This window comes from Streptomyces sp. NBC_00989 (genome assembly GCF_045162655.1).
Classification (GTDB): Bacteria; Actinomycetota; Actinomycetes; order Streptomycetales; family Streptomycetaceae; genus Streptomyces.
On record NZ_CP108728.1, the window covers coordinates 919,965 to 1,146,097 of the forward strand.

The 226,133-nt window shown below is 70.2% G+C and carries 213 protein-coding genes and 5 pseudogenes (2 of these 218 cut by a window edge); 101 read left to right on the top strand and 117 right to left on the bottom strand.

Annotated elements, in window-relative coordinates; translation table 11 throughout:
- Positions 1–822, top strand: partial view of a PQQ-binding-like beta-propeller repeat protein gene (locus OG714_RS04115; protein ID WP_406118578.1) — the 3' portion only. Its footprint begins 414 nt before the window's first position; the window shows 822 of its 1,236 coding nt (coding positions 415–1,236); its start codon lies beyond the left edge, outside the window; the stop codon is at positions 820–822.
- 54 nt (positions 823–876) lie between these two features.
- Positions 877–1,842 (top strand): phosphotransferase family protein, encoded by a 966-nt coding sequence (locus OG714_RS04120; protein ID WP_406118580.1) that lies wholly within the window; start codon positions 877–879, stop codon positions 1,840–1,842.
- Positions 1,843–1,953: 111 nt separating this feature from the next.
- Here OG714_RS04120 and OG714_RS04125 read toward each other — a convergent pair.
- From OG714_RS04125 to OG714_RS04135, 3 genes and pseudogenes are all read right to left on the bottom strand, one after another.
- A pseudogene (locus tag OG714_RS04125) lies at positions 1,954–3,141 on the bottom strand (DNA gyrase subunit B).
- 276 nt (positions 3,142–3,417) lie between these two features.
- On the bottom strand, positions 3,418–3,921 hold the full coding sequence (locus tag OG714_RS04130) for a hypothetical protein (RefSeq protein WP_406118582.1): 504 nt from the start codon (positions 3,919–3,921) through the stop codon (positions 3,418–3,420).
- A 149-nt stretch (positions 3,922–4,070) separates the two neighbouring features.
- Positions 4,071–4,718, bottom strand: coding sequence for a TetR/AcrR family transcriptional regulator (locus OG714_RS04135; RefSeq protein WP_406118584.1), 648 nt, complete (start codon positions 4,716–4,718; stop codon positions 4,071–4,073).
- Between the two features lie 151 nt (positions 4,719–4,869).
- On the opposite strand from OG714_RS04135, the gene OG714_RS04140 reads away from it, so the two are divergent.
- Complete coding sequence (locus tag OG714_RS04140; RefSeq protein WP_406118586.1) at positions 4,870–5,934, top strand: medium chain dehydrogenase/reductase family protein; 1,065 nt, start codon at positions 4,870–4,872, stop codon at positions 5,932–5,934.
- A 47-nt stretch (positions 5,935–5,981) separates the two neighbouring features.
- Positions 5,982–6,569, top strand: coding sequence for an ester cyclase (locus tag OG714_RS04145; RefSeq protein ID WP_406118587.1), 588 nt, complete (start codon positions 5,982–5,984; stop codon positions 6,567–6,569).
- A 14-nt stretch (positions 6,570–6,583) separates the two neighbouring features.
- On the opposite strand, the gene OG714_RS04150 is transcribed toward OG714_RS04145, so the two are convergent.
- The 12 genes from OG714_RS04150 to OG714_RS04205 all read right to left on the bottom strand — a co-directional run bounded on the left by OG714_RS04150 (position 6,584) and on the right by OG714_RS04205 (position 18,832).
- Positions 6,584–7,018: an NUDIX domain-containing protein gene (locus OG714_RS04150; protein ID WP_406118589.1), complete on the bottom strand. Its 435-nt coding sequence runs from the start codon at positions 7,016–7,018 to the stop codon at positions 6,584–6,586.
- 63 nt (positions 7,019–7,081) lie between these two features.
- Complete coding sequence (locus tag OG714_RS04155) at positions 7,082–8,836, bottom strand: RICIN domain-containing protein (RefSeq protein ID WP_406131714.1); 1,755 nt, start codon at positions 8,834–8,836, stop codon at positions 7,082–7,084.
- A 56-nt stretch (positions 8,837–8,892) separates the two neighbouring features.
- Positions 8,893–11,049 (bottom strand): beta-galactosidase, encoded by a 2,157-nt coding sequence (locus OG714_RS04160; protein ID WP_406118590.1) that lies wholly within the window; start codon positions 11,047–11,049, stop codon positions 8,893–8,895.
- A gap of 47 nt (positions 11,050–11,096) precedes the next feature.
- Complete coding sequence (locus OG714_RS04165) at positions 11,097–12,032, bottom strand: carbohydrate ABC transporter permease (RefSeq protein WP_406118591.1); 936 nt, start codon at positions 12,030–12,032, stop codon at positions 11,097–11,099.
- The gene (locus tag OG714_RS04170) at positions 12,029–12,943 is read right to left on the bottom strand and encodes a carbohydrate ABC transporter permease (protein WP_406118593.1); all 915 of its coding nucleotides are present in this window, start codon (positions 12,941–12,943) and stop codon (positions 12,029–12,031) included. The genes OG714_RS04165 and OG714_RS04170 overlap by 4 nt, the downstream gene beginning before the upstream one ends.
- 2 nt (positions 12,944–12,945) lie before the next feature.
- The gene (locus OG714_RS04175; RefSeq protein WP_406118594.1) at positions 12,946–14,334 is read right to left on the bottom strand and encodes an ABC transporter substrate-binding protein; all 1,389 of its coding nucleotides are present in this window, start codon (positions 14,332–14,334) and stop codon (positions 12,946–12,948) included.
- A gap of 179 nt (positions 14,335–14,513) precedes the next feature.
- On the bottom strand, positions 14,514–15,551 hold the full coding sequence (locus OG714_RS04180; protein ID WP_406118596.1) for a LacI family DNA-binding transcriptional regulator: 1,038 nt from the start codon (positions 15,549–15,551) through the stop codon (positions 14,514–14,516).
- 227 nt (positions 15,552–15,778) lie between these two features.
- Complete coding sequence (locus OG714_RS04185) at positions 15,779–16,054, bottom strand: hypothetical protein (RefSeq protein WP_406118598.1); 276 nt, start codon at positions 16,052–16,054, stop codon at positions 15,779–15,781.
- Positions 16,055–16,085: 31 nt separating this feature from the next.
- Positions 16,086–16,481 carry an MmcQ/YjbR family DNA-binding protein gene (locus OG714_RS04190; RefSeq protein WP_406118600.1) on the bottom strand — a complete coding sequence of 132 codons (396 nt, stop codon included), beginning with the start codon at positions 16,479–16,481 and terminating at the stop codon, positions 16,086–16,088.
- An 80-nt stretch (positions 16,482–16,561) separates the two neighbouring features.
- Entirely contained in the window at positions 16,562–17,482 is a 921-nt protein-coding gene (locus OG714_RS04195; protein WP_406118601.1) for an SDR family oxidoreductase, read from the bottom strand.
- Between the two features lie 268 nt (positions 17,483–17,750).
- A complete protein-coding gene (locus tag OG714_RS04200) occupies positions 17,751–18,230 on the bottom strand; it encodes a MarR family winged helix-turn-helix transcriptional regulator (protein WP_406118602.1) in 480 nt (159 codons plus the stop codon).
- 182 nt (positions 18,231–18,412) lie between these two features.
- Positions 18,413–18,832, bottom strand: a complete 420-nt coding sequence (locus OG714_RS04205; RefSeq protein WP_329252382.1) for a hypothetical protein — start codon at positions 18,830–18,832, stop codon at positions 18,413–18,415.
- Positions 18,833–19,017: 185 nt separating this feature from the next.
- Between OG714_RS04205 and OG714_RS04210 the strand changes: the two genes are divergently transcribed.
- The 3 genes from OG714_RS04210 to OG714_RS04220 all read left to right on the top strand — a co-directional run bounded on the left by OG714_RS04210 (position 19,018) and on the right by OG714_RS04220 (position 21,434).
- The gene (locus tag OG714_RS04210) at positions 19,018–19,221 is read left to right on the top strand and encodes a hypothetical protein (protein ID WP_406118603.1); all 204 of its coding nucleotides are present in this window, start codon (positions 19,018–19,020) and stop codon (positions 19,219–19,221) included.
- 197 nt (positions 19,222–19,418) lie between these two features.
- Entirely contained in the window at positions 19,419–20,273 is an 855-nt protein-coding gene (locus OG714_RS04215; protein ID WP_406118604.1) for a chitosanase, read from the top strand.
- 255 nt (positions 20,274–20,528) lie between these two features.
- Positions 20,529–21,434 (top strand): SDR family oxidoreductase, encoded by a 906-nt coding sequence (locus tag OG714_RS04220; protein WP_406118606.1) that lies wholly within the window; start codon positions 20,529–20,531, stop codon positions 21,432–21,434.
- 19 nt (positions 21,435–21,453) lie between these two features.
- On the opposite strand, the gene OG714_RS04225 is transcribed toward OG714_RS04220, so the two are convergent.
- The 3 genes from OG714_RS04225 to OG714_RS04235 form a co-directional block, all read right to left on the bottom strand.
- A complete protein-coding gene (locus OG714_RS04225; protein WP_406118607.1) occupies positions 21,454–22,149 on the bottom strand; it encodes an RNA polymerase sigma factor in 696 nt (231 codons plus the stop codon).
- A gap of 131 nt (positions 22,150–22,280) precedes the next feature.
- Positions 22,281–23,648: a carotenoid oxygenase family protein gene (locus OG714_RS04230; protein ID WP_406118608.1), complete on the bottom strand. Its 1,368-nt coding sequence runs from the start codon at positions 23,646–23,648 to the stop codon at positions 22,281–22,283.
- A 23-nt stretch (positions 23,649–23,671) separates the two neighbouring features.
- Positions 23,672–24,229 (bottom strand): hypothetical protein, encoded by a 558-nt coding sequence (locus OG714_RS04235; protein WP_406118609.1) that lies wholly within the window; start codon positions 24,227–24,229, stop codon positions 23,672–23,674.
- A 273-nt stretch (positions 24,230–24,502) separates the two neighbouring features.
- Between OG714_RS04235 and OG714_RS04240 the strand changes: the two genes are divergently transcribed.
- The 4 genes from OG714_RS04240 (at position 24,503) to OG714_RS04255 (ending at position 28,839) form a co-directional block, all read left to right on the top strand.
- Positions 24,503–25,111, top strand: coding sequence for a PadR family transcriptional regulator (locus tag OG714_RS04240; RefSeq protein WP_406118611.1), 609 nt, complete (start codon positions 24,503–24,505; stop codon positions 25,109–25,111).
- A 193-nt stretch (positions 25,112–25,304) separates the two neighbouring features.
- Positions 25,305–25,883 (top strand): TetR/AcrR family transcriptional regulator C-terminal domain-containing protein, encoded by a 579-nt coding sequence (locus tag OG714_RS04245; RefSeq protein ID WP_406118612.1) that lies wholly within the window; start codon positions 25,305–25,307, stop codon positions 25,881–25,883.
- A 378-nt stretch (positions 25,884–26,261) separates the two neighbouring features.
- The gene (locus tag OG714_RS04250) at positions 26,262–26,993 is read left to right on the top strand and encodes an acetate uptake transporter (protein ID WP_406118614.1); all 732 of its coding nucleotides are present in this window, start codon (positions 26,262–26,264) and stop codon (positions 26,991–26,993) included.
- A gap of 46 nt (positions 26,994–27,039) precedes the next feature.
- Positions 27,040–28,839: a CocE/NonD family hydrolase gene (locus OG714_RS04255; protein ID WP_406118615.1), complete on the top strand. Its 1,800-nt coding sequence runs from the start codon at positions 27,040–27,042 to the stop codon at positions 28,837–28,839.
- A 36-nt stretch (positions 28,840–28,875) separates the two neighbouring features.
- Here the strand turns inward: OG714_RS04255 and OG714_RS04260 are convergent, their stop codons facing one another.
- Positions 28,876–29,562 carry a TetR/AcrR family transcriptional regulator gene (locus tag OG714_RS04260; RefSeq protein WP_406118616.1) on the bottom strand — a complete coding sequence of 229 codons (687 nt, stop codon included), beginning with the start codon at positions 29,560–29,562 and terminating at the stop codon, positions 28,876–28,878.
- A 158-nt stretch (positions 29,563–29,720) separates the two neighbouring features.
- On the opposite strand from OG714_RS04260, the gene OG714_RS04265 reads away from it, so the two are divergent.
- A complete protein-coding gene (locus OG714_RS04265) occupies positions 29,721–30,746 on the top strand; it encodes a LacI family DNA-binding transcriptional regulator (RefSeq protein ID WP_406118618.1) in 1,026 nt (341 codons plus the stop codon).
- Here OG714_RS04265 and OG714_RS04270 read toward each other — a convergent pair.
- Positions 30,729–34,664: a glycosyl hydrolase gene (locus tag OG714_RS04270; RefSeq protein ID WP_406118619.1), complete on the bottom strand. Its 3,936-nt coding sequence runs from the start codon at positions 34,662–34,664 to the stop codon at positions 30,729–30,731. The genes OG714_RS04265 and OG714_RS04270 overlap by 18 nt on opposite strands.
- A 219-nt stretch (positions 34,665–34,883) precedes the next feature.
- On the opposite strand from OG714_RS04270, the gene OG714_RS04275 reads away from it, so the two are divergent.
- On the top strand, positions 34,884–36,185 hold the full coding sequence (locus tag OG714_RS04275) for an MFS transporter (RefSeq protein WP_406118620.1): 1,302 nt from the start codon (positions 34,884–34,886) through the stop codon (positions 36,183–36,185).
- 68 nt (positions 36,186–36,253) lie between these two features.
- Positions 36,254–37,723, top strand: a complete 1,470-nt coding sequence (locus tag OG714_RS04280; RefSeq protein ID WP_406118621.1) for an arabinose isomerase — start codon at positions 36,254–36,256, stop codon at positions 37,721–37,723.
- A 35-nt stretch (positions 37,724–37,758) separates the two neighbouring features.
- Here OG714_RS04280 and OG714_RS04285 read toward each other — a convergent pair whose 3' ends face one another.
- Complete coding sequence (locus tag OG714_RS04285) at positions 37,759–38,025, bottom strand: DUF6959 family protein (protein ID WP_406118622.1); 267 nt, start codon at positions 38,023–38,025, stop codon at positions 37,759–37,761.
- 164 nt (positions 38,026–38,189) lie between these two features.
- Between OG714_RS04285 and OG714_RS04290 the strand changes: the two genes are divergently transcribed.
- Entirely contained in the window at positions 38,190–38,774 is a 585-nt protein-coding gene (locus OG714_RS04290) for a hypothetical protein (RefSeq protein WP_406118624.1), read from the top strand.
- Here the strand turns inward: OG714_RS04290 and OG714_RS04295 are convergent.
- Positions 38,743–39,405, bottom strand: coding sequence for a DUF6629 family protein (locus OG714_RS04295; protein ID WP_406118625.1), 663 nt, complete (start codon positions 39,403–39,405; stop codon positions 38,743–38,745). The genes OG714_RS04290 and OG714_RS04295 overlap by 32 nt on opposite strands.
- A 275-nt stretch (positions 39,406–39,680) precedes the next feature.
- Between OG714_RS04295 and OG714_RS04300 the strand changes: the two genes are divergently transcribed.
- Positions 39,681–39,896 carry a DUF4177 domain-containing protein gene (locus tag OG714_RS04300; RefSeq protein WP_019056094.1) on the top strand — a complete coding sequence of 72 codons (216 nt, stop codon included), beginning with the start codon at positions 39,681–39,683 and terminating at the stop codon, positions 39,894–39,896.
- Positions 39,897–39,936: 40 nt separating this feature from the next.
- On the opposite strand, the gene OG714_RS04305 is transcribed toward OG714_RS04300, so the two are convergent.
- Entirely contained in the window at positions 39,937–40,938 is a 1,002-nt protein-coding gene (locus OG714_RS04305; RefSeq protein ID WP_406118628.1) for a LacI family DNA-binding transcriptional regulator, read from the bottom strand.
- Between the two features lie 165 nt (positions 40,939–41,103).
- Here OG714_RS04305 and OG714_RS04310 point away from each other — a divergent pair, with 165 nt between their 5' ends.
- From OG714_RS04310 to OG714_RS04335, 6 genes are all read left to right on the top strand, one after another.
- Positions 41,104–41,919 carry an ATP-binding cassette domain-containing protein gene (locus OG714_RS04310; protein WP_406118629.1) on the top strand — a complete coding sequence of 272 codons (816 nt, stop codon included), beginning with the start codon at positions 41,104–41,106 and terminating at the stop codon, positions 41,917–41,919.
- Positions 41,916–42,977 carry an ABC transporter permease gene (locus OG714_RS04315; RefSeq protein ID WP_406118630.1) on the top strand — a complete coding sequence of 354 codons (1,062 nt, stop codon included), beginning with the start codon at positions 41,916–41,918 and terminating at the stop codon, positions 42,975–42,977. Before OG714_RS04310 ends, OG714_RS04315 begins: the two co-directional genes overlap by 4 nt.
- Before the next feature lie 64 nt (positions 42,978–43,041).
- Positions 43,042–44,043 (top strand): ABC transporter substrate-binding protein, encoded by a 1,002-nt coding sequence (locus tag OG714_RS04320; protein WP_406118631.1) that lies wholly within the window; start codon positions 43,042–43,044, stop codon positions 44,041–44,043.
- A gap of 113 nt (positions 44,044–44,156) precedes the next feature.
- A complete protein-coding gene (argG, locus tag OG714_RS04325) occupies positions 44,157–45,602 on the top strand; it encodes an argininosuccinate synthase (RefSeq protein WP_019056089.1) in 1,446 nt (481 codons plus the stop codon).
- Between the two features lie 122 nt (positions 45,603–45,724).
- Positions 45,725–46,819, top strand: a complete 1,095-nt coding sequence (locus OG714_RS04330) for a M20 family metallopeptidase (protein ID WP_406131715.1) — start codon at positions 45,725–45,727, stop codon at positions 46,817–46,819.
- A 108-nt stretch (positions 46,820–46,927) separates the two neighbouring features.
- Complete coding sequence (locus tag OG714_RS04335; protein ID WP_406118633.1) at positions 46,928–47,461, top strand: TerD family protein; 534 nt, start codon at positions 46,928–46,930, stop codon at positions 47,459–47,461.
- Here the strand turns inward: OG714_RS04335 and OG714_RS04340 are convergent.
- Complete coding sequence (locus OG714_RS04340; protein WP_406118634.1) at positions 47,427–48,176, bottom strand: hypothetical protein; 750 nt, start codon at positions 48,174–48,176, stop codon at positions 47,427–47,429. The genes OG714_RS04335 and OG714_RS04340 overlap by 35 nt on opposite strands.
- A 165-nt stretch (positions 48,177–48,341) precedes the next feature.
- Between OG714_RS04340 and OG714_RS04345 the strand changes: the two genes are divergently transcribed.
- On the top strand, positions 48,342–49,478 hold the full coding sequence (locus OG714_RS04345) for a PP2C family protein-serine/threonine phosphatase (protein WP_406118635.1): 1,137 nt from the start codon (positions 48,342–48,344) through the stop codon (positions 49,476–49,478).
- Between the two features lie 34 nt (positions 49,479–49,512).
- Here OG714_RS04345 and OG714_RS04350 read toward each other — a convergent pair whose 3' ends face one another.
- The 8 genes from OG714_RS04350 to OG714_RS04385 form a co-directional block, all read right to left on the bottom strand.
- Positions 49,513–50,487: an MASE1 domain-containing protein gene (locus OG714_RS04350; protein WP_406118636.1), complete on the bottom strand. Its 975-nt coding sequence runs from the start codon at positions 50,485–50,487 to the stop codon at positions 49,513–49,515.
- Positions 50,488–50,673: 186 nt separating this feature from the next.
- A complete protein-coding gene (locus OG714_RS04355; protein WP_406118637.1) occupies positions 50,674–51,504 on the bottom strand; it encodes a PP2C family protein-serine/threonine phosphatase in 831 nt (276 codons plus the stop codon).
- Positions 51,505–51,644: 140 nt separating this feature from the next.
- Positions 51,645–51,767 carry a type B 50S ribosomal protein L36 gene (ykgO, locus tag OG714_RS04360; protein WP_043662604.1) on the bottom strand — a complete coding sequence of 41 codons (123 nt, stop codon included), beginning with the start codon at positions 51,765–51,767 and terminating at the stop codon, positions 51,645–51,647.
- Entirely contained in the window at positions 51,764–52,012 is a 249-nt protein-coding gene (locus OG714_RS04365) for a type B 50S ribosomal protein L31 (RefSeq protein WP_406118638.1), read from the bottom strand. The genes ykgO and OG714_RS04365 overlap by 4 nt, the downstream gene beginning before the upstream one ends.
- A 74-nt stretch (positions 52,013–52,086) precedes the next feature.
- Positions 52,087–52,251, bottom strand: a complete 165-nt coding sequence (gene rpmG / locus OG714_RS04370; protein ID WP_200690819.1) for a 50S ribosomal protein L33 — start codon at positions 52,249–52,251, stop codon at positions 52,087–52,089.
- Between the two features lie 94 nt (positions 52,252–52,345).
- Entirely contained in the window at positions 52,346–54,229 is a 1,884-nt protein-coding gene (gene nhaA, locus OG714_RS04375) for a Na+/H+ antiporter NhaA (RefSeq protein WP_406118639.1), read from the bottom strand.
- 99 nt (positions 54,230–54,328) lie between these two features.
- Positions 54,329–55,969, bottom strand: coding sequence for a phosphoglucomutase (alpha-D-glucose-1,6-bisphosphate-dependent) (gene pgm, locus OG714_RS04380; protein WP_406118640.1), 1,641 nt, complete (start codon positions 55,967–55,969; stop codon positions 54,329–54,331).
- Positions 55,970–56,086: 117 nt separating this feature from the next.
- Positions 56,087–57,007, bottom strand: a complete 921-nt coding sequence (locus OG714_RS04385) for an SGNH/GDSL hydrolase family protein (RefSeq protein ID WP_406118642.1) — start codon at positions 57,005–57,007, stop codon at positions 56,087–56,089.
- Positions 57,008–57,272: 265 nt separating this feature from the next.
- On the opposite strand from OG714_RS04385, the gene OG714_RS04390 reads away from it, so the two are divergent.
- Positions 57,273–57,947, top strand: a complete 675-nt coding sequence (locus OG714_RS04390) for a hypothetical protein (protein ID WP_406118644.1) — start codon at positions 57,273–57,275, stop codon at positions 57,945–57,947.
- A gap of 78 nt (positions 57,948–58,025) precedes the next feature.
- On the opposite strand, the gene OG714_RS04395 is transcribed toward OG714_RS04390, so the two are convergent.
- From OG714_RS04395 to OG714_RS04420, 6 genes are all read right to left on the bottom strand, one after another.
- Entirely contained in the window at positions 58,026–58,256 is a 231-nt protein-coding gene (locus OG714_RS04395; RefSeq protein ID WP_406118646.1) for a chaplin, read from the bottom strand.
- Positions 58,257–58,359: 103 nt separating this feature from the next.
- Positions 58,360–58,812 (bottom strand): flavodoxin family protein, encoded by a 453-nt coding sequence (locus OG714_RS04400; protein ID WP_406118647.1) that lies wholly within the window; start codon positions 58,810–58,812, stop codon positions 58,360–58,362.
- 9 nt (positions 58,813–58,821) lie between these two features.
- Complete coding sequence (locus OG714_RS04405; protein WP_406118648.1) at positions 58,822–60,426, bottom strand: serine/threonine-protein kinase; 1,605 nt, start codon at positions 60,424–60,426, stop codon at positions 58,822–58,824.
- A gap of 125 nt (positions 60,427–60,551) precedes the next feature.
- Positions 60,552–62,762 (bottom strand): catalase/peroxidase HPI, encoded by a 2,211-nt coding sequence (gene katG / locus OG714_RS04410; RefSeq protein WP_406118649.1) that lies wholly within the window; start codon positions 62,760–62,762, stop codon positions 60,552–60,554.
- Between the two features lie 34 nt (positions 62,763–62,796).
- Entirely contained in the window at positions 62,797–63,234 is a 438-nt protein-coding gene (locus OG714_RS04415; protein ID WP_406118651.1) for a Fur family transcriptional regulator, read from the bottom strand.
- A 50-nt stretch (positions 63,235–63,284) separates the two neighbouring features.
- Positions 63,285–64,217 (bottom strand): AMP-binding enzyme, encoded by a 933-nt coding sequence (locus OG714_RS04420; protein WP_406118652.1) that lies wholly within the window; start codon positions 64,215–64,217, stop codon positions 63,285–63,287.
- Here OG714_RS04420 and OG714_RS04425 point away from each other — a divergent pair.
- From OG714_RS04425 to OG714_RS04435, 3 genes are all read left to right on the top strand, one after another.
- The gene (locus tag OG714_RS04425; RefSeq protein ID WP_406118653.1) at positions 64,204–64,710 is read left to right on the top strand and encodes an MFS transporter; all 507 of its coding nucleotides are present in this window, start codon (positions 64,204–64,206) and stop codon (positions 64,708–64,710) included. The two genes, OG714_RS04420 and OG714_RS04425, sit on opposite strands and share 14 nt — an antisense overlap.
- 179 nt (positions 64,711–64,889) lie before the next feature.
- On the top strand, positions 64,890–66,098 hold the full coding sequence (locus tag OG714_RS04430; RefSeq protein WP_406118654.1) for an MFS transporter: 1,209 nt from the start codon (positions 64,890–64,892) through the stop codon (positions 66,096–66,098).
- Between the two features lie 164 nt (positions 66,099–66,262).
- Positions 66,263–68,920 carry a glycosyl hydrolase gene (locus OG714_RS04435; RefSeq protein WP_406118655.1) on the top strand — a complete coding sequence of 886 codons (2,658 nt, stop codon included), beginning with the start codon at positions 66,263–66,265 and terminating at the stop codon, positions 68,918–68,920.
- Between the two features lie 39 nt (positions 68,921–68,959).
- On the opposite strand, the gene OG714_RS04440 is transcribed toward OG714_RS04435, so the two are convergent.
- The 3 genes from OG714_RS04440 to OG714_RS04450 form a co-directional block, all read right to left on the bottom strand.
- Positions 68,960–69,280: an acetyl-CoA synthetase gene (locus tag OG714_RS04440; RefSeq protein ID WP_406118656.1), complete on the bottom strand. Its 321-nt coding sequence runs from the start codon at positions 69,278–69,280 to the stop codon at positions 68,960–68,962.
- Positions 69,281–69,717: 437 nt separating this feature from the next.
- Positions 69,718–70,497, bottom strand: a complete 780-nt coding sequence (locus OG714_RS04445) for an aquaporin (protein ID WP_406118657.1) — start codon at positions 70,495–70,497, stop codon at positions 69,718–69,720.
- Positions 70,494–70,802: an ArsR/SmtB family transcription factor gene (locus OG714_RS04450; RefSeq protein ID WP_406118658.1), complete on the bottom strand. Its 309-nt coding sequence runs from the start codon at positions 70,800–70,802 to the stop codon at positions 70,494–70,496. The genes OG714_RS04445 and OG714_RS04450 overlap by 4 nt, the downstream gene beginning before the upstream one ends.
- An 88-nt stretch (positions 70,803–70,890) precedes the next feature.
- Between OG714_RS04450 and OG714_RS04455 the strand changes: the two genes are divergently transcribed.
- Positions 70,891–71,304, top strand: a complete 414-nt coding sequence (locus OG714_RS04455) for an arsenate reductase ArsC (protein ID WP_406118659.1) — start codon at positions 70,891–70,893, stop codon at positions 71,302–71,304.
- Between the two features lie 73 nt (positions 71,305–71,377).
- On the opposite strand, the gene OG714_RS04460 is transcribed toward OG714_RS04455, so the two are convergent.
- Positions 71,378–71,896: a hypothetical protein gene (locus OG714_RS04460; RefSeq protein ID WP_406118660.1), complete on the bottom strand. Its 519-nt coding sequence runs from the start codon at positions 71,894–71,896 to the stop codon at positions 71,378–71,380.
- 145 nt (positions 71,897–72,041) lie between these two features.
- On the opposite strand from OG714_RS04460, the gene mgrA reads away from it, so the two are divergent.
- The 10 genes from mgrA (at position 72,042) to OG714_RS04510 (ending at position 82,557) form a co-directional block, all read left to right on the top strand.
- Complete coding sequence (mgrA, locus tag OG714_RS04465; RefSeq protein ID WP_406118662.1) at positions 72,042–73,085, top strand: L-glyceraldehyde 3-phosphate reductase; 1,044 nt, start codon at positions 72,042–72,044, stop codon at positions 73,083–73,085.
- A 61-nt stretch (positions 73,086–73,146) separates the two neighbouring features.
- On the top strand, positions 73,147–74,142 hold the full coding sequence (locus tag OG714_RS04470) for a Dyp-type peroxidase (protein ID WP_406131717.1): 996 nt from the start codon (positions 73,147–73,149) through the stop codon (positions 74,140–74,142).
- A 110-nt stretch (positions 74,143–74,252) separates the two neighbouring features.
- A complete protein-coding gene (locus tag OG714_RS04475; RefSeq protein ID WP_406118663.1) occupies positions 74,253–75,134 on the top strand; it encodes an FAD binding domain-containing protein in 882 nt (293 codons plus the stop codon).
- 2 nt (positions 75,135–75,136) lie between these two features.
- Entirely contained in the window at positions 75,137–75,694 is a 558-nt protein-coding gene (locus OG714_RS04480; protein WP_406118664.1) for a (2Fe-2S)-binding protein, read from the top strand.
- Positions 75,691–78,087, top strand: a complete 2,397-nt coding sequence (locus tag OG714_RS04485; protein WP_406118665.1) for an aerobic carbon-monoxide dehydrogenase large subunit — start codon at positions 75,691–75,693, stop codon at positions 78,085–78,087. Before OG714_RS04480 ends, OG714_RS04485 begins: the two co-directional genes overlap by 4 nt.
- An 11-nt stretch (positions 78,088–78,098) precedes the next feature.
- Positions 78,099–78,980 (top strand): XdhC family protein, encoded by an 882-nt coding sequence (locus OG714_RS04490; RefSeq protein ID WP_406118666.1) that lies wholly within the window; start codon positions 78,099–78,101, stop codon positions 78,978–78,980.
- On the top strand, positions 78,977–79,870 hold the full coding sequence (locus tag OG714_RS04495) for an AAA family ATPase (protein WP_406118668.1): 894 nt from the start codon (positions 78,977–78,979) through the stop codon (positions 79,868–79,870). The genes OG714_RS04490 and OG714_RS04495 overlap by 4 nt, the downstream gene beginning before the upstream one ends.
- Positions 79,867–80,505 carry an SRPBCC family protein gene (locus OG714_RS04500; RefSeq protein ID WP_406118669.1) on the top strand — a complete coding sequence of 213 codons (639 nt, stop codon included), beginning with the start codon at positions 79,867–79,869 and terminating at the stop codon, positions 80,503–80,505. The genes OG714_RS04495 and OG714_RS04500 overlap by 4 nt, the downstream gene beginning before the upstream one ends.
- Entirely contained in the window at positions 80,502–81,707 is a 1,206-nt protein-coding gene (locus OG714_RS04505; protein ID WP_406118670.1) for a vWA domain-containing protein, read from the top strand. The genes OG714_RS04500 and OG714_RS04505 overlap by 4 nt, the downstream gene beginning before the upstream one ends.
- Before the next feature lie 157 nt (positions 81,708–81,864).
- A complete protein-coding gene (locus OG714_RS04510; RefSeq protein ID WP_406118671.1) occupies positions 81,865–82,557 on the top strand; it encodes a hypothetical protein in 693 nt (230 codons plus the stop codon).
- Positions 82,558–82,577: 20 nt separating this feature from the next.
- Here the strand turns inward: OG714_RS04510 and OG714_RS04515 are convergent, their stop codons facing one another.
- A complete protein-coding gene (locus tag OG714_RS04515) occupies positions 82,578–83,537 on the bottom strand; it encodes a LysR family transcriptional regulator (RefSeq protein ID WP_406118673.1) in 960 nt (319 codons plus the stop codon).
- A gap of 358 nt (positions 83,538–83,895) precedes the next feature.
- Between OG714_RS04515 and OG714_RS04520 the strand changes: the two genes are divergently transcribed.
- Positions 83,896–84,603, top strand: coding sequence for an NPP1 family protein (locus OG714_RS04520; RefSeq protein ID WP_406131718.1), 708 nt, complete (start codon positions 83,896–83,898; stop codon positions 84,601–84,603).
- A 25-nt stretch (positions 84,604–84,628) separates the two neighbouring features.
- On the opposite strand, the gene OG714_RS04525 is transcribed toward OG714_RS04520, so the two are convergent.
- The gene (locus tag OG714_RS04525) at positions 84,629–86,044 is read right to left on the bottom strand and encodes an FAD-binding oxidoreductase (protein WP_406118674.1); all 1,416 of its coding nucleotides are present in this window, start codon (positions 86,042–86,044) and stop codon (positions 84,629–84,631) included.
- Between the two features lie 103 nt (positions 86,045–86,147).
- Complete coding sequence (locus tag OG714_RS04530; RefSeq protein ID WP_406118675.1) at positions 86,148–88,748, bottom strand: helix-turn-helix transcriptional regulator; 2,601 nt, start codon at positions 88,746–88,748, stop codon at positions 86,148–86,150.
- A 97-nt stretch (positions 88,749–88,845) separates the two neighbouring features.
- On the opposite strand from OG714_RS04530, the gene OG714_RS04535 reads away from it, so the two are divergent.
- Positions 88,846–89,739 carry an alpha/beta fold hydrolase gene (locus OG714_RS04535; protein WP_406118676.1) on the top strand — a complete coding sequence of 298 codons (894 nt, stop codon included), beginning with the start codon at positions 88,846–88,848 and terminating at the stop codon, positions 89,737–89,739.
- On the opposite strand, the gene OG714_RS04540 is transcribed toward OG714_RS04535, so the two are convergent.
- Entirely contained in the window at positions 89,693–90,202 is a 510-nt protein-coding gene (locus tag OG714_RS04540; RefSeq protein WP_406118677.1) for a hypothetical protein, read from the bottom strand. The two genes, OG714_RS04535 and OG714_RS04540, sit on opposite strands and share 47 nt — an antisense overlap.
- Positions 90,203–90,508: 306 nt before the next feature.
- Between OG714_RS04540 and OG714_RS04545 the strand changes: the two genes are divergently transcribed.
- From OG714_RS04545 to OG714_RS04565, 5 genes are all read left to right on the top strand, one after another.
- Complete coding sequence (locus OG714_RS04545) at positions 90,509–91,879, top strand: ricin-type beta-trefoil lectin domain protein (RefSeq protein WP_406118679.1); 1,371 nt, start codon at positions 90,509–90,511, stop codon at positions 91,877–91,879.
- A gap of 54 nt (positions 91,880–91,933) precedes the next feature.
- Positions 91,934–94,156: an RICIN domain-containing protein gene (locus OG714_RS04550; RefSeq protein WP_406118681.1), complete on the top strand. Its 2,223-nt coding sequence runs from the start codon at positions 91,934–91,936 to the stop codon at positions 94,154–94,156.
- A gap of 26 nt (positions 94,157–94,182) precedes the next feature.
- On the top strand, positions 94,183–95,481 hold the full coding sequence (locus OG714_RS04555; protein WP_406118682.1) for a ThuA domain-containing protein: 1,299 nt from the start codon (positions 94,183–94,185) through the stop codon (positions 95,479–95,481).
- A gap of 168 nt (positions 95,482–95,649) precedes the next feature.
- A complete protein-coding gene (locus tag OG714_RS04560) occupies positions 95,650–96,375 on the top strand; it encodes a TetR/AcrR family transcriptional regulator (RefSeq protein ID WP_406118684.1) in 726 nt (241 codons plus the stop codon).
- Positions 96,368–97,111, top strand: a complete 744-nt coding sequence (locus OG714_RS04565) for an SDR family oxidoreductase (RefSeq protein WP_406118685.1) — start codon at positions 96,368–96,370, stop codon at positions 97,109–97,111. The genes OG714_RS04560 and OG714_RS04565 overlap by 8 nt, the downstream gene beginning before the upstream one ends.
- A gap of 316 nt (positions 97,112–97,427) precedes the next feature.
- On the opposite strand, the gene OG714_RS04570 is transcribed toward OG714_RS04565, so the two are convergent.
- From OG714_RS04570 to OG714_RS04585, 4 genes are all read right to left on the bottom strand, one after another.
- On the bottom strand, positions 97,428–98,186 hold the full coding sequence (locus OG714_RS04570) for an IclR family transcriptional regulator (protein WP_406131719.1): 759 nt from the start codon (positions 98,184–98,186) through the stop codon (positions 97,428–97,430).
- 245 nt (positions 98,187–98,431) lie between these two features.
- Entirely contained in the window at positions 98,432–99,442 is a 1,011-nt protein-coding gene (gene dmpG / locus OG714_RS04575) for a 4-hydroxy-2-oxovalerate aldolase (protein WP_406118687.1), read from the bottom strand.
- Positions 99,439–100,389: an acetaldehyde dehydrogenase (acetylating) gene (locus tag OG714_RS04580; RefSeq protein ID WP_406118688.1), complete on the bottom strand. Its 951-nt coding sequence runs from the start codon at positions 100,387–100,389 to the stop codon at positions 99,439–99,441. Before OG714_RS04580 ends, dmpG begins: the two co-directional genes overlap by 4 nt.
- A complete protein-coding gene (locus tag OG714_RS04585) occupies positions 100,386–101,216 on the bottom strand; it encodes a 2-keto-4-pentenoate hydratase (protein ID WP_406118690.1) in 831 nt (276 codons plus the stop codon). The genes OG714_RS04580 and OG714_RS04585 overlap by 4 nt, the downstream gene beginning before the upstream one ends.
- Before the next feature lie 232 nt (positions 101,217–101,448).
- Here OG714_RS04585 and OG714_RS04590 point away from each other — a divergent pair, with 232 nt between their 5' ends.
- Positions 101,449–103,056: an FAD-dependent oxidoreductase gene (locus tag OG714_RS04590; RefSeq protein WP_406118691.1), complete on the top strand. Its 1,608-nt coding sequence runs from the start codon at positions 101,449–101,451 to the stop codon at positions 103,054–103,056.
- 4 nt (positions 103,057–103,060) lie between these two features.
- On the opposite strand, the gene OG714_RS04595 is transcribed toward OG714_RS04590, so the two are convergent.
- Together OG714_RS04595 and OG714_RS04600 are read right to left on the bottom strand one after the other, a co-directional pair.
- Complete coding sequence (locus OG714_RS04595) at positions 103,061–103,570, bottom strand: hypothetical protein (RefSeq protein WP_406118692.1); 510 nt, start codon at positions 103,568–103,570, stop codon at positions 103,061–103,063.
- Positions 103,567–103,854, bottom strand: a complete 288-nt coding sequence (locus tag OG714_RS04600) for a DM13 domain-containing protein (RefSeq protein WP_406118693.1) — start codon at positions 103,852–103,854, stop codon at positions 103,567–103,569. Before OG714_RS04600 ends, OG714_RS04595 begins: the two co-directional genes overlap by 4 nt.
- Here OG714_RS04600 and OG714_RS04605 point away from each other — a divergent pair.
- The gene (locus OG714_RS04605) at positions 103,838–104,104 is read left to right on the top strand and encodes a hypothetical protein (protein WP_406118695.1); all 267 of its coding nucleotides are present in this window, start codon (positions 103,838–103,840) and stop codon (positions 104,102–104,104) included. The two genes, OG714_RS04600 and OG714_RS04605, sit on opposite strands and share 17 nt — an antisense overlap.
- Before the next feature lie 65 nt (positions 104,105–104,169).
- Here OG714_RS04605 and OG714_RS04610 read toward each other — a convergent pair whose 3' ends face one another.
- Both OG714_RS04610 and OG714_RS04615 read right to left on the bottom strand, forming a co-directional pair.
- Positions 104,170–104,796: a TetR/AcrR family transcriptional regulator gene (locus tag OG714_RS04610; RefSeq protein WP_406118696.1), complete on the bottom strand. Its 627-nt coding sequence runs from the start codon at positions 104,794–104,796 to the stop codon at positions 104,170–104,172.
- 36 nt (positions 104,797–104,832) lie between these two features.
- Positions 104,833–105,693: an alpha/beta fold hydrolase gene (locus tag OG714_RS04615; RefSeq protein WP_406118697.1), complete on the bottom strand. Its 861-nt coding sequence runs from the start codon at positions 105,691–105,693 to the stop codon at positions 104,833–104,835.
- A 168-nt stretch (positions 105,694–105,861) separates the two neighbouring features.
- Between OG714_RS04615 and OG714_RS04620 the strand changes: the two genes are divergently transcribed.
- A complete protein-coding gene (locus OG714_RS04620) occupies positions 105,862–106,734 on the top strand; it encodes a VOC family protein (RefSeq protein ID WP_406118698.1) in 873 nt (290 codons plus the stop codon).
- Between the two features lie 53 nt (positions 106,735–106,787).
- Here the strand turns inward: OG714_RS04620 and OG714_RS04625 are convergent, their stop codons facing one another.
- Entirely contained in the window at positions 106,788–106,979 is a 192-nt protein-coding gene (locus tag OG714_RS04625; protein WP_406118699.1) for a ferredoxin, read from the bottom strand.
- Between the two features lie 161 nt (positions 106,980–107,140).
- Between OG714_RS04625 and OG714_RS04630 the strand changes: the two are divergent.
- The 3 genes and pseudogenes from OG714_RS04630 to OG714_RS04640 form a co-directional block, all read left to right on the top strand.
- Positions 107,141–107,938: pseudogene (locus OG714_RS04630) on the top strand (RNA-guided endonuclease InsQ/TnpB family protein); the annotation flags it as partial.
- Between the two features lie 246 nt (positions 107,939–108,184).
- A complete protein-coding gene (locus OG714_RS04635) occupies positions 108,185–109,273 on the top strand; it encodes an IS110 family transposase (protein ID WP_329557339.1) in 1,089 nt (362 codons plus the stop codon).
- A gap of 24 nt (positions 109,274–109,297) precedes the next feature.
- Positions 109,298–109,708 (top strand): annotated as a pseudogene (locus OG714_RS04640) (RNA-guided endonuclease TnpB family protein); the annotation flags it as partial.
- Positions 109,709–109,742: 34 nt separating this feature from the next.
- Here the strand turns inward: OG714_RS04640 and OG714_RS04645 are convergent.
- The 3 genes from OG714_RS04645 to OG714_RS04655 are packed head-to-tail and all read right to left on the bottom strand — an operon-like array spanning position 109,743 to position 111,923.
- Positions 109,743–110,555 (bottom strand): mycofactocin-coupled SDR family oxidoreductase, encoded by an 813-nt coding sequence (locus OG714_RS04645; RefSeq protein WP_366496443.1) that lies wholly within the window; start codon positions 110,553–110,555, stop codon positions 109,743–109,745.
- 16 nt (positions 110,556–110,571) lie between these two features.
- Positions 110,572–110,781, bottom strand: coding sequence for a hypothetical protein (locus OG714_RS04650; RefSeq protein WP_365302523.1), 210 nt, complete (start codon positions 110,779–110,781; stop codon positions 110,572–110,574).
- A complete protein-coding gene (locus OG714_RS04655) occupies positions 110,778–111,923 on the bottom strand; it encodes an amidohydrolase family protein (protein ID WP_406118700.1) in 1,146 nt (381 codons plus the stop codon). Before OG714_RS04655 ends, OG714_RS04650 begins: the two co-directional genes overlap by 4 nt.
- A 181-nt stretch (positions 111,924–112,104) precedes the next feature.
- On the opposite strand from OG714_RS04655, the gene OG714_RS04660 reads away from it, so the two are divergent.
- Positions 112,105–112,968 (top strand): mycofactocin-coupled SDR family oxidoreductase, encoded by an 864-nt coding sequence (locus OG714_RS04660; protein ID WP_406118701.1) that lies wholly within the window; start codon positions 112,105–112,107, stop codon positions 112,966–112,968.
- 9 nt (positions 112,969–112,977) lie between these two features.
- Here OG714_RS04660 and OG714_RS04665 read toward each other — a convergent pair whose 3' ends face one another.
- From OG714_RS04665 to OG714_RS04685, 5 genes are all read right to left on the bottom strand, one after another.
- Positions 112,978–113,955 (bottom strand): NADPH:quinone oxidoreductase family protein, encoded by a 978-nt coding sequence (locus OG714_RS04665; RefSeq protein WP_406118703.1) that lies wholly within the window; start codon positions 113,953–113,955, stop codon positions 112,978–112,980.
- Positions 113,952–115,142 carry an acyl-CoA dehydrogenase family protein gene (locus OG714_RS04670; RefSeq protein WP_406118704.1) on the bottom strand — a complete coding sequence of 397 codons (1,191 nt, stop codon included), beginning with the start codon at positions 115,140–115,142 and terminating at the stop codon, positions 113,952–113,954. Before OG714_RS04670 ends, OG714_RS04665 begins: the two co-directional genes overlap by 4 nt.
- The gene (locus OG714_RS04675; protein WP_406118705.1) at positions 115,139–115,906 is read right to left on the bottom strand and encodes an SDR family NAD(P)-dependent oxidoreductase; all 768 of its coding nucleotides are present in this window, start codon (positions 115,904–115,906) and stop codon (positions 115,139–115,141) included. Before OG714_RS04675 ends, OG714_RS04670 begins: the two co-directional genes overlap by 4 nt.
- A gap of 26 nt (positions 115,907–115,932) precedes the next feature.
- Positions 115,933–117,081: an acyl-CoA dehydrogenase family protein gene (locus OG714_RS04680; RefSeq protein WP_406118707.1), complete on the bottom strand. Its 1,149-nt coding sequence runs from the start codon at positions 117,079–117,081 to the stop codon at positions 115,933–115,935.
- 126 nt (positions 117,082–117,207) lie between these two features.
- Positions 117,208–118,680 carry a FadR/GntR family transcriptional regulator gene (locus tag OG714_RS04685; protein ID WP_406118708.1) on the bottom strand — a complete coding sequence of 491 codons (1,473 nt, stop codon included), beginning with the start codon at positions 118,678–118,680 and terminating at the stop codon, positions 117,208–117,210.
- A gap of 191 nt (positions 118,681–118,871) precedes the next feature.
- Between OG714_RS04685 and OG714_RS04690 the strand changes: the two genes are divergently transcribed.
- Together OG714_RS04690 and OG714_RS04695 are read left to right on the top strand one after the other, a co-directional pair.
- Entirely contained in the window at positions 118,872–120,071 is a 1,200-nt protein-coding gene (locus OG714_RS04690) for an acyl-CoA dehydrogenase family protein (RefSeq protein ID WP_406118709.1), read from the top strand.
- Between the two features lie 137 nt (positions 120,072–120,208).
- Complete coding sequence (locus tag OG714_RS04695) at positions 120,209–121,450, top strand: cytochrome P450 (protein ID WP_406118710.1); 1,242 nt, start codon at positions 120,209–120,211, stop codon at positions 121,448–121,450.
- 4 nt (positions 121,451–121,454) lie between these two features.
- Here the strand turns inward: OG714_RS04695 and OG714_RS04700 are convergent, their stop codons facing one another.
- The 9 genes from OG714_RS04700 to OG714_RS04740 all read right to left on the bottom strand — a co-directional run bounded on the left by OG714_RS04700 (position 121,455) and on the right by OG714_RS04740 (position 131,530).
- Positions 121,455–122,600, bottom strand: a complete 1,146-nt coding sequence (locus OG714_RS04700; protein WP_406118711.1) for a thiolase family protein — start codon at positions 122,598–122,600, stop codon at positions 121,455–121,457.
- Between the two features lie 26 nt (positions 122,601–122,626).
- Positions 122,627–123,775 (bottom strand): CaiB/BaiF CoA transferase family protein, encoded by a 1,149-nt coding sequence (locus OG714_RS04705; protein ID WP_406118712.1) that lies wholly within the window; start codon positions 123,773–123,775, stop codon positions 122,627–122,629.
- A 52-nt stretch (positions 123,776–123,827) separates the two neighbouring features.
- The gene (locus tag OG714_RS04710; RefSeq protein ID WP_406118713.1) at positions 123,828–124,592 is read right to left on the bottom strand and encodes a crotonase/enoyl-CoA hydratase family protein; all 765 of its coding nucleotides are present in this window, start codon (positions 124,590–124,592) and stop codon (positions 123,828–123,830) included.
- Positions 124,593–124,624: 32 nt separating this feature from the next.
- Positions 124,625–125,875: a MaoC family dehydratase N-terminal domain-containing protein gene (locus tag OG714_RS04715; RefSeq protein ID WP_406118714.1), complete on the bottom strand. Its 1,251-nt coding sequence runs from the start codon at positions 125,873–125,875 to the stop codon at positions 124,625–124,627.
- A gap of 44 nt (positions 125,876–125,919) precedes the next feature.
- Positions 125,920–127,416, bottom strand: a complete 1,497-nt coding sequence (locus OG714_RS04720; protein ID WP_406118715.1) for a class I adenylate-forming enzyme family protein — start codon at positions 127,414–127,416, stop codon at positions 125,920–125,922.
- A gap of 29 nt (positions 127,417–127,445) precedes the next feature.
- Entirely contained in the window at positions 127,446–128,549 is a 1,104-nt protein-coding gene (locus tag OG714_RS04725; RefSeq protein WP_406118717.1) for an acyl-CoA dehydrogenase family protein, read from the bottom strand.
- Positions 128,540–129,013 (bottom strand): VOC family protein, encoded by a 474-nt coding sequence (locus tag OG714_RS04730; RefSeq protein ID WP_406118718.1) that lies wholly within the window; start codon positions 129,011–129,013, stop codon positions 128,540–128,542. The genes OG714_RS04725 and OG714_RS04730 overlap by 10 nt, the downstream gene beginning before the upstream one ends.
- Positions 129,014–129,021: 8 nt before the next feature.
- Positions 129,022–130,221 (bottom strand): cytochrome P450, encoded by a 1,200-nt coding sequence (locus tag OG714_RS04735; RefSeq protein ID WP_406118719.1) that lies wholly within the window; start codon positions 130,219–130,221, stop codon positions 129,022–129,024.
- Positions 130,222–130,297: 76 nt separating this feature from the next.
- Positions 130,298–131,530: a CaiB/BaiF CoA transferase family protein gene (locus OG714_RS04740; protein ID WP_406118721.1), complete on the bottom strand. Its 1,233-nt coding sequence runs from the start codon at positions 131,528–131,530 to the stop codon at positions 130,298–130,300.
- A gap of 113 nt (positions 131,531–131,643) precedes the next feature.
- Between OG714_RS04740 and OG714_RS04745 the strand changes: the two genes are divergently transcribed.
- Together OG714_RS04745 and OG714_RS04750 are read left to right on the top strand one after the other, a co-directional pair.
- Entirely contained in the window at positions 131,644–132,963 is a 1,320-nt protein-coding gene (locus OG714_RS04745; protein ID WP_406118722.1) for an acyl-CoA dehydrogenase family protein, read from the top strand.
- Positions 132,960–133,736: an SDR family NAD(P)-dependent oxidoreductase gene (locus OG714_RS04750; protein ID WP_406118723.1), complete on the top strand. Its 777-nt coding sequence runs from the start codon at positions 132,960–132,962 to the stop codon at positions 133,734–133,736. Before OG714_RS04745 ends, OG714_RS04750 begins: the two co-directional genes overlap by 4 nt.
- On the opposite strand, the gene OG714_RS04755 is transcribed toward OG714_RS04750, so the two are convergent.
- From OG714_RS04755 to OG714_RS04765, 3 genes are read right to left on the bottom strand one after another with little or no spacing between them, the layout of a single operon-like run.
- Positions 133,733–134,758, bottom strand: coding sequence for a phosphotransferase family protein (locus OG714_RS04755; protein WP_406118724.1), 1,026 nt, complete (start codon positions 134,756–134,758; stop codon positions 133,733–133,735). The two genes, OG714_RS04750 and OG714_RS04755, sit on opposite strands and share 4 nt — an antisense overlap.
- On the bottom strand, positions 134,755–136,266 hold the full coding sequence (locus OG714_RS04760) for a class I adenylate-forming enzyme family protein (RefSeq protein ID WP_406118726.1): 1,512 nt from the start codon (positions 136,264–136,266) through the stop codon (positions 134,755–134,757). Before OG714_RS04760 ends, OG714_RS04755 begins: the two co-directional genes overlap by 4 nt.
- A 25-nt stretch (positions 136,267–136,291) precedes the next feature.
- On the bottom strand, positions 136,292–136,600 hold the full coding sequence (locus OG714_RS04765) for a hypothetical protein (RefSeq protein ID WP_406118727.1): 309 nt from the start codon (positions 136,598–136,600) through the stop codon (positions 136,292–136,294).
- A gap of 142 nt (positions 136,601–136,742) precedes the next feature.
- On the opposite strand from OG714_RS04765, the gene OG714_RS04770 reads away from it, so the two are divergent.
- Together OG714_RS04770 and OG714_RS04775 are read left to right on the top strand one after the other, a co-directional pair.
- Positions 136,743–137,516: an enoyl-CoA hydratase/isomerase family protein gene (locus OG714_RS04770; RefSeq protein WP_406118728.1), complete on the top strand. Its 774-nt coding sequence runs from the start codon at positions 136,743–136,745 to the stop codon at positions 137,514–137,516.
- 64 nt (positions 137,517–137,580) lie between these two features.
- Positions 137,581–138,585, top strand: coding sequence for an LLM class flavin-dependent oxidoreductase (locus tag OG714_RS04775; RefSeq protein WP_406118730.1), 1,005 nt, complete (start codon positions 137,581–137,583; stop codon positions 138,583–138,585).
- 77 nt (positions 138,586–138,662) lie between these two features.
- On the opposite strand, the gene OG714_RS04780 is transcribed toward OG714_RS04775, so the two are convergent.
- Complete coding sequence (locus tag OG714_RS04780) at positions 138,663–139,922, bottom strand: amidohydrolase family protein (protein ID WP_406118732.1); 1,260 nt, start codon at positions 139,920–139,922, stop codon at positions 138,663–138,665.
- A 187-nt stretch (positions 139,923–140,109) separates the two neighbouring features.
- Here OG714_RS04780 and OG714_RS04785 point away from each other — a divergent pair, with 187 nt between their 5' ends.
- Positions 140,110–141,588: an aldehyde dehydrogenase family protein gene (locus OG714_RS04785; RefSeq protein ID WP_406118734.1), complete on the top strand. Its 1,479-nt coding sequence runs from the start codon at positions 140,110–140,112 to the stop codon at positions 141,586–141,588.
- A 27-nt stretch (positions 141,589–141,615) separates the two neighbouring features.
- Here OG714_RS04785 and OG714_RS04790 read toward each other — a convergent pair whose 3' ends face one another.
- Positions 141,616–142,788 carry a thiolase family protein gene (locus OG714_RS04790; protein ID WP_406118735.1) on the bottom strand — a complete coding sequence of 391 codons (1,173 nt, stop codon included), beginning with the start codon at positions 142,786–142,788 and terminating at the stop codon, positions 141,616–141,618.
- Positions 142,789–142,929: 141 nt separating this feature from the next.
- Here OG714_RS04790 and OG714_RS04795 point away from each other — a divergent pair, with 141 nt between their 5' ends.
- The 3 genes from OG714_RS04795 to OG714_RS04805 are packed head-to-tail and all read left to right on the top strand — an operon-like array spanning position 142,930 to position 145,650.
- A complete protein-coding gene (locus OG714_RS04795; RefSeq protein ID WP_406118737.1) occupies positions 142,930–144,054 on the top strand; it encodes an acyl-CoA dehydrogenase family protein in 1,125 nt (374 codons plus the stop codon).
- Between the two features lie 23 nt (positions 144,055–144,077).
- A complete protein-coding gene (locus OG714_RS04800) occupies positions 144,078–144,842 on the top strand; it encodes an SDR family NAD(P)-dependent oxidoreductase (protein ID WP_406118738.1) in 765 nt (254 codons plus the stop codon).
- A 49-nt stretch (positions 144,843–144,891) separates the two neighbouring features.
- Positions 144,892–145,650, top strand: coding sequence for an SDR family NAD(P)-dependent oxidoreductase (locus tag OG714_RS04805; protein ID WP_406118739.1), 759 nt, complete (start codon positions 144,892–144,894; stop codon positions 145,648–145,650).
- 235 nt (positions 145,651–145,885) lie between these two features.
- On the opposite strand, the gene OG714_RS04810 is transcribed toward OG714_RS04805, so the two are convergent.
- A complete protein-coding gene (locus OG714_RS04810) occupies positions 145,886–146,227 on the bottom strand; it encodes a hypothetical protein (RefSeq protein ID WP_406118740.1) in 342 nt (113 codons plus the stop codon).
- 131 nt (positions 146,228–146,358) lie between these two features.
- Here OG714_RS04810 and OG714_RS04815 point away from each other — a divergent pair, with 131 nt between their 5' ends.
- On the top strand, positions 146,359–147,018 hold the full coding sequence (locus tag OG714_RS04815; protein WP_406118742.1) for a hypothetical protein: 660 nt from the start codon (positions 146,359–146,361) through the stop codon (positions 147,016–147,018).
- 87 nt (positions 147,019–147,105) lie between these two features.
- On the opposite strand, the gene OG714_RS04820 is transcribed toward OG714_RS04815, so the two are convergent.
- On the bottom strand, positions 147,106–147,771 hold the full coding sequence (locus tag OG714_RS04820; RefSeq protein ID WP_406118743.1) for a TetR/AcrR family transcriptional regulator: 666 nt from the start codon (positions 147,769–147,771) through the stop codon (positions 147,106–147,108).
- Positions 147,772–147,892: 121 nt separating this feature from the next.
- On the opposite strand from OG714_RS04820, the gene OG714_RS04825 reads away from it, so the two are divergent.
- Positions 147,893–148,321, top strand: a complete 429-nt coding sequence (locus OG714_RS04825) for a nitroreductase family deazaflavin-dependent oxidoreductase (protein ID WP_406118744.1) — start codon at positions 147,893–147,895, stop codon at positions 148,319–148,321.
- Positions 148,322–148,331: 10 nt separating this feature from the next.
- Here OG714_RS04825 and OG714_RS04830 read toward each other — a convergent pair whose 3' ends face one another.
- From OG714_RS04830 to mftA, 9 genes are all read right to left on the bottom strand, one after another.
- Complete coding sequence (locus OG714_RS04830; protein ID WP_406118745.1) at positions 148,332–149,072, bottom strand: hypothetical protein; 741 nt, start codon at positions 149,070–149,072, stop codon at positions 148,332–148,334.
- 49 nt (positions 149,073–149,121) lie between these two features.
- Entirely contained in the window at positions 149,122–149,640 is a 519-nt protein-coding gene (locus OG714_RS04835) for a flavin reductase family protein (protein ID WP_406118746.1), read from the bottom strand.
- 40 nt (positions 149,641–149,680) lie between these two features.
- Positions 149,681–150,862, bottom strand: coding sequence for a hydroxylase (locus tag OG714_RS04840; RefSeq protein WP_406118747.1), 1,182 nt, complete (start codon positions 150,860–150,862; stop codon positions 149,681–149,683).
- 120 nt (positions 150,863–150,982) lie between these two features.
- Positions 150,983–152,368 (bottom strand): mycofactocin biosynthesis glycosyltransferase MftF, encoded by a 1,386-nt coding sequence (gene mftF / locus OG714_RS04845; protein WP_406118748.1) that lies wholly within the window; start codon positions 152,366–152,368, stop codon positions 150,983–150,985.
- Complete coding sequence (gene mftE / locus OG714_RS04850; protein WP_406118750.1) at positions 152,365–153,126, bottom strand: mycofactocin biosynthesis peptidyl-dipeptidase MftE; 762 nt, start codon at positions 153,124–153,126, stop codon at positions 152,365–152,367. Before mftE ends, mftF begins: the two co-directional genes overlap by 4 nt.
- Before the next feature lie 5 nt (positions 153,127–153,131).
- A complete protein-coding gene (gene mftD, locus OG714_RS04855) occupies positions 153,132–154,322 on the bottom strand; it encodes a pre-mycofactocin synthase MftD (RefSeq protein WP_406118752.1) in 1,191 nt (396 codons plus the stop codon).
- A 30-nt stretch (positions 154,323–154,352) separates the two neighbouring features.
- Entirely contained in the window at positions 154,353–155,567 is a 1,215-nt protein-coding gene (gene mftC / locus OG714_RS04860) for a mycofactocin radical SAM maturase (protein ID WP_406118753.1), read from the bottom strand.
- On the bottom strand, positions 155,564–155,839 hold the full coding sequence (gene mftB / locus OG714_RS04865; RefSeq protein WP_406118755.1) for a mycofactocin biosynthesis chaperone MftB: 276 nt from the start codon (positions 155,837–155,839) through the stop codon (positions 155,564–155,566). Before mftB ends, mftC begins: the two co-directional genes overlap by 4 nt.
- 9 nt (positions 155,840–155,848) lie before the next feature.
- Positions 155,849–155,986 (bottom strand): mycofactocin precursor MftA, encoded by a 138-nt coding sequence (gene mftA / locus OG714_RS04870; protein ID WP_406118757.1) that lies wholly within the window; start codon positions 155,984–155,986, stop codon positions 155,849–155,851.
- Positions 155,987–156,121: 135 nt separating this feature from the next.
- Here mftA and mftG point away from each other — a divergent pair, with 135 nt between their 5' ends.
- Positions 156,122–157,666 carry a mycofactocin system GMC family oxidoreductase MftG gene (mftG, locus tag OG714_RS04875; protein ID WP_406118758.1) on the top strand — a complete coding sequence of 515 codons (1,545 nt, stop codon included), beginning with the start codon at positions 156,122–156,124 and terminating at the stop codon, positions 157,664–157,666.
- 6 nt (positions 157,667–157,672) lie between these two features.
- Here the strand turns inward: mftG and mftR are convergent, their stop codons facing one another.
- The 5 genes from mftR to OG714_RS04900 all read right to left on the bottom strand — a co-directional run bounded on the left by mftR (position 157,673) and on the right by OG714_RS04900 (position 160,936).
- Positions 157,673–158,293, bottom strand: coding sequence for a mycofactocin system transcriptional regulator (gene mftR / locus OG714_RS04880; protein ID WP_406118760.1), 621 nt, complete (start codon positions 158,291–158,293; stop codon positions 157,673–157,675).
- An 8-nt stretch (positions 158,294–158,301) separates the two neighbouring features.
- Positions 158,302–159,681 carry a hypothetical protein gene (locus OG714_RS04885; RefSeq protein WP_406118761.1) on the bottom strand — a complete coding sequence of 460 codons (1,380 nt, stop codon included), beginning with the start codon at positions 159,679–159,681 and terminating at the stop codon, positions 158,302–158,304.
- 70 nt (positions 159,682–159,751) lie between these two features.
- Positions 159,752–160,225: a hypothetical protein gene (locus tag OG714_RS04890; RefSeq protein ID WP_406118762.1), complete on the bottom strand. Its 474-nt coding sequence runs from the start codon at positions 160,223–160,225 to the stop codon at positions 159,752–159,754.
- 1 nt (position 160,226) lies between these two features.
- On the bottom strand, positions 160,227–160,517 hold the full coding sequence (locus OG714_RS04895) for a hypothetical protein (RefSeq protein WP_406118764.1): 291 nt from the start codon (positions 160,515–160,517) through the stop codon (positions 160,227–160,229).
- On the bottom strand, positions 160,514–160,936 hold the full coding sequence (locus OG714_RS04900) for a hypothetical protein (RefSeq protein ID WP_406118765.1): 423 nt from the start codon (positions 160,934–160,936) through the stop codon (positions 160,514–160,516). The genes OG714_RS04895 and OG714_RS04900 overlap by 4 nt, the downstream gene beginning before the upstream one ends.
- 127 nt (positions 160,937–161,063) lie before the next feature.
- Here OG714_RS04900 and OG714_RS04905 point away from each other — a divergent pair, with 127 nt between their 5' ends.
- From OG714_RS04905 to OG714_RS04915, 3 genes are read left to right on the top strand one after another with little or no spacing between them, the layout of a single operon-like run.
- Positions 161,064–162,452, top strand: a complete 1,389-nt coding sequence (locus OG714_RS04905; protein WP_406118766.1) for a hypothetical protein — start codon at positions 161,064–161,066, stop codon at positions 162,450–162,452.
- The gene (locus OG714_RS04910; protein WP_406118767.1) at positions 162,452–163,699 is read left to right on the top strand and encodes a hypothetical protein; all 1,248 of its coding nucleotides are present in this window, start codon (positions 162,452–162,454) and stop codon (positions 163,697–163,699) included. Before OG714_RS04905 ends, OG714_RS04910 begins: the two co-directional genes overlap by 1 nt.
- A gap of 3 nt (positions 163,700–163,702) precedes the next feature.
- Positions 163,703–166,645 (top strand): hypothetical protein, encoded by a 2,943-nt coding sequence (locus OG714_RS04915; protein WP_406118768.1) that lies wholly within the window; start codon positions 163,703–163,705, stop codon positions 166,643–166,645.
- 4 nt (positions 166,646–166,649) lie between these two features.
- On the opposite strand, the gene OG714_RS04920 is transcribed toward OG714_RS04915, so the two are convergent.
- Positions 166,650–167,879 (bottom strand): PP2C family protein-serine/threonine phosphatase, encoded by a 1,230-nt coding sequence (locus tag OG714_RS04920; protein ID WP_406118769.1) that lies wholly within the window; start codon positions 167,877–167,879, stop codon positions 166,650–166,652.
- Between the two features lie 133 nt (positions 167,880–168,012).
- On the opposite strand from OG714_RS04920, the gene OG714_RS04925 reads away from it, so the two are divergent.
- The gene (locus OG714_RS04925) at positions 168,013–168,552 is read left to right on the top strand and encodes an AAA family ATPase (RefSeq protein WP_406118770.1); all 540 of its coding nucleotides are present in this window, start codon (positions 168,013–168,015) and stop codon (positions 168,550–168,552) included.
- On the top strand, positions 168,527–169,435 hold the full coding sequence (locus tag OG714_RS04930) for a fructosamine kinase family protein (protein ID WP_406118772.1): 909 nt from the start codon (positions 168,527–168,529) through the stop codon (positions 169,433–169,435). The genes OG714_RS04925 and OG714_RS04930 overlap by 26 nt, the downstream gene beginning before the upstream one ends.
- A gap of 154 nt (positions 169,436–169,589) precedes the next feature.
- On the opposite strand, the gene OG714_RS04935 is transcribed toward OG714_RS04930, so the two are convergent.
- Positions 169,590–171,017 (bottom strand): alkaline phosphatase family protein, encoded by a 1,428-nt coding sequence (locus tag OG714_RS04935; protein ID WP_406118774.1) that lies wholly within the window; start codon positions 171,015–171,017, stop codon positions 169,590–169,592.
- A 316-nt stretch (positions 171,018–171,333) separates the two neighbouring features.
- Complete coding sequence (locus tag OG714_RS04940; RefSeq protein ID WP_406118776.1) at positions 171,334–172,557, bottom strand: PP2C family protein-serine/threonine phosphatase; 1,224 nt, start codon at positions 172,555–172,557, stop codon at positions 171,334–171,336.
- Positions 172,558–172,761: 204 nt separating this feature from the next.
- Between OG714_RS04940 and OG714_RS04945 the strand changes: the two genes are divergently transcribed.
- The gene (locus tag OG714_RS04945) at positions 172,762–173,115 is read left to right on the top strand and encodes a hypothetical protein (protein WP_406118777.1); all 354 of its coding nucleotides are present in this window, start codon (positions 172,762–172,764) and stop codon (positions 173,113–173,115) included.
- Positions 173,116–173,285: 170 nt separating this feature from the next.
- A complete protein-coding gene (locus OG714_RS04950; protein WP_406118778.1) occupies positions 173,286–173,921 on the top strand; it encodes a fibronectin type III-like domain-contianing protein in 636 nt (211 codons plus the stop codon).
- Between the two features lie 65 nt (positions 173,922–173,986).
- Here the strand turns inward: OG714_RS04950 and OG714_RS04955 are convergent, their stop codons facing one another.
- The 3 genes from OG714_RS04955 to OG714_RS04965 all read right to left on the bottom strand — a co-directional run bounded on the left by OG714_RS04955 (position 173,987) and on the right by OG714_RS04965 (position 178,429).
- Positions 173,987–176,125, bottom strand: coding sequence for an RICIN domain-containing protein (locus OG714_RS04955; protein ID WP_406118779.1), 2,139 nt, complete (start codon positions 176,123–176,125; stop codon positions 173,987–173,989).
- A gap of 216 nt (positions 176,126–176,341) precedes the next feature.
- Positions 176,342–177,436 (bottom strand): substrate-binding domain-containing protein, encoded by a 1,095-nt coding sequence (locus OG714_RS04960; RefSeq protein WP_406118780.1) that lies wholly within the window; start codon positions 177,434–177,436, stop codon positions 176,342–176,344.
- Between the two features lie 108 nt (positions 177,437–177,544).
- Entirely contained in the window at positions 177,545–178,429 is an 885-nt protein-coding gene (locus OG714_RS04965) for a LysR substrate-binding domain-containing protein (protein ID WP_406118782.1), read from the bottom strand.
- Between the two features lie 115 nt (positions 178,430–178,544).
- On the opposite strand from OG714_RS04965, the gene OG714_RS04970 reads away from it, so the two are divergent.
- Positions 178,545–179,438: an MBL fold metallo-hydrolase gene (locus OG714_RS04970; protein ID WP_406118783.1), complete on the top strand. Its 894-nt coding sequence runs from the start codon at positions 178,545–178,547 to the stop codon at positions 179,436–179,438.
- Between the two features lie 9 nt (positions 179,439–179,447).
- Here the strand turns inward: OG714_RS04970 and OG714_RS04975 are convergent, their stop codons facing one another.
- Positions 179,448–180,950, bottom strand: a complete 1,503-nt coding sequence (locus OG714_RS04975) for a protein kinase domain-containing protein (RefSeq protein ID WP_406118784.1) — start codon at positions 180,948–180,950, stop codon at positions 179,448–179,450.
- A 274-nt stretch (positions 180,951–181,224) separates the two neighbouring features.
- Here OG714_RS04975 and OG714_RS04980 point away from each other — a divergent pair, with 274 nt between their 5' ends.
- From OG714_RS04980 to OG714_RS04990, 3 genes are all read left to right on the top strand, one after another.
- Positions 181,225–183,462 (top strand): MMPL family transporter, encoded by a 2,238-nt coding sequence (locus tag OG714_RS04980; RefSeq protein ID WP_406118785.1) that lies wholly within the window; start codon positions 181,225–181,227, stop codon positions 183,460–183,462.
- A gap of 153 nt (positions 183,463–183,615) precedes the next feature.
- A complete protein-coding gene (locus OG714_RS04985) occupies positions 183,616–184,923 on the top strand; it encodes a sensor histidine kinase (RefSeq protein ID WP_406131720.1) in 1,308 nt (435 codons plus the stop codon).
- Positions 184,920–185,576 (top strand): response regulator, encoded by a 657-nt coding sequence (locus OG714_RS04990; RefSeq protein ID WP_406118786.1) that lies wholly within the window; start codon positions 184,920–184,922, stop codon positions 185,574–185,576. The genes OG714_RS04985 and OG714_RS04990 overlap by 4 nt, the downstream gene beginning before the upstream one ends.
- Positions 185,577–185,587: 11 nt before the next feature.
- Here OG714_RS04990 and OG714_RS04995 read toward each other — a convergent pair whose 3' ends face one another.
- The 3 genes from OG714_RS04995 to OG714_RS05005 all read right to left on the bottom strand — a co-directional run bounded on the left by OG714_RS04995 (position 185,588) and on the right by OG714_RS05005 (position 190,115).
- Entirely contained in the window at positions 185,588–186,373 is a 786-nt protein-coding gene (locus tag OG714_RS04995; protein WP_406118787.1) for an alpha/beta fold hydrolase, read from the bottom strand.
- A gap of 119 nt (positions 186,374–186,492) precedes the next feature.
- On the bottom strand, positions 186,493–188,034 hold the full coding sequence (locus tag OG714_RS05000) for a hypothetical protein (RefSeq protein WP_406118788.1): 1,542 nt from the start codon (positions 188,032–188,034) through the stop codon (positions 186,493–186,495).
- Positions 188,031–190,115 (bottom strand): hypothetical protein, encoded by a 2,085-nt coding sequence (locus OG714_RS05005; RefSeq protein WP_406118790.1) that lies wholly within the window; start codon positions 190,113–190,115, stop codon positions 188,031–188,033. The genes OG714_RS05000 and OG714_RS05005 overlap by 4 nt, the downstream gene beginning before the upstream one ends.
- A gap of 688 nt (positions 190,116–190,803) precedes the next feature.
- On the opposite strand from OG714_RS05005, the gene OG714_RS05010 reads away from it, so the two are divergent.
- A complete protein-coding gene (locus OG714_RS05010; RefSeq protein ID WP_406118791.1) occupies positions 190,804–191,103 on the top strand; it encodes a hypothetical protein in 300 nt (99 codons plus the stop codon).
- Here OG714_RS05010 and OG714_RS05015 read toward each other — a convergent pair.
- Together OG714_RS05015 and OG714_RS05020 are read right to left on the bottom strand one after the other, a co-directional pair.
- Complete coding sequence (locus OG714_RS05015) at positions 191,049–191,438, bottom strand: amidase family protein (protein ID WP_406118793.1); 390 nt, start codon at positions 191,436–191,438, stop codon at positions 191,049–191,051. The two genes, OG714_RS05010 and OG714_RS05015, sit on opposite strands and share 55 nt — an antisense overlap.
- 126 nt (positions 191,439–191,564) lie before the next feature.
- Positions 191,565–192,266: a DUF4232 domain-containing protein gene (locus tag OG714_RS05020; RefSeq protein ID WP_406118794.1), complete on the bottom strand. Its 702-nt coding sequence runs from the start codon at positions 192,264–192,266 to the stop codon at positions 191,565–191,567.
- An 862-nt stretch (positions 192,267–193,128) separates the two neighbouring features.
- Between OG714_RS05020 and OG714_RS05025 the strand changes: the two genes are divergently transcribed.
- A complete protein-coding gene (locus OG714_RS05025; protein ID WP_406118796.1) occupies positions 193,129–193,278 on the top strand; it encodes a hypothetical protein in 150 nt (49 codons plus the stop codon).
- A 71-nt stretch (positions 193,279–193,349) separates the two neighbouring features.
- Here the strand turns inward: OG714_RS05025 and OG714_RS05030 are convergent, their stop codons facing one another.
- Positions 193,350–193,868: an Imm21 family immunity protein gene (locus OG714_RS05030; RefSeq protein ID WP_406131721.1), complete on the bottom strand. Its 519-nt coding sequence runs from the start codon at positions 193,866–193,868 to the stop codon at positions 193,350–193,352.
- Here OG714_RS05030 and OG714_RS05035 point away from each other — a divergent pair.
- Positions 193,795–194,091 carry a hypothetical protein gene (locus OG714_RS05035; RefSeq protein WP_406132245.1) on the top strand — a complete coding sequence of 99 codons (297 nt, stop codon included), beginning with the start codon at positions 193,795–193,797 and terminating at the stop codon, positions 194,089–194,091. The genes OG714_RS05030 and OG714_RS05035 overlap by 74 nt on opposite strands.
- Before the next feature lie 130 nt (positions 194,092–194,221).
- Positions 194,222–194,662, top strand: a complete 441-nt coding sequence (locus tag OG714_RS05040; RefSeq protein ID WP_406118798.1) for a VOC family protein — start codon at positions 194,222–194,224, stop codon at positions 194,660–194,662.
- Between the two features lie 199 nt (positions 194,663–194,861).
- Here OG714_RS05040 and OG714_RS05045 read toward each other — a convergent pair whose 3' ends face one another.
- Positions 194,862–195,251, bottom strand: a complete 390-nt coding sequence (locus OG714_RS05045; protein ID WP_406118799.1) for a hypothetical protein — start codon at positions 195,249–195,251, stop codon at positions 194,862–194,864.
- Between the two features lie 70 nt (positions 195,252–195,321).
- On the opposite strand from OG714_RS05045, the gene OG714_RS05050 reads away from it, so the two are divergent.
- From OG714_RS05050 to OG714_RS05060, 3 genes are all read left to right on the top strand, one after another.
- A complete protein-coding gene (locus OG714_RS05050) occupies positions 195,322–195,474 on the top strand; it encodes a hypothetical protein (RefSeq protein ID WP_406118801.1) in 153 nt (50 codons plus the stop codon).
- An 18-nt stretch (positions 195,475–195,492) separates the two neighbouring features.
- Entirely contained in the window at positions 195,493–195,795 is a 303-nt protein-coding gene (locus OG714_RS05055; protein ID WP_406118802.1) for a hypothetical protein, read from the top strand.
- Between the two features lie 253 nt (positions 195,796–196,048).
- On the top strand, positions 196,049–196,594 hold the full coding sequence (locus OG714_RS05060; protein ID WP_406118803.1) for a hypothetical protein: 546 nt from the start codon (positions 196,049–196,051) through the stop codon (positions 196,592–196,594).
- A gap of 22 nt (positions 196,595–196,616) precedes the next feature.
- On the opposite strand, the pseudogene OG714_RS05065 reads toward OG714_RS05060, so the two are convergent.
- Positions 196,617–197,408: pseudogene (locus OG714_RS05065) on the bottom strand (IS982 family transposase); the annotation flags it as partial.
- Positions 197,409–197,485: 77 nt separating this feature from the next.
- Here OG714_RS05065 and OG714_RS05070 point away from each other — a divergent pair.
- Positions 197,486–197,926, top strand: a complete 441-nt coding sequence (locus tag OG714_RS05070; RefSeq protein ID WP_406118804.1) for a hypothetical protein — start codon at positions 197,486–197,488, stop codon at positions 197,924–197,926.
- A gap of 387 nt (positions 197,927–198,313) precedes the next feature.
- On the opposite strand, the pseudogene OG714_RS05075 reads toward OG714_RS05070, so the two are convergent.
- The 3 genes and pseudogenes from OG714_RS05075 to OG714_RS05085 form a co-directional block, all read right to left on the bottom strand.
- A pseudogene (locus OG714_RS05075) lies at positions 198,314–198,748 on the bottom strand (transposase); the annotation flags it as partial.
- A gap of 143 nt (positions 198,749–198,891) precedes the next feature.
- Complete coding sequence (locus OG714_RS05080; protein WP_406118805.1) at positions 198,892–199,353, bottom strand: nitroreductase/quinone reductase family protein; 462 nt, start codon at positions 199,351–199,353, stop codon at positions 198,892–198,894.
- 11 nt (positions 199,354–199,364) lie between these two features.
- Positions 199,365–200,144, bottom strand: a complete 780-nt coding sequence (locus OG714_RS05085) for a glucose 1-dehydrogenase (RefSeq protein ID WP_406118806.1) — start codon at positions 200,142–200,144, stop codon at positions 199,365–199,367.
- 144 nt (positions 200,145–200,288) lie between these two features.
- Between OG714_RS05085 and OG714_RS05090 the strand changes: the two genes are divergently transcribed.
- The 5 genes from OG714_RS05090 (at position 200,289) to OG714_RS05110 (ending at position 204,018) form a co-directional block, all read left to right on the top strand.
- A complete protein-coding gene (locus OG714_RS05090; protein WP_406118807.1) occupies positions 200,289–200,933 on the top strand; it encodes a TetR/AcrR family transcriptional regulator in 645 nt (214 codons plus the stop codon).
- 490 nt (positions 200,934–201,423) lie between these two features.
- Positions 201,424–202,023, top strand: a complete 600-nt coding sequence (locus OG714_RS05095; RefSeq protein WP_406118809.1) for an amidase family protein — start codon at positions 201,424–201,426, stop codon at positions 202,021–202,023.
- Positions 202,020–202,808: a cysteine hydrolase family protein gene (locus tag OG714_RS05100; RefSeq protein WP_406118810.1), complete on the top strand. Its 789-nt coding sequence runs from the start codon at positions 202,020–202,022 to the stop codon at positions 202,806–202,808. The genes OG714_RS05095 and OG714_RS05100 overlap by 4 nt, the downstream gene beginning before the upstream one ends.
- Positions 202,805–203,245 (top strand): cupin domain-containing protein, encoded by a 441-nt coding sequence (locus OG714_RS05105; RefSeq protein WP_406118812.1) that lies wholly within the window; start codon positions 202,805–202,807, stop codon positions 203,243–203,245. Before OG714_RS05100 ends, OG714_RS05105 begins: the two co-directional genes overlap by 4 nt.
- Before the next feature lie 89 nt (positions 203,246–203,334).
- Positions 203,335–204,018: a GNAT family N-acetyltransferase gene (locus OG714_RS05110; protein ID WP_406118814.1), complete on the top strand. Its 684-nt coding sequence runs from the start codon at positions 203,335–203,337 to the stop codon at positions 204,016–204,018.
- A 56-nt stretch (positions 204,019–204,074) separates the two neighbouring features.
- On the opposite strand, the gene OG714_RS05115 is transcribed toward OG714_RS05110, so the two are convergent.
- A complete protein-coding gene (locus tag OG714_RS05115; RefSeq protein ID WP_406118816.1) occupies positions 204,075–204,980 on the bottom strand; it encodes a helix-turn-helix domain-containing protein in 906 nt (301 codons plus the stop codon).
- A 159-nt stretch (positions 204,981–205,139) separates the two neighbouring features.
- Here OG714_RS05115 and OG714_RS05120 point away from each other — a divergent pair, with 159 nt between their 5' ends.
- Genes OG714_RS05120 through OG714_RS05130 form a run of 3 tightly spaced genes read left to right on the top strand, consistent with a single transcriptional unit; the run spans position 205,140 to position 207,170 of the window.
- Complete coding sequence (locus OG714_RS05120) at positions 205,140–205,925, top strand: SDR family oxidoreductase (protein WP_406118818.1); 786 nt, start codon at positions 205,140–205,142, stop codon at positions 205,923–205,925.
- A gap of 49 nt (positions 205,926–205,974) precedes the next feature.
- Positions 205,975–206,886 (top strand): SDR family oxidoreductase, encoded by a 912-nt coding sequence (locus OG714_RS05125; RefSeq protein WP_406118819.1) that lies wholly within the window; start codon positions 205,975–205,977, stop codon positions 206,884–206,886.
- A 29-nt stretch (positions 206,887–206,915) separates the two neighbouring features.
- Complete coding sequence (locus OG714_RS05130; RefSeq protein WP_406118821.1) at positions 206,916–207,170, top strand: tautomerase family protein; 255 nt, start codon at positions 206,916–206,918, stop codon at positions 207,168–207,170.
- A gap of 310 nt (positions 207,171–207,480) precedes the next feature.
- On the opposite strand, the gene OG714_RS05135 is transcribed toward OG714_RS05130, so the two are convergent.
- Entirely contained in the window at positions 207,481–208,764 is a 1,284-nt protein-coding gene (locus OG714_RS05135; RefSeq protein ID WP_406118823.1) for a multidrug effflux MFS transporter, read from the bottom strand.
- A 143-nt stretch (positions 208,765–208,907) separates the two neighbouring features.
- Here OG714_RS05135 and OG714_RS05140 point away from each other — a divergent pair, with 143 nt between their 5' ends.
- The gene (locus OG714_RS05140; RefSeq protein ID WP_406118825.1) at positions 208,908–209,402 is read left to right on the top strand and encodes a MarR family winged helix-turn-helix transcriptional regulator; all 495 of its coding nucleotides are present in this window, start codon (positions 208,908–208,910) and stop codon (positions 209,400–209,402) included.
- A gap of 43 nt (positions 209,403–209,445) precedes the next feature.
- On the opposite strand, the gene OG714_RS05145 is transcribed toward OG714_RS05140, so the two are convergent.
- Positions 209,446–210,627: a cytochrome P450 gene (locus tag OG714_RS05145; RefSeq protein WP_406118826.1), complete on the bottom strand. Its 1,182-nt coding sequence runs from the start codon at positions 210,625–210,627 to the stop codon at positions 209,446–209,448.
- A gap of 139 nt (positions 210,628–210,766) precedes the next feature.
- Entirely contained in the window at positions 210,767–211,510 is a 744-nt protein-coding gene (locus tag OG714_RS05150) for a DUF2625 domain-containing protein (protein ID WP_406118827.1), read from the bottom strand.
- Positions 211,511–211,675: 165 nt separating this feature from the next.
- Between OG714_RS05150 and OG714_RS05155 the strand changes: the two genes are divergently transcribed.
- The 4 genes from OG714_RS05155 (at position 211,676) to OG714_RS05170 (ending at position 218,387) form a co-directional block, all read left to right on the top strand.
- Positions 211,676–212,167 carry a hypothetical protein gene (locus OG714_RS05155; RefSeq protein ID WP_406118828.1) on the top strand — a complete coding sequence of 164 codons (492 nt, stop codon included), beginning with the start codon at positions 211,676–211,678 and terminating at the stop codon, positions 212,165–212,167.
- A gap of 113 nt (positions 212,168–212,280) precedes the next feature.
- On the top strand, positions 212,281–212,694 hold the full coding sequence (locus OG714_RS05160; protein WP_406118830.1) for a hypothetical protein: 414 nt from the start codon (positions 212,281–212,283) through the stop codon (positions 212,692–212,694).
- Between the two features lie 331 nt (positions 212,695–213,025).
- Positions 213,026–215,581 carry a SpoIIE family protein phosphatase gene (locus OG714_RS05165; RefSeq protein ID WP_406118831.1) on the top strand — a complete coding sequence of 852 codons (2,556 nt, stop codon included), beginning with the start codon at positions 213,026–213,028 and terminating at the stop codon, positions 215,579–215,581.
- A gap of 79 nt (positions 215,582–215,660) precedes the next feature.
- Entirely contained in the window at positions 215,661–218,387 is a 2,727-nt protein-coding gene (locus OG714_RS05170; protein WP_406118832.1) for a SpoIIE family protein phosphatase, read from the top strand.
- Between the two features lie 86 nt (positions 218,388–218,473).
- On the opposite strand, the gene OG714_RS05175 is transcribed toward OG714_RS05170, so the two are convergent.
- Positions 218,474–219,979, bottom strand: a complete 1,506-nt coding sequence (locus OG714_RS05175; RefSeq protein ID WP_406118833.1) for an esterase — start codon at positions 219,977–219,979, stop codon at positions 218,474–218,476.
- Positions 219,980–220,114: 135 nt separating this feature from the next.
- The gene (locus tag OG714_RS05180; protein WP_406118834.1) at positions 220,115–221,950 is read right to left on the bottom strand and encodes a glycoside hydrolase family 15 protein; all 1,836 of its coding nucleotides are present in this window, start codon (positions 221,948–221,950) and stop codon (positions 220,115–220,117) included.
- Between the two features lie 154 nt (positions 221,951–222,104).
- Between OG714_RS05180 and OG714_RS05185 the strand changes: the two genes are divergently transcribed.
- The 4 genes from OG714_RS05185 to OG714_RS05200 all read left to right on the top strand — a co-directional run.
- Positions 222,105–222,302 (top strand): hypothetical protein, encoded by a 198-nt coding sequence (locus OG714_RS05185; protein WP_406118835.1) that lies wholly within the window; start codon positions 222,105–222,107, stop codon positions 222,300–222,302.
- Between the two features lie 69 nt (positions 222,303–222,371).
- The gene (gene sthA / locus OG714_RS05190) at positions 222,372–223,775 is read left to right on the top strand and encodes a Si-specific NAD(P)(+) transhydrogenase (RefSeq protein WP_406118836.1); all 1,404 of its coding nucleotides are present in this window, start codon (positions 222,372–222,374) and stop codon (positions 223,773–223,775) included.
- Between the two features lie 225 nt (positions 223,776–224,000).
- Positions 224,001–225,473: an APC family permease gene (locus OG714_RS05195; RefSeq protein ID WP_406118837.1), complete on the top strand. Its 1,473-nt coding sequence runs from the start codon at positions 224,001–224,003 to the stop codon at positions 225,471–225,473.
- 10 nt (positions 225,474–225,483) lie between these two features.
- Positions 225,484–226,133, top strand: the 5' portion of a protein-coding gene (locus OG714_RS05200; protein ID WP_406118838.1) for a hypothetical protein. It continues 310 nt past the right edge of the window; 650 of the gene's 960 nt are visible here — the first part of the coding sequence; its start codon is at positions 225,484–225,486; its stop codon lies off the right edge, out of view.

Consider the following 226,133-nt stretch of genomic DNA (forward strand, 5'->3'; position numbering starts at 1 on the left):
TGGTCCCTCCAACTGCCGGCCGACCGCGTGTACACCGGGTTCGTCACGGCGGACGGAATCGTCTACGCGCTCGACACGTGGAGCAGCTTCGACCGCGAGGCGAACGTCGCGCTCGGCGCCTACCGGGCGTCCGACGGTACGACGCTGTGGCACCGGACCGTCGACGCCAACCGCTCCCAAAGCCCGGTCGCGTTCGGCGGGCGCGTCTACACAACCGACTCCTCGAAGGTCACGGCACGCGGCGCCCGTACCGGCGCGAAGCTCGCGGCCTCTCCCTCGGGCACCAAGTGCCCGCACCTCATCTCCGGCGGCCACTACCTCGCGTGCTCGGGCAGCGCGTACACGACCGAGGACACCTTTCCGCCCCTCCAGCGACTCGACCCGGGCGACCTCCGGCCGCTCGCCACCGCTGAGGACAGCGGCCAGAAGCCCGAACGCGCTCTGATCTCGGCCGACGGTGTGCTGATGCTCTTCGAGGTCAGTCCGGAGGACTCCAGCGCCGGGGACTGGAACGCCTACGACCTCAACCACCCGAAGAAGCTGTGGAGTTACTACACGACAACGGATGCAGCCGGCCTGGTCGGCGGGCGGTTCGTGACCTTCACCCCCCGCAACGACGCCGCCACCCGGGGACACATGATCAGCATCGACCTGCATGCCGGACCGCACGCGAAAGGTGATGCCGCACCGCGCATGGCACCGGCCTACCCGGAGACCGTGGGCAGCGCGTACCCGGCGCTCGTCATGCCGGGAGGCGACCCGCACTACGTCGTCATCGAAACGATGGTCCATCACATCCTGCGGTCGCTGCCGCTGCCCTAGGAACAGCTGCCCTAGGCGCAAGTGCCCTTGGAACAGACCAGGATGACGGGTGGCATGGTGATCGACCACGATGAGGCGGGGGCCGTCCGGCCGTCGACGCTGGCTTGGGTGAGCCGGCAGCTGGAGGTCGGTGAGCGGGTCGCCGGAACCGAGGCGCTGCACGGCGGGATCACGGCCGAGATGAGGCGGCTGACCATCGGTACGCGGGACGGAGGTACGCGGGACCTGGTGCTGCGGAGCTTCGTCGACCCGTACTTCGTGGAGCAGTCCGAGGACCTGCTGACCCGCGAGGCGTACGCCCTCACCCTGCTGGCGGGGACCGCCGTGCCGGCTCCTGGGCCGGTCGCCGTCGACGCGACCGCCAAGCACTGCGAGTACCCGTCGCTCCTCATGTCCCATCTCCCGGGCCGGACGGTCCTCGACGACGAGGAGTTGGAGGCGCGCGTCCCGCTGCTGGCCCGTCAACTCGTGGCGATCCACGCGCTGCGACCCGCCGACCGGCCCCAGGAGTACAAGGCGTGGACGACCGCTGACAACGTCGTCCCTCCATCCGGCGCCGACCCGGTGACGTGGGCCGCGGCGGCCGATGTGATCCGCAAGCCCGCGCCCCCGTACGAAGGGCGTTTCCTGCACCGGGACTTCCACCCCGGCAATGTGCTGTTCGATGTGTCGCCCCCGAGCACGGCAGGTCCCCGTATCACCGGGGTCGTCGACTGGGTGCGGACCTCCTGGGGGCCGGCGGATCTGGATGTGGCGCACTGCTCCAGCAACCTCGCCATGCTCCACGGCCCCGCCTGGGGTCTGCGGTTCGCCGAGGCGTACGAGGAGGCCGGCGAAGTGCTGGCCGCGACCGAGGACGAGCGGTTGTACTGGCGGTTGCTTGACGCCCTGGCGTTCGCGTCCGATGCGGAGTGGGTGGCGCGGCCGTGGCGCGAGGCGGGGAGGGCGGAGCTGACGACGCGGGCCGTGGAAGAACGGCTGGATGCCTACGTCGCCGCTCTGCTGGACGCGCTGGGCTGAGCCCGCGTGGGGCGGCTCGCGGGGGGGGCGAACCGGTCTCAACATCCGTCACCTGGGCCCTTTCTGACGGGCCGTCCGGTGCGGTTCAACCCTGGGACCGTCCGCCCCTGTTCAGTCCCGCTGGCCGGCTCGGACGACTCGGTCGACGACCTCCTCGGCCCGCTTCGGTTGTTCCGCGAACCAGTCGCCGAGGTGCTCCCGGACGGCCTCCGCGACGCAGACCCGCACATCGGTGTTGCCCAGCAACGTGCGGGTGGCGCCGAGGTATTAGGGTTCGTCGAGCTTCACCGAGACGACCGCGGTGAGGCTCTCTACGATCAGGTCGGCGCGGGCATCGAGGCCGGACGCAGCCGGCAGCTTTCGTTCCCGTGCGAACTCGGTGACCGCCGCGACCACTCCGTCGTGGAAGCCGTCCAGGTGTGTGCCGCCCGCGTGAGTGGCCAGGCTGTTGGCGAAGCCGCGTATCCGCGCGCCGCGGGAGTATCCCCACAGCAGGGCGACCTCCATCGTCCCTGCCATTCTCGCGTCCTCCCGTTCGAAGCCGAAGACGTCCGCACGGGGGCACGCCCCCGCTTCCGCGTCGAGGGCGGCCACGAAGTCCCGTACTCCGTCCGGGAATTGGAACAGCACCCTGCGGGGCCCGTCCGCCGGGCGTTCGTCGGTCAGCGAGATGGCCAAACCCCGGTTGAGGAAGGCCGGTTCCCGGAACCGCTCCGCCAGCACGGGGAACGAGCACCATGTCGTCTCGAAGATCTCGGTGTCGGGCCAGAAGGAGATGGTGGTCCCGCTTCCGGTCGCCGAGCCCGCTTCTCCGGTCAACGACCCCTCGGCGCAGGGCTGTTCGACCTCGACACCGCGCGCGTACTCCTTGACCCACCGGGTCCCCTCGCCCCGCATCTCGACCGTCAGCCGACTCGACAGGGCGTTGACGACGAAGAGCCCCATGCGGAAGGGGGCGATGACCGTAGTGCGCCGCCCGATGGGGCCGGATCCGACATGGAAACTGGTCAACTGCGCTTCGAGGTCCGGGCCATGGGCCTCACCACCTCCCGCACCATCATCGACGACCCGCACGCCGCCGTCGGCCGTGAGCGTGACGTCGACGGAGCCGGCGCGGCCCGCGAGGACCTCGCTCACGGCCCGGTCGACGACGTCCAGCACGAGGTGGTACAGGCCGCGTTCACCGGTCGAGCCGACGTACATCCCGGGCCGCTTCCGAACGGCCTCCCTGCCCTCCAGCACCTCGATGTGAGCAGCGTCGTACTTCATGCCTTCCGCACTCACGAAGACCCCTCCCATGACGTCCGGTTGATCACCCCAGCGTAGGTGAAATCAACGAAAACACCAGGTCAGAGCCGTTTCATCGAAGCCGCGGACGGGCGGGTGACGGCGTGCCGGGAAGCGGGCGGCGCAGCCTTCGCGCACCACACCCGGAACTCGCCCGAGGGCCCGCCGAAGCCGTGTACGGCCCCGCTCCGGACGCCCCTGGAGGCCTCAATTCCAGTGTGTGGCAGACCAGTCGGGGAAGTGCGGAGGACGCGGTGAACGACGACGTGGATACGGCCGGAACGACGCTCAGTCGCTCCGCGCCGGGGCCGCCAACTTCGCTATGTCCTCGATGAGAGGTCGGCAGTGGGAGAAGTCGTCGCGGGACACCGAGAGCCGGCGCCCCGCCGCGGTGATGCCGTACATGGGCATGATCGGGTTCCTGATCACCCGTCGAACCTCGGTCACGTCGCGCCAGGCGCAGACCGTTTCGCTGCCCGCGCCGTACGTCTCGACCATCCCGCCCTCGAAGTGGACGATGCCGCCCTCGGCGTTCCGCCACAGGAAGCGGACGGAGAGGAAGGTGGCGACGATGACCACAAGACAGATGACGACCCCCGCGTAGGTCTTGCCGGACACGCCGTCGTCGAGGGTGTCGACCACTACGACGGGCATCAGGACGGCCACGAACCCGTAGCCCGACACCGCGAGCAGCCACGCGCCGAACCGGGAGCGGTCGTAGACGGCCTTCAGCTCGCCGAGCCCGGCCCGCCCGGCGGCACGCACCGCCGCGTCACGTGTCTCCTGGCTCATCCTCGACATCGCGCCCCCGCCAACCGGAATGGACTTCAGTCCGTCTTCGATCCGCCGTCACCATCGCACGGCGGAAATACCCCACCGGCGCCCGGCCAACCGGCGACGCGGAAGCGTATGCGGATCACGACCGTCACACGTCACCGTGCCTACGGCGCCGCCAGGGCGGCCAGTTCCGAGTCGAAGAACAGCTCCGGGTCGAACCCCATGCCCGTGAAGTGGCCCGCGAGTTCCAGGGACAGGACGCCGTGCAGACGGGTCCAGAAGGTCAGGGCGCGGTGGAGGGCCGCGGGTGGGGCGGGGTGGTCGCCCGCCCAGTGCCGGTGGGCTCGCAGGTCGACCTCGAACGGTGTCTCGGGACCGTCCACGGGCAGCTCCGCGCTCGCGTCCAGCAGGGTCGCCATGATCTCGGACGCGATGCCGGTGACGTCTTCGGGTGCGTGGTAGCCGGGGACGGGCGTGCCGTAGATGAGGAAGTAGCGCTGGGGGTCGTCGAGGGCCCAGCGGCGCAGGGCGTGGGCCAGTCCAGGCAGGCCGGTGCCGGACTCGGCGGCCGTGCGGCAGGTGTCGGCGAGGCTGCGGTACGCGTCCCGGATGAGTTCGGTGATCAGGTCGTCGCGGCTGGCGAAGTACCGGTAGAGGGCGGGTCCGCTCATGCCCATCCGCTTGGCGATCGCGTTGAGGGAGAGCGCGGAGGCGCCCGCCGTGGCGATCTGTTCCCGTGCGTGTTCCTTGACCTCCGCGCGCACCTGGTCGCGATAGCGCTCGCGCGGGGTCTTCGTGCCCGTTTCCGCCATGACCGGCCGCCTTCCACTCCTACTGGTCTACATGCTCAAGCTTCAGTTAGAAGCTATCACGATTGCACTTGACGACCCCTTCTCGCGTGCGTTACAACTTATAACGAACACGAAGGCACCTAGCTCAAAACGGATCGCAGTGGAGGTCACCATGAGCAGCACGGACAACACGAACCACGTGGACAACACCACCGACGCACTCGTCGAGGTCGTCCTGCCGGGCAAGGTGGAGCCGGAGGGCCTGGAGGTGCGGCACGGGGCCGTCCCCGTCGCGGGCCCCGGCCAGGTCGTGATCCGGATGGAGGCGACCGGGGTCTCCTTCGCCGAGCAGCAGATGCGGCGCGGCAAGTACTACGACCAGCCCCCGTTCCCGTTCGTCCCCGGCTACGACCTGGTCGGCACCGTCCAGAGCACCGGCGCCGGCGTCGAGCCGGGCCTGGCCGGCATCCGAGTGGCCGCGCTGGTCAAGGTCGGCGGCTGGGCCAGCCATGTGCTCGTCGACGCGGCCGACGTGGTGCCGGTGCCCGAGGGGATCAGCGCGGCCGAGGCCGAGACCGTGGTCGTCAACGGCATCACGGCCTGGCAGATGCTGCACCGCAAGGCCCGCGTCCGCGCCGGCCAGACGATCCTGGTGCACGGCGCGAACGGCGGCGTCGGCACCGTCCTGGTCCAACTCGCCCACGCCGCAGGGGTGAACGTGATCGGCACGGCGTCCCCGCGCCACCACGAGGCGCTGCGCGAGCAGGGTGTCGAGCCCATCGACTACCGCGCCCCGGACCTCACCGCCCGCGTCCGCGAGCTCTCCCCGCGCGGCGTGGACGCCGTCTTCGACCACGTCGGCGGCCCCGGCGTCGTCCGGTCCTGGCGCCTCCTCGCCCCCGGCGGCACGCTCGTCTCCTACGGCAGCGCCTCCACCCGTGACGACGAGGGCTCCAAGCAGCTGCCCGTGCTCAAGATCCTGGGCCGGGTCTGGGTGTGGAACGCGCTGCCGAACGGCCGGCACGCCTACTTCTTCAACGTCTGGGCCGGGCGGGCCCTGAGCAAGAACAAGTTCCGCGCCCAGCTGAGCGCCGACCTCACCCAGGTCTTCGCGGCCCTCCAGCGCGGCGAGGTCAACGCCCAGATCGCTGCCCAACTGCCGCTCGCCCGCGTCGCCGACGCCCTGCGCCTGGCCGAGTCCGGCACGGTCGCGGGCAAGGTCGTCCTGACGCCGTGACGCGCCCCTCCCTCACCTCTCCCCCGCCCGACTCGGAAGGACCTGCCGTGACCACCGTCCCGCCCGCCCGCACCACCCGACGTCACCGCGCCCGGCTGCTCGTCCCGGCGGCACTCGCCGTCCTGGTCTGCACGGCCACGACCGCCACCGCGTCCGACTCCTCACCCAGGACCACTGCGGCAACGGTCACGAGCGTCCGGAGCCACCACGAAGCCGCGCAGAAACCGAAGGCGATGCTCGACGACTGGCTCCGGCTCTGGAACGGTGACTACGACCGGGCGCCGGGCATCATCTCCCCCGCCTTCAGAGTCCACGCAGCGCTCCTCGACGGCGGTGACGGCAGCTCGATCCGGGGTGTCGACGGACTGGTCGCGTGGATCACGCAGACACGCGCGGCGTTCCCGGACCTCCGCTTCACCGAGCAGGTCGCCCCGCTGGTCGACGGTCGCTACGCGTCCATACGGTGGACGGCCACCGGCACCTACGCCGGCGGCTTCCCCGGTGCCAAGGCGGAGCCCGGGACTGTGGTCACGTTCACCGGCACCGACACACTCCGTATGCGCGACGGCAGGTTCGTGGAGTACTGGGTCAACACCGACACCCTCCAACTCCTCACCCAGCTCAAGGCGTTGTGACACCCGGGCGGCTGTCAGGCGCTCCACGCCTCGACATGCCCGAGGACATAGTCGGCCAGCTCGGCCGGCTGCAGGTTGAGGGCTGCCACGGCCGGACGGTTCAGCGGGACCCTGACCGGTTCGAAGTCGCCCGTGTCGGGGTCGTCGAGTTCGGGACCGTGCCGGCGGTCCAGGTCCATGGCCAGCAGGTCGGCGAGGAAGTAGTGCTGGACCACGGTGCTCATCCCGCGCGGTTCGGTCAGGGTCAGGAACTCGGTGGCCGGGCCGATGGTGGCACCGATCTCCTCCAACACCTCGCGCCGCAGCGCCGCTTCGAGGTCCGCGTCCTCGGGCTCGACGCTCCCACCGACGGTCGTGCAGTACGGATCACCGCCGGGCCAGCCCCGCTTGAGGAACACCAGATGACCGTCGTCGAGCAGCACGACACGCGCCTTGTGACGAACTCTCATGTCCCCAACGGTAGTGGGCCGACCAGCAGTTCACCCCCGAAGCCGGCCGGCCCATGCACCGCCCTACCGCACGAGCCTCCACTCCTGCGAACCGTCCGCCGCCGTGTTCTGCAAGGTCAGCGGCGCCCCCTCGGACGCTCCGGTCAGGTACAGGCTCGTGTTCTTGACCGACTGCAACCTGTAGAACCCGTCACCGGTGCTCACCAGGTTCCAGCTGCCGGTGGCGCTGTTGTCGACCCACTGTCCGATCCGCTGGCCGACCGTCGCGTTGCCGGTCCAGATCGCCGCCGCACGGCCACCCGACTTGTTCAACAGCGTGACTCCGCCGTCCGGTTCGGTCACCACGTGCCAGTACTGGGTGTCCGGGTTCGCGGCCGAGCCTCGTGCCTCCAGGACGACATCGGGGACGTTCCCGTTGCCGATGTTCGCGTCGTTCGTCCTCCCACCGGTGCCGATCACCTGGCCGGTCCTCCGGTTCACCAACCGGTAGTAGGCGCCCTTCGACCGGCCGAGGTCGACCTCGGCGTAGGCGATCGTCGAGGTCCCCTGGTTGTTGAGGATCGCTATGCGGCCGGTGCCGTCGACGTACTGCAGATCGCGGCTGTATCCGGCCCGCGAGGTCGTCTGATACTCCTCCCAAATCCCGTTGCTGCGACCGCTCTTGTTGACCCAGACGTTGCCGCTGCCGGCCGCGTTGTAGACCAGACCTCCCCCGGGCAGCCTGATGACGACCGGACTGCCGCCCGTCGCGAGCGCACGGGAGCCGGTGTCGACCGGCAGCGAGGTGACAGCGCCGCCGGTCGCCGAACTCCCGTGGAAATCAAGCGGGTTGTCGGCGAGCACGTATCGGGTGTTGACTCCGCCGCCCCAGTACTCGTATGTGAGCAGCCACTTGCCGTCCGTGGTCCGCACGACGTTCGTCATGCCCGGCCGCCCGCCGCCGATCTCCGTCTTGCCGCCACCCATGCTCTGGGTGAGTCCGGCAACGTCTACGACGGGTCCGCTCCACTGGGCGCTGCGGCCGTTCCAGGTCCGGTGGGCGAGGATCTGCCCGTGTGAATCCGTGGCGGTGTCGTTGGCGGGGTCGAGTGTCGGGACTCCGGTGGTCGCGTCGACGCCGGTGTAGTCGTTCTCGTCGGAGTAGTAGCAGACGAGTTGGCCCTTGTAGACCATCAAGTACGGCTCCCAGACAGGGTCCACCTGCTGGTGCTTGTTGGCCGTGGCGACGTTCTGCCCGATCGCGCCCGCGCTTCCGCCCTGCCAGCCGCCGGTCGCGATGACGTTGACGACCTTCCAGGACGCGCCGTCGTCGGTGCTGGAGTACAGCGCGATGGCGAGGTCGCTGCGGTCACCGTCGTTGGAGGGCACCCAGTCGGGGTCGGCCGCCTTGTGCTCCTTGTAGTACGCGTCGTCGCCCGACACCACACTCGCCAGGAGCAGGGTCCCCCGCTTCAGTTTTCCGACGCTCTGCGGAAGCGTGTAGAGGTAGGGATTGGTCCAATTGCTCGTGTACTTCGCGTACTTGGGGTCCTTGGAGAGATACGCGGGAGCCTTGACCTCCGACAGCGGTTGCCAGCTCGTCCCGTGGTCGTCGCTCTTGTAGACCGGGAGCGTCTGCCCGTCGGCACTGCCCGTGGTCGGCACGACGGTGGACTTCTCGAACGACGCGACCAGCCGCCCGCCGGGCAGTTGGGCCGACTTCGGGTAGACGGCGCAGTTGCCCCGCCCCTTCAAGCACGGTTCGTTGCCGAGCTGATAGAGGATTCCGCCCGTCGGGTCGTACGCCTGCGCGCCGGTGGCCATGGGCACCGCCAGCATCGCCGCGGCCCCGACGAACGTACCCAGCGCCTTCACCGCTCTGCTTCTTCGCACAACTACTCCTTCGCGTCGATCGGGGAAACCAGGACGCGTACGTCCCATGGGCCGAGCTCCAGCACAGCGCCCACGGAGAGGGACGTACCGTCCAGGGCGTCGGTGAGATCGACCGGCACCGCCGAACGGGCGGGCTCCCAGCTCCAGTTGTGGACGATGTGCACGCGACGACCGTCGGGCGAGGTACCGGTCGTCGCCGTGACGGACGCGGGCAGCTCGCCCCAGCCACTGCGGGCGGCCGGCGCCAGCCACTCGGCCAGCGCACGGGCGAGATCACGGCCGGGCACGGTGCCGACGCAGGTGACCCGCCCCTCCCCGTGACGGCGGGTGGTCACGGCCGGCCAACGTCCCAAGTGCGGGTGGTCGTACGTCACGAGGACCTCGGCGTCGGCGACGGTCAGGCCGTCCGCCCAGTGCGTCGCCGTCGCGGTCTCCGGCAGCGCGAGCGGGCTGCCGGGCACAGGTCGCACGGGCACGGGCTGCGCGAGGTTGCTGAATTCGTCGTACGACACTCCGGCCGCGTCGGTGAGCCGGGCGGGGGCCGGTTCGTGCCGGGCGCGTGCCTCCAGGTCGGCGTAGCCGGTGCGGGGGCCGAGGACCAGGTGGCCGCCGGCCTGCGCGTAGGCGGCGAACCAGTCGAGCGTGGTGTCGTCGGCGAGATACAGGGAGGGGACGACGAGGACGGGGTGGCGGCGGGCGGCCTCTTCCGGGGCCATGCCTTCGCGTTCGCCCCGCGGGTCGTGGAGCTGGCGCGCGTGGACGACGCGGACCTGGCGTCCGGCGTCGAAGGCGCCGCGGTAGAAGGGGTCGAGGATGCGGTGGTAGGCGGCGGGGTCCGGTTCGCCGTCCGGGGTCGCGAGGGGCGGGTGCTTCTGCATCAGCCACTTGCTGGGGGTGGAGTAGACGACGGTGATGTCGGCGTCCGGTTGGAGACCGGCGACGAGTGGCCCCACTGCCTCGAACTCCTCGCCCAGCCGGGCGAGTTCGGCGTATGTCCGGCCCGGTCGGCCGCTGTGCGGAAGGACTCCGCCCCAGTAGGTCTCGGCGCCGAAACGCAGGGTCTGCCACTGCCAGTACTCGATCATGCGGGCGCCACGGCCGACGAGAGCCCAGGCGGCCTGGCGCCACTGGCCGTCGTAGGCGGGCCTGTTGTCCCACGCCATGCCGATGGAGTTGGCGTTGGTCTCGGTGACCAGGAACGGTTCCTGGCGGGAGGAGAACATCCAGTCGGCGGTCTGGTAGAGCGACCAGACGCCGGTGGTCTTCCACTGCTGCTCGTGGGTGTCCGGGGTCGGGTCGGGCAGGAGCAGGCCGTCCTGCATGTCGTAGTACGGGTTGCCCGTGGCGATGTCGAGGCGGTCGGTGAGCTCGTCGTCCTCGACTGCCGGGCGGGTGTAGGAGATACAGGTCGTGACGAAGTGCTCGGGGCGGGCGTACTCGCGGACGATGTCGGCCTGCCAGCCGATGAACTCCGTGCACTGGCGGGCCTGGAACTCCCGCCAGGCGACGTCGTATTGAGGCTGTGCGTTGCCGTCCGGGGTCCACAGGTCGGCCCAGGTGGACAGCCGGTGGGACCAATAGACCAGGCCCCACTCGCGGTTGAGGGTCTCGACGTCGCCGTACTTCTCACGCAGGTGGTCGGTGAAGCGCTGGAAGACACCGTGGTTGTGGAACAGCTCCAGGCCCGGTTCGTTGTCGACCTGGAAGCCGATCACGGCCGGGTGATCGGCGTACCGCGCGACGACCTTCCGGATGATCCGCTCGGCGTGGAAGCGGAACGCGGGGTGGGTGAAGTCGACCTCCTGCCGGGCGCCCCAGCCGATGCGTTCGCCGGTGCGGCGCTCGCCGGTGATCTCCGGGTACTGGCGGGCCAGCCATGGCGGTACGGCGTAGGTGGGGGTGCCGAGGATGACGGAGATACCGCGTTCGTGGGCGCCGTCCAACACCGGTCGCAGCCAGTCGAGTTGGAAGCGGCCGTTCTCGGGTTCCCAGGTCGACCACACCGACTCGCCGATCCGGATGACGGTGAAGTGTGCTTGGGCCATGAGGTCGAGGTCGGTCTTGAGCTGCTCGTCGGGCCGTACGTCCGGGCCGTAGGCGGGCTGGTACTCGTGGTAGTAGGCGGCACCGAACAGAACGCGGGCGGGCAGATCCGCCATGGACAAACCTCCGGAGTGCAGGGCGTGTTGGGGGGTGTGGGGGGGGGTTACTGCTTGACGCCGCCGGTGGCCAGGCCGCTCTGCCAGTACCGCTGGAGCAGCAGGAAGGCCAGGACGAGCGGGATGATCGAGATCAGGGAGCCGGTCACCACGAGGGCGAGCATGTCGCTGCTGGCTCCGGCGCCGCCGTTCTGCGCCCGGGCGGCCCAGGAGGAGAGCCCGACCGTGACGGGGTACAGGTTCGGGTCGTTCAGCATGATCAGCGGCAGGAAGTAGTTGTTCCAGGTGGCGACGAGCGTGAAGAGGATGACCGTCACCAGGCCCGGCGCGAGCAGCCGCAGCCCGATCGTGCAGAAGATCCGGAACTCTCCGGCACCGTCCATGCGGGCGGCCTCGATGAGGCTGTCGGGGACGGCGTCCTCGGCGTAGATCCGCATGAGGTAGAGGCCGAACGGGCTGATGAGGGAGGGCAGGATGACGGCCCAAGGGGTGTTCACCAGGCCCGCCTTGGCGAAGAGCAGGTAGGTGGGGATCGCCAGCGCGGTGGTCGGGATCATGATGGCGCCGAGGACGAGGTTGAACGCGGCACCGTGACCGCGGAAGCGGTACTTGGCGAAGCCGTAGCCGGCCGCCGCCGCGAGCAGCGCGGCGCCGAGCGCGCTCGCCCCGGCGTAGAGGACCGTGTTGAGCAGCCAGCGGCCGAACACGCCGTCGTCCTGGGTGAAGGTGGCCTTGATGTTCGACAGCAGTCGCGGGGCGTGCGAGAACCACAGGCCGAAGCTGTTGAACAGGTCCTGGGTGCTCTTGGTCGAGGCGATCAGCAGCCAGAAGAGGGGCAGCAGGAAGTACGCCAGGACCGCCAGCATCGCGATGGTCAGCGGGGTGCTGCGGCGACGGGTCGACGACCGGCGCGGCGAGCGGGGCTCGGCGGCAACTCGCTTCGCCGTGCCGGTGGTTGAGGCGGTGGGCGTCACGGTGGTCATGCGGTCCTCCTGCGGTTCGCGGTGAGCAGGAAGGCGTACGACACGATCACGATGACCAGCCCGAGGATGAAGGACACCGTGGCCGCGTAGTTGGTCTGCTGGCTGATGAAGGCGACGGAGTAGGCGTAGAGGTTGGCGGTGTAGGAGCTGTCGATGACGTCCGGGGCGACGCTCATGAGCAGCTTCGGTTCGTTGAAGAGCTGGAAGCTGCCGATCACCGAGAACAGGACGGTGAGGGTCAACGCCGGGCGCAGCGCCGGGAGTTTGATGGACCAGGCGATCCGCCAGGCGCCGGCGCCGTCCATGGCCGCCGCCTCGTACAGCTCGGTGGGGATGGTGCGCAGCGCGGCGTACAGGATGATCATGTTGTAGCCGACGAACTCCCAGGTGACGATGTTCGCGAGGCTGCCGAGCATCCAGCCGTCGGTGAGGAAGTGCGGGGCCGGCAGGTGGAGGTCGTGGCTGATCTGGGCGAAGGGGCCGAAGTCGGGGCCGTAGAGGTAGCCCCACATCAGGGTGGCGATCACACTGGGGACGGCGTACGGGACGAAGATGCCCAGGCGGATCACCCGGGCCAGCCGCAGCAGGCCGCTGTCCAGCGCGAGTGCGAAGCACAGGGCGAGCAGCAGCATCACGGGGACCTGGATGACGAAGAACAGGGCGACCCGGCCTATGCCCTTGAGGAGTTGGGGGTCCTTGAGGGCGGTGACGTAGTTGTCGAGGCCGACGAACGTCGAGCCGCCGATGAGGCGTTCCTGGAAGAGGCTCAGGTAGGCGGCGTAGCCGAGCGGGGCGAGGAAGAGCAGCAGGAACAGCACCATGAATGGGGCGATGAACAGGGCGCCCGTTGTGCCGAGTTGGCGTCGGCGGGGCGGGGCCTTCGTGCGGGCCGGCGTTGTCGTGGTGGCCATGGTCAGCCTCCCTTGACCGTGAAGCCCTGGCTCTTGGCGAAGGTCGTGATGCGCGACTGCCAGGAGCCGAGCGCGCGGACGGTGTCGGTCTTGTCGGCGAGGGACTTGCCGACGGTCTCGGTCCAGTCCGTGGCCACCCGGTCGAGGAACGGCGGCCACTGGAAGGCGGGGTCGACCTGGGCGCTGATGTCGGCGAAGACCTGGTTGACCTTCTGGCCGCCGTAGAAGGCGGGGGCGTCGGCGAGGAAACCCGACTCGGCGAGCAGGGGCTTGGTCGCCGGGAAGAAGAACTGCTCGGTGGCGAACATCTTGGCGCTGGTGGGGTCGCTGTTGAGGAACTGGGCGAACACCGCTGCCTGGATGGGGTTCTTGGTGGAGCGGATGACCGCGGTGGTCGAGCCGCCCCAGTTCCCCGAGCTGGGCTTGGCCGCGTCCCACTGCGGGAGCGGGGCCGCGCGCCACTTGCCGGAGGTGGCCTTCGCCGAGCCGGAGAGGAAGGCCGGGCCCCAGGCGCCGGTCAGCCAGGTCGCGTACTTGCCCTTGTTCAGGGCCGCGTACCAGGCGTCGGTGAAGTCGGGTTCCACGCCGATCACGCCGTCCTTGGCAAGGGTGCCCCAGTACTCGCCGAGCTTCTTCGAGACCGCGTCGTCGACGCTGACGGTGATGTCGCTCTTGCCGGAGGTGACGTACGGCTTGGCGCCCGCCTGCCACAACAGGCCGTGCCAGGCGGCGACTTGGTTGGCGGCGAGGTTGGTGAGGTAGACGTCCGGGTCGGCCTTGTGCAGCTTGCGGGCGGCGGCCGCGAACTCGTCCCAGGTGGTGGGGACCTGGATGCCGTGCCGGTCGAAGATGTCCTTGCGGTACAGCATGCCCATCGGGCCTGTGTCCTGCGGGATCGCCCATATCTCGCCGCCGCTGCCGCTGACCTGGCCCCAAGTCCAGTCCACGAACGTCGACTTGAGTGCGGAGGCGCCGTAGGGACGCAGATCCAGCAGGCTGTCGGTGATGGTGAACGTCGGGATCGCCTGGAACTCGATCTGCACCATGTCCGGGGCACCGCTGTTCGCCTTGAGCGCGGTGCGCAGCTTGGTGTATTGCGGCGTGCCCTGACCGGCGTTGACGACCTTGACCTTGACGGCCGGGTACTTCTTCTCGAAGAGCGCGACCTCCTTGTCGATGTTCGGAACCCAGGTCCAGAACGTCAGTTGGGTCGGCGTCTTCATCGCCTTGTCGATGTCGGCCTGACCGACCGGCTTGCTGGACGAGCCACTCGTACCGCCACCGCCCCCGCCACAGGCGGACAGCGCGGCGGCCAGCGACAGCGCACCGGTGGCGGCGAGGAACCCCCGACGGCCAAGGGACGAGGGCGAGTTGGAGAAGGTTTCGGACATGATGAACTCCCGAGAGAGGGTATGGGTGACCGGCACACCGCCCGACGGCGTGCTGAAACTTCCGGTGAGGTGAGCGCCCCTTCAGGGGCGCGGGACTGTATCGATATGCGGCTCCGCCGCGTGGGCGCGACCAGCCCCCACCGGCCCGCGGACAAAAGACCGCGAACCCAGCGGAGCAACTAGCGCGGCGCCGCCGTAGACGCCCGGACAACGAGCTCGACCGGCGGATCGGTCATCGGCAACGGATCCGACCCGGGGTTCTCGATGGCATGCACCAGCAACTTCAGACCGTCCTGCGCCATCGCGTCGAACGGCTGACGCACCGTGGTCAACGGCGGAGTCACATACGCGGCGACCGGCGTGTCGTCGAACCCGACCACACTGACGTCCTCCGGAACCCGCCGCCCGGCCTCCGTCAGCGCCCGGATCAGCCCGATCGCCATGTCGTCATTGGCGGCGAACACCGCGGTAACGGTGGAGTCCGCGCCGAGTTCACGCCCGGCCGCATGGCCGGACGCGGCCGACCAGTCGCCCTCGACGACCGGGGGCTCCGCCCGCCCGTGCGCGGAAAGTGCGGCACGCCAGCCGTCGAGCCGGTCCCGCGCCGAGTACCAGCGCTGGGGCCCCGCCAGATGGTGGACCGTGGTGTGGCCCAGTTCCAGCAGGTGCTCGGTGGCCGCCCGCGCCATCTGGCCGGAGACGATCCCGCCCGTCACGACGTGCGGGGCGGCGAAGGGCGGGGGTGCGCCCAGGACGAGGACCGGCACGTCGACCCGCGCGGACAGCTCCGCGCCGCCCTCCTCGTCGATCGGCTCGGAGATGACGATGCCGTCGACGCCCTGGTCCAGGAGCGAGTCCACGGCTCCGGCGATGCCCGCCGACTCGCCCTCCATCGTGTTGACGACACGGAGTGCGTAGCCGGTGTCCCGTACGGCCCGTTCGACGCCCATGAGCAGCGAGGCGGGACCGTACAGAGCGGTGCCGAGCGTCACGACGCCGATGGACCGGGTACGTCCGGAGGCGAGTGCGCGGGCGGCGTTGTTGGAGCGGTAGCCGAGTTCCTCCGCCGCCGCGAGGACACGACGGCGTACGTCCTCGGAGACGTACGGCTCGTCGTTCATGACCCGGGACACCGTCTTCTGCGACACGCCCGCGAGGCGTGCCACGTCCACGCTGCGCGGCGCGGCGCCCGCGCCACGTCCTGGCACTGGTGTCATGGTGTCTCCCGATCTCCGGCAGCCGCATCCTAGCCCGGTTCCGGTCTATGACTGCGCTGTCATGACTGCGCAGTCATATCTACGCAACCGGGCGAGGCACGTCAAGACTTCGCGCAACATCCACGAAATACGGGAGGACCGGGCAGGGCGCGGGGCCTGTCCCGTACGAGCGCGGCGGACAGCCGAAGGCCCGCGCTCTCCCGGGAGCGCGGGCCTGAAGTCCCGTACTACACCGTGGTGTTGAGAGTCGCCTCGATGTTGCCCCGGATGTAAGCCGACGGGTTCGTGGATTCCTGAGGGCCCAGGACAGCGAACTGGCCGGCCATCCGAAGTCGAGACGGCGATCGTCCAGCGGGTGCAGGCGGCGGGGGCTCGTACGGCCTGCGCTCGGGAGAGCCGCGTTCCAGTGCCCGCGTGTGCTCGGGCTCGCTCTTGACCGTGATGATCCGTTCGTCCGGGTCGTCGGTGACGATCAGGAACACCTTGTCCGCGGCCTTGTACACGTCGAGTCCGGGGGCGAGGGGGCGGCGGTGGTCACCGGGCCGCCCGCGTGCTGGTGCCGTAGGTGTGCGGGTCGACGGGCTGCTCGGCCTTGGGCAGGCGGGAGACGACGAGCAGGTAGGAGTCGGTGACGAGTTCCCTGACGAGCTCGTCGTCGACGCCTGCCCCGCCCTCCAGGGTGATCCAGTGTTTCTTGTTCATGTGGTAGCCGGGGGTGATGTGGCTGTTGTGTTCCCGGAGAGCCTGGGCCTCGCCGGGGTCCGCCTTGAGGATCACGACGGGGCGCCCGGGAACCTCGGTCATCAGCATGAACACCTTGCCGCGCACCTTGAAGACCTCCCAGTCCGGGCCGAAGGGATGCTCCAGCTGGGCTGCGGGAAGTTCCTGCGCGCACTCGGCGGCGAACGTCTGCAGGGTCGATCCGTTCATGAGTGATTCCGTTCTCGAATCCAGGAGGGACGGGCCCGAGGCATCCTGGTCAGGCGGCCGGGCGGCGGGACGCGGGCCTGTCACCGGTGCTGTGCGGTGCGCAGCTCGTCCGTGTACCGGGCGAGGACGTCCTCGGCCGTGGGGACGGGGCCGAACAGCTGCTCCTGGCGGCGGGAGTCGGCGACATAGCGTCCGGTGTCGAACCAGCCGAACATCGCGGCCATGTCCTTGACCACCGGGTTGAAGCGGCCGACGACGGCTCCTGCGGCGCGGACGACGACGGAGGGGACGGCCCACACCTTGATCTTCTTTCCGGCCCGGCTGCCCATCAGGTCGGCCACCTCGCGCATGCTGACCGGACGGTCCCAGCCGATGTCGATGCGCTCACCGTTGGCGGCCTGGGCGTCGACGGCGGCCGCCAGGTACGCCGCGAGATCGGAGGTGCGGACGAAGGTCAGCGGGACGGTGGCCTTGGACATCCAGATCAGGCGGCCCTTGTCGAGCGGATTGCCCGCCATGGTCGCGACCTGGTCGAGGAAGGCCCCCGGGCGCAGGGCGACGAACGGGACGCCGAGCTGTTCGAGCTTGTCCTCGGCGAGCTTCTTGTGCCAGAAGTGCGGGACATCCGGGGTCTGGTCGCTGGTGAGGATGCTGGTCAGGACGAACCGCCGGATGCCGGTGCGGTGGGCGGCCTCGGCGAGGTTGGCGTTGCCGATGGTGTCGATGTCGTTGGCGTTCTTGCCGCCGCGGGTGTAGCCGGCGGCGGTGGTGATGACGGCGTCGGCGCCGTTCATGGCGGCCACGAGCGAGCCGACGTCGAGCATGTCGCCGCGGGCGATCTCCACGCCCCGGCCTTCGAGCCGACTGGCGTCGCTGGCCGGCCGCACCAGGGCGCGGACGTTCTTGCCGCGCGCCAGGAGTTCGTCGACGACCTTGCTCCCCAGGGAGCCGGTCGCCCCGACGACGAGGACAGGGAGGGCGGTTGAGTCGGTGGCAGGCATGGGAGTCTCACTTTCCATCAGGCTGGCGGGAGGTGGCTGCGGGCATAGGCGCCCGCGTGCCGGCGGGGCTAGGGAAGGCGGGCCGTGGTGGCGCATCCGTAGCGCGCCTGGCCGCCAAGTGCCGCGTCCGGAACACCCGGTACGGGGTGGGTGATATGGCCTGCCTGGAGGTGGTCGCGCCGCATGCGGAACGGTGTGCACCTCAGTCCGCGTGGGCCTTTTTCATGTGTGGTGTGGCGTACGCGGGCATGGGCTGCACACCAGGGAGTCAGGTGGACTCTTCCTCGGGCAGCCCGCGGCTGCTGATCGCCTCGGTGATGGCGTAGGCGGTCTCGACGAACGACTCCGCCTGCCGCTCCGACAGATTCCGGGCGGTGGTCTCCTCCAGGGCCCGCCACAGGGCCGTGATGGGCTCGCGCATCGCCTTGCCCTTGTCGGTGAGGTGGACCACCATGACGCGCCGGTCATGTGCGGCCGGCTCGCGGATGACAAGACCGGCGTCCTGCATGCGGCGTAGCGCCTTGGAGATGGTGGAGTGGTCCACGCCGAGGCATTCGAGCAGCTCGGACTGGGACTGACCGTCCCGGTCAAAGAGGTGCATCAGCACCAGTTCCTGTCCGGGATGCAGGTCCATCTCGCGCAGCAGGGCGGCGGCGTAGGCGCGGTGGGCGCGGGCGAGTTGGAAGATCGCGTAGCTCATCGGTCCTGCGTCGGCCGTCGTGGGGATGCGAGGTTCGGGGGTGGGCATGGTTCGGTTCCTCAGCCAGTGTGGGTGGGATAGTCGGTGCAGTCGGCCGCTCCGCCGCCTGGGGAGGCCGTGGGCGGGCGCGCTCAGCCGACGGTGGTGACGAGCTTGAAGCCTTCCTCGGCTCGCCGCCTGCCTATTCACTCGCCGCCACGTCCAACGCCCAGCTCCGTGAGACGTCTTCGTCAGGACTTCTTGAGCCAGCGTTGCAGCGCCTCGGGCACGTTCGTCGGATGTGAGCTGAAGCTCAAGCGGATGTCGGGCTGAAGGTCGATGAGCACGTTGACGATCCGTTCGAACAGGACGGTGTACTCCGGGACATTCTTGATGCCGCCGCCGATCAGCACCACCCCGAACGAGCGCCCGTCGAACAGTCGGCGCAGCTCGGCCTCAGCCTCGTCGGGGTCCAGGCTGACATAGCCCTCCTCGCCGTCGATGCCCGTGGCCCGGAGCGCAGCCCAGTTGCGCTTCCTCATGGCGACCAGCTCTTCGAGCGTCGCAACCCCCGGCGGAAAATCGTCCGGCGAAAGCGCATCGGGGGTGATGCCGAGGGTCAGCACGCGTTGATTGATCGGAGGCTTCACTTGAGAGTTCTCGTGGGACATGGGGTCTCCTCAGTTCGGTGGGGGAGGTTTTAAATAAAGTGTGGCTAGCCACGTGAATAAGGTAGCAGCAATCATGTGGCTAGCCAAGTATTCGTAGGCGCGGGGCAGGGATGGCCACCTCCGCTCACTTCGGGCACACCTCACGCCGGACCGGCACCCGACACAGGGCGGTGCCGGAACGCGCGGTGAGACGACCCGGCAGTCGCTCGCCGAGTTCGGCGAAGCACCCGCGGCCACCCTCGGCCGCCGTAGCGACGTACCAGCCTCCACCCGTCGGCCGGACGCGGCTCAACCGCCAGACCCTCAACGTCCCGCAGGAGGAGGACCCGCGCACCGCCATCGCGACCACCGGCTCCGGTACGGCACCGAAGGCCGCGGAGCGTCGCTGATCGTCGCCGAGGCGGCCGACGCGACAAGCACGGGCAAACCGTCAAGCATCGCCCTCGTACAGACACGCGACTCTCGTTCATAGCTACGAACTTGGCTCCAGGTGGGTGCCCTCCGCGCCGAACCTCTGATAGTTAACTTTCCTATCAGTTCGGCGGTACGACCAACTCCCCACCCCCCACCACCCTTTGGAGTCCCCGTGGTCCACCCGTTCCGCGACCCTGCGATCTCCGAGCCGACGAGCCCCTCGCGTCGGACGCTCCTCGCGCTGATCGGCGTGTCGCTCGCCGCAGCACCTCTGCTGCGCACCCCGCAGGCCTCGGCAGCCCCCTCGGCGGCCGCGGCGATCGGCCTCGACAACCCGGCGAAGAAGGAGATCGCCATGAAGCTGGTGTCGAGCGCGGAGAACTCCTCCCTCGACTGGAAGGCCCAGTACAAGTACATCGAGGACATAGGCGACGGCCGCGGCTACACCGCCGGGATCATCGGCTTCTGTTCCGGCACCGGCGACATGCTCGACCTCGTCCAGCTCTACGCGACCCGCAAGCCCGGCAACGTCCTCGCGAAGTACCTGCCCGCGCTCCGCAACGTCAACGGCACCGACTCGCACTCCGGACTCGACCCGAACTTCCCCAAGGACTGGCGCACGGCGGCCCAGGACACGGTGTTCCAGCAGGCGCAGAACGACGAACGCGACCGCGTGTACTTCAACCCCGCCGTCAGTCAGGGCAAGACCGACGGGTTGCGCGTGCTGGGCCAGTTCACGTACTACGACGCCATCGTCATGCACGGCGACGGCGACGACCCCACCAGCTTCCGCAACATCCGCGCCCGCGCCCTGCGTTCGGCCAAGCCGCCGGCCCAGGGCGGCAACGAGACGACGTACCTCAACGCCTTCCTCGACGCCCGCGTGTGGGCCATGAAGCAGGAGGAGGCCCACAGTGACACCACCCGCGTCGACACCGAGCAGCGCGTCTTCCTCCGCAACGGCAACTTCGACCTCAACACACCGCTGAACTGGAAGGTCTACGGAGACAGCTACACCATCAACTGACCGGTCCTGTCGCCTGGTTGGGAGGCAACTCGGCGGACAGTGCGGCGCCAGGATCCGAGGGAACGGGTGCTGGCGCCGCTCCCGTTTCCCTCCGGACCCGACACCGTCGCGCACCCACCTGAGGTCATGCCCGCCGCGCATAGCCCCATGCGACACGGGACTTGGACACCTTCGCGGGCCCTTCCTAGCGTGGTCCGTGAGCCCGTCGCCAACTGCCGTCGGGACGGCCCGAATCGACCCTGGGGGATCTCCACTGTGCGTGTCTTCGTCGCCGGCGCGACCGGTTACATCGGCTCCGCCGTCGTCCGTGAACTCCTCGACGCGGGGCACCAGGTCCTCGGCCTCGCCCGCTCCGACCCGGCCGCCGACATGTTGACGCGCTCCGGCGTCGACGTGCACCGCGGTGACATCGACGACGCCGCCGGCCTGCGCGCCGGAGCCGCGGCGGCGGACGGCGTGATCTACGCCGCGAACCAGCACATCTCCGAGACCACCGACCCGGCCGCCCGCGCGAAGGCCGAGTTGAACGCGGTGGAGGCGATCGGCACGGAGCTGGAGGGCACGGGCAAACCCTTCGTGGTCACTTCGGGCGTCATCGGCCGCACACCGGGCCACCTGCTCACCGAAGAGACTCCGACCGTCGCCAACCCCGTCACGGCCCTGCGGCTCCAGGTCGAGACGTCCGTCCTCGCCGCGAGCGGACGCGGAGTGCGTTCGTCCTCGGTACGGCTGGCCCCGACCGTGCACGGCCCGGGGGACACGCGCGGATTCATCGCGACGCTCGTCGGCGTCGCCCGTACGACAGGTGTGTCCGCCTTCGTCGGCGACGGGGCGAACCGGTGGCCGGCGGTGCACCGCCGTGACGCGGCGACCCTGTACCGGCTGGCCCTGGAATCCGCCCCGGCCGGCACGCCCCTGCACGCGGTCGCCGAGGAAGGGGTGCCGTTCCGGGACATCGCCCGCGCCATCGGCCGGCGGTTGAAGGTCCCCGCCGTCAGCCTGACCCCCGAGGAGGCGAGCCGGCACTTCACCGGTTTCCTCGCTCCGCTGGCCGCACTCGACAGCCCGGCGTCGAGCGCCCTGACGCGACAGCGCACGGGCTGGCGGCCGACGCACCCCGCACTGGTCCCGGACATCGAAGAGGGCCACTACTTCGGGTAGTTCAGCCGTTTCGGGGTGTTCAGCGCAGGACACTGATCCGGTCCGGGGTGAGGTGCGGGCCCGGTCGAAGGTCCTTGTGCGCCTCGGCGGCCAGCAGTGCACGGGCCTCGACCCGGCTGGCCCGGACGCGTTGTCCGGCATCGCCGTGCGGAGCGTCCGCCGTGGCCGCGAGGGTCGCCGCCAGCTTGGCCCGGCCCTGGCTCAGCCGGCTGCGCACGGTGCCGACCGGAACCCCGCAGACCTCCGCGATCCGTTCGTACGAGGTAACCCCGGTGGCGAAGTAGCGCAGCACCAACGGCACGCGCAACGCCGGGGTGAGTTCCCCCAGCGCCTCCCAGACCCAGTCGCGCAGCGCGTTCCGCTCGATCCACTGTTCCGGGCCCATGTACGTGGACAGCAACGGCAGTTCACACATCGGCCGGACCACGACCGCATCCCGCAGCACCCGCCGGCAGGCGTTGCGCACGATCATCCGCAGCCACGCGCCCACCGCCTCCGGATCACGCACGTCCCCGATCCGCAGCAGCGCCGTCAGCGCCGCGTCCTGCATCACGTCGTCGGCGTCCGCACCCGGCCCCAGAATGCTCACCGCCACGGCACGCATCCCCGCCCGGTGCCGCTCCAACACCAGCCCCAGCGCCGCGACTTCACCCGACTGGGCCGCACGCGTCAACGCCGCGTCCTCCGTGTGTGCCGCCCCCGCGACGTCCCCCATGGTGGTTCCCCTCCAGCACCTTGCTACGGCTGTTCAGGGCACCCTGGCGAGAGCCGTCCTCCGGACCACCCGAGCGTTCGGGCCCGGAGGACGGCTCACCGTTCACGGAGTCGACAGGGTGCTGCGGTGTGTCAGGCGTCCGCCAGCCAGTTGCCGTGGAAGCCCGCGGGTACCCGTCGGGGCAGATGGATGGTGGCCACCGGCTCGTGCGTGAGGTTGTCCGCGTCGAGGATGACCAGGTCGCTCCGGTCGGTCACGGCGTCGTACACGTAGGTCATGAGCCAGCCGGGGCCGCCCGCCTGATCGTCGGCGGGGGCGAAGGCCGCCTCGCCCGGGAAGCGTCCGGGAGCGAAGTAGTGGCTGGCGACGCTCGACTTGCGGAGGTCGTACCGGTGGATCGCGGCACGCGACTCGTTCGGGTCGTACTGCGGGAGTTCCGGAACGGGCGCCGCGGTCGCGTGCCCGAAGTCCGCGGGCAGGCCCGCGAGTCGGTCGTCGATGCGAGGGAACTCCCCCGGGTGGTCGTCCAGTTGCTCCTCGCTGATCGCGCCGGTGGTGAGATCGATGGTCCACCGCCACAGGTGCGCCGCCGTCGCCACGGTGACGCCGTCCCGCAGGGACGGGTACCGCATGCCCAGCAGGACGAGGCGCCGACCGTCGTTCTCCTCAAAGGAGTTGAGGGTGTGGAAGACGTAGCAGGGGTCGATGTCAAACCAGCGGATGTCGCCGTGCGGGTCGTCCCTGCGCAGTACGCCGAGCCTGGCTCCATAGGTGTCGGACCAGATGTACGGCATGCCTCCGTCCGGATCCATGGCCCGCTCGATGCTGAACACGGCGGGCAGGTCCATGAAGACGACATGGTTCCTGGTGAGGTAGAAGTCGTGCATCATCGTGTGCGCCGGCACGTCGATCGGCCGGCTGACCGTCAACTCACCGCCGGCGTCCGCGCGGTGGTAGGTGAGGTAGGGAGCCGACAGCCCTCCGTACCCGTAGAAGTGCAACTCACCGGTGACCGGGCAGGTCTTGGGGTGGGCGGTCATCGGGGTGCGCAGGCGGCCGTCGAAGTCGTAGGGGCCGACCGTGTCGAGTTCGCGGCCCGTCTCGCAGCTCAACTCCTGCGGGAAGGACGTCTCGACGAGGGCGAGGGTGCGGCCCGCGTGCCGTATGACGTGGGTGTTCGCGACGCCCGCGGCGAGGTTCATCTCGCCGTCCCGGCCGTAGACCTGGGCCCCGGTCGCGAGGGTGGGGGTGCGGACCCAGCGGTTGCGGTACGAGGTGGCCTTGCCGCCGTCGAGGCGGACGCCGTGCACCATTCCGTCGCCGGTGAACCAGTGGGCCGAGGCGGCCTCGTGCGGGTTGGGGCCGTTACGCAGGTACCAGCCGGTGAGTTCCGGCGGGACGGCTCCGGTCACCTCCAGTTCGGTGACGGTGATCTCGTCGGGGACCGGGGCGAAGTTGCCGGCCAGGTGCGGAGGCGGTGGGGTCTTGTCCGTACTCATGGGGAAGTCCTTGGGTTAGCTGGTCAGGCCGACGCTGCTTGCATGGCTTCGAGACGGGCCTGGACACGCTTGGGGTAGACCGAGGTGAAGACCGCGGGAGCGACCAGGCCGACGACGTGGGCGGTGATGCCGATCCAGGCGGGGGCGTCGGTCGCGTTGCCGATGGCCAGGACGACGGCGATGAACGTGAACCCGGATCCCCAGGCGGCCGTGATGTGGTTGTTGACCGCGAGGAAACCCGGGGTGTCCCAGTACTCCTCGGGCGCCTGCCGACGGGCGATCCCGAGCGTGAACGGGCTGCGGAGCGCCATGCTGCCCCAGGCCGTACCGGCGAGCCAGACGAACGAGATGACGTCGCTGTGGTCCTGGATCGACGAGTCGGGTGAGCTGAAGGCGATCGCCCCGATGATGACGAAGTAGACGATGGTGCTGATCTCCAGCACCAGCGCGTCCATCGCCACTCCCCTGCGCCGGTCCTGGAGAAGCAGCAGGACCCCGACGACGACGCCGGCCACCGCGCCCCAGCGCCAGTCGACGGCGGAGACGAAGCCTGCCGCGATCCATGGGTAGAACCCACGCATATACGCCATGATGCCCACGTTTTACTTCCTCACAACTTGATGTTCCAACTTTGACAGGTGGAAGCTAGATGCTCCGCAATCAACATGTCAAGAATGGAATATTGAACGAAAGTCCGCCGCACAACCGCCCTCACCGGCCCGCACAAGCCCCACCTGCGCGAACCCTTACGACCACGCCCGACCTCCACGCGCCCCCCCTCCCGGACGCACAGAATCCGCATGGGTAGTTTTCGACCTGTCAATATTGGAGTGACAGGCGTTAGGGTTGTCGGCATGAGCCTTCGCAACGCCCTCTTGGGACTCCTCGTCTTCCGCCCCGGCAGCGGCTACGACCTGCTGAAAATGTTCGACACCTCGCTCGGATACGTCTGGCCCGCCAAGCAGAGCCAGATCTACGGCGAGCTGACCAAGCTGGACGCGACAGGTCTGATCAAGGTCACGGAGGAGGGTCCTCGGGGACGCAAGCAGTACTCGCTCACCCCCGAGGGGCACGCGGAGACCCTGCGCTGGCTCTCCGAGACCCGGGAGAGCCGGCCGCTGCGCAACCCGATGCTTCTGCAGACCTTCTTCCTGGGACTCCTGCCGCGCGAGGAAGCGGTACAGCGACTCCTGGACCATGCGGAGGCCTCGGCCAAGGAGCACGACGCTCTGGTCACCCTCCGGGACACGGAGGAGTGGGACAAGGACATGCTCACCGTGTGCGGCCGACTGGTCCTCGAACACGGCATCCGGCAACGGGTGTTGGAGCAGGAGTGGGCCCATTGGGCCGCGGAGCAGCTGCGCAGCGGACACATCGCGGGTCCCACCGAAGAGACGGTCGCGCCGGACGCGGACGAACCGAGCACCGACGACGCCGTGGAGCAGGCGCACTCGGGGCGATGAGGCGACACACCCCTTCCCCCGTACCCCAAGAACACCCGTCGATCATGGCCGGACCGATCCTTTCCGGGTCGGGGTCGGTCGGGACCGCTTGCCCGACCTAGGCCGACAGGACGGCCAGGGCGGCGAAGGTCATGACGCTTCCTCATCCGCACAGGCGGGCCCCCCGCCGCCCGCGACCCGCGCCCGAGCGCTGGTGACCGCCGCGCTCCGGATCGTCGACGACGGCGGGCTGAACGCGTTGACCATGCGCCGGCTGGCGGACGCGAACAAGCTCCAGCTGCCCGCCATCTACCGCGTGTTCAGCAACAAACAGGCCCTCCTGGACGAGATGGCCGAAGCGATCCTGGCCAAGGTCCTCCCGGACAGCCACGAGAAACACTGGGAGGCCGAAGCCACCCTCCTCGCGGGACAGTTGCGGCAGGCCCTGCCGGCACAGCGCGAGGGCACCAGGATCGTCGGCGGCAGCTGCGCCGCGAAACGACACAGCCTGACGCTCACCGAACGCCTCGTCGGCGTCATGCAGCGCGCGGGATTCAACGGCGTCTCCGCGCTCTGGGCCACGTCCACCGTCTTCTGCTACGCCCTCGGGGAAGCCCTGGAACAACAGGGCCTGACCGACGACGCCCCCGACAGACTCACGTTCCCCGACGCTCGCCGGACGTACCCGCAACTGCTCCCCACCCCCGTCGAGGAGGTCCTCAACTTCGACGACCGCTTCGAGTTCGGACTCGGGCTCATCCTCGGCGGCCTCAGCGGACAGCTCACCCAGTAGGTCCGCTCCCCTCGCTTCGAGGACTCCCAGCCTCGTTTCGGAGAATATATCTCCACTTTCTTCGGCCCGGGAAGCCCTACGACGCGGCCCTCCCGAACGATCACCCGTCACCTACCGGGCCCCTCCGGGCGACACGACGGTCACCCCTTCCCACCAGGCATGATGCCCGCGATCCGCGCGCCGAAGGCGCACCGTTGAAGCCACCTCCGCCCTGCGACCAGGACGTCGGCAGCGATCTCCAGGACGTCGGCGAGGCCGTTTTCCACTTCGGTTCGATCCCTTGACAGCCCCAACAGGCCGTTCCCAAACTACCGACCATTCGGTAGACGGCACGGGCCGAGCGCCCCCGCCGTCGACATTCCAGAAGGGTTGACCACCATGCCCGAAGTGTCGCTTCACGATGCCCAGAGCCCGCCGGTCCAGGCAGTCATCACCTCCCACATCGGTCACGCGACAGCCGTGGGGGCGGCCGGATTCGCGTGGTGCTCGCTCATCCTGGGCCTGCACACCGCCGGAATCATCGACGCGGCCGACGGCACGATCGTGCTGGCGGGCACCTTCTTCTACGGCGGCCTCGTCCAACTCGTCGCGGGCTTCTTCGCGTTGGCGTCCGGCGCGACGTTCGCGGCGGCGTTCCTGACGGCGTACGGGGCGTTCTGGTTCGGCTACACCGTCATCGAGTTCTGGGCGGCACCCCACATCGCGGGAGCGGCGGCGGCCGTGGCGAAGGCCGGCGGCGCGTCGGCGGAGGCATCGGCGGCCGCGGGCGGACACGCGGTGATGCAGTCACTGGGGCTGTTCCTCATCGCCTGGCTGGTCGTGACGCTGGTCTTCGCCGTCGCCAGTCTGGGCACGAACGCGGTGATCGTGAGCGCGTTCGCCCTGCTGACCCTGACGATCGTGCTCCTGGTGACCGCCTATCTGGGTGCTTCCAGCGCGGGTGTCCCGAGCGACTCGGTACTGCACACGGCCGGCTACGTGGAGATCGTGCTGGCCGCCGTCGCCTTCTATCTGGTCCTGGCGGAGCTGACCAACGACATCCGGGGACGCGACGTCTTCCCGCTCTTCGCCCTGAACCGCGACCGGCAGGCCGTCCCGCAGACGGCGTGACCCAGTCGGCATGACGACGAACCCCCCGCCCGTCTCAAGGAGCCGCATGAAAAAGCCCAAGGCAGCAGAGCACCGGATCAAGCTGCCGCACAGAGTCTCCGTACTGAGCAGTGCCTCGGCGGTGCTCCTCCTGGTGGCCGCAGGCCGGACGACAGCCACCGCACTCCCCGCGCACGCGGCCAACTGGCAGCCGCCCGCGGCGAGTTACGCGGCGAGCGCGCCCGTCCACACCACCGTCACCATGGACGACGGGGTGAAGATCGCCGTCGAGGTGGTCTATCCGACCGACCCGAGCACCGGCGACCGCGCGCCGGGCCCGTTCCCCGTGCTGCTGACCCAGAATCCCTACGGCGCACAGCGCTCCGACCCCACGGGCACCGGGACCTACTTCGTGCAGCGGGGCTACATCTACGTGGCCTCCGCGGTGCGCGGCACCGGTGACTCCGGCGGGCAGGTCGACTGGTTCGGGGACCGGCAGGGCAAGGACGGGGCCGACCTCGTCGACTGGGCGGCCCACACCCTGTCGGGGTCCAACGGCAAGGTGGGACTGGACGGTTGCTCCTACCTCGGGGTCGATCAGTGGTTCACCGCCGCGGCCGTGGGCAAGAACTCCGCGCTGAAGGCCATCACCCCGTTCTGCACCGACTCGGACTTCTACAACGACCTCACGGGCAACGGCGGTATCCCCACCTCCTTCGTGGCCGGCATCGCCCAGGCCGAGCCGCGCGGCCCCGAGGACGATCCCGCCACCGACCCGCAGTCGGTGACCATCGCCCAGCAGGCCTCGGGCGGTTCACGCTCGTACAACGATGCCTACTGGCAGTCCCTGAACGTCCAGAAGAAGCTCGTGCCGAAGATCGTGGGCAACAACATTCCGGCGCTGACCGAGGCCGGCTGGGACGACCTCTTCCCCGGCGGCAACCTCGGCGCCTACGTGTCCGCCCAAAACGCCTACTACCACCGTCCGTTGACGGATCCGATCTCGTCGGGCGATCCCGTCACCGGCCGGTACCAGGCAATCGTCGGACCATGGACCCACGGCGAGCACGTCAACGAGGCAACCTTGCAGGGCATCCGCCTGGAGTGGTTCGACACCTGGCTCAAGAACGCGCCCACCGGGATGGCGAACACCTCGACTCCCCTGCACCTGTTCGAGAACGGCGCGAGCACCTGGGTCGACAGCGCCGCCTGGCTCCTTTCCTCCGACGCCCGGACCTACTACCTCGGCAACGGCTCACTCACTCCCGGCAAACCGACGGACGAGGGCAGCGACACGCTCTCCTGGAGCGCGGCGACCGCGGCCGACACGCTGACGTACACCACCGCCCCTCTCACCAAGGCGGCCCTGCTCAACGGCCCGACCGACGTCACCCTCTACGCCAGGTCGACGACACCGGAGACCGAACTGTCGGCCAAGCTGAGCTTGGTCGCGCCCGACGGGACGGTGACCAAGCAGGCCGACGGGATCCTCCTGGGCAGCCAACGCGCCGTGGACAGCCAGGAGAGCTGGTACGGCGACAACGGCACCCTGATCAAACCCAGCCACCCCTTCACCCAGGCGTCACAACGCCCGGTGGCACCAGGCCAGACGGCCCGCTACGACATCTCCCTGCTGTCCAACTTCACCAGGATTCCCGCCGGTTACCGGATCCAGATCAGCGTCAACAGCCAGCCGCCGGCGGACTTCCACCTCCCCGTCGCCCCGACCCCGCAGGAACTGGCGAACCTGGCCGGCGGTGTCTACACCGTCGAACGCTCCCCGCAGGCGGCGTCCTTCGTCAACCTGCCCCTCACAACACCGAGTTCGGCCACTCCCAGCGACGCCGACTGGGGACCGTCCTCCTGAAACACGGGTGGCAGGTCTGCGCATACGGCAGGCCTGCTACTCCTGTACGGCGGCGGGCCTGACCAGGCCCATCACCTGTTCCACCGTCTCGTTGCTCAGACTCGGTGTCGTCAGCGGAAGGTTGTCGGGACGCTGCCGGATGCCGTTCAGGATGATCTCGAAGTAGCGGCGCCAGACGTCGGGCCGCTTGCCCTGGGTGAACTGGCTGGCGGCACTGAGCATTTGCACGACGACAGGGATGTCGGAGGGAGTGATCTCCGCCCGCAGATCCCCGCTCTCCTGCGCCCGCTGGATCAGGGCCTCCAGGAAGGGGAGCATCCCGCCCCGCATCGTCTCGATGGGCTCGGAACTGTGGCTCCCCAACATGATCACTTCTTGCAGGCCACGGTTCTCGGCGAGATCGGCGCCCATCTCCATCAGGAAGTCCACGAACCCTTCCCAGGGATCGGGGTGAGCGAGCGCCCGCGACGCGGATGCCTGCCGTATCCCGAGATCCTGCTCGAACAGGGCCCGCACAAGGGTCTCTTTGTCGGGGAAGCGCCGATACACGGTGCCGACCCCGACCCCCGCGTGCCGGGCCACGTCGTCGAGCGTGACCCGCAGCCCGTACTGGCCGAAGACCTCCCGCGCGGCACGCAGAATCTTCTCCCGGTTGAGGGCGGCATCGCGCCTCAGCGGGCGGCCGCCCTCCATCGGGGCATCAACCCCGGAACCCTCAGCCATGACCTCATGTTAACCCTGGTGATCACAGGCAGGTTCGGCCACCGCACACCCCTGTCCAGCGCACCCGGCAGAAAACGTTGCAACCACCATCGGGGTACACTGACGCCGCCCATGAGAACCGCGTCGTGCCTGGTCGCACGGCTGCCACAGCGAGGGGGGTGGACGCCATCCAGGTTCGCCCCGCCCGCATTCAGGATGTCGCGGCCGCCGCGGGCGTCTCGGTGTCCACGGTGTCGAATGTCCTGAACCGGCCCGAGCGGGTCAACGCCCGTACCGCCGAGCGGGTCCGTGACGCGGTCGCCGCGCTCGACTATGTGCCGCACCCGGGAGCCGCGGGCCTTCGTACCGGGCACTCGTCCTCGATCGGCCTGGTCCTGCCCGACGTGGCCAATTCCTTCTACTCGCGCATCGCACGCGGTGCCGCGGACGCGGCCTACGACCACGGCTACTCCCTCGTGCTCTGCGACAGCGGTGACGCCCCCGAGCGGGAGCAGGGCTACTTCACGATGCTGATCGAGCAGCGGGCCGTGGGAGCGGTGGTCGTCCCGCTCGGCGCCGATCCGACCCGCCTCACCCGGCTGCGTGAGCGCGGCATCCCGCTGGTCCTCGCGGACCGTGCGCTGTCGGCCCAGGACGGCTGTTCCGTGTCCGTCGACGACATCGCCGGCGGCCGGGTCGCTGTGCAGCACCTCCTGGACTGCGGGGCACGCGACATCCTCGTCGTGAACGGCGAGCGCGGGATCGTGCAGTGCGCCGAGCGCTACCAGGGCGCCCGCCAGGCCGTCCGCACCCGCCGCGAGGCACGGGTCCGCCAGGTCGTCGCCGACGAGATGACCGTGGCGTACGGCCTGGAGATCGCCCGCGCTCTCGACGAACTGCCCGACGGCGTCTTCTGCACCAACGACTTCCTCGCCGCCGGCCTGTGCCGAGGGCTGGGCGAACGGGGGGTACGCATACCCGAGGAGGTTCAGGTCGTCGGCTACGGCGACCTCGACATCGCGAGCTTCGTGGGTACGACCCTGACGACGGTCCGGCAACCCGTCGAGGAACTCGGCAGGGCGGCGGTCGGGATGCTGCTCGACGAGGTGGAGGCCCGCGCCGAACACGCCCACGAGACACGGGTGTTCGCGCCCGACCTCGTCCTACGGGACTCCACCCGGCCCCCGTCAGTCCCGAATCCGTAGCGTCACCGGTCCCAGCAGTCCCGACGAGAGCTGCGACGGGAAGGCCCAGGCGGTGGGGGTGGCCTCGGCGAGATAGGGGGCCAAGGTGTTGTTGACGGTCACGTCCAGCCGCACCAACCGCCCGGCGGCACCCGGGAGTTCGAAACGGTACGGAGGACAGAACGCCTCGCCGACACACTCCCCGTCGAGGGCGACCGACACGCTGCCCCGCACCCGCCCCAGATCCAGCACCGGGTCCGGGCCTGCCGGCACCCGCACCTCCCGCGAGTACGTCACACCACCGCTCCAGCCGCCCAGTCCGAGCAACTGCCAGTCTCCCAGAGACAGTTGGGCCGGTACGGTACGGACGCGCACCGGTCCGCGCCAGGCGGAGCCACCCCGCAGTACGGCCGTGGGTGCGGTGACGACCTCGACCTCCGTGGGCTCCGGCAGCGGCTCATCCAGTGTCAGGAACCGGCCGTCGAGCCACGTCTCGGCACCGTCGCCGACCCGCACCGTGGCGGGCAACTCCACTGGCAGTTCCAGCGATTCGGTGCCCGGGGGCACGGTGAAGCGGAAACGCTGGGCGCGTTCGCGAATGGTGTCCGTGGAACGCAGCGGCAGTACGGCGGTGCCGAGCACCGGTGCGCCGGTGAGCCACTCGGTGTCCGGCAACGGGTGCGGTCGTACGGCCGCGTAGCAGTGCTGCAACTCCCCCCACCGGCCCTCGTGTTCGACGGTACGGCCACGCCACTCCCCCGTCTCGGCCTCCCAACCGGCGCCGCTCACCAGGGAGTTCGCGGCAGACTCCGCGCGGGCCACGCAGTCGACGAACACGGCTTCACGCGGATGGACGGTGTCGGCCACCAGCTCCAGGGCGTATTCGCCTTCACCGAGGGCGAGTTGGTGCCGGAAGAACATCGGCACCGCGCCCCAGTCGGACTCGTAGTACTCCACCTTCTCCTGGCGCGCGACGACCTCCCCGTCGAGCAGCACGGTCACACCGACCGCCGCACCCACGACGAGTACCGCCCGGCCGGGGCCATACAGCCGCCCCCGATAGGTCACGCCGCCGGACGGTCGTACGTCCTCGGGCAGGCACATGAACTGCGGGCGCGGCCCGAAGCCGTCCGGGCGGGTCAGGCAGAAGTAGCTGCCCAGCGGGGTGCCCGCCGTGCCGGAGATCAGCAACGGCCGGTCCTGGGCCTCCCCCAGCTCGTACTCGAGGACGTTGCGGGTCCGGCCGATCTCCACGCGGGCGGTGGCGAGATACCCGGTGCCGGTGTCCAGGTTCTCGCCGTTCCACCACACCCGCTTGGTGGCCGCGGCGCCGATGTGCAGATCGGCGGGGCCGCGGTGGTCCGTCTCCACGATCGAACGGACCCGGGCGACCGTGCCGGGCCCGGGCACGGGGACCCGTACGAACTCCTCCGTCACCAGGCCCTTGTTGCCGAGCAGGCCGTCCGGGTCCGGGATGCCGCGGCTCGACGAGTACAGCGAACAGCGCCATCCCAAGTCCGGGGAGAAGAGGGGCAGTTCTCCGGCGAGAACGCGTTCGACGTCTGGTCCGTCCAGCGGATCGGGGGCCTGTGCGGACGGCACCGGTGGGAGGACGCGGACCCGGTTGCCGTAGGTCACCCGCGTCGGTTCCCCGCTCGCGTCGGGATCGTCCGTCTCGGCCCAACTCATCGTCCAGATCTGCGGTTCGGCGACGGACGAGCCCGCGGGGAGTGCCAGGTCGCCCCAGGTGTTGTCCATGGTCGGGACCAGGCGGCCCTCCCAACCGGTCGAGAGGTCGATCGTCCGTTCCGGCGTGGGTGAGGGTGCGGCCTGCCGGTGTGTCCGCGGGGTGCCTTCGTGCCAGACGACGAGGGCGGCAGGGGCGCCGGCAAGTGGTACCTCGATGGTCGAACGGCCGTCGGAGACGGTGACTTGGGCCGGGTGACGGGTGCCGGTCGCCGGGTTCCAGATCTCGGCCTCGGTGACCGTGGCGTGCACGGTGACGGTCGAGTGGTGGGCGTAACGCGCTGGGTCCGCCTCGTGGTTGGCGTCTCCGGGCAGCGTGCGGGCGTCGGGGAAGGCACCCGTCACCAGGGCGACCGCCTCAACTCCCTTTCTCCTGACGAGCAGTGGCACCTCGGCGGTCGCGTGACCGGCAAGGTCGGCCACCGCCGCCGCTCCGGTCTCGGCGTCGCTCGCCCGCTCCAGTCGCGGGTGCTTCAGCAGCGCCGCGACGACGGAGTCGTCACCGGTCTGTCCGGCCGCCGTAGCGGGCGGACGGCCTACGACCACCACCCGGCCGCCCGCGTCGAGGAGTTGGGTGAGTCGGCGTGCCGTCTCACCCTCCAGGACGCTCGCCGAGGGCAGCAGCAGCGCGCGGTAGCTCAAGTCCGTTACGCGCAGGGCTCCTTCGGCGGTCGTGGCGCGCTGCACGGAGGCGTCGTCGATGATGTCGAAGGCGATGCGGTGGCGGTCCAGTGAACCGACGTGCGGGTCGAGCCAGTTGTTGGTGCCGCAGAGGTCGAGGTAGTGGCGCTGGGTCTCGTCGACGTCGGCGTGGTCGTCGCCCAGGCGGCCGTCGCCGAAGTGTTTGACGGGGGCGTCCAGCGGGATGAGGGACTGCATGGTGGCGGTGGGGTGCAGGACCGCGACGTCGGCGCTGTAGGTGCCCCAGGACATGATCGAGCAGATCCGGGCGACGGCGCGGGAGAACGCCGGGTACTGCTGCCAGTAGGGCTGACGCCAGTCGGTGGACGGCGGCGCCCACTCGAACCAGCCGCCCGCGGTGCCGAAGTAACTGGCGTGCGGGTTGTACAGGTTGGCGCCGCTGCGCAGGAACGGCAGCAGCCAGTCGTAGGTGTCCGCCAGGGTGCCGCCCCAGCCGGAGGAGTGGAACGCCTCGATCCAGACGCGCTCGTGGCCGTAGAGGTGCGCCATGGAGGAGTGGACCTTGGAGTCGCCGTGGTGGTCGCTGCCGGCGGCGCCGTACCAGCGGTGGGTGCGGAAGTAGTCGGTGTAGATCTGCGTCGACTGGGCCGGGAAGCCCGCCCGTGCGGGGTGACTCTGGTCGGCCCCGACGAGCATGCCGCGTTCCTCGTGCCAGGCGGCGAGAGGCTTGAAGAGGGCCTCTTCGGTGAGTTCGGCGCGGACCGCGTAGTAGTCGGCGCGGATCTTCGCCGCGCGGCCGGCCGCCGGGCCGAACAGGGCGGGGAGGTGGTCGAGGAGGTCGTAGCCGCGGCGGGTGCGGAACTCGTCGGGGAAGCGGTGGCTCCAGGAGTTCGTGCCGGGCAGCTCGTCCTGGAAGCTGCCCGCGATGACGTTGCCCAGGTACTCGGGGACACGCCGGTCGTACTCGTGGTGGACGGCGTCCAGCAGCAGTCCTACGGCGTGCGGGTCCAGGTAGTCGAAGGCGGTGGGGACGGCGACGACGAGCCGTACGTCCGTTCCCTCGGCGGCTTGGATGCCGGGGGTCACGGGGAGGCGGCGCCCCTCCAAGTCGTAGGCAGCGACCAGGGTTTCGGCTCCGTGCAGTGCGACCGTGCCGCCGGTGACCGTGGCCCTCCGGGAGCGCAGGGCGCGGCCGGCGGCCTCCGGGTGGCGGCGGGTGACGGCGCCCTGGACGTTGGCGCCGGAGAAGCCGATCTGGTCGTAGAACCACAGCCGGGTGCCGATGTCCCGGGCGATCCGGCAGGTGTCGGTGAAGCGGTCCCACCACTCCTCGCCGAACCACGGCGGGTCGTCGGTCCGGGCGCCGAAGGCCGGGCCGGCCGGTGCCAGGTTGATGACGACGAGGTTGTGGACGCCGCCGTCCGCGAACCGGCGCAGCTGCCAGTCGAGTTGCTCGCGGGTGACCTTGGCGCCGGACCACCACCACAGCGGGGTGGGGCCGAAGTCCCGGGGCGGGGTGTCGAAGAGCTGCCGAAGCGCGGGCGAGATCACGGTGTTGGTCCTTCCGAGTAAGGCTCGGGCACTCACAAGGATCAAAAAACGTTTTAGGTCGGCTCAGTCGTCTGTCACCTGCAATGTTGGCACCGGATCCGGGAGGCGGGAAGGAGGCCCGCCCTTCTTCCCACGGATGCGTGCAAGAGGGCTTGTTGGAACGTTTTTTGAACCCTATATTCACTGCGACCCCGGCCCAGAGCCGCGAGGAGCCGCATCATGATCCGATTCTCACCTGCACCGGAACACGCGGAACAACCGCCCATCCCGAGGCACCTGTGGAAGGTCGCGGCCCTCTCGGGCATGGCCTCCTACCTCGACGCCGCGCTCATCGTCAGCATCGCCGTCAACCTGGCGATCTACCGCGACCACTACGACATGGGCGTGTGGATGGCCGGCGCGATCAGCGCGATCGTCACCGGCTGCATCGCCGTCGGCTCCCTCGTCGGAGGACGGCTCGCCGACATGTTCGGGCGCCGCCGCGTCTACAACCTGGACATCCTCTGCTACGCGGTCGGCGCGATCGTCATCACCCTCGCCCCGAACGACATCGTCCTCTTCGTCGGCGTGCTCGTCGCGGGACTGGCCGCCGGCGCCGACCTGCCGACCTCCCTGGCCGTGGTCTCGGACGCCGCACCCGCCGACGGCCGGGCGCGTCTCGTGTCGTTCACCCAGGTCCTGTGGGTGCTGGGCATCGTCGTCGTCATCTTCCTGGGCTACGTCCTGTCGGACACCGGCATGACCGGGGCCCGCTTCATCACCGGCCACCTGGTCGTCGCCGCGCTGGTCACCTTCCTGCTCCGCGCCCGGCTGGAGCTGGCCGAGCCGTCCGAGGCGGCACAGCGCGAGGAGGCGGCCGCGCTGGCCGCCCCGCGCGGCATCGAGCTCAAGAACGTGTGGAACCGTGCCGCGCTGCTGCCGATGGTCGCGACCTTCGTCTACTACGTCACCTGGGGCATCGGCGCCAACACCTTCGGCCAGTTCGGCACCTACCTCCTGGTCACGGTCAGCGGCGCCTCGCAGAGCCTGGCCACCGGGATCAACCTGGCCTTCCTGCCGATCGCACTGGTCCTGACGTTCGTCTTCGTACGGCTCGCCGACACCCCCTGGCGCGACCGGCTGTTCTACGTCTTCACCGTCGTGCAGGTCGTGGCCTTCTGCATCGCCTCCCTCACGGCCGGCGCCCTGGTCGGCATGCTCGTCTTCTTCGTGCTGTACCAGATCTCCAACCCCTTTGCCGGAGAGGCCAGTTACAAGGTGTGGTCGCAGCTGACACTGCCTCCGGACACCCGCGGCACCACCCAGGGCCTCACCTACGCCCTGTCGCGCGGGGTCTTCGCGGGCGTCGCCTTCGTCACGCCCGCACTGATGGACTACAGCGCGTCGCTCCTGCTGTGGCTGATCACCCTCTGCATGGCGGCGTCGGGGGTCGCGGGTGTGTACGTCATCCATGTCCTCATCCGGCGCTCCCCCGACACCGCTGCCGCCCCGGCGCCGGGTCTGGGCGTGGCCCGGACGTGAATCAGCACCGCCCCGCAGAACACACCGGACCCCGGCCGCACCACCGGATCCCGGAAGGAACACCGCCCATGGCAACGACCGAACCCACGACCGTGACCGAGGAACGCGCCGCCGCCCTGGCCGAGTTGCTCCCCCCGGCGCCCCGCCGCCGCACCCGGATCGGACTCGTGGCGGGCGGCCTCGGCGCCTACTGGCCCCAATTCCCGGACCTTCTCCCGCAGTTGAGGGAGTCGTCCGCGTACGTCGCCGAGCGCTTCCAGCAGATGGACGCGGAGGTGACGGACGTCGGCTTCATCTCCGACGCCGTGGAAGGGGCGGCCGCGGCGGAGCAACTGCGGCGCGCGGACTGCGACTTGATCGTCCTGTTCCTGACGACGTACCTGACCTCGTCGATGGTGCTGCCGATCGCCCAGCGCTCGCACACCCCCGTCCTGGTCATCGACCTCCAGCCTTCGCAGCGAATGGACCATGCCTCCTTCGACACGGGCGCCTGGCTCGCCTACTGCGGGCAGTGCCCGGTGCCCGAGGTCGGCAACGTCTTCCGCCGGGCCGGTATCCCCTTCCGGTCGGTGTCGGGCTGGCTGCGCCAGGAGTCGGCCTGGCGGCGCATCGAGCAGTGGATCCGGGCCGCGCACGTGCGTGCCTCGCTCCGCCATGCCCGGCACGGTCTGATGGGGCATCTGTATCCCGGCATGCTCGACGTGTCGACCGACCTGACGCTGCTCCCGGCGACGTTCGGCTCACACGTCGAGGTGCTGGAGTTCGACGATCTGCGGCACCGGGTGGAGAAGGTGAGCGAGGCCGAGACCCGTGAGCGCACGGCGCTGGCCCGGCGGATCTTCGCCGTGGACGACAGCGTGGTCGACGAGGACTTCGCGTGGGGGGCGACCGTGTCCGTCGCGCTCGACCGGCTGGTCGAGGACTTCGGCCTCGACACCCTCGCCTACTACCACCGGGGACTCGACGGGGAACTGCACGAACGGCTCGGCGCCGGCATGATCCTGGGTGCCTCCCTGCTCACCGCCCGGGGCGTACCGGCCGCCGGCGAGTACGAACTCCGCACCAGCCTGGCCCAGTTGGCGACGCAGAGCATCGGTGCCGGGGGTTCCTTCACCGAGATCCAGGCCCTCGACTTCGAGGCCGGCGTGGTGGAGATGGGCCACGACGGCCCCGCCCACCTCGCGGTCAGCGCCCGCGACCCGCTGCTGCGCGGCCTGGGTGTCTATCACGGCAAGCGCGGCTGGGGCGTGAGCGTGGAGTTCGACGTCCGGCACGGTCCCGTCACCCTCCTCGGCCTCGGCCAGGACGCCGACGGCTCCCTGTCCTTCATCACGTCGGAAGGAACCGTCGTCCCCGGACCGCACCTCGCGATCGGCAACACCACCAGCCGCGTCGACTTCGGCCGCGACCCCGGCGAGTGGGTCGACGCCTGGAGCGCGACGGGCGTGGGCCACCACTGGTCCCTCGCGCTGGGCCACCACACGGCGGACTTCCGGGCCGCGGCGAGCCTGCTCGGTATCGAGCACCGGGAGGTGTGAGCGGGTGCCCTCCACGCACCTGGAGGGCACCCCCGTCAGTAGGGCGACTGAATCCGGTGCTTCTCCAACGCCACGGAATAGCGGCTCAGGAGCGCGTCGAACCCCGCCAGCAGAAGCCCCGCCGCCTCCCCCGCCTCGGCCAGGTCGCCCCGCTCGCAGGCCTCCACGACCTCGGCCACATCGCCGCGGAGGATGTGCAGCGAGTCGCCCTGGATGAGCACACCGGGCAACCGGCGGCCGGGCAGACGGACCACGGCGTCGTTCCCGCCGTCGGTGAACAGCTCTGCGTCTATGCGCTCCATGGGGCCATCCAACCCGACATCACCGGTCGGTATCAACGACGTTGCGCGCGAAGGACGTTGGTCACCGCTCGACGACATCCGCGAATCGCCCCGTCGAATTCGGCTCGACTCCCGCACTCCCCCTGAGAGATCCTCGTCGCCGACCGCACCGAGGAGACACCCCCTTGCTCACCGAGTACCAGCAGAAGTTGCGCGACCGCTGCCTCGCCGCCCCCGTCATGCCCGCCCCCGAACCCTGGCGGCCCGTGCTCGACAACACGACCCCCATCGGCGGTCTGCTCGGCATCGGTTTCGCCACCCATCCAGGCACCGGACACGATCTCGTGATGGTGGTCTCGAACGACGGTCACGGCCTGTTCGACGCGTTCACCGGCGAGAAGATCGCCCGCGACCGGGACCCCGATCCCGAGACCGGCACGCCCGACTGCCACCCGGATCTCCTCTGCCCCGGCCTCGGTCCGATCGCGGGCGTCCCGGTGCGGATCGCCGGTCTCTTCGGCGGCGGTCTGCACAGCGGTGCGCCCGGCGGCTGGACCGTGGACGTCGTCAGCCCCGAGTGGCCGCACGAGCGGGTCGTCCTCTCGACGGGCCACGGGATCCACAAGGGACAGGCCGGAGAGACCTGGTGGCACGTCTGCGACGCCGACTACTCGGAGCTGCGTGCCGTCGGCTTCTCGCCCTCCGGGGAGACCCTCGCCGTCGCCACGAGCAGCGACCTCAGCCTGTGGACCCGCCGCGCCCCGCACTGACGTACGGCCGCCTCCCCGGCTCGGCGTCACGGCCGTTCACCCACAGGAACAGGACCACCGAGGACACCGCGGCGACCGCGCACCACGTCGAGACGAACTCCAGCTCCCACAGCGTCCAGCAGACCAGCGCGCCGGCCGTGACGAGAACACCCAGCACCACCAGCCCGCGCTCACCGGACAGCAGCAGCGAGCCGATCGTCGCCACGAGGTAGCCGGCGATGACCAGTTGGGCGTAGGGAAGATCCACGACGTAGCCGAGGGTGTGGCCGCGGATCTCGGCCGTCACGGGGTGTGCGGCGAGGGCGTGGGCGAGTGCCGCCGCGGTGGCCGCGCCGACCGCGACCAGCACGCCGATCCGGGGCCGGGCCCGCCGGGGCGCGGCGCACCACACGCCCACCGGGACCCACACCGCGAGCAGGGGCATGGCGATGACGGCCCAGGCGAGGGTGGCGGGCCCGCTGCCCCCGTCGGCGGCCCACACCGCCGACTCCACGATCTGATGAGCCCCCAGCAGCAACGGCAGTGCCGCCATCGGGAGATCGGTCCGCCGGCGCGCCCGGACCACACAGGCCACTCCTACGGCGGCGACCGTCGCGCCCGCCACGAGGTCGGCCCTCGCACTCCAGCACATGGCACCTCCACGGGATCCGTCCGCGTCCACCTCGGTCACCGGCCACGCTACGTCTCCGCCCCGCCGCGTCCGGGGTGACACGACGGCCGCGAAGAGCCGTCATGACATACCCGGGAACCCGCCTCCGACGCCCGGCCCGGACAACACACCGTCTCCCGGGCCCAGTTGACGTCCGTGCCACGAAACCACCCCCGGCCTGCGGGGGAACGTCCGCCCGTGATTGGCTGACCCCGCCCACCGCACACCGTGCGCACGCACAGGAGGACACCGCAGCCATGAGCAACGCCTACACGTTCGAGTACAAGGTCGTCAGCTTCCGGGAGTCGCTGATCGGCGACGCCCTGGACAGCGACAAGCTGGAGAAGGTCCTCAACAAGCACGCGGAGGACGGCTGGGGCCTGAAGGCCATCACCGCCGCCGACGTCAAGGGCCGCATAGGCCCCGGCGCCGTCGAGGGCCTGCTCCTCACCTTCGAGCGGCCTCGCGCGTAACCACCGATGCCGTACGCGGGACGGGGGCGGCCGGGATTCGTCAGCGCCGAGGAGTCGGCGTGCCGGGGCCCGGGATCTCCCCCGACCCGCGCGGGATCAGCTCGGTCGGCATGACCACCCTGCGCGGTGGTGACGTGTCCCCGTGGATGCGGGCGAACAGCAGATGCGCGGCGCTCGTCGCGAGCGCGACCGGGTCCTGCGCGATGACCGTGACCGGCGGCGTCAACTGCGCGGCCAGCGCGAAGTCGTCGAAGGCGATGAACGCGACGGTGGCGGGCAGCACGGCCCGCACGCCGAACGCGAGGACTTCGTTGCCCGCGAGTACGGCGGTGGGCGGCTCCGGTGCGGAGAGGATCGCGGTGACGGCCCGGGCGGCGTCCGCGCCGGACCTCAACCCGTGCCGCACGAGCGCCGGATCGGCGTCGATGCCCGCCGCGTCCAGGGCCGCCAGATAACCGCGGTGGCGTTCGCCGAAGGTCCAGATCTCCGGCTTGTCCCCGAGGTAGCAGATACGGCGGTGGCCGTGCGCGATCAGATGCCGTACGGCCTGTCGTACCGCGCCGAAGTTGTCCACCACCACGGTGTCCACGTCCAGTCCGGGTGCCGCCCGGTCCACGCACACGATCTTCGTGCCCCGCGCCTGCACCGAGCGCAGGAAGCGGTGGTCGCCCGCGACCGGGGTGAGGATCAGGCCGTCGACGCGGCGCGCGGTGAAGGCCGCGACGACCTCGCGTTCGCGGTGTGGGTCGGCGCGGCTGGAGCCGATCAGGACCATGTTGCCGCGCCGGTGCGCGATGTCCTCGGTGGCCGAGGCGACGGCGGCCATGAAGGGGTCGGCAACGTTGTCCACCATCAGTCCGATGGTCTGGCTCAGGCGGTCCGTACGGCGCAACTGCCGTGCCACGTCGTCGCGTTGATAGCCCAGCTTGCGGACTGCGGCCTCCACCCTGGCGGCGGTGAGTGGTGCCACGCCCGCCTCGCCGTTGACCACCCGGGACACCGTCATCACGCTCACGCCCGCTTCCGCGGCTACGTCTTTCATCCTGGGACGACTGGCCACGCCGCGTCCTCCAGAGATCATCCAGCGCGACCGGACTGACGGGCGATGACGGCCGCCCGATTCCCCGTTCGTTCACGACCCTTGACGCCCACCCACGGGCCTCCCAGAATCGACGAACTGTTAACGATACCAACCAGAAGGCACAGCATGGCCTCTGCAAGAGAACCCCTCCTCGCGGCACATGGCGTGGTCAAGCGTTTCGGCCATGTCCAGGCGCTCTCGGGCGCCGACTTCACGGCGCATGCCGGCGAGGTCGTCGCACTGATCGGTGACAACGGCGCCGGCAAGTCGACGTTGGTGAACGTACTTTCCGGCGTGCTCGCCCCGGACGACGGCGAGGTGCGCCTGGACGGGGTGCCGGTCCGGTTCAGCGGACCGATGGACGCGCAACAGCACGGAGTCGAGACCGTCTACCAGGATCTTTCGCTGGCGCCCGACCTGGACGCGGCGGCAAATCTCTATCTCGGCAGGGAACTTGTGCGCGGAGGCCTGCTCGGCCGCCTGGGCGTGCTCGACCGGCCCACCATGCGCCGGGAGGCGATCGCGGCGTTCGGTGAACTGGGCGTGGAACTGAAAGATGTGACGGCTCCTGTGACAACGTTGTCAGGAGGGCAGCGCCAGTCCGTGGCCGTAGCGCGCGCGGTCGCCTTCGCCAACAAGGTCATCTTCATGGACGAGCCGACGGCCGCCCTGGGCGTCGTGCAGCGCGCCCGGGTCCTGGAGACCGTCCGCAGGGTCGCCGACCGGGGCATCTGCGTCGTCCTCATCAGCCACAACATGCCCGAGGTGCTGTCGGTCGCCGACCGGGTCGAAGTGCTGCGGCTGGGGCGCCGGGTGGCCTCGTTCACCGCGGCCGACGCCACGATCGAGAAACTCGTCGGCGCCATGACCGGATCGCTGGACGAGCCCACACACGAGAACCACGGCGCGGTCGGCGCGACGGAAGCGGAGGACGGGCGATGAGCGCCAACAGCCAGGACATCAAGCCGGCCGCCCCGGCACAGGATCCGCCGACGGCGGACGGCGGGCGTCTCGCGATACCCCCGTGGCTCCGACGGGCCGCCGGCATCAGCGAGTTGTGGACGTTCGTCATCCTCGTCGCGCTGGTCGCGTTCTTCACCATCGCGGCGCCGGGCAAGTTCTTCACCACGTACGACATCACGCAGATCGCGGTGAACGCGTCCATCTACCTGGTGCTCGGCGTCGGTATGACGTTCGTGATCATCACCGCGGGCATCGACCTGTCGATCGGCTCGGTGCTGGTCCTGGCCGCGGTGTCCGCAGGCGAGTACAACCTCCACCACGGCGGCCCCACCGCCGGCTGGTTCACGGTCGTGGTCTGTGTCGTCATCGCCCTTGCCGTGGGCACGGGTTGGGGCGCGTTGCAGGGAGCGGTGGTGGCGACCGGGAAGGTGCCCCCGCTGATCGTGACCCTGGGCGGCCTGGGCGCGGCGCTCGGTATCGCCGAACTCGCCACCGGCGGCCAGGACCCGGCCGGCGCGTCCGCCGCGCACCTGCAGAACAGCCTGGGCTTCGGCAAGTTGCTCGGCATCCCCTGGATGGTGATCCTCGCCGCGGTGGTCACCGCCGTGTTCGGCGCGGTGCTCGGCGCCACGAAGTTCGGCAGCCACACCCTGGCGATCGGCTCCAACCCGACCGCCGTACGCCGCGCGGGCATCCCGGTGGGCCGCCATCTGATCAAGGTCTACGGCCTGATGGGGCTGTTGGCCGGGCTGGGCGCGGTGATGTGGCTGGCCTCGTACGGCACGACGTCCATCGCCGGGCACTCCACCGACAACCTGAAGGTGATCACCGCGGTGGTCCTGGGCGGCACCAGCCTGTTCGGCGGGCGGGGTTCGGTGCTGGGCACCGTGATCGGCGTGTTCATCCCCGCGGTGCTCACCACCGGACTGATCGTCATCGGCGTTCAGCAGTACTGGCAGGACGTCGCCGTCGGTGTCGTCCTGGTCGCCGCCGTCTACATCGACCAGATGCGCAGGAAGACCCGGGAGCGCGCATGACTCCCGGCACCACTCCCGCCCCGACGTTCGCCCCGACCCTCGTATGACCCAGGAGGACACCCTCATGTCGAACATCCGCATCACGCGCAAAATACTGGTCGCCGCGGGCACCGTGCTGGCCCTGACCGGCGCCGCCGCCTGCGGCTCGTCGAGCGACAGCGGCAGTTCGGGGTCGAAGGGAGGGGCTTCCGGCAAGAAGGTCCGGCTGATCACCGGCGTGAAGAGCGACCCCTTCTACATCACGATGACCTGCGCGGCGCAGACCGAGGCCAAGGCCAAGGGCATGGACTTCTCCGCGGACGGTTCCGCGCAGTGGGACGTGTCGGTGCAGCGCCCGCTCCTCGACTCGGTGGCGGCGTCCCGGCCGGACGGGCTGCTGATCTCGCCGGTCGACGTCAGCGCGCTGACCCCGTCGCTCAAGCAGATCCAGTCGGCCGGAACCAAGGTCGCGCTGGTCGACACCACGGTCACCGACTCCTCGATCGGCATCACCCGGATCTCGTCCGACAACGAGAAGGGCGGCCGGGTGGCGGCCGACGCGCTCGCCAAGCTGATGAACGAGAAGGGCTCGGCGATCGTCATCAGCGTCAAGCCCGGTGTCTCCACCACCGACGCCCGCATCAAGGGCTTCACCGAGGAGATGGCGAAGTACCCGAACATCAAACTGCTGCCGACCCTCTACGACAACGACCTGCCGGCCACCGCGGCCTCCCAGATCCAGTCGACGCTGGCGGCCCATCCCGACCTGGGCGGTGTCTTCGCGGGCAACACCAACACCGGCACGGGCATCGCCACCGGTCTCAAGCAGGCCGGCAAGCAGGGCACGGTGAAGGTCGCCGCGTTCGACGCCGAACCGGACGAGGTCGCCTCGCTCAAGGCGGGCACCCTCCAGATCCTGGTGGCGCAGGACCCGGCGGCGATCGGCAAGGAGGCCGTCGACCAGCTCGCCGCCGCCTTCGAGGGCAAGACGGTCCAGAAGTCGATCGGCACCAACATGGTCGCCATCACCAAGGCGAACATGAACCAGCCCGAGATCAGCAAGTACTTCTACAAGGCGGGGTGTTGAGCACAGTCCCCCTGTCACCGCTGCCGGGTGCCCTCCTGCGTCACGGGTGCCCGGCAGTGGCGTATCAGAAAGGGGACTTTGCATGACCATGCGCGAGGGTGCATAATCTTCCCATGTCTAAGGTCCTCACCTCCCTCCCCACCGGCGAGCGCGTCGGCATCGCCTTCTCGGGCGGACTCGACACCTCCGTCGCGGTCGCCTGGATGCGCGACAAGGGTGCCGTCCCCTGCACCTACACCGCCGACATCGGCCAGTACGACGAGCCCGACATCGCCTCGGTGCCCGGCCGCGCGCAGGCCTACGGCGCCGAGATCGCGCGTCTGGTCGACTGCCGTGCGGCGCTGGTCGAGGAGGGCCTGGCGGCGCTGACCTGCGGGGCGTTCCACATCCGCTCCGGCGGGCGCGCCTATTTCAACACCACTCCGCTGGGCCGCGCCGTCACCGGCACGCTGCTGGTCCGGGCGATGCTCGAGGACGACGTCCAGATCTGGGGCGACGGCTCGACCTTCAAGGGCAACGACATCGAGCGGTTCTACCGCTACGGCCTGCTCGCCAACCCGCACCTGCGGATCTACAAGCCCTGGCTGGACGCGGACTTCGTGACCGAGCTCGGCGGCCGCAAGGAGATGTCTGAGTGGCTGCTCGCGCACGAGCTGCCCTACCGCGACAGCACGGAGAAGGCGTACTCCACCGACGCCAACATCTGGGGCGCCACGCACGAGGCCAAGACCCTGGAGCACCTGGACACGGGCGTCGAGACCGTCGAGCCGATCATGGGCGTGCGGTTCTGGGACCCGTCGGTCGAGATCGTCACCGAGGACGTGACGATCGGCTTCGACCAGGGCCGCCCGGTGACGATCAACGGCAAGGAGTTCTCCTCCCCCGTCGACCTGGTGATGGAGGCCAACGCCATCGGCGGCCGGCACGGCCTGGGCATGTCCGACCAGATCGAGAACCGGATCATCGAGGCCAAGAGCCGCGGCATCTACGAGGCCCCCGGCATGGCCCTGCTGCACGCGGCCTACGAGCGCCTCGTGAACGCGATCCACAACGAGGACACCGTCGCCCAGTACCACAACGAGGGCCGGCGCCTGGGCCGCCTGATGTACGAGGGCCGCTGGCTGGACCCGCAGGCCCTGATGGTCCGCGAGTCGCTCCAGCGCTGGGTCGGCTCGGCGATCACCGGCGAGGTCACCCTGCGGCTGCGGCGCGGCGAGGACTACTCGCTGCTCGACACCGCGGGCCCCGCGTTCAGCTACCACCCGGACAAGCTGTCCATGGAGCGCACCGAGGACTCGGCCTTCGGCCCGGTCGACCGCATCGGCCAGCTCACCATGCGCAACCTCGACATCGCCGACTCCCGCGCCAAGCTGGAGCAGTACGCCGGCCTCGGCCTGATCGGCACCGGCAACACGGCGATCGGCGCCGCGCAGGCCGCCGCGACCGGCCTCATCGGCAGCATGCCGGAGGGCGGCGCCGAGGCCATCGCCTCCCGCGGCGAGGTCTCCGAGGACGACGCGCTGCTCGACCGCGCGGCGATGGAGTCCGGCACCGACTGATCAACCCCGGTTAGCAGCATCGCCGTTGGGCCGGTTCGACGCGTTGGGCGTCGGGCCGGCCTTTCGTCGGTCGGGACTGCCGGAGGGGGTGAACGGAGCCCACGTACCCTTCCCCCGTGACCATGCCCAAGGCCGTCGACGTGAGCGTCGACGCGATGATCGAAGATCTCCGGACCCTCGTCGAGGTCGAGTCCCCCTCCCGTGACCTGGATGCCCTGCGGGAGTCGGCCGGGACCGTCGCGGCTGTCATCGAGACGCAGCTCGGCGGGAAGGCGGTGCTCGTCGAGGGCGAGGGCGGGCCGCACGTCCACTGGTCCGGCGGTGGCACACCCCGCGTGCTGATCCTCGGTCACCACGACACGGTGTTCCCGCTCGGCACCCTCGCGCGCCGCCCGTTCCGGGTCGAGGACGGCCGGGCGACCGGCCCCGGCGTCTTCGACATGCTCGGCGGTCTGGTGCAGGCGGTCCACGGGCTGGCGGCGCTGGACGACCGGTCCGGGGTCGAGATCCTGGTGACCGCCGACGAAGAGGTCGGCTCCCGCTCCTCCCGGGCGCTGATCGAAGAGCGTGCCCTCGCCTGCGGTGCCGTGCTCGTGGTCGAGGGTGCGGCCGACGGCGGGGGCGTGAAGACCGGCCGTAAGGGGTGCGGCACCTTCGAGGTCTCCGTCGCGGGCCGGGCCTCGCACGCGGGACTGGAGCCCGCCGCCGGGGTCAACGCGCTGGTCGAGGCGGCCCACCAGGTGCTGGACATCGCGGCGCTCGCGAGGCCGGAGGTCGGCACGACGGTCACGCCGACCGTCGCGTCCGCGGGAACGCTGGACAACGTGGTGCCCGCGCGGGCGACCGTCGTCGTGGACGTCCGGGTCGAGTCGGCCGACGAGAAGATACGGATCGAGGCCGCGTTCGCCGCCCTCGCTCCTCATCTCGACGAGGCCGTGATCACCGTAGAAGGAAGTGTCGGTCGGCCGCCGATGCCCGAGTCCGCGGCGGCCGAACTGTTCGCGGTGGCGCGGCGGTTGCTGCCCGGGCTCGAGGGCCGGGCGGTCGGCGGCGGGAGCGACGGGAACTTCACGGCCGCGCTGGGGGTGCCGACGCTCGACGGGCTGGGCGCGGTCGGGGGCGGGGCGCACGCCGACCACGAGTATCTGCTCGTCGCGTCGATGGCCGAGCGGGCGAACCTCGTCGCCGGGCTGGTGGACGCGATCCGGAACGCTTGACCCAGGACATGTCAGGTCCGCTCGATCGGCATCAACAGGCCGCCGAAGAGCCATACTTGACCATGCGGGGGATCGTCCCGTGATGGCCTGATACGGGAGCGGCATTCAGTGAGCAGTGTCAGCAAAGTGGCGGGGAAGGTCGAAGTCCGGCTCCGTTGGGATCCGAGTCCCTGGGGGCAGCAGCCGCGCCATCTGGACATCGTCGCGGCGACCTACGCGGCCGAGGCCCCGCACGGACGCCCGGTGTACGTCGTCAACTCCGAGAGCCGCTCGCCGGACGGCACGATCAACATGAGCCGGCACAGCGAGAGCGGCCAGGGGTACGGCTACATGGAGGTGATGGTCCTCGAACTCGACCGCCTCGCCACGTCCTTCGCACGCGTGGTCGTGGGGGTGGCGATCCACCAGAACGGCGGGACCAGGACGTTCGCTGACCTGTCGCACGCCAGGGCACTGGTCGTGGAGGGCTACAAGGAGCTGCTGTCGGACGACTTCGCGGAGGTGGCCGGCTCCACCGCGGCGACGGTCGCCGAGTTCACCAAGGACGCCTCCGGAGCATGGGAGTTCCGCCCGATGGTGCGCGGGTTCGACAGCGAACCGGCGGGCTTCACCGCGGAGATGGGCAGCGCGTCTCGGCCCTGACCGGCTGCTCCGCCGAGAACTGCGGGAGCAGCGCAGTGACGGTCGGCCGCTTGTGGCGCAGTTCGTGGACCAGGCCCAGGACGACGGCGGTGGCCACCGCGACCAGGTGCTCACGCCCGGCCAGGTTGGGTTTCACGATCGACTCCCACACCATCGATCCGCCGGTGAGGACGAACACGACGGGCGCGCGCCGCACGACGGCGAGATACGTGAACAGTCCTACGACCGCCGCGGACGGCCCGGTGTCGAGAACGTGCCCGATCTCGGGCCGCAGCCCGAGGCCGCCGCAGCCGGGCCCGATCAGGAGCATCACGCGCACCGTGAGGGTGCCGGCCAGCGTGGTCGCGTAGGCGACGACCAGCGTGCGGGCGCGGCCCAGGGCCAGCTCGGCCAGGGCGAAGGCGAGGAACAGCTGGGTGATGCCGGCCCAGACGGGCAGGTCGAGGGCGGGGACGTACAGCGATATGGGGGTACGCAGCAGCGCGAGCCCCAAGGGCAGGTCGCCCTGGACGCCGCCGATGTCCCGCACGATCTCGGCTCCGGTCGGGCTCTGGGCGAGCGCGTGGAAGAAGATGACGCCGAAAGCGGCGACGAACGCCAGGGACACCCCCATCAGCCCTCGCCGCAGCAGCTGTCGTACCGGATCGACGACAATGCCCTGCCATTCACCCCGCAGTGTGCGCCAGATGAACAACGGTCCCCAACTCCCCACCATCGGCCGAACATACGGATCGGAATCTAGCCCCCTGTGCGCGTCCTGTGCGTCCCGGGTGGGCCGGAGCCGTTGTCGCAGCTCGCGGACGGTACGGGTGGGGCTGATATTGAAGAGTGGGAAGCTTTACCGACGGTTGTTCGACGACTGAAGGAAGCGGGAGGGCCGGTGCGCGCCTCGAGAGATCCGGCCGGTTCGACCGTGGCCGACGCCGGACACAGATCGACGCCTCCGCTCCGCTGGGCCGTGGTGGTGTTCTGGCTCGTCAGCGGTACGGCACTGGTGGCGTTGACCGGTATCGCCCTGGGCCGGGACACCCGGCCGGCCCCCTTTCTGGTGGTGTTGCCGGCGCTGATCGCCGGGCGCGGGACGGTACGGCAGACCACCGTCGCCTCCGTGTGGGTGACGATCGTCATAGCCGGGTCCCTCTTCGACACCCCGCTGCGCACGGCGGGCGCCGACGCGGCCGTCATCGCCTTCACCCTGGTGTTCAACGGCCTCAGCGTGGCGCGGGCGGCGCAGCGGATCCGCTGGGAGGGCGAGATCGCGCGGCTGCGTTCGGCGGCGGCCGCCCTGCAACGCCAGATCCTGCGCCCGTTCCCCCTGATGACCGACCAGCTCCTGGTCCACGGCCTCTACCGGCCGGTGGAGGAGGACAGCCGGGTGGGCGGCGACGTCTACGAGGTCGTCTCCTCGCCGTACGGCAGCCGTGTCTTCATCGCCGACGTCCAGGGCAAGGGCCTGCAGGCGATCAGCGCCGCGTTCGCCGTGCTGAGCGCCTTCCGCGAGGCGGCCGTGGCCGAGCCCACGCTCACCGCCGTGGTCGACGCCCTGGAGGAGGCGGTGCTACGGCACAACTCCTTCGCGGCGCAGACCGGTGAGCGGGAGCGGTTCGTGACGGCGCTCGTGCTGGGCATCGACGGTGAGGAGGAGGTCCAGGCGATCAACTGCGGTCATGTGGCGCCGCTGCTGCTGCACAAGGAGCGGGCCGAGCCGGTGCTCCGGCAGGAGCCCTGCGTGCCGCTGGGCCTCGACGCGCTGGCCCCTGAGCCTCGTACCGTCGAATGGTTCGACTTCCCCTCGGACGGCACCCTTCTGCTCTGCACGGACGGGGTCACCGAGGCGCGCGATCCGTCCGGCGCGTTCTATCCGCTGGAGGAGCGGGCGGCGGCCTGGGGCGATGTCCTCCCGAAGGACGTGCCGGCCACTGTCTACGGCGATCTGCGCCGGCACACGGGCGGCATGCCCCGTGACGACACGGCGCTGCTGGTGCTGCGCCGGAGGGGCGACGCGGGCCTCTCCTGACCGCACGGGCCTCGCCCGACGGTGCGGACACCGGTCACTGGCGGCCGCCCTGGCGGGGATCGCCCGCGGTGAGGTGTTCGAGGACCTCGGCCAGTTCCTGGCAGGCCTTCTCGACCGAGAGTCTGGTGTTGCGCTGCTCGGTGATGACCGAGGACAGCAGCAAGGCGGTGAGGGCCATCGTGCCGTTGAAGGCCTGCAGCTTCACCATGACCTCGACATGGGTCAGGTCGGCGAACGGACCCGTCTCCCGGGTCGCCGCGACGGTGGCCATGACGGAGGCGAACAGGGCGCACAGCATGCTGCCGGCGAAGCGGAACCGCAGCGCCGCCCAGATCAGCAGCGGATAGATCAGGAAGAGCAGGCTGATGTGGTTGTGGGTGACGAGGGGGACGATCACGCCGACGGTGGCCGCGAGCAGCAGGGCCTCCTTCCACCGGTGCAGGTCCAGGGGCAGGCGCACGGTCCGCAGCATGAGCAGGAGCGGGGTCACGATCAGCACGCCCATCGCGTCGCCCACCCACCAGCCCAGCCAGACCGGCCAGAAGGAGTGCGCGGCCAGCTTGTCGGTGAGGACGAGCAGTCCGACCCCGCAGGTGGCGCTGATCAGCATGGCGGTCAGGGCGCCCAGGAACACCAGCGCGAGGCCGTCCCGCAGCCGGCTCAGGTCGGTGCGGAAGCCCACCCGGCGCAGCATGAGGTAGGCGCAGGCGGGGGCCATGGTGTTGCCGAGCAGTACGACCAGCGCGGTCGGCTGGAGCGAGGTGAGCGACATGATCACGAGGAGTACGCCGAGGGCGATGCCGGGCAGCACCCGCAGTCCGAAGATCAGCAGACAGGCAACCGCGACGCCGGTGGGCGGCCAGACGGGTGTGAACACGGCGCCGTCGACGACGAGCTCCCGCAGCAGGCCGAGCCGTCCCGCCGCGAAGTAGCTGCCGGCGACGGCCAGCGTCAGGAGGGCGTACCCGGCCGGTCGCCGCAGATCCACGAAACCCACCACAGCAGCCATCAGACACTGACCTGGCCCTGTCGGCGAGGCGAGCGGCACTGGGCCGGGCCGCGTGGGAGGGGATCGGCACCTGACCTGCGCCGGTGAGCGGGGCGCGGCGCGGGCGGCCGCAAAACCGTCAAGGCGCCCCGGCGGCGACTTCGGCGTAAGTCAGCGGCGTCCGGGCCGTGCCCCGCCGGTCCGGCCCTACGCACCACTGTCGGGCGCGTCGTGTCCCACGACCAGTACCGCCGCGTCGTCCTCGTGCCCCACACGCTCGGCTCCCTTAATCACGGCGGCCGCGAGAGAGCCCGCCTCCATGCCGGCCACGGCGGCGATTCCGGCGAGGCGCATCACCTGGTCGAGGCCTTCGTCGACGCTCATCGAGGGGCCCTCGACCACGCCGTCGGTCACCAGGACGAAGACTCCGCCGGTGGTGAGCCGGTGCTCGGTCACGGGGTACCGCTGTCCGGCGACGATGCCGAGGGGCGGTCCGCCCTCGTCGTCGGTGATGCCGGACCGGCCGTCGGCGGTGGCCCAGACGGAGGGTATGTGTCCGGCCCGTGCGCTCTCCAGCACCCCGGTGATCGGGTCCAGGCGCACGAAGGTGCAGGTCGCGAAGAGTTCGGTGCCGAGGGACAGCAGCAGGTCGTTCGTCAGGGAGAGGAGTTCACCCGGCTCGCTGGTGACGGAGGCGAGCGCCCGCAGGCCGACCCTCACCTGGCCCATGAACGCGGCCGCCTCGATGTTGTGGCCCTGGACGTCGCCGATGGAGAGGCCTATGCGTCCGTCGGGCATGGTGAAGGCGTCGTACCAGTCGCCGCCCACGTTGAGGCCGTGATTGGCGGGCGAGTACTTGACCGCGATGTGGAAGCGCGGGGTGACGGGCATGTCGCCGGGCAGCATGCCGCGCTGCAGGGCGACGGCCAGTTCGAGCAGGGAGCGCTGGAGCTCCGCCCGCTCGCGTGCCTGGGCGGTCAGCGTCCCGAGTCTGGCCAGCAGTTCGTCGCCGTCGTCCATGGGGCGCTTGCGGGACATTGACCACTCCAAGGGGGTTGGTACCGCTATAAGCATAAAGAACGGATTTTCTTCCCTCGGAAACCGGCAAGAGCAGGACGTACGACAACGGCCCGGCCACCGCCGAAGCGGGGCCGGGCCGACCGGTCGTACGTGCCGCGTCAGCCCTGGCGGGCCTTGAAGCGCGGGTCCTTCTTGTTGATCACGAATGTCACGCCGCGGCGGCGAACCACCTGCGCGCCGGGCTTGGACTTCAGTGAGCGGAGGGAATTGCGGACCTTCATGACGTCCTCCCGTAGCGGCGCTCGAAGCGCTCCACACGGCCCGCGGTGTCCACGACGCGCGTGTTGCCGGTGTAGAACGGGTGGCTGGCCGACGAGATCTCCACGTCGATCAGCGGGTAGGTGTTCCCGTCCGCCCACTCGATCGTGCGCGCCGACCGCGCGGTCGAGGTGGTCAGGAACGCGGTGTCCGCCGCACTGTCGCGGAAGACGACCGGACGGGACACAGGGTGGATGCCAGACCTCATGGTGCTTCCTTCCTCAGGCCGTCCGCGGTGGGACGGCCGCTCTGCTGGGTTCGATGCTCCTCGGGGAACTCGGCTCAACGCTCCTCGCGGAAGTCGACGTGCTCCCCCGCCACCGGGTCGTACTTGCGCAGGACCAGCCGGTCGGGGTCGTTGCGACGGCTCTTGCGCGTCACGTAGGTGACGCCGGTCCCGGCCGTCGACTTCAGAGTGACGACGGGACGGTTCGTGGTGCGTGCCATGAGGACCTCCTTCCGCCCACATCCCGGGATCTTGTCCCGAGCATGTCAACTACATACGTCTCAACACAGGCACCCCTCGGTCCATTCCCGCCGTCTAGGCCGCTACGGCGGCCCGCTCACGGGCGGCCCGTACGGCCTGCGAGAGGCCCTCGATGTCGTAGGCGCCATGGTGTCTACGACCGTTCACGAAGAAGGTCGGCGTGCCCGCGACCCCGCTGAGGTCGGCCGACTCGACGTCCTCGGCGACATGGCCCGCTCCCTCGTGGGCCCGCATGTCGCGTTCGAAACGGGCGGTGTCGAGGCCGATCTGTCCGGCGTAGGCCCGGAGATCCTTGAGGCGAAGGGCGCCCTGGTGGCTCAGGAGCAGGTCGTGCATCTCCCAGTAGCCGCCCTGGAGCGCGGCGGCCTCCGCGGCCTCGGCGGCGAGCTGGGCGTGCGGGTGGACGTCGGTGAGCGGGAGGTGCCGCCACACGTACCGCACCTCGTCCCCGAAGGACCCGAGCAGCTCACGGACGACGGGTTCGGCCTGCCCGCAGAACGGGCATTCGTAGTCGCCGTACTCCACGACGGTCACCGGGGCGTGCCGAGGTCCGCGCAGATGGTCGCGGTCGGGGTCCACGGGGACGGACAGGTCGACGATGGTCTCCGCCCGGCCGAACAGGACCCTGGGCCGGATCTGCGGCGGCAGCAGTCCGATCACGCCGGTGACCACGCGGCCGACCAGGAACGAGCAGATGACGGCGCTGAGGATGCCCGTCTTCGCGTCCTCCAGCGTGGTCCCGTCGAAGGCGAGGGTCGCGATCAGCAGGGAGACCGTGAAGCCGACGCCGGCCAGCGTGCCGCCCGCGGTCACCGCTCCCCAGCCGACCGGCGGCCGGATGCGGCCCCGGGACAGGACGCTGGTCAGCGCCGTCGAGGAGACGATGCCGAGCGGTTTGCCGACGACGTACCCGATGAGGATGCCCAGCGCGACGGGCGAGGTGAAGGCCCTGGCCAGTTGCTCCCCGCTGAGCTGGAGCCCGGCGTTGGCCAGCGCGAACAGCGGGACCACGGCGTAGCTGGCCCACGGGTGGTACATGCGCTGGAGCCGGTCGTTCGGGGAGATCGCGGAGGCGATGCCAGCCCGTACGTCGCGTTCCAGCTCGGGTGTGGGCTGCTCGCGGAAGAGCCGGAACAGGCCGGTCGCGCGCTCCAGGTCGTCGCGCCCCGCCGGATAGGCGTACGTGATCAGCCCCATGGCGAGTCCGATGACGACGGGGTCCACGCCCGACTTGAGCAGGGCGACCCAGGCGACCAGCCCGAGCAGCGCGTACAGCGGGCCCCGGCGCACCCGGAACCGCCGGAGCAGTATGACGACGGCGAACGTGCCCACGGCGACCAGGAGTGCCGGTACGGCGATGTGGTCGCTGTAGAAGACGGCGATCACCACGAGCGCGAGGAAGTCGTCGACGACGGTGATCGTGAGGAGGAAGACCCGCAGGCCGGGCGGCATGTGGCGGCCCACGACGGCGAGCATGCCCAGCGCGAACGCTGTGTCGGTGGACATCACCGCGCCCCAGCCGTTCGCCGTCCCGTGCCCGCTGTTGATCGCCAGGTAGATGGCGATCGGCACGAGCATGCCGCTGGCGCCCGCGACCATCGGCAGGGCGAGTCGCCTGCGCTCGCGCAGCTCGCCCATGTCGAACTCGCGGCGCGCCTCCAGCCCGACGACGAGGAAGAACAGCGTCATCAGCCCGCTGTTGACCCACTCGCGCAGATCGAGGGAGATCCCGTGCGAACCGAGCCGGACGGAGAGATGGGTCTCCCAGAACGTCTCGTACACCGACGGTGCCGCGTTCGCCCAGACGAGGGCGACGAGCGCCGCCGTCACCAGGACGGCGGCGCTTCCGGTCTCGGTCCGCAGGAAGTCACGCAGCGGGGTGCGGGCTTCGTCGCCGCACGTGGTCTGCCCCGTGTAGTCGGTCGTTTCGAAGGACATACGGGGTTCACTTCCGTCGTGCGTCATGGCTCACGTGTCGGCCCAACACCGCCTGCCACACCATTCATTCCTACGGCAGCCAGTACCGCGGCCTCCGGGTCAGCCGCCCAGCGCCGCCCCGACCACGGCCTTCGCCTCCTCCTGCACCTGGCCGAGGTGGTCCGGGCCGAGGAAGGACTCGGCGTAGATCTTGTAGACATCCTCGGTGCCGGAGGGCCGCGCCGCGAACCAGGCGTTGGCGGTCGTCACCTTGATGCCGCCGAGGGCCGCGCCGTTGCCCGGTGCCTCGGTGAGGACGCCGGTGACGGGCTCGCCGGCCAGGGTGTCGGCGGTGACCTGCGCGGGCGAGAGCTTGGCGAGCAGCGCCTTCTCCTCGCGGGACGCGGGGGCGTCGATCCGGGCGTAGGCGGGCGAGCCGAACCGGTCCGTGAGCGCCGCGTAGTGCTGGGACGGTGTCTTCCCGGTGACCGCCGTGATCTCGCTGGCGAGCAGCGCCAGGATGATGCCGTCCTTGTCGGTGGTCCACACCGAACCGTCCCGGCGCAGGAAGGACGCGCCGGCCGACTCCTCGCCGCCGAAGCCCAGCGAACCGTCGACCAGTCCGTCCACGAACCACTTGAAGCCGACGGGCACCTCGACGAGCCGACGCCCGAGGTCGGCAGCGACCCGGTCGATCATCGAGGAGGACACCAGGGTCTTGCCCACGCCCGCGTCGGCGGGCCACCGCTCGCGGTGGGCGTAGAGGTAGGCGATGGCGGTGGCCAGGTAGTGGTTGGGGTTCATCAGGCCCGCGTCCGGGGTGACGATGCCGTGCCGGTCGGAGTCGGCGTCGTTGCCGGTGGCGATGTCGTACCGGTCGCGCTGGGCGATCAGCGAGGCCATCGCGTACGGCGACGAGCAGTCCATGCGGATCTTGCCGTCCCAGTCCAGCGTCATGAACCGCCAGGTCGGGTCCGTGAGCGGATTGACCACGGTCAGGTCGAGCCGGTGCTCCTCGGCGATCCGCCCCCAGTAGGCGACGGACGCCCCGCCCAGCGGGTCGGCGCCGATCCGCACACCGGCCGACCGGATCGCGTCCAGGTCGAGGACGCTCGGCAGGTCGGCGACGTACGTGCCGAGGAAGTCGTAGCGGCCCGTGCCGGGGGCGGTGAGCGCGCGGGTGTACGGGATGCGGCGGACGTCCTTCAGGCCGCTCGCGATGATGTCGTTGGCGCGGTCCTGGATCCAGGAGGTGATCTCGGAGCCGGCCGGGCCGCCGTTCGGCGGGTTGTACTTGAAGCCGCCGTCGCCGGGCGGGTTGTGGGACGGCGTGACGACGACGCCGTCCGCGAGGCCCGAGGTGCGGCCGCGGTTGTGGGCGAGGATCGCGTGGGACACCGCCGGGGTGGGCGTGTAGCCGTCGGCGGTGTCGATGAGGACCGTGACCTCGTTGGCGGCGAACACCTCCAGCGCGGTGACCCTCGCGGGCTCGGACAGCGCGTGGGTGTCGGCCCCCAGGAAGAGGGGGCCGTCGGTGCCCTGGCCGGCCCGGTACTCGCAGATGGCCTGGCTGGTGGCCGCGATGTGGTCCTCGTTGAACGCGGTCGCCAGGGACGAGCCCCGGTGCCCGGAGGTGCCGAACGCGACGCGCTGCCCCGGCTCGGCGGGGTCCGGGTGCAGCGCGTAGTACGCGGTGACCAGTCGGGCTACGTCGACGAGATCCTCTGCGCGGGCCTGTTCGCCCGCTCGCTCGTGTGGCATGGTGGCCCGCTCCTCCGTATCGACCGACTTCGCGTACAGCCCCATCTTTCCTCGTCAGGGGCGCGTTTAGCGAGTACACCCCCTCCGCCTGTGGAAAACCCCGGCCGCCGCTGTCCGTCAGTACCGGTGGCGCCGGTCCAGCTGCTTCAGCACCGCGCCCGCCATGGCCGCCTCGCCCTTCGCGTTGGGGTGCGCCGGAGCCGCCGGGGACGCGGGTTGCAGCGGCTCTATCCAGCGGTCGGCGGGCGCCTTGCACATGTCGTGGCCGACGGTCGGGCCGTAAGTGTCCACGTACTCCGCCCCGTTGAGCGCGGCGACCACTCGGAGCATCAGGTTGAGGCGCTTGCCGACGTCCCGCAGATAGGGGAAGTCCTTGGCGGCGAACGGCACCGACGGGTAGCAGCCACTGCCGTCGTCGGGCAGGAGGTCCGGGTAGCCGACGACGAGCACACGCGCGTGCGGTGCCTGCTTGTGCACCGCACGCAGGACCTTGGTGACCTTCGGCGCGGTGTTGAGGACGGCCAGCGCCAACTGGTCGACGCCTGAGGAGTTGTAGTAGCGCTGGCACGGGTTGCCGGCCAGGTCCGTGGCGCTGAGCTTGACGCAGGTCCCGATGATGGTGCTGAACCCGATGTCGTTGCCGCCGATCTGGACGGTCACCAGGTCCGTGTTCCGCTGAACGGCGTCGAGTTGGGGCGGGTTGGTGCCCTGCGCCTTCCACATCTCAGCGGTCGTCGCGCCGCTGCAGCTCACGTCCTTGAGGACGGTCCCTCTTTGGTCCGCCGTCACCACGGAGGGGTAATTGTGGTCGGAGCGGGCGCAGTTGGCGTCCACCTGGGTCGGTATGTAGGGGCCCGCGGTGTAGGAGTCGCCGAGCGCCACGTACTGAGTGGAACGGCCGTGCCCATGGCCCGAGTTGTGCGCGGCCGCCGGTGTCGCGGAGGCGACGACGAGGGCGCAGCCGCTGACCGCCGCGGCGACCGCCACGGCCCTGCCGCGGTGGTGCGCCGTCATGACCGGATGCGTCTCACGCTTCATGAGGTTCCTCCCCAGGTACGAGACGGTGCGACGGGGCGGGCCCGATGCGGTCGTCTCTCGTTCAACTGGCCTTGTATACCGGTCGGTAGGTACCTGGGGCCAGAGGTCTGGCGGGACGAGTTCGCTGCCCGAAAGGTCAGGGCTCCCGCCGCAACAGTTCGGCCGGTTTGGTGGCCGGTTCCCGTCCCCGCGCACGTGGACCACCTCCGGCGGGTATCCCTACCGCAGGCGTCAACGCGCTTGGGGGTGGGGGGAGTTGGCTCTGTTGCCGCAGAGGCTGCGGAGGCACGAGAGGCGCGAGTCCTGGCGTTCACGAAGGCGCGAGGCGATCCGTGCGCTGCGCGCCCAGGGACGCTACGGCCCCGGGCTGCGCGAGGTGCTGCCCGCCCTCGTCGGGGTCGCCGTCGTCGTGTGCGGGATCGTGGCCGGACTCGCCGTGGCGTACCGCGTCCTCGGGACCGGCGCGCTCGCGGGCGGCCTGGCGCTGCTCGCCGTGATCACGGCGGCCGTGGTCCGGCACAACCGGCCGCTGGCCCGTCGCCGGCTCGGCTACTACACGCCCGAGGAGATCGCCGACCTGGATGTGGAGGGCCTCGCCCTGGCCGTGTCCCGGATGCTGCGCCGGGACGGCTGGCGGGCCCTCGCCCGGCCCGACGCGCAGGGCCAGCCCCGGGTCCGGGCGCGCGACCGGCTCGGTCGCCGTCTGGAGGTGGCCTTCCGGCCGGTCGCGGAACCGCTGCCCGACGAGGAGACGCCGACGCGATCCGCGCGCTCGGCCGGCTCGGGACCGCAGCTCCGGCTCGTCGTCCACCGGGGCACCTTCAGCCGACGTGACGTGCAGTGGGCGCGCCGGCAGGGCGGCGTCCAGCTCATCGACGGCTCACGTCTGCGGCGCTGGGCCCACGGCACTCCCCTGCACCGGCTGCCCGAGGTCCCCTGACACGTCTCCTGACGCCTCTCCTGACACGCGGAACGAGCCGCGGGCACGGGGCCCACGGCTCGTTCACGGTACGGCTCGTCAGTCCTCGCAGTGGTTGCCCAGCGCGGGGTTGAGCAGACCGATCACGTTGATCGAGTTGCCGCACACGTTGAGGTCCAGGTCGATCGGCACCTGGACGACGTTTCCGGAGAGCACGCCCGGGCTGTCGACGGCGGTACCCACGGGGTCAGGGTCCGCGCTCGCCGTACCAGCGCACAGCAGCAACGCCGCACCCGCCAGACCCACCGCGGCCGTCAGACGCTTCCTCATGAAGAACTCCTGTCACTCGGAGGGGCATGTCCCTCCACGCTGAGGGTGCTTCGGGGGGTCACGACACTCTTCGGCCGCCGAACGGGTGGTGGCCAGCCGCTCCTCAGGCCTCCAGACCGGCGGCGACCGTCGCCCCCAGCTCCCAGCACGCCTCGACACCGGCCCGGTCCGGCTCGCCGGTCAGCGTCACCGGATCCGCGACGCGCCGCCAGCCCAGCCCGGTCGTGATCGACTCGATGCCGCGGACGGCTCCGGTCACGTCGTTCCCGCCGTGCACGTAGTAGCCGAAGGGCCGGCCCCGGGTCTCGTCCAGGCAGGGGTAGTAGATCTGGTCGAAGAAATGCTTGAGCGCGCCGGACATGTAACCGAGGTTCGCGGGCGTACCCAGCAGAAGGCCGTCGGCGGCCAGCACGTCCGACACGGTCGCGGACAGCGCGGCACGCCGTACGACCCGCACGTCCTCGATCTCCGGTGCCGTCGCTCCGGAGACGACGGCTTCGAACATCGCCTGGCAGTTGGGCGACGGAGTGTGATGCACGATCAGCAAGGTGGGCACGCGCTGAATCTAGTCGTCGGCCGGCTCGACCCTCGTAACGGTGCCCTGGGTGCTGGCCTCCAGGAAGCCACTGGAGCCGTAGTCGTCGCTCAGATAGATCGCCATGCCCGCCGGGGTGACGCCGCCGTTGGTGCTCGGCACCCGGAGCAGCAGGTAACGGCTCGTCGGTTTCTCGACCTTCAGGTCCTTGTTCGCGCGCTTCAGCAACGCGGGAACGGCGTCCCAGTTGAAGTCGTCCAGCTTCACCGGCGTGTCTCCGTCTGTCACCGTGCCCTTGGTGTCGAACCCCTCGTCGAAACCGGTACCGGAGCGGTAGGTGTAGCTGACGTACTTGGTATTGCTGCCTTTCACCATCACTTCCGCGATGACGTATCCCGGGTAGACGGAGAGGTCGAAGAAGCGGTCGCTGCCCGTCTTCTCCTTGAAGGCCTTGATCGCGGTCCGGATGCCGGACGGGGTGAGCATGTCCTGGGTCTTCACGGCGGTGCTGCTCTGACTCGCCGAGACCTTGGGCGTGGTCTGCTGCTGAGTCTGACCGGTGGCACCCGCGGACGCCGACGTGTCCTTCTTGTCGTTGCCGTCCGGCAGCACCTTCCAGGCGAGCGTGCCCACCAGCAGTACGCCCACGACGCTGGAGGCCACCGTGACACCCCGGTTCCGCTTCGCCGGGCGTCGCCGACTGCTCGTCGTCGGCATGCCGTCGGTGGGCGGCAGGGAGGGCGGTATCGGCGGTGCGAGCCGGTACGAGGTGGTCTCGGGGCGTCGGTCCTCGGGCTGTGCCGCGGCGGCGTCCAGCATCCGGCCGACCGTTCCGGCGTCCGCCCGCGCCTCGGGATCGCGGACCAGCACGCAGGACAGCACCGGCATCAGCGATCCCGCCCGCACCGGTGGCGGCACGTCCTCCTGGAGTACGGCGGCCAGCGTGGCCAGGGTCGTACCGCGCTGGAGCGGGTGGTATCCCTCGACGGCGACGTACAGCATCATCGCGAGCGACCACAGGTCGGCGGCGGGGCCGCCGCTCTGGCCGGTCACCCGTTCCGGGGCCATGTAGTCGGGGGTGCCGATGATGGACCCGGTGGCGGTGAGGGCGGTGGCGTCGCGGATGGCGGCGATGCCGAAGTCGGTGAGGACGGGGCGGCCGTCGGTGCGCAGCAGGACGTTGGCGGGTTTCACGTCGCGGTGCTGGACGCCCGCCGCGTGCGCCGCGTTCAGGGCGTCGAGCACGCCGCGGCCGAGCCGGGCGGCCTCGGCGGGGGCCATGGGTCCGCGGGCCAGCCGGTCGGCGAGCGAGCCGCCCTGGACGAGTTCCATGACGAGCCACGGGTAGGTACCGACGCCCTCGTCGACGATGTGATGGATCGTCACCACGTTCGGGTGCTCGACCCGGGCCAGGGCGCGTGCCTCGCGCAGGACCCGCTGGCGCAGCATCTCCGCCGCGTCGGGGTCGTACTCGGCGAGGTCGATGTCCGGCGGCCGGACCTCCTTGACCGCGACATGGCGGTGCAGCAGCAGGTCACGGGCGCGCCACACCGTACCCATGCCACCGCCGCCGAGCCGGGACTCCAGCTCGAAGCGGCCGTCGACGACCCGTCTGCCGGGCTCCCCCTCGTTCATGCGGAGGAGCTTATGTGACGAACGTGCACTCCTGTGCGGCGAGTTCAGAGGATGAGAAACGTCCGGGCCGACCCTCGAGGGCCGACCCGGACGTCAGTGGTGCGTTGCCGTGGAGCTACTCGGCCTCAGACGAGGTCGAACCGGTCCAGGTTGGACACCTTGACCCACGCGTCGACGAAGTCCTTCACGAACTTCGCCTTCGCGTCGTCGCTCGCGTAGACCTCGGCGAGGGCGCGCAGCTCGGAGTTCGAGCCGAAGACGAGGTCGGCGCGGGTGCCGGTCCACTTGACGGCGCCGGAGGCGTCGCGGGCCTCGAAGGTCTGCTGGTCCGAGGAGGTCGACGTCCACGTGGTGCCCAGGTCGAGCAGGTTCACGAAGAAGTCGTTGGTCAGCGTGCCGACCTTGTCGGTGAGGACACCGTGCGTGGACTGGCCCTGGTTGGCGCCCAGGACACGCAGGCCGCCGACGAGGACGGTCAGCTCGGGGGCGCTCAGCGTGAGCAGGTTCGCCCGGTCCAGCAGCAGGTACTCGGCGGGAAGGCGGTTGCCCTTGCCGAGGTAGTTGCGGAACCCGTCGACGGTCGGCTCGAGCGCGGCGAACGACTCGACGTCCGTGTGCTCCTCGGTCGCGTCGACACGGCCCGGCGTGAAGGGGACCTCCACGTCGACGCCGCCGTCCTTGGCGGCCTTCTCGACCGCCGCGGCACCGCCGAGGACGATCAGGTCGGCCAGGGAGACCTTCTTGGCGCCGGAGTTGAACTCCTGCTGGATGCCCTCGAGGACCCGCAGCACCTGGGCGAGCTGGTCGGGGTCGTTGGCCTCCCAGCCGCGCTGCGGCTCCAGGCGGATACGGGCACCGTTGGCGCCGCCGCGCTTGTCGCTGCCACGGAAGGTGGACGCGGACGCCCAAGCGGCGGACACGAGCTGCGAGACGGTCAGGTCCGAGGCGAGGATCTTCGCCTTGAGGGCCGTGACGTCGGCGGCGTCGATGGTCTCGCCCTCGGCCTGCGGCAGCGGGTCCTGCCACAGCAGGGTCTCGGACGGGACCTCCGGGCCGAGGTACAGGGACTTCGGGCCCAGGTCGCGGTGGGTCAGCTTGAACCAGGCGCGGGAGAAGGCGTCCGCGAACTGGGCCGGGTTCTCGTGGAAGCGCTTCGAGATCTCACCGTAGATCGGGTCGAAGCGCAGCGAGAGGTCGGTGGTGAGCATCGTCGGGAGCTTCTTGGCGTCGCTGTGGGCGTCCGGGATGATCGCCTCGGCGTCCTTGGCCACCCACTGGTTGGCGCCGGCGGGGCTCTGGGTGAGCTCCCACTCGTAGCCGAAGAGGATGTCGAAGAAGTCGTTGCTCCACTGGGTCGGCTTGGTGGTCCAGGTGACCTCGAGACCGGAGGTGATGGCGTCGCCACCCTTGCCGGTGCCGTAGGTGTTGGCCCAGCCCAGGCCCTGCGCCTCCAGCGGGGCGGCCTCGGGGTCGTCGCCGACCGACTCGGCCGGGCCCGCGCCGTGGGTCTTGCCGAAGGTGTGACCACCGGCGATGAGGGCGACGGTCTCCTCGTCGTTCATCGCCATGCGGCGGAAGGTCTCACGGATGTCGCGGGCCGCGGCCAGCGGGTCCGGGTTGCCGTTGGGGCCCTCGGGGTTGACGTAGATGAGGCCCATCTGGACGGCGCCGAGCGGGTTCTCCAGCTCGCGGTCGCCGGTGTAGCGCTGGTCGTCGAGCCAGGTGGTCTCGGGACCCCAGTACACGTCCTCGTCGGCCTCCCAGACGTCGGCGCGGCCGCCGGCGAAACCGAAGGTCTCGAAGCCCATCGTCTCCAGCGCCACGTTGCCCGTGAGGATCAGGAGGTCGGCCCAGGAGATGGACTGGCCGTACTTCTTCTTGACCGGCCACAGCAGACGGCGGGCCTTGTCGAGGTTGCCGTTGTCCGGCCAGCTGTTCAGCGGCGCGAAGCGCTGCTGGCCGCGGCCGCCACCGCCACGGCCGTCGCTGATGCGGTAGGTGCCGGCGCTGTGCCAGGCCATCCGGATCATCAGCGGGCCGTAGTTGCCGAAGTCCGCCGGCCACCAGTCCTGCGAGGTGGTCAGCACCTCGGCGATGTCCTGTTTGACGGCCGCGAGGTCGAGGGCACCGAACGCCTCGGCGTAGTCGAAGTCCGCGCCGAGCGGGTTCGCGACGACCGGGTCCTTCGCGAGGATCTTCAGGTTGAGGCGCTCCGGCCACCACTGACGGTTACCGCCGCCCTGGGTGGGGTGCGCGGCGCGCCCGTGCGCGACGGGGCAGCCCCCGGCGTCCTCCGACTTCGCGTCCGTGACGATTGCGTCGTGGTTCTCAGACATGGGAATCCTTCCAAAACGGGGTGGAACACGTGGCTCAGGAACTGGGGACTGCGGTACAGGCGGGGCACAGGCCCCAGTAAATGACCTCGGCCTCGTCGATCGAGAAGCCCTGGTCGTCGGCGGCGGTCAGGCAGGGTGCCTCGCCGACCGCGCAGTCGACGTCGACGACGACACCGCACGACCTGCACATGAGGTGGTGGTGGTTGTCGCCGACGCGTCCTTCGAAGCGGGCCGGGCTGCCCGCCGGTTCGATACGGCGTATGAGTCCGGCCGAGGTCAGCGCGTGGAGGGCGTCGTAGACGGCCTGGAGCGATATGTGTCCTACGCGGTCACGGACCCCGGACGCGACCGCCTCGACATCGAGGTGGTCGCCGTGCCGGACGGTCTCGAGCAGCGCGACGCGGGCTGCCGTCACCCGCAGGCCGGCACCGCGCAGCTCCTCGGCGGTGGTCGGTGGCTGGGATGCGGTCATGGCGCTCAACCTACAGCCATAAACACGAGTGATTCAAGAAAACAAATGGTTCAAGTTAGATGTCGTTCCGGGGTGGGCGGTGTGGAGCGGTCCCAAGTGGTGGCGGTGACCCCACGTTCGCGCAGTACGCCCTTGCGAACCTTGCCGGTCTCGGTGAGCGGAAGCTCACGGACGGTGTCGACATAGCGGGGCACCGCGAAGGGTGGCAACTCACCCGCACAGTGCCGTACGAGGTCCAGCGGGTCCAGCACCTGACCCGGCCCGGGGACGACCGCGACCATGACCTCGTCCTCCGCCAGCTCCGAGGGCACCGGGAACGCCGCCGCGTCGGCGACCGCTGGATGCGAGCGGACGACGGACTCCACCTCCTGCGAGGACACGTCCTCGCCCCGCCGCCGGATCACGTCCTTGATCCGGTCGACGAACCGGAACCATCCGTCGGCTTCCCGTACGACCCGGTCACCGGTGCGCCGCCAAGCGGTGGGATCGGGCGTCGACTCCCCCAAGTACCCGGTACAGAAGGCGAATTCACGGGTGCTACGGACCACCAGCTCGCCGGCGACGCCGTCCGCGACCGGATCGAGCAGCTCGTCGACCACGCGCGCGGAGAACCCGTCGCGCACGGTACCGAGGTAGCCGGGCCGCTGCTCCTCGGGCGCAGCCCCGATGACCAGGTTCGTCTCCGTCGACCCGAACCCGTCGACAAGCGTGACCCCGAACCGCTCCCGGAACGGCTCCCACGCCGAGCCGGGAGTGGCAGGGGAAAGCCCGCGCCAGGCCCGATGCGCGCGATCGGCGGGGCCGGGCGGCTGGGCCAGCAGCATCGGCACCATCGCGCCCAGCAGGTAGACGGCGGTCGCCCCGGCCTCCGCCACCCGCTCCCAGTACCGCGTGGCGGAGACCACCGACCGCCGGGCACTGCGCTCCCGCGCGTTCTGGGCGGCCAGCGCCGGTATCGCCTTTGCGGTGATGGCTCTGGGCACCCTGGAAGGAGTGCTGCCACTGCGCTTCGGCACCAAGCTCGCTCAGGCCCAGATCGGCGCGCTCTACGCGGCGACTTCGGTACGGGTGGCCGTCGCCGCCGCGCTGGCGGCCCGGCTCAGCCCGCGCCGGGCCCTACTGGCCTCGACCGCGCTGGTCATCGCCGGGCTCGCTGCCGCCGGGGCCAGTTCCTCGGTACCGGTGTGGATCGTCTCCCTGGCAGTTGCGGGATGCGGCATCGGGCTGGCCAACACCGGCGCCATCGGGGTCCTGCTCGACGCCGTACCCGCACAGCGCATCGTCACCGCGATGGTCCTCTGGTCCCAGATCGGCATCCTGGGCCACCTCCTCGCCCCTCTCACGGGCGGGCCCGTCGCCGACGCCTACGGCTACACCGCTGTCGCAGCCACTGCCGGCGTCGGCGGTGTGGCCGTCGCCATCAACCTGGCCTGGCAGCACCGAGGCACGCAGCGACCCACGGCTTCCGACGTGTGACCCGACATGGCCGTGACCCACCCTGTGGTGACCTCGATCGATCCACAGACAGTCACACCGCAACTGGCCCGCGTCTGTAGACGTACCGCAGCGCTCGCCTCGCCCTTGGTTGCTGTGCCGGCCCTCCTACAAGCGGACGGCGGCTCGGCGCTCGGCTGCTTGCTGGAGATACTGCACGCGTGACTGAGCCAAGCATGGAAGTCCCGTCGGGCCCGAAGCGCCCCGCGTGGCTGACCCGCAACGTCAAGGTCCTGTGCGGGGTGTCCTTTCTCCAGGACGCGGCCAGCGAACTCCTCTACCCGATCCTGCCGATCTTCCTGACCGTGGTGTTGGGCGCACCGCCCGCCGTCGTGGGGGCGATCGAGGGGCTGGCCGAGGGCGCGGCGTCGATCACCAAGGTGGCCGCCGGACGCCTCGCGGACCGGTTCGACCGTCGTCCCCTGATCGGCGTCGGATACGGCCTGGCGGCAGTGGGCAAGCTGCTGATCGCGCTGGCGACCGTCTGGCCGCTGGTGCTCCTGGCCCGCGTCACCGATCGGCTCGGCAAGGGCATGCGCGGGGCGCCTCGCGACGCCCTGCTCGTCGAGGGCGTACCGAAGGGGCAGCGCGGCCGGGTGTTCGGTCTGCACCGGGCCGCCGACACCGCCGGCGCGGTGGTCGGCCCGCTCGTGGGGTTGGTCCTGTACGAGGCGCTCGACCACCGGCTGCGCCCCCTGTTCTGGGTCGCCGTGATCCCTGCCGTCGCGTCGGTCGCGCTGGTCGCCGCCGTCCGCGACCCCCGAGCCGGAAGGACGAGCAGCTCCTCGACGCGGCCCGCCCGCACACCCTGGAGGTCGCTGCCGCGCCCCTACTGGCGGGTCCTCGGGGTGCTGCTCGCCTTCAACCTGGTCAACTTCCCCGACGCGCTCCTGCTGTTGCGCGCCCACGACCTGGGCCTCTCGACGGCCGGGGTGGTGGGCGCTTACGCGGTCTACAACCTCGTCTACGCCGCCCTGTCCTACCCCGCCGGGGCGCTGTCCGACCGGCTACCGCGCCCGCTGGTCTTCGCCGCCGGCCTGGCCTTCTTCGCGATCGGCTATCTGGGCCTCGGCCTGATCCACACCTCCTGGCTGGTGTTCGTCGTGCTGCCGCTCTACGGCGGTTTCGCGGCCTGCACCGACGGCGTCGGCAAAGCCTGGATCTCCACACTCGTCCCCGACCGCCAACAGGGCACCGCACAGGGCCTGTTCCAGGGCGCCACCGGCGCCGCCGTGCTCCTCGCGGGCGTGTGGGCCGGGCTCACCTGGGGCGCCGACGGCCACCTCCCGCTGCTGGTCTCCGGCGGCATCGCACTGGCCCTTGCCGGTGTGCTGCCGGTCATCGCCCGCGCGCGGACCGCGGCCCGCTGACCGCAGGTCCCCGACGAAGGCGCGACGAGTCGGTGAACCGGTCGGCTTCCAGCCATGTGTACTGACAGGTTCTGGTCAAGGACTGTCCAAATGCCGGACTCCTCCTGCCGCCGGTGGTCGGGTCGTCCCCGACGGCTGTATCCGATCCCGTTCGGGAGGACCTGGTGTCAGTGCCGACCCGCAAGAGACGTTGGTTCACGATCTGTGCCATCACCGCATCCGCCGCCCTCGTGGCCATACCCGCCGGCGCCGCGCCCGGCTCGGGCAGCAGCCCCTTCGGGGCCCGCGTACTCGCTCAACTCGCCGCCGAACGAGGGCAGTCGGTGGGTGCGGTCAGCCCAAAGGCCAAGGCCGACGACGACGGCGGTGACGACGGCAACGAGGCCGACGAGATAGCCGAGGGCGCCGACCAGTACGCCGAGGCCCGCACCTCACCCGGCATCGTCGCACCGGGCGCCTACGGCGCCGCCTGGACGAGCCTGACCAATCTGCCGAGCACCGGCGGCAGTTGGCGCAACATCACCGACCTCCCGTACAACTCCGACGACCCGCGCTACCGCGACTACGACTCCAACTCCAGCGGCGGCTCGGGCAATGTGACCGGCCGGATGGCCGCGATGGCCGCCGACGACGACGGGTACGTGTACGCGGGCAGCGCAGGCGGCGGAGTGTGGCGCTCGCACACCGGAGGCGGCCGCTGGCAGCCCATCAGCGACAAGCTGCCCTCGCAGTCCACGGGCGCGCTCGCGCTGGACGGCGCCGGGCGGCTGTGGCTGGGCACCGGCGAGGCGACGACCAACGCGGACGCGTACCTCGGCAGCGGTGTCTACGTCCTGTCCAACCCCCGTCACGGCACGTTCTCCTCCCGCAGCCGGGTCGGCGGCGACGAGCTGGAGTCCACCACCATCCACGAACTGCGCTTCGGCGGCGGCAAAGTGTGGGCGGCGACCAGCGAGGGCGTGTGGAGCCACTCCACGAAGAAGCTGACCGGCGCCTGGAAGCTGGAGTTCGCACCCAACCCCGCCTATCTGCCGGGCGGTTCACTGGCGAACGACGACTCGGCCGCGTACAAGAACATCGCCAACGACATCGCGATCGACCCGAAGGACCCCTCCAAGGTGGTTCTCGCGGTCGGCTGGCGCAGCGGTGACGACTACAACGGCTTCTACACCAAGGTGCACGGCGTCTGGACGCGGATCACCAGCGGCCTGGGTGACCTGCCCGCCGACGCGGACGACGTCGGCAACGTCACCTTCGCCCGCTCCGCCGACGGCTCGCGCTACTACGCCATCGACCAGTCCCCGGAGCAGCTCAACACCAACCCGGACAGCGGCCTGGAAGGCATCTACGTCTCCAAGTCCGGTTCTCCCACCGGCCCTTGGACGAAGATCGCCGACTACAAGGGCCTGGCCGCCGACGGCTCGGCGCTCACCTCCAGCGGCTACATGCCGGGTGTACAGGCCTGGTACAACCAGTTCCTGACCGTCGACCCGGCGAACGCGGAGCACGTGTACGCGGGCCTGGAGGAGGTCTACGAGACCAAGGACGGCGGCACCAACTGGTCGACCGTCGGCCCGTACTGGAACTTCGGCTTCCCCTGCTGGAGCATCGACCCCACCAAACAGACGGGCGACTGCAGCCCGACCACGCACTCCGACCAGCACGGCGTCGCGATCGGCAGCTACCACGGCAAGAGCTTCGTCTACGTCGGCAACGACGGCGGCGTCTACAAGCGCCCGCTCAACGGCTCCCAGGACGCCTCCGGGCACGCCACCGACTGGACCTCGCTCAACGACGGCACCATCGACACCCTCCAGTACTACTCGGTGGGCGTCGGCAAGGACCTGACCTACGGCGGTGTCTCCGTGACCGGCGGCCTCCAGGACAACGGCCAGTCGATCCTCCGTAGCAACGACACGGTGATGGGTTCCAACTTCGGCGGCGACGGCGGCGACACCCTCACCGACCCGGCCAACGGCTGCAACATGGCAGAGGAGTACGTCTACCTCGCCATCCAGGTGACCCAGAACTGCGCGGTGAACGACGGGAGTTGGGTCACCGACCCCAGCAAGATCACGTCGTACAACGTGGCCCCCGCCGACAACGCCACCGGCGAGGCCCGCTTCATCGCCCCGATCACGGCCGACATGAAGAACAGCTCGACCTGGATCGCCGGCGGCCGTCACATCTGGGTCCAGACCCACGGCTACGCCATCCGCAGCGGCGACGAGTGGACCAGCGTGTACGACCTCGGCGCCGGGCGTACCGCCACGGCCGTCGCGGCTTCGGGCGGCAAGGTGTACGCGGCCTGGTGCGGCCCCTGCAACAACCAGAGCTTCGCCCGCGGCATCTCCGTCGGCAACGCGGACGGCACCGGCTGGCACGACATCACCCTCCCGGCCACGGGCACGGACGGCACCGTACCCAACCGCTACCTCGCCGGTTTCGCCGTCGACCCCAAGAACGCCGACCACGTCTACCTCGCGGTCAACGGCTTCTCCCGGCACTGGACCGAGGGCCCCGGCGCCGGCGTCGGCCACGTCTTCGAGTCCATCGACGGCGGCACCACCTGGAAGGACATCTCGAAGAACCTCCCCGACGTGCCGACGAACTCCGCGGTCGTCACCCCGAACGGCGGCCTCGCCGTCGCCACCGACCTCGGCGTCGTCTACCGCGCGCCGGGCCGTACGACCTGGGAGCGCGTCGGGAACCTCCCGGCCGTCGCCGTACTCCAGTTGAAGCTGAGCCCGGACGGCCGGACGCTGTACGCGGCCACCCACGGCCGCGGCATCTACACGATCGACGTGCGCAACTGCCGCTGACGAGGCGGCAGTCGGAGGGGTGGTCCCGGGTCGCCGGGATCACCCCTGAGTCGTGTACGGCACCACACTCACGTGCAGCGTGAAGACGACGCGCGCCGCGCCCGCCACATCCGGCGCCTTCGCCGACGCGGTGACGTCCGCCGTACCGCCCCGCGTCCCCGCACACCGCAGCGAGGCCCGGGCCGAACCGTCCGTCGCCGACCGCCACCCGGCCACCGCGACGAAGACGGGAACGGAACTGTGCACGGCCGTCCACCGCTTGTCGTCCTTACGGGCCTTCAGGACGAGGGACACCACCGTCCCGGGCCGCACGCAGAGTCGCTGTTCGACCGCGTCACCAGGGCTGACGGTGACGTTCACGTGCCCGGCGACGCAGCTTCCGGCCGAAGCCGAAGACGTGGGCGAGCTTCCCTCGGTAGGAGTCGCGGACGGGGCTGCGGACGTGTGCGTCGGTGCGCCGGCCGAAGATCCCGCCGAACTACTCGCAGACGACCCACCGGCCGATCCACCACCCGCCGACGAACCGCACGCGGCCAGGACGACCGTCCCGACAACCACCCATCCCCCGACCCACCACCGCATCCCGGCACCTCCCGACCCGCGCGAACAGATACAGCATGCCCGTACAAGGGACTCTGTGGACGAAGGACGGGCCTGGAGGCGGCCACAATGCCTGCGGAACCGTACCCGCCCGTGTGCGACAAGGAAGCCAGACCGCGATCCGGCCCGCACTGAAATCGTTCCTGCCGTATGCCGCCGACGAAGTCGGTCACCACCCCACACCTGTGCGGTGCACCTCATTCGGCGGGGCGACCGCGCATGAAGACGAGCGCCACCAGGGCCAACCCGACTACCCCACCAACGAGTTGCATGCCGATGAACCCCAGGACCGAACCCGGTGCGATGCCCGCGAACGAGTCGGTGAAGGCACGGCCGATAGTCACGGCGGGGTTGGCGAAGGACGTCGACGACGTGAACCAGTACGCGGCTCCGATGTAGGAGGCGACGGCCACGGGCACGAACTGCAGCCGGTCCGCGCGCGCCAGGCCGAAGATCAGCAGGATCAGACCGGCCGTCGCGACCACCTCACCCAGCAGCAGATGCCCGGCCGAACGGTCATGCGTGGACCACTTCACCAGTGGCTCGCCGAACATCGCGTCCGCCAGGATCGCGCCGACGATCGCACCCACGATCTGCGCGGGCACATACACAGCCGCCTCGCACAGAGTGACCCCGGCGCCGCCACGTCGCGCCGTCCACCACTCGGCCAGCGTGACGACCGGGTTGAAGTGCGCACCGGAGACCGGTCCGAACAGCAGGATCAGGATGCCGAGTCCGAAGACGGTGGCGAGGGAGTTGGCCAGGAGTTGCACGCCCACGTCGTGGCTCAGGTTGGTGGCCTGGATGCCGGAGCCGACCACGACGGCCACCAGCAGGGCGGTGCCTATGAGTTCGGCGGCGGCCCGGGCGACCAGGGGGTTGCGCGGCGGGGTGGCATCCGGCGCGGACCCGACGGAGGCCGGCTCGGCGGCGGGTGCGGCGGACTCCGCGACCGGGGCGGCTTCGGCGGCGGTCATGGGCAGGCCCTCTTGTTCTCTACGGCGCCGCGGGCGGACTCCGCCAGATCGGCGAACTGACCGGCGAGCAGGGCGAAGACGTCCGGGCGCAGTTTGTAGTACGTGTACCGGCCGCATGGTTCCGTCTCGACGACCCCGGCCTCGCGCAGCACCTTCAGGTGGTTGGAGAGGTTGGTCTGCCGGGCACCGGTCTCCTCCACGAGGTGTGTGGTGCACAGCGTTTCCTGGGCGAGCAAGGTCACGATCTGGAGCCTGAGCGGGTCGGCCAGAACCCGGATCAGATCAGTGTCGACTGACGTCAGCATGCGCTGATACTGTCACATCAGCGGTGACTGACACCACCGGGTACTGATATGTCGCACCCGTTCTGTTGCGAGACAAGAGAGACCTCTGATGGCCGACAAGCCCTCCGTGCTGTTCGTCTGCGTCCACAACGCCGGCCGTTCCCAGATGGCCGCCGCGTGGCTGACCCACCTGGCCGGGGACCGCGTCGAGGTCCGCTCCGCCGGCTCCAACCCCGGCGCAGGCGTCAACCCGGCCGCCGTCGAGGCCATGGCCGAGGTCGGCATCGACATCTCCGCCGAGGTCCCGAAGATGCTCACCGTCGACGCGGTGAAGGAGTCGGACGTCTGCATCACCATGGGCTGCGGCGACACCTGCCCCGTCTTCCCGGGCAAGCAATACCTGGACTGGCAGTTGGATGACCCGACGGGCCAGGGCGTCGAGGCCGTCCGTCCGATCCGGGACGAGATCAAGGCGCTGATCGAGGGCCTGATCAAGGAGATCGCTCCGGAGCCGCAGGCTTGAGCGGCATGGCGACGGAAGGCTCCTCCGACCCGGAACACACGGGTGGACAGCCCGTCTCACCTGTACCTGGGAGTCACTCGACGTCACCGCGGTCAAGGACGGCGTACCGGTTCGGTTCTCGACGACGGTGTCGCTCGCTACCGGCGCATGGTCGCGTGGTTCCCGGCCGCGCGGGGCGCTCGCCGGCGAACCGGTCCGTGCCGCTCAGCTCAATGCGGCGTCGGCGCTGGCCGAGGTACTCAGGAGCGAACTGCCGACGGCCGGTTGGGGGTTGTGCGCGCACAACGAGGAGCCCGTACTGTCCGGGACCCTCCGGATCCACCGGGCGAAGGCGTCCCGCGCCGATCCCACCGAGTGGGCCGGCTTCCTCGGGACCGCAGGCGACCACCGTCGCGAGAAGCGGGACTTCGGCTCTCATCGGTGGGGCGAGGTCACCGGCGGTGTGCGAGTCGGGGAACCACACTTGGTCGAAGCCGAGCTCCTCGGCCCGGCGTACGGTCCGGGCCACGCGGTCCGCCCGGTCGCAGGGCGGGACGCGCACGCCGATCCGCAGCGGGCCCTCGTCGCGGCTCTCCGAAATGTCGCTGTTCATGGAGAGGACCCTAGGGACGAACGAGGGACCGTCGAACAGCCTCGGTCCGCTCAGCGATCCGCTCCCGGATTCAGTGCCGGCGCTGCTGAATCCGATGAAGGGGATCGGTTGGACGCGCACGGCGGGCGCGGGCACAGTGGGCGTCGTGAACCACATCGCAGATCCGGGGCGCTACGACAGCACGATGCGCTACCGCCGCACGGGCCGCTCGGGGCTCGACCTGCCCCTGCTCTCGCTGGGCTACTGGCACAACTTCGGTGACGACCGCCCCTTCGAGACCCAGCGCGAGATCGCGCTGCGCGCCTTCGACCTCGGCATCACCCACCACGACCTGGCGAACAACTACGGCCCGCCCTACGGCGCCGCCGAGTCCAACTTCGGCCGGCTGCTGAAGCAGGACCTCGCGCCGTACCGGGACGAGCTGGTGGTCTCCACGAAGGCCGGCTGGGACATGTGGCCGGGCCCCTACGGCCAGGGCGGCGGCTCCCGCAAGTACGTCCTGGCCTCGCTCGACCAGTCGCTGAAGCGCACGGGCCTCGACTACGTCGACATCTTCTACTCCCACCGCCTCGACGCCGGCACCCCGCTGGAAGAGACCATGGGCGCGCTGGACACCGCCGTCCGCCAGGGCAAGGCGCTGTACGTCGGCATCTCCTCCTACGACGCGGAGCGCTCCCGCGAGGCCGCCGCGATCCTGCGCGAGCTGGGCACACCGCTGCTCATCCACCAGCCGTCGTACAACATGCTCAACCGGTGGATAGAGAACGACGGGCTGCTGGATGCCGCGCAGGACGAGGGCTTCGGGGTCATCGGCTTCACGGCGCTGTCGCAGGGGCTGCTGACCGGGCGGTACCTGGACGGGATCCCGGAGGGGTCGCGGGCCGCGCAGGGCACGTCGTTCGACGCGGGCTGGCTGACCGAGGACATGGTCCGGCGGCTGCGCGCGCTCAACGACATCGCGGGACGGCGCGGGCAGAGCCTGGCGCAGATGGCGCTGGCCTGGGCGCTGCGCGACGAGCGGGTCACCTCGCTGGTCATCGGCGCGTCCCGCACGGAGCAGCTCGAACAGAACGTGGCCGCGCTGGACAACCTCGCCTTCAGCGCCGAGGAGCTGGCCGAGATCGACTCGTACGCCGTGGACGGCGGCGTCGACCTGTGGCAGGACGCGCGGACTGGGAAACTCGGCTGAGTCGCACGGTGCCGGCCGTCAAGGCCGGCACTTCCCAGGACAGCGCGGAGGCATGACGTACATGACAGTCGACGGCTCGGTCGAGCACACGGACGGCAACACCGGCGGCGAGAGCGTCCCGACCACGCAGGCGGTGCTGGAGTCGCTGACCCCCAGCGCGACCTTCCTCGTCGTCACCGTGGAGCCGGGCGGCGAGGAGACGGTGCGCCAACTCCTCGAAGATCTGGGCGGGTTGATCCGGTCCATCGGGTTCCGCGCGCCGGACGGGCGGCTCAGCTGTGTGACCGGCATCGGGTCGCGGGTGTGGGACCGGCTGTTCGACGGCCCGCGTCCCGCCGAACTGCATCCGTTCCGCGAACTCACCGGCGACCGCCACACAGCCGTCTCCACCCCGGGCGACCTCCTCTTCCACATCAAGGCCGTACGGGCCGACCTGTGCTTCGAGTTGGCCGCCGAGATCATGGGGCGGCTCGGCGGTGCGGTCGCCGTGGCCGACGAGGTGTCCGGGTTCCAGTACTTCGACGTGCGCGACCTGCTGGGCTTCGTCGACGGCACGGAGAACCCGGTCGGGCGGGTGGCCCGCGAGGCGGTGGTGATCGGCGGCGAGGACCCGGAGTTTGCGGGCGGCAGCTATGTGATCGTGCAGAAGTACGTCCACGACATGGCGGCCTGGAACGCGCTGCCGGTGGAGCAGCAGGAACGGGCCATCGGGCGCACGAAGTTGACCAACATGGAGATGGACGACGACGTCAAGCCGGCCGACTCGCACATCGCGCTGAACGTCATCACCGGCCCGGACGGCACCGAGCGGAAGATCCTGCGCGACAACATGCCGTTCGGCAGCGCGGGTCAGGGCGAGTTCGGCACCTACTTCATCGGGTACGCCCGCACGCCCTCGGTGACCGAGCAGATGCTCCGCAACATGTTCCTGGGCACGGACACCGCGTCCCACGACCGCATCCTGGACTTCTCCACCGCCGTCACCGGAAGTCTCTTCTACGTCCCCTCGGCGGACTTCCTGGACGACCTGCCGGCCTCCCCGGGGCAAGCAACTTAAGTGAACGGTTAACCAGCCGTTGACACCCCTGTCCGCCGGGCGCCCAATGAGGCCCGGACGCGGCACCCGGCCGACCGGCCAACAGCCGTGCAGGACAGGGGGATTGCGGTATGCAGGTTCCCGCTCCGTTCGAGTACCAGCGGGTCGGCAGCGTCGGTGAGGCGGTCGCGCTGCTCGACCGCCTGGGGGACACGGCACGACTGGTGGCCGGCGGGCACAGTCTGATCCCGATGATGAAGTTGCGGCTGGCCAACTTCGAGTACCTGATCGACATCAACGACCTGCACGAAGAACTGGGTTACGTCCGCGTCGAACCCGGACTGATCCGCATCGGCGCGATGACCCGCCACCGCGAGCTGCTGGAGTCGGACGAACTCGCCGCCGCCTTCCCGGTGTTCCGTGACGCCGAACGAGTCATCGCCGACCCCGTGGTGCGCAACCGGGGCACGCTCGGCGGCTCCCTCTGCCAGGCCGACCCGTCCGAGGACCTCTCCGCGGTCTGCACCACTCTCGACGCCAGTTGCGTGATCCAGGGCAGGGACGGCGAACGCGTGGTGTCCATGGAGGACTTCCACCGGGGACCGTACGAGACCGCCGTGGGCGACGCGGAGATCCTCACCGAGGTCCGCTTCCCGGTCCGTCCGAACGGGTCCAGCGCCTACGAGAAGGTCGAACGGCGGGCCGGTGACTGGGCGGTGGTGTCCGCCGGCGCCGCGGTGTGGCTGGACGGCGACGGCCTCATCGCCGACGCCCGGGTGGGACTCGCCGCCGTAGGCCCGAACACGGCGGGCATCCCCGGCATCGCCGACGCCCTGCGCGGCCGGCGGCCGACCGAGGAACTGTTCGGACAGGCCGGGGACATCGCGGCCGAGGCCTGCTCACCGGTGACCGACCGGCGCGGCAGCGCCGAGTACAAACGGCATCTGGCGCGGGAGTTGACCCTGCGCGTGCTGCGCCGGGCCGTGGCCCGCATCGACGGACAGGAGGTGTGATCGTGCAGGTCAGCATGGTCGTCAACGGCGAAGAGGTCACCCGGGAGATCGAGGGACGGCTGCTGCTCGTCCACTTCCTGCGCGACCACCTCCGGCTGACCGGCACCCACTGGGGGTGCGACACCAGCAACTGCGGTACGTGCGTGGTGTGGCTGGACGGCGAACCGGTCAAGTCCTGCACCGTCCTCGCCGCGATGGCGGGCGGACACGAGGTGCGCACTGTCGAGGGGCTCGAACAGAACGGTGAACTCGACCCGGTACAGCGCGGGTTCGTCGAGTGCCACGGTCTCCAGTGCGGCTTCTGCACCCCCGGCATGATGATGACCGCGCGTGCGCTGCTGGACCGCAACCCCGACCCCTCCGACAGGGAGATCCGCGAGGCGATCTCCGGGCAGATCTGCCGCTGCACCGGTTACGCGACCATCGTCCGCTCTATCCGGTGGGCGGCGGCCGAGGAGGCCGGGACCCGAACGTCCCTGGAAACACAGGCCACTTCGGCTTCGGCTTCGGCTTCGGCTTCGGCTTCGGCTTCGGCTTCGGCTTCGGGGAGCGCGTCATGACCGCCGTCTCCGAGAACGGCCACCGCACCGCCTTCGTCGACAACGACAAGAAGCCCTGCGGCCACGGCCGGATGCTGCGCAAGGAGGACCCGCGCTTCGTCCGCGGGAAGGGCCGCTACGTCGACGACCTCGACCTGCCCGGCATGCTGCATCTGGCCATCCTGCGCTCGCCGTTCGCGCACGCACGCGTCCTCTCCGTCGACACCACGCTCGCCGAGGCCCACCCGAAGGTACGGCTGGTCGTCACCGGCGCCATGCTCGCCGAGAAGGGCCTGGCGTGGATGCCGACCCTCTCGAACGACGTGCAGGCGGTCCTGGCCACCGACAAGGTCCGCTTCCAGGGCCAGGAGGTCGCCTTCGTCGTAGCAGAAGATCGCTACGCGGCCCGGGACGCCCTGGAGTTGATCGATGTCGAGTACGAGCCGCTGGACCCGGTGATCGACGTCCGTACCGCCCTCTCCCCCGACGCGCCCGTCATCCGCGACGACCTGGAGGGCAAGGCCGACAACCACTGCTTCGACTGGGAGACCGGCGACGAGGCCGAGACCGAGGCCGTCTTCGCCCGCGCGGACGTCGTGGTCACCGAGGACATCGTCTACCCGCGCGTGCACCCGGCCCCCATGGAGACGTGCGGCGCGGTCGCGGACTACGACCAGGTCGACGGCAGGCTCACCCTGTGGTCCACCACCCAGGCCCCGCACGCCCACCGCACCCTCTACGCGATCGTCGCCGGTCTGCCGGAGCACAAGATCCGGGTCGTCTCCCCCGACATCGGCGGCGGCTTCGGCAACAAGGTGCCGATCTACCCCGGTTACGTGTGCGCGATCGTCGGCTCACTCCTCATCGGCAAGCCGGTGAAGTGGATGGAGGACCGCGCGGAGAACCTCATCAGCACCGGCTTCGCCCGCGACTACGTGATGCGCGGTGAGATCGCCGCCACCCGCGACGGACGCATCCTCGCCGTCCGCACCCAAGTCCTCGCCGACCACGGCGCGTTCAACGGCACGGCCGCACCGGTGAAGTACCCGGCCGGCTTCTTCGGTGTCTTCACCGGCAGTTACGACATCGAGGCCGCCCACTGCAAGATGACCGCCGTCTACACCAACAAGGCGCCCGGCGGGGTCGCTTACGCCTGCTCGTTCCGCATCACCGAGGCCGTGTACCTGATCGAGCGGATCGTCGACTGCCTCGCGTACGAACTGGCCATGGACCCGGTCGAGTTGAGGATGAAGAACTTCATCCGCCCCGAACAGTTCCCCTTCCGCACCAAGACCGGGTGGGTCTACGACTCCGGCAACTACGCGCCCACCATGGAGCTGGCGAAGGAACTCGCGGGCTACGACGCGCTGCGCGTCGAGCAGGCCGAGAAGCGGGCCCGCGGTGAACTCATGGGCATCGGCGTCTCGTTCTTCACGGAGGCGGTCGGCGCCGGACCCCGCAAGGACATGGACATCCTCGGCCTCGGCATGGCCGACGGCTGCGAACTGCGGGTGCATCCGACCGGAAAGGCGGTCGTCCGGCTGTCGGTGCAGTCGCAGGGGCAGGGTCACGAGACGACGTTCGCGCAGATCGTCGCCGAGGAACTCGGCATCCCGCCGCAGGACATCGACGTGGTGCACGGCGACACCGACCAGACACCGTTCGGCCTGGGCACCTACGGCAGCCGGTCCACGCCCGTCTCGGGCGCCGCCGCCGCGCTGGTCGCCCGAAAGGTACGGGACAAGGCACGCCTGATCGCCTCCGGGATGCTGGAGGTGTCGGTCGCCGACCTGGAGTGGGAGAAGGGCTCCTTCCACATCGCGGGTGACCCGGAGGCCTCGGTCACCATCCAGGCCATCGCGATGCGGGCGCACGGCGCGGGCGATCTGCCCGAGGGTGTGGAGGGTGGTCTGGAGGCGCAGATCTGCTACAACCCGGAGAACCTCACCTATCCGCACGGCGCCTACATCTGCGTCGTCGACATCGACCCGGGCACGGCCAAGGTGACCGTCCGCCGGTTCGTCGCGGTCGACGACTGCGGCACCCGTATCAACCCGATGATCATCGAGGGGCAGGTGCACGGCGGGCTCACCGACGGCGTCGGCATGGCGCTGATGGAGATGATCTCCTTCGACGAGGACGGCAACTGCCTCAGCGGCTCGCTGATGGACTATCTGATCCCCACCTCGCTCGAAGTCCCCGACTGGGAGACCGGGTTCACCGTCACGCCCTCCCCGCACCACCCCATCGGTGCCAAGGGTGTCGGCGAGTCCGCGACGGTCGGCTCGCCGCCCGCCATCGTCAACGCGGTGGTCGACGCGCTCAAGCCGTACGGCATCCGGCACGCGGACATGCCGCTCACGCCCTCGCGGGTGTGGGAGGCGATGCAGGGCCGACCGACTCCGCCGATCTGAAGGTGGCCATGATGACCGGCAAGTTGAGTGCTCGGGCCCTCGAACTCACCGAGCGGCGCGTGCCGTTCGTCCACGCGCGCGTGGTGCGGGCCCAGGCGCCCGCCTCGGCACACCCCGGCGACGAGGCCATCGTGCACGGCGACGGCACCATCGACGGCTTCGTCGGCGGCCAGTGCGCCGAGGGTTCGGTGCGTACGGCCGCGCTCGGCGCCCTGCACGACGGCGGACCGCTGCTGCTGCGCGTCCTGCCGCAGGGGGACGCCGAGTTCCCCGAGACGCCGGGGGCGCGGGTCGTGGTCAACCCCTGCCTGTCGGGAGGTGCGTTGGAGATCTTCCTGGAGCCGGTGCTGCCACCGCCGCTGATCGAGGTCGTCGGGACCACACCCGTCGCGGAGGCCTGCGTCGCGTTCGCCGGCCTGCTCGGCTACGCCACGGCCCGCTCCCTGCCCGAACACCCGCCCACCGCGCACACGTCGGCGGTGATCCTGGCCGGGCAGGGCCGCGGCGACGCGGAGTCCCTGCGCGCCGCCCTCGACGCGGGCGTCGGTCACATCGCGCTGGTCGCCAGCCACCGCCGTGCCGCAGCCCTCCTCGACGAACTCGGCCTGACCGAGTTGGAACGGTCCCGCGTGCGGGCTCCGGCCGGGCTGGACATCGGCGCCCGTACGCCGGCCGAGATCGCGCTGTCGATCCTGGCGGACGTGGTGCGGGTCGTCCACGCATCGAAGACTCCCGCGCCCGAGCGCCCTGCCCAGGCCGTGGACCCGGTGTGCGGCATGACCGTGACCGCAGGCCCCGACACACCCCATCTCACCACCGGGGAGAGCGAGTTCTGGTTCTGCGGTCCGGGCTGTCGGGACCGCTGGTCCTCGGGTGGGCGGGCCACCGGGTGAGCGAACTCTTCACGGACGCCGACGACGTACGGCAGCGGCTCGCCGAGGTCGGCCACCTCGTCGACGACGGCACGGCGACCGCCCTCCTCCTGGCCACGCTGCTGGACCGGCCGCTGCTGCTGGAGGGCGAGCCCGGCGTGGGCAAGACCAGTGCCGCCAAGGCACTCGCCAAGGCGCTGGACACTCCGCTGATCCGGCTCCAGTGCTACGAGGGGCTGACGGCGGGCGAGGCGCTCTACGAGTGGAACTACCAGCGCCAACTGCTCGCCGTCCGGCTCACCGAGGCGCACGGACGGGAGCTGTCCGACGCCGACCTGTTCACCGAGGACTTCCTGCTCGACCGGCCCCTGTTGCGGGCGGTGCGCCATCAAGGCCCGCTGCCGCCCGTGCTGTTGATCGACGAGATCGACCGGGCCGACGACGAGTTCGAGGCGCTGCTCTTCGAGTTCCTGGGCGAACGGTCCATCAGCATCCCGGAGTTGGGCACCTTCACCGCCGTACGCCCGCCCGTCGTGGTACTGACCTCCAACCGCAGCCGGGAACTCCACGACGCGCTGCGCAGGCGCTGCCTGTACCACTGGATCGACTTCCCCACGCCCGAACGCACGGCGGAGATCCTGCGCCGTACGGTACCGGCCGCGAACGAACCGCTGATCGCGTCCACGACCGAATTCATCGGCCGGGTACGCGAGTTGGACCTCGACAAGGCGCCCGGCATGGCGGAGGCCATCGACTGGGTCTCCGCCCTGGCGGCGCTGCGGGTCGCGCGACTGGCCCGCGACGACATCGTCCGCACGCTCAGCACGGTCGCCAAGAGCCCCGACGACCGCACGGCCGTCGTCGGCGCCCTCGACGCACTCGGCTACCCCGAAGAAGCGAGGACACCATGAAGATCGACAACGAGTTCAGCGTCGGTGTGCCGGTCGAGCGGGCGTGGCAGGCGCTCACCGATCTGGAGGCCCTCGCCCCGTGCATGCCCGGGGCCGAACTGACCGGCGTCGACGGCGACGTCCACCGGGGCAAGGTCAGGGTCAAAGTCGGGCCCATGGTCAGCCAGTTCGCGGGTACGGCGCGCTTCCTGGAGCGGGACGAGAGCGCCCACCACGCCGTGATCAGCGCGGCCGGCAAGGACATGCGCGGGGGCGGCAACGCGTCGGCGACGGTCGACGCGCGGCTGCGCGGCGAAGGTACGGGCACGGTCGTGACGGTCAGCACGGACCTCAACATCAGCGGCAGGCTGGCCCAGTTCGGCAGCGGCATGATCAAGGAGATCTCGGAGAAGCTGTTCGCGCAGTTCGTGGCGAACGTGGAGACACAGTTGCTGGCGACACGGGAAGCCGAGACGCAACCGGAGGCAGTCCCGACGGAACCGGAGGCAGTGCCGGCGGCACCCGTGTCACAGCCCGCGCCGAGCGTGCCGCTGGACCTGATGCAGGTGGCCGGCGCTTCCGTGTACAAGCGGCTGCTCCCAGCCGTCGGCGCGGCCGTCGTCATCGCCGTGGTGATCTATCTCCTGGTCCGATGACACCGAGCGGTCCACTGCTGCCGGCCGTCGACCGGGCCGCGTTCGCGACCGCACTCGCCGCGCGGCTCAGGGAACACGGCGTATCGGTGGGTCTGACCGGCACGCGGGACTTCGTGGACGCGCTCGCGGCCGCCCCGCCCAGGACGCGCACATCGTTGTACTGGACGGCTCGGGTCACCCTCGTACGCGACCGTCCCGACCTGGCCCGCTTCGACGACGTCTTCGACGCGGTCTTCGGGCAGTCCGTACTCGCCCTCGACCCGAACGCGCGCCGCAACGGGCGCAGTGCGGGGGCAAACGGCGAGGACTCTGCGGGCGCCGACTCCAGCGGCGGTGACCCCGTCGGCGGTTCCGGGCTGCCGTGGGTCACCCTGCCGCCCGCCGTCGACAGCGCCGAACACCGTGAGAACCGGGCCCTGACGACGATGCCGGAACGGCTGCCCAGCGAGCTGGCGGCAGCGGTGGACACGCCGTTCGGTGAACTGGACGCGGAACAGGCCGAGTTGCTCGGCCGCTGGCTCGAAGCACGGCTGCGGGACTGGCCCGTACGCCGCACCCGGCGCCACACCGTGCGGGCGAGCGGTCACCGGGTGGCGATCCGGGAGACCGTGGCCCGGGCCCGGCGGACCGGCTGGGAACCGGTACGGCTCGTCCGGTCCGGGCCGGTGGACCGGCCGCGCCGGGTCGTCGTGCTGTGTGACGTGAGCCGGTCGATGCAAGCGCAGGCGGTGGCGTATCTGCATCTGATGCGAGCCCTCGTGCTGACGACGCATGCGGAAGTCTTCGCGTTCGCCACGTCGTTGACCCGCCTCACCACGGTGCTCGCGCACCGCTCGGCCCAGGAGGCGTTCGGCGAGGCGACGGAGCGGGTCGCCGACCGGTTCGGCGGCACGCGCATCGCCCACTGCCTGGGCACGCTCCTCACCTCGCACCACGGCGGCACCCTGCGCGGCGCGGTCGTACTGATCGCCTCGGACGGCTGGGACGGCGACCCACCACACCAGCTCGCCACCGCCATGGCCCGACTACGCCGCCGCGCCCACACGGTGATCTGGCTCAACCCCCGTGCCGCCGCCCCCGGTTTCGCCCCCCGCACGACCACGATGACGGCGGCCCTGCCGTACGTCGACCTGCTGCTCCCGGCCGACAGCTTCGGCGCGCTGCTGCGGGTGCCGGGCGAGATCGCCCGGTTCAGCCGCTAGGGCCGGTGCCGATGTCCCTCACTCCTCACCCGCGCGTGGAGCGGAAAGCGCCCGCCGCCCACTCGGGAACCGCTCAACTCCCTTTGCGCGTAGGTACATTGAGGAGACTGAGGCAGGGGGCCTTGATATGCGGTACGTGCGCGGCTTACGAGCTGTCGTGTTACTGGGCACGCTGGTGTTGGCCAGTGGCTGCTCGGACGGCGACGACGGAGCGCGTGGATCGTCGGAGACGTCCGCCTCAACCCCGGCCGCGACGTGGACCGAGGCGGAGACCCCGTCGAGCAGTCCGCCCCAGTCGCCGTACAGCGACACCGACACCGTGCTGCTGGCCAAGGACGATTGTTACGGGTCCGCGGCCGATGACGCGGAGGGCCGTGTCGAGGAGATGGCCTGCGACGACCCCGACGCCATCGGCAAGGTCCTCAAGCGCGTCAAGGAGAAGATGACCCGGTCCACCTACATCGACTGCCCCGACTCCACGGACGACGTGCTGGGCGTCACCGATGCCAGTGGGCCGGAACTCGCGGGCTCACGTGACTACGCCCGGTGGCTGGGCGGCGTGGGTTACGCCTGCGTACGCAACCTCAAGGCCCCGCACCCCGGTGACCCGGGCGGAGGGGGCATGGAGATCCGCGTCGGTGACTGCCTGTGGACTTCGGGCCCGACCGACCAGTACAAGGAAGTCCCTTGCGAGGGGGAGACGTTGCCCGATCTCAAGATCGTCGGCGAGCCGGACCCGTACGGCAACTGCCCACGCAAGGACGACATCAAGCTGGCGGAGGACTCCTTCCTGGACATCGCCGGGTTGGACGGTCCGACCTACTGCGCAAGACACGTCACACAACAGTGAGCGGACATCGACGACGGGGCCTAGCTCCACAACGTCACATGAATAGCCGGCCGGAACCGCCCCGCCGTAACCCCCGCACCACGCAACATCGCCTGCGTGGCCCGCGGCGTGGTGACAAACCGCCGCAACTCCGCGGCGGCGGCCGGCGCTTCGCGGTCGGGCAGGGCGAGCAGGTTCCAGGAGCCGCGCGCGGGAAGTTGAGGACCGGCGAGTTGACGGAGATCACCTTCGGCGAGGTCCTTCGTCACCGCGAAGGCGACCGCGAGGGCGACTCCTTTGCCGCGTTTGGCCTCGTCGACGGAGGCGGCATGACTCTGGAAGATCCGCTGGTTGTGTTCGGGGATGCCCAAGCGGCGCAGTACCGACGGCACCATGCCCGTCCGCCCCACCGCCGAGGGACCCAACAGCCAGGTCTGGCCGCGCAGTTCGGCCGCACCGGCAGTCGCCGCGGACGCGAGCGGATGGTCCGGTCCTACGACGGCGATCACCTGGTAGTTGAGGAAGTGCGTGCAGGTCGTGGCGTCGTCGAGGGTGGCGGGGCGGGGCCCGATGGCGACGTCAACCGCGCGGGTCAGCAGCAAAGAGGCGAACTTCTGCGGGCCGTGCACGCTCAGTTCGACGTCGAGGTCGTCGGCGCGCCCCGCGAACAGCTCGATCAGTCCGGGGGCGGCATGCTCGGCGAACAGGCTCGACGCGGCGACGCGCAGCAGTCGTCGGCCGGAGCCGGCCTGTTTCACTTCGAGGATCGTCCGGTCCTGCAGCCCCAGCATCTCGGCGGCGCGGCTGGCCAGCCGCAGCCCGCCGGGGGTGAACGCGAGCCCGTTGGCCGTGCGGGCGAAGAGCTTGTCGCCGAGTTCCCTGCGCAGATGCGCGATGTGGATGGAGACGGCGGACTCGGTGACGGCGAGATCGGCCGCGGCGGCCTTCACGGAACCAAGGCGTACGGTCGCCGCGAAGGCCCGTAGTTGCGCCGGAGTCAACCAGAACCTCCCGCACTCGCCACGGGTGCCCATTCACCTGTGCCCTGGACCTCAAATTAGCGCACTTGTTCGCCGAGAGCCATGGTCGCGCCGAGAGCCGCGGGAACACAGGAAAAGCACAGGCGGGAAAGTTCAGCGGCCTGCCAAAACCCGTACACCGCAAGGGTGTTGACGTGCACACACCGGCCTGCAAAGGTCTGGACCTGGCGCAGCCAGTAGCGCCCCCCACAGCCAAGAACCTGGAGTTGGCGTGCCTCATTCGACACCCCCCACCACAAACCCCGCAAGAGCCGCGAAGCCCCGCAGCCGGCGCCTTCGCCGCTCCGCCGTCGTCACCGTCCTCGGTGCGCTGGCCCTCGTGGTCGGTCAGGCGACGGCCGCCCAGGCCTCCGTGCTGACGGCGCTCCCGCAGAACGCGGACGGCCTGGAGCAGACCTTCTCCCCGGCCTACGACTACGACGGCGACGGCTGCTACGCCACGGCCGCCATCGGCACCGACGGCACCCTCAACCCCGGGCTGAAGCTCGGCGGCGACGTCAACGGGCACTGCCACGACCTCGCCCAGCTGAACAACTCCAACACGTACTCCCGGACGAAGTGCAACAACGACTGGTGCGCGGTGATGTACGCCAGTTACTTCGAGAAGGACCAGGTCACGCTGGGTCCGGCGGCCATCGGGCACACCCACGACTGGGAGCACGTCGTGGTGTGGATCAAGGACAACACGGTCCAGTACGTGTCGGTGTCGCAGCACTCCGCGTACCAGGTGTCGGCGGCCTCGGGGGTGCGCTTCGACGGCACACACCCCAAGATCGTCTACCACAAGGACGGCATCGGCTCGCACGACTTCCGCTTCGCCAACACGAACGACGAGCCCGCGGAGAACGCCACCGGCAACTGGTTCTACCCGCGTCTGGTGGGCTGGAACGGCTACCCGGCCGGCCTCAAGGACAAGCTCCTGGGCGCCGACTTCGGCTCGGCCACGCTGAAGATCAGGGACAGCGACTTCAACTACGCCCTGTCCATCGCCAAGCCGTCCGGCATCTCGTTCGACCCGAACGCGTGATGCCGGCCCGGCCTCGGAACCGCTCTCACGGGCGGGTCTCGTAGCGTGGTTTCGGGGTCGGGTGGATGTTCTGGTTGAGGCGGAAGACGTTGTCCGGGTCGCGGTCGGCCTTGATGCGGGCCAGGCGCTCGTAGTTGCCGCGGTAGCTGGCCCGGACGCGTTCCTGTCCTTCGTCCATCATCATGTTCACGTAGGCGCCGCCCGCCGAGTACGGGTGCAGGGCCTCCTGGTAGTCGACGGCCCACCTCTTGATGAGGCCGGTGTTGGCGGGGTCCCGGTCGACGCCGGCGAAGACGGAAGCCCAGCGCGCGTCGCGATACGCCCACGGGGTCTCGTCGTTGCCGACGTCGTGGGCGGCGCCGTCGATCGGGTAGAGGTGCATCGTCGACTGCGGGGTGGGCACCTCGGCGCCGAATTTGGCGTGGAGTTCGACGGCGTCGTCGGGGATGTCGTTCACGAAGTCGGCGCGCCAGTACCACTGGTCGCCGGGCGGGTAGAGCCCGTCGAACATGCCCTGCATGTCCGGGTGTTGCATCGGTCCGGCCGCGTGCAGCAGGGGTGTGGGCAGGGCGTCGAGCAGCGGGGCCATCTCGCGTGCGGCGGCTTCGGTGTCGCCGCCGGTGTAGCACCACACGACGCCGGCCGTCTTGCGCAGCTGGATCTCCTCGGGGAACGGCGGGGCGGGCGGGACGCTTCCGTACAGGAAGAAGGCGTTCAGTTCGCGGGGCGCGTTCGGCAGGAAGTCCCGGTAGGCGGTGAGGACTTCGGCGCTGATCTCGACCGGCCAGAAGGTGGGCCCGGCGACGACCGTGCTCACCTCGTGCAGCCGGAACAGGAACGAGGTGACGACGCCGAAGTTGCCGCCACCGCCCCGGACCGCCCAGAACAGGTCGCTGTTCTCGTCCGAACTCGCCCGTACCCGGCTCCCGTCGGCCAGCACGAGGTCGGCCTCCAGCAGGTTGTCGATGGTCAGCCCGCACTTGCGGGTGAGGTGGCCGAGCCCGCCGCCGGTGGCGATTCCGCCGACGCCGGTGGTGGAGATGATGCCGCTGGGGGTGGCGAGTCCGTGCGCGTTGGTGGCCCGGTCCACCTCGCCCCAGACACAGCCGCCGCCGACCCGTACCGTGCGGGCCTCGGGGTCCACGTGGATGTCCTTCAGCGGTGACAGGTCGGCGACCACTCCCCCGTCGACGGTGCCGAGTCCGGCTCCGTGGTGCCCGCCGCCGCGTACCGCGAGGGGCAGTTCGTGGGCGCGGGCGAAGGCGATCACGCGGGCCACGGCGTCCGCGTCGGCGCAACGGGCAATAAGGGCAGGCCTCTTGTCGATCATCGCGTTGTAGACGGCGCGGGCCTCCGGATAGGCGGCGTCGTCCGGGCCGATCAACTCCCCCGTGAAGTCGGTCAGTTCACGGCGAGCGGTCTGTGCGGGCGTGCTGGACATGCGGTCCCCCGTTTCGTGGTGCTCTGCATGACCTGCTCGTTCTATGTCGCCCGCGACTGTGCGGTCATCCGTGCGCGTCACCCAGCTCGGCGCCGTCGGGTACCTACGTTTCGCCGTACGGCAGCAGCCCGAGTTCCGTGGCACGGACGGCGGCCTGCCCTCTGGTGGGTGCGTCGAGCTTCTCCAGTACGGCCCGCACATGGTTGTCGACGGTACGGACGGACACCACGAGCCGGTCGGCGATCTCCGGGTTCGTGAGGCCGTCCACCAGCAGTCGTACGACCTGGAGTTGGCGCTCGGTGAGTCCGCCCGGGTTGCCCCGGGTCGCCGCGTGCGGGCCGCGCGGGATGTGGCGGACGCCGAGGGTGCGCAGTTCGGTGCGGACGAGGCGGGCGAGGGGTTCGGCGCCGAGCGCGTCGAGTTCGGCGAGCGCGGTGAGTTTGTCGGCCGGGTCGGGGCCCTCGGCGAGCGCGGCGGCGTGTTCGTAGGGGCAGCCTGCTTCCTGCCACAGATCCGCGGCCCGTTTCCACTCCCCGGCGGCCTGCAGCGCGTACGGGTGGTCACTGTCGTCGACGGCCACCGGGTGCCCGGCCTTGCTGAGCCAGTAGCCGAGTTCGGCCCGGTACGGCCCATGGTCGAGGTGGGCCGCCTGCGCATGGACCGGCTCCGCCGCCTCGATCACCGCCGCATGGTCGCCCCGCAGCCAGGCCGCCTCCGCCCGTGCCGCCGCCACCGGGCCCATGCGCTGCAACTCCCCGGCCCGTACGGCGATCTCCTGGGCCTGGGTGAGGAGTTCGTCGGCGCCCGGCCTGCCGCACCGGACGCGCACCCGGGCCAGGACGGTCAGCGCCGGGCAGCGGGCCGGTACGAAGTCATGCATCCCGTACTCGGCCTCTCGCTCGGCGTCGTCCCAGTCCGCCGCCGCGAGCCGGCGCATGGCCTGCTCGACGTGGAGGTAGTTGAGGAACCCCAAGTGCTCCGCGCGGTCGGCGAGTTCCAGGGCCGGGGGCAGGAAGCGGTCGGCCTCGGCGTAGCGGAGGTCGTCGAGGAGGGACCAGATGATGTTGGCGTAGGACCGGCAGGCGTGTTCGACCTCGCCCGCGGCCAGCGCCACCGCGAGGCTCTCCTCGACCTGCCGTCGCCCGTCCGGGTCCCCGCTGCGCCAGCGGGCGGTGCCCACGTTGTTGAGGGCGTGGGCCAGGATCGCCGCGTCGTCCGCGCGCCGGGCCAGGGCGATGGCGCGCTCGCCGTGCGCGATGGCCTCGGCATACCGGTCGGAGAGCATGCGCAGTTGGGCGGTGTTGCTGAGTGCGAGGGCCAACAGCCGGTCGTCACCGGCGTGTTCGAGGACGGCGATGGCTTCCCGTGCCGCGTCCTGGGCCTCCTGCGCGTGGCCCGCCCACCAGTGGATGCGGGACAGCCAGCGCAGATCGGCGCCGAGGGTGAGGGTGTCGCCGAGGGAGCGGCGCAGGGCCACGGCGTCGCGCTGGGCGGCGACGGCCTCGACGGAGTCGGCGACGGTGTAGCACTCCACCGCGTAGCGTTCGAGCAGGTCGGCGAGTTCGGCGGGCGGGTAGCGGTGCCGTTGCCGCAGCACGAGCCGTAGCTGGGCGGCGGCCTCGCGGTGGGCGCCCGCCTCGGTGGCGTCCCGGGCCGCGCGGGGGCCGTAGCGGGCGATGGCGTCCTGGTCTCCGGCCTGTGCGGCGTGGTGGACGACGCGGGCGGGGTCGGAGCCCGGCCGGAGCATGAGGGCGGTGAGCACATCGCGGTTGAGGTCGATGCGCCGGGCCGCGGGCAGGGAGTCGGCGACGGCGCGGCGGATCAACTCGTGTCGGAACGCGACGCGTTCGGGGGTCACCGTGAGGAGCCCCCGCTGTTCGGCGTCGGACAGCACGGCGACTCCGCCGGTCACCAGCGCGTCGACCAAGGGCCGTTCGACGGCCGAGGGCACGACGGCGAGTTGCTCCAGCGCGTCGACGGTCCGGCCGTCGAGTCCGCGCAGCCGGGCGAGCACCGCGTCGACGACCGTCGGGGGCACTCCCCCGGTACCGCCGGCCGCGAGGACCTCGGTGACGAAGAAGGGGTTGCCCGAGGTCACCTCGTAGACCTGCGCCGGGTCGAGCCGGCTGGCCGAACTCAGGCTGTGCACCGCCGACTTGGAGAGCCGGGCCAGCGGCAGCCGGTGCACGCGGTCCGTGCGGGACACCTGCCCGAGAAGGTGGCGCAGCGGGTGCTCGCGGCTCAACTCGTCGTCGCGGTAGGTGAGGACGAGTACGGCGGGCAGCCGATCCATCCGCCGGACCAGGAAGCGCAGGGCGTCCAGCGAGGCCTCGTCGGCCCAGTGGACGTCCTCGACGACGAGCACCGCCGGATGCGGTACACCGGCCAACTCCCCTTGCAGTGCCTCGTACACGCGGTGGCGGTCGCCGCCCTCCAGGACGGCCAGAGCGAGTTCGGTGCCGACGCTGCCGACGAGGTCGCGGAACGGGCCGAGGGGGCGGCGGGTGGCGAGGTCGTCGCACTGGCCCAGGAGGACGCGCGTGCCGTGCGGCAGCCGGTCCGGCATGGCCTTCACCAGGGTCGACTTGCCGATGCCTGCCTCGCCGAAGACGAGCACAACGGAGCCGGCCCCGTCCGCCGCCTCACGTGCGGCCGAGGCCAGTCGCGCCAGTTCGGGCTCACGCTCGAGGATCCCCCGATCCACGTGGCTGATTGTGCCACTCCCCCGCGAACTCCCGTACGGGTGTCACACTTCGGCCCTCCGCCGCCCTCTTGAACGCAGACACTCACGGGAGGCGTTCATGACCAGGACCGAACCGTCCGGGGCGACCGCGCAGCACCTGATCGAACTCTCGGCCGGGCCCCTCGCGTACGAGGACACCGGCGGCGACGGTCCCGTCCTGGTGCTGCTGCACGGCCTGTTGATGGACGCGTCGCTGTGGGCCGGTCCGATCGCCGAACTGTCCGCCGCCCACCGGTGCGTGGCCCCGACCCTCCCGCTGGGCGCGCACCGCCATCCGATGCGGGCGGACGCCGATCTGTCGCTGCCCGGGGTGGCCCGGCTCGTCGCCGAACTCCTCGACCGGCTGGATCTGCGGGACGTCACGCTCGTCGGGAACGACACGGGCGGGGCGCTGGCGCAGCTGCTGATGGCGGAGGGGGCCGCGCGCGTGGGGCGGGTGGTCCTCGTCTCCTGCGAGGCGTTCGACAACTTCCCGCCGGGTCTCACGGGCCGCACCCTCGTGCTCGCGGGGCGTCTTCCGCCGTGGTTGTTCGGGCAGTTCATGCGGCAGATGCGCGTGCGGGCGCTGCGCCGCCTGCCGTTCGCGTTCGGCCTGCTGACGAAGCGCGGCGACGCGGTCACCGCGCGCTGGACGGAGCCGGTCCGGCGGCAGCCGGAGATCCGCCGCGATGCCGTACGCGTACTGCGCGCCGCGTCGGCGGGCGGGCGCCGCCTGCTGGAGCGAACCGCCGTACGGCTGCGGGAGTTCGACCGACCCGCGCTGGTGGTCTGGGCGAGCGAGGACCGGGTGATGCCGCCCGAGCACGGGCGGCGGCTGGCTCAACTCCTGCCGCAGGGGCGGCTGGTGGAGGTGGCCGACGGCTACACGCTGCTCCCGCTGGACCGGCCCGTCGAACTCGCCCGGATCATCGGCGAGTTCGTACGCGCGACCGCGTCGGCCGCACCGGCCTGATCTGGTGCCTGCGGCGCGGCTTGGGGGCGTCGAGCATGCTGACGCCGTTGTAGTTGCGGCCGTTCACGTAGAACGTGGGCCCGGCGACGAAGGTGACGACGACGGCGACCACGCTGATCGAGAAGAGGACGGGGAGCGACTGGCCCTCGGGGAGGGTCTTGCCACCCTCGTGGATCGCGTAGGCGAGGGCGGCGAAGAACACGACCGCGCACACGACCCCGATGACACGCATGACGGCCGCGAGCGTGCGGGTGGTGGCCTGGTCGCGGACCTCGGCCAGCAGGGACGCCGAGCACTCGGTGCAGGTCAGTTCCACCGTGTGCTTGCCCGACGGGGGCCGCTTGACCGCGTAGTGGGCGTCGGTCCAGGTGATCGTGCGCGTCTTCGGTCTGATGACGCCGCCCGTGACCTTGTCACTGAGTATGTGCCGGACTGCGACCTCCGCGGTCCCCGATGTGCTCATGGTTCCTCCGACACGCCGCCCCGACGATCATCACGAATCCCGCACAGTGTGACCTGTGAGAACCGGCCACTCAATGGTCCTGGTGATTTCTTTTCCTTCGCCTACAACTTCTCAACTCAGCCATGACGTGCGGGACTTCTCCGGTCGCACCTCTTGACGGCTTTGGTGCAGACCTTTAGGTTCACCAGCCAACAGACCTCCCATGAATGCATTCCCCGCTCATATATGTGAACACTCGTGTTCACGTCTCACCGCCCTCCAGCCGGCGGCGTCCACCCCCCACCCCAGGACGAAAGGGCCCTCGTCATGCAACGCCTCGCCCTGCGCTGCGCCCTCGCGCTCTCCCTCGGCCTCACCGCCGTCGGCACCCTCGCAGCCCCCTCCGCCTCTGCCGCGACCGGCACCATCACCGGCCTCGGCGGCAAGTGTCTCGACGTCGCCGGCGCCGGCTCCGCCGACGGCACCGCCGTACAGATCTACGACTGCAACGGCACCGCCGCCCAGCAGTGGACGGTCGGCTCCGACGGAACCATCAGAGCCCTCGGCAAGTGCCTCGACATCACCGGCAATTCGACCGCCAACGGCGCCCAGCTCCAGCTGTGGACGTGCGGCGGCAGCGCCAACCAGCAGTGGACGGTCAGCGCCGCGCGCGACATCGTGAACCCGGCCGCCAACAAGTGCCTCGACGTCACCGGCAGTTCCACGGCCAACGGCACCCGCACCCAGATCTGGACCTGCTCCGGCGCCGCCAACCAGAAGTGGACCGCGCCCGCGGCCGGCGGTACGACCCCTCCCACGACCGCCCCGATGGCCGTAGCCCCGTACCTGTACAACGGCTGGGGAAACCCGCCCAGCCCCACGACTGTCATGAACGCGACCGGCGTGAAGTGGTTCACGCTGGCGTTCGTCCTGAGCAACGGCTACTGCAACCCGCAGTGGGACGGCGGCCGCGCGCTGACCGGCGGTGTCGACCAGACGACCATCAACACCGTGCGCGCCAACGGCGGCGATGTCGTCCCGTCCTTCGGCGGCTACAGCGGCAACAAGCTGGAGAGCTCCTGCTCCAGCGCGAGTGAACTGGCGGCGGCCTACCAGAAGGTCATCAACGCCTACTCGCTCAAGGCCATCGACATCGACATCGAGGCCGACGCCTACAGCAACGGGACCGTGCAGCAGCGGACCGTGGACGCGCTGAAGACCGTCAAGGCCAACAACCCGGGCATCAAGGTGTACGTCACCATCGGCACCGGGCAGAGCGGGCCCGACACGAGCCTCATCAACCGGGCCGCGTCCTCCGGGCTGACCGTGGACGCCTGGACGATCATGCCGTTCGACTTCGGCGGCGCCGGCCAGAACATGGGCACGCTCACCCAGCGGGCCGCCGAGGGCCTCAAGACCGCGCTGAAGAACGCGTACGGCTACAGCGACGACGCGGCCTACCGGGACATGGGCATCTCCTCGATGAACGGCATCACCGACAACAGCGAGACCGTCACCACCGCCGACTTCCAGACCATCCTCGGCTACGCGCAGGCGCACCACCTCGCGCGGCTGACGTTCTGGTCCGCCAACCGTGACCGTCCCTGCTCGGGCGCCTACCCGAACGACGACACGTGCTCGGGCGTGAGCCAGAGCAACTGGCAGTTCACCAGCATCTTCGCCCAGTACACCGGCTGACGGACGCCGCCCTCCGGCCTTTCCTCCCCACCCCCCATCACCACAGGAGAATCCGTGCTCAGACGGAAAAGACTGTCCGGCCGCCACGCCATACCGAGAGCGCTCACGGCTGTCGCGCTCGTGGCGACCACCGTGACCGGAATCGAGTTCGCCACGCAAGGTTCGGCGAGCGCGGCGAACTCGGCGGCGGCCGCGCTGCCGACCGGCTACACCACGGTGGTCAACAAGGGCAGCGGCAAGTGCGTCGACGCCCGCTCGGCCGCGAGTGCCGACGGCACCGCCGTCCAGCAGTACACCTGCAACGGAAGCACCGCGCAGAACTGGCAGTTGGTCGCCACGAGTGACGGCTACTACCGGGTGAACAGCAACCTGAACGCGGCCGAGGCCTGGGACGTCACCGGCGTCTCGACCGCCGACTCCGCGCTCATCCAGCTGTGGACGTACTCCGGCGGCAACAACCAGCAGTGGCTGCCGGTCGTCGAGTCGGACGGCGCCTACCACTTCGTCAACCGCAACAGCGGGAAGTGCCTGGACGTCCCGAGCGCCTCCACCGCGGACAGCGTGCAGCTCGCGCAGTACACGTGCAACGGCACGGCCGCGCAGTCGTTCACGCTCGGCGGCGGCGCCACGAACCCGCCCGGCACCCCGGACTTCGGCCCGAACGTGACGGTGTTCGACCCGTCGATGTCGGCGTCCAGCATCCAGTCCAAGCTGGACTCGGTCTTCTCCCAGCAGCAGACCAACCAGTTCGGCTCGGCCCGGCAGGCCCTGCTGTTCAAGCCGGGTACGTACAGCGCGAACGCCAACGTCGGCTTCTACACGCAGGTCGCCGGTCTCGGCTTCTCGCCGGACGACGTGACCATCAACGGTTCCGTGCACGCGGAGGCCGACTGGTTCCAGGGCAACGCGACGCAGAACTTCTGGCGCGACGCCGAGAACCTGTCGGTCAACCCCACCGGCGGCACCGACCGTTGGGCCGTCTCGCAGGCCGCGCCGTACCGGCGCATGCACGTGCGCGGCAACCTGGCGCTGGACGACGGTGGTTGGTCCAGCGGCGGCTTCATCTCCGACACCAAGGTCGACGGCCAGATCCAGTCCGGGACCCAGCAGCAGTTCCTCACCAGGAACTCCACGATGGGCAGTTGGTCCGGCTCCAACTGGAACATGGTCTTCGTCGGCGACCAGGGCGCACCCGCCCAGTCCTTCCCGACGTACACCAACGTCGCCAGCTCCCCGACGATCCGCGAGAAGCCCTTCCTCTACGTCGACAGCGCGGGCGCCTACCAGGTGTTCGTGCCCGGACTCCAGTCCAACGCCGTCGGTACGACGTGGAGCGGGAAGACCCCGGCGGGCAAGTCGCTGCCGATCGACCAGTTCTACATCGTCAAGCCCGGCGCCACCGCGGCCGACATGAACACCGCCCTCGCGGCCGGCAAGAACCTCCTGGTCACCCCGGGCGTCTACCACCTCAACCAGACGCTGAACATCACGCGCCCCGACACGGTCGTGCTGGGCATGGGCCTGGCCACCTTCGTGCCGGACGGCGGGATCACCGCGATCTCCACCGCCGACGTGGACGGCATCGAGCTGGCGGGCCTGCTGATCGACGCGGGCACCACCAACTCCGCGACGCTGGTGCAGATCGGCCCGTCCGGTTCGACCGCCACCCACGCGTCCGACCCGACGCAGTTGTCCGATGTCTTCGTCCGCATCGGCGGCGCCACCGTCGGCAAGGCCACCAACTCCGTCGTCATCAACAGCGCCAACACGATCATCGACCACACCTGGATCTGGCGGGCCGACCACGGCAACTCCGGCACGGTCGGCTGGACCACCAACACGGCGGACACCGGGCTGATCGTCAACGCCGCCAACGTGACGGCGTACGGCCTGTTCGTCGAGCACTTCCAGAAGACCCAGGTCGTCTGGAACGGCAACGGCGGCAGAACGTACTTCTTCCAGAACGAGATGCCCTACGACCCGCCGAACCAGGCCTCCTGGATGAACGGCACCGGCAAGGGCTATCCCGCCTACAAGGTCGCCGCCAACGTAACCACCCACGAGGCGTGGGGACTTGGCAGCTACTGCTACTTCAGCTCCAACTCCAGCGTGGTCGCCGATCGCGCCTTCGAGGTGCCGAGCGTGTCCGGGGTCAAGTTCCACGACATGGTGACCGTCTCGCTGGGCGGGGTCGGCACGATCAGCCACATCATCAACAGCACCGGCGGACCGTCCAACTCCAGTAGCAACGTCGCCTACTTGACCAACTACCCGTAGACCGCACGGAAAGGATCGATCACCAGATGAACACCATCAGATCCGGTTCCACCCGCGCGCTCCTGCGGGTCCTCCTCCTACTGGCGACACTGCTGGGCCTCGCGGCCGTACCGCCCGCCGCCCAGGCGAGCACCGCGGCGACGCCGTTCAAGATCCTCGCGCTCTACAGCGGGACCTACGACGCGGCGCACATCGACTTCGACAAGGAGGCGAACGTCTGGTTCCCGCAGCAGGCGGCGGCCAACGGCTACACCTACACGGCCAGCACCAACTGGGACCTGCTCGCCAACGGCGGGGTCAACGCCTACCAAGTCGTCCTGTTCCTCGACGACTTGCCGCAGACCGCCACCCAACGCACCGGTTTCGAGGCGTACATGAGGGGCGGCGGCGGCTTCATGGGCTTCCACGTTTCCGCCTTCACCACGAACGCGGCGAGCTGGTCCTGGTACCACAACACGTTCCTCGGCTCGGGGAACTTCGTGTCCAACACCTGGGGTCCGACCGCGGTGACCCTGAAGGTGGAGGACCACTCGATCCCGCCCACCGCCGCCCTGCCGGCCACGTTCACCTCGTCGGTCAGCGAGTGGTACAGCTGGTCCAACGACCTGCGGCAGAACCCGGACATCAAGATCCTCGCGTCGATCGACCCGAGCAGTTTCCCGGTCGGCACCGATCCCAACCAGTCCTGGTACAGCGGGTATTACCCGATCCTGTGGACCAACACGAAGTACAAGATGCTGTACGCGAACTTCGGCCACAACGCGATGAACTACACGACCAACACGCGTCTGTCGTCGACGTTCGCGAGCGCGACCCAGAACCAGTTCCTGCTGAACGGGCTCAAGTGGCTGGGCGGGGGCGACACTTCGACGCCGCCGACGGACACCCCGATCTCGGAAACGTCCTGGTACTCCGTACAGAACGGCGGCAACGGCACCTGCGTGGACGCCCGTTCGGCGGCCACGGCCAACGGGACGGCGATCCAGCAGTACGCCTGCAACGGCACGACGGCGCAGCAGTACCAGTTCCGCTCCACCGACAGCGGGTACATGCAGATCACCGCGCGCGGCAACCCGGCGCAGGCCATCGACGTGGTCGACCGCTCGACGGCGGACAACGCGCCGTTGCAGCTGTGGGCCTACTCCGGCGGCACGAACCAGCAGTGGCAGCCCGTGAAGGAGACGAGCGGGCGCTACCACTTCATCGCCCGCCACAGCGGCAAATGCCTGACCGCCGCCACGGCGGCGACCAACAGTGTCCAGCTCACCCAACGGACCTGTGACGGCTCGACCGTGCAGGCCTTCCAACTCGCCGTGCAGTCCTGAGCCTGCACGGCGACCAGGGGTGCCTCCGTCGTATCGCGGGTCGATACGTCGGAGGCACCCCTTCGTTCTCGCCCCCCGCTCCGGCCGCCGAGCCGTTCCCTCCGCGACGTTCTCACCGCTAACAAGATCCTGTTGTCGGCGATACGCATCTCTGTTATCGTCGATTACATGAACACGAGATCGCTGATAATCGAGGCGGCGGCGGAGCTGATCGCCCAGTCGCCGAGCGGCGACGTCTCGACCCGCGCGGTGTGCGAGGCGGCGGGTGTCCAACAGCCCGTGCTGTACCGGCTGTTCGGCGACAAGGACGGGCTGCTGGCGGCGACGGTCGACCATGTGTGGGACCAGTACCTGGAGACCAAGCGCGCGGCGGAGAAGTCGGCGGACCCGTTGCGGGATCTGCTCGCCGGGTGGGACAGCCATGTGGCGTTCGCGCTGGCGCATCCCAACGCCTACAAGTTGATGTTCGCCCCGGCGCTGCGGTCGATGCCGGAGGCGGCGCGGGAAGCGCTGCGGATCCTCCGCGCGGTGCTGGAGCGGCTCGCCGCGCAGGGCCGGATGCGGATCGCACCCGGGATCGCGGCGCAGATGGTCATGACGGCCACCACCGGTGTGGCGCTGGCGCTCATCACCCGCCCCGAGCTGTATCCGGACGCCGGGCTGTCGACGCTGGTCCGCGACGCGATGGTCCAGGCGATCCTGCTCGACCCCGCGGCGGACACGACGGCCCACGACGCCCGCGCGGCGGCGGCCACCACACTGCTCGCCTCCCTGGACGACCTCACTCCCGAACCGTTCACCCCCGCGGAGTCGGCCCTGCTCGGGCAGTGGCTCACGCAGATCCCCACCTCCACCCAGCTCCCCACCTCACGGAAGGGCCCTCACCATGACTGACACCCACACCCCCACCCGCGTCGCCCTGATCACCGGCGGCTCCGGCGGCATAGGCCGCGCGGTCGCGGAACGCCTCGCCAAGGACGGCATCGCCATCGGCGTGCACTACGCCGGCAACAAGGCCCGCGCCGACGAGACCGTCGCCGCGATCACCGCGGCCGGCGGCCGGGCGATCCCGGTCGGCGGGGACGTGGCCGACGAGCAGGAGATGGCCGCCGCCTTCGACGCGGTCGAGGCCGAGTTCGGCGGGCTCGACGTGGTCGTCAACACCGCCGGGATCATGGTCCTTTCACCCATCGCGACCATGAACCTGGACGACCTCGACCGCATGCACCGCACCAACATCCGCGGCACGTTCGTCGTCTCCCAGCAGGCGGCCCGCCGGGTGCGCGCGGGCGGCGCGATCATCAACTTCTCCACCACCGTCACCCGCACCAAGTTCCCGACGTACGGCGGCTATGTGGCGAGCAAGGCCGCGGTCGAGGCGATGACTCTCGTACTCGCCCGCGAGCTGCGCGGCAAGGACATCACCGTCAACACGGTCGCCCCCGGCCCCACCGCCACCCCCCTCTTCCTCGACGGCAAGGACGAGACGACGGTCCAGAACCTCGCCAAGGCGGCCCCGCTGGAGCGCCTCGGCACCCCGGACGACATCGCGGAGTCGGTGGCGTTCCTGGCCGGCCCGGCGCGCTGGATCAACGGGCAAGTACTCTTCGCCAACGGCGGGTTGGCGTGACCGGGGAGGAATCCAGAGATGGATCCGGCGACTGCCGGACACCTTCGGGAGGAAGCTCGCCGAGTGGCCCTCCGCAAGACCGGTCGCCTACGTGGAGGCAGCGTCCTTCGGTGGCGTCGGCGAGCAGCGGGCCGTCGCCCGGATCCACGGGGCACTCGCGTGGGGACCGTTGGACCGACCGGCGACGGGGATCAGCCCGATCTCACATGCTCTGCGCCGTGAGCGGCCAGGACACGTTCACGGCCGTGGGCCCGGACCACCATCGGCACGACGACGGCCGGCTCTCCGCTTCCCCATGACGGCCCGGCCGCCCCGGCTAACCCACCGCGTCCGCCACTTCCCGCCGATACGGCTCCCCGCCCCCGAACAGCTCTTCGGACACGGCCCGTACGGCGTTGACAACCAGCGGAGCGACAAGTTCCAGCGGCGCACGGCCGTCCCCGACGACCGAGATCGCGCCGACCGGACCGTCGGGTCCGCGCAGGGCGAGGCCGACGCATCCGAGGTCGGGGAAACACTCGCCCCGGTCGATCGCGAGCCCGTTGCGACGGCGTACGGTGCCCAACTCGCGGTGGAGCAGGTCGAGTCGGCCGATGCTGTGCGAAGTGCGGCACTCCATCGCCTTCTGATAGCGGGCGTCGATCTCCTCCGGGCTCAGCCAGGCCAGCATGGCCTTCCCGAGCCCGGTGCAGTGAGCGACCGCGCGTCCGCCGACCCGGGAGGGGATGTCGACGGCCGCCCGGCCTCCCACCTTGTCGAGGTAGTAGATCTCCGGGCCGTCGAGCACGGCGAGATGGACGACCATTTTCGTGCGGACGGCCAGGTCGAGGAGTTGCGGCGCTGCCGCCGCACGCAGCGTGCTGTGCCCGATCTCCCGCCCGCCGAGACCGAGCGCCCGCGGTCCCAGCGCGTACCCGGCGACCGTGTGGTGCAGCCAGTCCAGGCGCACAAGCTGGTCGAGGATCCGGTGGGTGGTCGAGCGCGGCAAGTGGGTCCGGCGGGACACCACTTCGAGGGTGAGGTGTGTCTGGGGCCGCTCGAAGAGGTCCATGATCAGCGTCACGCGCTCCATCATCGACGGCGGCAGCGCATGCCGGTCGGCCTCGTATCGCGGGTCCAGGCGAAGGGCAGACGTCATCGTCAATGCCTCTCTGCTCAAACTGAAATCAATTCTAGTTCGGCGCCGGCGTCAACGTATCAACGGCATCGGACGCGAGCCAAGAGGCGTGCACGAGTTTATTGGTACGGCCGGTCCAATCAATACGAAAAAGCGCCGCTCCCGGCACACGGTCCGGGGAGCGGCTTTGCGGAAACGCGTGATCAGCAACCGCGCGTCAGGTCGAGCGCGATGTCCACGATCATGTCCTCCTGCCCACCGACCAGCCCTCGCCTGCCGACCTCCTGAAGGATGGTGCGCGCGTCGAGGCCGTACTGACCGGCCGCCGTCTCCGCGTGCCGCAGGAAGCTGGAGTAGGCACCCGCGTAGCCGAGGGTCAGGGTCTCCCGGTCGACGCGCACCGGACGGTCCTGGAGCGGGCGGACCAGGTCGTCGGCGGCGTCCTGGAGCGCGAAGAGGTCACAACCGTGTTCCCAGCCAAGGAGGTTGGCCACCGCGATGAACGGCTCGACCGGGCAGTTGCCCGCGCCCGCGCCCTGTCCTGCCAGGGACGCGTCCACCCGGGTCACGCCCTCCTCCACCGCGGTCACCGAGTTGGCGACCGAGAGGGAGAGGTTCTCGTGCGCGTGGATGCCGATCTGGGTGTCCGGGTCGAGTACGTCACGGTAGGCACGGATGCGGTCACGTACGCCGTCCATGGTCAGCCGGCCGCCGGAGTCGGTGACGTACACACAGTGTGCGCCGTAGGACTCCATCAGCCGTGCCTGGCGGGCGAGTTCGGCGGGGTCGGTCATGTGGGCCATCATCAGGAAACCGGAGACGTCCATGCCGAGTTCTCGGGCGGTGGCGATGTGCTGGGCCGCCACGTCGGCCTCGGTGCAGTGGGTGGCGACGCGGACCGAGCGGACGCCGAGCGAGTACGCCTGCTTGAGTTCGGCGATGGTGCCGATGCCGGGCAGCAGCAGGGACGTGAGCGTCGCCCGGTGGATGGCGCCGGCCGCGGCCTCGATCCATTCCCAGTCGGTGTTGCTGCCGGGGCCGTAGTTGAGGCTGCCGCCGGACAGGCCGTCTCCGTGGGCGACCTCGATGGCGTCCACGCCCGCCTGGTCCAGGGCCGCGCTGATGGCGGCCACGTTCGCGGGCGTGATCCGGTGCCGGATGGCGTGCATGCCGTCCCGGAGGGTGACGTCCTGGACATAGAGCCTGGGGGTCACCGGGTCACCTCCGTGGAGAAGCGCCGGGCGAGGCGCTCGGCGACCCGCAGGGCGGCCGAGGTCATGATGTCGAGGTTGCCCGCGTAGGCGGGCAAGTAGTGGGCGGCGCCCTCCACTTCGAGAAAGACGGACACCTTGGTGGTGACCTCGGAGGCGTCCCCGGTGAAGAGCGTGTGGACCGGATCACCCGCCGGGATCGGAGTGAACTGCACCTGCTGCTTGAGGCGGTAACCGGGCACGTACTCGGCGACCGCGTCCACCATGCCCTCCACCGAGGCCCGGACCTCCTCCTGGTCCGCGTCGCCGATCAGGCAGTACACGGTGTCGCGCATGATCAGCGGAGGCTCGGCCGGGTTGAGCACGATGATCGCCTTGCCCCGCCGGGCACCGCCCACCTTCTCGATCGCGGCCGAGGTCGTCTCGGTGAACTCGTCGATATTGGCCCGGGTTCCGGGTCCGGCCGATTTCGAGGCGATCGAGGCGACGATCTCGGCGTAGGGCACGGGTGTGATCCGGCTGACCGCGTGCACGATCGGGATGGTGGCCTGCCCGCCGCAGGTGACCAGGTTGAGGTTGTCGACATCGTTGGCGAGGTGCTCGTCGAGGTTGACCGGCGGTACGACGTACGGGCCGATGGCGGCGGGAGTGAGATCGACGAGCCGTTTGCCGTACGGGGCGAGCCGCTTGGCGTTCTCGACATGCGCCTTCGCGGACGTCGCGTCGAAGACGATCCCGATGTCGTCGAAGCCCTCCATCCGGATCAGGCCGTCCACGCCCTCGTGAGTGGTGGGCACCTTCATGCGCGCGGCGCGGGCGAGGCCGTCCGAGTCCGGGTCGATGCCCACCATCGCGGCCATCTCCAGGGTGTCGGACAGCCGTAGCACCTTGATCATCAGGTCGGTTCCGATGTTGCCGGAGCCGATGACGGCCACCTTGGTCTTCGTCATCCTTGGTCCTTGGGTGAGAACGTCGCGGACACCGTGCCGAGGCCCGTCAGCTCGGCCCGTACGGTGGTTCCTGGCGGGGTGGGGACAAGCGGACCGAGTGCGCCGGAGAGCACCACCTGACCGGCCCGCAGCGGGTCGCCGAACTCCCGGGCGGTGCGCGCCAGCCAGAGCAGCGCGGCGAGCGGGTCGCCGAGGCAGGCGGTGCCGTCGCCCGCGGACGCGAGCTTCCCGTCGGCGTACAGCCGCATCGTCACGTCCCGGGGTTCGAACGCCTTCAACTCGACCCGCTCGCCACCGAGTACGAACAACCCGCTGGACGCGTTGTCGGCCACGGTGTCGGTGATCGCGATGTCCCAGTCGGCGACCCGGCTGTCCACGATCTCCAGCGCGGCGACGGCGTACGCGACGGCGGACCGGACCCGCTCGACGTCGAGATCGTCGTGGTCGAGGTCGTCGGCGAGGACGAACGCGATCTCCGCCTCGACCCTGGGTTGCAGCAGCCGTTCGCTCGGCACCACCGGCAGTGCGCTGACGTCCATGTCGGCGAGGAGCACCCCGAAGTCGGGCCGGTCGACACCGACTTGGCGCTGCACCGCCTCGGAGGTGAGCCCGATCTTGCGGCCGACGACGCGTGCTCCGGCCGCGATCCGGTCGGCCACGACACGCTGTTGGACGGCGTAGGCGAGGCTGATGTCGCTCGCGCCGAGCAAGTCCCTTACGGGCGGGCAGGGTTGCCGGTCACGGGCCGCACGGGTGAGTCGTACGACCGCCTCGGCCACGGCCGCCTCACGGTCCGCCACAGCCCTCGGTTCCCAAACGTCTGTCATTCGCATCCCCAACTCGTGATGACCTCCAGCCTGGGCATCCGTGCCCGATCACGGTCCCGCGGGTTCCGCTCACCGGGACTCGGTCCGGGGGTGGACAACGGGTCTCGCTCAGCGAGATGACCGGCCGGAGCCGCCGAAGTGGCTCGATACCGTCGCCCGCACATTGCGAGAGGTTCTGGCGTTGAGCCGCGCTCGGCCGTCGAGCAACGTCAGCACACCTGAGGAGGTCAGGATGACCAGCAGCGAGGACGTCTACGACGTGATCGTCGTCGGGTCGGGCGGGGGTCTGGTCGGTGCCCATCTGGCAGCGTCACGCGGGCTGCGGACGCTCGTCATCGAGAAGACGGACCGTGTGGGCGGCACCACCGCCTACTCCGGTTCCGGTCTGTGGTACCCCGGTTCCGCGCCCATGCGACGGGCCGGACTCGACGACAGTGTCGAGGACGCGAGGACCTATCTCCGCAGCACCGTCGACGACGCGTCACGCGAGCCGCTCCAGGATGCCTACCTGCGGGCCGGCGTGGAGTTGATCGACGAGCTGGAGAAGAATCCGTGGTTCCAGTCGTTCGTGCACCTCCCGGTGCCGGACTACTATCCGACGGTCACCGGCTCGTCCCCGACGGGGCACACCGTTTTCCCGCCGCAGGTCACCGTCGCCGAACTCGGAGACCATGCCCGGCTGGTCCGTGCCTGCCTGCCCACCCAGCGATGGGGCCATGACGAAGGCCCGGTACTCAGCGGTGGCCGCGCGCTGATCGGCAGGACGTTGGCGGCGTTCCTGGAGACGGGCCACGGCTCGCTCCGCCTCAACACCGCGTTGGAGGGCCTCGTCGTCGAGGACGGCAGGGTCGTCGGCGTGGAGGCGTTGAGCGACGGCGAACAGGTCACGTTCCGCGCCACGGGCGGGGTGATCCTCGCGGCCGGCGGATTCGAGCGCAACCGCGAGCTGCGCGAGAAGTACCAGCCGGTTCCGGAGCGCGGCAGCGAGTGGACCCACGGCGCCCCCGGCAACACGGGCGACGCGCTCCAGGCCGGCATCGCGGTCGGTGCCGCCACCGACCTGCTCGACGCGGCCTGGTTCACGCCCGGACTCGTGTGGCCGGACGGCCTTCCGCTCTTCCACACGGGCACCCGGGGCGGAATCTGGGTCAACGCGGCGGGCGAACGCTTCGTCAACGAGACCCGCCCCTACGACCAGGCGGGCCGCGAGATCGTCCGCCTGCACACCACCACAGGCGTCTCGCACATCCCCGCCCACTGGATCATCGACCAGCGCCAGCTCGACCGGGACAGCTTCGGCGGCCCCTACGACGAGCCGGTCCGCCCCGAGTGGTTCGAGTCGGGTGCGCTGAAGAAGGCCGACACCCTTGAGGAGTTGGCGCGGCTGATCGACGTACCGCTGGAAGCCCTGCGCGCGACCGTCGAGGAGTTCAACGGCTACGCGCGGACCGGCGTCGACGAGAGGTTCCATCGTGGCGAGACACCCTGGGACCAGATGGCGCAGTACGTCCTGGGGTTCCCCGCCCTGCCCGAGCTGAACTACCCGGCACCGCCGCCCACGACCGAGTGGCCCAACCCGCTGCTGCCCCCGCTCGACACCCCGCCGTACTACGTCGCGACCATCCTCCCCGCGGACATCGGCACCAAGGGCGGCCTGAAGATCGACGAGCACGCGCGGGTGCTGCGCCCGGACGGCTCGCCGATCGAGGGGCTCTACGCGGCGGGCAACACCGCGGCCGCGATGACGGGACGCGTGTACCCGGGCGCGGGGGCTCCCATCGGTTCGAGTGTCGCGTTCTCGTACCTGGCGGTGCTGGACATCGCGAGCGGCACGGACTGACGCGTCAGAGCCAGCGCCGGAACGGCTCCCTGAACACCACCACGTCCGGACGCTTTCGGCCTACGACCCTTTCCGCGAGAGTCGTCGCGGAGAAATGTGAGGCCGTCAGCGGCCAGGCGATGACCACCGTCGAGAGGGCGACCATGATCGGATATTCGGTGATGAGCTGGTCCGCGCTCCAGTACGTCAGCAAGGTGAATGCCGACATGAAAGAGGCGGGCAGGGAGAACACTCCCAGGACGAAGGCGACTCCCAGCAATGTCTCCAGCAGGGGCATCGCGAATCCGAAGAAATGCGGCCAGCCCGCGAGTCCGAAATCGGCGAAACTCTTGAAGTAACCCGGAACCCTGCTGTTCGACTTCGCGCTGTTCGCCACCAGCAGGATGTCCGCAGCCCCGAAATGCGCCCGGTATTTCAACGTTCCTTCATGGAGCCACAGGACACCGAGGGCGACTCTGATCGCGCCGGCGAGGGCCGCCGCGATCAGAGTCGGGCGCGAATGGGACGACTTCATGACAGTTTCGCGGCGCCGAATACCGCCTTCGCCTTGTCGCAGTGGATGACCACGTTGCTGTACATGGACGCGTCGACGCCGTTGAGCGTGAACATCTGGGACTTCTCGTCGTACTTGACGCCACCGAGCTGCTTGCCCGCCGACACGGCGGCTTCATCCGTGCCGTTCGTGAGGTAGACATGCAGGTCCGGGCCCTCGTCGGACGTGAAGCCGGAGAGCGTGACGCCCGAACCGCTCACCTGTGCGGAGCCGGTCACCTTCTTGCCGTTGAGCCCTGCGAACATTCCCGTCCTGTCGGCCGACTTCATCGCCGCCTTCGAGGCCGACATGGAGGGTGCCGCCTTCGAGGTGGAGTCGCTGTTGTCGGACCCGCCGCACGCCGTGAGCGTGAAGGAAAGAGCAACGAGAGCCACGCCGACAAACCCGATTTTCCGCATGCCAAACTTCCTGTTCTTGATTCCGCCGGGAATCGGCGGCAAGAGGAACGGGCTGCCGCCGACGGGAACCAAGCTACCTACGGAATACGGGAAATGACCCCGCGACCAGGGGGACGTAAGAATTGCTTCACATTTACGCGGCGACCACCGCGACCACGGCGGCTACGGCGTGAGCAGCAACCGTGCGGCCAGGCGCATGTTGGTCTCCGCCTCCGCGGTGGAGAGCTCCTCGGTGAGCATGGCCACGAACAGCCCCCACCAGCCGTAGATGAGCAGGCGCGCCCTGCTGCGGTCGGTCGCCGAGGCCTCGCGGACGCCGGCACGGAGCAGCCGCAGGATGGCCTGTCCCAGGGCGCTGTCGACGAGGTCCATGCGGGCCGGGACGACACTCGTGTACTCGGTGAACGACGACAGTGCCACCGCCGAGGCGAGCAGGGGGCTGTCCAGCAGCTTCACGCTGAGCGTGATGAGCAGCTCGGCGACCTCGGCGGCGGCGTCCGTGCCCTCGGCGGCGACAGCGAGGTTCTCCCGACCGTTCTCGTGGCCGCCGAGGTACTGCTCGATGTGCCACTCCAGGACGGCCATGAACAGGTACGGCTTGGACGGGAAGTAGCGGTACAGGGTGGCGATGGCGACGTCGGCCTCCTTGGCCACGTCGTGCATCTGCACGCTGGCGAGCCCCTCACGGGCGCCGAGTTCGGAGGCGGCGCGGAGGATGCGGACCCGGCGGGCGATCTGGCTGCTCGACATCGGGGCCGCCGGTTGCCGTCCCTCAGCGGGTCTCGCCACGTCGTCCCCCATGTCGTCCGGTGCTCCCGCCGACGCTCAGGATGCCTCGGGGCGGGTCAGGAAGGCCAGGACCGCGCTCTCCCATGCCTCCTTCTGCTCGATCATGGCCCAGTGGCCGCAGTCGGGCAGCACATGCAGTTCCGCTTTCGGAATCGTACGCATCGGGATCAGCGCGCTCTCCAGCGGTGTGACCCGGTCGTCGCGGCCCCAGGTCAGCAGGGTCGGCGCGGTGATCTTGTGGAGGGCGGCCCAGATGGGCTGGTCGGAGTGGGCCTGCGCGGCCTGCATGGCGGCCATGGCCTGCCGGCCGTAGATCCGGCGGGAGGCCTCCAGGGTCGCGGGTTCGGTGGCGGTCGCCCACCGTTCCTCGATGAGTTCCTCGGTGAGGAGGGCCGGGTCGTGGACCATCGACCGCAGCCACTGGACCAGGTTCTCGCGGGTCGGGTTCTCGGCGAACTCGACCAGCAGGTTGAGGCCTTCGCTGGGGCCCGGCGAGAGGATGTTGCGGCCCACGCCACCGATGGTGACGACCCTGCGGAACAGGTCCTTGTGGGCGACGGCGAGTCCGGCGGCGACGAAGCCGCCCATGGAGTTCCCGATGACGTCGACGCGGTCGAGGCCGAGGCCGTCGAGGAAGCGCAGGACGGCCTTCGGGGCCGCCATCATGGGGTTCTCGTCGGTGGGGTCGCTGACGCCGAACCCGGGGAATTCCAGGGCGAGGCAGCGGAAGTGCCGCGCGAACACGGGGAGGTTTCCGCGGTAGTTGCGCCAGCCGGTCACGCCGGGACCGGAGCCGTGCAACAGGAGCAGGGGCGGCCCGTCGCCCGCCTCGTGGTAGCGCAACGTGCCCTCGGCGGTGCGCAGTTCGCGCAGCGTGTCCTCAGCGGTGAGTGTCATGACGGTGCGTGGCCTCCGGTCGCGGGGTGACGGGCGACAGTCACCGTGCCACCGCGTCCCGGCCGGGCGCCGCACTCCTCCCGATCAGTGGGACGTGCACGGCCCCTGGTCGGCCGGGCTGATTAGCGTCGGGCTGCCAGGACTTGACGACGGTGATGGGAGAGCCTGATGGGTGTGCGCTCACTCGGGTATGTACGGCTGGAGTCCAGCGACATCGAGAAATGGAAGGTGTTCGGGGCGGATTTCCTCGGCCTGATGCCAGTTGAGGGCGGCGACCCGGAGTCCCTGTACTACCGGATGGACGACTATCCGGCCCGCATCGTGGTCTCCCCCGGTTCACAGAGCGGGATGACCGCCCTGGGCTTCGAGGTGATCGACGAGCGAGAGTTGGCCCGGCTGGTCGCCGACGTCGAGAAGACCGGCATCACGGTGACCGCCGGCACCGAGGACGAGGCCGCGGAACGCAAGGTCACCGGCTTCGTCAAGTTCGACGACCCGGGCGGCAACCCGGTCGAGCTGTTCTACGGCGCGATCCTCGACCACGTTCCGGTGCAGACCCCTCTGGTCTCTGGGTTCCTGACCGGTGACATGGGCTTCGGGCACGCCATCGTCTCCGCAGAGGACGCGCGGGGCACCTTCGACTTCTACGTCAACGTCCTCGGCTTCATCGAGCGCAACACGATGCGCTCACCGGGCGGCACGACGTGGTTCATGGGCTGCAACCCCCGCCACCACACCCTGGGCGTCACGCCGGCGCCGGGCCCCGGGCGGCTGCTGCACTTCATGGTCGAGGGCAGGACATTGGACGACGTGGGGCGCGCCCTGGACCGGGCCGCGAAGCTCGAGGTCCCGATGATGCACTCGCTCGGCAAGCACACCAACGACCGCATGGTGTCGTTCTATGTGTGGTCGCCGGAGAACTACGCCGTCGAGTTCGGCTGGGACGGACTGAAGGTGCCGGAGCCGGTGCCCGTCTACGAGATCACCGACGGCGCGTTCTGGGGCCACCACTTCACCCCGCCGCCGCAGCCCGCCGGCTGACCCGAGCACAGCCGACAAGAGCCCCACGGCGACGGCCGTGGGGCTCCTCCGTGTCACCGCTCGACGGTGACGGCCCGCTCCGGGCAGGCCAACTCCCCGTCCCTGGCCGCCTGTTCGAGTTCCGGCGGCACCTCGCCGTCGAAGGGCAGCGCGTAGCCGTCGTCGTCGAGCCGGAAGACCTCCGGCGCCGCCGCCGCGCACCGCGCGTGCCCGGAGCACAGCGACGAGTCGATCCTGACCTTCATCGGGGTTCTCCTTCGTGGATACCCCCGGCTTCGGCCGGGGGAGGAAGCGAAGCTCCTGCGGAGCAGGGCAGGGAAAGCCGGTTCGCCGTCAGGGCGGACCGGTGTGCGCCGTCCACCGGCCGGCACCCGCCACTCACACGGGGGTTGATACGGTGTGAGGTATGGCGCGGCAGGTCAAGCGGGCGTTCAAGTACCGCTGTTACCCCACGGACGAGCAGGCAGCGGAGTTGTCGCGTACGTTCGGCTGCGTCCGCCTCGTCTACAACAAGGCGCTGGAAGAGCGCACCCGGGCCTGGTACGGGGAGCAGCGCCGCGTCTCCTACGTGCAGTCGTCGGCCGCGCTGACCGAGTGGAAGAAGACCGAGGAGCTCGCCTTCCTGACGGAGGTGTCCTCCGTTCCGCTCCAGCAGGCGCTGCGCCACCTGCAGACGGCGTTCGGGAACTTCTTCGCCCAGCGGGCGAAGTACCCGCGCTTCAAGTCGAGGAAGAAATCCCGCGCGTCGGCCGAGTACACCCGCTCCGCCTTCACGTGGCGCGAGGAACAGCTGACGTTGGCGAAGATGGCCGACCCTTTGGACATCCGCTGGTCGCGCCCCCTGCCCGAGGGGACGGAACCGACCACGGTGACGGTGTCCCGCGACGCGGCGGGCCGCTGGTTCGTGTCCCTGCTGTGCGAGGACACCATCGCACCGGCCACCGCGACCACAGCGGCCGTCGGACTGGACGCCGGGATCACCTCCCTCGTGACGCTGTCCACCGGGGAGAAAGTCGCCAACCCGAAGCACGAGCGCCGTGACCGCGCTCGTCTTTCCCGGGCGCAGCGGGAACTGTCCCGCAAGGCGAAGGGCTCGGCGAACCGGGAGAAGGCCCGCGAGCGGGTCGCCAAGGTCCATGCGCGGATCGCCGACCGTCGCCGCGATCACCTGCACAAGCTGTCGACTCGTCTCGTCCGTGAGAACTGTGAGAATCGGCGGGTGCTGTCCCGGGCTGCGGCTTGACCCGCGTGAGAACGGACCGTGGTGTCCTGGTTTGGATCTGTCGGTCGTTGGTCCGGGGTGGTGCTTGCTGTCACCGGGCCGGCGGGGTGTGTCCCGATAGGGGCCTTGCCGTGAACAGGGCGCCGTCACAGTTTTGACCGCCCCGACCGGTCCGGTGTCGGCCAACCGACACTCCAACAGACCGGGAGCGGATTGACCGTGGCCAGTATGCCCAACCGTGTGCACGCCAGCCAGCGACAGCCCGACGGCGAGGTCGTTCTGGGGGTCGATACCCACAGGGACACACACGTCGCCGCCGTGGTTACTCCTCTCGGCGGAGTCCTGGCCACCGAGGCGTTCCCGGCCACCTCGGTCGGCTATCGCGAACTGCTGGACTGGGCCCGGTCTTTCGGGACACTCACGCGTGCCGGAGTCGAGGGCACGGGCTCCTACGGAGCAGCCCTGACACGCCACCTCCTGGCCCGAGACGTCCAGGTCTTCGACGTCAACCGGCCCGACAGGACGGCCCAGCGGCAGCAGGGCAAGACCGACACCGTCGACGCCCAGGCGGCCGCGCGGGCCGTCATCTCCGGCAGAGCCACTGCCCAGGCCAAGACCGGCAATGGGCCGGTGCAGATCGCGCGCATGTTCAAACTCGCCAAGGACTCCGCCATCAAGGCCCGCACCCAGGCCATCAACCAGCTCAAGGCCGTCCTGGTGTCCGCCGACCCAGCCCTGCGGGAGCAACTGACCCCTCTGACCAACCCGGCGCTGATCCGCACCTGCGCGAACCTGACCTCGGATCCCGGCTACCTCGGCAGGGACGACGTCCTGGACGCCACAGTGGTCACGCTCCAGCTGCTGGCCGAGCGCATCCAGCAACTGACCGCGCAGATCGACGAGCTGAAGCGACGCCTGGCAGGCCTTGTCCAGTCCCACGCTCCGCAACTGCTGGAGCGCGTCGGCGTCGGCCCGGACAGCGCCATCACGCTCCTGATCACCGCCGGTGACAACCCAGAACGCCTGGCCGACGAGGCGTCCTTCGCCGCGCTGTGCGGAGCCAGCCCGGTCGAGCGCTCCTCCGGCAAACAGCAGCGAAGACGCCTCAATCGCGGCGGCGATCGACAGGCCAACGCTGCGCTCTACCGCATCGTGCAGAGCCGCCTGCGCTGGGATCCACGCACCCAGGACTACCTCAAGCGGCGGACCAGCGAGGGAAAGACCCGGCGCGAAGTGATCAGATGCCTCAAGCGTTACGTCGCCCGCGAGATCTTCTCCCTCCTCCCACGTGCCGGGCTCACGCCCGTCCTGGCATGACTGCTTGACAGTCATAGGGGCGTCCAAACGGTCGTGATCGAGGACCTCACCGTCCGCAACCTGCTGAAGAACCACACGCTCGCACGCGCCATCAGTGACGCGTCGTGGACGCAACTCCGGTCCATGCTGGAGTACAAGTGCGCCTGGTACGGGCGCGAACTCGTCGTGATCGACCGCTGGTTCCCCAGCAGCAAGCTGTGCGGGGCCTGCGGCACCCTCGCGGCGAAGATGCCGCTCAACGTCCGCACGTGGACATGCGCCTGCGGTGCCGTACATGACCGCGACGTGAACGCGGCGCGCAACATCCTGGCCGCCGGGCTGGCGGCGTCTGCCTGTGGAGACGGTGTAAGACCTCAACGGGAGTCCTCCCGGACTGGGCAGTCGTCGGTGAAACAGGAATCCCAGCGGGCGACCGCTGGAATCCCCCGCCTTTAGGCGGGGGAGGAAGTCAACCTTGACTCCGTTCGTTCTACGGCTTGTTCGTCGATCCGGCGTCGACGGTGAACTGGAGACCCGTGACGTACCGCGCCTCGTCCGAGGCCAGGAACAGCACGGCGTTCGACACGTCGCGCGGTTCGACGTACGGGGCGAGGGGGTTCATCGCGGCCAGTGCGAACAGCGGTTCCCGCGCGGCGAGTTCCTCGATCGGGACGCCGACGGTGATGCCCGTGTCACTGACCCCGGTGGGGTGCACGGTGTTCACCCGGATGCGGTGCGGGGCGAGTTCGTTGGACAGCGCCTTCATCAGCCCGACCACGCCGTGCTTGCTGGCCACGTAGTGGGCGTACGGCACATGGCCGCGGATCCCGGCGGCCGAACTGGTGATGATGACGGAGCCGCCCTGTCCGGCCTCGATCATCCAGGGGATCGCGGCGCGCACCGTGTTCCAGGGGCCCTTGAGGTTGACGTCCATGACGACGTCCCAGGCCTCCTCGGACAGTTCCCAGGCGGCGCCGATGCTCATCACGCCGGCGTTCGCCACGAGCGTGTCGAGCCGCCCGAACTCCTCCCGCGCCGCGTCGACCGCGGCCCGCACCTCGGCCACCGAGCGGACGTCGGCCTGGACGGCGACGCACCGGCGGCCGGTCGCCCTGACCAACTCCGCCGTCTCTTCCAGCTGTTCCTTCGACGCCAGCGGGTAGGGCAGCTCGTCGCTGATGTCGTGACACACGTCGGTGACGACGACATCGGCTCCCTCCTCCGCCAGCCGCACGGCATGCGAGCGCCCCTGACCGCGGGCCGCTCCCGTGACGAGCGCCACCTTGCCCTCCACGCGCCCCACGTCAACTCCCTTTCGCTCAGCGGACATTCAGGTCCTCGGCGGCCTCGCGCAGGGCGCGCAGCCGCGTGTCGAGGAGTTCGCGCTCGGCCTCGTCGCCCGCGCCGAGTTCGGCCAGCCGGCGGGCGGTGAGACCGATCTCCTCCTGGAGGCGGCCGTACGCCTCGTCGCGGGTCAGCAGGTCGAGGTCGGTCCAGTCGGAGCGCTCGGACTCCGGGCGCCTGCTCATGCGGGGAGGTTGTAGAGGCGGCGGGTGTTCAGCTCCACGATCTTGTGCACCTCGTCGTCCGGTACGTCGGCGAGGACCTCGGCCGCGTAGGCGCGGCTCTTGGGCCAGTAGGAGTCGGAGTGCGGGTAGTCGCACTCCCAGGTGATCTTGTCGACGCCGATGTGGTGGCGCACTTCCACGCCGAACCGGTCGTCGATGAAGCAGCCGTGGAAGTGCTTGTGGAACAGCTCCGAGGGGCGCACGCTCTGGTTGACGTTCTGGTAGAAGCGGTGCCGTTCCCAGGTGCCGTCGCTGCGTTCCAGCAGGTAGGGCATCCAGCCGATCCCGCCCTCGGACAGACCGATCTTCAGCCGCGGGTGGTTGTGGAGGACCGGGGAGAACAGCAGGTCCGCGGTGGCGTACATGGAGTTGCAGCCGAACAGTGCGATGGTCACCGCGAACGGCGCCTCCGGGGCCGTCTTCGGTGCGGCGCCCGAGGTGCCGAAGTGCAGGCACAGCGGCATGTCGGTCTCCTCGGCCGCCGTGAACACCGGGTCCCAGTGGTCGGTGTGGAACGACGGCAGGCCCAGCGGGACCGGGTTCTCCGGGAACGAGATCGCCTTGGCGCCCTTGGCCGCCGTACGCCTGATCTCGGCCGCGCAGGCGTCGACGTCCCAGAGCGGCAGGATGACCAGCGGGATGAGCCTGCCGGGGGCGGTGGCGCACCACTCGTCGAGCACGAAGTCGTTCCAGGCCTGGACGCAGAGCAGGGCGAGTCGACGGTCCTGGCCGTCCAGGAAGATCGTGCCCGCGAAGCGCGGGAACGACGGGAAGCACAGCGCGCCCCACACGCCGTCCAGATCCATGTCGCGCAGTCGGGCCTTCGGGTCGTAACAGCCCGGGATCATCTCGTCGTAGCGGGTGGGCTCGAGGCCGAACTCCTCGGGCGACTTGCCCGCGACGGCGTTCAGGCCGATGTAGGGGTAGATGCGGCCCTCGTAGTTCCACACCTCGGCCGGGGCCTGGCCCTCTCCGCGCGCCTGTTCCACGATCCGCGGTCCGGCGTCCCGGTACTTCGCCGGCAGCCGGTCCGTCCACAGGCGCGGCGGCTCGATCAGGTGGTCGTCGGTCGACAGCAACTTCATCCATGGCTGCAATGGCATCGATGTGCTCCCTCGAATCTCACGGACTCTCTAGCACTGGCCGAATTGTGTGCACTGTTCGGGTCCCACTGAACGGAAGCCGGCGAGCGGTCAGGGGACTTGACGCCGATCATGGATCACGAACAGCCCCATCGGACAGTATTCAGGCTACTCTTTTATCTCCGGCGGAAGGAGACCCACGATGGGCCGAGTACAGGACAAGGTCGTCTTCATCACCGGGGCCGCGCGCGGACAGGGCCGCGCCCACGCGCTCCGGCTCGCCGCGGAGGGCGCCGACATCATCGCCGTCGACCTGTGCGAGGACATCGCCACCAACGCGTATCCGCTGGCCACCGGGGACGACCTGGAGGAGACCGTGCGCCAGGTCGAGAAGCTCGGCCGGCGCATCGTGGCGCGCAAGGCGGACGTACGCGATCCGGCGGCGCTCAAGGCGGCCGTGGCCGACGGGGTGGCCGAACTCGGGCGGCTCGACGCCGTGGTCGCGCAGGCGGGAATCGCCCCGCTCGGTCCGCAGCAGGGCGTCCAGGCCTTCATCGACGCCGTCACCGTCGACTTCAACGGTGTCGTCCACGCCGTCGAGGCCGCCCTGCCCCATCTGCCGGACGGCGCCTCGATCGTGGCGACCGGATCGATCGCGGCCCTGACCCCGGCGACCGTCGACAGTCCGTCCAACGGCCCCGGCGGCCTGGGCTACTCGTTCGCGAAGCGCCAAGTGGCCGCGTTCGTGCACGACTTGGCGACTGTGCTGCTGTCCCGGAAGATCCGGGTCAACGCGCTGCACCCCACCAACGTCAACACGGACATGCTCAACAGCGACATCATGTACCGGTCGTTCCGGCCCGACCTCGACAACCCGACCCGCGAGGACGCCCTGGTGTCGTTCCCCGCGACGACGGGCATGGACATTCCCTACGTCGAGCCGGAGGACGTCGCCGACACCGTGCTCTTCCTGGTCTCGGACGAGTCCCGCTACGTCACCGGCATGCAGATGCGGGTGGACGCCGGCGGCTATGTCCGCAAGCGTCCCCAACTCCCCACGTTCTGAGGGCCTTTGCTACGAGGTGAGGTCCAGGACCACTTTGCCGGTGGCCCTGCGCTCGGCGACGTCGGTCAGAGCGCTCGCGACCTCGCCGAGGGTGTGAACGCGGGAGACCAGCGGCCGCATCCCGTCCCGGACCATCGCGGCGAGGGCGCGGTCGGCGGCGGCCACGGCATCCGGGGCGTACTGCCGCACCGTACGGATCTCGAAGCCCCGCACCACCAGGTCCTTCAGCAGCACCAGGTTCAGCGGGATGCGCGGGATCTTCCCGTCCGCGTATCCGACCGTGACGAACCGGCCGCCTCGGCGCAGCGCCCGCAGGGCGGCCTCCGCGTGGTCGCCGCCGACCGGGTCGATCACGAGGTGGGCACCCTCGCCGCCGGTCAACTCCCGTGTGCGGAGCTTGAGATCCTCGTGGACGTAGTCGACACCGGCCTCGGCCCCGAGCTTGCGGGCGACCGTCAGCCGCTCCTGGCTCGACGCGGCGGCGACCACCCGCATACCGAGCCGCGACGCGATGTCGACCGCGGCCGAACCGACCCCGCCCGCCGCACCGAGCACCGCCACCCACTCCCCCGCGCTGCCCCGTCCGACGGTGACGAGGGAGTGGTAGGCGGTGGCGTACGTGACGTGGAACGCGGCGGCGTGCACCATGTCGAGTCCCTCGGGCACCTGGCGCAGGCTCGCGACGGGCACCACGACCTGTTCGGCGAAGGCGCCTGTGAGCACCGCCCCTGCGACGGGTGAGCCGACCGGCGGGCCGGACACGCCAGGCCCCAACTCCGCTACCACACCGGCGAATTCACTGCCCGGCGTGAAGGGCAGCGGCGCGGACACCTGGTAGCGGTCCGCCACGATCAGTACGTCCGGGAAGTTCACCGCGGCCGCGTGCACCCGGACCAGTACCTCGCCCGGGCCGGGCCGGAGGTCGTCGAGTTCGACGACCGAGAGGTCGCCGGGCGGCCCGTACTCCGTGCAGTGTGCGGCTCTCATCGCGTCCCTTCCACGGCCGTCGGCATCGCCGGGTCACGGGGCAGGCCCAGCACCTGCTCGGCGATCGTGTTGCGCTGGATCTCGGCGGTGCCCGCGCCGATCGACGAGGCCCGGGTGCGCAGGAACCCCCATACCCAGCGCCCGCGTTGGACGGCATGCGGGTCGCGTCGGCCGAGGATTCCGTACGGTCCCAGCAGGTCGACCGCGAACTCGTGCAGCTCCTGCTCGAAGGCCACGATGAACAGTCGTGACGTCGAAGAGGCGGGCCCTGGTTCGCCCTTGGCCATGATGTCGGCGATGGTCCGCATGCCGGTGAGCCGCATGACACGCACCCGGATCTCGAAGTCCGCGAGCCGGTCGCGGACGATCGGGTCGGCCGTCGCGCCGCGCTCGTGGGCGAGTTCGATCAACTCGTCCAACACCCGCCGGTACAGGGCCGCTTGGTTCATCGCCCCGGCCGCCCGCTCATGCCCGAGGCTCGTCCGCACCAGCGGCCAGCCGCCGTTCTCCTCGCCGATGCGGTGGGTGACCGGTACGCGGACGTCGTCGAAGAAGATCTCGCAGAAGTGCGCGTCGCCGGTCAGGTCACGCAGTGGCCGTACGGTCACCCCGGGAGCGTGGGCGTCGATCAGGAGGTAACTGATGCCGTCCTGGCGGGAGTCGGGCGGTCCGGTGCGGACGAGGGTGAAGACGATGTCGGCGATGTCGGCCGAACTGTTCCACACCTTCTGCCCGTTGACGACGTACTCCGCGCCCTCGCGCCGTGCCGTCGTGCGCAGCGCGGGGAGGTCCGACCCCGCCTCCGGTTCGGAGTAGCCCTGGGCCCACACCATGTCGCCGCGCAGCATGGGGCGCAGGTGGTGCTCCTTCTGCTCGGGCGTGCCGTACTTGATGAGGGTGGGGGCGGCGATGCCCAGTCCGGTGCCCAGGGGGCCCGGGACGCGAGCGCGGGCGTACTCCTCCTGGTAGATGACCTGGCGGACGAAGGACAGGTCCATGCCGCCGTGCGCGCGCGGCCAACTCGGGCCTGCGTAACCGGCGTCGTACAGCGCGGCCAGCCATTTCTTCTGCCAGGCGACCCGCTCGGCGGGGTCCTTGGGGCGGCGGCCGGGGTGCCGCTCCGTCAGGAAGACCCGCAGGCGGGCACGGAACTGTTCGTCGGTCTCGTCGTCCACCGTCGTCGTCATCGCGGGGCCATGCGGATGGCGCCGTCGAGGCGGACGGTCTGGCCGTTGAGGTAGGGGTTCTCCAGCATCTCCACGGCGAGGCGGGCGAAGTCGTCCGGGTCGCCGAGTCGTTTGGGGTGCGGCACGGAGGCGGCGAGGCCGTCGCGGATGTCGGCGCGGAGGCGGCCGAGCATCGGGGTGTCCATGATGCCGGGGGCGATGGTGTTCACGCGGATCTGCCAGCTGGCCAGGTCGCGGGCGGCGACGAGGGTGATGCCGTGGACGCCTGCCTTGGCGGCGGTGTAGGAGGTCTGCCCGATCTGGCCGTCGAACGCGGCGACCGACGCGGTGAGCACCACGGCTCCGCGGTCGCCGTCGACGACCTCGTTGCCGGCGAGGCGGGCGGCGGCGAGGCGCAGCACGTTGTAGCTGCCGATCAGGTTGACGCGTACGACCTCGGCGAAGGTGTCGAGTTCGCCGGGCTTGCGGTCCCGGTCGATGATCCTGGTGCGGTCGCCGCCGCGTCCGGCGCAGTGCACGACGGCACGCAGGGTGCCGAGTTGTTCCGCGGCGTCGAGGGCGGCGGCCACCGCGGGCTCGTCGGTGACGTCGGTGCGGACGAAGCGTGCGGCCTCGCCGAGGTCGGCGACGGCCTTGACGCCCTGTTCCTCGGAGATGTCGGCGAGGACGACACGTCCCCCGCGTTCGATGATGCGCCGCGCGGTGGCCAGGCCGAGCCCGGAGGCGCCGCCGGTCACGAGTGCAGCTGAACCGTCGATGTTCACACCCAACTCCTCATGGTCTACACGGTCTAAAGGCCCAGGGACTTGCTGATGATGAGCTTCATGACCTCGCTGGTGCCGCCGTAGATGCGGGTCGCGCGGGCGTCGGCGTACAGGCGGGCGATCGGGGATTCGAGGATGTAGCCGTAGCCACCGTGCAGTTGGAGACAGCGGTCGACCACGCGCCCCTGTGTCTCGGTGCAGACCAGCTTGGTCCGTGCCGCGTCCACGGGGTCCAGTTCGCCCGCGACGAGCGCGCTGATCGCCGCGTCGAGCAGGGCTTGCGAGGCCGTCACCTCGGCGTCCAGGGCGGCGAGTTCGAACTTCGTGTTCTGGAACTGGGCCAGTGGTCTCCCGAACACGGTCCGGTCGCGGACGTACGCGACGGTCAGGTCGATCGCGGTACGGGCCTGGGCGACCGCGCCGACCGCGATGGCGAGGCGTTCCTGGGCGAGGTTGCGGCCCAGGAGGGTGAAGGCGGCGCCCTCCTCGCCGAGGAGGTTGGCGGCGGGCACGCGGACATCGTCGAAGGCGAGTTCCACGGTGTCCTGGACGGCCAGGCCGATCTTCTCCAGCTTGCGCCCGACAGCGAAGCCGGGCATCCCCTTCTCCACCACGAGGAGGGAGAGACCGGCGCGCCGGTTGTCTTGGTCGACCGCGGTACGGGCGACCACGATCACCAGGTCGGCGTGGTGGCCGCCGGTGATGAAGGTCTTGGCGCCGTTGAGCAGGAAGTGGTCGCCGTCGCGGACCGCCCGGGTGGTGACGCCGGCGAGGTCGGAGCCGGTGGCGGGCTCGCTCATCGCGATCGCGGTGTACAGCTCACCGGAGGCCAACCCCGGGAGCCATCGCGCCCGTTGCTCGGCATCGGCCAGGCCCGTGAAGTACGGGACGACGATGTCGAGATGGGTACGGAGGCCGCCGAGGGTGACGCAGGCGCGGGCGCACTCCTCCTGGATCACCGCGTTGTAGCGGTAGTCGTCCTGGCCGCCCCCGCCATACTCCTCCGGGATGGCCGTGCCGATGATGCCGAGCTTGCCCAGTGCGGTGAACAGGTCGCGGGGGACGAGTCCGGCTCGCCGCCAGTCCTCGTACGACGGGACGACCTCGCGGGCGATGAAGTCACGGACCAGCAGACGAAAGTCCTCGTGGGTCTCTTCGAACAGGGTCCGGCGCATCGGATCTCCTTCGGCTCGGCCTATTCAGTATACCTAATTAGTCTCGCCGGACACAGCTCGGTACAGCAGAACGCCCCCGTGAACCCGAAGGCCGCACAGGGGCGTTGCCGGTCGAGCGTCAGGAAATCAGTGCCACCAAGGGATGAGCGCGTCCAGGTGGCGGCGCATCCGATGCCGGGCCACCCCGGCGTCGCCCTCGACGATGGCGTCGAGGATCCGCTGGTGGACGTGCTGCACTTCGTCCGCCGCCGTGTCGCCGGGCAGCGGCCGGTCGTGGCCGGAGGCGTGGCGGCGGAACAGCTCGGTGATGATCGACAGGAACAGCGCGAGCACCGGATTGCCGGAGAGCGCGGCCAGTTCGGTGTGGAAGAGGTCGGCCTTGCGCGGGTCGTCGGCGGGGCCCTCCGTGCTCCAGCGCACAGCCCTGCCGAGCCGTTCAGTCACCTCTTTGTCGCCCTGCGCGACTCGGGCCGTGACCCGGGCGACGATGCCGAGTTCGATGGCGTTGCGGACGATCCGCAGGTCGTCGGCCGTGACGCCCTGATACTCCAGGAACAGCGCCATGGTGTCGATGCTGGCCTGCGGCTCGGGTTCGGTGACGATCAGCCCGCCGCCGGGACCGCGGCGCATCCTGGCGACCGAGTGGTACTCCAACAGCCGTACGGCTTCCCGCAGTACGGCCCGGCTGATCGAGTAGCGGGCGAGCAGGTCCGCCTCCGAGCCCAGCACCATGCCGGTCTGCCAGCCGCGCGCGGCGATGTCGTCGTGGATGCGGGCCGCGACCACTTCGGCGAGCTTGGCCCGCGGGCCCTCGACCAGTTCGGGCTCGACGACATTGCCCGCGATCCGCTGCCCGCGCCGCACCCGGTGCTTCTCGATCCAGCCGGCCACCGACTCCAGATGCGCGGTCAGCTCGGTCTGGGCGCGGGCCCCGTCGTCGGCGATCACCGCGTCGACGACGGCTTTGTGCGCGCGGTGCGAGGTGTCCTTCGCCGCGTGCATCTCGGACTTGGAGATACGGCGGGAGGTGTGCGCGTAGCGGGCGGTGAGCCGGGTGAGCACGTCGACGAACAGGTGCAGCACCGGGTTCCCGGACAACTGGCCGAGCACGGGGTGGAGGGGGTCCTGCGAGTGGACGCCCGGTTCGTCCCAGTGGTCGAGTTCGGCGTCGAGTGTGGTCCGGAGGGTGTCGATGCCCTCCTCGGTGATGCGGTCGGCGGCCAGTCCGGCGGCGATCGGCTCCAGCAGGAGGCGGGCCTGGAGGAGGTCCGTGACGCTCGTGCCGACGTATTCGAGGTAGATCACCATGGCGCGGGTGGCCGGTCCGGCGTCCGGTGCGCTGACGATCAGGCCGCCGTTCGGGCCGCGCCGCATCCGGGCCACCTGGTGGTGCTCGACCAGCCGTACCGCCTCGCGCAGCACCGCCCGGCTCACCCCGAGCCGCTCCCGCAGATCCACCTCGGACCCCAACGACTCCCCCACCGGCCAGCCCTGACGGATGACGGTCGCCTCGATACGGCGGGCGGTCTGTGCGGCCAGTTTGCCGACCGGGACACCGGTCTCGCCGTCGGCGGGCTCGCGGTCGACGGCAGTCGCCATGGCCAACTCCTCTGGGGCGGATATTGCGGATCCCCAGTCTATTGGTCACCCGGGCCGGAGACGCGCGGTTCGGGCACCTGGAACCAAGATAAGGCCACTTTTTCGACCGTACGACCCTAGCAACCGGGTGAACGGCATGGTTAGAGTAACCTCATTTCGCAGCACGGCATGAGAACAGGGAGCCGACAGCGATGCGCCTGGAGTCCACGCCCGAGCTCGAAGCGTTCCGGAGGAAGGTGCGCGCCTTCGTCGCGGAGCACGCTCCGGGCACCAAGACCCGTGCCGGGGTGCGCGCACCGGAGCCGGAGCTGATGCCGGCGATCCGGGAGTGGAGCGCCAAGCTGTTCGAGGCGGGTTTCCTCGGGATCGGCTGGCCGGCCGAGTACGGCGGCCGGCCCGACGCCCATCCGCTGGAGCCCTCCGTCGTGGCCGAGGAGATCGCCCGCGCCCGTACCTGGCAGCCGATCGGCGCCGCCTCGCTGGCCTCGGCCGCGCTGCTGGAGTTCGGCACCGAGGACCAGCGGGCGCGTTTCCTGCCCCGCATCCGCTCCTGCCAGGACGTGTGGTGCCAGCTGTTCAGCGAGCCCGAGGCGGGCAGCGACCTGGCGGCGCTCCGGACGCGGGCGGCCCTGGAGGGCGAGGGCGACGACGCGGTCTTCGTCGTGGACGGCCAGAAGGTGTGGACGACCAACGGCCAGCACGCCGACATGGGCTATCTGCTCGCGCGCACCGACCGCGAGGCCCCGAAGCACAAGGGCATCACGGCGTTCGCCCTCGACCTGCGCAGCCCGGGCGTCGGCATCCGGCCGTTGCGGGAGATCACCGGGACGACCGACTTCAACGAGGTATTCCTGGACGGGGTCCGCATCCCTGCCGCGAACGTGATCGGCCGCGTGAACGACGGCTGGCGAGTGGCCATGAGCAGCCTCGGCCACGAGCGTTCCGGCGTGGCCGCGCGCGGAGTCGAACTGGTCGCCACGCTCGACGACCTGGTGCGCCTCGCCTCTCGCACGACGGTGGACGGCGGGCCCGCGCTCGACGACTCCGCGACCCGGCAGGCGATCGGCGAACTGGCCGCGCGGGTCCAGGTGAACGCCGCGCTGATCGGCCTCGCCCAGTCACGGATGCTGCACGGCACGGAACAGCCCGCCGACGCCCTCCTCGGCAAGATCTTCTTCAGTGAGCTGAACCACGACATGGTCGACTTCGGCCTGGGCCTCCAGGGCACGGACGGGCTGCTGGTCGAGGGGGACGAGGATGCCGTGGCGGAGGGCTGGTGGCAGGACGCGCATCTGTACTCGCGGGCGTACACGATCGCGGGCGGAGCGAACGAGGTGCTGCGGACGCAGGTCGCCGAGCGGGGGCTGGGTATGCCGCGAGAGCCCCGCTGACCTGCGCCGCCCTCAAATGGACCGTTCGGTCGATATAAATACCATGGACAGCGGGACAGGTCGCCGAAGGATTGATTGTACCGATCGGTCGACGTATCGTTCAGTGAGGTACGGGCCGACGAGAGGACACCAGAACGATGACCGAGAACGTGGCCGGAACCGACGTCGCCGAAGAGCTGCCGGAGTACCCGTCGCCCCGATCGGACCAGTGCCCGTTCGCGCCGCCGCCGGGGCTGCTCAAGCTGCACGACACGGGTAAGGCCCTGGTCCGGGCGAAGACGTGGGACGGCACGACCCCGTGGGTCGTCACGACCCACGCGGCCCAGCGGCAGCTGCTGACCGATCCCCGGCTGAGCGCGAACATCGGGGCGCCCGGATACCCGCACACGACCGAGGCGATGAAGGCCCACGCGGCCCATATCCAGCCGTCGATCAACAACACCGACGGCGCCGAACACACGCGCTGGCGGCGGATGCTCACCAGTTCGTTCACCCGGCACCGGATGGAGAAGATCCGCCCGGAGATCCAGCGGATCACCGACGACCTCATCGACAGGATGCTGGCGGGTCCCAACCCGACCGAGCTGAACGAGGCGCTGTCGCTCCCGCTGCCGTCGCTGATGATCTGCGCGCTTCTCGGGGTGCCGTACGAGGACCACGACTTCTTCCAGGAACACGCGGGTGTGACCAACGCGCGCTTCAAGACGCCGGAGCGGGCGGCGGAGAGCACGGCGGCCGTGCGCCGCTACATCGCCGGGCTCATCGAGGCCAAGATGGACAACCCCGGCGAGGACGTCCTCTCCGACCTCGGCGCACGTATCAAGGCGGGCGAGCTGTCCATGGAGGAGGCCGCGCCCCTGGGGCACATCCTGCTGGTCGCCGGGCACGACACCAGCGCCAACATGATCACGCTGGGCACCGCGCTGCTCCTGGAGAACCCGGACCAACTCGCGGGCCTGCGCGAGCACTCGGACGATCCGAAGTACGTGACGAGCACGGTCGAGGAACTGCTGCGCTACCTCACCATCCCGCACCTGCTGGCACGCCGGGCCGTGCTGGACGACATCGAGATCGACGGCGAGACCATCCGCGCGGGCGAAGGCGTCATCGCGTCACTGCCCGCCGCCAACTGGGACCCCCAGGCGTTCCCCGACCCTGAGAAGCTCGACCTCACCCGCACCGCGTCCCACCACCACGCGTTCGGCTGGGGCCCGCACCAGTGCGTGGGCCAGCAGCTCGCGCGCATCGAACTCCACGTCGTCTTCAGCACGTTGTTCCGCCGAATCCCGACGCTCCGACTCGCCGTGGATGTCTCGGAGTTGAAGTTCAAGGAGGACTCCCAGGCCTACGGCATCTACGAGTTGCCCGTCTCCTGGTGAGCTGTCACGGAAGCAGCTCGATGATCGTGGCGTTGGCCGTGCCGCCCCCCTCGCACATCGTCTGGAGTCCGTAGCGCAGGTTCCGTTGGCGCATCCGGGCGAGCAGGCGGGTCATCAGGATGGCGCCTGAGCCGCCGAGCGGATGGCCGACCGCGATAGCCCCGCCCAGCGGGTTGAGGCGATCGGGGTCGGCGCCGGTCTCGGCCAGCCATGCCAACGGGACCGGTGCGAACGCCTCGTTGACCTCGAACGCTCCGATGTCCTCGATGCACAGGCCGGACCTGCGCAACACCTTCTCGGTCGCGGGGATCGGGCCCGTCAGCATCATGATCGGGTCCGCGCCGCTCACCGCGCCCGAGTGGTAGCGGGCGATCGGCTTGAGGCCCAACTCCCTTGCCCGTTCCGGAGTTGTGATCAGCAGGGCGGCGGCGCCGTCGGAGATCTGGGAGGCGTTCCCGGCGTGGATCACGCCGTCGTCCTTGAACGACGGCTTGAGCTTGGCGAGGGTCTCGACCGAGGTGCCCCGCCGCAGGCCCTCGTCGACGGTGAACTTGGTGCCGTCGACCTCGATGGGCACGATGTGGTCGTCGAAGATCCCCGAGTCGATCGCCGCGGCGGCCTTGGCGTGCGACGCGGCCGCGAACTCGTCGAGGCGGGTGCGGCTGAGGCCCCACCGTTCCGAGATCAGCTCGGCACCGACGCCCTGGCTGAACTGGAACCCGTCGTAGCGGGCCAGGACGGCGGGGCCGTACGGCTGGCCGGTGGTCCGGTGCGAGCCGAGCGGGACCCTGCTCATGGTCTCCACGCCGCCCGCGACCACGAGGTCGTACTGCCCGGCCATGACGGCGTGGGCGGCGGAGTCGACGGCCTGTTGGCTGGACCCGCAGGCCCGGTTGATGGTCACGCCGGGCACATGCTCGGGCCAGCCCGCGGCCAGCGCGGCGAACCGGGCGATGTTGCTCGACTGGTCGCCGATCTGGGTCACGCATCCCCACATCACGTCGTCCACGGTGCCGGGGTCCACACCGGTGCGTTCCACCAGCGCGGTGAGCACGTGCGCCGACAGGTCGGCCGCGTGCACGGCGGCGAGGGAGCCGTTGCGCTTGCCGATGGGCGTGCGGACGGCGTCGACGATGACGGCCTCGGGCATGGAAGGGTCCTCTCGATCGCTGGGAATCAGTGCGGGAACTGGACGGCGGCGCCGCTGTCGACGAGTTCGTCGACGCCGGCGATCTCCCAGTCCCGGAACACGGCGCGGGTGTCGGCGCCTACGGGTGGTGCGGCCGGGCCGGGGCTCGACGGTGTCGCCGAGAAGCGGGGTGCCGCGGCGGGCTGGACGACGCCTTCCCGGGCGAACAGGCTGCCGCGCGCGGCTACTTGGGGGTGTGCCGCGGCCTCGGTGAGGCCGAGGACGGGGGCGACGCAGGCGTCGGTGCCCTCGAACAGGGCCGCCCATTCGTCGCGGGTGTGCTCCGCGAAGCGTTCCGCCAGGCGGCGGCGCAGCTCCGGCCAGGTCGCGCGGTCGTGCTGGAGGCCGGGATCGACGTCGAGCTTCAGCAGGTCGATCAGGCACCGGTAGAACTTGGCCTCCAGGGCGCCGACCGCCACATGCCGGCCGTCCTTGGTCTCGTAGACGGCGTAGAACGGCCAGCCGCCGTCGAGTTGGTTGATGCCCCGCTCGTCGGTCCACGCCCCGCGCCCGAGTTTGCCGAAGGTGCTCGCGAGGAGGTGCGCGGTGCCGTCGACGATGGCCGCGTCGACGACCTGGCCGACTCCCGTGCTCCCTACGGCGTGCAGGGCGGCCAGCACGCCGATCACGAGGTAGCAGCCGCCGCCCCCGAAGTCGCCGACGAGGTTGAGCGGTATCTGCGGGGGTCCGCCGGTGTCTCCGATCGCGCCGAGTGCGCCGGTGAGGGCGATGTAGGTGAGGTCGTGTCCGGCGGCCGCGGCGAGGGGTCCGGTCTGGCCCCAGCCGGTCATCCGGCCGTAGACCAGCCGGGGGTTGCGGGCGAGGCACTCGTGCGGTCCGATGCCCAGGCGTTCGGTGACGCCCGGGCGGAAGCCCTCGATCAACACATCGGCGCGCGCGGCGAGTTGGAGCAGGGTGGCGGGTCCGGCCGGGTGTTTCAGGTCGAGTACGACCGAACGCTTCCCACGGTTGAGTACGTCCGCGGGGCCGCCCGCGTCGGGTTCGTGCGCCCGCTCGGGCCGGTCCACCCGGACGACCTCCGCGCCGAGATCGGCGAGCAGCATGCCCGCGAACGGGCCCGGTCCGATGCCGCCCAACTCGACCACTCGGCAGCCGGACAGCGGTCCTGCGGTCACAACACCCTCCCTGACAGCTTCAGTTGAGGAGACTTGTTCGGCTGCGACGCTGTCAGCGTCCCTTCCAGACCGGCGGCCGTTTCTCGGCGAATGCCGCGGCCCCTTCCCGCGCGTCCTCGGACGAGAACACCGGCGAGGCGATCTCGGCCTGCCGGATCCAGCCCTCCTCCAGCGTCCACTCGGTGGCGGCCCGCGCGATCTGCTTGGTCGCGGCGACGGCGAGGGGGCCGTTCGCCGCGATGGTCGTGGCGAGTTCCAGCGCGCCGGCGAGCGCGCCGCCCTCGTCGGTGAGCCGGTTGACCAGTCCGACCTCGGCCGCGCGTTCGGCGGTGATGGGCTCGCCGGTCAGCAGCAGCTCCAACGCGATCGCGTAGGGGATGCGGCGCGGCAGGTGCAGTGCCGCGCCCGCCCGGGCGACCAGGGACCGCGTCACCTCCGGTACCCCGACCCGCGCCGTGCGGGACGCGACGACGAGATCGCAGGCGAGCAGCAGCTCGAAGCCGCCGGCCAGTGCCCAGCCCTCGACCGCGGCGACCAGTGGCTTGCGGGGCGGGGTGACGGTGATCCCGCACAGCCCGCGGCCCTCGATCGCGGGACTCTCCCCGCGCAGCCACGCCTTGAGGTCCATCCCCGCCGAGAACGTGCCCCCTGCTCCCGTGAGCACACCGACCCGCAGCTCGTCCGTCTCGTCCAGCTCGTCCACCGCGGCGGCGACTCCGGCGGCCACGCCGGCGTCGAGCGCGTTCTTCTTCGCGGGACGGTTGATCGTGATGACCTGGACCGCACCACGGCGCTCCACCAGCACCTCGTCCGACATCCTGCCTCCTGATGCTCGTTCTCGATTACCGATCACTTGACCGCGAACCGCTCCAGTTCGTGGGCGACCATGCCGTCCAGGTCCGGGGCGGGCGGCACGGGCAGCTCCACGGCCCGCTCCCTGGTCGGCAGGAGCACAACTGCCCTGCCGGGTGTGGTGACTTCGCCGCGCTGGTTCTCGCAGCGCACCTCGATGTGCACCTCGCCCCGCCCGTCCACCAGCTGTTTGCCGACGACCGTGCCGCGCACCCAGGTGGTGTCACCGAGGTAGTTGAACTTGCGGTGTTCGCAGCGGAGTTTCCACAGCCAGCCGTCGTCGCCGATCCAGTCGGTGAGGAGATGGCAGAGCCAGGTCTCGCGCATGCCGCCGTAGTCGTAGGAGTTGGGCAGGCCCAGTTCCCGGGCGCGTTCGGGTTCCCAGTGCAGGCGTTGGACGGTGTCCGGGACGCCCAGCCGGTTGGGCGGGTAGAGCCCGGGAGCTTTGCGTCGCACGGCCGCGGCGATCCCGAACGCCCCGGGCGGGGTGAGCTGCATGCCCCAGCCGAGGTGCCAGACGACCACGTCCGTGGTGGTCAGCGGCCCCTTCACCCGGGGTTGCAGTTCCTCGCCGACCTCGACGTCCTCCCAGTGACGGGGTTCGGCGCCCCGCCTGCTCTCGGCCGCGTACGCCGCGTCGATCTCGGCGAGTCGCTCGGGCGGGTACGGCTGCTGTTCGAGCGCCTCCTTGGCCCGCTTCTTCGACGTGTGCCGTTCGGCGTTGATCCAGGTGCCGCGCCGCAGGGCGTGCATCTCGCCGCGGCCGTTGGCGTAGAGGTAGTCGCGGACGACGTGTGCGGTACGCCCGCCGAAGGTGCTCTGCTTGAGCTGGACCCCGACCTGGGTCTGCAACACCCGGCAGCGGTCGGCCAGTTGAAGCGGCCGCCACCACTCGAACTCCATCACCGCCTGGTAGGAGCCGAGCCCCGCGAAGGGGTCCCCCTTGAGCAGGGCCCTGGTCTCCGGGTCCGGGGCCGGGGCCGCGTCCTCTCCCATCGTGTAGAGGAAGGTCGGCGGTGCGACGAGGGAGCCCCAGCGGGTCTTCGCCGCGTACTCGGGGTCGCAGTAGAGCGGGTTGGCGTCGCCGTAGCCGTAGGCGAAGTGGCGCGAACCGTCCCAGGTCACCTCGTAGTTGTGCGGTGGATTGCGTTGCGGCTGGGGTACGCCCAGGCGGCGCCGGGAGCGTTCGACCGCCTCGTCCGTCAGCACGCCGAACCGCTCGGCCGCCTTCTCCTCGGTATCACTCACCGCTCAACCTCCTTGCTGGACAACGCGGTTCCTCCTTGGGACGGTCAGGCTTCGCTGTGCTCGGCGAGCCGGGCCCGTACGAGGTCGAGCAGTTCGACGCGGCTCACCTTGCTGGACGGGGTGCGGGGCAGTGCGTCGAGGACGACGATGTGGGCGGGCACCTCGTACGGGGTGAGGTGGGTGCGGCACAGGGCGGTGAGTTCGGCCGCGTCCGGTGCGGTCCGCCCCGGCTCCGACTCGACGGCCGCGACCGGCACTTCACCGAGCCGCGGGTCGGGCAGTCCGGCAACTGCCGCCTCGCGCACGGCCGGGTGGGTCTCCAGGACGCTTTTGACCGTCTCCGGCCGGACTTTGAAGCCGCCGCGGATGATGGCGTCGTCGGCACGGCCCTCGATCCACACGAACCGGTCGGCGTCGATCCGGGCCAGGTCGCTGGTCCGCACCCAGGTCCGGCCGCCGTGGGTGCTCTGCTCGGTGCGGACTTCGAGCCGTCCGCTCCGGCCGACCGGCAGCTCGGTGCCGTCCTCGCCGGTCACCCTCAACTCGACGCCGGCGAAGGCGCGTCCGGCGCTGCCGGCCTTGCGCTGCCACCAGCGGTCGTGCAAGGGCAGGGTCCAGCCGGCGACGGCTCCGGCGAACTCGGTCGCACCGTAGGTCATCAGGACGGGGATGCCGTACGTCCGGAAGAAGGCGTCGGCGAGTTCCGGCGGGCAGGGGGCCGTGCCGGAGGTGACCACCTGGAGGGTGGCGAGGCGTTCCTTCGGTACGTGTGCGTCGAGTACGGCGCGTATCGCGGCCGGGACCAGGCTCGCCGCCCGCAGTCGGTGGCGTTCCACCGCGCTCACCCAGGGTTCGACGGCGAACCTCGGCATCAGGAGCATGCGGCGTCCGGTGGCGAGGCAGGCCAGGGCCCGCCACAGGCCGCCGATGTGGACGAGCGGTGTGGCCACGAGGGACGCCGATTCCGACAGGAGCCGGTCGTCCTTCCGTGTCTGGCCGCCGGAGACGAGCGCCTGGTCGAGTTGGCCGATACGCAGGTGGACACGTTTCGGGGGGCCGGTGGTGCCGGAGGTGAGCATCTCCACGGCGATGCCCGGGCCGGTCGGCGCCTCGGCGGGTGCCGTGCCGCCCACGGGTCGTAGAGACCCGTCTGTGTCCAGCTCAAGGGCCGCACCGTGTGCGGTCACGGCGTCCAACACACCGTCGCGGGCAAGGACTTCGGCTCCGGACACGACGACGGGTGGGGTGCAGCGGGCGATGTCCGCGGCCAGCCGGGCTGCGGGCTGGAGCGGGCTGAGCATGACCAGACAGCGCCCGGAGGCGATCACGGCGGCGACTGCGGCGATGTGTTCGGGCCGGTTCTCCAGGACGACCCCGACGCGGGCGCCGGTGTGCAGGCCCATCCCGTCGAGTGCCTCGCGGAGCCCCGTCGCGGTCCGCTGGACCTGCCCCCAGGTCCACCAGCTCCGGTCGTACTCGATCGCCTCGGCAGCTGCGGGCGCTTCCGCCAGCAGGCGGGACAGCCGGTCGCGAATTCCCACGTGATCAGCCTTTCGACAGGACGTCGGTCTCAGATTCCGACCAGGTCGGCCAACCGGGTCCGGTGCGTGGCCGGCCCTCCGAACAACTGCTCCGACGACTTGGCGCGTTTGAGATGGAGGTGCGCGTCGTGCTCCCACGTGTAGCCGATGCCTCCGTGGATCTGGATGTTCTCCTTGGCCGCGCGGGTGAAGGCGTCCGCGCAGCAGGCCGCGGCGAGCGCCGCGGACACCGGCAGTTCGGACGAGCCCTCGGCGGCCACGGCCGCCGCGTGGTAGGCCGCCGACCGGGCGGCCTCGACCTGGACGAGCAGGTCCGCGCACTTGTGCTTGACGGCCTGGAAGGAGCCGATGGGGCGCCCGAACTGCACGCGGACCTTCGCGTACGCCACGGCCGCGTCGAGACAGGCCTGCGCTCCGCCGACCTGTTCCGCGGCGAGCGCCACGGCCACGAGGTCGAGCACGGTACGCAGATACGTCGAGGCGTCGCCGTCCGGGCCGACCCGCTGCGCGGGCGCGCCGTCGAGGTCGACGCGCGCCAGCCGCCGGGTCGGATCCAGGGTCTCCAGCCGGGTCCGGGTCACGCCGGGAGCGTCACCGTCGACGGCGAAGAGCCCAAGTCCCGTACCGGTACGGGCCACCACGAGGATCAGGTCGGCGGTGTGGCCGTCGACGACGAACATCTTGGTGCCGGACACCGTCCCGTGGGCGGCCGACGCCTCGGTGTCCGCCAACTCCCAGGATCCGCCCGACTCGGCGAGCGCCAGTGTGGCCGTCAGGGAGCCGTCGGCGATCGCGGGCAGCCACCGCGCCTTCGCCGCCTCGTCGCCGGAGGCCGCCAGGGCCTGGCCGGCGAGAGCGACGGTCGCGAAGTACGGGGAGGGCAGCAGCACCCGCCCGGCCTCCTCCAGTACGATCCCCAACTCGACGGGCCCGCCGCCGAATCCGCCGTACGCCTCCGGCAAAGCCACTCCGTGCAGGCCGAGTTGGTCGGCCATCTGCCGCCACAGCCGGGGATCGTGGCCCTCGTCGGAGTCCATCGCGCGGCGTACGGCAGCGCTCGGCGCCTTGTCCGCGAGGAAGCGCCGTAGCGTCGTACGGAGTTCTTCCTGCTCCTCGGTGAACGTCAGTGCCACGTCGGCGCCTTGGAGCGAAGGTAGACGTCGAAGTCCGGCATGCGGGTGCGGTCGACGATCTCGATGCGGACGCCGTGCGGGTCGAGGTGGTAGGCGAAGATCGACATGGAGCCGTCGACCACCGCGCACGCCTCCAGCGGGAAGCCCGCCTCCTCCAGCCGTTTGGACGTCGTCGGCAGGTCGTCACAGAAGTAGCCGAGGTGATGGGTGGTCAGATGCCCCGACGGGGTCCACGGCGTGCCCGGGATCTCCTGCACGAGTTCGAGGTGCGGGGAGTCCAGCGAGTACGCGAAGCGCAGCGGGAGCACGCGCTCGCCGTCGGCCAGGCGTACGGTGAGGTCGTAGGCCTGGGTCTCGGTCCAGCGGTGACCCGCGATCCGGGTGAACCAGGCCTTCCCCGCCTCGACGTCCGGGACCACAATTCCCGTGTGGTAGAGGTCTGTTGGGTTGAGTGGTGAGGTCATGGCGTCGCTCACCACTCCAGCCGGAGCTGCTTGATGCCGTACATGTTGCCGTGCTGTTCGAGGTCCTGGCCGGGGGTGATCCCGTAGTCGGGGATGCGCCGGTGCCATTCCTCGACGGCCACGTTGAGTTCGAGGCGGGCGAGGTGGGAGCCGAGGCAGCGGTGCGGGCCGGAGCCGAACGCGATGTGGTTGCTTGCCTTGCGCCGCAGATCCACTTCGAGGGGCCGGTCGAAGCGCTCGGGGTCGCGGTTGCTGACCGCGAGCGGAAGCATCACCATCTCCCCCGCCCTGACCGGGCAGCCGCCGATCTCGACGTCCTGTGTCGCCTTGCGGGCGGGGACGACGAACGAGTAGACGCGGAGGATCTCCTCGACCGCCGTCGGGATCAGCGACGGGTCGTCGACGATCGCCCTGCGCTGTTCCGGATGCGTGGCGAAGTGGTAGAGGGCCCAGCCGATGGAGATCGGGACCGTGTCGAAGCCGGCCTGGAACAGCAGGATGCAGAACGCGTGCATGTCCCGGTCGCTGATCGGTTCGTCGTCGATCGTCCAGGTCATGGCGCGGGACAGCAGGTCGTCGCGGGGTGCCTCGCGGCGCAGCGCGATCTGCTGCTCGAAGTAGTCCGACACGGCGTTCATCGCGCTCAACTGCCGCTCGCCGTGCGGGTCTTCACCGTGGGACAGGTGCAGCAGGTCGTGGATCCAGTCGAGGAACTGCGGGAGGTCCTCCTCGGGCAGTCCCATCAGACGCATGAAGATCAGGGTCGGGAAGCGGCGGGCGAACGTGTCGAGGACGTCGGCGGAGCCGCTGTCCTTCAGTCCGTCGATCAGACCGGAGGCGACCTCCCGGATCTCCGGTTCACGGGCGGCGACGGTCTTGGGCGAGAAGGCGCTGCCCAACAGGCGCCGCCACGCGGTGTGTTGGGGCGGGTCCAGCATTTCCGGGATCCACAGGAACCTGGGGTCGGGATCGAGCGCCGTCACGGACTGGTTGGAGAAGGTCCGCCAGTCCTGCAACGCCTCCTGCACCGCCGCGCCTTCGGTCACGACCCAGTACCCGCGCGCGATGGTGCTCCGGAATCCGGAGTGGGTGCGGGCGATCTCGTCCCAGCGTTCCTGATGGCTCAGGACCGGGCCGCCGAGCCGGTTGTCGAAGTGGTACGCCGGAACGCCCTGGTGGGTCCCGTCGGGTTCGAGTGTCGCGCTCATCACGGCTCCTCTCGTACGGTGTTCGGGATACGCACGGCGGCCGGATCTCTTACGGCGGTCAGGTCACCCACGCCGGTCATGTCGCCGCGCCGTCGATCTTCAGCGCGATCAGCTCCTCGTCGGAGAGACCGAGCGAGCGCAGCACCTCGTCGGTGTGCTCCGCGAACTGCGGCGCCCGCGTGATGTCGGCCGGGGTCTCGTCGAACTGGACGGGGTTGGCGACGAGTTCGCGGTCCACGCCGTCCGCGTCGACGACCGGGGCGATGAGTCCGTTGGCGCGCAGTGAGGGGTCCTGGCCGACCTCCCAGGCGTTCTGCACGGCCGACCACTGGCCCTCCCCGCGGGAGAGGATCCCGACCCACTCCGCGAAGGGGCGGGACGCGATGAGGTCGGCGACGATGTCGGCCGCCTCCGCCGCGTTGGCCATCAACTTCTCTGTGCTGTCGAAGCGTTCGTCGCCGGCGAGTTCCCCGCGGCCGGCGTGTTTGCAGAACTCGGCCCAGTAGCGGCCGGGTTGGAGCATCGACAGTTCGATCCAGCGTCCGTCCGAGGTCAGGTACGCCCCGATGAGCGGGTTGGTGCGCGATCCGTGCCGGGGCTGGATGTTCACCGGCAGCGGTCCGCCGTTCATCAGCGCCATGTTGACCGTGAACTGGGTCGCCCAGGCGCCGACTCCGAGCAACGACACGTCGACCACGGACGGTTCGCCGGTCGTCGCGCGGGAGTAGAGGGCGGCGGCGATGCCGCCTGCGATCGTCATGCCGCCCATCGAGTCGCCGTAGGCACCGGCGGGCATCCGGACCATCCGGTCCGCGCCCGCCGGTGTGACACCGGCGGCGCTGCCGCCGCGCGCCCAGAAGGCGGTGCTGTCGTAGCCGCCCTTGGTGGCCTCGTCGCCTCGCGGGCCGAAGCCGCTGCCGCGTACGTAGATGATGTCCGGGTTGATCGCCCGGATGTCCTCGACGTCGATGCGCAGTTTCGTGCGCGCCTCGGGGAGGAAGTTGGTGAGGAACACGTCGCTGCGGCGGACCAGTTCCTCGAACGCCCTGCGGGCGGACGGTTTCTCCAGGGCGAGGCCGACGCTGCGTTTGCCCCGGTTGGGTCCCTCCACGATCGGGAAGAACGAGGATCCCTTGCTGCCGGCGTCGTAACCGAGGACCCGGACCAACCCCCTCTGTCCATCGCCGCGTTCGGCGTGCTCGATCTTGATCACATCGGCGCCCCAGTCCGCGAGCACGGCGCCCGCCGCCGGGACGAAGGTGAACTGGGCTACTTCGAGAACGCGAACGCCCTCCATCGGCCTGCGCATCGACCAACTCCTCATACTCAATCTGCCGTCACGCGCTCCGAGTATGGACCGAACCTCGCTAAAAAGTATACTGTTTTGCCGTCACCGACCGACCCGCACCTTCCGGAGGGCCGATGCTGGACTTCTCGATCGAACCCGAGTTCCAGGCCAAGCTGGACTGGGCGGCGGCCTTCGTACGGGAGGAGGTCGAACCGCTCGACCTGCTGTTCCCGCACGGCGGCGACCCGTACGACACGTGCAACGAGAAGGCGCGCGCGATCCTGCGCCCGCTCCAGGACCAGGTCCGCGCGCAGGGTCTGTGGGCCTGCCATCTCGGCGCCGAACTCGGCGGCGCGGGCTACGGCCAGGTGAAGCTCGCGTACCTCAACGAGATCCTCGGCCGCTCCTACTGGGCCCCGACGGTCTTCGGCACCGCCGCCCCGGACACCGGCAACGCCGAGATCCTGGCCATGTTCGGCACCGACGAGCAGAAGGCGCGCTATCTGCGGCCCCTGCTCGACGGGGACATCGTCTCCACCTTCTCGATGACGGAACCGCAGGCGGGGGCCGATCCGAAGGAGTTCGCGTGCCGGGCCCGGCGCGAGGGGGACCAGTGGGTGATAGACGGGGAGAAGTGGTTCTCCTCCAACGCCCGGTACGCGGCCTTCCTCATCGTCATGGCCGTCACCGACCCGGAGGCCGCGCCGCACGCCCGGATGTCGATGTTCGTCGTCCCGGCCGAGACACCCGGCATCGAGATCAAGCGCAACGTCGGCACGATGGACGAACGCGACTCCCTCGACGAGGGCATCCACGCCTACATCCGCTACGACCGGGTGCGGGTCCCGCTCGACGCCATGCTCGGCGGCCCCGGCGAGGGCTTCAAGGTCGCGCAGGCCCGGCTGGGCGGGGGCCGTGTGCACCACGCGATGCGCACCGTCGGCAAGTGCGCCCGCGCCTTCGACATGATGTGCGAGCGTGCGCTGTCCCGCCGTACTCAGGGCACTCTTCTCGCCGAGAAGCAGGCCGTGCAGCAGTTCATCGCGGACTCCTGGGTGGAGTTGCAGCAGTTCCGGCTGCTGGTGCTGCACACGGCCTGGATCATCGACACCCAGCCGCACGGCGCCGCCCGCACCCAGATCGCGATGTGCAAGGTCCAGACGGCGAAGGTGCTGCACGACATCATCCAGCGCGCCCTGCACCTGCACGGTTCGCTCGGCACCACCAACGAACTCCCGTTGGCGAAATGGTGGATGGCCGCACCGAACCTGGCCCTCGCCGACGGCCCCACCGAGGTCCACCACACCACGATCGCCAAGCAGTTGCTGAAGAACCGCCGGCCGGCCGAGGGACTGTTCCCCAGCGAGCACGTCCCGCCCAGGCTGGAGGCCGCCCGCAAGCGGTACGCGCACATCCTCGACGACGAGAGCCTCTCCGGCCGGGTGGACTCATGAGCGACGGGCGCGACACCGAGTCCCTTGCTCCGGCCGACCTGTTCGACCTGTCCGGAAAGGTCGCGCTCGTCACGGGCGGCAGCCGCGGCCTGGGTCTCGCGATGGTGCGCGCCTTCGCCGGCGCGGGCGCCGACGTCGTGATCGCCAGCCGCAAGCTCGACGCGTGCGAGACGGCGGCGGCCGAGGTCCGCGACCTGGGCCGGCGTGCCCTGCCGGTCGCCGCCCACGTCGGCCACTGGGACGACCTCGGCCGGCTCGCCGACGCGGCCTACGCGGAGTTCGGCAAGGTCGACGTCCTCGTCAACAACGCCGGCATGTCGCCGCTCGCCCCTTCCTCCGCCGACACGAGCGAGGAGCTCTTCGACAAGGTGATCGGCGTCAACTTCAAGGGACCGTTCCGGCTCGCGTCACTGATCGGGCAGCGGATGGCCGACGCGGGCGGCGGCTCGATCATCAACGTCTCCTCCTCCGGCGCCCTGATGCCCCAGCCACGCTTCGGCCCGTACGCCGGAGCCAAGGCCGCCCTCAACGCCCTCGCCACGGTCTTCGCCCTGGAGTACGGCCCGGCCGTACGGGTCAACACGATCTCGGCCGGGCCGTTCCTCACGGACATCTCCAAGGCCTGGGCGGAGGAGAAACGGCAGACGACGCGCAGCGCGATCGGGCGTCCCGGGCAGCCGGCGGAGATCGTCGGTACCGCGCTGTATCTGGCGAGCGACGCGTCCAGCTACACGACGGGGGCGCTGATACGGGTCGACGGCGGGCTGTACTAGCCCAGCAACTCCAGCGCCTCGTCGAGCAGTTCGGGCAGCGCGGGCAGCATCCGCCGGTGCATGGTGTTCAACTGCCCGGTCTTCCTGCCCCGCTTGATCAACAGCGCGGTCGCGGCCGACTCCTTGTACTTGGTGAGTGCCTCGAACCACGGCAGGTCCCGAAGTGGCTCGCCTCGCGACTGCTCGTAGACGTCGACCAGTTCGGCCCTGCCGGGCATGCCGGTGGGCTCGTCCGACAGAGAGGCGGGGTGGCGGGCCTCGTCGGTGAAGAAGGTCAACCAGGTCATGTCGACCCGGGGGTCGCCGCGCGACCAGATCTCCCAGTCGATGACCGACGTGACCGAGCCGTCCGCGCACAACGTGTTGCCGAGCCGGTAGTCGCCATGGGTGAACACCGGCGACATCGCGGCGGGCACGGTCGCGTGCAACCGCTCCGCGACCACCTCATGGCCGGTGCGCAGGTCGTCGGAGACTGTGCCGAACGCCCGCGTCCAACGGTCGATCTCCCCGGTGAGCGTCACCACCGGCTCCGCCGCGAGCGCCGTACGCGCCGGATCCACCCGGTGCAGAGCTGCCAGCATGCGCGCCGCGTCCAGGGCACGCCCCCGCACTTCCCCCGGACTCAGCGTGCCGCGCGGCACCAGCACCGGCTCGACGCACTCCCCCGGCACCAGTTCCATGGCCACGAAGGGCTGGATCTCCGGGGGCGCGCCCGCGTCGCAGAACAGCACCTTCGGTACCCGTACGCCCGGCTGTCGGGCCAGGGCCGCCATGAGCCGCGCCTGGCGCAGCACGTCCCGGTTGCGGACCGGGGCCAGGCCGGGCGGCGCCACCTTGAGGACGACGCGTTCGTAGCCCGCCGGGACACCCGCCAGGGCCGCGACGTACGTCAGGCTCGACGTCCCGCCGGTGAGCGGTTCGACGCCGTCCACCGTGGCGCCGGGTATCCAGCCGCCGACCACGGCGGCCGCACGATCCGTCAACTCCCGTATCAGTGCAGGGCTGTTGGTGGCGACGCTCATGGCTGCCCCTTCGTCCCGTTCTCGGGTGCGGTCAGTGCAGCCACGATGTCGCGGCGCACCAGCTTGCCGGTGACCGTGCGCGGGAGTTCGGTCCAGTACGTGATGCGGTCCGGGGTCTTCGAACCGCGCAGCGTGCCGCGTACGGCCGCACGCAGCGCCCCCGCGTCGGCCTTCGCGCCGTCGCGCGCGACCACGACGGCCTCGATGCGCTGACCCCACTCCTCGTCGGGGACACCGACGACGACGGCGTCGAGCACGTCCGGGTGCCGTAGCAGAACGTCCTCTATCTCGGCGGGCGCGATGTTCTCCGCGCCGCGGATGATCGTGTCGTCGGCTCTGCCCTCGATGTGGACGTAGCCGTCCGTGTCGAGGTGGCCCCGGTCGCGGGTGTGGAAGAAACCCCGCTCGTCGACCGCGGAGCCCTGCCCCGCGTACTCCCCCGAGACCTGCTCGCCGCGCACCCAGATCTGCCCGGTCTCTCCCGCGCCCAGCAACTCCCCGGTCACGTCGCGGACTTGGATCTCGATCCCCGGCACGGGCAGTCCGGCCGAGCCGAGCCGGGCCCGTACGGCGGGATCCTCGCTCGCGACCGCCGCCCGGTGTTCGGCCGGGCCCAGCACCGAGACGGTGGACGAAGTCTCCGTCAGGCCATAGGCGTTGACGAAGTCCACCCGCGGCCAGGTGCGCAGTGCCGTCTCGATCACCCGCACCGGCATCCTGGCGCCACCGTAGGCCAGCGAACGCATGGAGGGCACCGAACGGTCCAGCCCCGCCGCGTCCATGATCCGGGCGAGCATGGTCGGCACGACCATCGCGTGGGTGATCCGCTGCTCCCTGACGAGGGCGAGCCAGCCCTCCGGGCTGAAGTGGTCGAGGGTGAGGGTGCGCCGGCCGGCGTAGAGGTTCGTCAGCACATTGGAGACAGCGGCTATGTGGTACGGCGGCACACTCATCAGCGCCGCCTCGGCCGGGTCCGCCGCGGCGAACTCCACCGTGCCGAGCACGTACGACACGAGGTTGTGGTGACGCAGGACCACTCCCTTCGGGGTCGAGGTGGTCCCGCTGGTGTAGATCAGTACGGCGGGAGCGTCGGACAGCCGCGGCTCGACGTCGCCATCGGTGTTCGCGGCTGCCTCCGTGAGCCATTCGGCCGGGCTGCGGACCGTCAGTCCGGCCCGGCGTGGTGCCACCTCCTGGTCGGGAGCGGCGACGGCCAGAGCGCGCGGGTGGTTCGCGAGGAGGGCATCCAACTGCTCTTCGCCCAGGCGGTAGTTGACCGGGACCAGTGGAACCCCGGCGAGGGCCGCCGCGAACTGGGCGACGGCGAAGGCCGGACCGTTCGTCGCCAGGTACACGATCGCGTCAGCCTCGGCGGCGCGGACCGCCCGCGCCCCGCCGGCGGACAGTTCGCGCAGCCGGACGGGGGTGAGCCCGTCCTGTGCGCGGCCGATCACGACCCGGTCGCCGAAGCCCTCGGCGGCCATGTCCAGGATCATCGAGACGTTCATCGGCGCATTTCCCGCTTCCCGTTTCTCAGTCCGATGCCGGGAGCGGCTTGGCGGCCTTCACCGGCAGGGGAACGCCGTTGACGGCGAGCGTCCCCTGTCCCTGTTTCGTGCAGAGCAGTTCGAGGCCGAGGTCCTCGTCGGCGTAGCGCTTGCCGAGCAGCGAACCGCCCATCAGGTCGGGGTCGGCCGTGCCGGTGACGGCCCCCGGCGCGGTTCCCTCGATCATCGCGGCACCGCCGCAGGTGACGTCCAGCTCGCTGTCGGGGCAGCGCACGACGATCACCGCCGTCGTGTCCACCGTGCTGGCGAGCATCTGTCCCACTCGTGGCCTCATCGCTGCTTCCTCCGCGGATCTTGTTCCGTTCCGGGCGCCTGAAGACCAGAAAAAAGTATACTACTTACCTCGATCACGTCGAGATGATGAACCGGGTGAACAGACCGAGCCGACACACCGAGTTGACGAACGGAGTCGCCGGATGGATCTCAAGACCGTCCAGTTCGAGGTGACCGACCATGTCGCCACGGTCACGCTGAACCGACCGCAGGCCATGAACAGCTTCAACCAGCAGATGCTGGACGACTTCTCCGCACTCTGGGACAGGGTGAAGGCCGATGACGACGTGCACGTCGTCGTGTTGCGCGGGTCGGGCGAGCGCGCGTTCAGCACCGGCATGGACGTGAAGGAGGGAATCGACCGGCATCCCAACGTGTGGTCGCAGACCGACCCCGGGGAGTTCCTGTCGCCGAAGCTGAACCAGGTGTGGAAACCCCTGGTCTGCGCGGTGCACGGGATGGCCGCCGGTGGCGCGTTCTACTGGCTCAACGAGGCCGACATCCTGATCTGTTCGCGGGACGCGACCTTCTTCGATCCGCACGTCAGCTACGGACTCACCGCGGCCCTCGAACCGATCGGACTGGCCCGCCGCATCCCGCTCGGCGAGGCCCTGCGCATCGCGCTGCTCGGTCTGGACGAACGCCTGTCGGCCGCACGCGCGCTCCAGATCGGCCTGGTCAGCGAGGTGTTGCCGGGCGAACGGCTCTGGGACCGGGCGGACGAGATCGCGCGCGTCATCGCCGCCAAACCGCCGGCCGCGATCCAGGGCACGGTCCGCGCGATCTGGGAGTCCCTGGACGCGACCCGCACCCAGGCGCTGCGCACCGGACTGTCGTACACCCAGATCGGCAACCCGATCGGAAGGGCGGAGGTGGACCGCGCGACGGTGCCCCGCGGGCGGTGGACACTGCGCTGATGCTCCCCTACGCTCCATAAAACAGTATCCTTTTTTATGACGCCTCCATGGAAGGCTGGCTCTGATGCGCTTCGGGATGCCCTGGCCGGGCCGTGAGGTGGCACGTGAGGCCGAGGAGGCCGGTGCGGGCGCCTTCTGCGCCGGCGAGTTCGTCGACCACGACGCCTACCTCACCGTCGCCGAGATCGTCGCGAACTCCGAGCGCGCCCTGGCGGGGCCCGCCATCGCCTACGCCTTCGCCCGTACCCCGTACGCGCACGCCACCGCGCTGCGCCAGCTGCACGCCCAGGCGCCGGGGCGGCTCTTCCTCGGGCTGGGCAGCGCCGCGTTCCGCATCAACCGCGACTGGCTCGACGTGCCCGCCGACCGACCCGTGGCCCGGATCGCGGAGACCGTCGGCGCCGTGCGCGCCTGGCTGCACGCGGAGAACGGCGAGAAGGTCCACTACTCGGGCGAGTTCCACTCGATCGACGCCGACGTCCGCGCCCCCGTGCTCGGCCGGCTCGACATCCCCGTCCTGCTCGCCGCGTTCAACACCCGCATGGCCGCCACGGCGGGCCGGGTCGCCGACGGCGTCATCGGGCACGGGCTGTTCACCGACTCCTGGTGGAACGACGTCGTACGTCCGTCGGTGGAGCGCGGCACGGTGACGGCCGGCCGGACCGAGCCGCCCCTGGAGCACGGCTGGGTCATCACGGCGGTCGACGACACCGCCCCCGAACGCGCCGTGGCCGACGCCCGGCGCATGATCGCCTTCTACCTCACGGTGAAGACGTACGACCCGTTCGTCGCTCACCACGGCTGGGACGGCCCGGTGGCACAGCTGCGCAAGGCGTTCCGGGCCGGTGACACCGACGCGATGGCCGCCGCCGTCACGGACGAGATGCTGACCGGGATCGCCGTGTGCGGGACGACGGCCGACGCGAAGGACATGCTCGCCCGTCGCGCCGATTCGCTGCCTCGTGACGTCGGATATTTCGCACCGCCCAGCTTCCTGGTGAGCCGGCGGCGCCGGGCCGCGTACGCCCGCGCGAGCCTCGCCCTGATCGACGAGCTGCCCGAGCCGTGAGCGAAGCGACGGGCGGCACCCTCGGGCCGCCCGCCGCTGCCATCGCGTTTCAGTACCCTGAAACGCCGTTTCGCTGGTCAGGCGTTCTCGGTGGCCGGGGCGAGTTTCCGGCTCTTGTCGAAGTGCACGACGTCGGCCAGGGTGCCGCCCAGGATGGCCGCACGGTCCGCGTCGTTCACACCCTCGAAGTTCTCCGCGACGCACTCCGCACTGCTGCGGAAGGTGCCCTCCGCATGCGGATAGTCATTGCCCCACATCACCGTCGACAGACCCGTGATGTGACGCGCCTTCACCGCCGTCGGATCGTCCGCGAACTGCACATGGATCTGCCGACGCACATACTCGGTCGGCTTCAGCGGGTAGGGCCACTTGTCATTGATCGCGAACAGCCGCCCCATGGAAGGCTGTTCGGTCGCCGGGTGGTTGTCGTCCCAGAAACCCAGCCACCAGTCCGGATCCTGGCCGGTACCCGTCTTCCACGCCTTGTCCATGTACCCCATGAAGGAGACCAGCCAGCCGGCCGTGTACTCGATCAGGTTGAAATGCAGATCCGGGAAACGCTCACACACCCCGCCGCCGACCAGACTGGCGATGATGCCCTGCGGACCCGCCACCCCGGCACCCGCCGCGAAGCCCATCGTCCGCCCCGCCACCATGTCGTCGGTCAGATTGCCCTTGCCCATGTTCATGGACGTCATCAGACCCCGCACGGTCTGCGCCGTCCCCGAGACCTGCTCCTTGACCTTCACCCCACCCGTGGCCACGTGGATGAAGACCGGCAGCCCGTGCGCCTGCGCGGCGGCCCAGACCGGGTCGTACTCCCGGGCGTAGTACGGCAGCGGCGGAATCTCCGGCAGCAGGATCGCCCCCAGCCCCAGCCGCGCGATCCGCTCGATCTCCGCCACCGCCGCCGGGACGTCCGTGATCGGGATCGCGGCCGTGGGACGCAGCCGCTCCTTGTAGGGCAGATAGCGCTCGACGAGGTAGTCGTTCCACACCCGCGCATGCGCCATGGACAGCTCGTGGTCGTCCGTGAACAGCACGAACAGCGACAGATTCGGGAACATCACCGAGGCGTCGACGCCGTCGAAGTTCATGTCCCGGATGATGTGCTCGGGATCGCCGTCCGGCGTCTCCCCGCCGGTCTGGCGGTACTTCGAGATCGTCCAGCCGTCGAACCCGATGGTGTGGAGCTTCTTGAACTCCGTGTGCCCGCCCGGCACGATCGGCTCGTCGAGAGTGAACTCCTCCTCCCACAGCGCACGTTCACGCAGCTGCTTGGGCAGGCGGGTCTTGAACAGATCGACCGGCTCGATGATGTGCGAATCGCCGGACACCACAAATTCCTTGAACACAGGCGGTACCTCTCTTCGAACTCCGTCGTTCGTAGCCAGAAGGCCGACCCCCAGATATCTGCGAAGTTAGCTGTACCGACCGGTCTAGTCAATAAACTCGACGCACCCCTGCCCCGCACCCGCCAATTCAGTACACTCAACTCGGGACACACTGATGAGGAGACGGCACATGACGACGGCGTACTCGTTCTCTTCCCGGCTCTACATCGACGGACGGCGCACCGACGGCACCTCGGACGCACGGATCGTCGTACGCAATCCGGCGACGGAGGAGACCCTCACCGAGGTTCCCGACTCCTCGCTCGCGGATGTGCGACGTGCGGTCGAGGCGGCGCGGCGAGCCTTCGACGAGGGGCCGTGGCCGCGGATGAGGCCCGCCGAGCGGGGCGCGGTCCTGCTGCGCATGGCGGAGGAGTTGGAGCGGCGGCTGCCCGAACTCGTCGCCGTCAACATGGCCGAGGCGGGTTCGGTGCGGGCACTGGCGGAGAGTCTGCAGACGCGGGTGCCGGTGGCCCATCTGCGGGACATGGCCGAGCGGGTGATCCCGGCCTTCGCGTGGGAGCGTCCGATGGATCCCACGATCGCGCCGGGCATCGGCATCTCCCAAGGGGTGCTGCGGCGCGAGGCGTTCGGGGTGTGCGCGCTGATCTCGGCGTACAACTTCCCCTTCTTCCTCAGCATGATGAAGGTGATCCCCGCGCTCGCCGCGGGCTGCACCGTCGTACTGAAACCGGCGCCCCAGACGCCGCTCGACTCGCTGCTGCTCGGCGACTTCGCCGACGCGGCCGGGCTGCCGCCGGGTGTGCTGAACATCGTGACCGGCGATGTCGAGGCAGGCCGGGAGCTGACCACCCACCCGATGGTGGACCTCGTCAGCTTCACGGGCTCGGACACGGTGGGCCGCGTCGTGTACGCCCAGGCCGCCGCCTCCATGAAGAAGGTCGTCCTGGAGCTCGGTGGCAAGTCCGCCAGCATCGTCCGCGCCGACGGCGATCTCGACGGTGCCGTCCGTTCCGCGCTGGCGGGCATGACCACCCATGCGGGGCAGGGTTGTTCGCTGCTGACGCGCACGCTGGTGCACGAGTCGGTCCACGACGAACTGGTCGACCGGTTGAGCGCGGCCCTGGCCGATGTCAGGGTCGGCGACCCCTCCGACCCGGCCACCACGATGGGTCCGCTGATCAGCGCGGCCCAGCGGGACAAGGTCGAGAAGCTGATCAAGGTCGGCGAGGTGGAGGGCGCCCGTATCGTCTGCGGCGGCAGGCGCCCGGCCGGTCTCGACAGGGGCTACTTCCTGGAACCCACGCTCCTCACCGCCGTGGACAACGCGATGACCGTCGCCCGGAGGGAGTTCTTCGGACCGGTCGGCGTCGTCATCCCGTTCCGCACCGACGAGGAGGCGGTGCACATCGCCAACGACAGTCCGTACGGACTGGGCGGTGCCGTCTGGAGCGCGGACACGCCGGCCGCGTACGACATGGCCACCCGGCTGCGGACCGGCGGTGTCACGATCAACGGCGGCAGCGCCGGGGTGAACCCGCGGGCGGCTTTCGGCGGCTACAAACAGAGCGGACTCGGCCGCGAGTGGGGCGAGTTCGGGCTCGACGAGTACTTGCAGACGAAGACGGTGAGCTGGGCGGCACGCTGACCGGTGTGCCGCCCGGCGGGCCGCTCGTCACACGGTGAGCACGATCGCCGATCCCATGCCGCCACCCGCGCACATGGCCGCGACCGCCGTCCCTCCCCCGCGCCGCCGCAGCTCGTGCGCGAGCGTGACGATCATGCGCGCGCCGGTGGTGGCGATCGGGTGTCCGAGGCTGCATCCGCTGCCGAAGGGATTGACCCGCTCCGGATCGAGGTCCAGTTCACGGGTGGTGGCGACGGCCACGGCGGCGAACGCCTCGTTGACCTCGAACAGGTCGACGTCCTCGATCCGCAGCCCGGCGCGGTCAAGTGCCTTGCGGATGGCGGCGATCGGGGCCAGTCCCGTCTCGACGGGATCGACGCCGACGCTCGCCCACGACCGTACGGTGGCGAGCGGCGCGAGCCCGTGCGCGGCGGCGACCTCGGCGGAGGCGACGACGACCGCGGCCGAACCGTCGTTCACCCCGCTGGAGTTGCCCGCCGTGATGGAGTAGCCGTCGATCTCGGGGCGCAGCACCTTCAGTGCCGCGAGCTTCTCGATGCTGGTGTCGCGACGAGGGTGTTCGTCGGTGTCGAACACGGACTTCGTCCCGTCCCGGTCGATGACCTCGACCGGGACGATCTCGTCGGCGAACCGTCCCCCGTCGATCGCCCGCACGGCCCGCTGGTGTGAGCGCAGCGCCCAACTGTCCATCTCCTGCCGGGAGATGCCGGTCAGCCGGGCCGCGTTCCAGCCGACGAGGGTGGCCATGTCGTCGTTGGGCGCCTCAGGGGTCGGAACGTGCGAGGGTGACATCCAGGGGTCCTGCCAGTCGTCGGTACCCGGAATCCGGCGCCGGGCCACCGGCGCGGTCGACGAGGACTGCGTTCCGCCCGCGACGACCACGCGGTCCATTCCGGCGCGCACGCCCGCGGCGGCGGTCGCCACGCTCGACAGTCCCGAGGCGCAGTGTCGGTTGTGTGCCAGGCCGGGCACATGGGTCAGCCCCGCTTCGAGTGCCGCGTAGCGGGCGATGTCCCCGCCGCCGGCCAGGGTCTCGCCGAGGACGACGTCGTCGATCAGGTCGAGCGGCACCCCGGAACGTCGCACCGCCTCGCGTACGACGACGGTGGCGAGATCGAAGGCGCTGGTGTCACGCAGCGTTCCCCTGCGGGCGGTACCGATCGCGGTGCGGCAGGCGGCGAGCAGAACGGCATCGGTCATGTAATTGATGATACTCAACTCGCCACATGACACGGAGGAACGCCCAGAAGCACCCCAGGATCTCGACCGATTCAATAAAAGAGGATACCTTCTTCATGCCGTGGATCTGCCGTCGATCTGCCGTGGAACGGGTGGTGGCTGGTGAACTTCGAGCTCAGCGAGGAGCAAGCCATGCTGCGCGAGGCCTCGCGCGACCTGCTGTCCGACCGGGCCCCGATCGCCCTCGTCCGAGCATCGATGGACCGCTCCGAGGACGTCGACCCCGAACTGTGGCGGCTGACCTCCGACCTCGGCTGGCCCGGTCTGGCCCTGCCCGAGGAGTACGGCGGGTCCGGCCAGGGACTGGTCGAACTCACCCTGGTCGCCGAGGAGATCGGACGCGCGCTCGGCCGGGGCCCGTTCCTTCCGACGGCGGTCGTCGGCCGGGCGATCGCCTACGGTGGTTCCGAGCGGCTGCGCGGCGAGGTGCTGCCCGCGCTCGCCGCCGGAGCGGGCTGGGCCACCTGGGCCTTCGCCGAACCGCATGCACCCTGGACCCTCGACGGGATCCGCGCGACCGCCACTACGGACGGGGACGGGGCCGTCCTGGACGGCGTCAAGACCGTGGTGCAGGACGCCGGCGGCGCTCGCTGGCTGCTGGTCAGCGCACGCCACGAGGGCGAACCGGCGTCCTTCCTCGTCGACCGCGCGGCCCCCGGTGTCACCGTCCGACGTCAGCGCGTCCTGGATCCGACCCGCGCGTTCCACGAGGTCCGCCTGGACGCCGTACGCGTTCCGCTCGATGCCCGTCTCGACGGCGGGCCGGCCGACATCCAGGCACTGCTCGACGAGACGTCCGTCCTACGGTGCGCCGACGCGCTCGGCGTGATGGAGCGGATGCTGGAACTGACCGTGGAACACACCACGAGCCGGGTGCAGTTCGGGCGGCCGATCGGCGGTTTCCAGGCCGTCAAGCACGCCTGCGCCGACATGGCACTGCTCGTGCACGGCACCCGTGCCGCGACGTACTACGCGGCGATGGCCGCCGATGCGGGCACCGACGACGCCGCCCGCGCGGCCTGTGCCGCCGCCTCCTACGCCACGGCCGGTACCGGTGAAGTCGCCGCCAGGGCACTGCAGTTGCACGGCGGTATCGGCTTCACCTGGGAGCACGACCTCCACCTCTACCTGCGCCGGGCCAGGGCCGACCGGGTGCTCCACGGGGACACGGCCGTCCACCGCGACCGGCTCTGCACCCTCCTCCAGCGGTCTTCCGCGTCCGCCTGAGCCGAGCGAAAGGGAATCGACCGATGGAGATCAAGGGCAAGAAGGCCGTGGTGTTCGGCGGTGCCTCCGGAATGGGGCGCGCCAGCGCCGAGTTGCTCGCGGCGCGCGGCGCCGACGTCGTCGTACTCGATCGTCCCGCGTCGGCCGGTGCCGAGGTCGCGACCGCGTTGGGCGGGCGTTTCCAACCCGTCGACGTCACCGACTTCGAGGCGACGGAAAGCGCGCTGGCCACCGCCGTCGAATCGCTCGGCGGACTGCACGTCGCGATCACGACCGCGGGCGGCGGTACGGCGAAGCGGACGCTCGGCAGGAGCGGGCCGCACGACCTCGACACCTTCCGCCGGGTCCTCGACCTCAACACCGTCGCGACCTTCAACGTCAGCCGGCTCGCCGCCTCGCACATGAGCCGCAACGAGCCCGAGGACCCGGACGGTGAGCGCGGGGTCATCATCAACACGTCGTCGATCGCCGCCTTCGAGGGGCAGGTCGGCCAGGTCGCCTACGGGGCCGCCAAGGCCGCCATCGCCGGGATGTGCCTCACCATGGCGCGCGATCTCGGCTCACTCGGCATCCGTGTCCTGGCCATCGCGCCCAGTCTGTTCGACACGGGCGCCGTCGAGAAGATCCCGGCCGATGCGCGGGCGGTCCTGGTCAGGGACGCGGCGTTCCCCAGACGCCTGGGCCGCCCCGAGGAGTACGCGAAACTCGCGCTCGCCATCGTCGACAACCCGATGCTGAACGGCCAGTGCCTGCGGCTCGACGCGGGACAGCGGTTCGGCCCCAAGTGACCGGTGCGGGGCGCCGGTTGGAACCAGGACGACGACGGGAGCATCCGTAATGCCGCAACAGGACGAGCACCACGGCAAGGTCGCGTTCATCACCGGGGGCGGGCGCGGGTTCGGCAAGGCGTTCGGCGCGGCTCTGTCGGCGCGGGGTGCGCACGTCGTGCTCGCGGACATCGACGGAGCCGCGGCGGAGGCCGCCGCCGCGGAACTCACCGCCGCGGGCGGCAGCGTGACGGGGGTGACCTGTGACGTCGCCGACGAGGCCGCGGTCGAGGCGGTCATCGGCGAGGTCGCCGAACGCCACGGCGGCCTGGACATCCTGGTCAACAACGCCGGCCTGCACGCGGCCTACAACCGGCCGTTCACAGAACTCGGCCTCGCCAACGTACGGCGCGTGCTCGACGTGAACGTGATGGGCGTCGTCATCTGCTCCCTCGCGGCACAGAAAGCCATGCGGGGCCGCGCCGGCGCCGCCATCGTCAACATCTCATCGTCGGCGGCCTACGCGAACCGCAGCATCTACGGCGTCTCCAAACTCGCCGTACGCGGACTGACCGTGTCCTTCGCGCGCGAGTTCGCCGCCGACGGCATCCGCGTCAACGCGATCGCCCCGGGCCTGATCTTCACCGACACGGTCCGGGCCGAACTGTCCGAGGCCGAGGCGAAGCGGGTTCTGGGCGAGCAGATCCTCCAACGGGAGGGCGAGGAAGGGGACATCGTCGAGGCGCTGCTGTATCTGGTCTCGTCGAAGGCCTCGTTCGTCACGGGTGAGACGTTGCGGGTGACGGGCGGGTTCGCGCTCTCGGTCTAGTGCCTCAGGACGCGTTCGCGCCGACCGGGCTCGGTGACGGGGAGGCTTCTCCCCCACAGGATCCGCGGCCACCCCGATGCCGCGGAACACGGGGGCCGGGGGCAGCAGATGACCTCGCGCAACCCCCGGTCGTGTGCCTGGATTTCGCACGCCTTCTCCAGGGTGGACGCCAGTCCGCGCCAACGGTTGGGGCACATCGTCGACTTCCTGGGGCAGCACCTCAAGTAGCGGGGGATCAGGCGGCGTTACCGATGACACCACGGGCCGCGACCCGGAAGGCCCTCACTTCCTGGTAGAGGATGCGCTCCCGTTCGGCGGCAAGGGTCACGTCCTCGGCTTTGCGGGTGACGTCCCGGGCGCGAGCGTCGTTGGCCATCCGCCGCATGACCTCGGAGAGCCCACTGGAGGCGTCGGCAACTCGTTCGGTGAAATTCACGATGGAGACCGGTCCTTCGAGGATCACGACCTCGGCGGCGCGATGGACCTCACGGGCAAGGGCGATGAAGCGACGTATCTTCTCATCGACATCGGGCAGTTCGGGTTCGTCCGAACGCAGCGCGGCCAGTCCTGCGTCCATCCGCCCAGTCTGCCGTTGCCTGACACCGTCCGGAAACCTGTCACGGTTCGTCACGCAGCGTGCGGCCGGGCCCCCGCGTCTGACACAGTGTTCCTTCATCCACACATCAGGGGCGTACCGTGTCCAACTCCATGTTTACGCCACCAGGTCAGCCGTCATGGGCCGCCGGGTCGCCCCCGAAGAGGAAGCGCGACCGGAAACTCCTCGGTGGAGTCACCGCAGGCATTCTCGTCATCGGCGGCCTCGGCACCGCATGTGACAACACCACCGGCACAGGCGGAAGTTCAACCGCCACAGCCACCGCCGGGAGCAGCGACGCCAAGACCGGAGGCGGCCCCAAGACCGTCCCCGAATTCGTCGGTATGGGTCTCCAGTCCGCGCAGGACGCAGCGCAGAAGCAGGGCTTCTACAGCCTCACGTCCCACGACTCGCTCGGCCGCGACCGCCACCAGATCCTCGACCGGGACTGGAAGGTCTGCTCCCAGAACGTGAAGGCCGGTACGACCACGTCCACGGACACCCGACTGGACTTCGGAGCCGTGAAGTCGGACGAGACCTGTCCGGCGAAGGACCGGTCCGCGCCCACCGCGGCCGGCGGAACGATGCCGGACCTCAAGGGAAAGTCGGTGAACACCGCCCGCGACGCGCTCCGCTCCAGCACGTCGATCACGGTCAAGGACGCCTCCGGTAAAGGGCGTTACATCCTCCTGGAGTCGAACTGGCAGGTGTGCTCGGAGAAGCCGCCCGCAGGGACGAAGCTGAGTGGCAGCCGGTGGAGTTCTCCGCGGTGAAGTTCGGGGAGTCCTGTCCATAAGCGGCACGGCGGTTGGCCGAACGGGCCGCCGGCTTCCCGCAACTCCCCTGCTCACCTGCCCGGTTCAGGAATCATCGCCGTAACCGACAGGCCGTACACCGTAGTCGGCGAAGCCGCGCGCGAGCAGCGCGAAGGCCTCCGCTCCGTACGCACGGACGTTGGCGGCGAGCCGGTCGATCGCCTCGTCGGCCAGGACACGTCTCCGTACGAGGTCGATGAGAGCGCGATGGACACCCATCAGGGCGTTCGCGGCCACGTACGCGGTGACGGCCCCTCGTGGACCCGTGCTCTCCTCGGCGGTGAGCCGTGCGGCCAGTGCGGCTGTCGCGTCGACGATCGCCTGCTGTTCGCGGGCGCGGAGCGTGGGGCTGTCCGCGACCATGCGATTGACCGTCCGCAGTCGCACGACCGCCTCGCCCTCCCCGGCCTCGACCTGGGCGAGGAGCCCGGCCGGTTCGGTGAGGAAGTTCCGTACGGCGTCCAGGACCGGCTCGCCCGGGGGCCGGGAGTCGACGGCCGCGACCAGGCGTTCCCCGAAGCCTTCGAGCCGGGAGTAGAGCAGGTCCTCTTTGCGCGGGAAGTAGTTGAAGACGGTGGCCTCGGAGACGTACGCCTCGCGGGCGATCTCGGCGACCCGCACGGCGTCGAACCCCCGGTCGGCGAACAGCCGCCAGGCGGTGTCCGCGATCAGTGTCCGCGTCTGCTCCTTCTTCGACTCGCGAAGCCCCATCGCCACCTCTGTCCGAACCTCCGCCTCGGGGAGACAAAGCATCTAGGGTGACCCTATATTTAGGGTCACCCTAGAAATCATATCAGCACGTTCCGTATCAGCACCTTCCCGAGGAGGTTCCATGACAGCGTCGAGCGCTCCTTACCTCCGCCCGCCCTGGGGAGCACGGGTCATCGGCAACCGCATGGCCAAGCTCTTCGCGCGGTCGGTACTGAGCACGCTGAGCGTCCGCGGGCGTACCAGCGGGCGCTGGCGGAGTGTGCCGGTGGCCGTCCTCGATCATGACGGGGAGCGTTACCTCATCGCGCCCCGCGGCAACACCGAGTGGTCCCGCAACCTGCGCGCCGCGAACGGCGGACGACTGCGACGCGGGGGCCGGGTCGAGGAGTTCGAGGCGGTCGAGGTGCCGGCCGAAGAGCGTCCGCCGCTGATCGCCGTCTACCTCGAACAGTTCGGCCGCTTCCCCACCGTGGCCGAGACCTTCCGCCAACTGCCCGACCCCGCCGACCATCCCACGTTCCGCATCGTCGACCCCCGTGGGCTCCACTGACGGCGGGCCGCTAGGTGCTCGCCAGTTCGGAAGGTGCCGCTTCCTCCGCCGCCTCCTCCTCTTCGGATTTCACGGCGCGCAACAGCACGATCGGCGTGGCGATCTTCCAGATGAAGTACACCGCCGTGGGAAGCATGTTCGCGAGAAGTCCGTTCCAGGCGAACGGGCCGGTCTTCGTGAGGAAGACGAAGGCGCCCGGAATGAGCAGAACTCCGAGCACCAGATTGAGATAGCCGAACCAGCGGGGGAACACCGGCCTGGCACGGTTGTCGACGAGTGCCGCGTATCCGATCGACCAGACCTGGAGGACGAATATGCAGGCGTTGCCCACCAGCATCAGCCAGTAGATGTCCGACATCGCGTAGAGCACGTCGGGCGAGTGACTCTCTGGTCGATAGGCCGCTGCCGCGAGTATCGCGATCGGAAAGAAGAAGCCGATCGGTGCGACGACGCCGGTGAGGAGCTGGACCATGGACAGCAGGCCCCACCCGCCCTCGATACGGCGCATCTGCATACTGGTCACGACGACGAACGGGTACTCGAACGGGACCACGAGAACCATGATCGCGGCGCAGGCGAGGATCCCGGTCTGATGGTCGGTGAGGAATTCGACAACGCCCTGTGCATTCGTCGTCGGGTCCATCGGCGTGATGAGATGGCCGACGGAGAAAGCGACGGCGAACCCCAGCAGCAGTACAAATCCGCACCACGCGGAGATGCGTTCCAATCTGAAGTGCAGGTCTTGTCGCATCAACGGATCTCCTTTGATCTCGCAATCGCGCGGCTCACTTCGTCCCCTGCTACCAGCCGACGAGCCTGTCCAGCAGCAGCGTCGTGCTCGACAGATAGTCGCCGTAACCACCGCGGAAGAAGAGCAGTGGGGTCTTCATCGACTCGACGCGGAGTGTGCGGACGCGGCCGACGACGAGTTGGTGGTCGCCGAGTTCGACGATTTTCTCGACCGCGCAGTCGACCCACGCGACGATTCCGTCCAGGACGGGATTGCCGAGCGGGGATTCCTGCCAGTCGGCGCCCTCGAAGCGATTCGGCCCGCCGGCCATCTGCCGGGAAAGGCGTTCCTGATTGCCCGCGAGCGCGTTGGCGCAGAATCGCCCGGCCGTCCGGATCGTCCGCAGGGTGTTGGAGGAACCGTCCACCAGGAAGGACACCAGCGGCGGTTCCAGGGAGACGGACATGAAGGTTCCGACGATCATTCCCCGGGGTTGCCGGTCGGCGTCCGTCGTGGTGATGGCGACCACGCTCGTGGGGAAGTGCCCGAGCACCTCACGGAACGAGCGTCCCTCGACCGCGTCCGTCACGGCCCCTCCTTGTTCTCCCACGTTCATTCTTGACGAGCCGTCAGATCAGGACGCGCATCGCATCGGGCAGCTCAAGTCCCATCTGAGCCAGCGCGTTGGCGTGGTACGCGGATCCGGGGACGTGGATCATGTGCTGGAGTCCCACGTGTGCGTCCCGCCAGAACCGCTGCATCGGGTTGTCGCGTCGGATCGCGTTGCCGCCGGACCGCACGAAGATCTCGTCCAGGGCGGAGACGGCACGCCACGCGCAACGGACCTGGTTCCGGCGGACGTTCGACCGATCCTCGATGGACACGGGCTTTCCGGCCTCGACCTGGTCGTACAACCGGCTGATGCCGTCGATCAGTTGGACCCGTGAGGCGGCGATCTCCGCGGCGGCCTCTCCGGCGGCGTACAGCACATAGGGGTCGTCGCGTACCTGGACCCCGGTCACGGCGACCCGATCGCGCTGCTGGGACAGATGGAGGGCCAGCGCGCCCTCGCAGATGCCGATGACCGCGGCGGTGATCCCGAGGGGGAACATGGAACTGAAGGGCAACTTGTAGAGGGTGTCGGTGAGTCCGACCGCCTCGGCGGCGCTGCCCTCCTGGACGGCCTCCTGCTTGATCGTGCGGTAGGCGGGGACAAACGCCTTGTCGACGACGACGTCCTTGCTGCCGGTGCCCGCCAGGCCGATCACGTCCCAGGTGCCGTCGATGATCTCGTAGTCCGAGCGCGGCAGGACGACATGCAGTACGGAGATCGGGCCTGCCGGCCTGCCCTTGCCGTCGCCGACGAGCGCGCCGAGGAAGTCCCAGTCGCAGTGGTCGCTTCCGGAGGAGAAGGGCCAGCGTCCGCTGAGGACGTATCCGCCGTCCACGGGGTCGGCGATGCCGTTCGGCATGTACGGCGAGGCGATCCAGGAGTCCGGGTTCTCGTCCCACACCTCGTGCGCGAGCCGGGGATCCAACTGGGCCAGTTCCCAGGGGTGTACGCCGACGACACCGCACACCCAGCCCGCGGCCCCGTCGTGCCGTGCGACGGCCATCACCGCTTCCGCGAAGTCCCGGGGGTGGGCGCTGTGGCCGCCGAACTCCTTGGGTTGCAGGAGTCGGATCACGCCTGCCGCGCGGAGCAGTTCGACGGTCCGGTCGCTCAACCTGCCCAGTTTCTCGTTCTCTTCGGCGAGTGCGGCCAGTTCGGACCCGAGATCCTCGACACGGTTGACCACTTCATGCGTCACGCCGCACACCTCCTGCTGACTGATACCTCGCAAGTGCCGCACACGCGCGGCGGGATGATCCCAGTGTCATTTCCGGGCCGACCACCCGCTGAGCCCGTTCCGCTGACCGGGACCGCGGAGTCAGCGGGTGATACGAGGCAGCAGGGCCGCGATGGAGCGGCCCTTGAGGGCGGACAGCCACACGCCGGCCCCGTAGGCGAGGTCGTCGAGGCGGCGCGCGACGCCGTAGCGGACCGGGTCGAGAGGGACCCGGTCGCGCCGGTACTCAAGGGCGATGTCGGCCAGCGCGGCCACCGCCGCCGCCCTGCGCACGCGGCGGGACGCCACGCAGCCCACGACTGTGAGCGGCCACCAGTGCCGGTTGAAGAGGGCCGAGGTCTGGGCCAGAGTGGCCAGCGCCCCGTTGGCCGTGAGCCGCACGGCCAGCCGGTGCGGGTGCTGGATGCCGTCCATCTTTCGGCCGATCCTCAGGGTGACGCCCACGAGGACGGCCCCCGCGACGGGCACCGACCACCTGCGCTGGGCGAGCAGCGCGGTGAGGAGTGCCACGCTCCAGGGGGCGAACACGACCGGGGCGATGAACCGCGGGTGGCGTTCGGCGAGGGGCTGCGCGCCGGTGCCGTAGACGGCCTTGCGCAGCAGCCAGTCGTCGAGCCGCGCCCGGTGTTCGTGTGCCGCCTCGGCGGCCGGCTCGTAGCGCAGCCGCCGGCCCTGTTCGATCAGCCGCCAGCACAGGTCGACGTCCTCGCCGACCCGCATCCGCTCGTCGAAGCCCTCCTTCAGGGCGTCCACCCGCGCGACGACGCAGGCCGAGGACGCCCACGAGACGGGGCTGCCGGGTCGTACTCCGGCCGGATGAGCACCCAGGTCGAGGGAGGAGCGGGCGTTCTCGTACCGCTCGACCCAGGTCGGAGCAGGCGAGGGCAGCCCGGTGATGCGAGGTACGGCCAGGGCGACGGCCGGGTCGGCGAAGTGCCGGAGGAGGGTGGGCACGGTGTCGGGGGCGAGCACGATGTCGGAGTCGGCGAACACCACGAAGGGAGTCGTGACGAGCCGGAGTCCGGCGTTGCGGGCGCCGGCCGGTCCGATGTTCGTGGTCAGGGCGACCAGCGTGGCTCCGTGTTCCGCTGCGACAGCGGCGACGGACTTCGGGTGCCGTGACGCGTCGTCGACCACGATCACGGGGTGGTTGCCGCCAACACTGCCGAGCAGACGGGCGAGTTGGTGTGGCCGGTCACGGACCGGCACGACGACCGTGCAGCGGGGGTCGGTGGGCGGGGGCAGCGCGGCGACGACCGGATTGGCCATGCCGAGGTCCAGCAGCCGGTCCGCGAGAAGCGAGCTCGCCGCGTCCCGCACCCGCAACGTCCGCCCGGTGAAGAGCCGTTGGGCCCGCGGGGTCAGCCGGATCAGCCGGGTCGGGAAGCCGCCGACCAAGGCCCGGCCGCCGTCGACGATCCGGGTGTGCCGGTCGAGTTCGACCAGGAAGCCGGCGGGCAGCGTCATGGCCGTATCACCTGTTGGTCCAACTCCTTGGGTATGGGCGGATGTTCGGGCTCGGTGAGCCGGCCCCGGCAGTCCACGGTCCAAGCTGTGATCCGGCGGACCGCGGCCGACACCATCGCGTCCGTCGCCCTGCGTCCCTCCGCCGCCGAGGCGCCGGTCGGGTCCCCGAGGACGCCGGAGGAGGAGACGGCGCGGACCCCGTGGGCCATCAGCTCCGGGAGGAGGGCGGCCAGCGGCCGGGTGTCACCGGCGACCGCCGCGTCCAACCGCACCTGATCCGGGGCGAGATGGAGCATCACCGAGGTCTCGGTGCGCCCGGCGTGCGCGTCACCTCCGGACACGACGCAGCCGGTCCAGGCCACGTCGTGGCCTTCGGTGCGCAGCAGGCGTACGGCGGTGTCGAGAGTGACGGTGTTGCCGCCGTGGCCGTTGACCAGGACGATCCGTCCGGCCCACAGCGACAGCGAGCGCACCGCCTCCACCAGCACGGCACACAGCGCTTCGTGGCCGATCGAGACGGTGCCGGGGAAACCCGCGTGCTCGCCGCTCGCGCCGTAGGCAAGTGTGGGTGCAACTAGCGTCCCGGGGAGGGCGGTTGCCGCGCGCCGCGCGACGGCCTCGGCGATGACACTGTCCGTGTCGAGCGGCAGATGCGGGCCGTGCTGTTCGGTGGACCCGATCGGCAGCAGGACCAGTACGCCGGACGGAACGTCCGGCCAGGCGGTGTGGGCGAGTTCGGTCGCCGGGTCGTTTCGCACCGTGCTCAGGCGGCCGGGGCGTCGCGGCCCAGGACGAGGGGGAAGCCCGGGGGTACGACCAGGTCGTCCGGGGTCAACTCGCGGACGGAGGAGTGCCCGAGGCCCAGGACAGCCGAGTCGAGGCCGCCACGGAGGATGTCCAGGACGTTCTCGACGCCGGCCTGTCCGTTCGCCGCCAGGCCCCACAGACAGGCGCGCCCGATCAGGACGGCGCGGGCGCCCAGCGCGAGGGCCTTGGCCACGTCTCCGCCCCGCCGCACACCGCCGTCGAGGAGCACTTCGATCTGCGCGCCGACCGCGTCCGCTATCGCCGGGAGTACCCGGATGGTGGCGGGGGTGGTGTCGAGGTTGTTGCCGCCGTGGTTGGAGACGGACAGGGCGGACACTCCGGCGTCCACGGCCCGCCTGGCGTCGTCGACACGGGTGACTCCCTTGAGCAGGAAGGGCCCTCCCCACTCCTTGCGCAGCCACGTCACGTCCTCCCAGGTCGGGGGTGTGGTCCGCATCCACTCGCCGTAGGCGCCGAAGAAGGCGGGTGCCTCGCCGCCCGGGGGCCGCAAGTTGGGGACCGAAAGGTCGGGCAGGCGGCGGGACCTGGCGAACCGGAGCAGCCAGCCAGGGTGGGGCAGCACGTCGGGCGCGAACCTCAGCATGGTCTTCAGGTCGAGCTTGTCCGGGATGGCCGGGCTCCCCCAGTCCCGGCCGTGGGAGAAGGACCAGTCGAGAGTGACGATGAGCGCCTTGGCACCGGCCTCCCTGGCCCGGTCCATGCGCTGCGTCATCGTCGCCCGCGTGCCGCTCCAGTACAGCTGGTAGAAGAAGTCCGGCTGAGCGGCGGCGACTTCCTCAACCGGCTTGCTGGCAAAGGAACTCAGGCCCATGACGACACCCCTGCTCGCCGCCGCCCGGGCGACGGCGACCTCGCCCTCGGGGTCCACGGCCTGCACACCTGTCGGCGAGATGAGCACCGGGAGCGAGGTGGGCACCCCGAGCACGGTCGTGGACAGGTCGCGCTCCGCGTGGTGGCCGACGACCCTGGGCGCGAAGCCCAGTTCGGCGAACGCGGCCGTATTGGCGTCGATCGTACGACCGCGCTCCGAGCCCGCGACGAGCGCTCCGTACACCGCGCTCGGCAGGCGTTTCCTCGCCCGGCGCTGTGCTTCGGCGACCGTCTCGAACCAGGGGTTCCTGCCCATGTGCCGCGTCCCTTCGTCTGAACTCTTCCGCTACGGCCGGCCGAGGCGCAGTCCGGCCAGGGGGTCCTCGGCGCACTCGGCGACCGGGGGCCGTTCCAGGTCCCGGCGTCGGGTGAGGACAAGGTCGACAGGTCGTCGCCGGGAGTGGTCGGCGGACGGTTTGGGGAGGTCCGCACCGTCCTCGGCACGCTGGGCGAGCTGCTGTTCGCCGTACCCCTGCACGCACTCGGGGTCGGGGCCGTCCAAGGGCAGTCCGGTGAAGAACTTGGCGGCCATGCAGCCGCCCTTGCAGGTGTCGTAGAACGCGCAGGACGCGCAGGCTCCGCCGTGCTGCGGGGTGCGCAGTCGCGCGAACAGTTCCGAGCCGCGCCACACCTCGGTGAAGCCGCCGGGTGCGCGGACGTTGCCGGCGAGGAACTCGTCGTGGATGGCGAAGGGGCAGGCGTAGACGTCGCCGACCGGGTCGATCAGGCAGACGACGCGTCCGGCACCGCACAGGTTGAGGCCGGGGAGCGCTTCGCCGTAGGCGGAGAGGTGGAAGAAGGAGTCTCCGGTCAGGACGTTGTCGCCGTGGGCCAACAGCCAGTCGTACAGCTCGCGTTGCTGTGCCGCGGTCGGGTGGAGGTCGTCCCAGACGTCGGCTCCGCGGCCGGAGGGGCGCAGCCGGGTCAGACGGAGTTGGGCGCCGTAGCGGTCGGCGAGATCCTTGAACTCGTCCAGTTGGGGGATGTTGTGGCGGGTGCAGACCACGGAGAGCTTGAAGTTCCGCATGTCGGCGGCGGCGAGGTTCTCCATCGCCCGCAGCGCCGTCGCGTACGAACCGGCGCCGCGTACCGCGTCGTTGACGTCGGCGGTCGCGCCGTCGAGGGAGATCTGGACGTCCACGTAGTCGTTGGCGGCGAGCCGTCGAGCCGCCTCGGGCGTGATGCGGACCCCGTTGGTGGAGAACTTCACGCCGACATGGTGGGCGGTGGCGTAGTCGAGGAGTTCCCAGAAGTCGGCGCGGACAGTCGGCTCTCCGCCGCCGATGTTGACGTAGAAGACCTGCATGGCCTCTAACTCGTCGATGACCGCCTTGGCTTCGGCGGTGGTCAGCTCGCGCGGGTCACGGCGGCCGGAGCTGGAGAGGCAGTGGGTGCAGGCCAGGTTGCAGGCGTAGGTCAGTTCCCAGGTGAGGCAGATCGGCGCGCCGAGTCCGGACTCGAAGAGGTCGACCAGCCGTGTGGTGCCGACTGTGGCGGTCATGAGGTCCTTCCGACGAGCATCGACGACTCGGCGAGTGCGGCCAACGCCTTGCCGTAGCGCGGCAGTTCGGCCTCTTCGACGCCGGCCGCCAGGCAGGCGTCGCGGGCCGTGGGGGCGTCCGCGAGGGACTCGACGACGGCGAGCAGTCTGCGGTCCTTGAGGAACGTCAGTCTGCGGGTCCCGAAGTGGTAGAGGAGCGCACCGAACGGTTCCGGCCGCACCGAGACCTGGGGGTGCAGACCGAGGGCGCGGTCGAGGGCCGGCGCGGTCACGCGGGCGGCCTAGTAGACACCGCACATGCCGTCGATGGAGATCTCCTCGATGAGGTCGTCGGCCTCGATCAACTGCTGTTCCGTGACGGGTTCTTCGGCCTGGTTCTCGTTGGCCGGGACGGTCGGTAGGGGCTGGAGCTCGTTCATGCGACTCTCCCTGGGCATCCGGCTGGGCATCCGGGCGACTGCGCGGTCGACAGTAATGGCACTCGGTGCCGAAAGTGAAGAGGGAGAGGCCATGATTCTTTCGACCGATCGGTCTACGCCAGTTCCGGGGTCCGATTGAGGCATCCGGACGTCATCGTCGTCGGTGCGGGAGGCAGTGGCGCGCCGCTTGCCGCACGGCTCAGCGAGGACTCCGACCGCACCGTGCTGGTGCTGGAGGCGGGTCCCGTGCCGCGTCAACAGGCGGCCTTCACAACGGAGTTGCTGGACGCGCGCTTCGTCCCGGGCGCGCAGCCCGGGCATCCCGCCGTCCAGCCGTACGCGGTCCGTCTCACGCCGCGTCGGCCGTACACGGTCGTGCGGGGGTGCTTTCTCGGTGGGTCGACCACTGTCAACGGCGGCTACTTCGTACGGGCTCGGCGCGCGGACTTCGAGCGCTGGTCGGCCGTAGGGGGCGCCGCCTGGTCGTACGACCGGGTGCTTCCGTTGCTGCGCTCGCAGGAGTCCGATCTCGACCACGGCGCCGACGAGGTGCACGGGGAAGGGGGTCCGGTGCGGATCCGGCGGGCGGGTCTGCGGCACCCCGCCGCCGTGGCATTCCGGTCGGCCACGCGGGAGTCGGGGTATCCCGAGGAGCCCGACAAGAACGCCCAGGGCGCTCCCGGGTTCGGGCCCGTGCCGTCCAACTCCGTGGACGGGATACGCGTCAACACCGGTGTCGCCTATCTGCTGGACGCACTCGATCGCCCCAACCTCACCGTGGAGGGCGGCAGTTCGGTGACCGGAGTCGTCATCGAGCGAGGCCGGGCGACCGGCGTGGTCGTCGAGCGTGACGGGCGTCGTACGACTCTGGAGTGCGGTGAGGTCGTGCTGTGCGCCGGGGCGTTCCGCTCCCCCCAGCTACTGCATCTGTCGGGCATCGGACCTGGCGACGAGTTGAGGCGCCTGGGCATTCCGGTGGCCGTGGACTCCCCCGCCGTAGGAGCCCGGTTCGGCGACCATCCGCAGCTGGTGCTGGAGTGGCAGCCCCGGCGGCCGATGCCCGAGGCCGTGGACTCCTGGCTCGGCGGCTGCCTCCACCTGTCCTCGTCGGACGGCGACCACCCCGGCGATCTGGAGATCCTCCAGTCACTCGTCCCCATGGCCGGACTGGTCGGCGGAACGGTGACCGTGCCCGGCGCACCGCTCGCGTTTCTGGCGGCCGTCCAGTCGCCCCGGCTCAGCGGCCGGCTGCGCACGTGTTCCGTGGACGCGGCCACTCCCCCGAGGCTCGACTACGGCTATCTGGAGACCGCCGAGGACCGCCGCCGCCTGCGCGAAGTCGCCCGCGCCACGGCCGCGTTGACCGCCACCGACGCGTTCGAGGAGGTGTCCCGGGGGCTCGTGGAGCCGGGACCGGAGGTATTGGCGGACGACCGGATGCTCGACCGATGGGTCGAGACACACCTCGGCACCTCGCACCACACCTGCGGCACGGTTCCCATGGGCCCCGCCGGTGATCCGGGAACGGCCGTCGACCACTACGGTCGCGTGCACGGCATCGTCGGGCTGCGCGTCGCGGACACGTCGATCCTGCCGACTCCGCCGTTGCGCGGGCCTGCGGCCACCGCCGTCCTCGTCGGCGAACTCGTCGCCGACGCCATGCGACGTGACCTGCCGTGACCCGGTTCAGGGACGGGCCGGGGCCGGGCCGTCGAAGCCGGCCGCGAGCTGTCGCAGACCCTGGTCCAACAGATCGCCCAGGACCGCCTGTTCGTCCGCCAGCCAGTGTTCGTACGCGGCGACGCACGCGGCGAGGACGGTGTGGCCGATCAGCCGGGGCAGCAGGTCCGAGGACACCCTGCCCGTGCGCCGTGCGGCGAACTCCGTGACGAGTGTCCGCCACGAGGCGTAGCGCACGGTCGAGTCGGCCTGCAGCGTCGGGACCCGCAGGATGAGCGCCATGCGCTGCCGGTGCCAGGGCACTGCCGCCGGGTCGAAGCGATTGAACTCGACGACCGCGCCACGCAGCGCGTCCATCATCGGGACGGCGTCATCGGTCGCCGCCAACAGGCCGTCTAGCTTGACCAGTTCGGCCTCGAAGTCGCCCCACACCAGGTCGTTCTTGGAGGCGAAATAGCGGAAGAAGGTACGACGGCCGATGCCTGCCGCGGTGGCGATGTCGTCGACGGTCGTCCGGTCGAACCCCTGCCGTGCGAACAGTTCGAAGCCCACCTGCTCCAGTGCGGCACGCGAGGTCGCGGGCGGTCGGCCCGTTCTGGTCTGTCGCTGTCCGTTCTCACCGTCCACAGCGCACATCATGCACAGACGTCCATCAGGATGCCCGCCGCCGCTCTCATCCGGGACTTGCGCAGATCGAGGACGGGGCTCGGGTTCGAGAGGCCGTGGGAGGCCAGCAGGTTCATCAGGGCCCAGACCGTGTCGGGCCGTTCCGTCAGAAGGAGTTCACGGCCGTCCGGGGTGATGACCTTGGCCGCGGTGATACCCGCGAGGAGGCTGGTGCGGGCCCAGTCGACGTCGTACGAGACGCCGTTCGGGCTGGCGACGAGGACGACCTCCTTGGTGCGGTGGAGGACGGTCAGGTAGTCCATCGGCACCGTCAGGCGCCGGGTGGCGTCGAACGGGGGTGTGCCGTCCGCCGGTTGGACGCGCAGGACCGTGTCGAGGACGGGGCCGTGGTCCTGGAATGTGGTCCTGGCGCGCATCTCCAGGAAGCGGCCAAGCGCCAGGGCACCGCCCCGGCGTGACCATCGCCGGCCGACCGAGCCGAACGCGGCTCTCTCGCCCGGCAGTTGGTCCGCGAGCCGGCGGGCTTCCTCGCCGGGCTCGCTCACCGGTGCCCGTTCCTCGGGGAGGGCGCGGTCCCGGTCGGCGAGGGCGGCGTAGCGTGCGGCCGTGTGCGGGTCCAGGCGCCGGAGGTCGATCGTGTCGCCGTTCATGGCGACCGCTCCGACCTCCCGTGAGATCCGCATCTGCCCGAGCTGGCGGTCAACTCGCCCTGTCACGTCGGTCGTTCGGCCTTCGAGGTCGATCACCCGGCAGGTTCTCGTGCCGGCGAGCAGGTTGCTGCGCGACCAGTCGGGGGTGACCGTTCGCCGAGCCCCCGGAGTGGCGAGGTCGTCGACGAGGACGACCAGGCGTCCCGCCGTGATCGCCGACAAACACAGGGACGGCACCCGCCACTCCCCCGTCACCTCGAACCCGGCGGTCCCGTCGGTCTCCTCGGCGTCGCGCACCCGCAGCCTCAGTCTGATCAGCGGTGTGAACTCGTCGGGCGTGTAGTCGCCGTAGTGGGTCGTGAAGGTCGACTCGCCGTCCGGGTTGTACCGGGCCAGTGACGCCTCCAGTACGTCCGCCCGCACCAACCGCGCCCGCGCCGGGCCCTGTTGGGATCGGGGCGCCCACATCACGAAGGTGTCGTCCGGACACCGGGAGGTCCCGCCCTTCACGCGGTCCCTGCGCGTGATCCGGGGATATCCCTGGCGCGTGGCGGTGATCGCCACGACGGGGATCATGACCGTGCCGCCCAGCCCGAGCGCGATCATCATCGCCGGCCAGTCCCAGCCGGGATGGTCGCTCCAGCCGAAGTACCCGACGAGGAGGAAAAACGGCGCCGCGGAGAGGCAGACCGCGATGAACACCAGATTGCCCACGAACACACCCGTATGACTGCGCACAGTCCCTTCTCCTCCAGGCACTCGGTCTGTCCGTGCACCCGCCGGATGGGCACACGCTCTTCCCACTCGCTCACAGCTCGATGCGGAACCGCCCGCCGGACAGGTCCACCACCGCCGCGAGCCGACGGCCCAGGCGCAGGGCGGGATGGTATGTACGTCTCCAGGTCGTCTCGAACGTCCGCAGCCCCGGCCCGCTGACACGCAGACCGACCTCGACGCCGGAACTCTCCCCGTCCGACGCGAAGTCGGTCAGGTCGGTGATCTCCGCGGTCGCCGGCACCCCTACGGCGTCCAGCCGCCGGTTCTGCTCCCTCTCGACGACCGTGTTGCCCCACAACCCCAGGCCCACGGGAACGAAGACCACCGTGAACACGACGCCCATGACCATGAGGTCCGCGGCGGTGAAGAGGGCGAAGCCCAGCATGACCGGGCCGCACAGGACCAGCACGGCGGAGATGGCGTACAGGAACACGGCATCCCTCGGGCCGACATGATCGATCAGCCGCATCCGTACCGGCTCGGGACGGGCTCCGCCGTCGGTCATGTCAGGTCTCCGAGCCCTCGGGCCCGCTCCGCTCCAGCAACTCCAGCCGCTCCGCCAGGGCTTGCAGGCCGGCGCGGCGGGACGGGTCGTAGAAGACGGTCTGGCGTCGTCTGTTGGGGCGGGTGCGGATCACCAGCATGCGGCTTCGGCCGGGGCGGAACTCCAGACGGGGCTCCTCCCGGATGTGGTAGCGGCCGGCGTCGATCTCGCCGAACACCTCCAGCACGCGGCCGTCGAAGGAGAGCATCGTGGAGTCGGTCAGCGGCACTTCGGAGAACGGGGTCCGCGTCACGGTGCCACGCCGTCCCCGGCGTAGAGGTAGCCGCCGGGGTTGGCCGGGTCGGCCACCAGCAGGACCTGGTCGCCGGTGCGAGGGATGCGCAGCTTGGAGACCACGGTCTGCAGGGCGATCCGGTCGGTCCTCCCCGTGGGCTGCACGACCAGGTCAACTACCGGGTCGTGGTTGACCAATTGGCCGGTGTCGGCGATCGACACGACGACGGCGGTCGTGGTCGGCACCCCCGCCGCGAGCAACTGCTGTACTCCGAGACTCGAGTTGTACGCACCGATCGACTGCTGGACCCTGGCGAAGTCCTCGTTGCCGAGGAACGCCCGGGTGGTTCGGCCGTAGAAACCCTTGCCGCTGGCCACCTGGCCCGCGATCTCGGCGGCCCGCTCCTCGCGACTCTTGCGACGCCCGAAGATTCCCATGACGGCTGCTCCTTCTGGTCGGGGTGGATTCCCGTGTTTCCCGCTGTCCCCGTGGACGCTAGGCGGCCCCGATCGCCTACCGATCCCAGGTTCGCCCGCCCGATCTCGGACGACGTACCCTCCTGACATGCCGCTTCCCAGCCAGCCGTCCGGCGAGCGCCGACCGCGCGTCATGGTCATCGACGGCGCCTGGCGTGCCCTGGGACCGGGGCTGGAATCGCTGAGCGGCCCCGGCGGCGCCCCGCTGACCCGGACCGTCAAGCTGATCCTGCTGCCGTTGATCGTCAGGCCGGGACTGCATCCCGACCTCGCGGTGGACTTCCTCGCGCCGGAGCCTGCCGAGCGTCTCGACGCGCTGATACGGGAGTCCGGGACGCGGCTCGTCGCCACGGCCCAGTGGTTCACCCTGCTCAAGCGGACCCGCCGGGCGCTGGGCGTCGTGGCGGGCAACCCCCAGGATCTGTACTTCCAGCGGTGCTTCGAACTGGCCGCCGAACACGGTGAACCCGCCGCCGGCGCGGGCGCGTTGGCCAGGGCCGTCGTCGAGGACGTCGCGGACGCGGACGGCGGCCGTACGGTCGACACGCTGAAGCGGTATCTGGCGGATGCCGCCCAACACGCCCGGCTGGAGGCGGAGTTGGGCATCGCGTGGGACGGGCGTCAGCCGGCTCCGGGCGCCGATACGGCCGCTGCGGTCGCGCTGGCGGGTGAGGTTCTGGAGGCGTGCGGTGGGGTGGAGGCGCCGAAGGACTCACCGTCGTACACGTCCATGGTCGAGGCCGGACACGGCGGGCTGCTCGGCCGGGCCCTGTGGACGCACGCGAGCGGGGTCTGGGGGCGCGACGGTCTACCGGCCCATCTCGGGCTGACCGAACGGCGGTTGCCGCCGCGACCGCGGGTCGGTCGGGGTGCTTCGACGGCCACGCTGCCCGCGCCGCTGGACCGCACGCTCTTCGAGCGGCTCTTCGTCGTGCTCCAGTCGTCGGCTCGGCGCGAGGAACTACCCACGGTGCCGGAACTCGTCGGGCGGGAGGTCGGCCGCAGCTGCGCTCCGCTCGGTCTGTACGACGAGACCCTGCGCGTCGCCGTCCTGCTCGGCGGTCAACTCGCCGTCGGCCTAGACCCGTTGGGCATCGAGGAGCCCGCGCCGGGGCGGACCGCGGCACACCGAGCCGTCAACAGCCGTTGGCGCAGGGAGGCTTCGGTCCTGCGCGCCCGCCGGATGACCGTCTCACCCCGCCCTGATCCGGACGGCGGGGTGCTGGACGCCCTCGCCCAGGATCTCCGTACGCCCTGGACCGCCTATATGCGGCGGCTCTGGGTGCGGTTGCACGGGCGGGACGTCCGTGCCGCGCCACTCGCCGATGCGGCGTCGGCCTGGGCGGTGCTCGACGGGGTCGCCCGCTCCGTGATGATGGACCACCGGGCCCGAGTCCGGTCGGCGCTACGGACGTTGACGGCATCGGCGGCACCACCTGCCGCCGTGGCCGAGGCGGCCGAGGCGAGGAGCGCGTGATGGCGGGGGCCTTCGTCGACGTCCATGTCGCGCGCGGCGACGACGGCGCGATCCGAATCAGCACGGCCGGTCCTGTCGCCGCTCCGGACTGCACACGTGCGGTTCTCGACGTCGCCGGGGCGGTGCTCGCCTGGTCCGTCCTGGCGGCTCCCGGTCCGCCCATGGCCGAGATCCATGACGCGGGGCGGGCGCAGCAGTGGCTGTGGGCGGTCTACGGCGAGCGCGTCGCCGCTGCCGTGCACGCCTGTGCGGCAGGCGAGTTGGTCGATGTGCGGCTGTCCGCGGACATGGCGCCGCTCGCGGGCAGCGCCGCCCGGCTCGGCTTCGGGCACTGGGCGGCGCGGTGGTGGCCGGCGTCGCACCTGGACGGAATCGCCGCGCTCCAACCGGACGTGCTCGGGTTGGAGTTGGCCGCGCTCACCCACGAGTGCCAGCAGTTGTTCGACGACGACGGTGATCAACCCGACGACTGCGTGGCCGAGTTGATCGAGGAACACCAGGTCGCCCTCGACCCGCTGATCCAGTGGTGGCACGCCACACCGCCGTCGACGGACACGGCACGCCGGCTGGAGCGCGTTCTGCGGTCGGTCGACGACGCGGCGGACAGCGCCGGACTGGACTCGGAAGCCCTGCGCCGCCTTCGGTCGTCCCTGGCCCGACCCCGCCCGGACGGCGCTTCGGTCGACCCCGTCGCGCTGTTCGTACGGCACGGCGACTACGCCCTTGCCGCGGGCGAACCGCTCGTCGCGGGCGGCCGGTTGATCGCGCGGGGCTCGGGGACCAACGACTGGCGCCGCTACCCGCCCGGCTTCGTCGACGCCTCCGAGACCGCGGTGTCCTGGACCGCCCGCGCACTCGGCGCGCGACGGCAGATCGAGGTCGAGGTCGTCGCCCACAGCGCTGCGCCCGTCGCCGCCGTACCTCTCGCGGCGGAGGTCCGGGTGAACGACGGTCCCCGGAACCGGGTGCCCCTCTCCAGGCGGGTCGACGTGTGGACCGGCCGCGCGGAACTGGACCTCCCCGCCGGAGAGACGCAGCCGCGTATCGAACTCGGTGTGCTGTTGCCCGGCTTCGACCCGGGGCCGGGGCCGGAGGGCGGCGTCGACCGTGACTCGGTCCGCGCGCTGGTCCGACGGCGCCTCGCGACAGCGGCACAGCCCCTCGCGTCCAACTCGCCGCCGCACGACGGCAGTTCGGGTCCGTTCCTCGCCGAGATCGCCGCCGCCACCACCGATGAGGACTACTGACGGATGCCGGACGAGAACGAGCGCGAAGAGGGTGCCGAGGTGACGCGGCTCTACGGAGAGCCGTTCGACAGCGGTCTCGCCCTGGCCGAAGAACATCAGCTGGCCGCCGATCTCGCCGCCGCGGTCGCCGTCTACGAGGAGTTGCTCGCCCTGGCCGAGTCCGTGGAGGACTCGCCCGACGTTCGGTTCCTGCGGGCACATCTGCTGCAGAACATCGCGACTGTCCAGCTCGACGCCACCGACCTGGCCGGGGCCGAGGAAGCCAACAAGCGGTCCCGTGACCTGCTCGACGACATCGCCTCGGCGCCGATGGGCCCGCGCGGCCGCCAGCTCTGGCTGGAGATGCTGCTGCGGACGCTGATCGCCCGGGCCGACGTGCTGCGCAGAACCGGACGGCTGGACGAGGCGCTGGCCTGTCTCGACGAGGCGGCGGTCAGGCTGCCCGAGTTCGAGGACCCCGACGGACTGCGCACCTCCGAACTCGGCCTGAACCGTGTCCATTTACTCATGGACAAGGGCGAGTGGGGAGCGGCCGAGGACCAGGCGTCGGCACTGCTGTCCACCACGCCCTCGACCGCGGTGGAGACCGTCCCGCGGCTCCTGGTCGCCCTGGGACTGATCTGCTCCTCGACCGGGCGGTTCGACCCGGCCGAGGACTACTTCGCCCGCGCGGAGGACCGCTTCCGGGCGATCGGCGACACCGGTGCGCAGCGGACACTGCTCGCGCACCGGGCGTACACGGCGATGCACCGGGGTGAACTCGACCTCGCGGAGCGGCTGTTCGCGGAGGCGTCCGCGTTCTTCGAGCAGCAGCGGTGGTTCGGCCATCTGGCGGTCTGTGAGCAGGCCCGTGCCTTTCTCGCCGGTCGGCGCGGCGACGCCGTCGGCGCGGAGGATCTGCTGACGGCGAGCCTCTCCCGGTTCGAACGGCTCGGCGCCTCGATCGCCGCCGCCGACTCCATGCTGCTGGGCGCCCAACACGCCTACGACCGGGGCGACATCGAGGAGATGAAGCGGCTGGCCCAAGGCGCCCGGGACGTGTACCAGGAGCGGGAGGTGTACGAGCGGTGCGCGCAGGTCGACCTCATGCTCGCCCGCACCCTTGAGGACAACCTCAACCGGACCGATCACGGCGATCACGAGCGGGAGTCCGTCGACACCGCGCTCTCCTTCGCCCTGCCCGCCGCACTGGCCCTGGAGGCGGCACGCTACGACTTCGCGACCGCCCACGCCCGCAGTCAGTGGCTCCAACTCGCCGACGAGGCGATGCAGTTGGTGTACCGCCTCGCGAACCGCAGACAAGACCAGGGCCTGCTCTTCGAACTGGCGGAACACCGTTGCGCGGGCGCCTCGTTGGCCCTGGACCGGACACCGCCCGCCGCCGAGCCGGTCGAAGAGCCCGCGTCGGTCTTCCCGAGTGCGGCGATGAAGTCGTACGCCAACCACGAGCACGCCGAGGGCACGATGACGCTCGGCGGTGTCGCGGCGGACTCCGCCGCCTCGGTCGGCCTGCGGGTCGCGCCGCCGCCGAAGGTGCGGATGTCGGCGCAGTCGGGGCCGGGCCGTGTCGCGCTCCAGGAGTTCATCGCGGCGGCCGAGTTCCGCTATCGCCGGCGGATCGTGGACGAGGAAGCGGTGCCGTTCTGGATCACCGACGACCTGACGAGCCGCCCGGTCGTCCAGGTCCGACTGGCCGACGCCGGCGACCTGTTCATGACCTGGACGTGGGCGGGCGGGGCCCGGGGATTCGGCACCGGTCACGGACCCGGTACCGAAGTCGACCAGGCGGTAAGGGAGTTGAGCGACGCGCTGCCGGGAGCGGGCGACGGCGCGGAGGGCATGCGGAGGGCGTTCGACTCGGGCGCACTCGCAGAGCACGGAAGCGAACGCCGGCTCGCACGAACACTGGCCGAGGCCCTCTGGCCGGAACAACTGACCGCGCAGATACGCCAGGTGGCGGAACGGGCGGGCCGTCCCCTTGTACGGATCCAGCCCTCGCCCCGGGTCGCCCAGGTCCCCTGGGAACTGCTCGCCGTCGACGCCGGGACCGACGTACGGCTCATCGACCTCGCGGACGTCGTGACCACCGCGCCGGCGTCCCTGCGGCCACGGAATCCGGCGGCCCCGGCGAAAGCGCAGGCCACGGGCACCGAGTTGGACACCGACGCCCAGCCGGTCGTTCTCGTCCTCGACCCCCGCGTCCCCGGCTTCCGCGCCGATTCCCCGCTCGGCTCCGTCCTGGGACCGCCCGGCTCCGACCCGGAGTTGATGGCACTGGTCCAGGCCCGCCTCGACGCGGGCGCCGTCGTACCGTCCGTCGCCACCCCCGCGGAGGCCTTCCGCCGCACGGACCTGGACCGGGACTGGCTGAGCGGCGTGCTCCGCAAGGGTGCCCGCAGGCTGATGTACGTCGGGCATGTGAGCGGTGCGCCGGTCGAGGGCGGCCAGAGCGAGGACGGCACCCTGCACCTCAGCTGCGACGCCGGAACCGTAGGCCTGGCCGAGCCGCTCCGCACCCACCGGCCGCTGTCGGCCAAGGACCTCCTGCTGGGCTCGCTGCCGCTGCGCGCGGACGGCGAACCGGGCGCGCGTATCTGGCCCGCGCCACCCCGGGTCGCCCTCATCGGCTGCGAGAGCGGCGGCGATCTGCGGTTCGCCGAGTCGTTCGGCCTGGCGACGGCGATGCTCCACAACGGCGCCGAACTGGTCACCGCCACGCGCTGGGTCCTGCCGACCAGCTTCGCCTTCCATCGACTGGCCCAACTGCCGGAGTCCGTACGCCCGTTGTCGGAGGCGATCATCGCCGTCGACACGGCCCACGAACACGAGGACCCCGTGCGGAGCCTCGGTCAGTGGCAGCGCGAGCAGCTCGACCGCTGGCGCGCGGACGGCCGTGTCGAGCACTCGCCCCTGTTGTGGGCCGCCATGACCTGCATCGTGGTGTGACGGGTCAGAGCCGCACGATGATCAGGGCGGTGTCGTCGGTGGCGCCCCCGTGCGGGAGCAGTTCGAGGAGTACGGCGTCCGCGAGGGCTTCGGGGTCGGTGTTCCGGTGGCGGACCAGGGAGTCGGCGAGGCGGGCCAGGCCCGTGTCGATGTCCTCGCGACGGCGTTCGATCAGGCCGTCGGTGTAGAGGACCAGGGTGGAGCCGCGCGAGAACGTGGTCTCGGCCTGTGGCCTGGCCATCGGGTCGGGGCGCGCGTCGAGGGGCGGGTCGGTGGCCCGGTCCAGGAACTCCACGCGGCCGTCGGGATGGACCAGGGCGGGCGGCGGGTGTCCGGCGCTGCTGTAGGTGATGGTGTGCCGGTCGAAGTCGACGAAGGTCGTGACCACCGTGGCGGACTCGGCGCCGTCGACCACGTTGGCGTAGCGGCCCAGGACGTTCAGGGCCTCGGCCGGGCCGGCCGCGACCCGGGAGGTGGCGCTCAGGGCGCTGCGCAGCTGGCCCATGACGCCGGCGGCGGCCAGGCCGTGGCCGACGACGTCGCCGACGGAGACGCCGATGCGGTTGCCGCCGACCAGGTCGACGACGTCGTACCAGTCGCCGCAGACGTTCAGGGAGCCGACCGCGGGCCGGTAGCGCACGGCGATCTGGTGGCTCGCGCTCTGGCGGCGGGTGGGCAGCATCGCTTCCTGGAGGGCCAGGGCGACCTCGCGTTCGCGGGCGTGGGCGCTGCGCAGGCGTTCGTTGACCTCCTGGAGTTCGCGGGCGCGGGTGTACAGCTCCGCTTCCAGTACCCGGGTGCGGCCGCTGCCGGAGCTGCCGCGGGCCCGGATCAGTTCGGTGACCTCTTCGACGCGGTGGACGAGGAGGACGACCTTGCCGTCCAGGTCGAGGACCGGTGCGTTGACCGGGCTCCAGTAGCGCTGCTCCCACTTCCCGGGGCAGGCCGTCGACTCGACGTCGTAGCGCTGGAGGGCCATGGTGTCGCGTTCGCCGGTGGACAGGACGCGCCGTAGCGAGGTCTCGAGGTTGCGCATGCCGGTGGCGGCGGGGTCGTTCGGGTTGTCGGGGAAGACGTCGAAGAGGAAGCGGCCGACGACCTGCTCGCGGGTGCGGCCGGACATGCGCAGGAACTCCTCGTTGGCGTCCGCGTACACCAGGTCGGGTCCCAACAGGGCCACCATGCCGGGCAGCCCCTGGAACACCGCCGCGTAGTCGATCGCCGCGTCCGTCATGGCCCTGCCACCAATCGCCGCTATCACACCATTTTCCCACGATATAAGCAGACCGGATGGGCCTCGGGAGGCACTTTGCGTCCACCCGGTTACTCAGTGCCACTCAGCGCCACTCGATGGATAGGGTGCCCCGGTGACAACGCCCTCCTCCCCCACCCGGCTGATCGTGGTGCGCGGCAACAGCGCCTCCGGCAAGAGCTCGGTGGCCACCGGTCTGCGCGAGCGGTACGGCCGCGGTATCGCCCTGGTGCGCCAGGACACCCTCCGGCGCGAGGTGCTGCGCGAGCGTGACATCCCCGGCGGCGCGAACATCGGCCTGATCGACCTCACCGTCCGGCACGCGCTGGCGAACGGCTTCCACACCGTGCTGGAAGGCCTCCTGTACGTCTCCCACTACGGCGAGATGCTGGCCGGTCTGCTCGCCGACCATCCGGGCCGCACGCACTGCTACTACCTCGACGTGCCGTTCGAGGAGACCCTGGCCCGGCACGCCACGAAGCCCATCGCGGACGAGGTCACGGAGCAGCAACTCCGCGCGTGGTACCGGCCGTTGGACGTGCTGCCCGGTGGCGTCGAGACGGTGGTCCCGGCGGGGAGTCCGCTGGAGTCGACGGTCGAGCGGGTGCTGCGCGAATCCGGCCTGGCCGATGCCCGTCGATCTACGGTTGATTGACCGGTCGTACGCTGTTCCCGTGATCGAAGGCGAGACTCCGGGGCAGGCAGCGGCCCGGCTCACCGGGTGGGCGGTGGCCGGTGAGCGTCCGCTGTCCGGGGCGGTCACCGAAGTTGCCCTCGACGGTGGGCAGTTGGTGGTGGTCAAGGGCGACGAGGCGCCGGGCGCGGTGCGGGCCGAGGCGGCGGGGCTGCGCTGGCTGGCGGACGTCGGCACGGTCCGTGTCCCGGCGGTCCGCGGGTTGGACGAGCACTGGCTGGTGACCGATCTCGTCCGCACCGGCCCGCCGAGTGCGCGAGCGGCCGTCCGGTTCGGCCGTGACCTGGCCGCCCTGCACGCCTCCGGCGCACCCGCGTTCGGCGCACCGCCGCCCGGCGGCCCCACGGACGCGTACATCGGTCTCGCCCCGATGCGCAACGTTCCCGCCGCCGACTGGCCCAACTGGTATGCCGCGCAACGGGTGTTGCCCTATCTGCGCAGCGCGGTCGACGCGGGCACCCTGCGGCCCACCGAGGCGACGGTGGTGGAGGAGGTCTGCGAGCGCTTGCCCCGACTCGCCGGTCCCGCCGAGCCGCCCGCGCGACTGCACGGCGATCTGTGGAACGGCAACGTGCTCTGGGGCGCCGACGGACACGTCCGGCTCATCGATCCGGCCGCGCACGGCGGACACCGGGAGACCGACCTGGCCATGCTGCACCTCTTCGGCTGCCCGCACCTGTCCGAGGTGCTGGACGGCTACCAGGAGGCCACGCCACTCGCCCCGGGTTGGGCCGACCGTATCGGCCTGCATCAGCTCTTTCCGCTGCTGGTGCATGTGGTGCTGTTCGGCCGTGGCTATGCCGAGCGTGCGCTGTCGGTGGCGCGGGCGGCCCTGACCGGATGACACCGGGCGGGGCCGCCCGTCACGGGGTCCGGGACAGACACCGCCGGTGCACATCGCGCCGTCCGGCCCCGGCCACGCCGAGCCGACCACCTCAGCCGCGCGAGCGGCCCTGACCGTATGACACCAGTCAGGGCCGCTCACCACGTGAGGTGGGTCAGACGTGCGGGCGGCGGCCCCGCTCCTGGTGCGGGAACTTCTGGTCCGCGCCCGGCAGGGTGGGCTTCGGCAGTGTCGCCACTTCCTCTTTCGCCTTCTCCAGCTGTTCCGCCGTGTCGTCTGGCAGCCGGGGCGAGCGTGGGCGGGCGTCGCGGAAGCGGAACGCGGAGGTGAGGTCGCCGAAGGTGTCACGCCGCCAGTCGGTGACGTTCGGTTCCTCGACGCCGGTGAACCGCTCCAGGAACTGCAGCGCCGAGGTGTGGTCGAAGGCCTCCGAGGCGACCCAACCGCCCACGGTCCAGGGCGAGATGATGATCGCGGGGACGCGGAAGCCGCCGCCGATCGGCAGGCCCTGGATGAACTCGTCCTTCGTGCCCGCGGGTGGGGTCGGCGGCACGACGTGGTCGAACAGGCCGTCGTTCTCGTCGTAGTTGAGGATGAACGCGGTCTTGCGCCACACCTTCGGGTTGGACGCGATCGCCTCGATCTTCGACGCGACGTAGTCGGCACCGGCGGCCGGGAGGTAGTCCGGGTGCTCCGACTGGTAGCTCGTGGGGCAGATCCACGACACCGTCGGCAGCCGGTCGTTGCGGGCGTCGTCCTCGAACGTGCCGTGCGGCTGCGGGCGTACGCCCCGCTCGTACAGGTCGGAGCCGGGCTGCGCGTTCTTGAACGAGGCGAACTGCTCCAGCATGTTGGTGCCGTAGTCGTCCTCCTCCTGGTACACCTTCCAGCTCACGCCGGCGTTCTGGAGGCGCTCCGCGTACGTCGTCCAACGGTAGGGCGTCGGCGCGACGTTGCTGATGATCGGGCCGCCCTGGGTGCCACCGGGGTCGATCGAACCGGTCATCCACATCAGCCGGTTGGGCCAGGTGGGCCCGAACACCGAGCAGAAGTAGTTGTCGCAGATGGTGAAGGTCTCGGCGAGCGCGAACTGGAACGGGATGTCCTCGCGCGTGTAATAGCCCATCACGTAGGGGCCGTTGACGCCGTCGGCCGCACGGTGTGCGGGCAGCCACTGGTCCATCTTGCCGTTGTTCCAGGCCTGGTGCTGCACCGACCAGGCATGGCTGGTGGACGGGATGGCCTGCGCGCTGGAGGTGTGGGTGTCGAGGTGGAACGGGAGGAGGTAACCCTTCGGGTTCACCGCGTCCGGCTGGTAGAAGACGCTGCGCCCGGTGTCGAGTTTGCGTGCGTGCGGATCGGCGAATCCGCGAACGCCGGACAGGGTGCCGAAGTAGTGGTCGAACGACCGGTTCTCCTGCATCAGCATGACGACGTGTTCGATGTCGCGGAGCGAGCCGTTCTTCGGCGGCTCGGCGGCGACGGCTTTCTGGACGCTCGGCGGGAGGAGGGAGAGTGCCGCGGCGCCGCCCACCGCGCCCGCGGCGGAACCCAGGAGTCTGCGACGTGTCAACTCGGCCATGACTGCCCCTTCTTGAAGAGCTTCGAGGGATCTCGTGGACCAGACCTCGGATCACTCTCCGCCCATTCCGGTATGGGGTGTCAGGGGCGTGCGATGAATTTGCGGCCAACGTGCGGGAAGGGGTTGGCCAAGCCATTACCGGCAACATCCGGGCGTTGCTTGGGTGTTGCCAAACCTTGGGGGGCGGCTGGCGGTCATATGAGCCGGCCCGTCCGAAGACACTGGTGCCCAACATGTTTCCCGTTTGCGAAGTTCACCGTGAACAGCGCCGGACGCGAGTACACAGAGCTGTACGAAAAGGTCGGGTGCGTCGCGCCTATGCGGGGTTTCTGGGGCGGAGCCGGGCGGCGATCGCCGCCACGTCGTCCTCCGCCTCCTGGACGTGGAGGCGCAGCACGATGTCGTCGAGGAGGCGGGAGACACCCTGTCCGGGATGCAGGCGCAGTCGGGACAGACGGGCGAGGGAGACGTCGATGTCCTCGCCCCGGCGCTCGACCAGCCCGTCGGTGAACATGACCAGGGTGTCCTCGGGGGTGAGGGTGAGCGTGGTCATCTCGTAGTCGGCGAGGCCCGTGCCGAGGGGTGGGCCGACGGGGACGGGGATCAGTTCGCCGGCGCCGTCGCGGTGGAAGACGGCGGGTGACAGATGGCCCGCGCTGGAGAAGGCGGCGGTCCCCCGGTCCGGGTCGAGGAGGGCGAGCAGGCAGGTCGCGGGGCGGCGGTTGTGCTCCTCGGACATGGCCGTGTCCATCTGGCGCAGGATGCGGTGGGGCGGCAGATCGGTGGAGGCGACGTACCGCAGCATCGAGCGGTAGGCGTTCATGTCGACCGCCGCGTCCAGGCCGTGCCCCATGACGTCGCCGATGACGAGGAGGGTGCGGCCGTAGTGCAGGCGTACGGCCTCGAACCAGTCGCCGCCGACGAGGGTGCCGCTGCCCGCGGGCAGGTAGCGGGTGGCCATCTCGACGTTGGGGTGGGGACGGCTGGGTTCGGTGAGCAGGACCTGTTGCAGGTTCAGGGCGGTGGTGCGCAGGCGGTGGTGTTCGACGGCGTGGTGCAGGTGGGCGGCGGTGAGCCGGGCCGCGTAGTGCACGGCGGCGGCCTCGTCGTCGCCGAACGTCCGTCCGGCGCGGACCGCGAGGAGGGCGCCGTAGGCCCGGCCCCAAGCCGTCAACGGCACGGAGAGGGCGGCCAGGACGCCGTGGTCGTTCGTGGTGAACGACGTGGTGATCGGGTGGCCCGCGTCCAGGGCCCGGACCATGACGTCCTCGCGGGGCGCGGTGCGCAGGCTGTCCAGCAGGTCCTTGCGGCCCTCGGCCGCCATCGGGTGCAGCATGCCGTGCGGTGCCGGGCGCGCCTCGTCCTGCGCGAACAGGTCCACGGCGGCCGCGTCGCACAGCCCGTCGACGAGGAACCCCGCGCACTCCGCCGCCGTCCTGCGTTCGTCGAGCGTCGACCCGATCGCGGACACGGCCCGCCGCGCGAGCGCGAACCGATCCGTCGAGCCCGCCTCTGCCCCGCCAACCCCGTCGCCGTCCAAGACCGTCCCTTTCTGCCGCCCCCATCCCAACACCCGCGCGGGCGTTCGGGCGGTAGCGACCCGTGGTGCGGCGGCATCGGGTCGCGTTGGGGGCTGGTCGCGTTGGGGGCTGCTCGCCCGGGGCGAAACTCCGTGGCTGCGACGTCCGTAGCGCCGATAGCGTCCGATCCGATCCTTTGATCCCCTGCGCAGAGAGCGACTCCGATGACGAACCAGCAGCCGACGACCACCCTCTGGCGCCCCACCGGCCCCAAGGAGCTGGACCTGGTCCGGGCGCTCGGCTGGCGTGCCTGGCCGCCCCGGCTGCCCGAGCAGCCGATCTTCTACCCGGTCCTCAACGAGGACTACGCGATCCGGATCGCGCGGGACTGGAACGTCCAGCACGACGGCGCCGGATTCGTGACGCGGTTCGACGTGGAGTCGGAGTTCCTGACCCGGTATCCCGTCCAGCAGGCGGGCGGCCGGACGATTCTGGAGCTGTGGGTGCCGGCCGAGGAGCTGGACGAGTTCAACGCCCACATCGTCGGCGAGATCCGGGTGGTGCACGAGTTCCGGTGAGCCTTCGGGCTCGGGGTTCGTCGCCGGGGAGCGGCACAAGTTCCGGTGCGTCACGGAACCGCCGCTTCCCGGACGGCGACTATCAGCCACCGAGGATGCGGGGCGCCGTAGGACCGCATCCTGGACGACGTACAAAAGTGTTTCGTAACCGAGGAATTTCCCGTGCTTTGGTGCAGGTCTTCCTGCCGGGCGAGGAGGGCGGCCACGCCGTGGCCCAACTCCTCGCCGGTCGGGCGAACTTCAGCGGCAAGCTCCCCGTACAGCTCCCGACCACGCCCGGCGGCCAGCCCTACACCTGTCTCCACGCGCCGCTGGGCGACCGGCAGAGCTGGCTGTCCAACCTCGATCCGACACCGGCGTTCCCCTTCGGGCACGGCCTGTCGTACACGACCTTCGAGATCGACGGGCTCGGCGTGGACCGCGAACTGGTGGCGGTGGACAGCGAGTTCACGGTCGGCGTACGGGTGCGGAACACGGGGGCGGTCGCGGGTGCCGAGACGGTCCAGCTGTACGCGATCGACCCGGTCGCGCAGGTGACCCGGCCGGTGCGGTTCCTGCTCGGCTTCGCCAAGGTGGCCCTCGAACCCGGCGAGCAGGCGACGGTCCGCTTCCATGTCCACACGGACCGGCTGGCCTTCACCGGCCTGGCCGGCACGCGCATCGTCGAGCGCGGCGAGATCCTACTGGAGGCGGGTTCCTCCAGCCTGGACACACCGGTGCGGGAGACGATCCAACTCGTGGGCGAGGAGCGGGACGCGACGGTTCTGCGGCAGCACGCAGTGCCGGTGAGCGTCGAGCGGGAGTAGCGGCGGGGACACCAACGAGAAGCGGCGCCACCGTGTCCAACGGTGGCGCCGCTTCTGTCGTGTGCCTAGGCGCGGCTCCACTGCTGGGTCGCGTTGCCCAGCCCGGTCCACAGCTCGACCTTCGAGCCGTTGGCCGTACCCCAGTTGGTCACGTCGATGACGAGCCCGTTGGAGCGGTTGACGATGGTGCCGTCCACACGGAAGGCCCACTTCTGGCTGTTCTTTCCGTTGCAGGCCCAGAGGATGAGTGTGGTGCCCGCGGTGGTGCCGTCACCGTTCGCGGCCAAGCAGCTGCCGTTGACGCGGAGTTCGCCCGCGACGGTCTGCGTGATGGTCTGGTTGGCGTTGCCCGAGCAGTCGTAGATCTGGACCTGGACGCCCGTCGCACCGTTCGGGACGTCGAGGCAGCGGCTGGAGTACGTGCCCTTCAGGGCGAAGGTGGAGGCGGTGGGGAGCGGGTCCTGGACCAGTTGCCAGTCCTGTGAGCCGTCGGTGGTGGCCACGGCCACGGTGACGGAGCCGCCCGCGGTCGAACCGGTCATGTAGAGGCTGGTGTTGAGGACCGAGCGGAGTTCGTAGTAGCCGCTGGTCGAGGACGCGACCTGGGTCCACTGTTTGTCGGTGGCTCCGTCGTCGACCCACTGGGCCAGTTTCTGCCCGGCCGTCGCCGTGCCGGTCCAGATGGCGGCCGAGCGACCGCCGGCCTTGTTGAGCAGGGTGACGTTGCCGCCCTTGGCGGTCAGGTGCCAGCGCTGGGTGGTGGCCGCGGTGTCCGCCGCCAGGACGAGGTCGGGGGTGTTCCCGGTGAGGTTCGCGTCCTGGGTCTTGCCGGACGCGGTGCTGAGCACCTGGCCGGTGAGCCGGTTGACGAGGCTGTAGTAGGCGCCGTCGGAGCGGCCGAGGTCGACCTCGGCGTACTTCACGGGGCCGACGCTGGTACCGCTCCAGGAAGCCTGGAGTACGAGGACGCGCCCTGTGCCGTCGACGTACTGGAGCGTGCGGCTGTACCCGGCCGCGATCGACGTCTTGTACTCCTTCCAGGTGCCGGTGCTGAGCCCGGACTCGTTGACCCAGACGTCACCGCTGCCTGCCGCGTTGTAGACGATCCGGCCGTCCGGCATGGGGAGCAGGACGGGGCTGCCGCCGGTGGAGAGGGTGGCCCCGCCGGAGGGCACGGGCAGTGCGGTGATCGCGGCGTCCGTGGCCGCGAAGAACTTCGTCGGGTCGTCGGATATCCGGTAGCGGACGTTGGTGCCGCCGCCCCAGTACTCGTACGTCAGAAGCCACTTGCCGTCGGTCGTCGGGGCGATGGTCGTCATGCCGGGCCGGCCGCCGCCGATCTCCGTCTTGCCGTTGCCCATGCTCACCGTGGAGCCGGGGACGTCAACCACCGGGGAACTCCAGGCAGTTGAGCTGGAGCCGTCCCAGGTGCGGTGGAGGAGGACCTGGCCGCCGGAGTCCGTCGCCGTGGCGTTGTCCGGGTCGAGGGTCGGGGCACCGGTGGTGGTGTTGTAGCCGGTGTAGTCGTCCTCGTCGGAGTAGTAGGCGATCAACGTGCCGTTGTGGGCGAGGAGATGGGGTTCCCAGACGGGGTCGACCTGCGCGTAGGTGTTGGCCGTGGAGACCCGGCCGACGCTGCCCGCGCTGCCGCCCTGCCAGCCGCCGGCGGCGATGATGTTCTGGATGGTCCAGGTCGCGCCGTCATCGGTGCTGGAGTAGAGGGCGAGCGCGACGTCCTTGCGGTCGCCGTCACTGGTGGGCGTCCAGCTGGAGTTGGCGGCCTTCTGCTCCTGGTAGTAGGAGTCGTCGCCCGAGACGATGCTCGCGAGCAGCAGGGTGCCGGCGGTCAGTCCTCCCACGTTCTGCGGGAGGACGTAGAGATACGGGTTGGTCCAATTGCTCGTGTATTTCGCGTACTTGGAGTCGCTGGAGAGATAGGCGGGGGCTTTGACGTCGGACAGTTTCGCCCAGGTCGTGCCGTCGTCGTCGCTCTTGTACACGGGCAGTGTCTGGCCCACCGGAGCGGTCTGGTCGTTCTCGAACGTGGCCACGATCCGGCCGTCCGCCAACTGGGCCGACTTCGGATAGAGAACACACGGGCTCTTGTTGCACGCGGCGGTGTTGGTCGCCGTATACAGATTGGCGGAACTCGGCTGATAGGCCGACGCGGTCGTCGCGGAGGCGATGGCGAATGCCACGCCCATGCCGAAGGCTGTCGCCGCAGCGAAAGCCTTTCGCGCCCATGATCTGGTCAACGGCGTTCCTTTCACCGGGGGAAGGCGCGCACCACGTTCCAGGGGTACCGGAGTTTCCGGAGGTCCCAGGGGGATGGAATGGGGGTGCGGAGCAGGAAGCCAGTATTCGTATGCGACACCGCGATGTCACCGGCACATGTCGAAAGTGTTTCGCAGGATTGCGAGTTACGCGGTATTGACGTGCTGCGCGGGGCGGCGGACGGAGGTCGAGGTCCGCAGGACGAGTTCCGTGGCCAGCTCGATGCGCGAGGAGACGGGCTGCCTGCCCTGGGCGAGTTCCAGCAGCACCCGGGTCGCCTCGCGCCCCAGCTCCTCGAAGGGCTGGCGCACCGCGCTCAGCGGCGGGCAGGCCATGGCCGCGACGAGGGTGTCGTCGAAGGACATGACCGCCAGGTCGTCCGGCACGGCGAGGCCCTGCTGCCTGGCCGCCTCCAGCACGCCGAGCGCCTGTGCGTCGCTGGTCGCGAAGACGGCCGTGGGCGGGTCGTCGGCGCGCAGGATCTGGCCGGCGGTGGCGAGGGCCTCGGCGTAGTCGAAGTCGGTCGAGCGGACTATCTCCGGGTCGTAGGTGATTCCGGCCTCCGCCAGCGCGGCCCGGTAGCCGTGCACGCGTGCCGCGCCGGCCAGGGAGTGGGAGCGGCCCGCGACCATGCCGATCCGGGTGTGCCCGAGCCCCAGCAGGTGCTGTACGGCGTCGCGGGCTCCGCTCCAGTTCGTCACGCCGATGCTGGGGATGTCCTCGGAGGGCGCGCTGAGAGGGTCGACCAGCACCACCGGGAGCCGTTGCTCGACGATGCGGCGCTGGTCCTCCTCGGACAGCATCGAGATCACGATGACGATCCCGGCCGCGCCGAGCGCCACGCACTGCTCCAGCCACCCGGAGATCGACCGCCGGCTCGTCGTCCCGGTGACCACGTCGATACCGAGCGCGCCGGCCGCGTCCACGATGCCGCGGACCACTTCCAGCGTGTACGGCCCGGACAGGTCCCGGAACACCGCGATGATCTGCTGGGGGGTCGCGGGATCGCGCTCCCACGGGCGTACGAAGCCGTGCCGGGCGAGGAGTTCCTCGACCCGCTCGCGCGTCCGGGCGCCGACGTCCCGGCGCCGGTGCACCACCTTGGACACCGTGCTGAGCGAGACCCCCGCCTCGGTGGCGATGCTCGTCAGGAGGCCGTACTGCGCCTCGAGTTGCCCCTTGCCGCGACCTGTCACCCGATGCCCGTTCCGCTCGCCGAACACCGATGCGTGGTGCCGCATCGCGTACCTGGCCAGTAACTTTGCCGCAACGTAACGGGGCGGGGGCCGCGGAGGCAAGAGCGGTGCACGCCCGGTCAAACGGTTCGACCTGCGGGGAACGTGCGGCCCTCATCCCAGGCGAGCCGGATCGGTGGTGCGATGCACGCGCTCGGCGATCCGCACGAAGGACCGGATCAGCGGAGTGGTGTCGGCGGCGCGCCAGGCGATGACGAGACTGCTCGGCGGCATGTCGGTCAGCGCCACCACCGTCAGCTCCTCCGGCAGCGCGTGCCCGAGGGGTATCAGCCCCACGGTGCCGTTCCACAACACGGACTGGAGGCACTCACGAGCCGTCCGTACGACGGGCCCGTCAGGGCGTCGGCCGTGCCCCGCCGACCCGGTCCAGTACGCCTCCCAGACGGGGTCCGTGCCGTCCGGGAAGCGGAACCAGCGGCGCTCGGCGAGGTCGGCCAGACGCAGGCCGTCGCGGCGGGCGAGGGGGTCGTCCGTACGGAGGACCACGCCGACCCGTTCCGAGAGCAGGGGGCGGGTGGCGATGCCGGTGTCGTCGAAGGGCGTCCTGGTCAGGGCCACGTCGACGAGCCCGGCCCGTAGTCCCGCGGTCGGGTCGGTCAGGTCCGACTCACGGATGAGGATGCGGGCGGCGGGATGCTGCTCGCGGTACGCGGCGGCGAGGCGGGTGCCGAACTGCACCACGCTGTCCGCGAGCGTGCCCACCGTCAGGGTGACCGGTCCGGCCAGGTCGGTCACCCGGGCCCGCACCCGGTCGGCCTGCGCCAGCAGGGCGCACGCCTCCTCGTGCAGCAGGACTCCGGCCGGGGTGAGCGCCACTCCGGTGGGCGAGCGGAGCAGGAGGGCGCAGCCGAGGTCGGTCTCCAGCTGTTTGATGGCCCGGCTCAGGGGCGGCTGGGTCATCCGCAGGCGTACGGCGGCCCGGCCGAAGTGGAGTTCCTCGGCGACCGCCACGAAGTAGCGCAGCGTGCGTAGCTCCATGACCGGCGATGATACCGACGCGGTATCGGCCGTACAGGATCGGTCTTGGACACCCCCGGGTGTCCGGCGGTGGAGTGGTGGGCGGACAAGATCGTCGTACTGCTGAGGAGTCTCCATGGCCGACCGTGTGGCGCACGACCCCGTCGTGCACATCACCGATGTGCGGGAACTGGACCGCGACCTGGTGGTCGTACCCGACGGGCGGGTGCAGTTGGTGCCCAACATCGGTGTCATCGGCGGCCGGGACGCGGTGCTCGTCGTGGAGACGGGCCTGGGGCCGCGGAACGCCGAGAAGGTGCTGGAGTTCGCGTCCGAGTACGCCAGGGGGCGCAGGCTGTACCTCACGACGACGCACTTCCACCCTGAACACGCCTTCGGGGCCCAGGTGTTCGCGGGCGAGGGGACGTTCCTCGTGAACCGGGCGCAGGCCGAGGACCTGAAGGTGAAGGGGCCGGGCTATCTCGACATGTTCCGGGGACTCGGCGAGTCGGCCGCCCGGCACCTCGAAGACGTCGTGCTGACGGAGCCCGACCTCGTCTACGACGAGGCGTACGACCTCGAACTGGGCGGCCGCGTCGTGCAGTTGCGGGCCACGGTCCGGGCGCACAGCAAGGGCGACCAGGTGGTGCGGGTCCCGGACGCGGGTGTGCTGTTCACGGGGGACCTGGTGGAGGCTGGACAGTTCGCCATCTTCCCGTGGTTCCCGCCGTACGACACCGACGTGTCCGGCACGCGCTGGCTCGCGGTGATGGAGCGGCTCGCGGGTGAGGGGGCGCGGGTCGTCGTACCCGGCCACGGGGCGGTCGGCGGGCCGGAGTTGCTCGCGGACGTCCGTGACTATCTGCGGCTGCTGCGGGACGAGACATGGGTGCGGCGCGACTCCGCGATGAGCGAGGAGACGATCGTCGAGGAGGTCCGGGAGGTCATGGTCCGACGGCATCCGGAGTGGACCGAACGGGACTGGATCGAGAAGGGAGTCGGCTGCCTGTGCGCCGAACACCCCTCGTGAGCCCTCGAGTTACGACGTGCCCGTCACGAAGCCGTCCCTGGCCGTGTCGAAGACGGGACGGTAGGTGTCCCACTTCGCGTCCGGCGCCGAGAGGTAGATGTCGTACTCGCGGTCGCCCTCGCGGCCGAAGCCGAGGTCGATGGCACGGAACACCCGGGCCCTGCCCTGGAAGGTGAACTCCCAGATGGCGGCGGGCTGTTGCTGGAAGGTGGTCTGCTGCATGCGCAGCCTGCGGTACGTGGGGTAGTTGACCTTGGTGTTGGCCTCGATGTCCGCGAAGTGCGTACTCGGGTTGGGGCCCGCGGGGTCGACGACGCCGATGGTAAGTCCGGCCAGGCCCGTCTCGTCGGTGTAGGTGACCCCCTCCGCCGTCCGCTTGCCGGCCTTCCAGCCGTCCGGAACCGGGAAGGAGACGCCGAGTTGGCGGTCCCGGACGAGGTGATAGCCCTCCGGCACCGGTGACGCGGACGCCGTGGCGGTGGGACTGCTCGCCGCGTGGCCGGGTGCGGACTGCGACGTCGTGTGCAGCACGAACGCCGTGGCCGCCACAGCCACAGTCACGGCGACGGCGATCCCTCCGAGGACGAGCCGCTTCCGACTCCGCCGCCGCCCACGGCTGGAGTCTCCCGCCGGTCGCGGCTCCGGTCGTACGGCCGTCAACTCGGCTGCGGGCGGAGGCAGTTCAGCCGTCGACTCGCCCCACCACGCGGTCTGCAGGGCCCGTTCCGTCTGTTCCGCCGTCGGCCGCTCGTCGGGCTCCTTGCTCAGCAGCGCCTCGATGAGCGGCTCCAGCGGTCCGGCCTGCTTCATGGGTTCGAGTGGGTCCACGGCGATGGCGTACGCGGTCTCCATCGCCGTGCCCCGGCGGAACGGCGGGCGTCCCTCGACGGCCTGGTACAGCGTGGCACCCAGGGCCCACAGGTCGGAGGCGGTTCCGGGGGTGAGCCCGCGGATCCGCTCCGGGGCCATGTAGTGGATGGAGCCGACCATCTCGCCGGTCTTGGTGAGCGTCGAGGTGCCGTCCGTCATGGCGATGCCGAAGTCGGTGAGGACGATCCGGTCGCCGGCGCCGAGCAGGACGTTGCCGGGCTTGACGTCGCGGTGCAGGACACCGGCGGCGTGGGCGGCGCGCAGGGCGGCGACCATGTCCAGGCCGATCCGGGCCGCCTCCTGGTACGGGAGGGTGCGGCCGTCCTTGAGGAGGTCGGCGAGCGTGGAGCCCGGGACGTACTCCATGACGATGCAGGGGCGGCCGTCGTCGTCCACGACGTCATGCACGACGATCACGTTCGGGTGCGCGATACGGGCGGCGCTGCGGGCCTCGCGGCGGGTGCGCTCGTAGAGGGTGGCGAGTTCGTCGGCGGAGAGTTCCGGCCGGGCGTGGAGCCGCTTGATCGCGACCTGGCGGCCGAGCACCTCGTCGTCGGCCCGCCAGACGGTACCCATGCCGCCCCGGCCGATCTGCTCGGTCAGCGTGTAGCGCCCGGCGATACGACGCCCTTCGTCCGACACGGTGTCCTCCGCCGGTTCTGTCCCTGTTCGATTCGCCTGGTCACCATAACCGGCCCTTGTTCCGGATTCATGTGGGGAGGATCACGGTGCCCTTCCGCACGGGAGAGCGGGGTCCTTCTGCACTGGAGGGTGGAGAGGGCCTAGTACCCCGGTACTAGGCACCCCGGCCGTTTTCACTTCCCCGGTGCCGCGGATGCGAGGAAAGCCGCTCCTAGCGTGAAGGCGTGGGTCGCGCAGGCCCTCCACTTTCTTTCGAACCTGGTGGGAGTACCCCATGGCCACCTTCCTCTACCGGCTGGGCCGGTTCTCGTTCCGGCGCCGACGGCTCGTCCTGATGCTGTGGATCGCCGCCCTGGCGGTCGTCGGCATCGGTGCCATGAACGTCTCGACGAGCACGTCCGACAGTTTCAGCCTCCCCGGCACGCAGTCGCAGAAGGCGATCGACCTGCTGGAGAAGGAGTTCCCGCAGGCGTCGGCCTCCGGCGCCACCGCCCGCGTGGTGTTCGAGGCGCCCAAGGGGCACACACTGGCCTCCGGCGCCGACCGGACCGAGGTCCAGTCGCTGATCGCCGACCTCAAGAAGGCGCCCCAGGTCGCGAACGTCTCCGACCCGTACCAGAGCGGCCTGATCAGCAAGTCCGGCACCGTCACCTACGCCCAGGTCACCTACAAGGTCGGCCAGCCGGACGTCACCGACGCCGCGCGCGACGCGCTGCACTCCGTGGCCGACAAGGGCGAGAAGGCCGGCCTCGCGGTCAGCCTGGGCGGCAACGCCGTCCAGGAGAAGGCGGGCAGCAGCAGCACCGAGCTGATCGGCCTGCTGATCGCGGCCGTGGCGCTCGTCATCACGTTCGGGTCGCTGCTCGCTGCCGGGCTGCCGCTCCTGACGGCGATCTTCGGGGTCGGGACGGCGGTCGCCGCCATCACGGTCGCAAGTTCGGTCTTCAATCTCAGCTCGGCCGCCACGACGCTGGCGCTGATGCTGGGCCTGGCGGTGGCCATCGACTACGCCCTGTTCATCGTCTCCCGGTACCGCAGCGAGATCCGCGACGGCCACGAACCGGAGGAGGCCGCGGGCCGCGCCCTGGGGACCGCCGGTTCCGCGGTGGTGTTCGCCGGTCTCACCGTCGTCATCGCCCTGGCCGGCCTGAGCATCATCGGCATCAGCATGCTCACCACCATGGGCCTGGGCGCGGCGTTCGCGGTCGTCGTCGCCGTACTGATCGCGCTGACCCTGCTGCCCGCGATGCTGGGCTTCGCCGGGAAGCGGATCATGGGCAGCCGGTTCACCAGCCGCCGGATGCGCGCCCTGCAAGAGGGCGGCAAGGGCGAGACGACGGGCGTGCGCTGGGCCCGGTTCGTGACCCGCAACCCGCTGAAGATGCTGGTCGTCTCCGTCGTCGGGCTCGGTGTCCTCGCCATCCCCGCCCTGTCGATGCGCCTGGCCCTCCCCGACGACAGCATGTCCTCGCCCGGCACCAGCGAGCGCATCGCCTACGACACGATCGCCAAGGGCTTCGGCGACGGCTACAACGGCCCGCTGACCGTGGTCATCGACGGCCCGAGCGGCAGTGCCGCCAAGACCGCCGCACAGGACGCGGTCGCCCAGCTCGGCAAGCTGTCCGACGTCGCCGCCGTACGCCCCGCGGTGTTCAACCAGAACGGCGACGTGGCCCTGATCTCCGTCGTACCGAAGAGCTCGCCCAGCAGTGCGGCCACCGTCGACCTGGTCTCCGAGATCCGCGACCGGGGCCCCGCCCTGAAGGACGACACGGGCGCCGAACTGATGGTCACCGGCACCACCGCGCTGAACATCGACGTGTCCAACAAGCTGAGCGGCGCGCTGATCCCCTACCTGGGTGTGGTCGTCGGCCTGGCCCTGGTCCTGCTGCTCCTCGTCTTCCGCTCCATCCTGGTCCCGCTCAAGGCCGCCCTCGGCTTCCTGCTCAGCGTGCTCGCCACGCTCGGTGTGGTGGTCGCGGTGTTCCAGTGGGGCTGGCTGGCGGACGTGTTCGGCGTCGACCAGACCTCGCCGATCGTGAGCGTCCTGCCGATCTTCATGATCGGCGTGGTGTTCGGACTCGCCATGGACTACGAGGTGTTCCTGGTGACCCGGATGCGTGAGGCGTACGTCCACGGGGCCGAGCCCACGGAGGCGGTGATCGCGGGCTTCCGCTACAGCGCCCGGGTGGTCACGGCCGCCGCGGTCATCATGATCTCCGTGTTCGCCGGGTTCCTGCTGGACGACGTGGCGCTGATCAAGTCGATCGGCCTGGGCCTCGCCGCCGCCGTCCTCTTCGACGCCTTCGTGGTCCGCATGACGCTCGTGCCCGCGATCATGACCCTGCTCGGCCACCGCGCCTGGGCGCTGCCCGGCTGGCTGGACCGGAAGCTGCCCAACGTGGACGTCGAGGGCGAACGGCTGCGCCACCTGCTGGCCGAGACTCCGGACGAAGGCTCCACCGGCCCGGACAAGGCGCCCGTGTCGTCCGGCGCCACCGGCAAGAGCTGAGGCGGCGGCCGTACGATCCACACCAGGACGCCGTTCTACGGCCGTACGGCTGCCGCCCCTGTTCGACCACACCGTCCCCGCCCGCCGGTCCCCTTCCCCCCGGGACCGGCGGGCGGCCCGCCTGCACCATGGAGGGTGTCTCCCGTGACCGAAATGCCCAAGGACCGGTCCGTCCATCCCGAGAACCTGATCGGACGGACCCGGCTGGGCGACTCCGAGTACCGGTCGGTCGTCCGGCTGCTCACGTGGCTGGGGCGGGTGCGAGCGGTCGACCTGGGGCATCCGCGGGTCAGGCGGTGGGGGGTGCCCGCCTGCTACGCCCTCGCCGGTATTCCGGCCCTGGTCCGCGCGGGCCACGATTCCGTCGCCGCCTTCGTGCTGATGCTGGCCATCACGGCGGGGTACACCGTGCCGTTGCTGTGGCGGCGGCAGCGGCCGGTGCTGGTCTTCGCCTTCCTGGTGGTCATCTCCGAGGTGTCCTTGTCCCTGGGGGTGGACTCGGGTTCGAGCGCCACCCAGCTGGTCGCACTGCTCAACCTGGGACGCTTCGGGGCCCCCGGCCAGCTGGCCATCGGCGTCGCCTACACCCTCGGGCAGACCGCCGTGTCGTTCATCTTCTTCAACGGCGGCTCCAGGCTGGCGAACGGCGGTGCCAGCGCCTCGGTGCTGGCATTCCTCGCCGTGGTCGCCGTGCTGTCGATGGCCGCGCTGGGCCTGGCCGGAAAACTGGTGAACGCCTACATCGAGGCGCTCCAGGAGCACGCCGTACGGCTGGAGAGGGAGCGCGACCAGCGCGCCCAGTTGGCCGCGGCGACCGAACGCGCCCGTGTGGCACGGGAGATGCACGACATCCTCGGTCACACCCTCGCCGTGATCGTCGGCCTCGCGGGCGGCGCCGCCGGACTCGCCGAGACCAAGCCGAAGCGGGGCGCGGACACGCTGCGGATCATCGCCGACAGCGGCCGCGGCGCCCTGGCCGAACTGCGCAGGCTGCTCGCCGTCATCCACGACGACGAGCCCGGCGACACCCCGCTCTCACCCCAGCCCGGACTGGCCGACCTGGGCGCCCTGATGGAACGGGTCAGGGCCGCGGGCCCCGCCGCCACCCTGCACCTCAAGGGTGAACTCACCGGGCTCGCCCAGGGACTTCAGCTCGCCGTCTACCGCATCGTGCAGGAAGCCCTCACCAACACGCTGAAGCACGCGGCATCGAACACCACGGTCGAGGTCGCGGTGACGGCGGCCCCGGAGGCGGTGATCGTCACCGTCGAGGACACCGGCCCGGACACGTCGTCCGGCACCGACGAGCAGGGAAAGGGCCTGGTCGGTATGCGCGAACGGGCCGCGCTCTACGGTGGACAGGTCGTCGCGGGCCCCAACTCCCGTGGTGGCTGGACCGTCCGCGCCCTCCTGGTCCCCCTCCCCACCGCCCCCGACCTCACGGAGAAGCACCCGGCATGACCACCGTCCTCATCGTCGACGACCAGGCCCTGCAACGCCTCGGCTTCAGCATGCTCATCGAGCAGTACCCCGACCTGAGCACCGTCGGCGAGGCCACGCACGGCGTCGAGGCGGTGCGGCTGGCGGCCGAACTCCGCCCCGACGTCGTCCTGATGGACGTCCGTATGCCCGGCATGGACGGCATCGAGGCCACCCGCCGGATCGTGCAGTCCGGTGGCCGTTCCCGCGTCCTGGTGCTGACCACCTTCGACCTCGACGAGTACGCGTACGCCGCGCTGCGCGCCGGGGCCAGCGGCTTCCTCCTCAAGGACGCGCTGCCCGAGGAGCTCGTCGCGGGCATCCGCGCGGTGGCCGCCGGGGACGCCGTCATCTCCCCCGGCCTGACCCGCAAACTCATCGACGCCTTCGGCGACCGGATGCCGGGCCGCACCCCCGACCAGGACCGCCGCCTGGACGCCCTCACCGACCGCGAACGCGAGGTGCTCACCGTCATGGCGGCCGGCTGGAGCAACACCGAGATCGCCGAACGCCTGTGCCTCGCCGAGTCCACCGTCAAGTCCCACGTGAGCCGCATCCTCGCCAAGGTCGGCGCGCGGGACCGGGTCCAGGCGGTGATCTTCGCGTACGACGCCGGGTTGGTACGGCCGGCTTGAGGTCCTGTTCCTCAGGCCGTCGGCGCGGTCACGAACCGGTCGATCAGCGCGGTGAGTTCGGCCGGTCTCTCCACGGGCAGTTCGTGCCCGGCGTCGACGATCCGTACGACCGCGTCCGGGTAGGCGTTGGCCATCCGCAGCATCTGGGAGAGGGGCAACTGGATGTCGTGGTAGCCGTGCGCGATGAGCGTCGGCGCGGTGATCGTGCCGACGCGGTCCAGGACGTCGAAGGCACGCATGGCGCCGTAGCAGGTCATGACGACCTCGCGCGGTGTGGCGGCGGAGGCGTCGATGTACGCGCGGATCTTCTCCTTGGGGAAGCCGGGGGCGAAGGCGCGCTGGATGTTGATGGCGACGAACAGCTTGAACGGCAGCAGCGTGGACACCGCGAGCAGCAGTCCGCGCGCCCAGCTGTAGGTCATGCGGCTGATCGAGTCGACCAGCACCATCCGCGTGACCCGCTCGGGATGAGTCAGGGCGAGGGTCTGGGCGATCATCCCGCCCATGGAGTGCCCGACCGGCACGAACCGGCCGACCTCCAGATGATCGAGCAACACGACGACATCCGCGGCGAGTTGGTCGACCGTCCGCGCTCCGGCCCCGGTGCTCCCGCCGTGCCCGCGCAGGTCGAGCCGTACGACCCGACGCCCGGTCGCGAAGTGCGCGAACTGGTCGTCCCAGCGGTGCCGGTCGGCCGTCCAGCCGTGGATGAACACGAGCGGCACGCCGCCGTCTCCGTCACGGGGGCCCTCGTCGTCGTACACGAGTACTGCGCCGTCCACTTCGAGTTCCGGCATGGCGGGGCTCCTGTGGTGCGGCATCGACCGACGTGATCGCGATCTTGCCCTGGAGTCGGCGGAGTTGGCCTTGTGGACGGGTATCCGCAACGAGATCGAGATCGTTCGCGTACTGCCCGCTAGGCCGCCGGGATGCGCGGAGCGGTACAACTCCCGTTCGGGGGACGGCCCGTTGGCCAGGACAGGGTGACGAAGCGGCTGGTGCGGGTGGCGGGGTCGAGGCGGACGACGGCGACCGCCTTGTCGTAGGGGTTGCCCTGGTTGTCGAGGCAGATCCAGCCGCTGGCGCCCTCGACGCGGTGGGCGCCGTGCAGGCGTAGCCAGGCGTTGCGGACCTCGTCGGTGGAGGGGACCGCGTGGCCGTGGACGGCCTCGTCGCGGATGCCCTCGATCGCGGTCCAGGCCGAGTCGTAGGTGATGATGGCTCGGGAGTCGGTCAGGTCCACCGGCCCTACAGGGCCTACCTCTTGACGGGTCGTCAGTTGCTTGAGTGTCCTGAAGGCTTCGGCCGAGCCGCCGGTGGCCGGAGCGTTCGGACCGGTCCAGGCGTCCGGGTGCGAGGAGGCGGTGAACTCCAGCGTGACACCGTTCCGGAGGGTGTCCCACTCCAAGGCACCGTCCAGGGGTAGGGCGTTGGCGGCCGGTCCCGTGATGACGGTGTAGGAGTGGGTGTGGCAGCCCCGGTTGCCGAGTTCGTTGAGGAACTGGCGGAGTTGGACCGGCCGGCCCGCGAAGTAGATCTCCTTCGCCGGGGATTCGCAGATGTTGGCGACGATCTGCCGGAAGTCGTTCGACGTCGTGCCCTCCGCGCTGATGTCGTCCGGGGACCGGAACTGCTCGGGGGCCAACGATGCCCCCTCGGTCCGCGCCTCGAAGACCTTGCGGAGGCTGGTGATGTAGTTGTCGTCGTTCCGCGCGTCCTCCACCAGCACCGTCTGCCGCACTCCGACACCGTGATCGGCGTGGGCGAGGGCGGCGGCCTGGTCGGTGTTGCTGGGGTTGACCCGGACCAACCCCTCGTAGGCGTGCGGGTGTTGGGGCGTGTTGGCGATGTCGTCGGCCGTGAGCGCGCCGCCGACCACGGGGATCTTCTTGACGTTCGTCAGATGGCCGATGGACCGCTGGGTGGTGGGCAGGCTGATGTCGAACCCGAAGACGGCGCGCAGCCGGTGCTCGGGCGAGGCCGCCATGTCCGCGAGCTGGTCGGCCACCGGGCGCCAATGTCCGCCCCCGAGCCCGGGGTTGGCCAGCACCATACGGATGGCCGGTGCCTGGCCGTTGGCCTTGTGGTTGGCGCGGTACTGGGCGAAGTAGGCGCCCTGCACCTCCCACAGGACGTGTTTGCGGTCGACCGGTCCCGTCGGGCCGGCGACGTTCATGGGGATCATCAGCGCGATCGTGGCGTACGGGGCACCGGAGTTGGTCACCCTGTCGTTCTCGGCCTTGACGCGGGCGAACACCTGGTCCAGGTCGGGATCGAAGCTCACGCCTCCGTCGCTGACGCCGACGCACTCGTGCGAGGACGGCTCCAAGTGGACGCCTTCGCCACAGGAGTTGTCGTTGTAGGCGCTGTAGCCGTACCAGGAGCCCGTGGACACGAGGAGGATGAACACCGCGAGGAGCGCGCGGCGGGTGAGCCGACCGGGGGTGCGGAACCTCATCGCCCGCTCCCTTCCGGCACGGTCAGGTACGGGGCCTGGACCCCCTCGCGCAGTCGCGCGGACCAGTGCCGGAGGGCCTGCCGGAAGGCGTCGGTGGTCTCGTGCTCGTGCAACGTGCGCAACGCGGACTCCACTTGGTCGATACGGTCGGGGCAGGGGGCGTTGAGCGGGTCCGACTGCTCCCACAGTGCTTCCAGGAGCCGGGCCACGGCCCGGTGGACGACCTCGTCGCGGGCGGCCGGTTCGTCCCGGCCGCAGCCGCCGCACGGTCCGTCGTCCGGCGCCTCCGCGGCCTCGAACCCCGCCGGCGGGTGCGGCGCGGCGCACACGATGTTCACGGCCGACAACCAGGCGGACGGTGTGCTGCGGCCGAGCCAGTGGTGCAGGGACCGGACGACCGACCCGGTGAGCCCCAGGGCGAGGGTGTGGTGCAGGTACGCGGACGGGATCGGTCCCGTCCCGCCGCCGGGCGGTGGTTCCTGTGCCGCGTAACCGCTCCGCAGGTGCTGATGGATGTGCCGCCAGCGTTCCGGTGCGGTCCGGGTCCGCAGGTCGTGGAGCAGCAGGTGCCGTAGGCCCCGGTCGGCGACGAGAGGCATGGAACCGTCGGTGCCCGGCCAGGGAGCGGACTCCCAGCAGCCGTCCTCCAGCAGTTCGAGGGCGTCGTCCACGTGCCGCGCCAGGGTGTCGCCGGGGTGGAGTCCGGTCCACAGGCGGCGGGCGCCGGCGATATCGAGTGCCGGGGCCAGCAGCGCGAGCCGGGAGCACTTCGCGGGGTCGGGCAACAGCACGGCCAGCAACCGCTCCACCGTCGTACCGCTCCCGTCCGGCGCCACGGCATCCAGCAGCGAAGCCGCCGGCCGCGCGTCGGGCGCGCGGCCATGGGCAACCGCGCCCGCTGCCTCGGCGAGGGTCCGGGCACTGCCCGCCCGGCCGTCGGCGAACCGGTCGATCAGCAGCGGCAGATACCCCGGCCGGCCGGAGGCGCCGAGGATGCGGACGATGTCGCCGCGCTCCAACGACGGCAGACCCAGCCGCAGTACGCCGTCCACGTGGTCCGCGACGGCGGCCGACGGTTCGGTGGCCTCCCGCAACGCGCGGTGGGCCGTGGCGTCACCGAGCCGGGCGGTCACCACGACCGGGCCCACCGTGTCCTTGTCGGCGCCCGCTCGCCGCAGCGGTCCGAGAAGGCGTGCGCCGAGGGGTACGTGTGCGTTGTCGAGGAGGACCAGGGGCGGGGGCACGTCGTTCTGGCGGCGCAGCGGGCCGTAGTGGTGCGTGATGTCCGCGATGAAGGCGCTGACCAGGATCTCTTCCAGGCGGGCCTGGTCGCCGCCCGGCTGGCGGAAGTCCCGGACGAATCCGAGGAGTTTCTGTACGGCGTCGCCCTGCTCGTGCTCCAGGTGCTCGCCCCACCAGCGCAGCGCGCCACGGTTCACCCGCGACCGCAGCAGCCGGGGCGCCGCGGTCCTGAGCGCGGCCCGGCCGGCGCCCTCCAGCGCGCCGAGCCCCGACACCCCGGTGGGAACGGCTCGTTCGAGGGCCTGGATCCACTCGGCGAGACGCGCCTGGCGTTCCTGTCCGCCGTCTCCGTTCTGGCTGATGACGCCCTTGAGGCGTTGCTCCGCGCGCCGCAGGTCCTGCGGCGCCAGTGCGGCGCCGACGGACGTCTCGTCGGGGCGCCAGTTCGTCACGGCCAACAGTCCGAGGGCCAGCCGGGGGAACCGCAGGGGCTGCGTGGTCCGGCGCACTCGCAGGCCGAGTTTGTACGACAGCAGGTACAGCAGGTCGGTGAGGCGCGAGCCGTCCGGGCGGGTGTCGGGCAGATCGGCGAGGAGCGGGTCGCCGAAATCGGGTGCGGCGAGGTCCGCGCGCACGAGCGGGACGAGGGGTGCGTAGGCGGCGGACAGGGTCGCGAGCACGCTGGTCCTGCCGCTGCACCGGCCGCCGACCAGTTCGACGACGGGGGTGCCACCGGGCAGTTCCACGCGGTCGCGCCGCCCGCCGTTCCGGTCGAGCCCGACGAGGGCGGGCACCAACCCGTCGAGCAACGGGTCCACCCCGTAAAGCCGTTCGACCACTGTCCCCTCAACCCCCTTCGCACCGGCGCCGTGCGGCGTCGGCACCGAGGGATCGAAGTTAGGGGTGGAAGAGGGCGGAAATCCGTCTTATCGCCGAGGTGACGGATTGTGGGCTTCTTCTACGGCCGAACCGGCGGATGGCGGCGATTTCCTGACCGTTCCGCTGCCACATCTGGAGCAGTGGCCGGGGGTGAAGGGAGCCACCGCGTACAGGAACCGGCGACTCCCCAAACCTCCCCCGGACAGCCTGCGTTCGCATCGGTCGTGACGGAGTCCGGCCAGAGACTCCGCTGCCGGGGATGCCGGTGCTGCCAGCCGATCGCTTCCTCCAGCCGGGCTCCCAGCCCGAGCAGCAGGGGCTCGGCACCGTGTCGGCTCCCGGCCGGCTTGACGCCCACGGGCAGGCCGGCCGGAGTGACGTCTGCGGGCAACGAGACGGCGGGCAGGCCGCTGGTGTTGAGCAGCGGGGTGTGGGCGGACCAGTCCAGCATCCGGCGGGCCGTCGGCATCGATCCCCTCCGCGTGGAAGTGCCCCACGGGGATGGCCGGTCCGGCGGCGGTCGGAGTAATCACGGCGTCGAACTCCCTTATTCCGGCGATGAGTCGGGTCGAGAGGTCGGCCAACGCCGCCAGCGCGCCGAAGTAGTTGGTGGCGGACATCCGGCCGCCACGCTCCAACATCCATCGGGTGAGGTCCTGGAGCGACGGCACGAGCTGCTTCGGCAAGGGGGCGAGTCCCGCGCTCGCCCTACCCGCGATGCAGTCGATCAGGGCTTCGGCGGTCGCGTCGTTCCACGGGGCCGGGTCGGTGATCTCGACGACGCCGTGGCCCAGTTCGGTGAGCAGGCCGACGACCCGTTCGTCCGCGACAACCGCCTTGGGGTCGAGTTCGAGCAGCCCGCTGTCCGTCCAGGACGCCCACCGCAAGGACCCCTACGGCGGGCGTACGGCCGCGTCGAGGAACGACCCGGTGTGCGGTGCGCCGTAGATGCCGGTAGGGGGTGCGGTCGGCCACCGCGTCCAGCAGCAGCGCCGCGTCCGCGACCGTGCGGGCCAGTGGTCCGCGGTGACGAAGCCGAGGAACGACGACTCAGGAGCCGTACCGACAAGGCCTGTTGAGGGTTTGACGCCGACGGGTCCGCAGACGGCCGAGGGCGTACGCACCGACCCGGCGCCGTCGGTGCCGTGCCCGACCGGGATGAGCCCGGCCGCGACGACGGCGGCCGCTCCACCACTGGAACCGCTCGCGTAACGCGAGGTGTCGTACGGCGTCACCGCGGGCCGGCCGACCACGGCGGTGTCGGTGTAACACGGGATGCCCAACTCCGGTGCGTGGACCGGCGCGGAGTGAACCTGGCCGAGGGCCGCACCCGCCTCGGGATGTCGGGCGGGGCGGGCAGTCGAAGAGTCACCGCGGACCAACCAGCACGCACGGGGGCGGCGTGCGGGTCAGCCGCCCTGGCCGGCGCTTCCGACCGGGCCCACCGTCACAGAGGAGCCGGAGCCGTCCGTGACCGGCAGGGTGGCGGCGCCCGGCCAGTTGAGGGTGACCGACTTCGTCTCGTTCGGCGGGGTGACCACCAGCCCGGTGATGCGGACGCCGGAGCCGCCCGACTTGTTGAACGGGTAGTTGACCGGGAAGGCGATCGACTTGCCGTTCTTGAGGATGGTCGAGGTGGCCTGCTGACCGGTGCGCTTCGCGGACAGGCTCCCCGCATTCGTCTTCAGGTCGACGCCCGCATACCCGGAGATCGTGCAGTCCCGGCCACCGCCGTTCGTCAGCTCGACCACGACGGTGCGGTCGGGGTCGCCGTCGATGGTGTTGTCCTTCGCCGTGATCTCCAGCTCGTCGGTACGGCACTTGCTGACCTTGGCGTTCGCGTCGGAACCAGTACCGGTACCGGCAGCCGTACCCGTACCACCCGAGCTCGACCCACCGGAGCTCGTCCCCGTGGAGGCCTTCGCGCCACCCTGCTCCGCACTGCCCGAGTCCGAACTGCCGCCCGAGGACGACGCGTTGGACCCGGACGACGCCGCGGGCGCGGACGACGAGTCACTCTGCCCCGCGCCGGCGTCGTCGTTCTGGCAGGCCGTGAGCGAGAGACCGGCGACGACGGCCAGGGCGGCGAAGGTGAGCTTGTGAACGCGCATCGTTTCGTCCTCAGAATCGGTGGTGTCAGTGCCGGCCGCTCGGTACAGGTCAGTACGAGCGGGCGTTTCTGATCATCAAGAGCGGCCCGGCCCGGTCGACCGTTCCGCACACCCACCGCATAGGACATTCCTGTTACACGCACCACCGGGCCCACCGCACACCACCACCGGAAACACCGCGCCGGAACCTGCCACCGGCCAGCCGGGACAACGGTTCCGACCACCACCGCGCACCGGCCCGCGGCCACCGTCCGATGGGACAGACCCGTAACCCGCCGGATCACAACCGATCCCCCGCTCTCCTCGTCCCGCCGAGCGAACGCCCCCTGTTGGACAAGCGACGCATCCAACGACCAATGAGCGGTACGGAGTTCGCCGTGCCGGGTGCGTCGACGCGCGTTCGTCAGTCCGCAGAAGCGCGGGGCGCGCGAAGCTCCGGGGCCAGGACGCCACTGCGTTTCAGCGCCGTGATCACCAGCGTGGTGTCGACGGCTCTGGCTTTCGAGGGGGCGGGCAGCGCGTGACAAACTCGTGCAGGGCTTGCCTGCCGGCGGCAAGTCGGTGGGCGCGCCGACCTTCGTCTTCGGGCATGCCTCGGTCCACCACCGTGGTTTCCGGCAGAAGACCGGCGCCGAGACGACCGGGCACTGGCGCGGCCCGATCCGCCGGGCCTTCCGCAAGAACAAGGTCCGGATGCTTCAGGTCGTCTTCGTCCTGGGCCTGACCGCCATGGGCTTCTACTCACTGGCCGGATACTTCGTCACCTACGTGCAGACCGGCGGCGGCCTCAGCTCTTACGAGTCCCTGACCGCCGTCCGCACGGTCTACCGGGAGTGGATCGTCGCCCCTCAAGAACGGGGTGATGCCGAACGCCGCACTGAAGAAGTGGTGCGAGCTGATCGATATGACCGGAGGGCCGGTCAGACCTCCGCTGAAGGAACTCACCGCAGCCGAGGCCATGGAGGTGGAGCACGACCTGGGGGAGGCGCTGGCGCCCCGGTACCGGGGCTGAGAGATGTTCCGCTGGGCCGCCGTCGGCTGTCCTGGAAGATCGAAGCAACCGAAGCAACCGGCCGTTCAGGATTAGACGGGCAAGACCTGGACCAAGCCGACCCAGTTCCCCTCGTCCGCCTTGGTATGGGTGGCCCGGACCCGCCAACGACCGGCGGGCAGCGGAACCGGTGCCTGAGCGGGCATCCCGCCGCCGGGATACTCGACGCCCAGCTCGGAACCCGCTTCGGCCGAGTCCATGAGCACAGCTGGACCATCCGACAGCCACGTGCCGCACTCCTCCCAAGAGGTGGCCGGGTCTGCGAGCACAGCCTTGGCCGCCGCCTTCAACCCGGCCTCGGAGTAAGCGGCAAGCCACCGCAGGAAGACTCGATCCTCAGGCAGATAACAACTGGTGGCCGGCTCGTCCGCCAGCACCAGCGCCTGCGCACCACTCCCGCCAACGGCGATCACACCGGCCAGATCGTCCACCGCACAGGCCCGGTCGTAGTCGTCCGGAGCGGTGGCGTCTCCCACCATGACCCCGCTCTCCGTGCACCCACGCCATGCGGCCAACGCGGAGACGGGAACGACGATCAACGGCCCGCCCATGGACTCCACCCAAACAGAGGCGGTGTGGGACGCATCGGCTTCGGCAGACGGAGAAACACTCATGCCATCAGTCTGCCCGCGCCCACTGACAACGCAGGGCCTGGTCATCCCGAATACGCTGCGGATCGTCGAGGACGCATTGAACTTCACGGGAGCGGCCGCCTGCCCGGCATTCACCGTCGGTGGTGGCGCCCGGCTCGCGGGTCTGCCGCAGCGGCGCTGAGGCGCGAGCCAGATTTCTCGCAGATCGGCGGTCCGAGGATGTCGAGAACGTGCCACCGGCTCCGTCCCAGGGACATCAGCGGGCCACCACCGGCCGCACGAGGAAGCACGGGGAAGAAGGAGAAACCATCATGGCGATTCAGCGGATGGACAACGTGGGCATCGTCGTCGAGGACATGGACGCCGCCATCGCGTTCTTCGAGGAGCTCGGTATGGAGCTGGAGGGCAGGGCGCAGGTCGAGGGCCTTGTCGCCGACCAGTGCACCGGACTCGACGGCGTTCGCTGTGACATCGCGATGGTCCGCACCCCGGACGGTCACAGCCGGCTCGAACTGGCCAAGTACCGCAGCCCCGCGGCCACCAGCGACGGGCCGCGCAACCGGCCGCACAACATCCTGGGCACGCACCGCGTCATGTTCGCGGTCGACGACCTCAAGGACACCGTTGCCCGCCTGCGCCCGCACCGCGCCGAACTCGTCGGCGAGATCGCCCAGTTCGAGGACAGCTATCTGCTCTGCTACGTCCGTGGCCCGGAGGGCATCATCGTCGGACTGGCCGAGCAACTGCGCTGAGAAAGGAGACCCGAACCATGTAGCCGACCGATCGAGACGGCCGAAGCTCTGAAGCGCCCGATCAGACACCCGAGACGGTACTGGATGATCAATTCCGGGGGATGCCCGCGGAGGGTGTGGGGTGGGCAGCGGCCGAAGGCACCGCGAGACGGTCAGGCGGCGGACTGCCGGCCCTGGTTGTCGAGGTGGCAGCGGGCGGTCAGGCGTCAGGGTCGACTTCGGGGTGCGTGAACCGCACGGGCTTGCCCAGCGACCGGGCGTAAGCGATTTCGGCTCGGGTGCTGTCTCCGATGTAGTCGCCGACCACGAGCACCTCATCAGCGAGCCGGATCTTCGCCCGGTGCAGATCGCCGAGTCGAACCTTCAGCGTCTCGGCCTCGACAGGATCGGACCAGAGTTCGTGCGGCGACTTCATGTCCAAGCCCGGTTTGACGACAATCCTTCCGACTTTGGTCTCCCGCAGATCGGCCTCGTTCATCTCGGTCATGAAGCGGGTGGAGCCGCAGATCACGACGATACGCGGGAGGCCCAACAGCTTCTTCGCGTCGGCGAGCTTCTCCTCAGGGGTGAGCAGGTGCGGGTATGACACTGGTTCCTCCTGGTGGTGTGGTCCAAGGGGTGCCTGCGGAGACGAGAACGAGGATGTCCAAGATCGTTTTGTGACGAACGACGTGGCCACCCTCGCGACAGCACCCTATGCAACGGCTGACGGCTTCCTTAAGGAGCACCCCGCCCTGACGCCGCCGCGCCCGCCGGTCGGCATTACGCCCCGCCTGAGCGATGGCGAACTGGTCACCTCCACCTCGGTGTAGAGCAACGACGCATAGACCGTGGACTCCACCCTGGTGCAGTGCAGCCGCTCCCGCGAAACCGTCAAGCGCTCCGACCCGGCAGGTGACCGTGTACAGGTACTGCGCCAGCCGCAGCCGCTTCTATTGGGGCCTGCACCTGCACCTGGTGGTGAGCGGGAACGACCTGGCGCAGCCCTGTTCAAGCCGCTGCGACAGGTCATCGCATCGACCAACGAGACCTTCAAGGGACAGCCGTACCTCGAACGGCACCGAGAACGCACACCCGGAGGTGTCATATCCCGTGTCATGCAACGCATCCTCGCGCTGACCGCCGCGATCTGACACAACGATGCCACCGGACAAACCGTCCTACGCTCACTGATCGCCTACGCTCACTGACCCCTTGGAATAGATCATCTAGAGATCTTTAAGGGGTCGGGTTACGTCGGCCGGGTGTCACTGCGCTTGATCGAGTGGCGGCGTGAGCCAGCGACGGAGCACTGCGTTCCGACGGCGCGGGGCGGCCGGTGGGTCTGGGCGTTGATTGGCGACTCTGGAGGCTGTTGTGTCAGTGGCGCCGGTTATGTTGCCGAGCATGACAAGTTGGATCGACTGCGGCGTCATGGCATGGGTGGACGAAGACCGGTACCGGGAAGACGAAACCGTCCTGGTCTACTTCAAGGGGACCACCCTGACCGCCATGGCCGAAGGCCTGTCCGCGCAGCAGCGGCCGCCGTTCGCCTACGGCAACGACACGGAACCCGGCGACTGGGGCGTGATCGTGCACCACATGTTCAACCGCGACGACTACGACGAGATCGACTACCGCGAGCTCTGCCCTGCGGGCGCTGAGCTGATGGTGTTCGTTCCCAATCCGTGCGTTGCCAAGGCCCATGGACCCAAGGCGTACCACTACAAGGACGGCCAGACATCGTCCTGCATCGACTACGAGGGTCCCGACTACGTCGGAGAGTACTGGCCCAACAAGATGGCCCCTCTCATCACGGCGGCCGGCCTGGACAGTCGGAGCGAGACCTACGAGGAGCAGCTGACCCAGCTGATCTGTGACCACATGGGGCTGCCCGCACTGAATCGCGACACCATCACGGTGGACCGCGACCTGGTGGCCTCCTACTACTAGACGCATAGATCCGAATTGATTGGTGGTCGTAGGCCATCAACGAGCGGGTGACCGGTGCTCCGATCAGGTTGTTGTGTCCGCCGCATTGTTCCAAGTCGAGTTGCCCTTTGAGGGTGTCGTTGACCGACTCGATCAGCTGGCGGACCTTCCTGAGCAATGGCCGCAAGAGCTCGATACCCTGCTCGGCAAGTTCCTTCTCGAATTCCGCGGCAACAAAGCCCTTGTCCGTGATGAGCAGGATGGCGTCGCGCGCGGTCAGCAGGTCGGCGTCGACTTCGAGTATCGCCGACAGGATTTCACGCTCGCCGATCTTCGGGTTGACCAACGCCTACATGATCGGAATTCCGGTCGGCTTGCACACCCGGTATAGGCGCAGGCCCCAGAAGAAGCGGGAGTGAGAGGCGCAGTAGCCATAGCTGGCCCAGCCCGCCAGGTCGGATCGTTGGACAGTCGAGCGGGACATGCCACAGGGCACCGGGTCGAGTCGGCGATCCAGACCGAGTCGTTCCAGAGGTCACTGTCCATGGCGAGTTCGCGGATCACGCGCTTGAGCATGCATTGGCAGTGCCGACTTCAACCGCCCGCTATAGCCCGGCCGTTGGGGCAGGTAGGGGAATATGTCGGACAGGTTCCTGCGGGCATAGCGCAGCCAGCGGGCTTCGGAGTGGTAGCCGAACAAGGCCTGGGCGACCGTGAGACAGACAAGTTCGGAGTCGCTGAGCAGGGGCGGTCGTCCCAGGCACCGCGTTCGCCCGATCTCGTCGTCGATCCTCACGTAAAGTGAGGTCAAGAGGGTGTTCAGGTCGGTCGTCACAAACCGATATTGGACGCCCTCCGCTCTTGCGTGCAGCCAGACTTCGGAACCTTTGGCAATTGACGGTGGAGTGAGCTATGGGAACGGTCGAAGGACTCTGGAGAGCCGGGGAGATGCCGCGTCGCGACGGGCTGTACCGGCCGGACGACACCGGCTTGGAGTTGCATGTCGACGGCCCGGGGGCGTACCACCCGAATGCTGGGCAGCCCATTCCCTTCCGTATCGGAAGGCCGTTTGATGTGGCCCAAGCCCTTGAGGAACACAACACGGATGAGGTGACTACCAATTTCGAGAGCCCGTTGCCGGACGGGTCAGGATGGATGTCCGGCGGAGGCGGCGGAATGGGCAACATCGGCTATCTCGCCCGTCTCAACGCCGACTCCTCGTTGCGGTGGATCGCCGTCATGTTTCAATCCAACCCGTTCATCAGTGTGCACTACGAGGACATGCGCGCCACCTTCACCAACGACTGGAGGAACCTGCTGATCCTTGACCTCATGCCCCCTGCTCTTGGCTGACCCGTCCGCGCCCACGATGACGGGTCGTCCTTTCACGGCCATGGGCCTGAGTCCTGGCCGTCGTTGCCGTAGTTGCCGTCGTTGCCGTCGTTGCCGTCGTGCTGGGTCAACCGAGAACCCGACCGGACTTCGGAACTACTCGTCCAGGAGGTCTGTGACCTCCGGGGTTACCGCGGTTGGACGTTGAGTCTGGTCTTGGCGATGAGTCCCTCGATGAGGCGGGGCCGGTACTGAATCCGTTTCAGCCGCGTCTTCACCAACGCGGTGAATTGGTCGAGGCTGTGTTCGGTGAGGTTGGCCAACGACCTCTTCAGGGGCGACCACACCCCTCGACGGGGTTGAACTCGGGAGCGTACGACGGCAGCTGGTGGATGGTCAGCCATAGTCGAGCTCGACAAGAACGGCCGGGACACCCCTGCCGACCGAGTCGATCAGTGCGGTCACCAGACCCCGGCCATGGCGGTCGTCTTCGTGGCGGTAGGCGGCGATCATCCGCTGGTAGATGCCCCAGGACGCCTCGACCTCGACATGCTCCTCGACGGCGAACAGCACCCGCAGCCGGTGGATCTGCTTGTCGGTGAGCAGACCGGCCCCGGTATGCAGCGTCCGTCGCGCGGAGCAGAGCGGGTCGCCCTTGTGGCCGCGGTGTTCGTGGATGGCCTGCTGGACCCGGCGCCGGCACCGATCGAGCGCGTCGTCGGCCAGCCGGACCACGTGGAAGGGATCCGAGACCGCGACCGCGTCGGGGAGCTCCTCGGTGGTGGCGGTCTTGAAGCCGCTGAACCCGTCCATCGCGACGACCTCCACGCCGTCGCGCCACGAGCGTGTAGGAGCCTTTCCCTCTGGAAACCTCGACATCCATCTGGGACCGCCGCGCCGGCTACACCCTCATCCGGCGAAGAGCCGCTCCGGCCGCAACTACACCCCGGCCCCTGGGAGTAGGTCATCCGTCGAGGGATCCGGGATCACGGCCGATGGCGGAAGCCGATGCGCATCAGCCGACTGCCGGCCCAGTCTTCGAGCCGAGTCGGCCGGATGGTGCCGGGGTCGTGGGGCTGATTGAGATCCGCCACGATCTCCGCCAGCACGGCCTGACGTTCAGCTGGATCGGTGACAGGCGTGGCCCGTGCAGGCAGATCTGCGCGGATCCCGTTCTTGAGGTGGAAGGTGAAGTCGGGATTGGCGAGAAGGTTCGCATGCCAGTCAGTCGCCGCACCGCCGGCGCCGCTACACAGGTAAGTGGTGCCTGCGGCTCGGTAGAAGAAGATCTCGATACGGCGCGCTCGGCCGGTGCGGCGCCCCAGCGTCGTGATGTCGATGATCCGTTCCCTGGTGCCCGCGGCGGGGGTGATCTCGATGGCTCGTCGGATGTGGTCGGGCAGGTGGGACAGAGACGCGTCCCGTGCGGAGTCGTTCGCCTTGGTCATGTCCGGAGTGCTCATGCGGTCTCGGCCTGAAGGGCGGGGCCGAGGAGGAGTCCACCGTCGATGACGTACTCCGACCCCGTGATGAACGACGCGTCCGATGACGTGAGGAACAGAAGGAGACGGCTGACGTCGGTCGGTTCCCCGAGCCGGGGGACAGCGAACGGCTCGGGTGAGTAGAAGTCGGCTATTGCCGCGACTGCGCCGACCGCTGGTTCGTGGATGAAGGAGGTCGAGATCACGCCGGGGTGGATGGTGTTCACCCGGATGTGGTCGCGGCCGAGCTCGAGTGCTGCCGTTTGGGTGAGGCCTCGCACGGCCCACTTGCTGGCGACGTACGGCGCGTAGTGAGCCGTGCCGCCCAGGCCCATGGTCGAGGCGATGTTGACGATGGCTCCCCCTGCTGCGCGGCGTAGAGCGGGGGCCGCCACCTTGATGCCGAGGAAGGTCCCTTTGAGGTTGACGTCGAGGATGCGCGACCACGTGGCCTGCTCCGTGTTTTCGATCGTTGCAGGCGGATTCTGCACGCCTGCATTGTTGACGAGCACGTTCAGGGCGCCGAAAGTGCTCTCGGCGGCCAGCACAGCGGCGGACCACGAACTCTCGTCGGTCACGTCAAGGCGGGCGAAGCGAGCGCGGGTCCCGAGCTCGTCGGCGAGAGCGGCGCCGCGTTCCGCGTCGATGTCGCCGATCACCACGTTCGCTCCCTCCGCGTGAAAGGCGCGTACGTGGCTCGAGCCCTGACCGCCGGTCCCACCGGTCACGAGCACGGTCTGGGTGTCGAAGCGGGGCATCAGATGTTCCTTCGGTACGTGGGTGAATGACCGGAATCACCAGTGATGAACGGCGGCCAGTGGTGAGCCGAGCGACTCACCACTGCTCTGACACTAGGTCGACGGCAATGGCGAGTCAAGCCACTCACCTCGTATGCTCGACCCATGAGCAGAGTCGTGACGACGTATCACCAGCGCGTCGCCCAGGAGAAGCGCGCGCTGATCGTGACGGCCGCGACCGAACTGTTTCTCGAGTTGGGCTACGACCGGACGTCGCTGGCGCGGATCGCAGAGTGCTCGGGCGTTTCGCGGGCCACCTTGTTCAAGCAGTTTCCGAGCAAAGCCGCTCTGTTCGACGCCATCGTGACGGAGTCCTGGTCAACGGCTGACGAGGAGGCTCCTCCGCCGGCAGGCAACGTCGTCGACGGGCTCAGCATCATCGGTCGCCGTTACGCCGAGCTGCTGGGCCGTGCCCAGATGACCGACCTGTTCAGGATCGTCATCGCCGAACTGCCGCGGTTCCCCGAGCTGGCCCATGCGCAGTTCTCGCAGGGGAAGATGCCCTACTTCGAGTCCGTACGCAGCTATCTCCTGGCTGAGCACGAGGCGGGAACGGTGCGGGTCGAGGACGTGGACCTCGCAGCCACCCATTTCCTGGGCATGATCTCCAACTACGTCTTCTGGCCGACACTCCTGGTGCCGGGCTGGGAGGTGAGCGCCGAACGCGTCGCTCAGGTAGTCGACGAGGCCGTCCGCACCATCGCCGCCCGGTACGCCGCGACCGGACCAGGGGCGTCCACCAACAACTGAGTCCCGCCGACCGCGACAGAGTCCCACCGCCACCAAAGGCGCTGATGCCTACGCAACCGAGGCCGTCGGCACCAAGGGCGTTCGCGGGGCATCCCGGGGCGGACGCCGAAGGAGGGAGTCTCGATGCGTAGACCCGCCTCGATCAGCCTGGCATCAGCACGGCCCGACAAGAAGTCTTAGCAGCGGACCCAAACGCGCATGGCCGCGCTCTCGGGGTGGAAACTCCCAACGACAGCAAGAGGGGTGACCCAAGACCCGGAAGCCAGGCCCGCAGCTACACCCTCATCTGTGCAGAGCCCCGAAAGCGGCAGGGCCGACGTCCAACACCATCTCCAGCACACGGAGTTGTCTCATATCGAGCCCCGCCGGGACCCTTGGACGCCAGAGCCTGCCGATGGCCCGAAGCCAACGCCCGCCGCCACCGGTTCGCCGTCGCCCGCTCCCTGCTCCCTGCTCCCTGCTCCCCGCCGGCAGTGACGGAGCCGTGCCCGTGAGCCGTACCGTCCGGCTGCCCGAGGTCGAAGCCCTGGCCCGGGCAGACGTACGGGACGCGTTCACGACCGCCGTCGAGGAACTGACCGGGGCCGGGAAACTACCGTCGGCCGAAACCGTGGACCTGCCACGCGACGTGCTGGAGCACTGGTTCACCGCGTTCCGCACCGTGCAGGCGTGGGAGGCATGGCAGGCCCACGGCGAGTGGATCACCGCGCACCCCGGTGCACTCGGCACCGACGTGGCCAACCGCTTCGCTCAGGCATCCGAGATCAGCGACGAACGGGCGGCAGCAGCAGGGGAGTTGACAGCCGCAGCACGCGAACAGCTCGGAGTATGGATCTCGGGCGGCGTCCTGGTCATCCCCTCGGCCTCCGGCCCCGCACCGGCCCGCAGCGCGTCGGGGGAACAGATCGAGGCCGAGCGCGCGGCGACGCTCCGGATGACCTGCCTCGCCGGACTCGCCGGCGCGCCCGCCCTGTCACTGCCCCTGCTGCGGTCCGCCGACGGCCGCCCGGCCGGCCTGTGCCTGCTCGGCGCACCGGGATCCGACCACGGCCTGCTCGCCCTCGCCGCCGCACTGGAGACCCCCGCATGAGCGCCCTGCCCCGCCACCGCAACCGCTGGCAGTTCCCCGGCCCGCACATCGACCTGCACCGGCCCGAACTACCGTCCCGTTCGGCGGAGTTGTGTGCCGAGCCCACCCCGATCGTGCTCGATCCGTCTCGCACCGCCCTGGTCGTCGTGGACCTGCGGAACGACTTCTGCGCCCCAGGCGGCTGGCTGGCCGGCATCGGCGTAGACGTATCGGTGCTCGCGACGGCGGTCGAACTGAGCGCACAGGTCGTGTCGGCAGCCCGCGGCGCCAACATCCCCGTGATCTGGCTGAATTGGGGCAACCGCCCCGACCGGGCCAACCTCCCACCGGGCGTGACACACGTCTACGACCCCTCAGGCACCGGCGTGGGTATCGGCTCCCGCACGCCCGGCACCGATTCACGCGTGCTCACGAAGGGCAGTTGGGGCGCCGCCCTCGTGGACGGTCTGGTCGCCGAGGAGCAGGACATCCACGTCGACAAGTACCGCATGAGCGGCTTCTGGGACACACCCCTGGACAGCATCCTGCGCAACCTCCGCGTGGACACGCTGATCTTCGCCGGGGTCAACTCCGACCAGTGCGTGTACGCCACCCTCGTCGACGCCGCCTGCCTCGGCTACGACGTCGTCATGCTCACCGACGCGTCCGCCACGACCTCACCGTCGTACTGCCACGAGGCGGCGATCCACAACACCCGCCAGTGCTACGGCTTCACCGCCTCCACACCCGACCTGCTCGACGCGCTGAACACCGCCGCCGACCGCTCCGAGGAGAACCCCGCATGAACACCGCCCCGACCCTGCGCCAACTCGACCAGGTCGTACCGCAGTTGATCTCCCCGGCCGACACCGTCCGGCTCGCCCTGCTGGCCGGACCCCCCGACGGATCGCCGGCCAGCGTCTTCTACGAGGTCTGGGAACCCGGCGGCGCGCAGCCCGACAACTCCCACCCCGAGTCCACCGAGATCTTCGTCGTCCTCACCGGACACGGCATCGCCCACAGCGACGAACACTCCGTACCCATCGGCCCCGGCGACGTGCTCGTCCTGCCGCCCGGCTCGGTGCACCGCATCGAGAACACCTCCGCCACCGAGCGGCTGTACACCGTCACGATCATGGCCGCGGACGGCGGCGCCATGCCCGGCGGCTTCGCCGCACTCGTCAGCGCCGGCACCCCGGCCCAGTGGGACGACACCGACCGGGCCGCGCTGCGCGGACAGTGAGGACCCGGGACGTCGGCACACGCGGCGGCGGACGGCAGAGGGACGGTTGTTCGCGGGCCCACAGGTTGCGGTCATGCTCTAATCGCCGGATGACGAAGATCGATTCAGGGCTGATACGGCGTTGGCTGAACGGCTGGTCCGTCGCCCGCTCGCTGCCCGAGGCCGAGCCGGTCGAGCCCGCCGGGGACGGCCTGCGGTCCCAGTGCGGCCAACCCGGCCGCGAGGTCGAGGTGGTCGCGCTGCGTGCGGACGAGGATCCCGAGTCCTTGGCACGGCTGGCGGCAGCCGTCGCCGTCGCGCGGCAGACCACCTGGCTCACGGTGCCGACGCTGCGCCCCGGCACGGCCCAAGCCATCGTCGGCGCCGCCGGACTGGAGTTGGTCCACCGGTCGGAGTGGTTCATGACGACCGATCTGACCGAGCACCCGCGACACGCGCCGGCCGCGCCGTACGAGTGCGAGGTGCGCACGGAGGGACCGGTCACGGTCGTCTCCCTCCATGCCCCCTCCGGAGAGGTGGCGGCGCGCGGCTCCATCGCCGTGGTCGGCGCCGACGCGATCGCCGACCGCATCGAGACGGACCCCGCGCACCGCCGACGTGGCCTGGGCCGCGCCGTGATGAGCGCGCTGGCGGAGGCCGCCGTGTCCCAGGGCGCCCGTACCGGTCTTCTCATCGCCAGCGAGGAGGGCCAGCGCCTCTACGACTCCCTCGGCTGGCACCACGAAGCCGACGTCGTGATCGCCCGGGGACCGGTGGTTCCCTCCGTCGGCTAGGACGTGTCATCGCACGGAGGGTCCACGACGTCGCCGCCCTCCCGCTGTGGCGCAGGTCAGCGCTGCGATCCGGTTTCCGTCGCGGACAACCTCTCCGGTGCCATGCCCTCCGTAGCACTCAACTCCTGGGTCCCTACGACGGACAGCAACTCCAGCTGCTCGGCTCCCGGGCTTCCGGGCGGGGCGGTGAACCACAGCAGGCGTTGCCGTCCGTCCTCGCTGAGGAGGTTGTGGCAGTCGAGTTCGATCACCCCGAGCATGGGGTGGACGATCCTCTTGTGGTCCATGCGGCGCACCGCGACGTCGTGGGTGTCCCAGAGGGCCGCGAACTCCTCGCTGCGGCGGCGCAGCACGGCGACCATCTTCGTGACCTCCGCGTCCCGGCCGCGGCGGGCGGCCGCTGCCTGGAGGTCGGCCACGAACACCCGGGAGTGGTGCGGGTGGTCCTCGGCCGGGTAGATCTCGCGCGCCCGCGGGTCGGTGAACCAGCGGTACACGAGGCTCGCCGCCGGGCCGCGGTGCGCCGGGGACCTGCCGAGCAGGGTCAGCGCCAGGTCGTTCTCCACCAGGGTTTCGTGCAGGTCGGTGATGACGCGCGCGGGGGTGTTGGACAGCCGGTCCAGGAGTCCGAGGAGCGCGGGCTGCACATGTGCCGACGGTCCGTGTGCCGACGGGGGGATCGGCCGTTCCGCCAGGTGGAACAGGTGGTCGCGTTCGTCGCCGTTCAGGCGCAGGGCGCGGGCGAGGGCGGCGAGGGTCTGGGCCGAGGGCTGCACGCCGTTCTTCGCGCCGCCGCGTTCCAGCTCGGTGTAGTAGTCGGCCGACAGTCCCGCCAGCTGCGCGACTTCCTCGCGGCGCAGCCCGGGGACGCGCCGACGCGGGCCCTGCGTGAGACCGACCTCGGCGGGGCGGATGCGGTCGCGGCGTGTCCTGAGGAAGGCACCGAGTTCTGGAAGGTTCACCCCTCCATGGTCGCTCGTACGCCGGAACGCAGCCAGGGGGTGGCAACCCCTGGGTAGACGCAGCCCTGGCTAGGGACGAGGGACCGGCCGATCGTGGAGGACGTAGCAGGGCAACGGCAAGGCCGTGGCCCTCCCCCCCTTCCACCACAGGAGTCAGCCATGCCTGTCCCCACTTCCCCCGGCGGGACCGCTGCCTCGCCCCAGCCCGCCGCCTCGCCGCGTGTCGCGATCGTCACCGGCGGCTCGCGCGGCATCGGCCGCCGGACCGTAGGCCGGCTTGCCGCCGACGGGTACGCCGTCGTGGTCGGCTACGCCGGCAACCAGGCCGAGGCCGAAGCCGCCGTGAAGGAGGCCGTCGCCAACGGCGGCCGGGCGATCGCGGTGCGCGCGGACGTCGCCGACGAACACGCCGTCGCGGCCTTGTTCGACGCGGCCGAAGCAGAGTTCGGCGGTGGCGTCGACGTGGTCGTACACGCGGCCGGGCGGATGCAACTCGCTCCGATCGCCGAGCTTGACCTGGCCGTCCTGGACGACCTGCACCGCACCAACATCCGCGGCACGTTCGTCGTCCTCCAGCAGGCCGCCCGCCGGGTGCGCCCCGGCGGCGCGATCGTCACGTTCTCCACGTCCGTGGTGGGTCTGGCCTTCCCGGGCTACGGCGCGTACGTCGCCAGCAAGGGCGCGGTCGAGGCGCTGACGCTGATCCTGGCCCGGGAGCTGCGGGGCCGGGACGTCACCGCCAACACCGTCGCGCCCGGCCCCACGGCCACCGACCTGTTCCTGGACGGCAAGGACGAGGAGGCCATCGCCCGCCTGGCCGCCCAGCCCCCGCTGGAACGCCTCGGTACCCCGGCCGACATCGCCGAGGTCGTCGCGTTCCTGGCCTCCCCGGCCGGCCACTGGATCAACGGACAGGTCATCCGCGCCAACGGCGGAATCGTCTAGAACCGCCCCCCTCACTCAGTCACCTCATCGATCGACGAAAGGCCCTGCCATGCCGAACGACGAAACCGGGAAGATCATCCTCGTCACCGGAGCCTCCAGCGGCATCGGAGCACTGTCCGTGCGCGCGCTGGCCCGCGCCGGTCACACCGTGTACGCGGGTATCCGCCAGATCGGGACCCGCAACGCGACCGCGGCGGCCGACCTGACGCGCTACGGCACCGACCACCAGGTCGACGTCCAAGCCGTCGAACTGGACGTCACCTCGCAGGACTCCGCCGACGCCGCGGTCGACCGGATCCTCGCCGAGCGCGGTCGGCTGGACGTGGTCGTGCACAACGCCGGGCACATGGTCCTGGGCGCCGCCGAGGCGTTCACCACCGAGCAGTTCGCGGACCTGTACGACGTGAATGTCCTGGGCACCCAGCGCGTCAATCGCGCCGCCCTGCCGAAGATGCGTGAGCAGGGCTCGGGGCTGCTGGTGTGGATCGGCAGCTCCAGCACCCGCGGCGGCTGCCCCCCGTTCCTGGCCCCGTACTTCGCCGCCAAGGCCGCGATGGACGCCCTGGCCGTCAGCTACGCCGCCGAGGTACTGCCGTTCGGTATCGACACCGCGATCGTGGTGCCCGGTGCGTTCACCAGCGGCACCAGCCACTTCGCCCACGCGGGCACCCCCGCCGACGTCGACCGTGCGGACGCCTACGACCAGCGTCACCAACCCCTCATGGGCGATCTGGGCAAACGCCTGGCCGCGCTCACTCCCCCGGACGCCGATGTGGCCGAGGTCGCCGAAGCCGTAGCGCGCCTGGTCGCGATGGAGCACGGCACCCGGCCGCTGCGCACGCACATAGACCCCAGCCGAGACGGCAGCGAGGTCGTCTCCGCGGTCGCCGACCGTATCCGCGCGGACTTCTTCCGCCGCATCGGACTGGACAGCCTGCTCACCGCGGGCAGTTCCCTCTAACACCCCCCTGAGAGAAATAGGAACCAACCATGCCTTTCGCGAACTTCAAGGTCCTCGAGAAGACCCTCACCCCGAAGCAGAAGGAGGAGATCGTCACCCGCACCACCGAGCTGTACGTCGAGCTCTACGGCGAGCGCGCCCGCGCCACCACGATGGTCCTGATCGAGGAGGTCCCCGACGGCGGCTGGGGCATCTCCGGCAACGTACTGACCCTCGCGATGCTCGGCGACGAGGCGACACGGACCGATACCGGCGACACCAACGCCAACGCCAACGACGCCTGACCGCACGGGCCGTCATTGGGCCAGGGCAGCCCCTGGAAACCAAAAGCCCCCGGGTCGAGCGTCGCCACACGGCCGCGCTCATCCCGGGGGTCGGCGCACACACCGCCGCCCCTCTGGGCACCTCACTCATCCGCCCGCACTGCCCGAGGACTTTCGGACGCCGACTCCGACAGAGCTCGTTTACATCTGCAACTCGTAGATCACCGTCTGCTGCACCCGGCCCTCCCCCACTCCGTACCCAATGCACTGGGCGCGGTAAATCCCGGGAAATCGAGGGAACCCGCCGGACCTCCGAACAGATCGCCCGTCGCTACGCCGTCACCCTCGCCGTCGGCTCCCCCTGCCTCTCCCAAGGCCTGGCCAGCCCCACCAGCGCAACTCCCGCCGCCGCAACGGCGATCAGCATGATCACCGCCATCGGCAGGGAACTGTCCTCGCCGAACACCCCCACCAGCGGCGCCGCGACCGCGCCGAACAGGAACTGGAGGCCACCGAGGAGGGCGGAGGCCGCGCCGGGAGCGTGGCGGCCGAGGGCCTGGCCGATGCTCAGGGTCGACGGGAAGACCATGCCGATGCCGCCGGCCGTGATGAACAGGCTGATCCAGGTTCCGGCCAGGGTCTCCCCCACCGTCAGCACCAGCAGCACCTGCGCCAGCGCGCCGACCGCGGCGACGACGACCGCGCCCACGAGGAGGTTGTTCAGCGGTACCCGTCCCGCGAGTTGGGAGAAGGCCGCGCCGGCGATCAGCATCGCTACGGCGTTGCTCGCGAAGATGAGGGAGTACGTCGTCGCCGAGACTCCGTGCAGGTTCTCGAAGACGAAACTGGACCCGCTGATGTACGCGAACAGTGCCGCCGAGATGAACGCGAGGACAAGGACGTACCCCATGAACGTACGGCGGCCCAGCAGCGCTCCCATCGCGCGGAAGGTGTTCGTGATCCCGCCGGGGTGCCGCCGCTCCGGCGGCAGGGTCTCCGGGACCTTGCGGATCACACCGAGCAGCAACAGGCCGCCCATCACGGTCAGTACGACGAACACCGCGCGCCAGGTCGACACGGCGAGGATCGCCCCGCCCAGCACCGGTGCGGCGACCGGCGCGACGCCCATGATCTGGGAGAGGACCGCGAAGTAGCGCGGAAGTTCTGCCCCTTGGAAGCGGTCGGTCAGTACGGCGCGGGCCAGCACCATGCCGGCCGCGCCCGACACGCCCTGGAGGAATCGGGCTCCGGTGAGGACCTCGATATCGGGTGCGACGGCGCAGGCGACGGAGAAGACCGTGAACGCGGCCGTTCCGGACAGCAGCAGTCCGCGCCGGCCGAGGCTGTCGCTGAGCGGGCCGATCAGCAGCTGGCCGACGACGAGTCCGGCCAGGAACGCGGTCATCGTCAGCTGTACGGCCGAGCTGCTCGCCCCGAGCGTGTCCCCCATCGCGGGAAAACCGGGGACGTACATGTCGGTCGCGAGCGGGGCGACCGCGGTCAGCGCGGCAAGGACGGCGACCAGGGCGACGGCCGCGCGCCGCGAGGGGTCGGCGGAGTCGGCCGGTGCGGTGGCGGGCGCAGCGGCGGAACTTGCGGGGGACGGCGATACCATGACCATAACGGTAACCGATGGTTCACCGGTTAACAATGACGGACCGGTGAAGGCCCTCCCAAGCCCGACAGGGCCTTCCCGAGCGCGTGAAGGCCCTCGAAGACCCGTGATGGCCCGAGCCAGGAAGTGAGAAGACGAGCCGCATGTCGCCCTCCCCCGCCGACGTCCGCACCCAGTGGACCGAGAACAATCCCGGCCTCGACACCTCCCCCATGGAGCTGATCGGCCTGCTCAAGCACGCCACCGGGCTCCTGAACCGGGCCGTCGAACCCCTCTACGCGGGCGCCGAACTCACCGCCCCCGAGGTCGACATGCTCATCCCCCTACGACACGCCACCGACCCGGTGATCGCCCGCCGCCTCGCCGAATGGCTCGGCCTGTCCCGCGCGGGCGTCAGCAAGGCCCTGGGCAAGCTGGAGAAACGCGGTTTCATCGCCCGCACCCCGAACCCGGCCGACCGACGTGCCGCCCTGGTGACGATCACACCGGCCGGGGCCAAGGCCGTGGACGAGCTGTTCCCGCGCCAACTCTCCGCCGAGGTGCAGCTGTTGGCGGGGCTGGGCGAGGACCGGGAGCAGGTGCTCGGTGCACTGGGGCGCCTGGTGGAGGTCATGGAGCGCCAAGTGGGCCGTGACTGAAGGATCCTGACAGAACGTCACCTTCGGGGGGCTCAGCTCGGCATCACGTCATGGCGTCCCACACCACATGCAGCGTCGGCGGCTTGCGGAAGACCAAGCCGTGCGGGGCGGTGGGGTGGTCCGGGTCGAGGCGCAGGGCCGGGAGGCGTTCGAGGAGGTGCCGGAGGGCGATCCGGGTCTCCAGGCGGGCGAGGTGGGCGGCGAGGCAGTAGTGCGGGCCGTGGGCGAACGCGAGTTGGAGGCGGGCGTTCTCACGGCGGACGTCGAAGCGGTCGGGGTCGGGGAAGACGGCCGGGTCACGGTTGGCGCCGGTGAGGGACACGGTGACGAGGTCGCCCTCGCGGATGGCGGCCGTGCCGAGGACGGTGTCCTTCGTGGCATAGCGGTCCACGACGGCGGCGCCGGGTTCGAGGCGCAGCGATTCCTCGATCGCACCGTCCAGGAGGCTCATGTCGGCCTGGACGAGAGCGAGTTGGTCGGGGTGGCGCAGTAGGTGCAGCAGCGCGTTGGTGATCATCGCCTCGGTGGTCTCGATGCCGCCGAACATCAACACGGCGGCGTTGGAGGCCACTTCGGGCACGGTCAGTTGTCCGGCGGCCGAGCCGAGGAGCGAGGCTCCGCCCCGGCCGGCGACGGTGGCTTCGACGGAGGCGCGCAACTCCGCGTACGCCTTGGTGCCGGCGGCTCCCGCCTCGTGACCGGCGGTGATGTCCGAGACCGACCGTACGATCGCGTCGTACCAGGAGAGGACCGTGTCCGGGGTGGTGCCGGTCAGCCCGAGCGCCTCGGTGACGACGGCGACCGCGAGCGGGCCCGCGAAGGCGCGTCGCAGTTCACCGGCGCCCGCCGGTCGCAGTTCGGTGACGAGCCGGTCGGTCTCGCTTTCGATGAACGAGGCGAAGCCGTCCCGTACTTCGCGGGGTCGGAAGGGTGCGGTGAAGGGTTCACGGTGACGCGCGTGCCGTTCCCCGTCGAGGGACAGCATGCTCGGGCCGACGACCTGGGCGGTGGAGAAGCGGGGGTCGTCCACGGTGAAGGTGACCGCGTCCCGCATCACGCTCAGCGCGAGGTCCCGCCGGGTGACCAGCCAGCCGTCCAACTCCGGCAGCCAGGACACGGGTTCACTCTCACGAAGCCGCGCCAGCCGCGCATGCGGGTCCACCGCGAGTTCGGCAAGCGTGGTCCCGGCACCGAGCGGGAAGGAGGCGGCGGCGACCGTACTCATCACGCTCCATGACGGGACAGAGGGAAACAGACCATGCCCGAGGCTAACAATCGGGCTGTGGGTGGGGTGAGCGGGGGCGGTGCGCTTCCCGGGCGGGGGGTGCGGCGCACGGCCGGGGGCGCCGCGGGGGCTGGCGGAGTCATAGCGGTTCCGTGTCGGAGGCGCCGAGGAACCCCGGGTCTGCCCAATCGAACTGAAGGCACGAGGTGCGGCTCAGGCTCAGGAGTTCCGCCATGGGCACCACACGACGGCTGGTCGCCGACAGATCCTGGCGGGCCTCGGCCGACCACAACGGCGGGAAGAACGACAGTCCCTGGCGGCCATTCAGTACAGAGACTTCGTCGCGCCAGCCGTCCCACCGCAGGTCCTGATAGAACTCCTGGAGTCCTCCGGAGAGAATCCAGGACAGCCATGCCGAGTGGCCGGCGCCCAGGGCCTCCCAGCGAAGGGCGTCGGGAGCGAAGTAGAGGATCTCGCCCGCCTCGCCGGGCCGACCGGCCTCACGAGGGTTGCCTCCGTTGAGAGCGAAGACCCCGCCCAGCACATCGTGCGCGACCACGAGACCCGCACCCGACGTCCATCCGGGGTCGAACGCCGGGGGCATCGCGTTGATCTCGGCCAGGCCGGGCAGTCCTTCGGTATCGGCACCACTTGGGCTTCCGAAGATCCGCAACCATCCGCTGTCCACGAGCAGACCGCCGCAGTTCAGTGCGATGCCGCCCAAATTTGATCGGGCGGAGACCTGCAGTTGCAGCAGGGAGGCGCGGCCAATCCCGGCATCGCCGGGCACCACCTCGACTGGTACGTCTGTGCCGGGCAACTCCTGAAGGAGAAGCGGCCAGGCTGGATCGTCGACGTTGATCAGCTCATTGACCTCGCGCATCCCCGCATCGTCGCACCAGCACCCCGTGGCTGAGTCCGCCGGGTCACCCGCATTTCGATCCACCAATCGAGGTGACCTCTAAGTACCGGCCCCTGGCCCCGCCCCCACCCCGACTAAGTACCCGTGCTCATGCCCCCACCCGCCCCTCCCGGCAACCATCGACCCATGACACCGCGAGCAACACACCTGTCGGCCACCACCACCCTCCTCGCCGCCGTACCGGTCGCCGTATGGGGCGTACTGGGCCGGCAGGACGTGGACGGCTTCTCCGCTGCTGAACTCGACTACGCGTACCGGCCGTTGGACATCTCGGACGGCGCATCCGCCGTGATCGGTGTGATTGCCCTGCTGCTGGCCGGGGTTGGGGGTGCGCTACTCGTACGGGCGTCGCGGCGTGGGGAGTTGGACCGGCGGTGGTGGGAGGTGCTGGCGCCGTTGATGCTGGCCGGGGTGGTCGTCGGAGTGGGCTGGCGTGTGTTGACCGCCGGGGTGCTCGGCGTCAATGTCGGGGCCGGACTGACGATGCTGTTCGGTGGTCCGGTGGTGGCCGCGTTGCTGGTGTGGGCGCTGGTCCGCGGTATATGGCTGGCGAATCGGCGGCCGGCCGGTCACTACCGGCGAGGGCAACAGATCGAATTCGCCCCGCGAGAGGCGTAGTTTGCGCCATCCTGAACGCCATGGGTCGAGGACCGATCGCTGACGCGGGTCGGACCTCAACTCCCTTTTCCTGCCTGCCTGCTCACCGCGTCGATCCGAAAGGGCACAGCCCCATGGCCACACCCCAGTCCGCCGGGAGGACGCTCGCCGTACCCGAGCGCACCGGCCGGACGACGCACGACCGCGACCCGGCGACGACCGACAGGGCCGCCGGGCTCCGGACGACCGGCCACGGGCACCCCGACCACGCAGGGGCCGTCGACCACGCAGGGACCGTCGACCTCGACGTACTGAATTCGCCCCACGCTCCGAACTCGCCGCACGTACCGAGCGCGCCCCGCGTACCGAGCGCGCCCCGCGTACCGAGCGATCCCCGCGTACCGAGCGATCCCCGCGTACCGAGCGCTCCGCACGCACAGAACGCCCCCCACGCGAAGAAGCCGACCGCGCCGCACGCGGACACCACGCTCCCGCACGCCATCGGCAGCCCCGGCAACCGCACCGGTCGCCCCGCCCGCGTCGCCTGACCCAGGACAAGCCCCTCCGCACCCACGCCGAGGGGCCTTCGTCATGAGCCGACGACACCGCACCGTACTCAGCACCCGAGACACCCCGGACCCGAGATACTCCGCACCCGACACGCCCTGCACCCGAGACACTCCGTACCCGACGCACCCCGTATCCGACACCGACCCCAACGACCCTTGAGCCACTCTTGATCACTTCATCAGACACCGACGGACCGGCGATACCCGTGCCTCTCCAGCCCATCCCGTCCGCCCAGGTGACCCCGGCCGCGTCCTGGCGCATTCTTGCTGTGTCACCCACCCGGCGCCACAGGGACGAGGTAGAGCCCCAATGACTGGGAGTGCCGAGCGCGAGAAGGGGACGCCCGGACGGCTCGCCGAGCTGCTCATCGACGCCTCGACGGAGGCGGTCGACGCGGCCGGCGGCCACTCCGGGGGCGTCTACCTGCGGTCGAGCACGCCCGGACTGCTGCGTCTGGCCGTCCTGGCCGGGCTGCCCGGGCCGCTGTTCCGCCCCTGGGGGCGGCTGCACGTCGACAGCAAGTTCCCCGTCGCGGACGCCTACCGGCTCGGCGTCCACGTGGTCCTGCCGAACGCCACCGAGACCATGCGCCGCTATCCCCAGTTCGCGGCGAGTCTGCCCTTCCAGTTCGGGTCGATGTACGTCCCCGTCATCGGCGGGTCGACGACGTACGGCGTGCTGACCGTGCTGCGGCCCTCCGCCTCGGACGCCACCGAGGTGCTGTCCGGCCTGGACCGGATGACCCGGTTGGCCGAGGAGCTGGGCAGCGCGCTGGCCGAGCTGGAGGAGGAGCACAAGGACGAGGACGGTCCGTACGTCGCCTGGGACGGTGAGCCCGTGTGCGTCCGGCCGGCTGCCACGCATCGCCCCGAGGGCCGTATGGCACGGTTCGCGTGGGATCCGAGGACGGCGGCCGTGACCGGGGACGGTTCCCTGCACGCCGTGCTGGGGGTGGACCCCGCCCAGATCCCCCGCACCGCGCAGGCACTCGCGGACGTCATGGCGCCCGGCGACGCGCACCAGGTCATGGCGGCGCTGCGCGCCACGGCCGCCGGGAAACCCCCGCCGCTGCCCCTGCGGGTGCGGGCGGCGGACGGTTCGGCGCGGCTGCTGGACCTGTGGACGCCCGCCACCGGGCCGCCCCCGTCGGGCGGCGGGTACCGGGTCAGCGGTGTCGTCATCGACCCGGGTGGCTCACCGATGGCCGACAGCGCGGCCGACCTGCTCCCGGACGGTGTGTTCTGCCTGGACCGGCTGGGGCTTGTCACCTACGCCAATCCGCGCGCCGCCCAGCTGCTGGACCGGCCGCGCGAGGAGCTGCTGGGCCGCCCGCTGTGGGAGGGCGTGCCCTGGCTGAACCAGATCGGCTGCGAGGACCAGCTGCGCGGTGCCCTGCTGTCGCTGGGGCCGGTGCACTTCCACGTCCGGCGTCCGGACGAGCCGGAGCGGGGCGAGGGGCGGGCGCAGGAGCCGTACGCGAGCGACTGGCTCGCGATGGCCGTGCATCCGGGACGGGACGGACTGACGTGCACGGTCGCGCCGTCGACCCGGGTGGCGGGGCCGCCGCTGCCGCTGGTGCCCGTGCGCGCCGACGGGGACGGCGGTCCGGACAACGGAGTCACGTCGCTGGCTCCGCTGTACCGGCCGATCGTGCTCGCCATCGCGCTGACGGAGGCGGTCACCGCCCGCCAGGTGTCCGCGGTCGTCATGAAGGAGCTGCTCCCCGCGTTCGGCGGCCGGCGGCTCGCGATCTATCTGCTCCAGGAACGGCATCTGTACCTGGCCTGGGAGACGGGCTTCCCGCAGGGTTTCCTCGCGCCGTTCGACGGCGTCGGTCTCGACGCCCGGCTGCCCGGGGTCGAGACCCTCACCACCGGACGCCCGCTCTTCTTCGACTCCATGCAGGAGCTGGCGGACGCCTACCCGGGCATCCCGCTGGACGCGGAGGTCGGCGCCCGCGCGTTCCTGCCGCTGATCGCGTCCGGGCGCCCGGTCGGCTCCGCCATCCTCGGCTTCGACCGGTCCCGCGACTTCAGCTCCGAGGAGCGCGCGGTGCTCACCGCGCTCGCCGGGCTGATCGCCCACGCGATGGAGAAGGCCCAGCGCTACGACTCCGAGGCCGCCCTCGCCCGCGGCCTCCAGCAGGCTCTCCTCCCCCGCCGGCTCTCCGCCCACCCGCAGGTGGAGACCGCGGGGCGCTATCTGCCGGGCACCCAGGGCATGGAGGTGGGCGGTGACTGGTACGACGTCGTCGAGGCCGGTGACGGTCTGGCCCTGGTCATCGGCGACGTCCAGGGGCACGGTGTGCAGGCGGCCGCCACGATGGGTCAACTCCGCAGCGCGGTAAGGGCGTTCGCGCTCGGCGACCGGCCGCCGGACGAGGTGATGAGCGGCACGAACCATCTCCTCATCGACCTCGACCCGGGTCAGTTCGCGAGCTGCTGCTACCTCCGGCTTGACCCGGCGAGCGGGCTGGTCCGGGTCGCGCGGGCGGGGCATCCGCCGCCGCTGATACGTACGCCGGACGGCCGCACCCGCGTCTGGGACATACCCGGAGGCGTAGTCCTCGGGGTGGATCCGCACGCCCAGTACCCGGTGGCGGAGATCCAGCTGGAGCACGACTCCATCCTGGCGCTCTACACGGACGGACTGGTCGAGCGGCCCGGTGTCGACATCGACGACGGCATCGCCGCCCTGCGTGTCGCCCTCGCGAAGGCGGGCGGGCCCGCCGCGCGGACGGGCGGGCGGTCCCTTGCCGGTGTCGCCGACCGGCTCACCGCGACGGCCCGGCACGCGGCCGACCGTCCCGACGACATCGCGCTGCTGCTCGCCGCCCGCCGCGCCAAGCCCGGCAGGCACCCGTGATCCACACGGGTCGGCTGCGGCCCGTCACCCGGTGTGACGCCCCTCGCCTCCTGAGGTCAGGCAGTGTAGACATGGGCACATGGTCCGCCTGACGGGTCGGCCCAGGGCCCGGTCGACCCACCGCCCCGACGGTCTGCGCGCGCAGCGCCCGTACGACCGTGCCCGTCGGGCGCGCGAACACCGGCACCGGCGGTCCGGGCTGGGCGGCCGCAGCGTCGCCGGGCAGGTGTTCATGCTTCAGGTGGTGATCGTGCTGCTGCTGGTCGTGGCGGCCGTGGTGGCGCAGGTCCTCCAGGTGCGGCACGACAGCACGCAGGAGGCCCGCAACCGGTCGGTGGCCGTCGCCGAGACCTTCGCCAACGCGCCGGGCACCGTCGCGGCCCTGCGCAGCGCGGACCCCACGGCGATCCTCCAGCCGAGCGCCGAGGCCGCGCGCAAGACGTCCAAGGTCGACTTCATCGTCGTGATGAACACCGAGGGGATCCGCTACACCCATCCCAAGCCGGACCGCATCGGCAAGAAGTTCGTCGGGGACATCGCCCCCGCGCTGGCCGGGCACGTCGTCACCGAGGAGCTCACCGGCACCATCGGACCGCTGGTGCAGGCCGTGGTCCCGATCCGGGGCCCCGACGGCACGGTCGTGGGCCTGGTGTCGGCCGGGGTGACGAAGGCGAACGTCGGCGGCGCCGCCGACCAGCAGCTGCCGCTCCTGATGATCGCCGCGGGCGCTGCCCTCATCCTCGCCCTCGGCGGCACGGCCCTGGTCACCAGACGCCTCCAGCACCAGACCCATGGCCTGGGCCCGCACGAGATGACCCGGATGTACGAGCACCACGACGCGGTGCTGCACTCCGTACGCGAGGGCGTGATCATCGTCAGCGGCGAGGGCCGGCTGCTGCTCGCCAACGACGAGGCGCAGCGCCTGCTCGACCTGCCCGAGAACGCCGAGGGACGCCTGGTCCTCGACCTCGGGCTCGACGCCGACATGACCGCCCTGCTGGCCTCCGCGCGGGTCGCGACGGACGAGGTGCACCGGGTCGGCGACCGGCTCCTCGCCGTCAACCAGCGCCCCACCGACCTGGAGGGCGGCCCGCCCGGCAGCGTCACCACGCTCCGCGACTCCACGGAACTCCGCGCCCTCTCCGGCCGCGCCGAGGTCGCCCGCGAACGCCTCAACATGCTCTACGACGCCGGAGTGGGCATCGGCACCAGCCTGGACGTGACCCGCACCGCCGAGGAACTCGCCGAGCTGGCCGTCCCGCGCTTCGCGGACTTCGTCACGGTCGACCTCTACGACGCCGTCCTGAGCGGCGAGGAGCCGCAGCCCGGCACCGAGCTGCGCCGCACCGCGTACAGCGGGGTCCGGGACGACGCACCGCTCTATCCGGTCGGCAAGCAGATCCAGTTCGTGGCGTCCTCCCCGCAGGCGATCAGTCTCGACACCGGTGAGGCGGTCGTCGAACCCCGGCTGAGGGACGCCTCCGGCTGGCTGACCCAGGACCCCGAGCGCACCGCGCAGGTCGTCGAGTACGGCATCCACTCGCTGATCACGGTGCCGCTGCGGGCCGGTGCCCTCATCCTCGGCGTGGTCAACTTCTGGCGCTCCGACAAGCCGGACCCCTTCGACGTGGAGGAGCTGGCCCTGGCCGAGGAGTTGGTCGCCCGCGCCGCGGTCTCCATCGACAACTCCCGCCGCTACACCCGCGAGCACGGCATGGCGGTGACCCTCCAGCGCAGTCTGCTGCCCCGCCGGCTGCCCGAGCAGAGCGCCCTCGACGTCGCCTACCGCTATCTGCCCGCGAAGGCCGGCGTCGGCGGCGACTGGTTCGACGTCCTGCCGTTGTCCGGCGCCCGGGTCGCCCTGGTCGTGGGGGATGTCGTGGGCCACGGCCTGCACGCGGCAGCCACCATGGGACGGCTGCGCACCGCGGTCCACAACTTCTCCGCGCTGGATCTCCCGCCCGACGAACTCCTCGGCCTGCTGGACGAGTTGGTCGGCCGGATCGACCAGGACGAGACGACCGAGGACAGCAACGCCCCGGTCACCGGCGCGACCTGTCTGTACGCGATCTACGACCCGGTGACCCTGCGCTGCACCGTCGCCCGCGCCGGCCATCCCCCGCCCGCCCTCATCCTGCCGGACGGCACCGTCGAGTTCCCCGACGTCCCCGCCGGTCCCCCGCTCGGCCTCGGCGGACTCCCTTTCGAGACGGCCGAGTTGGAGCTGGCCGAGGGCAGCCGGCTGGTCCTGTACACGGACGGCCTGGTCGAGGACCGGGAGCGGGACATCGACGTGGGCCTGGAGCTGCTGCGCACCGCGCTCACCGACTCCGGCGACTCCCCCGAGGACACCTGCCGGGCCGTCCTCGACTCGGAGCTGTCGGTACGGCCGAGCGACGACATCGCCCTGATCGTCGCCCGCACCCGCGCCCTGGGCGCCGACCACATCGCCGAATGGCGCGTCCCGTCCGACCCGGCGGCCGTCGCCGACATGCGCGCCTCGGTCACCCGCCAGCTCACCCACTGGGGCCTGGACGAGCTGACGTTCACCACCGAACTGATCCTCAGCGAACTGGTCACCAACGCCATCCGCTACGGCAACGACCCCGTCCGCGTCCGCCTGTTGCGCGACCGCACCCTCATCTGCGAGGTCTACGACGGCAGCACCACGTCGCCGCATCTGCGGTACGCGGCGATGACGGACGAGGGCGGCCGGGGCCTGTTCCTGGTGGCTCAGCTCTCGGAGCGCTGGGGCACCCGGTACACCCCGGCGGGCAAGGTCATCTGGGCCGAACAGGCAATGTAGTCCGTGCGGTTGACGGACAGCGCCCGTACCGGCTGCCGACCCGGTACGGGCGCTGTCACACCTGCTTCCCCTGTCTCGCCGATCGCCTACTCGTCGATCGCCGCCCCGAACCGCGCCCCCTTCGCCGCGCCGCCGAGGTCCGCCGCGCCGTAGAGCGAAGAGCCCTCGGTGAGCAGGCCGTTGGGGCCGGCCGGGAGCAACCACACATAGCCGTCACCGGAGTTCTCGCCGGGCGCGGAGGCGACCAGTTCGCTGCGGCCGTCCGCGTCCGTGTCGGCGAGGCGGACCTGGGAGCCCCAGGTGTCGTCGGCCTCGGCGGTGCCGGGGATGTTGGCGGTGTTCTGGTCGAAGGACTGCGCACCGGTCGCGGTCACGCCGTCGCGCGAACCGCGCAACAGCCATACGGCGCCCGCGTCCTGGACGGTGCCGATGTCCTCGCCGGGCGCGCCGACCGCCACGTCCGCGTAGCCGTCGCCGTTGACGTCGCCCACGGAGAGGTCGTTGCCCCAGCCGTCGCCGTGCTCGGAGGCGCCGGGTACGCCCGGGGAGTTCTGCGACCACCACTGCGCGGCGCTGCCGGGACCGTCCTCGCCGCCGACGCCCTCCGAACTGCCGTAGTAGACACCGATCTTGCCCCCGGCGTCGCCCTCCGCCTCGTCGTCGGCGCTGCTGAGCTGGCCGACCACCAGGTCGTCGTAGCCGTCGTTGTTGATGTCGCCGGAGGCGGTGCCGAGGCCGCCGTTCAGGTCCTGACGGTACGTCAACTCGGTGTCGCCGCCCGCGTAGAGGGCCGACCAGCCCTGCTTGTAGTCGTCGTCGGGGCTGTAGCCGGAGACGACGAGGTCGGCGAAGCCGTTGCGGTCGTAGTCGCCGGTGGTGAGGTAGGCGGGCTGGATGCGGTGGCCGCCGGGGGCGGTGGTCGTGTTCAGGGTGCCCATCAGGTGCAGGATGTCGGTGTGGTAGGCGAAGATCTGGGCGCCGTTGTCGTCGAGGACGGCCATTTCGTCGGCGTCGGTGGCGCCGGTGAAGCGGGCCGCCGCGACGGACTGCCCGAACCGGGCGCCCGCGGCGGGCTTGGTGGAGGTGAAGGAGGCGTTCGCCTCGGTGCCCAGGCCGGCCTTGGAGCCGTAGAGGACGGTGACGCGGCCGGCGTTCTCGAGGCTGCCCTCGTCCTCGCCGGGGGCGCCGATGATCGCGTCGTCGTAGCCGTCGCCGTCCACGTCGCCGGTGGCGATCGCCTGGCCGAAGGAGTCGTAGGTCTCCGAGGTGCCGGGGACGCCGGCCGTGGACTGGCTGATGACGGCCGTGTGGCCCCTGGGGACGGTGTTGTTGGTGGCGATGCCGTTCGGGGCGCCGTACTGGACGGTGACGTAACCGGCGCCCTTCTTGCCGTCGACGGTGCCGTCCGGCGCGCCGATCAGGACGTCGTCGTAGCCGTCCCCGTTGAAGTCGCTGTTGCGGTCGACGGCGCTGGTGCCGCCGGGGACGCCCGCGTAGCTGGCCGGCGCGGCGACGATGCCGGCACCGGCCAGGAGCAGGAAGGTCGCGGACGCGACGGCGGCGGAGACCTTCTTGCGTGACACGTTCGTCATGATGTGTTCCCCCGTGGATCAAATGTGTTGCGGTCAACGGGTTCGACACGAGACATGCCGCGGTGGTTGTGGTGCCCCGGTGTGCTGTGACACGTCGGTGACACTTGTTGCGCGCCCCGGACGAACTCGGCCGGATCAGCCGAGGGCCTTGTCCAGGTTGAACGCGGCGCTGATCAGGGCGAGGTGGGTGAACGCCTGGGGGAAGTTGCCCTGTTGCTCGCCGGTGCGGCCGATCTCCTCGGCGTACAGGCCGAGATGGTTGGCGTAGGTGAGCATCTTCTCGAAGGCGAGGCGGGCCTCGTCGACGCGGCCGGCGCGGACCATGGCCTCGACGTACCAGAAGGAGCAGATCGAGAACGTGCCCTCGTCGCCGCGCAGTCCGTCGGGGCTGGCCTGCGGGTTGTAGCGGTAGACGAGGGAGTCGGAGACCAGCTCCTCGGTCAACGCGTCGAGTGTGGAGAGCCACTTGGGGTCGGTGGGGGCGATGAACTTCGCCAGCGGCATCATCAGCAGGGCGGCGTCGAGGACGTCGCTGCCCTCGTACTGGACGAAGGCCTGGCGTTTGACCGACCAGCCGCGGTCCATGATGCGGCGGTAGATGGTGTCGCGGCACTGGAGCCAGTGCGGGAGGTCAGCAGGCAGTCCGCGGCGGTTGGCGAGGCGGATCGCGCGCTCGATCGCCACCCAGCACATCAGGCGTGAGTAGAGGAAGTTCTTGCGTCCGCCGCGGGTCTCCCAGACGCCCTCGTCGGGCTGGTCCCAGTTGTCGCAGACCCAGTCGACGAGGGCGCACACGTCGTCCCACTGGGAGCTGGAGATGGGCTCGGCCCACTTGTCGTAGAGGTAGATGGAGTCGATCAGGGCGCCGTAGATGTCGAGTTGGAGCTGGTCGGAGGCGGCGTTGCCGACGCGCACCGGGGCGGATTTCTGGTGGCCCTCGAGGTGCGGGAGTTCGTGTTCGGTGAGTTCGGTGCGGCCGTCGATGCCGTACATGATCTGGAGCGGGCCGGAGGGGTTGCCGTCGCCGGGGCTGATGTAGCGGGTGACGAACTGCATGAACGCCTTGGCCTCGCCGGTGAAGCCGAGGCGGAGGAGGGCGTAGACGCAGAAGGCGGCGTCGCGGATCCAGACGTAGCGGTAGTCCCAGTTGCGCTCGCCGCCGAGCTGTTCGGGGAGGCTGGTGGTGGGGGCGGCGACGATGGCGCCGGTGGGGGCGTAGGTCAGCAGTTTGAGGGTGAGGGCGGAGCGGTGGACCATCTCGCGCCAGCGGCCCCGGTAGCGGGACTGGGAGAGCCAGCGGCGCCAGTAGGCGACCGTCGAGGCGAACTCGTCCTCGGCCTCCTGCCGTGCGCAGGGGCGGGAGGTGACCTCGCCGTCGACCTGGTCGAGGGCGAACACCTCGGACTCGCCCTCGTCGAGCTTGAAGTCGGCCCACACGTCGACGCCGTCGCACTCCAGGGGGACGGTAGCGGTCAGCGCGAGGGACCTCTCGGCGGACTCGAAGAGGGCCACGTCGCCGACCATCCGCGCGGTGTGCGGCGAGGCGCCGTAGTCGAACCTCGGGGCGACCTTGGTCCGGAACGGGACCGAGCCGCGCACGCACAGCACGCGCCGGATCAGCCGGTGCCGGGACGACTCGTCCGTCTCCCCGGTCACCGGCATGAAGTCCTGGACCTCGCCGACGCCCTCCTCGGTGTAGAACCGGGTGATCAGGACGTTGGTGTCGGGGAAGTAGAACTGCTTGGTACGGGCGGGCACGGCGGCGGCCAGCTCGAAGGAGCCGCCGCGTTCCGCGTCCAGGATCGCGGCGAAGACGCTCGGGGCGTCGAAGGACGGGCAGCAGTACCAGTCGATCGTGCCGTTCGTGCCCACCAGCGCCACGCTCCGCAGATCGCCGATCAGCCCGTGCTCGGCGATGGGCAGATATCCGGGTCCGGTGGGGGTGTCCTGTTCGGGCGGGGTCTCGACCATCGCGGCAGCCTCCCTGGTTCGGGCCCGCGCGGGCCGGTTCCCAGCTTAGGTTCAGGTTCTCGATCGGCCACTCTTCCGGATGCACACTGGGGATGGGCGGGGAATCGTGGGAGTGGGACCCACGGCACGTGCCCGGTCTCGACGAGGAGGCACCATGTCGACAGCGCAACCCGATGAAGACGCCGATCGCGTCACCCCGGACGCCCTGCTGCACACCCGCACCGGCACGGAGGTGACTCCGGAGGACGTGGTCCTGGCGGCCGGCCGGGATGTCACCCCGGAGAGCCTGGAGTGGGCCCGGCGGAAGATCGCGGCGGAGGGGGCGGCGGCGCTGGACAAACTGCTTCCCTAGCCGTCCCGCCGGCACCTGGTTACCCGTTCACCCTTTCGGAGAAGGCACCCCGGCTGACAGACTCCGGAGGTGCCCGACTTCGACATGCTTGTCATCGGTTCAGGACCGGGTGGCCAGAAGGCCGCCATCGCCGCGGCCAAGCTCGGCCGCCGGGTCGCCGTCGTCGACCGCCCCGACATGGTCGGTGGGGTCTCCATCCACACCGGGACCATCCCCTCCAAGACGCTGCGCGAGGCGGTGCTGTACCTCACCGGCCTCACCCAGCGCGATCTGTACGGGCAGAGCTACCGCCTGAAGGACGACATCACCGTCGGCGACCTCACCGCGCGCACGCAGCACGTGGTCAGTCGTGAAGTGGACGTCATCCGCAACCAGTTGTCCCGCAACCAGGTCTCCCTGTTCGCCGGCACGGGCCGCTTCGTCGACCCGCACACCGTCGCGCTGACCGAGATCACCGGCCACGAACGGCTGTTGACGGCCGAGAACATCGTCATCGCCACCGGCACCCGCCCCGCGCGTCCGGACACCGTCGAGTTCGACGGACAGACCATCATGGACTCGGACAACGTCCTCGACCTGCCGCGGGTCCCGCGGTCCATGGTCATCGTCGGCGCGGGCGTCATCGGCATGGAGTACGCCTCGATGTTCGCCGCGCTCGGCAGCAAGATCACCGTGGTGGAGAAGCGCGCCGGAATGCTCGACTTCTGCGACCTGGAGGTCATCGAGTCGCTCAAGTACCACCTGCGGGACCTCGCCGTCACCTTCCGCTTCGGGGAGACCGTCGCCGCCGTCGAGCGGCACACCAACGGCACGCTGACCGTCCTGGAGAGCGGCAAGAAGATCCCGGCCGACGCGGTGATGTACTCCGCGGGCCGGCAGGGTCTGACCGACGAACTCGACCTGGACAAGGCCGGGTTGTCCGCCGACCGGCGCGGCCGGATCGACGTCGACGAGAACTTCCGTACCGCGGTGCCGCACATCTACGCCGTCGGCGACGTCATCGGCTTCCCGGCGCTCGCGGCGACCTCGATGGAACAGGGCCGTACGGCCGCGTACCACGCCTGTGGCGAGGAGGTGCACCGGATCGACGACCGGCAGCCCATCGGCATCTACACCATCCCGGAGATCAGTTTCATCGGGAAGACCGAGGACCAACTCACCGAGGAGTGCGTGCCGTTCGAGGTCGGCATCTCCCGCTACCGCGAACTCGCGCGCGGCCAGATCATCGGCGACTCGCACGGCATGCTCAAGCTGCTGGTCTCCCCCACGGACCGCACCCTGCTCGGCGTGCACTGCTTCGGTACCGGCGCCACGGAACTCATTCACATCGGCCAGTCGGTGATGGGCTGCGGCGGCACGGTGGACTATCTCGTGGACGCGGTCTTCAACTACCCGACCCTCGCCGAGTCCTACAAGGTCGCCGCCCTCGACGCGACGAACAAACTGCGGCAGATCGACCGACTCGGCGACTGACCGTTCACAGGAGATTACTCGCTGGTCAATCTTGAAAGGTCAAGAGGTACGGCTATCATCACACCCACACACGGTGTGACCGTCCGCCGACGCAGCGGTTCAACGGGTATCCACCATTCCCTTCTTGTTGTTCCGACCGGCCACTGACCCGAGGCCATCCCTCTCCGGGTCCGGGGCCGGTTCGCGCAACCCCCCACGTCGTGCAAGACGGAAAGCAGCGCATCCATGAGCAACAACAGGGGCAGAGGACTACAGGCCAACGCCCTCGGTACGTTCGACACGGTGGTGATGGCCGTGGCGGGCAGCGCCCCGGCCTACTCGCTGGCCGCGACCACGGCGGTCCTGGTCGGCGCGGTGGGGCTGGCCAGTCCGGCGGCGCTCCTCTACTGCGCGATACCGATGCTGGGCATCGCGCTGGCGTTCAGCTACCTCGGCCGTATCGACGTGAACGCGGGGGCCAGTTACTCCTGGGTGGGCCGCACCCTCCACCCCTTTCTCGGCTTCATCAGCGGCTGGGCCCTGGTGGTCTCCGCGACCATCTTCATGGTCGCCGGGTCACTGCCCGCCGGGTCGATGACGCTGTCCCTCTTCGATCAAGACCTCGCGGACAACACGGCGTTGTCGACGGTGGTGGGCGCCGCCTGGTTCGTGATCATGCTGCTGGTGGTGCTCGGCGGGGCCCGGCTCACGGTCCGGGCCCAACTCCTCATGTCCGGTATCGAGTTGGGCATCCTGGCACTGTTCGCGGTGTTCGCCCTCGTCCACACCGACAACGCCCGTGCCTTCGACTGGTCCTGGCTGGGCTTCAGCCACTTCGACGGGGTGTCCGGCTTCGCGTCGGGCGCGCTCATCGCCGCGTTCTACTACTGGGGCTGGGACGTCACCAGCAACCTCAGCGAGGAGACCCGCAACAGCCGTCGTACGACCGGGCTCGCAGGCCTGATCGGCGTCGGCATCGTCTTCCTGCTCTTCGAGGTGTTCACCATCGCGGTGAACATCATCCTGACCTCGCGGCAGATCGAGAGCAACGACGCCAACGTGCTGGCCGTGCTCGGCGACGAGCTGTGGCCGGGCTGGGGCGGCAAGCTGCTCATCGTGTCGGTGATGCTGTCGACCATCGCCACCCTGGAGACCACCCTCATCCAGGTCACGCGTTCGCTGTTCTCGATGGGCCGCGACCGTACGATGCCGGCCGCGCTGGGCAAGGTGCACCGCACCTGGAACACCCCGTGGGTCGCCATCACCGTGGTCGGCGGGGTGGCGCTGGTGATGTTGATCGCCTCGAACGCGCTCGGTTCGGTGGGCGAGATCCTCTCCGACGCGATCTCGGCGATCGGCCTCCAGATCGCCGTGTACTACGGCCTCGCGGGCCTCGCCGTGGTCGTCGCCTACCGCAAGATGCTGTTCAAGTCCGCGGCGAACTTCCTCTTCGGCGGGCTGTGGCCGCTGTTCGGCGCGCTGTTCATGTTCTGGATCTTCGTCGAGTCGCTCAGCAGCCTGAGCAACGCGGCGATCACCATCGGCATCGGCGGACTGGCCGTGGGCCTGGTCCCGATGCTCTGGTACTGGAAGCAGGGCAGCGACTACTACCGGCCCGCGCGCCTCGACGCGGCGCACACCGTCGAGACGGACTACGTCCCGGACGACTTCGTGCCCGAACAGTCCCGGGTCCATCAGGGTCTCCCCACCGACTTCTGAGGGGCACCCGATGGCACGAGACCGCTACACCCCCGACTTCGACCCCGACTGCGGGGACGCTCCCCTCAGTTCGGCCCGCCAGGACATCGTCATCGGCCGCTGGCAGGGCCTGCGGGACCTGCTGCGGAACACCGGCGCGCACTGGCTCGGCCGGGGCCACCGGATCCGGACGCTCGCGCAGGCCTGCGCGAGCAGTTCGACGGTCGAGTCGTGGCTGGCCGCCGAGCCGCACAGCGGCGACGCGCTCACGCTGCGCGCGGCGACGGAGACGGCCCGGGCGTTCAACGTGGCCATCGCGGCGGGCCGGGGCGTGCCGATCGACCGGAACCGTATCGACGCCGCGGTCATGGCCTGCCTCCAGGCCTCGGACGCGTACCCGGACGACCCCACCCCGTGGATCTCCCTGATCTCCGTGGCCCGCCTCTATCCATCAGGCGTACGACGCCAGGAACTCGCCCGCTGGTGGGACGAGTTGCACCGCCGCGACCCCTACAGCGTCGAGGGCCACCTCCAGGTCCTCCACTACTATTCCTCCCGCTGGCACGGCAGCCACGGCCTCATGTACGACTTCGCCCGCGACGCGGCGGGCGTCGCACCGCCCGGCTGCACCCTGCCGGTCCTGGTGCAGTACGCCCGCGTCGAGGAGTACCGCTACGCCCT

Excerpts from the sequence above, each read along its gene's own strand:
- OG714_RS04635 (WP_329557339.1), top strand. The coding sequence starts at position 108,185 with ATGCCCAACCGTGTGCACGCCAGCCAGCGACAGCCCGACGGCGAGGTC.
- OG714_RS04135 (WP_406118584.1), bottom strand. The coding sequence starts at position 4,718 with ATGGCGGAAACGGGCACGAAGACCCCGCGCGAGCGCTATCGCGACCAG.
- OG714_RS04965 (WP_406118782.1), bottom strand. The coding sequence starts at position 178,429 with ATGGAGCTACGCACGCTGCGCTACTTCGTGGCGGTCGCCGAGGAACTC.
- OG714_RS04660 (WP_406118701.1), top strand. The coding sequence starts at position 112,105 with ATGGGCCGAGTACAGGACAAGGTCGTCTTCATCACCGGGGCCGCGCGC.
- OG714_RS04505 (WP_406118670.1), top strand. The coding sequence starts at position 80,502 with ATGACACCGAGCGGTCCACTGCTGCCGGCCGTCGACCGGGCCGCGTTC.
- OG714_RS04820 (WP_406118743.1), bottom strand. The coding sequence starts at position 147,771 with ATGGGGCTTCGCGAGTCGAAGAAGGAGCAGACGCGGACACTGATCGCG.
- OG714_RS04560 (WP_406118684.1), top strand. The coding sequence starts at position 95,650 with ATGAACACGAGATCGCTGATAATCGAGGCGGCGGCGGAGCTGATCGCC.
- OG714_RS05080 (WP_406118805.1), bottom strand. The coding sequence starts at position 199,353 with ATGACCAAGGCGAACGACTCCGCACGGGACGCGTCTCTGTCCCACCTG.
- OG714_RS04445 (WP_406118657.1), bottom strand. The coding sequence starts at position 70,497 with ATGACCGCCGCCGAAGCCGCCCCGGTCGCGGAGTCCGCCGCACCCGCC.
- OG714_RS05110 (WP_406118814.1), top strand. The coding sequence starts at position 203,335 with ATGACGAAGATCGATTCAGGGCTGATACGGCGTTGGCTGAACGGCTGG.
- OG714_RS04240 (WP_406118611.1), top strand. The coding sequence starts at position 24,503 with ATGAGCCTTCGCAACGCCCTCTTGGGACTCCTCGTCTTCCGCCCCGGC.
- OG714_RS04655 (WP_406118700.1), bottom strand. The coding sequence starts at position 111,923 with ATGCCATTGCAGCCATGGATGAAGTTGCTGTCGACCGACGACCACCTG.
- OG714_RS04810 (WP_406118740.1), bottom strand. The coding sequence starts at position 146,227 with ATGGACGCAGGACTGGCCGCGCTGCGTTCGGACGAACCCGAACTGCCC.
- OG714_RS04685 (WP_406118708.1), bottom strand. The coding sequence starts at position 118,680 with ATGGCGACTGCCGTCGACCGCGAGCCCGCCGACGGCGAGACCGGTGTC.
- OG714_RS04140 (WP_406118586.1), top strand. The coding sequence starts at position 4,870 with ATGAGCAGCACGGACAACACGAACCACGTGGACAACACCACCGACGCA.
- OG714_RS05105 (WP_406118812.1), top strand. The coding sequence starts at position 202,805 with ATGAACACCGCCCCGACCCTGCGCCAACTCGACCAGGTCGTACCGCAG.
- OG714_RS04470 (WP_406131717.1), top strand. The coding sequence starts at position 73,147 with ATGACAGTCGACGGCTCGGTCGAGCACACGGACGGCAACACCGGCGGC.
- OG714_RS04580 (WP_406118688.1), bottom strand. The coding sequence starts at position 100,389 with ATGACGAAGACCAAGGTGGCCGTCATCGGCTCCGGCAACATCGGAACC.
- OG714_RS04760 (WP_406118726.1), bottom strand. The coding sequence starts at position 136,266 with ATGAACGTCTCGATGATCCTGGACATGGCCGCCGAGGGCTTCGGCGAC.
- OG714_RS04620 (WP_406118698.1), top strand. The coding sequence starts at position 105,862 with ATGGGTGTGCGCTCACTCGGGTATGTACGGCTGGAGTCCAGCGACATC.
- OG714_RS05145 (WP_406118826.1), bottom strand. The coding sequence starts at position 210,627 with ATGAGTACGGTCGCCGCCGCCTCCTTCCCGCTCGGTGCCGGGACCACG.
- OG714_RS04805 (WP_406118739.1), top strand. The coding sequence starts at position 144,892 with ATGCCGCAACAGGACGAGCACCACGGCAAGGTCGCGTTCATCACCGGG.
- OG714_RS04250 (WP_406118614.1), top strand. The coding sequence starts at position 26,262 with ATGCCCGAAGTGTCGCTTCACGATGCCCAGAGCCCGCCGGTCCAGGCA.
- OG714_RS04935 (WP_406118774.1), bottom strand. The coding sequence starts at position 171,017 with ATGGCCGAGTTGACACGTCGCAGACTCCTGGGTTCCGCCGCGGGCGCG.
- OG714_RS04995 (WP_406118787.1), bottom strand. The coding sequence starts at position 186,373 with ATGCCGGAACTCGAAGTGGACGGCGCAGTACTCGTGTACGACGACGAG.
- OG714_RS04455 (WP_406118659.1), top strand. The coding sequence starts at position 70,891 with ATGGCCGACAAGCCCTCCGTGCTGTTCGTCTGCGTCCACAACGCCGGC.
- OG714_RS04315 (WP_406118630.1), top strand. The coding sequence starts at position 41,916 with ATGAGCGCCAACAGCCAGGACATCAAGCCGGCCGCCCCGGCACAGGAT.
- OG714_RS05000 (WP_406118788.1), bottom strand. The coding sequence starts at position 188,034 with ATGAGGTTCCGCACCCCCGGTCGGCTCACCCGCCGCGCGCTCCTCGCG.
- nhaA (WP_406118639.1), bottom strand. The coding sequence starts at position 54,229 with ATGTCCTTCGAAACGACCGACTACACGGGGCAGACCACGTGCGGCGAC.
- OG714_RS04830 (WP_406118745.1), bottom strand. The coding sequence starts at position 149,072 with ATGCGACAAGACCTGCACTTCAGATTGGAACGCATCTCCGCGTGGTGC.
- mftF (WP_406118748.1), bottom strand. The coding sequence starts at position 152,368 with ATGACGCTGCCCGCCGGCTTCCTGGTCGAACTCGACCGGCACACCCGG.
- OG714_RS04300 (WP_019056094.1), top strand. The coding sequence starts at position 39,681 with ATGAGCAACGCCTACACGTTCGAGTACAAGGTCGTCAGCTTCCGGGAG.
- OG714_RS05195 (WP_406118837.1), top strand. The coding sequence starts at position 224,001 with ATGAGCAACAACAGGGGCAGAGGACTACAGGCCAACGCCCTCGGTACG.
- OG714_RS04450 (WP_406118658.1), bottom strand. The coding sequence starts at position 70,802 with ATGCTGACGTCAGTCGACACTGATCTGATCCGGGTTCTGGCCGACCCG.
- mftA (WP_406118757.1), bottom strand. The coding sequence starts at position 155,986 with ATGAACGAGCTCCAGCCCCTACCGACCGTCCCGGCCAACGAGAACCAG.
- OG714_RS04120 (WP_406118580.1), top strand. The coding sequence starts at position 877 with ATGGTGATCGACCACGATGAGGCGGGGGCCGTCCGGCCGTCGACGCTG.
- OG714_RS04600 (WP_406118693.1), bottom strand. The coding sequence starts at position 103,854 with ATGTTCGCAGGGCTCAACGGCAAGAAGGTGACCGGCTCCGCACAGGTG.
- OG714_RS04800 (WP_406118738.1), top strand. The coding sequence starts at position 144,078 with ATGGAGATCAAGGGCAAGAAGGCCGTGGTGTTCGGCGGTGCCTCCGGA.
- OG714_RS04915 (WP_406118768.1), top strand. The coding sequence starts at position 163,703 with ATGCCGGACGAGAACGAGCGCGAAGAGGGTGCCGAGGTGACGCGGCTC.
- OG714_RS04740 (WP_406118721.1), bottom strand. The coding sequence starts at position 131,530 with ATGCGCAGGCCGATGGAGGGCGTTCGCGTTCTCGAAGTAGCCCAGTTC.
- OG714_RS05040 (WP_406118798.1), top strand. The coding sequence starts at position 194,222 with ATGGCGATTCAGCGGATGGACAACGTGGGCATCGTCGTCGAGGACATG.
- OG714_RS04490 (WP_406118666.1), top strand. The coding sequence starts at position 78,099 with ATGACCGGCAAGTTGAGTGCTCGGGCCCTCGAACTCACCGAGCGGCGC.
- OG714_RS04535 (WP_406118676.1), top strand. The coding sequence starts at position 88,846 with ATGACCAGGACCGAACCGTCCGGGGCGACCGCGCAGCACCTGATCGAA.
- OG714_RS05020 (WP_406118794.1), bottom strand. The coding sequence starts at position 192,266 with ATGCGCGTTCACAAGCTCACCTTCGCCGCCCTGGCCGTCGTCGCCGGT.
- OG714_RS04970 (WP_406118783.1), top strand. The coding sequence starts at position 178,545 with ATGGCCGACCGTGTGGCGCACGACCCCGTCGTGCACATCACCGATGTG.
- OG714_RS04650 (WP_365302523.1), bottom strand. The coding sequence starts at position 110,781 with ATGAGCAGGCGCCCGGAGTCCGAGCGCTCCGACTGGACCGACCTCGAC.
- OG714_RS04690 (WP_406118709.1), top strand. The coding sequence starts at position 118,872 with ATGCGCCTGGAGTCCACGCCCGAGCTCGAAGCGTTCCGGAGGAAGGTG.
- OG714_RS05175 (WP_406118833.1), bottom strand. The coding sequence starts at position 219,979 with ATGACGAACGTGTCACGCAAGAAGGTCTCCGCCGCCGTCGCGTCCGCG.
- OG714_RS04275 (WP_406118620.1), top strand. The coding sequence starts at position 34,884 with ATGATCCGATTCTCACCTGCACCGGAACACGCGGAACAACCGCCCATC.
- OG714_RS04670 (WP_406118704.1), bottom strand. The coding sequence starts at position 115,142 with ATGACGACGACGGTGGACGACGAGACCGACGAACAGTTCCGTGCCCGC.
- OG714_RS05070 (WP_406118804.1), top strand. The coding sequence starts at position 197,486 with ATGGGAACGGTCGAAGGACTCTGGAGAGCCGGGGAGATGCCGCGTCGC.
- OG714_RS04905 (WP_406118766.1), top strand. The coding sequence starts at position 161,064 with ATGCCGCTTCCCAGCCAGCCGTCCGGCGAGCGCCGACCGCGCGTCATG.
- OG714_RS04525 (WP_406118674.1), bottom strand. The coding sequence starts at position 86,044 with ATGTCCAGCACGCCCGCACAGACCGCTCGCCGTGAACTGACCGACTTC.
- OG714_RS05120 (WP_406118818.1), top strand. The coding sequence starts at position 205,140 with ATGCCTGTCCCCACTTCCCCCGGCGGGACCGCTGCCTCGCCCCAGCCC.
- OG714_RS04930 (WP_406118772.1), top strand. The coding sequence starts at position 168,527 with ATGCCCGTCGATCTACGGTTGATTGACCGGTCGTACGCTGTTCCCGTG.
- OG714_RS04555 (WP_406118682.1), top strand. The coding sequence starts at position 94,183 with ATGAACACCATCAGATCCGGTTCCACCCGCGCGCTCCTGCGGGTCCTC.
- mftC (WP_406118753.1), bottom strand. The coding sequence starts at position 155,567 with ATGACCGCCACAGTCGGCACCACACGGCTGGTCGACCTCTTCGAGTCC.
- OG714_RS04230 (WP_406118608.1), bottom strand. The coding sequence starts at position 23,648 with ATGAGTACGGACAAGACCCCACCGCCTCCGCACCTGGCCGGCAACTTC.
- OG714_RS04920 (WP_406118769.1), bottom strand. The coding sequence starts at position 167,879 with ATGACGGACGCGGCGATCGACTACGCGGCGGTGTTCCAGGGGCTGCCC.
- OG714_RS04890 (WP_406118762.1), bottom strand. The coding sequence starts at position 160,225 with ATGACCGACGGCGGAGCCCGTCCCGAGCCGGTACGGATGCGGCTGATC.
- OG714_RS05035 (WP_406132245.1), top strand. The coding sequence starts at position 193,795 with ATGACCCCGCTCTCCGTGCACCCACGCCATGCGGCCAACGCGGAGACG.
- OG714_RS04590 (WP_406118691.1), top strand. The coding sequence starts at position 101,449 with ATGACCAGCAGCGAGGACGTCTACGACGTGATCGTCGTCGGGTCGGGC.
- OG714_RS04735 (WP_406118719.1), bottom strand. The coding sequence starts at position 130,221 with ATGAGCGCGACACTCGAACCCGACGGGACCCACCAGGGCGTTCCGGCG.
- OG714_RS05160 (WP_406118830.1), top strand. The coding sequence starts at position 212,281 with ATGGCCACACCCCAGTCCGCCGGGAGGACGCTCGCCGTACCCGAGCGC.
- OG714_RS04195 (WP_406118601.1), bottom strand. The coding sequence starts at position 17,482 with ATGCCTGCCACCGACTCAACCGCCCTCCCTGTCCTCGTCGTCGGGGCG.
- OG714_RS04405 (WP_406118648.1), bottom strand. The coding sequence starts at position 60,426 with ATGAACGAGGGGGAGCCCGGCAGACGGGTCGTCGACGGCCGCTTCGAG.
- OG714_RS04695 (WP_406118710.1), top strand. The coding sequence starts at position 120,209 with ATGACCGAGAACGTGGCCGGAACCGACGTCGCCGAAGAGCTGCCGGAG.
- OG714_RS04150 (WP_406118589.1), bottom strand. The coding sequence starts at position 7,018 with ATGAGAGTTCGTCACAAGGCGCGTGTCGTGCTGCTCGACGACGGTCAT.
- OG714_RS04910 (WP_406118767.1), top strand. The coding sequence starts at position 162,452 with ATGGCGGGGGCCTTCGTCGACGTCCATGTCGCGCGCGGCGACGACGGC.
- OG714_RS04540 (WP_406118677.1), bottom strand. The coding sequence starts at position 90,202 with ATGAGCACATCGGGGACCGCGGAGGTCGCAGTCCGGCACATACTCAGT.
- OG714_RS04255 (WP_406118615.1), top strand. The coding sequence starts at position 27,040 with ATGAAAAAGCCCAAGGCAGCAGAGCACCGGATCAAGCTGCCGCACAGA.
- OG714_RS05100 (WP_406118810.1), top strand. The coding sequence starts at position 202,020 with ATGAGCGCCCTGCCCCGCCACCGCAACCGCTGGCAGTTCCCCGGCCCG.
- OG714_RS04785 (WP_406118734.1), top strand. The coding sequence starts at position 140,110 with ATGACGACGGCGTACTCGTTCTCTTCCCGGCTCTACATCGACGGACGG.
- OG714_RS04700 (WP_406118711.1), bottom strand. The coding sequence starts at position 122,600 with ATGCCCGAGGCCGTCATCGTCGACGCCGTCCGCACGCCCATCGGCAAG.
- OG714_RS04310 (WP_406118629.1), top strand. The coding sequence starts at position 41,104 with ATGGCCTCTGCAAGAGAACCCCTCCTCGCGGCACATGGCGTGGTCAAG.
- OG714_RS05090 (WP_406118807.1), top strand. The coding sequence starts at position 200,289 with ATGAGCAGAGTCGTGACGACGTATCACCAGCGCGTCGCCCAGGAGAAG.
- rpmG (WP_200690819.1), bottom strand. The coding sequence starts at position 52,251 with ATGGCACGCACCACGAACCGTCCCGTCGTCACTCTGAAGTCGACGGCC.
- OG714_RS04570 (WP_406131719.1), bottom strand. The coding sequence starts at position 98,186 with ATGATGGAGCGCGTGACGCTGATCATGGACCTCTTCGAGCGGCCCCAG.
- OG714_RS04545 (WP_406118679.1), top strand. The coding sequence starts at position 90,509 with ATGCAACGCCTCGCCCTGCGCTGCGCCCTCGCGCTCTCCCTCGGCCTC.
- OG714_RS04790 (WP_406118735.1), bottom strand. The coding sequence starts at position 142,788 with ATGACCGATGCCGTTCTGCTCGCCGCCTGCCGCACCGCGATCGGTACC.
- OG714_RS04745 (WP_406118722.1), top strand. The coding sequence starts at position 131,644 with ATGCTGGACTTCTCGATCGAACCCGAGTTCCAGGCCAAGCTGGACTGG.
- OG714_RS05125 (WP_406118819.1), top strand. The coding sequence starts at position 205,975 with ATGCCGAACGACGAAACCGGGAAGATCATCCTCGTCACCGGAGCCTCC.
- OG714_RS05150 (WP_406118827.1), bottom strand. The coding sequence starts at position 211,510 with ATGCGCGAGGTCAATGAGCTGATCAACGTCGACGATCCAGCCTGGCCG.
- OG714_RS04985 (WP_406131720.1), top strand. The coding sequence starts at position 183,616 with ATGCCCAAGGACCGGTCCGTCCATCCCGAGAACCTGATCGGACGGACC.
- katG (WP_406118649.1), bottom strand. The coding sequence starts at position 62,762 with ATGTCTGAGAACCACGACGCAATCGTCACGGACGCGAAGTCGGAGGAC.
- OG714_RS04825 (WP_406118744.1), top strand. The coding sequence starts at position 147,893 with ATGACAGCGTCGAGCGCTCCTTACCTCCGCCCGCCCTGGGGAGCACGG.
- OG714_RS04205 (WP_329252382.1), bottom strand. The coding sequence starts at position 18,832 with ATGTCCCACGAGAACTCTCAAGTGAAGCCTCCGATCAATCAACGCGTG.
- OG714_RS04385 (WP_406118642.1), bottom strand. The coding sequence starts at position 57,007 with ATGAAGCGTGAGACGCATCCGGTCATGACGGCGCACCACCGCGGCAGG.
- OG714_RS05030 (WP_406131721.1), bottom strand. The coding sequence starts at position 193,868 with ATGGGCGGGCCGTTGATCGTCGTTCCCGTCTCCGCGTTGGCCGCATGG.
- OG714_RS04295 (WP_406118625.1), bottom strand. The coding sequence starts at position 39,405 with ATGTGCTGGAGTGCGAGGGCCGACCTCGTGGCGGGCGCGACGGTCGCC.
- OG714_RS04765 (WP_406118727.1), bottom strand. The coding sequence starts at position 136,600 with ATGAGGCCACGAGTGGGACAGATGCTCGCCAGCACGGTGGACACGACG.
- OG714_RS04615 (WP_406118697.1), bottom strand. The coding sequence starts at position 105,693 with ATGACACTCACCGCTGAGGACACGCTGCGCGAACTGCGCACCGCCGAG.
- OG714_RS04350 (WP_406118636.1), bottom strand. The coding sequence starts at position 50,487 with ATGGCTGCTGTGGTGGGTTTCGTGGATCTGCGGCGACCGGCCGGGTAC.
- OG714_RS04595 (WP_406118692.1), bottom strand. The coding sequence starts at position 103,570 with ATGAAGTCGTCCCATTCGCGCCCGACTCTGATCGCGGCGGCCCTCGCC.
- OG714_RS04770 (WP_406118728.1), top strand. The coding sequence starts at position 136,743 with ATGGATCTCAAGACCGTCCAGTTCGAGGTGACCGACCATGTCGCCACG.
- pgm (WP_406118640.1), bottom strand. The coding sequence starts at position 55,969 with ATGCCACACGAGCGAGCGGGCGAACAGGCCCGCGCAGAGGATCTCGTC.
- OG714_RS04475 (WP_406118663.1), top strand. The coding sequence starts at position 74,253 with ATGCAGGTTCCCGCTCCGTTCGAGTACCAGCGGGTCGGCAGCGTCGGT.
- OG714_RS04170 (WP_406118593.1), bottom strand. The coding sequence starts at position 12,943 with ATGGCCACCACGACAACGCCGGCCCGCACGAAGGCCCCGCCCCGCCGA.
- OG714_RS04355 (WP_406118637.1), bottom strand. The coding sequence starts at position 51,504 with ATGTCCCGCAAGCGCCCCATGGACGACGGCGACGAACTGCTGGCCAGA.
- OG714_RS04165 (WP_406118591.1), bottom strand. The coding sequence starts at position 12,032 with ATGACCACCGTGACGCCCACCGCCTCAACCACCGGCACGGCGAAGCGA.
- OG714_RS05180 (WP_406118834.1), bottom strand. The coding sequence starts at position 221,950 with ATGGTCGAGACCCCGCCCGAACAGGACACCCCCACCGGACCCGGATAT.
- OG714_RS04710 (WP_406118713.1), bottom strand. The coding sequence starts at position 124,592 with ATGTCGGACGAGGTGCTGGTGGAGCGCCGTGGTGCGGTCCAGGTCATC.
- OG714_RS04285 (WP_406118622.1), bottom strand. The coding sequence starts at position 38,025 with ATGGAGCGCATAGACGCAGAGCTGTTCACCGACGGCGGGAACGACGCC.
- OG714_RS04485 (WP_406118665.1), top strand. The coding sequence starts at position 75,691 with ATGACCGCCGTCTCCGAGAACGGCCACCGCACCGCCTTCGTCGACAAC.
- OG714_RS04585 (WP_406118690.1), bottom strand. The coding sequence starts at position 101,216 with ATGACAGACGTTTGGGAACCGAGGGCTGTGGCGGACCGTGAGGCGGCC.
- OG714_RS04305 (WP_406118628.1), bottom strand. The coding sequence starts at position 40,938 with ATGAAAGACGTAGCCGCGGAAGCGGGCGTGAGCGTGATGACGGTGTCC.
- argG (WP_019056089.1), top strand. The coding sequence starts at position 44,157 with ATGTCTAAGGTCCTCACCTCCCTCCCCACCGGCGAGCGCGTCGGCATC.
- OG714_RS04340 (WP_406118634.1), bottom strand. The coding sequence starts at position 48,176 with ATGGTGGGGAGTTGGGGACCGTTGTTCATCTGGCGCACACTGCGGGGT.
- OG714_RS04235 (WP_406118609.1), bottom strand. The coding sequence starts at position 24,229 with ATGCGTGGGTTCTACCCATGGATCGCGGCAGGCTTCGTCTCCGCCGTC.
- OG714_RS04425 (WP_406118653.1), top strand. The coding sequence starts at position 64,204 with ATGGCTCTGGGCACCCTGGAAGGAGTGCTGCCACTGCGCTTCGGCACC.
- OG714_RS04500 (WP_406118669.1), top strand. The coding sequence starts at position 79,867 with ATGAAGATCGACAACGAGTTCAGCGTCGGTGTGCCGGTCGAGCGGGCG.
- OG714_RS05140 (WP_406118825.1), top strand. The coding sequence starts at position 208,908 with ATGTCGCCCTCCCCCGCCGACGTCCGCACCCAGTGGACCGAGAACAAT.
- OG714_RS04395 (WP_406118646.1), bottom strand. The coding sequence starts at position 58,256 with ATGAGGAAGCGTCTGACGGCCGCGGTGGGTCTGGCGGGTGCGGCGTTG.
- OG714_RS04900 (WP_406118765.1), bottom strand. The coding sequence starts at position 160,936 with ATGGGAATCTTCGGGCGTCGCAAGAGTCGCGAGGAGCGGGCCGCCGAG.
- OG714_RS04990 (WP_406118786.1), top strand. The coding sequence starts at position 184,920 with ATGACCACCGTCCTCATCGTCGACGACCAGGCCCTGCAACGCCTCGGC.
- OG714_RS04200 (WP_406118602.1), bottom strand. The coding sequence starts at position 18,230 with ATGCCCACCCCCGAACCTCGCATCCCCACGACGGCCGACGCAGGACCG.
- OG714_RS04160 (WP_406118590.1), bottom strand. The coding sequence starts at position 11,049 with ATGGCGGATCTGCCCGCCCGCGTTCTGTTCGGTGCCGCCTACTACCAC.
- OG714_RS04260 (WP_406118616.1), bottom strand. The coding sequence starts at position 29,562 with ATGGCTGAGGGTTCCGGGGTTGATGCCCCGATGGAGGGCGGCCGCCCG.
- OG714_RS04955 (WP_406118779.1), bottom strand. The coding sequence starts at position 176,125 with ATGGGCGTGGCATTCGCCATCGCCTCCGCGACGACCGCGTCGGCCTAT.
- OG714_RS04180 (WP_406118596.1), bottom strand. The coding sequence starts at position 15,551 with ATGACACCAGTGCCAGGACGTGGCGCGGGCGCCGCGCCGCGCAGCGTG.
- OG714_RS04680 (WP_406118707.1), bottom strand. The coding sequence starts at position 117,081 with ATGCGCCGGACCCTGTTCGAAGAGACCCACGAGGACTTTCGTCTGCTG.
- OG714_RS04980 (WP_406118785.1), top strand. The coding sequence starts at position 181,225 with ATGGCCACCTTCCTCTACCGGCTGGGCCGGTTCTCGTTCCGGCGCCGA.
- OG714_RS05085 (WP_406118806.1), bottom strand. The coding sequence starts at position 200,144 with ATGCCCCGCTTCGACACCCAGACCGTGCTCGTGACCGGTGGGACCGGC.
- OG714_RS05025 (WP_406118796.1), top strand. The coding sequence starts at position 193,129 with ATGCCGAACGCCGCACTGAAGAAGTGGTGCGAGCTGATCGATATGACC.
- OG714_RS04365 (WP_406118638.1), bottom strand. The coding sequence starts at position 52,012 with ATGAGGTCTGGCATCCACCCTGTGTCCCGTCCGGTCGTCTTCCGCGAC.
- OG714_RS05060 (WP_406118803.1), top strand. The coding sequence starts at position 196,049 with ATGACAAGTTGGATCGACTGCGGCGTCATGGCATGGGTGGACGAAGAC.
- OG714_RS04175 (WP_406118594.1), bottom strand. The coding sequence starts at position 14,334 with ATGTCCGAAACCTTCTCCAACTCGCCCTCGTCCCTTGGCCGTCGGGGG.
- OG714_RS04945 (WP_406118777.1), top strand. The coding sequence starts at position 172,762 with ATGACGAACCAGCAGCCGACGACCACCCTCTGGCGCCCCACCGGCCCC.
- OG714_RS04320 (WP_406118631.1), top strand. The coding sequence starts at position 43,042 with ATGTCGAACATCCGCATCACGCGCAAAATACTGGTCGCCGCGGGCACC.
- OG714_RS04750 (WP_406118723.1), top strand. The coding sequence starts at position 132,960 with ATGAGCGACGGGCGCGACACCGAGTCCCTTGCTCCGGCCGACCTGTTC.
- OG714_RS04460 (WP_406118660.1), bottom strand. The coding sequence starts at position 71,896 with ATGAACAGCGACATTTCGGAGAGCCGCGACGAGGGCCCGCTGCGGATC.
- OG714_RS05165 (WP_406118831.1), top strand. The coding sequence starts at position 213,026 with ATGACTGGGAGTGCCGAGCGCGAGAAGGGGACGCCCGGACGGCTCGCC.
- OG714_RS04330 (WP_406131715.1), top strand. The coding sequence starts at position 45,725 with ATGCCCAAGGCCGTCGACGTGAGCGTCGACGCGATGATCGAAGATCTC.
- OG714_RS04755 (WP_406118724.1), bottom strand. The coding sequence starts at position 134,758 with ATGAGCGTCGCCACCAACAGCCCTGCACTGATACGGGAGTTGACGGAT.
- OG714_RS04730 (WP_406118718.1), bottom strand. The coding sequence starts at position 129,013 with ATGACCTCACCACTCAACCCAACAGACCTCTACCACACGGGAATTGTG.
- ykgO (WP_043662604.1), bottom strand. The coding sequence starts at position 51,767 with ATGAAGGTCCGCAATTCCCTCCGCTCACTGAAGTCCAAGCCCGGCGCG.
- OG714_RS05185 (WP_406118835.1), top strand. The coding sequence starts at position 222,105 with ATGTCGACAGCGCAACCCGATGAAGACGCCGATCGCGTCACCCCGGAC.
- OG714_RS04775 (WP_406118730.1), top strand. The coding sequence starts at position 137,581 with ATGCGCTTCGGGATGCCCTGGCCGGGCCGTGAGGTGGCACGTGAGGCC.
- OG714_RS05135 (WP_406118823.1), bottom strand. The coding sequence starts at position 208,764 with ATGGTATCGCCGTCCCCCGCAAGTTCCGCCGCTGCGCCCGCCACCGCA.
- OG714_RS04960 (WP_406118780.1), bottom strand. The coding sequence starts at position 177,436 with ATGCGGCACCACGCATCGGTGTTCGGCGAGCGGAACGGGCATCGGGTG.
- OG714_RS05155 (WP_406118828.1), top strand. The coding sequence starts at position 211,676 with ATGACACCGCGAGCAACACACCTGTCGGCCACCACCACCCTCCTCGCC.
- OG714_RS04190 (WP_406118600.1), bottom strand. The coding sequence starts at position 16,481 with ATGAACGGATCGACCCTGCAGACGTTCGCCGCCGAGTGCGCGCAGGAA.
- OG714_RS05170 (WP_406118832.1), top strand. The coding sequence starts at position 215,661 with ATGGTCCGCCTGACGGGTCGGCCCAGGGCCCGGTCGACCCACCGCCCC.
- OG714_RS04155 (WP_406131714.1), bottom strand. The coding sequence starts at position 8,836 with ATGCTGGCGGTGCCCATGGCCACCGGCGCGCAGGCGTACGACCCGACG.
- OG714_RS04815 (WP_406118742.1), top strand. The coding sequence starts at position 146,359 with ATGTTTACGCCACCAGGTCAGCCGTCATGGGCCGCCGGGTCGCCCCCG.
- OG714_RS04225 (WP_406118607.1), bottom strand. The coding sequence starts at position 22,149 with ATGGGGGACGTCGCGGGGGCGGCACACACGGAGGACGCGGCGTTGACG.
- OG714_RS04415 (WP_406118651.1), bottom strand. The coding sequence starts at position 63,234 with ATGACCGCATCCCAGCCACCGACCACCGCCGAGGAGCTGCGCGGTGCC.
- OG714_RS04280 (WP_406118621.1), top strand. The coding sequence starts at position 36,254 with ATGGCAACGACCGAACCCACGACCGTGACCGAGGAACGCGCCGCCGCC.
- OG714_RS04665 (WP_406118703.1), bottom strand. The coding sequence starts at position 113,955 with ATGAGAGCCGCACACTGCACGGAGTACGGGCCGCCCGGCGACCTCTCG.
- mftD (WP_406118752.1), bottom strand. The coding sequence starts at position 154,322 with ATGGGCAGGAACCCCTGGTTCGAGACGGTCGCCGAAGCACAGCGCCGG.
- OG714_RS05130 (WP_406118821.1), top strand. The coding sequence starts at position 206,916 with ATGCCTTTCGCGAACTTCAAGGTCCTCGAGAAGACCCTCACCCCGAAG.
- OG714_RS04565 (WP_406118685.1), top strand. The coding sequence starts at position 96,368 with ATGACTGACACCCACACCCCCACCCGCGTCGCCCTGATCACCGGCGGC.
- OG714_RS04625 (WP_406118699.1), bottom strand. The coding sequence starts at position 106,979 with ATGAAGGTCAGGATCGACTCGTCGCTGTGCTCCGGGCACGCGCGGTGC.
- OG714_RS04130 (WP_406118582.1), bottom strand. The coding sequence starts at position 3,921 with ATGAGCCAGGAGACACGTGACGCGGCGGTGCGTGCCGCCGGGCGGGCC.